Origin of the sequence: uncultured Chitinophaga sp. (assembly GCF_937898475.1) — a bacterium.
Lineage (GTDB): Bacteria > Bacteroidota > Bacteroidia > Chitinophagales > Chitinophagaceae > Chitinophaga.
This window is the reverse complement of sequence record NZ_CALEJS010000019.1, coordinates 1-177,336: the sequence shown is the minus strand read 5'-3', so window position 1 is coordinate 177,336 and position 177,336 is coordinate 1. Positions and strand designations below refer to the sequence as shown.

General features: G+C 48.6%; 154 protein-coding genes, 4 tRNA genes and 1 pseudogene. 90 read left to right on the top strand and 69 right to left on the bottom strand.

The features are described from left to right. Positions 1–1,000: 1,000 nt before the first annotated feature. The 6 genes from Q0577_RS15150 to Q0577_RS15125 all read left to right on the top strand — a co-directional run bounded on the left by Q0577_RS15150 (position 1,001) and on the right by Q0577_RS15125 (position 6,271). Positions 1,001–1,798, top strand: coding sequence for a DUF6882 domain-containing protein (locus Q0577_RS15150; RefSeq protein WP_298737654.1), 798 nt, complete (start codon positions 1,001–1,003; stop codon positions 1,796–1,798). Between the two features lie 127 nt (positions 1,799–1,925). Next, positions 1,926–2,534: a hypothetical protein gene (locus tag Q0577_RS15145; RefSeq protein ID WP_298737652.1), complete on the top strand. Its 609-nt coding sequence runs from the start codon at positions 1,926–1,928 to the stop codon at positions 2,532–2,534. A 676-nt stretch (positions 2,535–3,210) separates the two neighbouring features. After that, positions 3,211–4,152 carry a toprim domain-containing protein gene (locus Q0577_RS15140; protein ID WP_298737651.1) on the top strand — a complete coding sequence of 314 codons (942 nt, stop codon included), beginning with the start codon at positions 3,211–3,213 and terminating at the stop codon, positions 4,150–4,152. Positions 4,153–4,271: 119 nt separating this feature from the next. After that, positions 4,272–4,652, top strand: a complete 381-nt coding sequence (locus Q0577_RS15135) for a mobilization protein (protein WP_298737649.1) — start codon at positions 4,272–4,274, stop codon at positions 4,650–4,652. Further along, positions 4,649–5,695, top strand: a complete 1,047-nt coding sequence (locus Q0577_RS15130) for a relaxase/mobilization nuclease domain-containing protein (RefSeq protein ID WP_298737647.1) — start codon at positions 4,649–4,651, stop codon at positions 5,693–5,695. The genes Q0577_RS15135 and Q0577_RS15130 overlap by 4 nt, the downstream gene beginning before the upstream one ends. Before the next feature lie 18 nt (positions 5,696–5,713). Next, positions 5,714–6,271 carry a hypothetical protein gene (locus Q0577_RS15125; RefSeq protein ID WP_298737645.1) on the top strand — a complete coding sequence of 186 codons (558 nt, stop codon included), beginning with the start codon at positions 5,714–5,716 and terminating at the stop codon, positions 6,269–6,271. 57 nt (positions 6,272–6,328) lie between these two features. Here Q0577_RS15125 and Q0577_RS15120 read toward each other — a convergent pair whose 3' ends face one another. Beyond that, entirely contained in the window at positions 6,329–6,748 is a 420-nt protein-coding gene (locus tag Q0577_RS15120) for a helix-turn-helix transcriptional regulator (RefSeq protein WP_298737643.1), read from the bottom strand. Between the two features lie 150 nt (positions 6,749–6,898). On the opposite strand from Q0577_RS15120, the gene Q0577_RS15115 reads away from it, so the two are divergent. Further along, positions 6,899–8,173 (top strand): hypothetical protein, encoded by a 1,275-nt coding sequence (locus Q0577_RS15115; protein ID WP_298737641.1) that lies wholly within the window; start codon positions 6,899–6,901, stop codon positions 8,171–8,173. Between the two features lie 39 nt (positions 8,174–8,212). Further along, positions 8,213–9,115: a HEPN domain-containing protein gene (locus Q0577_RS15110; protein WP_298737639.1), complete on the top strand. Its 903-nt coding sequence runs from the start codon at positions 8,213–8,215 to the stop codon at positions 9,113–9,115. Positions 9,116–9,177: 62 nt separating this feature from the next. Here Q0577_RS15110 and Q0577_RS15105 read toward each other — a convergent pair whose 3' ends face one another. Then, entirely contained in the window at positions 9,178–9,894 is a 717-nt protein-coding gene (locus Q0577_RS15105; RefSeq protein WP_291912715.1) for a Crp/Fnr family transcriptional regulator, read from the bottom strand. Positions 9,895–9,994: 100 nt separating this feature from the next. Here Q0577_RS15105 and Q0577_RS15100 point away from each other — a divergent pair, with 100 nt between their 5' ends. The 6 genes from Q0577_RS15100 to Q0577_RS15075 all read left to right on the top strand — a co-directional run bounded on the left by Q0577_RS15100 (position 9,995) and on the right by Q0577_RS15075 (position 15,335). Then, positions 9,995–10,399, top strand: a complete 405-nt coding sequence (locus Q0577_RS15100; RefSeq protein ID WP_291912716.1) for a hypothetical protein — start codon at positions 9,995–9,997, stop codon at positions 10,397–10,399. Positions 10,400–10,443: 44 nt separating this feature from the next. Next, a complete protein-coding gene (locus Q0577_RS15095) occupies positions 10,444–11,007 on the top strand; it encodes a class I SAM-dependent methyltransferase (protein WP_298737637.1) in 564 nt (187 codons plus the stop codon). Further along, entirely contained in the window at positions 11,004–11,549 is a 546-nt protein-coding gene (locus Q0577_RS15090) for a carbonic anhydrase (protein ID WP_298737636.1), read from the top strand. Before Q0577_RS15095 ends, Q0577_RS15090 begins: the two co-directional genes overlap by 4 nt. 145 nt (positions 11,550–11,694) lie before the next feature. After that, positions 11,695–11,964: a hypothetical protein gene (locus Q0577_RS15085; protein WP_291912719.1), complete on the top strand. Its 270-nt coding sequence runs from the start codon at positions 11,695–11,697 to the stop codon at positions 11,962–11,964. A 380-nt stretch (positions 11,965–12,344) separates the two neighbouring features. After that, positions 12,345–14,087 (top strand): SulP family inorganic anion transporter, encoded by a 1,743-nt coding sequence (sulP, locus tag Q0577_RS15080; protein ID WP_291912721.1) that lies wholly within the window; start codon positions 12,345–12,347, stop codon positions 14,085–14,087. 6 nt (positions 14,088–14,093) lie between these two features. Continuing rightward, a complete protein-coding gene (locus Q0577_RS15075) occupies positions 14,094–15,335 on the top strand; it encodes an aminotransferase class I/II-fold pyridoxal phosphate-dependent enzyme (protein WP_291912722.1) in 1,242 nt (413 codons plus the stop codon). A gap of 73 nt (positions 15,336–15,408) precedes the next feature. Here Q0577_RS15075 and Q0577_RS15070 read toward each other — a convergent pair whose 3' ends face one another. Beyond that, positions 15,409–15,954: a hypothetical protein gene (locus tag Q0577_RS15070; RefSeq protein ID WP_298737634.1), complete on the bottom strand. Its 546-nt coding sequence runs from the start codon at positions 15,952–15,954 to the stop codon at positions 15,409–15,411. A 411-nt stretch (positions 15,955–16,365) separates the two neighbouring features. On the opposite strand from Q0577_RS15070, the gene Q0577_RS15065 reads away from it, so the two are divergent. Together Q0577_RS15065 and Q0577_RS27225 are read left to right on the top strand one after the other, a co-directional pair. Continuing rightward, a complete protein-coding gene (locus Q0577_RS15065) occupies positions 16,366–16,518 on the top strand; it encodes a hypothetical protein (RefSeq protein ID WP_291912725.1) in 153 nt (50 codons plus the stop codon). Between the two features lie 42 nt (positions 16,519–16,560). Then, positions 16,561–17,343 (top strand): annotated as a pseudogene (locus Q0577_RS27225) (recombinase family protein); the annotation flags it as partial. A 733-nt stretch (positions 17,344–18,076) separates the two neighbouring features. Here Q0577_RS27225 and Q0577_RS15060 read toward each other — a convergent pair. Beyond that, positions 18,077–18,150, bottom strand: a tRNA-Pro gene (locus Q0577_RS15060). 215 nt (positions 18,151–18,365) lie between these two features. On the opposite strand from Q0577_RS15060, the gene bioA reads away from it, so the two are divergent. Then, a complete protein-coding gene (gene bioA / locus Q0577_RS15055) occupies positions 18,366–19,640 on the top strand; it encodes an adenosylmethionine--8-amino-7-oxononanoate transaminase (protein ID WP_298737631.1) in 1,275 nt (424 codons plus the stop codon). Between the two features lie 80 nt (positions 19,641–19,720). On the opposite strand, the gene Q0577_RS15050 is transcribed toward bioA, so the two are convergent. The 5 genes from Q0577_RS15050 to sppA all read right to left on the bottom strand — a co-directional run bounded on the left by Q0577_RS15050 (position 19,721) and on the right by sppA (position 24,534). Further along, complete coding sequence (locus Q0577_RS15050; RefSeq protein WP_298737629.1) at positions 19,721–20,215, bottom strand: DUF2911 domain-containing protein; 495 nt, start codon at positions 20,213–20,215, stop codon at positions 19,721–19,723. Positions 20,216–20,313: 98 nt separating this feature from the next. Then, complete coding sequence (locus Q0577_RS15045) at positions 20,314–20,853, bottom strand: SRPBCC family protein (protein WP_298737628.1); 540 nt, start codon at positions 20,851–20,853, stop codon at positions 20,314–20,316. A gap of 68 nt (positions 20,854–20,921) precedes the next feature. Beyond that, complete coding sequence (locus Q0577_RS15040; protein WP_298737626.1) at positions 20,922–21,452, bottom strand: SRPBCC family protein; 531 nt, start codon at positions 21,450–21,452, stop codon at positions 20,922–20,924. Positions 21,453–21,487: 35 nt separating this feature from the next. After that, positions 21,488–22,585 carry an ABC transporter permease gene (locus Q0577_RS15035; RefSeq protein WP_298737624.1) on the bottom strand — a complete coding sequence of 366 codons (1,098 nt, stop codon included), beginning with the start codon at positions 22,583–22,585 and terminating at the stop codon, positions 21,488–21,490. Positions 22,586–22,770: 185 nt separating this feature from the next. Then, positions 22,771–24,534 (bottom strand): signal peptide peptidase SppA, encoded by a 1,764-nt coding sequence (sppA, locus tag Q0577_RS15030; RefSeq protein ID WP_298737622.1) that lies wholly within the window; start codon positions 24,532–24,534, stop codon positions 22,771–22,773. Between the two features lie 120 nt (positions 24,535–24,654). Between sppA and folK the strand changes: the two genes are divergently transcribed. After that, positions 24,655–25,140: a 2-amino-4-hydroxy-6-hydroxymethyldihydropteridine diphosphokinase gene (folK, locus tag Q0577_RS15025; RefSeq protein ID WP_298737620.1), complete on the top strand. Its 486-nt coding sequence runs from the start codon at positions 24,655–24,657 to the stop codon at positions 25,138–25,140. 48 nt (positions 25,141–25,188) lie between these two features. Continuing rightward, positions 25,189–25,839 carry a deoxynucleoside kinase gene (locus Q0577_RS15020; protein ID WP_366884474.1) on the top strand — a complete coding sequence of 217 codons (651 nt, stop codon included), beginning with the start codon at positions 25,189–25,191 and terminating at the stop codon, positions 25,837–25,839. A 235-nt stretch (positions 25,840–26,074) separates the two neighbouring features. On the opposite strand, the gene Q0577_RS15015 is transcribed toward Q0577_RS15020, so the two are convergent. Continuing rightward, on the bottom strand, positions 26,075–27,313 hold the full coding sequence (locus Q0577_RS15015) for an NAD(P)/FAD-dependent oxidoreductase (protein WP_298737617.1): 1,239 nt from the start codon (positions 27,311–27,313) through the stop codon (positions 26,075–26,077). Between the two features lie 122 nt (positions 27,314–27,435). Between Q0577_RS15015 and Q0577_RS15010 the strand changes: the two genes are divergently transcribed. Next, a complete protein-coding gene (locus tag Q0577_RS15010) occupies positions 27,436–29,901 on the top strand; it encodes a hypothetical protein (RefSeq protein WP_298737615.1) in 2,466 nt (821 codons plus the stop codon). Between the two features lie 79 nt (positions 29,902–29,980). Continuing rightward, positions 29,981–30,511 (top strand): 5'(3')-deoxyribonucleotidase, encoded by a 531-nt coding sequence (locus Q0577_RS15005; protein ID WP_298737613.1) that lies wholly within the window; start codon positions 29,981–29,983, stop codon positions 30,509–30,511. 54 nt (positions 30,512–30,565) lie between these two features. Here the strand turns inward: Q0577_RS15005 and Q0577_RS15000 are convergent, their stop codons facing one another. The 7 genes from Q0577_RS15000 to Q0577_RS14970 all read right to left on the bottom strand — a co-directional run bounded on the left by Q0577_RS15000 (position 30,566) and on the right by Q0577_RS14970 (position 37,806). Beyond that, positions 30,566–31,123: a hypothetical protein gene (locus Q0577_RS15000; protein ID WP_298737612.1), complete on the bottom strand. Its 558-nt coding sequence runs from the start codon at positions 31,121–31,123 to the stop codon at positions 30,566–30,568. Between the two features lie 147 nt (positions 31,124–31,270). Next, positions 31,271–31,666 carry a hypothetical protein gene (locus tag Q0577_RS14995; protein WP_298737610.1) on the bottom strand — a complete coding sequence of 132 codons (396 nt, stop codon included), beginning with the start codon at positions 31,664–31,666 and terminating at the stop codon, positions 31,271–31,273. A 46-nt stretch (positions 31,667–31,712) separates the two neighbouring features. Further along, positions 31,713–32,216 (bottom strand): periplasmic heavy metal sensor, encoded by a 504-nt coding sequence (locus Q0577_RS14990; RefSeq protein ID WP_298737609.1) that lies wholly within the window; start codon positions 32,214–32,216, stop codon positions 31,713–31,715. Next, complete coding sequence (locus Q0577_RS14985) at positions 32,216–32,554, bottom strand: hypothetical protein (RefSeq protein ID WP_298737608.1); 339 nt, start codon at positions 32,552–32,554, stop codon at positions 32,216–32,218. Before Q0577_RS14985 ends, Q0577_RS14990 begins: the two co-directional genes overlap by 1 nt. 54 nt (positions 32,555–32,608) lie before the next feature. Continuing rightward, positions 32,609–33,166 carry an RNA polymerase sigma factor gene (locus Q0577_RS14980; RefSeq protein ID WP_298737607.1) on the bottom strand — a complete coding sequence of 186 codons (558 nt, stop codon included), beginning with the start codon at positions 33,164–33,166 and terminating at the stop codon, positions 32,609–32,611. Positions 33,167–33,379: 213 nt separating this feature from the next. Then, positions 33,380–36,301: an outer membrane beta-barrel protein gene (locus Q0577_RS14975; protein ID WP_298737605.1), complete on the bottom strand. Its 2,922-nt coding sequence runs from the start codon at positions 36,299–36,301 to the stop codon at positions 33,380–33,382. Positions 36,302–36,615: 314 nt separating this feature from the next. Beyond that, positions 36,616–37,806: a hypothetical protein gene (locus tag Q0577_RS14970; RefSeq protein WP_298737603.1), complete on the bottom strand. Its 1,191-nt coding sequence runs from the start codon at positions 37,804–37,806 to the stop codon at positions 36,616–36,618. A gap of 395 nt (positions 37,807–38,201) precedes the next feature. Here Q0577_RS14970 and Q0577_RS14965 point away from each other — a divergent pair, with 395 nt between their 5' ends. Both Q0577_RS14965 and Q0577_RS14960 read left to right on the top strand, forming a co-directional pair. Further along, positions 38,202–38,702, top strand: a complete 501-nt coding sequence (locus tag Q0577_RS14965) for a hypothetical protein (RefSeq protein ID WP_298737601.1) — start codon at positions 38,202–38,204, stop codon at positions 38,700–38,702. After that, positions 38,699–39,031 carry a hypothetical protein gene (locus tag Q0577_RS14960; RefSeq protein ID WP_298737599.1) on the top strand — a complete coding sequence of 111 codons (333 nt, stop codon included), beginning with the start codon at positions 38,699–38,701 and terminating at the stop codon, positions 39,029–39,031. The genes Q0577_RS14965 and Q0577_RS14960 overlap by 4 nt, the downstream gene beginning before the upstream one ends. A gap of 8 nt (positions 39,032–39,039) precedes the next feature. On the opposite strand, the gene Q0577_RS14955 is transcribed toward Q0577_RS14960, so the two are convergent. The 3 genes from Q0577_RS14955 to Q0577_RS14945 form a co-directional block, all read right to left on the bottom strand. Beyond that, on the bottom strand, positions 39,040–39,423 hold the full coding sequence (locus Q0577_RS14955; RefSeq protein WP_298737597.1) for a hypothetical protein: 384 nt from the start codon (positions 39,421–39,423) through the stop codon (positions 39,040–39,042). Positions 39,424–39,477: 54 nt separating this feature from the next. Next, a complete protein-coding gene (locus tag Q0577_RS14950; protein ID WP_298737595.1) occupies positions 39,478–41,811 on the bottom strand; it encodes a hypothetical protein in 2,334 nt (777 codons plus the stop codon). A gap of 689 nt (positions 41,812–42,500) precedes the next feature. Continuing rightward, positions 42,501–42,920, bottom strand: coding sequence for a hypothetical protein (locus tag Q0577_RS14945; RefSeq protein WP_298737593.1), 420 nt, complete (start codon positions 42,918–42,920; stop codon positions 42,501–42,503). A 19-nt stretch (positions 42,921–42,939) separates the two neighbouring features. Here Q0577_RS14945 and Q0577_RS14940 point away from each other — a divergent pair, with 19 nt between their 5' ends. Beyond that, positions 42,940–43,074: a hypothetical protein gene (locus Q0577_RS14940; protein ID WP_298737591.1), complete on the top strand. Its 135-nt coding sequence runs from the start codon at positions 42,940–42,942 to the stop codon at positions 43,072–43,074. A gap of 46 nt (positions 43,075–43,120) precedes the next feature. Here the strand turns inward: Q0577_RS14940 and Q0577_RS14935 are convergent, their stop codons facing one another. Together Q0577_RS14935 and Q0577_RS14930 are read right to left on the bottom strand one after the other, a co-directional pair. Continuing rightward, positions 43,121–43,834: a class I SAM-dependent methyltransferase gene (locus Q0577_RS14935; RefSeq protein WP_298737589.1), complete on the bottom strand. Its 714-nt coding sequence runs from the start codon at positions 43,832–43,834 to the stop codon at positions 43,121–43,123. Between the two features lie 188 nt (positions 43,835–44,022). Beyond that, positions 44,023–44,096 (bottom strand) — tRNA-His (locus Q0577_RS14930). Between the two features lie 124 nt (positions 44,097–44,220). Between Q0577_RS14930 and Q0577_RS14925 the strand changes: the two genes are divergently transcribed. The 3 genes from Q0577_RS14925 to Q0577_RS14915 all read left to right on the top strand — a co-directional run bounded on the left by Q0577_RS14925 (position 44,221) and on the right by Q0577_RS14915 (position 50,233). Beyond that, entirely contained in the window at positions 44,221–44,817 is a 597-nt protein-coding gene (locus tag Q0577_RS14925) for a DUF445 family protein (RefSeq protein WP_298737587.1), read from the top strand. Between the two features lie 193 nt (positions 44,818–45,010). Continuing rightward, a complete protein-coding gene (locus tag Q0577_RS14920; protein WP_298737585.1) occupies positions 45,011–47,572 on the top strand; it encodes a TonB-dependent receptor in 2,562 nt (853 codons plus the stop codon). A gap of 177 nt (positions 47,573–47,749) precedes the next feature. After that, positions 47,750–50,233, top strand: coding sequence for an outer membrane beta-barrel protein (locus Q0577_RS14915; protein ID WP_298737583.1), 2,484 nt, complete (start codon positions 47,750–47,752; stop codon positions 50,231–50,233). 41 nt (positions 50,234–50,274) lie between these two features. Here the strand turns inward: Q0577_RS14915 and Q0577_RS14910 are convergent, their stop codons facing one another. After that, entirely contained in the window at positions 50,275–50,931 is a 657-nt protein-coding gene (locus Q0577_RS14910) for a protein-L-isoaspartate(D-aspartate) O-methyltransferase (protein ID WP_298737581.1), read from the bottom strand. Between the two features lie 132 nt (positions 50,932–51,063). Here Q0577_RS14910 and Q0577_RS14905 point away from each other — a divergent pair, with 132 nt between their 5' ends. Next, complete coding sequence (locus tag Q0577_RS14905) at positions 51,064–52,788, top strand: phospho-sugar mutase (protein WP_298737580.1); 1,725 nt, start codon at positions 51,064–51,066, stop codon at positions 52,786–52,788. Positions 52,789–52,861: 73 nt separating this feature from the next. Here the strand turns inward: Q0577_RS14905 and Q0577_RS14900 are convergent, their stop codons facing one another. Next, complete coding sequence (locus tag Q0577_RS14900) at positions 52,862–53,350, bottom strand: phosphoribosyltransferase family protein (protein WP_298737578.1); 489 nt, start codon at positions 53,348–53,350, stop codon at positions 52,862–52,864. Positions 53,351–53,535: 185 nt separating this feature from the next. Between Q0577_RS14900 and Q0577_RS14895 the strand changes: the two genes are divergently transcribed. From Q0577_RS14895 to Q0577_RS14835, 13 genes are all read left to right on the top strand, one after another. Then, positions 53,536–54,852 carry a (Fe-S)-binding protein gene (locus Q0577_RS14895; RefSeq protein WP_298737576.1) on the top strand — a complete coding sequence of 439 codons (1,317 nt, stop codon included), beginning with the start codon at positions 53,536–53,538 and terminating at the stop codon, positions 54,850–54,852. A 27-nt stretch (positions 54,853–54,879) separates the two neighbouring features. After that, positions 54,880–55,662, top strand: a complete 783-nt coding sequence (locus Q0577_RS14890; protein WP_298737574.1) for a (Fe-S)-binding protein — start codon at positions 54,880–54,882, stop codon at positions 55,660–55,662. A 23-nt stretch (positions 55,663–55,685) separates the two neighbouring features. Then, a complete protein-coding gene (locus Q0577_RS14885; RefSeq protein ID WP_298737572.1) occupies positions 55,686–56,195 on the top strand; it encodes a hypothetical protein in 510 nt (169 codons plus the stop codon). Between the two features lie 64 nt (positions 56,196–56,259). Next, a tRNA-Gly gene (locus tag Q0577_RS14880) sits at positions 56,260–56,332 on the top strand. A gap of 96 nt (positions 56,333–56,428) precedes the next feature. Further along, positions 56,429–57,163, top strand: a complete 735-nt coding sequence (locus tag Q0577_RS14875) for a DUF3800 domain-containing protein (protein WP_298737570.1) — start codon at positions 56,429–56,431, stop codon at positions 57,161–57,163. 223 nt (positions 57,164–57,386) lie between these two features. After that, positions 57,387–58,817 carry a tRNA (N6-isopentenyl adenosine(37)-C2)-methylthiotransferase MiaB gene (miaB, locus tag Q0577_RS14870; RefSeq protein WP_298737568.1) on the top strand — a complete coding sequence of 477 codons (1,431 nt, stop codon included), beginning with the start codon at positions 57,387–57,389 and terminating at the stop codon, positions 58,815–58,817. A gap of 15 nt (positions 58,818–58,832) precedes the next feature. Next, positions 58,833–60,074, top strand: a complete 1,242-nt coding sequence (locus tag Q0577_RS14865) for a sigma-54 dependent transcriptional regulator (protein ID WP_298737567.1) — start codon at positions 58,833–58,835, stop codon at positions 60,072–60,074. A 50-nt stretch (positions 60,075–60,124) separates the two neighbouring features. Continuing rightward, entirely contained in the window at positions 60,125–60,640 is a 516-nt protein-coding gene (gene lptE / locus Q0577_RS14860; RefSeq protein WP_298737566.1) for an LPS assembly lipoprotein LptE, read from the top strand. A gap of 36 nt (positions 60,641–60,676) precedes the next feature. Then, the gene (locus Q0577_RS14855; RefSeq protein ID WP_298737565.1) at positions 60,677–62,065 is read left to right on the top strand and encodes a hypothetical protein; all 1,389 of its coding nucleotides are present in this window, start codon (positions 60,677–60,679) and stop codon (positions 62,063–62,065) included. Between the two features lie 20 nt (positions 62,066–62,085). Next, the gene (gene secG, locus Q0577_RS14850) at positions 62,086–62,442 is read left to right on the top strand and encodes a preprotein translocase subunit SecG (RefSeq protein WP_298737564.1); all 357 of its coding nucleotides are present in this window, start codon (positions 62,086–62,088) and stop codon (positions 62,440–62,442) included. A 113-nt stretch (positions 62,443–62,555) separates the two neighbouring features. Further along, positions 62,556–63,617 carry an endolytic transglycosylase MltG gene (gene mltG, locus Q0577_RS14845; protein WP_298737563.1) on the top strand — a complete coding sequence of 354 codons (1,062 nt, stop codon included), beginning with the start codon at positions 62,556–62,558 and terminating at the stop codon, positions 63,615–63,617. 82 nt (positions 63,618–63,699) lie between these two features. Further along, positions 63,700–64,662 carry a YihY/virulence factor BrkB family protein gene (locus tag Q0577_RS14840; RefSeq protein ID WP_298737562.1) on the top strand — a complete coding sequence of 321 codons (963 nt, stop codon included), beginning with the start codon at positions 63,700–63,702 and terminating at the stop codon, positions 64,660–64,662. A gap of 87 nt (positions 64,663–64,749) precedes the next feature. After that, entirely contained in the window at positions 64,750–65,358 is a 609-nt protein-coding gene (locus Q0577_RS14835; RefSeq protein WP_298737561.1) for a redoxin family protein, read from the top strand. On the opposite strand, the gene Q0577_RS14830 is transcribed toward Q0577_RS14835, so the two are convergent. The 8 genes from Q0577_RS14830 to Q0577_RS14795 all read right to left on the bottom strand — a co-directional run bounded on the left by Q0577_RS14830 (position 65,355) and on the right by Q0577_RS14795 (position 75,595). Continuing rightward, positions 65,355–67,901: a M14 metallopeptidase family protein gene (locus Q0577_RS14830; RefSeq protein ID WP_298737559.1), complete on the bottom strand. Its 2,547-nt coding sequence runs from the start codon at positions 67,899–67,901 to the stop codon at positions 65,355–65,357. The genes Q0577_RS14835 and Q0577_RS14830 overlap by 4 nt on opposite strands. A gap of 474 nt (positions 67,902–68,375) precedes the next feature. Beyond that, entirely contained in the window at positions 68,376–68,786 is a 411-nt protein-coding gene (locus tag Q0577_RS14825; protein WP_366884472.1) for a transposase, read from the bottom strand. Positions 68,787–69,533: 747 nt separating this feature from the next. After that, complete coding sequence (locus Q0577_RS14820; protein WP_298737555.1) at positions 69,534–71,069, bottom strand: hypothetical protein; 1,536 nt, start codon at positions 71,067–71,069, stop codon at positions 69,534–69,536. A 16-nt stretch (positions 71,070–71,085) separates the two neighbouring features. After that, entirely contained in the window at positions 71,086–71,331 is a 246-nt protein-coding gene (locus Q0577_RS14815; RefSeq protein WP_298737553.1) for a hypothetical protein, read from the bottom strand. 3 nt (positions 71,332–71,334) lie between these two features. Further along, on the bottom strand, positions 71,335–71,673 hold the full coding sequence (locus Q0577_RS14810) for a hypothetical protein (protein ID WP_298737552.1): 339 nt from the start codon (positions 71,671–71,673) through the stop codon (positions 71,335–71,337). After that, entirely contained in the window at positions 71,660–72,097 is a 438-nt protein-coding gene (locus Q0577_RS14805) for an RHS repeat-associated core domain-containing protein (protein WP_298737551.1), read from the bottom strand. Before Q0577_RS14805 ends, Q0577_RS14810 begins: the two co-directional genes overlap by 14 nt. A 198-nt stretch (positions 72,098–72,295) precedes the next feature. Then, entirely contained in the window at positions 72,296–72,664 is a 369-nt protein-coding gene (locus Q0577_RS14800) for a hypothetical protein (protein WP_298737550.1), read from the bottom strand. A 165-nt stretch (positions 72,665–72,829) separates the two neighbouring features. After that, on the bottom strand, positions 72,830–75,595 hold the full coding sequence (locus Q0577_RS14795) for a TonB-dependent receptor (RefSeq protein ID WP_298737549.1): 2,766 nt from the start codon (positions 75,593–75,595) through the stop codon (positions 72,830–72,832). Between the two features lie 232 nt (positions 75,596–75,827). Between Q0577_RS14795 and ggt the strand changes: the two genes are divergently transcribed. The 4 genes from ggt (at position 75,828) to Q0577_RS14775 (ending at position 79,736) form a co-directional block, all read left to right on the top strand. Continuing rightward, positions 75,828–77,534 carry a gamma-glutamyltransferase gene (gene ggt / locus Q0577_RS14790; protein ID WP_298737548.1) on the top strand — a complete coding sequence of 569 codons (1,707 nt, stop codon included), beginning with the start codon at positions 75,828–75,830 and terminating at the stop codon, positions 77,532–77,534. 63 nt (positions 77,535–77,597) lie between these two features. Then, positions 77,598–78,131, top strand: a complete 534-nt coding sequence (locus Q0577_RS14785; RefSeq protein ID WP_298737547.1) for a DUF1572 family protein — start codon at positions 77,598–77,600, stop codon at positions 78,129–78,131. 19 nt (positions 78,132–78,150) lie between these two features. Continuing rightward, the gene (locus Q0577_RS14780) at positions 78,151–78,573 is read left to right on the top strand and encodes a hypothetical protein (protein WP_298737545.1); all 423 of its coding nucleotides are present in this window, start codon (positions 78,151–78,153) and stop codon (positions 78,571–78,573) included. Positions 78,574–78,686: 113 nt separating this feature from the next. Next, the gene (locus Q0577_RS14775; protein ID WP_298737543.1) at positions 78,687–79,736 is read left to right on the top strand and encodes a hypothetical protein; all 1,050 of its coding nucleotides are present in this window, start codon (positions 78,687–78,689) and stop codon (positions 79,734–79,736) included. On the opposite strand, the gene Q0577_RS14770 is transcribed toward Q0577_RS14775, so the two are convergent. Continuing rightward, entirely contained in the window at positions 79,733–80,173 is a 441-nt protein-coding gene (locus tag Q0577_RS14770; protein WP_298737541.1) for a hypothetical protein, read from the bottom strand. The two genes, Q0577_RS14775 and Q0577_RS14770, sit on opposite strands and share 4 nt — an antisense overlap. A gap of 532 nt (positions 80,174–80,705) precedes the next feature. Next, positions 80,706–81,773 (bottom strand): isoaspartyl peptidase/L-asparaginase family protein, encoded by a 1,068-nt coding sequence (locus tag Q0577_RS14765; protein WP_298737540.1) that lies wholly within the window; start codon positions 81,771–81,773, stop codon positions 80,706–80,708. 188 nt (positions 81,774–81,961) lie between these two features. Here Q0577_RS14765 and Q0577_RS14760 point away from each other — a divergent pair, with 188 nt between their 5' ends. Beyond that, positions 81,962–86,773, top strand: a complete 4,812-nt coding sequence (locus tag Q0577_RS14760; protein ID WP_298737538.1) for a translocation/assembly module TamB domain-containing protein — start codon at positions 81,962–81,964, stop codon at positions 86,771–86,773. A 49-nt stretch (positions 86,774–86,822) separates the two neighbouring features. Here Q0577_RS14760 and Q0577_RS14755 read toward each other — a convergent pair whose 3' ends face one another. Continuing rightward, the gene (locus Q0577_RS14755; RefSeq protein WP_298737536.1) at positions 86,823–88,025 is read right to left on the bottom strand and encodes a bifunctional 3,4-dihydroxy-2-butanone-4-phosphate synthase/GTP cyclohydrolase II; all 1,203 of its coding nucleotides are present in this window, start codon (positions 88,023–88,025) and stop codon (positions 86,823–86,825) included. Positions 88,026–88,595: 570 nt separating this feature from the next. On the opposite strand from Q0577_RS14755, the gene Q0577_RS14750 reads away from it, so the two are divergent. The 8 genes from Q0577_RS14750 (at position 88,596) to Q0577_RS14715 (ending at position 99,475) form a co-directional block, all read left to right on the top strand. After that, positions 88,596–91,823, top strand: coding sequence for a TonB-dependent receptor (locus Q0577_RS14750; protein ID WP_298737533.1), 3,228 nt, complete (start codon positions 88,596–88,598; stop codon positions 91,821–91,823). Positions 91,824–92,083: 260 nt separating this feature from the next. Beyond that, positions 92,084–93,310 (top strand): M12 family metallopeptidase, encoded by a 1,227-nt coding sequence (locus Q0577_RS14745; protein ID WP_298737532.1) that lies wholly within the window; start codon positions 92,084–92,086, stop codon positions 93,308–93,310. Positions 93,311–93,516: 206 nt separating this feature from the next. Further along, entirely contained in the window at positions 93,517–94,608 is a 1,092-nt protein-coding gene (locus Q0577_RS14740; protein ID WP_298737530.1) for a hypothetical protein, read from the top strand. Positions 94,609–94,662: 54 nt separating this feature from the next. After that, complete coding sequence (locus tag Q0577_RS14735) at positions 94,663–95,763, top strand: carboxylate-amine ligase (protein WP_298737528.1); 1,101 nt, start codon at positions 94,663–94,665, stop codon at positions 95,761–95,763. Between the two features lie 31 nt (positions 95,764–95,794). Continuing rightward, positions 95,795–96,658, top strand: a complete 864-nt coding sequence (locus Q0577_RS14730; RefSeq protein ID WP_298737527.1) for a GMP synthase — start codon at positions 95,795–95,797, stop codon at positions 96,656–96,658. Then, positions 96,609–97,808 (top strand): hypothetical protein, encoded by a 1,200-nt coding sequence (locus tag Q0577_RS14725; protein ID WP_298737526.1) that lies wholly within the window; start codon positions 96,609–96,611, stop codon positions 97,806–97,808. The genes Q0577_RS14730 and Q0577_RS14725 overlap by 50 nt, the downstream gene beginning before the upstream one ends. A 21-nt stretch (positions 97,809–97,829) precedes the next feature. Next, the gene (locus Q0577_RS14720; RefSeq protein WP_298737524.1) at positions 97,830–99,077 is read left to right on the top strand and encodes a hypothetical protein; all 1,248 of its coding nucleotides are present in this window, start codon (positions 97,830–97,832) and stop codon (positions 99,075–99,077) included. A gap of 11 nt (positions 99,078–99,088) precedes the next feature. Next, positions 99,089–99,475: a RidA family protein gene (locus Q0577_RS14715; RefSeq protein ID WP_298737523.1), complete on the top strand. Its 387-nt coding sequence runs from the start codon at positions 99,089–99,091 to the stop codon at positions 99,473–99,475. Positions 99,476–99,585: 110 nt separating this feature from the next. On the opposite strand, the gene Q0577_RS14710 is transcribed toward Q0577_RS14715, so the two are convergent. From Q0577_RS14710 to Q0577_RS14690, 5 genes are all read right to left on the bottom strand, one after another. After that, positions 99,586–99,894 (bottom strand): rhodanese-like domain-containing protein, encoded by a 309-nt coding sequence (locus Q0577_RS14710; protein ID WP_298737522.1) that lies wholly within the window; start codon positions 99,892–99,894, stop codon positions 99,586–99,588. A gap of 44 nt (positions 99,895–99,938) precedes the next feature. Beyond that, entirely contained in the window at positions 99,939–100,757 is an 819-nt protein-coding gene (locus Q0577_RS14705) for a PASTA domain-containing protein (protein WP_298737521.1), read from the bottom strand. Between the two features lie 82 nt (positions 100,758–100,839). Beyond that, positions 100,840–101,829, bottom strand: a complete 990-nt coding sequence (locus tag Q0577_RS14700) for a D-alanine--D-alanine ligase (protein WP_298737519.1) — start codon at positions 101,827–101,829, stop codon at positions 100,840–100,842. A 136-nt stretch (positions 101,830–101,965) separates the two neighbouring features. Beyond that, positions 101,966–102,424, bottom strand: a complete 459-nt coding sequence (locus Q0577_RS14695) for a hypothetical protein (RefSeq protein WP_298737518.1) — start codon at positions 102,422–102,424, stop codon at positions 101,966–101,968. Between the two features lie 110 nt (positions 102,425–102,534). Continuing rightward, on the bottom strand, positions 102,535–102,882 hold the full coding sequence (locus tag Q0577_RS14690) for a 4Fe-4S dicluster domain-containing protein (protein WP_298737516.1): 348 nt from the start codon (positions 102,880–102,882) through the stop codon (positions 102,535–102,537). Positions 102,883–102,976: 94 nt separating this feature from the next. Here Q0577_RS14690 and Q0577_RS14685 point away from each other — a divergent pair, with 94 nt between their 5' ends. Together Q0577_RS14685 and Q0577_RS14680 are read left to right on the top strand one after the other, a co-directional pair. Beyond that, the gene (locus Q0577_RS14685; RefSeq protein ID WP_298737514.1) at positions 102,977–103,972 is read left to right on the top strand and encodes an acyl-CoA reductase; all 996 of its coding nucleotides are present in this window, start codon (positions 102,977–102,979) and stop codon (positions 103,970–103,972) included. Between the two features lie 293 nt (positions 103,973–104,265). Next, positions 104,266–105,816, top strand: coding sequence for a trypsin-like peptidase domain-containing protein (locus Q0577_RS14680; protein WP_298737512.1), 1,551 nt, complete (start codon positions 104,266–104,268; stop codon positions 105,814–105,816). Positions 105,817–105,946: 130 nt separating this feature from the next. On the opposite strand, the gene Q0577_RS14675 is transcribed toward Q0577_RS14680, so the two are convergent. The 3 genes from Q0577_RS14675 to proS form a co-directional block, all read right to left on the bottom strand. Continuing rightward, positions 105,947–106,708 carry a LytTR family DNA-binding domain-containing protein gene (locus tag Q0577_RS14675; protein ID WP_145714710.1) on the bottom strand — a complete coding sequence of 254 codons (762 nt, stop codon included), beginning with the start codon at positions 106,706–106,708 and terminating at the stop codon, positions 105,947–105,949. Beyond that, complete coding sequence (locus Q0577_RS14670; RefSeq protein WP_298737509.1) at positions 106,705–109,644, bottom strand: histidine kinase; 2,940 nt, start codon at positions 109,642–109,644, stop codon at positions 106,705–106,707. Before Q0577_RS14670 ends, Q0577_RS14675 begins: the two co-directional genes overlap by 4 nt. A 161-nt stretch (positions 109,645–109,805) precedes the next feature. Next, positions 109,806–111,281, bottom strand: coding sequence for a proline--tRNA ligase (gene proS, locus Q0577_RS14665; protein ID WP_298737508.1), 1,476 nt, complete (start codon positions 111,279–111,281; stop codon positions 109,806–109,808). Between the two features lie 306 nt (positions 111,282–111,587). On the opposite strand from proS, the gene Q0577_RS14660 reads away from it, so the two are divergent. Together Q0577_RS14660 and Q0577_RS14655 are read left to right on the top strand one after the other, a co-directional pair. Then, positions 111,588–112,589, top strand: a complete 1,002-nt coding sequence (locus Q0577_RS14660) for a hypothetical protein (protein WP_298737507.1) — start codon at positions 111,588–111,590, stop codon at positions 112,587–112,589. An 89-nt stretch (positions 112,590–112,678) separates the two neighbouring features. Further along, positions 112,679–114,238 (top strand): hypothetical protein, encoded by a 1,560-nt coding sequence (locus tag Q0577_RS14655; protein WP_298737506.1) that lies wholly within the window; start codon positions 112,679–112,681, stop codon positions 114,236–114,238. A gap of 66 nt (positions 114,239–114,304) precedes the next feature. Here Q0577_RS14655 and miaA read toward each other — a convergent pair whose 3' ends face one another. The 5 genes from miaA to Q0577_RS14630 all read right to left on the bottom strand — a co-directional run bounded on the left by miaA (position 114,305) and on the right by Q0577_RS14630 (position 119,249). Next, positions 114,305–115,207 (bottom strand): tRNA (adenosine(37)-N6)-dimethylallyltransferase MiaA, encoded by a 903-nt coding sequence (gene miaA, locus Q0577_RS14650; protein ID WP_298737504.1) that lies wholly within the window; start codon positions 115,205–115,207, stop codon positions 114,305–114,307. Positions 115,208–115,317: 110 nt separating this feature from the next. Further along, positions 115,318–115,896 carry a hypothetical protein gene (locus Q0577_RS14645; protein WP_298737502.1) on the bottom strand — a complete coding sequence of 193 codons (579 nt, stop codon included), beginning with the start codon at positions 115,894–115,896 and terminating at the stop codon, positions 115,318–115,320. 104 nt (positions 115,897–116,000) lie between these two features. Next, positions 116,001–117,437, bottom strand: coding sequence for an HD domain-containing protein (locus Q0577_RS14640; protein ID WP_298737499.1), 1,437 nt, complete (start codon positions 117,435–117,437; stop codon positions 116,001–116,003). A 107-nt stretch (positions 117,438–117,544) separates the two neighbouring features. Further along, positions 117,545–118,117, bottom strand: coding sequence for an L-threonylcarbamoyladenylate synthase (locus tag Q0577_RS14635; RefSeq protein WP_298737498.1), 573 nt, complete (start codon positions 118,115–118,117; stop codon positions 117,545–117,547). After that, positions 118,110–119,249 (bottom strand): glycosyltransferase family 1 protein, encoded by a 1,140-nt coding sequence (locus Q0577_RS14630; protein WP_298737497.1) that lies wholly within the window; start codon positions 119,247–119,249, stop codon positions 118,110–118,112. Before Q0577_RS14630 ends, Q0577_RS14635 begins: the two co-directional genes overlap by 8 nt. Before the next feature lie 157 nt (positions 119,250–119,406). Between Q0577_RS14630 and Q0577_RS14625 the strand changes: the two genes are divergently transcribed. The 8 genes from Q0577_RS14625 (at position 119,407) to Q0577_RS14590 (ending at position 129,728) form a co-directional block, all read left to right on the top strand. Beyond that, the gene (locus tag Q0577_RS14625; protein WP_298737495.1) at positions 119,407–120,219 is read left to right on the top strand and encodes a 2,3,4,5-tetrahydropyridine-2,6-dicarboxylate N-succinyltransferase; all 813 of its coding nucleotides are present in this window, start codon (positions 119,407–119,409) and stop codon (positions 120,217–120,219) included. 79 nt (positions 120,220–120,298) lie between these two features. Further along, positions 120,299–120,382 (top strand) — tRNA-Leu (locus tag Q0577_RS14620). A 627-nt stretch (positions 120,383–121,009) separates the two neighbouring features. Further along, complete coding sequence (locus Q0577_RS14615; RefSeq protein ID WP_298737493.1) at positions 121,010–122,272, top strand: hypothetical protein; 1,263 nt, start codon at positions 121,010–121,012, stop codon at positions 122,270–122,272. Between the two features lie 15 nt (positions 122,273–122,287). Then, entirely contained in the window at positions 122,288–123,889 is a 1,602-nt protein-coding gene (locus tag Q0577_RS14610) for an SAM-dependent methyltransferase (protein WP_298737492.1), read from the top strand. 124 nt (positions 123,890–124,013) lie between these two features. After that, a complete protein-coding gene (locus Q0577_RS14605; RefSeq protein WP_298737491.1) occupies positions 124,014–125,120 on the top strand; it encodes an acyltransferase in 1,107 nt (368 codons plus the stop codon). Positions 125,121–125,630: 510 nt separating this feature from the next. After that, positions 125,631–126,077, top strand: coding sequence for a hypothetical protein (locus Q0577_RS14600; RefSeq protein ID WP_298737490.1), 447 nt, complete (start codon positions 125,631–125,633; stop codon positions 126,075–126,077). 233 nt (positions 126,078–126,310) lie between these two features. Then, positions 126,311–127,729 (top strand): DUF1080 domain-containing protein, encoded by a 1,419-nt coding sequence (locus Q0577_RS14595; RefSeq protein ID WP_298737489.1) that lies wholly within the window; start codon positions 126,311–126,313, stop codon positions 127,727–127,729. 28 nt (positions 127,730–127,757) lie between these two features. Continuing rightward, positions 127,758–129,728 carry a c-type cytochrome gene (locus Q0577_RS14590; RefSeq protein ID WP_298737488.1) on the top strand — a complete coding sequence of 657 codons (1,971 nt, stop codon included), beginning with the start codon at positions 127,758–127,760 and terminating at the stop codon, positions 129,726–129,728. A 53-nt stretch (positions 129,729–129,781) separates the two neighbouring features. On the opposite strand, the gene Q0577_RS14585 is transcribed toward Q0577_RS14590, so the two are convergent. The 9 genes from Q0577_RS14585 to Q0577_RS14545 all read right to left on the bottom strand — a co-directional run bounded on the left by Q0577_RS14585 (position 129,782) and on the right by Q0577_RS14545 (position 149,053). Then, positions 129,782–133,744, bottom strand: coding sequence for a hybrid sensor histidine kinase/response regulator transcription factor (locus Q0577_RS14585; RefSeq protein WP_298737487.1), 3,963 nt, complete (start codon positions 133,742–133,744; stop codon positions 129,782–129,784). A 65-nt stretch (positions 133,745–133,809) separates the two neighbouring features. Next, positions 133,810–134,868: a cellulase family glycosylhydrolase gene (locus tag Q0577_RS14580; protein ID WP_298737485.1), complete on the bottom strand. Its 1,059-nt coding sequence runs from the start codon at positions 134,866–134,868 to the stop codon at positions 133,810–133,812. A 4-nt stretch (positions 134,869–134,872) separates the two neighbouring features. Next, positions 134,873–136,561, bottom strand: a complete 1,689-nt coding sequence (locus tag Q0577_RS14575) for an arylsulfatase (RefSeq protein WP_298737483.1) — start codon at positions 136,559–136,561, stop codon at positions 134,873–134,875. Further along, positions 136,558–139,155: a sulfatase-like hydrolase/transferase gene (locus tag Q0577_RS14570; RefSeq protein ID WP_298737482.1), complete on the bottom strand. Its 2,598-nt coding sequence runs from the start codon at positions 139,153–139,155 to the stop codon at positions 136,558–136,560. Before Q0577_RS14570 ends, Q0577_RS14575 begins: the two co-directional genes overlap by 4 nt. Then, positions 139,156–140,301 carry a family 43 glycosylhydrolase gene (locus Q0577_RS14565; RefSeq protein WP_298737481.1) on the bottom strand — a complete coding sequence of 382 codons (1,146 nt, stop codon included), beginning with the start codon at positions 140,299–140,301 and terminating at the stop codon, positions 139,156–139,158. A gap of 107 nt (positions 140,302–140,408) precedes the next feature. Further along, a complete protein-coding gene (locus Q0577_RS14560) occupies positions 140,409–141,872 on the bottom strand; it encodes a RagB/SusD family nutrient uptake outer membrane protein (protein ID WP_298737471.1) in 1,464 nt (487 codons plus the stop codon). Between the two features lie 10 nt (positions 141,873–141,882). Continuing rightward, positions 141,883–144,951, bottom strand: a complete 3,069-nt coding sequence (locus Q0577_RS14555) for a TonB-dependent receptor (RefSeq protein WP_298737470.1) — start codon at positions 144,949–144,951, stop codon at positions 141,883–141,885. 597 nt (positions 144,952–145,548) lie between these two features. Continuing rightward, positions 145,549–146,436, bottom strand: a complete 888-nt coding sequence (locus Q0577_RS14550; RefSeq protein WP_298737469.1) for a hypothetical protein — start codon at positions 146,434–146,436, stop codon at positions 145,549–145,551. Between the two features lie 160 nt (positions 146,437–146,596). Beyond that, positions 146,597–149,053 (bottom strand): ABC transporter permease, encoded by a 2,457-nt coding sequence (locus Q0577_RS14545; RefSeq protein WP_298737468.1) that lies wholly within the window; start codon positions 149,051–149,053, stop codon positions 146,597–146,599. Positions 149,054–149,284: 231 nt separating this feature from the next. On the opposite strand from Q0577_RS14545, the gene Q0577_RS14540 reads away from it, so the two are divergent. Then, complete coding sequence (locus Q0577_RS14540; RefSeq protein ID WP_298737467.1) at positions 149,285–149,476, top strand: hypothetical protein; 192 nt, start codon at positions 149,285–149,287, stop codon at positions 149,474–149,476. A 68-nt stretch (positions 149,477–149,544) separates the two neighbouring features. Here Q0577_RS14540 and Q0577_RS14535 read toward each other — a convergent pair whose 3' ends face one another. Genes Q0577_RS14535 through modA form a run of 3 tightly spaced genes read right to left on the bottom strand, consistent with a single transcriptional unit; the run spans position 149,545 to position 151,818 of the window. Then, complete coding sequence (locus Q0577_RS14535; protein WP_298737466.1) at positions 149,545–150,393, bottom strand: ATP-binding cassette domain-containing protein; 849 nt, start codon at positions 150,391–150,393, stop codon at positions 149,545–149,547. Position 150,394: 1 nt separating this feature from the next. Then, positions 150,395–151,069 (bottom strand): molybdate ABC transporter permease subunit, encoded by a 675-nt coding sequence (modB, locus tag Q0577_RS14530; protein ID WP_298737465.1) that lies wholly within the window; start codon positions 151,067–151,069, stop codon positions 150,395–150,397. Next, on the bottom strand, positions 151,066–151,818 hold the full coding sequence (modA, locus tag Q0577_RS14525) for a molybdate ABC transporter substrate-binding protein (RefSeq protein ID WP_298737463.1): 753 nt from the start codon (positions 151,816–151,818) through the stop codon (positions 151,066–151,068). The genes modB and modA overlap by 4 nt, the downstream gene beginning before the upstream one ends. A gap of 109 nt (positions 151,819–151,927) precedes the next feature. Between modA and Q0577_RS14520 the strand changes: the two genes are divergently transcribed. Further along, entirely contained in the window at positions 151,928–155,008 is a 3,081-nt protein-coding gene (locus Q0577_RS14520) for a sensor histidine kinase (RefSeq protein ID WP_298737462.1), read from the top strand. Between the two features lie 75 nt (positions 155,009–155,083). Then, a complete protein-coding gene (locus Q0577_RS14515) occupies positions 155,084–155,725 on the top strand; it encodes a response regulator transcription factor (protein WP_298737460.1) in 642 nt (213 codons plus the stop codon). Here the strand turns inward: Q0577_RS14515 and Q0577_RS14510 are convergent. Then, positions 155,722–156,498 (bottom strand): LuxR C-terminal-related transcriptional regulator, encoded by a 777-nt coding sequence (locus Q0577_RS14510; protein WP_298737459.1) that lies wholly within the window; start codon positions 156,496–156,498, stop codon positions 155,722–155,724. The two genes, Q0577_RS14515 and Q0577_RS14510, sit on opposite strands and share 4 nt — an antisense overlap. A gap of 194 nt (positions 156,499–156,692) precedes the next feature. On the opposite strand from Q0577_RS14510, the gene Q0577_RS14505 reads away from it, so the two are divergent. From Q0577_RS14505 to Q0577_RS14495, 3 genes are read left to right on the top strand one after another with little or no spacing between them, the layout of a single operon-like run. Next, positions 156,693–157,091, top strand: a complete 399-nt coding sequence (locus Q0577_RS14505; protein WP_298737457.1) for a hypothetical protein — start codon at positions 156,693–156,695, stop codon at positions 157,089–157,091. A 31-nt stretch (positions 157,092–157,122) separates the two neighbouring features. Then, the gene (locus Q0577_RS14500; protein ID WP_298737454.1) at positions 157,123–157,479 is read left to right on the top strand and encodes a hypothetical protein; all 357 of its coding nucleotides are present in this window, start codon (positions 157,123–157,125) and stop codon (positions 157,477–157,479) included. 10 nt (positions 157,480–157,489) lie between these two features. Next, on the top strand, positions 157,490–158,440 hold the full coding sequence (locus Q0577_RS14495) for a cytochrome c peroxidase (RefSeq protein ID WP_298737453.1): 951 nt from the start codon (positions 157,490–157,492) through the stop codon (positions 158,438–158,440). A gap of 75 nt (positions 158,441–158,515) precedes the next feature. Here the strand turns inward: Q0577_RS14495 and Q0577_RS14490 are convergent, their stop codons facing one another. Further along, positions 158,516–159,799, bottom strand: a complete 1,284-nt coding sequence (locus Q0577_RS14490) for a hypothetical protein (protein WP_298737451.1) — start codon at positions 159,797–159,799, stop codon at positions 158,516–158,518. A gap of 279 nt (positions 159,800–160,078) precedes the next feature. Next, positions 160,079–160,444, bottom strand: coding sequence for a cupin domain-containing protein (locus Q0577_RS14485; RefSeq protein ID WP_298737450.1), 366 nt, complete (start codon positions 160,442–160,444; stop codon positions 160,079–160,081). A 147-nt stretch (positions 160,445–160,591) separates the two neighbouring features. Here Q0577_RS14485 and Q0577_RS14480 point away from each other — a divergent pair, with 147 nt between their 5' ends. From Q0577_RS14480 to Q0577_RS14455, 6 genes are all read left to right on the top strand, one after another. Beyond that, a complete protein-coding gene (locus Q0577_RS14480; protein WP_298737449.1) occupies positions 160,592–160,924 on the top strand; it encodes a metalloregulator ArsR/SmtB family transcription factor in 333 nt (110 codons plus the stop codon). Positions 160,925–160,980: 56 nt separating this feature from the next. Then, on the top strand, positions 160,981–161,817 hold the full coding sequence (locus Q0577_RS14475) for an arsenite methyltransferase (protein ID WP_298737448.1): 837 nt from the start codon (positions 160,981–160,983) through the stop codon (positions 161,815–161,817). A gap of 10 nt (positions 161,818–161,827) precedes the next feature. Then, positions 161,828–161,956, top strand: coding sequence for a metallophosphoesterase (locus tag Q0577_RS14470; RefSeq protein ID WP_298737446.1), 129 nt, complete (start codon positions 161,828–161,830; stop codon positions 161,954–161,956). A 91-nt stretch (positions 161,957–162,047) separates the two neighbouring features. After that, entirely contained in the window at positions 162,048–162,197 is a 150-nt protein-coding gene (locus Q0577_RS14465) for a hypothetical protein (protein WP_298737444.1), read from the top strand. Between the two features lie 10 nt (positions 162,198–162,207). After that, positions 162,208–162,744 (top strand): RNA polymerase sigma factor SigZ, encoded by a 537-nt coding sequence (gene sigZ, locus Q0577_RS14460; protein WP_298737443.1) that lies wholly within the window; start codon positions 162,208–162,210, stop codon positions 162,742–162,744. 72 nt (positions 162,745–162,816) lie between these two features. After that, the gene (locus tag Q0577_RS14455; RefSeq protein WP_298737442.1) at positions 162,817–162,975 is read left to right on the top strand and encodes a hypothetical protein; all 159 of its coding nucleotides are present in this window, start codon (positions 162,817–162,819) and stop codon (positions 162,973–162,975) included. A gap of 79 nt (positions 162,976–163,054) precedes the next feature. Here Q0577_RS14455 and Q0577_RS14450 read toward each other — a convergent pair whose 3' ends face one another. After that, a complete protein-coding gene (locus Q0577_RS14450) occupies positions 163,055–163,234 on the bottom strand; it encodes a hypothetical protein (RefSeq protein ID WP_298737441.1) in 180 nt (59 codons plus the stop codon). A gap of 339 nt (positions 163,235–163,573) precedes the next feature. On the opposite strand from Q0577_RS14450, the gene umuD reads away from it, so the two are divergent. The 4 genes from umuD (at position 163,574) to Q0577_RS14430 (ending at position 166,178) form a co-directional block, all read left to right on the top strand. Beyond that, on the top strand, positions 163,574–163,993 hold the full coding sequence (umuD, locus tag Q0577_RS14445; RefSeq protein WP_298737440.1) for a translesion error-prone DNA polymerase V autoproteolytic subunit: 420 nt from the start codon (positions 163,574–163,576) through the stop codon (positions 163,991–163,993). Positions 163,994–163,997: 4 nt separating this feature from the next. Next, on the top strand, positions 163,998–165,260 hold the full coding sequence (locus Q0577_RS14440) for a Y-family DNA polymerase (RefSeq protein WP_298737439.1): 1,263 nt from the start codon (positions 163,998–164,000) through the stop codon (positions 165,258–165,260). A 2-nt stretch (positions 165,261–165,262) separates the two neighbouring features. Further along, on the top strand, positions 165,263–165,769 hold the full coding sequence (locus Q0577_RS14435) for a hypothetical protein (protein WP_298737438.1): 507 nt from the start codon (positions 165,263–165,265) through the stop codon (positions 165,767–165,769). 184 nt (positions 165,770–165,953) lie between these two features. After that, positions 165,954–166,178, top strand: a complete 225-nt coding sequence (locus tag Q0577_RS14430; RefSeq protein ID WP_298737437.1) for a helix-turn-helix transcriptional regulator — start codon at positions 165,954–165,956, stop codon at positions 166,176–166,178. A 160-nt stretch (positions 166,179–166,338) separates the two neighbouring features. Here Q0577_RS14430 and Q0577_RS14425 read toward each other — a convergent pair whose 3' ends face one another. Continuing rightward, positions 166,339–167,319 (bottom strand): helix-turn-helix domain-containing protein, encoded by a 981-nt coding sequence (locus Q0577_RS14425; RefSeq protein ID WP_298737436.1) that lies wholly within the window; start codon positions 167,317–167,319, stop codon positions 166,339–166,341. A 176-nt stretch (positions 167,320–167,495) separates the two neighbouring features. On the opposite strand from Q0577_RS14425, the gene Q0577_RS14420 reads away from it, so the two are divergent. From Q0577_RS14420 to Q0577_RS14410, 4 genes are all read left to right on the top strand, one after another. After that, positions 167,496–167,939, top strand: coding sequence for a hypothetical protein (locus Q0577_RS14420; protein WP_298737435.1), 444 nt, complete (start codon positions 167,496–167,498; stop codon positions 167,937–167,939). Positions 167,940–168,203: 264 nt separating this feature from the next. After that, positions 168,204–169,769, top strand: a complete 1,566-nt coding sequence (locus Q0577_RS14415; RefSeq protein ID WP_298737434.1) for a carboxylesterase family protein — start codon at positions 168,204–168,206, stop codon at positions 169,767–169,769. 199 nt (positions 169,770–169,968) lie between these two features. After that, complete coding sequence (locus tag Q0577_RS27220; RefSeq protein WP_366884434.1) at positions 169,969–170,115, top strand: AAA family ATPase; 147 nt, start codon at positions 169,969–169,971, stop codon at positions 170,113–170,115. Positions 170,116–171,086: 971 nt separating this feature from the next. After that, a complete protein-coding gene (locus tag Q0577_RS14410) occupies positions 171,087–171,830 on the top strand; it encodes an NAD(P)H-binding protein (RefSeq protein ID WP_209147237.1) in 744 nt (247 codons plus the stop codon). Positions 171,831–171,904: 74 nt separating this feature from the next. Here Q0577_RS14410 and Q0577_RS14405 read toward each other — a convergent pair whose 3' ends face one another. Continuing rightward, a complete protein-coding gene (locus Q0577_RS14405) occupies positions 171,905–173,380 on the bottom strand; it encodes a PLP-dependent aminotransferase family protein (RefSeq protein ID WP_298737433.1) in 1,476 nt (491 codons plus the stop codon). A gap of 848 nt (positions 173,381–174,228) precedes the next feature. Between Q0577_RS14405 and Q0577_RS14400 the strand changes: the two genes are divergently transcribed. The 4 genes from Q0577_RS14400 to Q0577_RS14385 all read left to right on the top strand — a co-directional run bounded on the left by Q0577_RS14400 (position 174,229) and on the right by Q0577_RS14385 (position 175,931). Beyond that, positions 174,229–174,738, top strand: a complete 510-nt coding sequence (locus Q0577_RS14400) for an RDD family protein (RefSeq protein WP_298737432.1) — start codon at positions 174,229–174,231, stop codon at positions 174,736–174,738. A gap of 26 nt (positions 174,739–174,764) precedes the next feature. Then, on the top strand, positions 174,765–175,049 hold the full coding sequence (locus tag Q0577_RS14395) for a conjugal transfer protein TraO (RefSeq protein ID WP_298737431.1): 285 nt from the start codon (positions 174,765–174,767) through the stop codon (positions 175,047–175,049). A 12-nt stretch (positions 175,050–175,061) separates the two neighbouring features. Beyond that, on the top strand, positions 175,062–175,508 hold the full coding sequence (locus tag Q0577_RS14390) for a DUF3872 domain-containing protein (protein ID WP_298737430.1): 447 nt from the start codon (positions 175,062–175,064) through the stop codon (positions 175,506–175,508). 180 nt (positions 175,509–175,688) lie between these two features. Further along, entirely contained in the window at positions 175,689–175,931 is a 243-nt protein-coding gene (locus Q0577_RS14385; RefSeq protein WP_298737429.1) for a hypothetical protein, read from the top strand. Here Q0577_RS14385 and Q0577_RS14380 read toward each other — a convergent pair. The 3 genes from Q0577_RS14380 to Q0577_RS14370 form a co-directional block, all read right to left on the bottom strand. After that, complete coding sequence (locus tag Q0577_RS14380) at positions 175,909–176,247, bottom strand: molybdenum ABC transporter permease (RefSeq protein WP_298737427.1); 339 nt, start codon at positions 176,245–176,247, stop codon at positions 175,909–175,911. The two genes, Q0577_RS14385 and Q0577_RS14380, sit on opposite strands and share 23 nt — an antisense overlap. A gap of 87 nt (positions 176,248–176,334) precedes the next feature. Next, positions 176,335–176,595 carry a hypothetical protein gene (locus Q0577_RS14375; protein WP_298737426.1) on the bottom strand — a complete coding sequence of 87 codons (261 nt, stop codon included), beginning with the start codon at positions 176,593–176,595 and terminating at the stop codon, positions 176,335–176,337. Positions 176,596–176,621: 26 nt separating this feature from the next. Next, a complete protein-coding gene (locus tag Q0577_RS14370; RefSeq protein ID WP_298737425.1) occupies positions 176,622–177,017 on the bottom strand; it encodes a hypothetical protein in 396 nt (131 codons plus the stop codon). Between the last annotated feature and the right edge of the window lie 319 nt (positions 177,018–177,336).

The window sequence follows — 177,336 nt, the reverse complement described above, 5'->3', positions numbered from 1 at the left end:
CAAAGTTAGAAGAACCACTGTACCGCTAAAAGATGTACTTCGTCGTTAGCTTACTAATAAACAGCAATTTAGGTGGAAACAAAAAAGGACAAGCCAAAAATAAATTGTCTTGTCCAGCACCGTATCTGAGTTTAACTCCCTTGCACTACTAACTGTTCGATTTGTTGGTTCGTCGCCATCTCAAACGTATTCATCTGTCCATGTAATAAGCCTACCAGAGCAAGCACCTCCCGCAAGCTCACTAGCGGATTTGTTTACTACAATACGGGCGTAGAGGTAGCATTTGTCCGAAGGGAGCTGGCGCACGATGAAATGTACGCCGAAGGTGCTGTTCCTTTTCATTAAAAATCATTTTTGCGTGATTCACTAAAAACTGCACTATCCGGTCATTCACGACCACGAAAAATGAACTGAGAACGCATCAATTCCCATCAATTCGATCTAATGCAACCTATTGTTTATTAACATATTAGAGCCATCCAGTGAATTGAAAGGTAATAACCTTTTTGATTCACTGTTTAATTCACGGATGAATTGACATAAATTGACCAAACTTACCACCCCCTAAAAACGAAAAAGCCCGTCAATCCTACGATTCACGAGCTTTTAATTTCATTTACACTCTATTTTGTCGGGATGACTGGACACTTTTCGAACCTATTTATAGACGATTTGTGCCGGATTGATACCTTTATCGCTAATTGAGTCCCAGAAACCCCATCATATGTACCTGACGTGTACTAATTTAATTATAGCATATATTTACCCCGTAATTCATCAAAAAGTTATGTTTTCCGAGAAAACTAGTTCAAGAAATGTTCGCCTCTCGAGCCATAAATAAGCACCATGTGTATATTCAGATTTTTTATAGGCAGCGTAAAAAGGAATTCTGGTCGGCCGGGGATGATCTTTTAGGTCCCGCCATCCTTGAAGGTATACAAACAAGATTCAAATTCATCCAGATGCAGTTATATAGTTTAGTATCAAACCAGAAAATGCTATGTGGCCATTCAAAAAACAAAAAGCAGCATTGAAATCGGGGGATGTTGATTACAACAACTTTGCGAAAAAATGTATAGAGGAATTGAAAGTGTTACAGGCTGACTTTCAGAGCCACTATAATTTAACCTGGTATGAGGATTGGTTCTACAATGAAACTACCGGCCTTCTAACATTTTCAACCGGCGACAAAGAACTGAATTTCAAATATTTTCGTGTAGGCAGTTTTTCAGAAAGGTCAAACACATGGAAATGGTCCTGGGACAATGAATCCACCCTTGAAGAAAGAAAAGAGAAAGTGAAACTGGTTAAGGAATTCGGGGAAAAATCAAACTTTCCAAAACTAACAAATGACCATTTTGACAGTAACGAAATTGAAGCGTGGGAATTTACAGCAATTGCGGCAAAGCTCTCTAATGGGATTGGAGTTTATAGGCCCGTCAACGACGAACAACTAAAGATCTTCTTAGTCATTACTGAATTTGTTGACAATGAAACTGCTCAGAATATCAAAGACAAATTTGTTGAATGCGATGGTCATGGATATCGGCGAAGAGCATTTGTTTGCAAGCATCTCAATTCCACAACCCCAACAGGGTTTAACGAAGCCTTTGAAAGCATTGAGGACATGGAGCTTTTGGAAGAAGATGATTTTCAAGCCTGGTGTAACGAGTGCGAAGCTATCAGACAACAAGAAGGAGAATGGAATGATAGGTCTATGGCATTTGCAGCGATAAAGCTTGTTTGTGAAAAATGTTACTTCGAAATGAAAGGGCTCAACCTTGATAGACATACATAATGGACTCGTTAACAATTATTTTTCTCTGGTTGATTCTACATTTGCCATTGAAATCAATTATAACTAAATTCAGTCGTGGTGAATCTAAAAAGAGCATTAATATTGTAAAGTAGATAAATCTGAACAAATGAATATTTCGTTTCACCATAAGGGTTTCAGAATTGAAGTATTTGATGATCCCTTATTCACTATGACATCAGATAGTCCTACATCATACGATAAAATCTATCAGCCCGATAACAACAAGGACTATAGTCCAGTTTCTCAATGCGCAATCAATGTTTATTACGATAATGTAAAAATAGCAAGTGCAATTTTACTTGCTGTTGCCGGTGCAACTTCGGTAACATCCGACTCCATACTTATAGACGGAGACAACTTAGTTGCCAGATGCTGCAATACGGTTTTTTGTTTAACGCTTCCCAGCCTTAACTTTAATTGGATGATAGAAGCTGATTGGACCACCTGTTTTTCCATACACAAATATCAGGACTCTTACATTACGCATGGAGAGACGTCTGTTGCGAGAATTGACAAAAAAGGTAATAAACTTTGGAGCTATAGCGGAGCAGACATTTTCGTTTGCCTTGTAGAAGGGAATCCTTTTGAAATGCATGACAACTATATTGAACTAACTGACTTCACTGGTAACAAATACAAGATTGACTATAATGGCCAGGCAATAAAGACTGTAGATGTAAAGCAAACGAAATTGGCGAGAGGATTGAACAATTAAGCAATTCTTCTGCCTAGTCCATTAAAATTCATTCTTAGCGAGAACAATAAAAAGTTATTTCACGTAAAACACTTCAGGGCATTATTAGCCTTTCAAGAATATATTAGTTCGTCTCGCTATTATAGCTTAACGAAATTCGACCTTAACAGGATTCGAATCGCAACTAAAATCTGTCATTAAAGGTAAATTATTGGATAGAAAACTATTAACTACGATGTAATATGGTCTGATAATTTCGATATTAGAAGCTGAAATTGAGAAAAGACCCAAAAAGTTGCAGTTAAGGTAGAGGTCATACTTGTTGTAAGCTACCGTAAATGGTCTGCAACTTAGGGAGACAGAAGACCTGTTGGCATTTGAAGGTGCCCAATGGGCTGCAAGTAAAATCAAAAAGAATATTTACTAGATAGATTTTTCAGAATGTCTGGTGTTCAAACCGCTTCTATAAATGGAGCTTATGCTCCGAATTCTCATCTGGCGCGGGGGCCGGCCAGAAATAAAACAGGACAAGTGGTAAAAACACCATCTTGTCCTGTCAAGTCGCCCTGCCTGTACAATTTTCGAACTTATTTTTAATGGATTTGAAACGGCTTGCAAACATAGCTATTTGATAGCCAATTGTTTGTAGGCCGTTTTCTATTGTGCATACTTAATTGTGAACCTGAAAAACGAGTGTATGAAAAAATTAATATGTGCAGAGGCAAAGCAGATTGATCTGGTAGAATATCTGGCCTCATTAGGTTACCAGCCCCAAAAGGTGAGAAACCAGGACTATTGGTACTTATCCCCGCTCCGGGATGAAACAGAGGCATCTTTTAAAGTAAACCGGCGGCTGAACGTCTGGTTTGACCAGGGAACCGGGAAAGGTGGTGACCTGATAGACTTCGGAACCCTTTACTTTAACTGTTCGGTTAGTGACCTGCTGCAACGCTTATCGCAGTACCAACCCGGCCCGGCTCTTTCTTTTCACCCGCACCCCGGCTCCGGTGATCGGCGGCAGGGCGCGGCTTCTTTTGCTGGTGAAAAGAAAGATACCCCCGACAACAAAATTGTTGTTCTGGACACCCGCCCCCTTGCCGAGCAGTCCCTGCTGAACTACCTGCAAAAAAGAAGTATCCCACATGAAATTGCCAACCGGTTTTGCGGGGAGGTAGATTTTCTTTTGTACGGAAAGCAGCATACCGTTATCGGTTTTCAGAATAAAGCCGGGGGATATGAGCTACGCAACGAGTACTTTAAAGGAAGCAGTTCCCCGAAGGACATTACTTTTATTGATAACCGTACAGAACAGATTGCCGTCTTTGAAGGCTTCTTTAGCTTCCTGTCTTTTCAAACCATCAACAGCAATCAACAGGCTCCAATGACAAATTGTCTCGTGCTAAACTCCCTGTCTTTCTTTGAGAAATGCCGTCCATTGATGGAGCAATACAAGCAGGTGCATTTGATTTTAGACAGGGATAATGCCGGCATGACCCGCACCCGGCAGGCGCTTGAATGGGACAGAAACAAGTACATAGACCGCAGCGATTTTTACCACGGTCACAAAGATTTAAACGACTGGCTTATTCACCATCACCACAGCCAAAGAGAGAGCCAGCGGATGGGAAGGCGGCTTTGACGTTCGGGTAGCCAGCTATGTTTTGGTAAAACCAAAACGGCTGGCTCACCTCATGCTACCGCATTCGGTGAGGAATTTTTTTCATGCTATCGCATTCAAAAAATAAAGAGGAGGTTGATATGGAGCAGCAGAATGCACAAATTAAGAAAAAGGGGGGCCGCCCCAAAAAAGACGTAAAGAAAGATCAATTGCTGGCCTTAAAATGCAGCCTTTACGAAAGGCGAGTTATTGAAGCAAGGGCCCAAAGCGCTAACCTTTCCGTGTCGGAATACCTATGCGAGATAGGGCAGACCGGAAAAATTGACAGGCGGGAAAAAGCATTGCCTAAAGAAGTTTTAGAGCTAACCGGCACGCTCAACCATGTAGCCGCAAACCTTAACCAGATCGCCAAAAAGAGAAACAGCCATGAAGAACTAAGCCCGCTTGAACGGGCTAATCTGAAAGTACAATCCGGAGATTTAAAAGCACTAGCATCACAAATTAAAAGCTATTTCCAATGATCGGCTATATAGATACAGGAAGTTCTTTTTTTGAGTGTATCCGTTATTGCCTGCAAGACAAAAAGGAACTATCCGAAGAACAAAAGCTGCAACTTTCCCTTAAAGACAACCTGCAGCACAAGAACCGGGCAGAAATATTGGACTACAATAAATGTTTCGGGAATTTAAAAGAACTGTCCAGCCAGTTTATTGACGTTGCCAAATTAAGCAAGCGGGTAGAAAAGCCGGTCTTTCATTTTTCCTTACGGCTGGCCCCTGGTGAAACGCTTACAAAAAATCAGTTTATAGAAATTGGCCGGGAATGCGCTAAAGAATTTGGTGTAGCGGATAACCAATATATCTGCATCCTGCATAAAGATACCCAAGAGCAGCATATCCACATTGTTGCCAACCGGGTAGGCTTTAACGGGAAAGTGGCCAGCGACAGCAACAGTTATAAAAGAATGGCGGCTCTTTGCCGGAGGTCGGAAAAACAGTATAAGCTGCAAGAGATATTAAGTCCCCGTGCCTTTTTATCTGCCAAAGAACGGTTATTGCCCCGGCAGGATATGCGGAAGGAACGGCTGAAAACAGATATTCGGCAAACTTTGGAGCAGGTACGCAATTATCAAGCGTTTGAACAGAAAATGCAGGCGTTGGGGTATAAGGTCATAAAAGGCCGGGGCATTTCCTTTATTGATGATAAGAAGGTGAAAATAAAAGGCAGCGAAGTTGGGTTTTCATTGGCAAAGATAGAGCAGATCCTCGGCGTAAAACAAAAGCTGGAAGTTGCAAAAGCCAAACAAGAAATTTATGAAACGGCCATCCGGCAGAAAAGGATAACGCAGCATTCCTTTACTCCTGCTCAAAAATTACTCCGGCAGACAAGGGAAACGGCGCAGATGGAACGTTCCCCATTTGTGCCGGTAATCCGGGAATTAAACAACCTGTTAGAGCAGCTTTTAAAACCAGAATATACTTCTAACTACCTGCCTTATGAATTGACAGAGGAAGGCATCAAGCGCCGGAAGAAAAAAGAACAAGCCCAACGTCTTAGTCATTAATCCTAAAATTAACTTATTATGGATACAGTCAAAAAAAATGAAAATATAGAAAAGGCCAGTTTAGAGCTGGTGCTGGAAGAATTTACAGAGGAACAGAAGTTACACACCCAATCTGTTAATGACTTGGTTGAAGCTGTCAACAGCCTTTCCAGTAAGTTCACCCAATTTGAGGAAAAACTGGAAAAACCAAAGGAAGTAACGGTTTCAACAGATACCAAGCCTATACAAGAAATTGTAAAGAAAGGCATTATAGACATGAAATTGACGGTAGCTGCACAGCCTAAAAATGTAATACGCAAATTTCAGGTTTTGCTATTTCCTGAACAGGATGCTAAACTGTTTTACAAGGTCGTATTTAGCCGCTGGTTCCTCATGCTGGTAATAATGTTATTTCTTACAAACCTGTATAAATTCAGCATTCATTGGAGCGATAGCCAGCAGGAAGTAAAGCTGCAAAAGTTGGAAAATGACAGGATAAAAAAGGCATGGCACTACCTCTATCAACAACAGGGGAAAAAGGTAAAACGCCTAATGGACAGCGCCTATACTAAAGTCGGCAACCTCGAACCGCAATAAACCGAAAGCCACCGTTAAGGTGGCTTTCCTGTATTTCCAGTATTTTGAAATCTGTTGTTACTTTTTCTTTTCACCAACCTGTTTTTTCAGGCCCTCAATTTCGGCATCCTTTTCTTTCAACAGCCGCTCGTATAGCTCTACTACCTTATCGACCGGATTAAAAGTCGGCTGATAGTTATATTGATAATTTGCGGAATGATTCAAAGTTGAGCCGTCGTAATTATTTTGAATATTGACAATAGCCGTCTCTTCATCGAAATTCTTTATAGCCTCTACCGGAACCTTCAAGACTTTGGCTACCCGATCTAAGATTGCCGGTTCGATGGTTTCCTTTGCTTCCAATAATGAAATTTTACTTTGCGTCCAATCTTCCCCCAGCTCAGCAGCTAAGGCTTCCTGCTTAATTCCCAGCATTTCCCGGAAACGCTTAACATTCCTGCCTTCATGTACCTTTTTAGGCATATCCGTATTTATCATGGTGCAAAAGTAGTTTTTTTATCCAACCCGAAATATACAGAATTTGAATAAAATATTGCTAAAATATCCTGGGTATTCAATATGATATATCCGTATCAAATTGAATATTAGGCTGTTATATAGTTGCTTTGGGTAGTCAAACTTTACCACATGGCAACTGTAAAACACATCGGATCACACGGGGGTGGACCGCTGCACAACGCGTCCGAACCTTTTACCATCCATTTAGAGGATGAACCCTATATATTGAGCGAAGATGCTTTGAAACGGCAGGTAGATGAACGCCTGCAACGAAAAAGGGAATGGTTTTACCCCAAGCTAAAGTTTATTTCTATGGAAGATGCCAACTTAAAGTTAAGGCTTACTTTCAGAGAAGTATCTTACTTAATGATAGTAGGCATTGAGCCGGATAAGCTGCATGTTTCCTGTAGCTGCGGCAGCCAGGTTGAAACGCTTTGTCTGCATACCTACAGAGCCCTTGGGCAGTTAATCGGCTACCGCAGTACAGATTACTTTAAACAATATCGCTCCAACGGTTTGATGGAAATAGCGGCCAGACACAGAAAATACTTTGGCAGGAAGGCAACAGACCGGGGCATTGAGGTAAAACCCAAAGCCAGTTTAGGCAGCGTCTATCATTTGGCGGATAAAATGGAAGGCTTGCATTTCGCTGATATTCTGGAATTGCCACCGTCAGCACCTGAAAGGAAGAAAGCAAAAGACACAGCGTTAACTTACATTATAATAGATGCCTTCCGGAACAAGTACCTTACGTTTCTGCTACCCTGTCTGGGAGTGCTGAATAAGGCAGAAACAGAGGTCAAAGGTTTTCACCACTTCATTAGCGGTACAGAACGGGAATACGATCAATTCCTAACGGATGAACAAAGAACCTTGAACCGGCTTTGTTATGAAATGTGGCAACAGGCCGAAATGCAGTCCGGCTCCCTTATAGAAAATGAATCAGAGCAGGAACGCTCACCGACTGGTATTTTTAGCCTATGGGAAAAGGCAATGCCCCTTTTACTGCAACAGGAATTTCTTTACAGGTATGGGTTGTATAATAAGCGGGAACTGAAAGAAAAGCCGCAAAGGGCAAGGATTGAACGTGTACAGTTATCAAAAGACCGGCCCCGCCTACACTTCCAACTTTTGGATAAAGGGGCCTTTTATCAGCTATACATGAAGGTGGCCGTCAGAGATAGGAATATCCATAAATACGATACTGAAACCACCTTTTTCATTTCAGAAAGCACAAGACTGCACTTGCTGCCGTCATTGAGAGATGCAGGCATTGCAGAATGGATGCGTAAATCCGGGGGGTATATTACTGTTTTCAAAGAACACTTTGGCGATTTTGAGCAGGAATATTTAGACCAGCTTCGGGAATGTTACCCGGTCATTACCGTTAAAGCCTATAAATAGGCGCTTCCCCGGTTTTTGTAAACTCAAAACCTCATAGTCATGAACATCAGCGGCCACAATCACAGAATAGAATATACCACCAATGTATTTATTAATGCGGATGCAGATACCGCAGAGGTAAGGGACTGGAAAGAGAAGCTAATTTCCATAGCAGAACAGATACCTGCCCAGGCAGATACCTTAAAGCCTCTTATTCAATTTTTGGTAGCCAGCATATCCCCGGCCAAAATCTATATGTTGCAGCATAAGGATACAGCTACCACAGCAATCGGCGGCTTTATTGACCTTCTCATAGTTATATCGGGTAAAAACAATGTTCCGTTTACCGAAATGGAACCGGTACTGGAAATGGTTTACCTGAAAGATCAGCGGGTTGCCTGCTCCCTGCACAGTGAAGGCAATGTAATAGAAGGTCTGCGTAACGGGCATATATTCTATTCCCTTAACTGCATCCCTGAAAATCTTGTGTACGATGATAAGGTAGCCATGTATCCATCAACAACGCCCGAGGCGATGCAGGAGTTGAAACAGCGGCTCAGGGAACAGTTTATGCTTAACTTTAAAAAAGCTATTGACTTTAACGAAAGTGCTACATACCTACATGAAAACAACCCTTCCCATATTATCGGCTTTTTGCTGCACCAAGCGGTTGAACTTACTTACCGAAGTGTTTTGCAAAGCCTGAACGGATACGATAAAAAGACGCATGAAATCCGGTCTTTGAAAAAGCATATACGCCGCTGCGCTCCCCAGTTGAACAGTATTTTCCCGGATGATACAGACGAGGAAAAGCGCCTGCTGGATATACTGGAAAATGCCTATTTAAAAGCCCGGTATGACAGTCAGTATAATATACCGGAATGTGATCTGTCTAAACTTTTTGATAAGGTAATGCGGTTACAGGAAACCGCTAAGAAAATTGTGGAAGAAAAGACCTCCTGAAACAAATAAATCTACTTGGCCTTACTTTCCCTGTATGGGCCGACCACCTCACATGTATAACTTTATTTTAAACTACTATAACCAGATAACTCAATTAATCTTCCAACATCACGAATAACTATCTTTCTCCCATAGGTATCAAGTATACCCGCAATTTTAAACTCTTTTAAAAAACGGATCACATTTTCCTCGCCGGTCCCAACCATATTGGCCAAATCATTGCGGGAAATATTTATTGCTATTTCATTTCCTGGTTTTGTTTCATCTTTAAATTTCTCACGTAATACAATTAATGAAATAGCTACTCTTTCGCGAACAGATTTTTTCGCAAGTATTGAAATAGTATTTGTTAAAACCGTGAATTCATGACTTAAAATTTTGAGCAACCTTTGAGGAAGAACAGTAGAATTCTCTAATACCTCCAAAAAATCCTCTTTTGGTATTAACTCTATTATGCTGTCCTCTAAAGTAGCGGCGGAATCCGGGTATCTTTCATCAGTAATTACGGCATGATATCCAATTAACTCTCCTGAATTAGCTACATAAAAGATCTGCTCTTTCCCATCCCGGTCAACCTGATATTTTTTTACTTTACCCTGTTTTACAAAAAAAATACCTTGTGGTACTGTTCCCTCCCTAAATAACATTTCACCCTTTTTATATTTCTGCTCTATCATATGCAAACAAAGATGTTCATACTCTTCAACAGGGAGATTTTGCAAAATGGATTGTGATTTAAAGTTCCATTTATCTATAGGAAATCGACCAGCTAAACTCATATTAGATTTTAAATCAATAAATTAATGAAGCTGACTTTTATCAGTTTTCCAGTTGAAAATTTGCAGTTCGATGAATGATCTACAAAGGTACCTTTGCAACATGAAAGAAACAACTATTTCTCGCCCGATGATGCATTATACCGTTGAGCACGAATGGATTGATTATAATGGAACAGTTGGTTTTGTGGGCATTTCTGCATTCAAGTTAAAAGGGATAAAGAAAATTGATAATATTAAATGGTACAGGTATAAAGGAGCCATTGAAAAGGGCACTTTAATAGCAGAACTTCATTCTGAGGACTATATTATCCCCATACATGCTCCTGTTAACTGTAAATTCTTAGGGTCTAACCAAAAACTGAATGGCAATTTAAACCTGATCCTTGAGAGCCCTCAGGATAGAGGGTGGGTATTTTTTATCACTCCATTAAAATTTTCTGGCCAGGAGCCTCTTCTTTCCCGGGAAGATTATCAAAAACATATTCGCCTTAAAAAAGTTGATTGAATTTAATTATGGAAAATAATACTCTATTAAAGCCAACCTGCTATATGACCGATGCTGCTTTTGACTGGTTGTATCCAGAAAGGATACAACTATTGTCAAGGCGGCATTGGACGCCATTAGGAGTAGCTAAAAAGGCTGCCCAATTCCTGGCAGATGTACCAGGAAAAAAAATATTGGATATAGGGAGTGGTGTTGGAAAGTTTTGCCTTATCGGTGCCCATTTCTTTCCGGAAGCCTTTTTTTTCGGTGTAGAACAACGTCGGGAATTATATCACTACTCACTTGCAGCCAGAGAGGCTACACAAACCGGCAATGCCGATTTTATAAATGCGAACTTTACGCAAGTAGACCTGTCCGAATATGATAGCTTTTATTTTTATAACGCTTTTTTTGAAAACCTGGATGGGAAAGATCGCATAGATCAACAGATTGAATACTCTACCAGCCTGTACGTATATTATTCCCGTTATCTGTTCAAAGCCTTGGAAAATAAACCAAGCGGTACCCGGTTAGTGACTTTTCATAGCCTGGAAGATGAAGTACCACCCAGCTATCAGGTTGTAGATGCTTCTATTGATCTGCTTTTAAAAATGTGGATAAAAAGATGAGGAAAGTAAGATTTATTACACCTACTGTTTTATTTATAGTTATTATTTTTACTCTTCTGATCTCATTTTCCTGTCATCAGCCAGCAGCACCTGACCATCGTATTTCATCATCAAATGTATTGGCACTTTTGCAGGAGGGAAATAAACGGTTCCACAGCCATCAAATGCAGCATCCTCATACAAACAAACAGTGGATGTCAACAGTCTCCAGAGAACAACATCCTGAAGCAATCATTGTTTGCTGTTCAGATTCAAGGGTTTGCCCAGAATTGGTTTTTGACCAGGGGTTGGGCGATCTTTTTGTTATTCGCTCTGCTGGTAACATTATTAGCCCGGTGGAGTTAGGTAGTATAGAATATGGAGTAGAACATCTGGGTGTACATCTTATTATAATAATGGGTCATGAGCGATGCGGGGCCATAGAAGCTTTTGCTAATGGAGAGTTACCACATGGATACATTAAAACTTTAATTGATACACTTAAAAATGAATCTGAAATCAAACAGATTCATGATAAGTCTCATTTTATAGAAATTGTGTGAAAGCTAATGTTCTTCACATGATGCATTTGGTAGAAGCAGATGCGGAATTACAAAAAAAGATTGAAAGGAAGGAAGTGAATATAGCCGGTGCGGTATATAATATGGATAATGGAAAAGTCGAGTTCCTTCAATAAAAGAGTTTGTTATGACAACTGATGAATATGTCTTGTTGATAATACAACAAATTAAAGTAGTGAAAAATTGCAATCAGGTAGAAATGATCATTGTTCAATCAGTGCAAAATATGGTAGAGAAAAAGAAGAATGGATTTATTATTCAACGTTATTTGACAAAACTGCAAAGTGTCTTAGAGGATTTATCTCCACTCAATTGCAAGAGTGACCAATGGAGTTTGTATCGTTGCGCTTTGATTTATGTGCGTGAACTTTTAACCGTAAAACATGCCGAAAATTAGTAACCGGGATACTGAAAGACCTGGCTTAATTGCCAGCATTCTACGTAACAAATGTCCGCGCTGTAGAAAAGGTTATTTATTTAGAAATAACAATCCTTATCATCTAAAAAGAGTTTTTGACATGCATTCGCATTGTCCGGTTTGCACGCAAGAAACTGAGTTGGAACCAGGCTTCTGGTACGGAACAGGATATGTTAGCTATGTTATGTGTGTTGCTTTCTCGGTCTTTAACTTAGCCTGGTATTGGCTGATTTTTGGTATATCATGGAGAGACAATAGTGTATTTCATTGGTTGATCATCAATGGGGCCCTATTGGTACTGGCTATGCCAGCTCTCATGCGTTGGTCACGTACGTTATACCTTAATTTTTTTGTGACGTATGACCCTGAACCAATCGAATAAAAGCAAAATAGTATTAAATAAATATATGTTCATTCCTAAACTATTCCATACCCTAAAAGGATATACTAAAGATCAGTTTGCAAAGGATTTGCAAGCCGGTCTTATTGTTGGTATCGTTGCATTACCTTTAGCCATTGCATTTGCTATTGCCTCTGGAGTTTCACCTGAAAAAGGATTATTTACCGCAGTAATAGCTGGATTTATTATTTCGGCATTAGGGGGTAGTCGTGTGCAGATAGGCGGGCCTACAGGAGCTTTTATAGTAATAGTCTACGGCATTGTACAGCAATACGGCGTAAACGGTCTTATCATTGCCACTTTTATTGCTGGAATCATTCTGATCATAATGGGGATAGCGCGGTTAGGCTCTGTAATAAAGTTTATTCCACACCCATTGATAGTAGGATTTACCAGCGGAATAGCGCTGATCATTTTTTCCTCTCAAATAAAGGATTTCTTAGGATTGAAGATGGGAGCAGTACCCTCTGATTTTCTTGAAAAATGGATAGCATACACGCAGTATATTTCTTCTATTAATGTATATGCATTTGCTTTAGCAGCATTCACCGTGATAGTAATTTTTTTGTGGCCTAAAGTAACTCATAAAATACCAGGATCGCTCATCGCTATCATTTTATCAACCTTAGTTGTTCAGCTATTTCATCTGCCTGTTGAAACTATAGGAAGTAGGTTTGGTAGTATTCCTACTTCCTTACCTTCTCCCACCATACCACATTTAGATTTTAGCACTATTAAACAGCTTATCCAACCTGCTTTTACTATTGCATTATTAGGTGGTATTGAATCTTTACTTTCTGCTGTGGTAGCAGATGGGATGATTGGTGGTAAACACAAAAGTAACATGGAGCTGGTAGCGCAGGGAACGGCGAACATATTTTCTTCCATATTTGGCGGTATTCCTGCTACCGGAGCTATCGCAAGAACCGCTACCAACATAAAAAACGGGGGCCGTACTCCTGTTGCCGGTATAATACATGCGGCAACATTACTGCTGATTATGCTTTTTATAGGCAAATTGGCCGCATTAATACCTATGGCAGTTTTAGCAGGAATTCTTGTTGTTGTAGCCTATAATATGAGTGAATGGGAAAATTTTGTGGCGATACTGAAAGGCCCTAAAAGTGATACTGCGGTGTTAATTACTACTTTTTTACTTACGGTGCTTATCGATCTTACTGTTGCCATTGAAATTGGGATGATATTAGCCTCTTTCCTTTTCATGCGAAAAATGACACAATTTAGCAATGTTAGTGTTATTACTAAACAATTCAATGGCGATAAAAGCAAAACTGATCCACTATCAGTTTCTAATTTTTTTGTACCCAATGATGTAGAAGTTTTTGAAATTACTGGTCCCTTGTTTTTTGGTGCAGCCTATAAATTCAAGGAAGCAAGCAAAATAATAGAGAAAGCTCCCAAAGTTTTAATTATCCGTATGCGGGAGGTGCCGATCATAGATGCGACAGGCATTCATACATTAAAGGAGGTACATAAGGAATTAAAGCATCGTGGCACCAAACTAATTTTATCTGAAGTTCAAAGCAGCCAGGTTTTGGAAGAATTAAAGAAGGCACGGCTATTATTTGCAATAGGGAAAGCCAATGTATTAGCAACATTTAAAGAGGCATTGCTAAGAAGTGAAAGCATCTTAACTGATATACCAAATAAACAGGATTTCATGTACTTAAAATATAAATAATACTTCATGGATATTTTTGATAAATTACTCAAACATATGGGCCCTATTGGAGAACATGCCGCAAGGGCACACGGGTATTTTGCTTTCCCAAAGTTGGAAGGAGAAATAGGGCCGCGTATGAGTTTTAGGGGGAAAGAAAAGATTATATGGAGTCTCAATAACTATTTAGGATTAGCTAACCACCCGGAAGTAAGAGCAACAGATACTGAAGCGGCAACTAAATTCGGATTGGCGTCACCGATGGGTGCCCGTATGATGAGCGGCAATTCCGATCATCATGAACAATTAGAAAAAGAATTGTCAGAATTTGTAAACAAAGAGGATACAATATTACTGAACTATGGCTACCAGGGGATTTCAAGCGCTATTGATGCTATTTGCAGCCGCCGTGACATTATAGTATATGACGCCGAGTGTCACGCCTCTATCATAGACGGATTGCGATTGCACCCAGGTTACCGCTATGTGTTCAAGCATAATGACATTGCAGACTGTGAGAAGCAACTAACCAGGGCGCAGGAAATGGCTAAAAGTCAAGGCGGTGGTATTTTATTAATTACCGAAGGGGTTTTCGGTATGGCCGGTGATCAAGGTAAGCTCCGGCTAATTACAGACTTAAAAGACAGATATAAGTTCCGTCTGCTGGTAGATGATGCGCATGGTTTTGGAACAATGGGAAAAAATGGAGCCGGGACAGGGGAAGAACAAGGGATACAAGACAAAATAGATCTGTACTTTTCAACTTTCGCCAAATCTATGGCCTCAATAGGCGCTTTTATAAGTGGTGATAAAGCTATTATTAACTTTTTGCGGTATAACATGCGCTCTCAGATATTTGCTAAATCACTACCTCTCCCCCTGGTGATCGGCAACCTCAAACGTCTGGAATTATTACGCACCCAACCGGCATTGAAACATAAATTATGGGAAAATGTAAAAAAACTTCAGCATGGATTAAAAGAAAACGGATTCGATATCGGTTCGACCAATTCACCGGTAACCCCTATATATTTACAAGGAGATATACCGGAAGCTACGGCTATGTGCCTGGACTTGCGGGAAAACTATAACATTTTTTGTTCTATTGTGGTATATCCTGTAATACCTAAAGGACAGATTATTTACAGACTAATCCCGACAGCAGTTCATACAGATGAGGACATTAACCTTACTTTAGAAGCATTTAAGCAAACAAAACAAAAACTGGATGAAAAAATGTATAAAGTTGCAGAAATTCCCTTTGTGTAAAACGTAAAGGGTGAATGAAGCAAAACCACCTAAACCTACAATTCATATGTTGCCTAACTTTGATGGTATGCTACTACTTACCCTCATTCCTTAGTTGATTCAGCCATTTATCTATTTCTGTCATTACCTGGACCACATCTTTGTCCGGGTAATGTTTTTGCATATACTCAGCAAATCGGGCCTTTGTCTTTATATCTTCCCACTCCATAACCGTAAGGCTTAACATCGGCCATTTCTTTGTCTGCTGCATAAATCCATATAGCGGCAGATAGGGCGGGGCATAGTAAAAAGAATTTTCTACCAACTCATCATATAAAGGTTTATTGAAAGCTCGTTTCATATCCCGCACCACATTGTAAACAATACGGAACGTGCTACCTTCTCTTACAGTAACAGCCAGGTCAGGCATTCCCTTATCCTGAAAGAAAATATACATGTAATCAATAAAGCCTTCCTCTGTTATGTCGCAAAGGTCTTTGCTGTAAAAGGCATATTCTTTTTTAAAGAGGTCTAAAGAGAAATCTTGCAGGTTTTTATCAATGATAAAATCAATTACCTCATTTTCCTTTTTAATAATATCCTCAATAGAAGGCCCCCCGGTTAACCCCGCTACAGACAAAAAATATCGGGGCTTTGAAAACAGTTCAAAGTAATAGCTTTTGAAGAAGATCGTTTTCCTGTCAAATGTTACCTGTACATATAACGGGTGGGTGAGCTTTCCATGAAAATACACTTGTTTAAGCCGGTCATTGAAGTACGTTTTATAGCTAACTTTGTATGTTTTAGTCATTTTTAACCTCTTTTAGACGCTTTCATACTAAAAATGTTTATACAGTAGTAAAGTGTGCTACAAATTATATAAAAACACATCAAATAGCGTCAATTTGGGTAAAGTTCGGTAAAATCAGGAATAATTTCAAAAAAAGTTTTGGTAAAACGCAAAATATCAAAACTAATTACTTATATTAGCTTTTGAAAAGTGTTCCCTTGCACGAGGGGTATTGTGAACTTGATAAATGCGGAGGTGCAAATGGAAAAAATTAAACCAGAGAAAGCAGCGGAAATGCTGCAAAAGAAAGGCATCGCAGTAACTGTTGAGCAGGCGGCAGCCGTCCTTGAATTTATGCGTAAATTGGCTAACATTATTGTTGCTCATCATTTGGAAAAACTGCGTAACCGATGAACGTAAGCAAATGTATTATTTGATAACCCAAGTTTTAGGAAAATGAAAATAGCTGATTTGTATATCCGGGTAAGTACCGATGAACAGGCGGACAAAGGCTATTCCCAAAGGAGCCAGGAAGAACTATTGCGCAAATATTGCGACATCAACAAAATTTCCATCCGTAAGGTGATTTTTGAAGATCATTCGGCCAAGACCTTTAACCGGCCGGAATGGAAGAAGTACCTGCTGGAATTAAAGCGACATAGAGGACAGGCAGATTTGGTGCTGTTTCTCAAATGGGACAGGTTTAGCCGCAATGCAGGGGATGCTTACCAGATGATCAATACGCTGCGAAAATTAGGGGTAGAGCCGCAAGCTATTGAACAGCCGCTAGACTTGTCTATTCCCGAAAATAAAATGATGCTGGCCTTCTATTTAGCGGCTCCCGAAGTAGAGAATGACCGCAGGGCATTAAATGTTATTCATGGTATGCGAAGGGCAAGAAAAGAAGGGCGTTATATGGGTTTAGCGCCTTACGGTTATGTGAACAAGACAGATGAGGCCGGCAGAAAGTATATTGCTCCCAAAGAACCGCAAGCAAGCATTATACGTTGGGCTTACGAGCAGATTGCGGAAGGGGTATTTAATACCGAACAGATTTACAAAATGTCTAAGGGAAAGGGGTACAAAGGGAGCAAAGGTCTTTTCTGGTTTATCATCCGTAATCCTGTTTATTGCGGGAAAATATTTATTGCCAAGTACAAGGATGAAGAAGCCCGATTTGTGAAAGGGCTGCATGAGCCTATTATATCGGAAGAACTATTTTACCGGGCGCAGGACGTTTTGGACGGCAGAAAAAGAGCGCCGTACCGTCTCAAAATCATTACCAATAACGAATTGCCGTTGCGTGGTTTTCTGATCTGCCCAAAATGCGGCAAACTGTTAACCGGCAGTAAGTCCAAAGGGCATACCAGATATTACAGCTATTATCATTGTACAACCGGGTGTACTTGCCGATTCAGGGCGGACAATGTAAACAGTTTATTTACTTGTGAAATAAAGAAATACGTGCCTCGCGCGGAAATGGCCGATCTTTATAGGGTCACCCTTATCGAAGCATGGCATGACCAAACCGACCATTTACAGAGCGACCAGAGACAGTTACAATACCAAATAAAGGAACTAGAAGGGAAGCTGTCTTACATACGGGAATTGCTTTCTTCAAAGCAAATTGAGCCTTCTGACTTCCGGGAAATGAAAACCGAGTATAGCACAAAATTGGAGAAGCTGGAAGCCAAACTAAGCGCCTACGACTATGACCAAGTGAACATAACCGACCTGTTAGGCAGGGGGCTGAATAATCTTTTAAAACTGGATTATGCGTATGAAAGCGGCGAGATAGACAGAAAACGTGAGATCATTAGTTCGATGTACCCGGAAAAATTAGGTTTTGACGGTTTTACATTTCGAACTTCCCGCATCAATGAAGCGGTGCGCATAATATACGCGCTGGATAAGGCTTTGGGCGAAAATAAAACAGGACAAAATGGTAAAATTTCCACTTTGTCCTGTCAAGTCGGGATGACTGGATTCGAACCAGCGGCCTCTTCGTCCCGAACGAAGCGCGCTACCGGGCTGCGCTACATCCCGTACTACCAAAAATGGAACGCAAATGTAAAACACTTTTTGCTTTATTACCAATTTTTCCTTTATATTATTTATTCCCATAAGATGTAATATCAAATCCCAAATTCCAAATACCAAATTCCAAAAGGAGGCAAAACTAATCACTCCCCTACCCTGGTATTCGGGTATTTGGAATTTGGAATTTGGCATTTGCCCTCCCGCCATTTAGCTTTGCACCCATGTCTAAAACATTAAGTGAACGTGATCTGGAGGTCATCTGGCATCCTTACACCCAGATGCAGACCGCTCCTGCACCCATAGGAATTGTTCGCGGAGAAGGCGCACTACTTTTTGACGAAGCAGGTAACAGCTACCTGGATGCCACGTCCAGCTGGTGGGTGAATATTCACGGCCATGCCCATCCCTATATTGCGGAAAAGCTGGCCGCACAGGCCCTGCAGCTGCAGCATTGCATATTTGCAGGATACACACACCCGGCAGCCGTACACCTGGCGGAAAAGTTACTGCCCATATTACCCGGACAACAACGCCGGGTCTTTTACTCTGATAACGGGTCTACTGCCGTGGAAGTGGCCATTAAAATGGCCCTCCAGTACTGGCACAACCGGGGGGTTCGCCGGCATAAGATCCTGGCCTTTGAGCACTCCTATCACGGGGATACCTTCGGGGCGATGAGCGTGAGCAGTAGAAGCGTATTTACCGCGCCCTTTAATGATCTTTTATTTGAGGTACACTTTATAGATACGCCTTCGGCAGATAACATCGGGGAACTGAAGGCCGCTATACAGGCATTAGGCCCCGATTCCATTGCCGCTTTTATCTTCGAACCGCTGATCCAGGGTGCGGGCGGTATGCGTATGTATGATGCCCCAGCGCTGGACCAGTTACTGCAGTACTGCCGTCAGGAACAGATACTGCTGATCGCAGATGAGATCATGACAGGTTTTGGCCGCACGGGCAGGAACTTTGCCATGGAGTATGTAAGCACCCCGCCTGATATGGTCTGCCTTTCCAAAGGACTTACCGGCGGCAGCATGGCCCTCGGCATCACTACCTGTACGGCCGCTATCTACGAAGCTTTCCTGTCGAACGACAAGCTGAAAACGCTTTTTCACGGGCACTCCTTCACCGCAAATCCTTTGGCATGTACCGTGGCGTTAGCAAGTCTTGACCTGTTCCTGGATCCGGCCTGTAAAGAGAACCGGGACCGTATCAACCGGCAGCATCAGCAGTTTTCCGAGAAGTTGTCGGCTTATAAAGCGGTCAAACATATACGCTTAACGGGTACGATTATAGCATTTGAAATTGTAACGGAGGGGGAAGATAGCTATATCAATCACCTGGCGGATCAACTGCACCGTTTTTTCAGAGAAAGAAGGATCATGTTGCGGCCCTTGGGGAACACCTTATATATATTGCCACCTTATTGTATAACAGATGATCAGCTGGCAATGGTTTATGAAAGCATATTTGCCTTTCTGCATCAGCTGTAAGGTTTAAACGTTTGAAGGTTTGGAAGTTTAACGTTGATCTTTAAACTTCCAAACCTTCAACATTCAGACATTCAGTTGTATTATGCTTTTACAGGCACTTCCACTTTCGTCTTATCCCACTCCAATACCAGTTTGCCAGCCGGCAGCGTGATGGTGAGTTTCTCTACCGGTGCGCTAAGGGTAGACGCCGGCGCTTTTACCTGCAATACATCCTTTCCTTTGATCTCGTTATACTTATAAGCGCCCCATTGCTTCAGCGTGCTATTCAGGATAAATGTCCACTCTTTTTCGCCGGGAATGGTGAACAAGCTATAAGTACCAGCCTTAACGGGTTTACCGCCAAAAGTGCCGTCTTTTTCAAAGGTAATCTCGGTAGCTTCGTTAGCACCGGTACGCCATACTTCGCCGTAGGGTACCAGTTTACCGAATATCTCGCGGTTTTTCTTAGAAGGCTGGCCATAGCTTATCTTTACATTGGTGCCCTCAGCGGTCACCCTCGGGCTTTGTACCGCCTGGGAAAATGCCATGCTGGCGGTGGTAGCCAGGATGGTGAGCATTAAAAGGATCTTTTTCATATAGTCTGTATTGATTTAATGGCTGAAACGGGAAAGAAATTTACACCTATTCATGAGAATGCCGCTTACCGCTCATAGAATAGTTTGAAAGTTGGAAACTATCTTCTCTCACAACGCGCCTTCAATTCAGTCAGCCCCTGCTCTACCTGCGGCCCCATCAGCCTGTCGGCCATAAAACCACGGAACTTCCACCAGGGCAGCCAGCCCAGCCTTGTTTTCAGGTACCAGTGCACTACCGTGCCTTTACCGTCTTCCGTAGGTTTTATCTCCAGCCCGGATGTTACCGGTTTCATGTCTTTGAAATGCATGTCATAATACACGCCTTTGGCAGGATCGCTGCGCAGGATGGTCAGCTTACCGGATGTTGCCTGCTGCTGCGGATTTTCCCAGCTGTACCAGGCGCCCGCGCCATGCGACGGATCTGAATACTGCAATGAGCCGGCGGCCTGCATTTTGGTCCACGGATTCCACGCCGGCCATGTTCTCAGTTCACTGATCTCACCATATACAGTAGCCATCGGCGCCTCAATAACACCGGAACGGTCTACTACCGCATTGGGAGGAAATAATAAGGAAATCAGGAAGATCAGTACCACAAAAAACAGGACACTGACCACGAATAGTTTTATAAAACGCATTCGCTAAATTAAGGATAAAGCAGAAAGCAGAAATGAAAAAGCGACAGGCTTTAAAAGATAACTGATGATCAATGGGATGCCGCAACAGCCAGCTGCTGTAAGCCACGTTCAAAGTCGCGCCCTACCCATTTGTCCATCATTAAGCCTATTACCTTGCTGGCCGGGTTTTGTCCGATGGTCATCTCCATCACCCATATTACACGGGTATGCTCCCCTACCGGTTCAAAGCGGAAATGTCCCTTGCTGATACCATGACCTGTGAAGTTAATGTGGATGCCAATGTATTCATACGGGCGGGACTCGGTAATACTCAAACTGCCCCGTCCTACATTCCTTTTCCTGCTCTCCCAGCTGTAGCTGGCGCCGGCCGCACTTTCCTTTTCCCCGTAAACGAGCTTCATGGCAGGATCCAGCTGATGCCAGGGCGACCATCTTTCCCAGTTACGAAGGGTGTTTACCTCACGGAAAACCACTTCAGGCCTTGCTTTGATCAATAATGATCTTTCGATCTTTAAACGGGAAGGCAGGTAAAGGGAAAATACAAAAAGGCCCAGAATCAGGATAGCCAGAGCGCCCAGAATGATATACAGGACTTGCATGCAGCCAAATTAAGAAAAAAAGACGATATAGGGGACTATTCCCACTTGAAGACCTTAATGGTAACGGCGTAGATAATCACCCCCCAAAGGGTCAGCACCCCCAGCTCCAGGCCTACATTCCACAGATGCTGCCCTTCAAAGGCCACCTTGCGGAAAGCATCGTTCAGGTAAGTAAGCGGCATCATGCGGCATACCGGCTGCAACCATCCGGGCAGGGCATCTACAGAAAAGAAAGTACCCGCCAGCAAAAACTGCGGCATACTGATCACGTTGGCAATTGGCGGTATGGTGCTTTCATTGCGCGCCACACTGCTCACCAGGAAACCGAAACCCATGAATACCACCAGTCCGAACAAAGACAGGATCAGCATCTCCACAAAAGTCACGAAACCATGTACCAGGGTAAAGCCAAAGGCCAGGTGCCCCAGGCCGATGATCACGATGGCGCCGAACAACTGGAAGATCAGGCGCGATAAGGTCTCGCCCAGGATGATGTAGGTTCGCCTGACCGGGGTGGCAAAAAAACGTTTCAGCACCAGTGTCTGACGGAGACTGAAGAACAGGAATGCCGTACCGAATACGGCAGCGCTTAAAAGCGAAAAGCCCAGCATGCCGGGCAGGATAAAGTCGATCGTTTTATAAGCCCTGCCAGGTACTACCACGGAGTTCAGCGTTGCTACGGATGGACGCTGGTAAAAATGATCGTCTATACGGTTCAGCGCATCTTTCAGGATAGACTGGAACACCTGGATCTTGTCTACCCCCGCCGTACTGGAACGCACCGTTACCTCGTAAGCTGGCACCGGGCCCGCCCCCGGTTTTTGGGTGATCTGCACGATAGCAGTAATACGGCCCTTGATCATATCGTCCTCCATTTCAGCGGGCGGCTCATCCACCAGCTTCAGGCTCCTGGCCTTTGCCAGCTCTTTATAAAGAAAGCTCGAAGTATCAGTACCCGGCGCGATACCCGCTTTAACCGTTACTGTATTCTGACCGATAAATCCGAACACCAGGATAAATACCAAGGGAAAACCGATAGTGAACGCCACCGTGGAAGGGCTCCGGAAAATAGCCCGGAGACTAGCCCTCGTAATGGCCAGCATGGCTTTCCACTGACTGTACTGCACCGCCATAAATATGATCTTGCTTTAAAAAAAATCGTGTAAAGCTAAAAAAACCTGCTGTTTCCAGCAGGTTTTTTAATTAATATTTAAGAATTAATAATTAACCATAACGAGAGACATCTCTCTAAAAAGGCGCTGATGGGCTTAACAGGCTGCCCGGGGGCTTGTTCTGCAGGCACTATTAATTATTAATGCTATCTGATAATAAGATCGAAGGGCAGCCGGGCCTGTGCTTCGCCGCTCATTTCTTTTATCCGTTTAATTTGCTGGTAAATGGTGTAGTGTTCTCCCAGCTCTTTCTTCACCATGCTGGCGCTGGTTTTGTTGCCCAGGCTGCTCAGCAGCTTTTCAATGGGATCTTTTACATCAGGATACTCCCGCAGGCGATAGCTGGATATCTTGGCCATCTTTGCAGCAGCGGCGATGGCTTCGTTGAGGCCGCCCAGCCGGTCTACCAGTCCTAACTCTTTTGCCTGTACGCCGCTCCATACACGGCCCTGCGCAATGCTGTCTACCACAGCCGGCGACAGCTTACGGCCGGCTGCCACCCTGGATTTGAACGTGCTGTAAATGCTGTCTATCGCGTTCTGGATAAATTGTTGTTCTGTGGGGGTGAGCGGACGCGTAGCCGTTCCCAGGTCGGCATACTGGCCGGTTTTCACGCCGTCAAAAGTAATGCCTAGCTTGTTCTTGAAGAAGCCCTGCAGGTTGGGCAGCACGGCAAATACGCCAATGGAGCCGGTAAGGGTATTGGGCTCTGCAAAGATAGAATCTGCCATGCAGGAGATATAATAACCACCGCTGGCGGCATAATCCCCCATGGATACCACTACGGGTTTCACCTTCTTAGTCAGCTCCAGCTCACGCCAAATGGTTTCTGATGCCAGGGCGCTGCCGCCGGGAGAGTTTACACGGAAAACAACTGCCTTTATGCTCTTATCTTCCCGCAGCTTGCGGATCTGTGTAAGGTATTCTTCACTGCTGATCATTACATCGTCGTTATCACCCTTGCTGACAATATTGCCCTGGGCATATAACACCGCTATCTTGTTATCGCCGGTAGTGGATTTATATTTGGTGGATGCACTTTCCTCGTATTTGGAAAGCGATACAAAGTTGATGTCTTCGTCTTTCTTGATGCTGAGCTTTTTCCTTAACTCGTCCATTACCTGGTCATCATATTTCAGGCCGTCTACCAGCTTGTATTTCAAAGCGTCTTCCGGGTGCTGTATCAGCCCCTCATTGGCATAACGGTGCAGGGTGGCGGTATCCAGGTTGCGTTCCTTACTGATATTGCTGAGAAAATGCCCATACAGATCACCCAGGTAGGCGCTGGTCTGTATACGGTTGGCCTCCGTCATCCTGGTTTCACGGAAAGGCTCTGTAGCACTTTTGAACTTGCCGTCATAAAAGATCTGCGGCTGTATATCCAGTTTTTCAAGCGTGCCTTTCAGGTACATCACCTGGGTAGAAAACCCGGCAAAATCAAGGCCGCCCTGCGGATGCAGGAAGATCTTGTTGGCCGTAGAGGCCAGGTAATAAGCCTGCTGGCTGATACCTTCACCGTACGCATATACGAACTTACCGGACTTCTTAAACTGCATTAAGGCATTACGCAGCTCTTCGCTGGTAGCAAAGCCGTTGGGATTGCCATCTGTTTTCAGGTAAATGCCTTTGATATTGTCATCCTTGGCGGCATAGGCAATCAGGCGTACCACGTCGTACAGGCCGGGTATATCGTTAGGCCTGCCTTTCAGCAGTGTATTGAGCGGGTTGGCGATCCGCTGCTCACCGTAGGGCTGACTGGTTTCTACTACCAGTACAGCATTGGGGTTGACCACTACTTTTTCGGGCGCCAGCGCCTTACCGATGATTAAAAGCGCTACCAATACGTTGAGGACGGCAAATACGATCAAAGCCAGGAAAGAAGCCAGAAAGATCTTAAAGAAGCTACGCATATAAATGGATCTGTTTATGGGTCTGTTAGTCTACCATTGCGCGAAATCGTTACAGTAGCCGACAACCAACTTTTTTTTCAAAAATAAGGAATATGGGTACTTTTGCGCCGGTAAATATACATGAATACAGCAATATTACTTATAGGTGGCAATTTAGGTAACCGCACAGAAAACCTGCAACTGGCGGTGCAATCCATTCATCAGCAGGCCGGTAAGGTGATAAAAGCCTCGGCGCTTTATGAAACCGCTCCCTGGGGTAATGTGCAACAACCCGATTACCTCAACCAGGCGCTTCAGATCGAAACCAGCCTGCCGCCGCTGGATCTGCTGCATACCACCATGAACATCGAACGCACCATCGGCCGCATACGCCAGGAGAAATGGGGCGCCCGGGTAATAGATATAGACATTATCTTTTATAACAACGAAGTCATCTCTCTGCCCGAACTTAAACTGCCCCACCCGCGCATGCAATACCGCCGCTTTGTACTGGCGCCGCTCAATGAGATAGTTCCTGAGCTGGTGCACCCGGTACTAAAGCAGGATATCCGCACGCTGCTGGCGGAGTGTAAAGACGAACTGCCGGTTAAAAAAGTGGGGGGCTAAGAGCTGACTGCTAACAGCTGGCAGTCAGCGATGAGCGATTGATGGGAAATAATTAAAGTAGCGTATCAGATTAGCATGAATTACAGATTTATTACGATAGAAGGGAATATAGGCGCGGGAAAAACCACGCTGGCGCATATGCTGGCGGAGCATTATCGTGCGAAGCTGATACTGGAAGAATTTGCAGACAATCCCTTTCTGCCTAAATTCTATGAAAAGCCCCAGCAATACGCTTTTCCGCTGGAGCTCTTCTTTATGGCCGAACGCTATAAGCAGCTGAAAGATATGCTGCAGACACAGGACCTGTTCAGCGAAGTAGTGATATCTGATTACCTCTTTGTAAAAAGCCTGCTGTTTGCCAAGATCAACCTCTCGGAAGACGAGTATAACCTGTACCAGAAACTATTTGAGATCATTAACCCCCAGCTGGTGCAGCCAGACCTGCTGATCTTCCTGAACGCCCCCGTACCACAGCTGCAGAAGAATATCAAAAAACGCAACCGCTCCTACGAACAGCAGATTGAAGACGCCTACCTGCAAAGGGTGCACAACATGTACATCCAGTACCTGAAACAGCATTCCGTACGAACCCTGATGATAGACACCACCAAAATAGACTTCCTCGGAGCGCCCGCCCACTTCCGGCAGATACTGCAGGCCCTGGAAACCGACTATGCGCCCGGCATTCACTGGCTATAAAATTTATCTATATGGATATAAATATTATTGGTTAGGACTATACAGATCCGGCTATTACTTTTGCGTCAACAACAACAACAAAATATATAGTCAATAGTCACCGGTCGTTAGTGATTGAATTGAATTAATATCAGACTAAAATTTTGGATTAACAACATTGAAATAAACGGACATGCTCAACGGACAGGCATTCGCTTCAATCACTAACGACCCGGGACTAAAGACTAACTCCAAGCTAACAGCCAGCAGCTAAAGCAATATCTCTCGCCGCTATCCACCCGCTGGTCCAGGCGTGCTGAAAATTAAATCCGCCCGTAATTCCGTCCACATCCATCACTTCTCCTGCAAAATAGAGGCCCGGCGCTATCCTGCTTTCCATCGTGGCGGGGTTGATCTCCGAAAGCTGTATACCGCCGCAGGTCACAAATTCTTCCTTAAAAGTGGTTTTACCCTGTACTGCCAGCTCCATGGCTGTCAGCTGTTTTACCAGCAGCTGCTGTTCTTTTGAAGGCAGATCGGCCCAGCGCATTTCTTCGTGTATACCCGTCTGTTGTAAGTGGAACTGCCATAAGCGCTGCGGCAGCTCAAAGGGATTTTTCTGGTGGATCTTCTGTTTACCTATTGAAAAGCGCAGGCCCTGCAGCGTTTCGCGCATGGCCTGCTCATGAAAGGCAGGCACCCAGTTTACCAGGGCGGTAAATTTATACTGCAGCTGCTGCAGCTCGCGGGCGCCCCAGGCAGAGAGCCGCAGCACGGCCGGTCCGCTGAGGCCCCAGTGGGTGATCAGCACAGGGCCCTGCTCCTGCAGTTTGGCCCCGGCTATCTTTACCTGTGCGCCGGGCACGCTTACCCCCATGAGGGCGGTAATGGGATGGCCGGGCGTATTGAAGGTGAACAGCGAAGGGGCCGGAGCCACTACCTGGTGGCCGGTGGCCTTCAGCCAGCCAAACTTATCCGCCTGGGCATATCCGCCGGCGGCAATGCAGAGGTATTCTGCCTCCCGCTGCTGTCCGTTTTGCAGCTGCAGTTGCCAGGTACCGCTATCTGTACGGGTAATGCCGCTCACCTCTGTCTGTACGGCTATTTTTACGTGATGCAGGTCTGCTTCGCGCAGCAGGCAGTCGATAATGGTCTGGGAGCTGTCTGTTACCGGGAACATACGTCCATCGGCCTCCGTTTTCAGCGTTACGCCCCTTTCGCGGAACCATTCAATGGTATCCGGCACAAAAAAATGACCGAAGGCTTTCTTCACAAAATGTTGCCCGCGGGGATAATGGCGGGCCATATAAGCAATATCCGGGGCGGCATGGGTTACATTGCAGCGCCCACCGCCGGAGACTTTTACCTTTGACAGCAGCTTACCCGTTTTTTCCAGCAACAGCACGTCCAGCTGCGGATCCAGCCGGGCCGCATTCACTGCACAAAAGAAGCCAGCAGCGCCGCCGCCTATTACGATCAATCTCTTTTTTGCCACTATCTTAAAATTATCTTAAAACCTGATTATGGCCTGCAATAATAAGTAAACCTGATGTATTCTTATATTGTACTAAATTGTGCAGCGTATTTTTTCTATAATCGTGTATTAAATATTTTTTCATGCAACACCTACGCACCGTTCTAAAGCAGTTGCGTTTGCAGTGGTGGATCCCTGCCTGTATACTGATACTGATGTTCGTAAGCGCTTTCAGGTTCATTCCTGCCGTTGAAGACTGGGACGATAAGATCGTGAAAGCACTGGAAGAATTTGCAGGCCGTTACCCACAGCAGAAAGTGTACCTGCACCTGGACAAAGATTACTATGCTTCCGGCGAAACCGTGTGGTTCAAAGCGTATATCACGCTGCAGGGCCTGCCCGATACCAGGGCCACCAACCTGTACGTAGAACTGATAGACCGCAGCGGGGCCGTATTACAGAAAAAGCTCTTTGCGGCCTCCAATGCCGGCGCCCCGGGCAATATCAACCTGCCGGAGACCATGAAACCAGGTATGTACCAGATCAGGGCCTATACTTCCTGGATGCTCAACTTTGATCACAGTTTTCTTTATAACCGTACCATTGAAGTACTGGATCCCGCCAAACGTAACAGTCCGCCACCGCGGGATACCGTTAAAAGCACCGACTTCTCCGTACAGTTCTTCCCCGAAGGCGGTGACATGATCGCCGGGCAGAATAACGTAGTGGCATTCAAGGCCATTGACCAGTCCGGCTTTCCAATAGGCGTTGACGGTAGTGTGAAGAACAGTAAGGGCCAACAGGTAGCCGTGATCAAGGTAATGCACGACGGCATGGGCTCTTTTGAGCTGAAACCTGCCGCCGGCGATACTTACAAGGCCACCGTGAAAGCGGCCAACGGCCAGCAGAAGGAATTCTCCCTGCCTGAGCCCAAAGCAACCGGTGTGGGACTGAAAATATACAACCGCGGCATGCGCGTGTTCTACCAGGCCCTTATTGCCAACCCGGACGATACCGCTTATAACGACCTGCTCATTATTGGCCAGATAGGCCAGCAGCTGGTGTATAAAGCGCCCCTCAATGTAGCTGAGGGCCGTATCAGCGGCTTTGTACCTACCCAGAACATGCCCAGCAGCATTATGCAGCTTACGCTGTTCAGTAAAGCCGGCGTGCCCCTGGCAGAAAGGCTGGTATTCCTGCGCAAGAACGACCTGCTGCCCCTGCAGCTGGAAGAGGCGGCCTCCATCAACACCGAAGAACGATCCAAAAATACCATCATGCTCAAGTTGCCGGATACCCTGGCCACCATCCTCTCTGTATCTGTAACCGATGCAGACCTGGTGGTGAAAGATCCGGATGAAGACAATATCGTGTCTAACCTGCTGCTGACATCCGACCTGAAGGGTTATATCCACAATCCCGCCTGGTACCTGCAGGATACCGCTAAAGCCAGGCTGGATGCGCTGGACCTGCTGATGATGACCAACGGCTGGCGCCGTTTCAGCTGGCAGAAGATCCTGAATAAACAATACCCGGATACACGGTTCCCCTACGAACAGGGCATCCTGCTGAAAGGCACCGCCTTTACCAATGGCGGCCGTTTCCAGCTGATGAACGGCAAGGTGGATTTCATCATCAAACAGCCGATAGACAGCTCTACCACCATCGTAACCGCTCCTACCAATGCCATGGGCGAGTTCTCTGTGCCCGACCTGGTGCTGATGGATACGGCGCTGGTATATTACCAGGGCAATGATCAGCAGAAGCGCTGGAAAGACGTAACGGTAAAATTCAATACCCACTTCTTTGAGAATGCGGCGCCGGTGACCATGGCTTACCCCTTTAAGCTGCCACCGCCTATTGACGCCAATACGCTGAAGAACTACCTGACCACCGCGTTTGAAGGCAACCGCGTGAACCGCTCCATCAACAGCCGGATGGTGTTCCTGAAAGAAGTGAACATCACCGAACGTAAGCTCGCCAAAGAGGAAACGCTGGAAAAACGCTATGCCACCGGCCTGTTTGCAGGCGGCGACGGTTATACCTTTGACCTTACCAAGGAGAACAACAGCTACATGAATATCTTCCAGTACCTGCAATCCAGGGTGGCGGGCCTGCAGATCACGGGCAACCTGAACGATCCCTCCCTGCAATGGCGCGGAGGCCGTCCATCGCTGTACCTGAACGAAATGCCTGCAGACGCCAATATGCTGAGCAGCGTGGCGGTAACTGATATCGCCATGGTAAAAGTGTTCCGTCCGCCATTCATGGGCGGCTTCGGCGGCGGCGCAAATGGCGCTATTGCCGTGTATACCAAGAAAGGCAGCGAAGGCGGCGATGACAGCATGAAGGGCTTTGAGCTGTATAAAAAACCAGGGTATACCGTAGTGAAAGAATTCTATTCGCCTGACTATAACGTACATAAAGAAGTACATTCCCTGCCCGACAAAAGGCTTACACTGTACTGGAACCCGAACCTGGCAGTAGATCCGGAAACCCGCACTGCCAAAATCACCTTCTTTAATAATGATTTCACCCGCCATTTCCGGGTGATCGTGGAAGGCATCGGGGATGATGGCTCCGTGGGCAGAGCGGAGCAGGTGTATTAGGTTAATCCATCGCCGATAGTCCACTCCATGGCATGTCAAAAGCAGTGGAGCGGGCTATCGGCTTTCAACTCAAAACGGCATGGAGCAACTATCTATCGCAATTGACATGGATGAGACGATCGCGGACCCGATCACTAAAGCGAGGGAATGGTATTACCGCGATTATGGCAAGGTGTTCTCTGAAGAAGAGCTCTGGGGAAAGACCTTGTCTGAAGCATTGCCCGTTGATCACAAGGGTAAGGTACTGGAGTACCTCAACACGCCGGGCTTCTTTCGCGACCTGCCGGTATTCCCGGATGCACAGCGGGTACTGGAAGAGCTGAACAGGAAATACCGGCTGTATATCGTATCTGCCGCTATGGAGTTTCCCAACTCGCTGAAGGATAAGATAGACTGGCTGAACGAGCATTTCCCCTTCCTTACATGGCGGCAGTTCTGCCTTTGCGGCGACAAAAGCGTTGTGCAAACGGATATCATGATAGACGACCTCACACGGAATTTCACCCATTTCAAAGGCAAGCCCTACCTGTTCACAGGGCATCATAACGTACACGTACAGGGTTATGAGCGGATATTGAACTGGGAGGATGCCGCCGCGAAATTATTGTAATGGTATGAAAGCATGGCGTTACCGGCGTTACTTCACAGGCGTGAGGATGAACCTTCAGTTGTGAACCAGGCGGCGCTTTCTACCAACGGCCGCTATCATTTTTTCACTTACCTCCAGCACCCGGGCCAGTACGCTAGTGGGCAGGCGGGCGGCGTATAAGGGATGACGCCTGAGGTAAAGCTGGCATCGCTGCAGTGGGTCCGGCTCATCCCCCAGGCTTGTATAGAACCGCATCTGGTGCAGATCGCGCTGCATAAGTTTGTTTACAAATCCAATCAGGACGGAAAAGCGGCGATAAAGCAGGCGAATATCCTCATACTTAATGTAGTGAATAACGGCGGGTTCCACTGCTGTAAACCGGAAACTGGTTCTTGCTGTTCCCAGCGGGAAACCATCGCCATCCTTATGAATGCCAATGACCACCCTGTTACGTTTTACGCGGATCGTTTTCAGCACCAGGCCTTTTTCCAGGCAGCCAATGCATTGTTTGCTGGCGGCAGACCAGATTTCTCCTGAGGGGATCTCTGCTGTTTTGATAAAACCTGCGATACAGGCTTTATCTTCTTCGGATAGTTTGCGAACGGCATTTATGAGCCGGAGTAATGTGTTCATGGGTTAATCGTTTTTCAAACAGGGAATACGGCAAACTATGAAAACATCTTTATTCCAAACGTTAATACGCTATTAACATTCCCCTGAAAACGAAATGACCGGTCACCGAAGCAACCGATCATCCGCCTTTCGTAAACACTAACTGAACTATCTTCTGAAACCGCCGCCGCCACGTTTGCGGTGGGATGCACGTTCCTTCTTCATATTCTCCAGCGTTTCCGTGTACTTTTTGTACTGGTCATCACTCAGGAAACCTTTTACCTTGGCATCGCGCTCATCAGACAGCTTTTTGAATGCCTCCCTGTCAGGACGGTTGCCTGCAGCGCGGGCATCGGTCCTCATCTTCTCCATTCCTTTGTAAAAATCCGTATAAGCTTCGCCCAGTTTAGTTTTCTGATTGTCATTGAGGGAAAGTTCCGGTGATAACTTATCAACGGTCATCTTCACTCTTTCTTCTACGGTGCGGCGTTGAAAGCCCTGTGCATTAATGGTCATGTGGCCTGCAAATATCAGGGCCAGTACTAACAAAATCCTGTTCTTCATAATAATCAACTTTTAGTTAAAAATGACGCAAAATGTAAACCTTATATTAAGGCCGCTCCTTCCGCTCACGAAGATTGTCGCGCCGGAAAGGTGCGCCCGATTTAGACATGAACTGGCGTATCAGAGAATCCAGTTTGGGCCGCTGGTTGTCATCGCAAAGCTGGCGTACCTGCTGGAAGTGCCGGAATGTCTGCAGATCAATGGCCTTTTGCCGTTGTGCTATTCCGTCTGCCGCGTGCAACAGCGCGGAATCTGTTATCTCCGGTACATAGAGCAGCCTGTAAAAACTGTCTCTTGCAGCGCGCATATCCGTCAGCAGTGGCTTCATTTTTTTCCAGTGCTGATTGCGCAGATCCTGGTAAGCCTGCAGCTGTTGTTTACTGAAACCGGCCCTTTTCTCCAATATCTCTGTCATCCCCTGTCTGCCCCAGTTGCGGCCACCCTGGCGGCCTGCCGGTTTCAGGTTCACGAACAACAGCAGTACGCCGAGGTTCACTACCAGGAGCACACCTACGATGATCAGCAATACTTTGTTCTTAGCTATAGCCATTATAATGCTGTTTTATCGTCAATGCTATAAATTGCCAGCGATTCTGCCTGTACAGGATATTCCTCTGCAAAGGCCTGTACGGAGGACTGCTCTGCAAGCGACTTTTCCTGTTTGAGCTGCCGCAATACGATGGCGCCATTCATCAGCAGGATCAGTAAGAGCCCTACGATGGCTACTGAAGGACGTGCAATCCAGCCGATGGCACGCTCCCATGCATTACTGCCTTTTGGTTGCAGCCGGGCCTGTAAACGGGTAAAGAAATAATCTCCCGTTCCTGCCCTGGATGCGCCATCCAGGCTGTTCAGCACTTTCTCTATTTCATGTTCGTTATGCTTCACGGTTTACTGTTTACTTGCTATTTAATTAGACGACGTTCTTTTAAAAAACCTTCGCTATTTATCAGAATAATATTTTTCCAGCAGTTTACGGAGGTTATTACGGGCCCGGTACATCAGGCCTTCTATGGTAGCCTCGCTCATATTCATTACTTCGCCGATCTCTTTTGCGGGCAGGCCTTCCAGTTTATGCAGCACAAAGACGGCCTTTTGCCTGTCTGGCAGCTGTTCCAGCGCTTTGAACAGTATTGCTGCTCTTTCTTTATTGTCCAGCACTACGCCGGGATGATGAAAATCTGGCAGCGCCAGTTCTTCCTGCCGGTCGCCAAAGATCCCGGAGATCAGTCCCCAGCGCTTTTTCCGGTTCTTCTTCTTCACATGGTCCAGCGCTTTGGTCACTGCAATACGGTACAGCCAGGTGGAAAGCTTTGCATCTCCCCTGAAGGTGCCGATGGACTGGTATACCTGTACAAACACTTCCTGCGCTACGTCTTCTGCGTCTGCTTCATGCTGGATAATACCCAGCACGGTGTTGTACACCATGTCCTTCCAGGTTTCCACTAATTCCCTGAAAGCGGCTTCGTCACCTCGTTTCAGCGCTTCCGTTAGATCCAATGCTTAAAATAATTGATGTCATAAAATGCTGGTTTGAGGGTTGAAGTTTGAGGTTTGAGGTTGGTTAAAAATTGAAGGTTAAAGGTGCAGGTCAGGACATTTCTTTGAACTTCCAACCTCCTCGGACTTCCATCCTCCTCGGACTTCCATCCTCCAACGAACTTCCAACCTCCTCGGACTTCCGACCTCCAACGAACCTCAAACCTCAAACGTTTACTCCATCGGCGGCCCCCCTGCTCGCTGGCGGAGCATGCCCTCGGGCCTGCGCTGCATCATTTCAGGTTCTTCTTCCGGCGGGGCAGCTGCCTTGCTGGTTTTGAAGTTCCTGATCTTATAGGTAAATGTAACCATAAAGTATTGTTTGAGCACCTGTGTCTGCACGTCTTCCACGTAGTTGGCGGCAGTGGTACGGGTAATGCTGCGGTTCTGGTTCAGCAGGTCAAAGATGGTGAGCTTCAGCTCTCCGCGCTGGTTTTTCAGGAACTTCCTGCCTGCGCTAACATTCCAGAGCCAGTATTGCTGGTTGAAACCGTCTGTGAGGCCGCTGTACAACTGGCTGCTAAGATCGTTGGAGAACATCCATCCGTTCTTTGACAGCAGGTTAAGCCGCAGGCCCGCATTCTGAGAGAAGTACCTGTTATTGAGCGTTGGCTGTATGCTGTTCTTCAGATCATTGAAATTAGCGGAATAGGAAAGGGTGAAATCCACGTATTCGCTGATGTTGCTGGATAGCACGGCGCCCAGGTTATAGTTATAGCTGTTGGACAGGTTCTCGATATTGTTGATGATGCCCGGCGTGCGTGTCCAGGTGAAACCTGCATTCCAGTTCAGGTTGGTTTTGATGAAACGCAGGGGCATACCAAAGGTCAAAAAAGACCGTGCGCTGTAGTAACCATCCAGGTTCACTGGCTTGGCCAGCTGTGACCCTTTGTAGAGTGTAACCGTAGGCGTTAACACGGAGTCCTGCGAAGCTATGTAGGTAGCATTGCTTACATAGTTCTGCGTTTTCTGCAGGAAGATGTTGGCAAAGAAGCTCAGGCCTTTCTGTGGCTGCGTGTAGCTGTAGCGGGTGATCACCTGGTGGGTGTACTGTTGCGCCAGATCCGGGTTACCGGTAGAGATGAACAGCGGATCACTGTTATTGATCACGTTCTGCAGCTGGCCGATGGAAGGCTGCGTGGTATTGGCCCGGTAGAACACGCGGATATTGCTGTTCTGCGACAGTTTATACCGCAGCATGGCGTTGGGCAGCAGGTTGCTGAAGGTTCTGCGCACCCTGGTGCTCAGCGGAAATACCTGGTCGCTGTTCAGTTCTGAGTACTGGTAAGACAGGCCCAGTGACAGCATCTTATCACGGTTGCCATAGCGGTAGGTAAGTCCGGCGTTCTGTGCCTTGTAGGTATTATCAAATACATTAGACAGGCTGGTATCCGGCAGCACATATTTACCCGTAAACTCGTCGTAGTGGAACGTTTGCTGATCAGCGCTGTTCTTAGACCAGGAAGGGTTATAGTTCAGCTGCAGCTGTCCGCTTTTACCCAACGGTTCCGTATAGGCGATATTGGCAGAGAACTGGTAGCCGTCTGTCTTTGGATAGGACTCCTGACGAATGCTGTCGTTCACGCCTGCCTGGCCTTTATAGTAGGTATTGAAAGCCTGCTGGTTACGCTGCCCGTCTTTATCATTAGCGCCGATATTCAGTCCGACGGTGATGGTCCTTCCCCTCTTCGGGAAAGCGTGGCGGAACAGGATGCCGTTGTTGGTGCTGAAACCGGAGGTCTGGCTTGTCTGCATATTATCAGAACGGCTGATCAGGTTACTGTCTGCATAGGTGTTCAGGCCATTGGTCTGTGAAAATGCATTGTATTTCTGGAAGCTGACACCCGGTGTAAAGAGCAGTGTGTTAGACGAGTCTATCTTATACTCGATACGCAGGTTAATACGGTGATTATAGTTGGTGTTACTGGTTTGCTGCTGTTCGTTATAAAACTGGCTGGAGTCTGCCGTCAGGAAGGTTTCCCGGTTAGTCAGCTCGTTGTTGGCGTTGTTGGTACGGTTAAAGAAATAGCTGCCGCTCACGGTTACTTTCTTGCCCCACACATCCGAGAAGTTGATACCGAATGAGTTGGTTTTGGTGATACCACTCTGCTGCCCTACCAGGAAATTACCGGCGTTACCGCCGCCGCCAAAACCTCCGGCGCCACCGCCACGGTTACCCCGACCTCCTCCCCCACGGCCGCCGCCACCACGATTACCGCTGGCATTGCCTACTACGCCGAGCAGATCCTGTGTAGCGAAGTTCTGCTGGTTGATATTGTTAGACAGGCCGATGATGGAAATACGCCGGTCGCCATTAAAGAGGCTGATGTTGCCCCCGGCCATGTAGCGGTCATCGCTGCCATAACCGGCGAAAACATTACCGAACTGTGAGTTTCGTATATTGCCCCGCGTTACAATGTTGATGGTCTTGTAAGAGTTACCATCATCAAAGCCGGTGAACTGGGCCTGATCGCTGAGGCGGTCAAACACTTCTATTTTATCGATCACTTCGGAGGGCAGGTTGCGGAGCGCCAGGGTGGCATCTTCTCCAAAATATTCCTTTCCATCCAGCAGCACTTTTTTCACGTTTTCGCCCTGTGCTTTTACGGTACCGCTTTCTACGGTGATGCCGGGCATCTTCTTTACCAGGTCTTCCGCGGTAGCGTCGGGATTGGTTTTATAGGAGTTGGCATTATAAGACAGGGTATCGCCTTTCTGCTGCACCGGAGGTACCTGTCCGGCTACCGTTACTCCCTTCAGGCGGGTAGCGCCTGCTTCGAGGTAGATGGTGCCGGCATCCTGGCTGGCCTGGCTCAGGTTGATGGTGCGGCTCACATCTTTATAGCCCAGGAAGGAGATGGTCATGCGGTAGCTTTGTGCCTGTAAGTTCGGGATATTGAACACACCGCTGGCGTTGGTAACAGCGCCTGACACTTTGGTGGAGTCTGACAGGGGTATCAGCTTTACCGTAGCGCCGGGCAGCGGGAACTTTTCCTTTTTATCCTGCAGTACTCCTTTCAGTGAGAGGTCTTGCGCCCACACGGCAGGCACGGCGGCCAATAACCAGCAGGACAATAAAATGATGCGTTGTATCATTGGATCATGAATTGAACATTGTTACCTTATTGGACGACGTTCCGGTAAAGAACCTTCGGGGCTGGGAAAAAAATTTTCGGTTAACGACAGATTAACCAATCAGGAAATTTTATATCCTATGTTTGTAAGGACTGAAAAGGCAAGCAAGTTTAACCGGGCATACCGCCACTTGATTGAAACACAAGCCATAAGTTTTCGCAGCATAGTTACTCGTCCCGGAAATGGGAGGGGGAGCATTATCAACAATCAGGGCGCAAAAAAAGGGGTACCAGCGATGGTACCCCTTATAACATATAAGACCATGAGTAGTTGACTTAGTCTTTCAGCTTGTGCAGGTAGGTAGACAGTTTGAACAGCAGTTCATCCTGCAGGCCTGCCCTTAGCTTGGCTTCTTCATCGGTGATGCCTAAACGGCGGAGGCGCTGATAGGCTACATAAGAGCCGCCGATGATCTCCAGGCATTCCTGGATCTTTTCTTTGGTTTCCACTTCTTTAGAGCGTTTATCAAACTCTTTTTTGGTAAGGATCTTTTCCACGAAATAGAAGTTTTCTTTATCCTCTATCCATTCCTGTCCTTCACGGTGCTGGGGTTTATATACTTCCAGGAAGCAGTTCTCCAGCTTCAGCATCTTACCGAATTCCGTGCGGATATCTATGACGAGTGACTTTTCTGCGCCGGGGGCGTTCAGTTTCTTCTTGATGAAGTTGCTGATCTCCACGCCCATTTCGCCGCTGCTCATCAGCACCTGGTTCAGTTCAGAGAACTCCATGCCGATGCTCAGGCGGGTATAGCGGTTGCCCGACCGGATCTTTCCGTAGAGGCAGGGAACGCCATGCTCGTCGAACACGATATCTTCCACCTGCATTTTACTGATGGTGCTGTAGTTGGGTTTGTAGCCTACTTCAGCGGGAGTGGCCCTTTTGGCAGGTGCTTTGGAAGCATCCTGGCGGCGGCTGAACTGGATAAAATCATCCAGGAATCGCAGTCCGTGCTTTTTCATTTTTGTATACAGTTCGTTGGCGGTATAATTGCTGATCTTGCTGAGCAGCAGCAGTTCGTTCCAGCTGTCGTGCTGCTGTGCTTTCCGGAGTTCGTCCAGGACATCTATACTGGCCATATTACGGCGGTACAGCAGTTCAGCTATCATAAAAATGGCGTACTCATGGGTAGGATAGCCCAGTTCGGGCAGCAGGTCGTAGGCGCTGCGTTTCTGGTCGCGTGCATGGTTCAGCAGCTCAATATCAGACATCACCGGTGATAAGAGGTAAGTCCGGGCCGCCGAACGCAGTTTTTTGCTTACATACTCCAGCAGATGGTCGTTCACCTGTGCATGATTTACAAAATCGTGTAATATCTGCACAAAGCGCTTGGAGGCTGGCAACCCAAACTGCGAAAGGATGTCATTCTCCATGTCGCCCACCTCTTCCTTCCCGGGTTTTACCCGTTGATCCAATTGCCGGTAACGCTGGTAATATTCCTGCAATTTCAGTTTTAGCTGATCCATATATTAGTATTAATTTATTTTATTGATTCAAATAATAAATAATCAAATACATATAGTATTTGCAATCAAACAAAGGATGCCCGTTTCATACGGGTGTATCAAATTGATGGGCTAGTAGTTAGTATGGTCAGGGAAACATATAGATACGGTATAGTCTTATCCCCTTGATAATCAATCCAACAATAGAAAAGCCCAGCTGATTCGCCGAGCTAGTAAGTAGGTTTTGCGAGTTGCAAATATAGGAATTTCCGGGGGAAATAACAAGCCTAAAGCCTTATCTATTGCGGAAAGGGCCAGAAATTTCCACCGCCGGATTTATAAAGAAAAAACCTTACATTTATGTAGATGGAGTATTGTCGGTCCCGATCCCTGCTCAACTGAAAAATTCAATCTACATGGCTAGCCCCTTACCCAAAAACTGGAAGAAAATGCTGGCGGCGTTACTTGCGCGGGTAAATCCGTCAAGAGTGGCGGCGGCAGAACAAATGTTCCCCCCTCCTGCTCCCCCGCCGGTAAGCAGTGAAAATGCGCTGAAGACGGTGAATGAAGAATCGAACCGGATCACGGGCTGGTCATTACTAATCATTGGCGGATCGCTGCTGGCTATCCTGGATAAGGAGTATATGAAGACAGACAGCGATTTCAAATGGATCTACTTTCTCTACATTTTAGGCTGGCTGCTGCTTTGCCTGTCTGTTTACTGGGGACAGCGGGTTACGCGCAGTTACCTGGCCAGCTTGTTTGTGTCAAAGGATTATATTGACGCCACTGCCGAGCAGGCGAATATCTGTTTCCAGCGCCAGATCAAATGGTTTACAGGCGGCGTGATCGTGTTTGCGCTGTGGATGATCTGCTTCCTTTTACTCTGGATCTTTAACCTCAACACCCCTATATGAGCAACTGCAATTGTGCGCAATATCCGTTTAGTCCGCATGTTCCCTGCTATAAGATCTGCACGGGCAGGATACTGAATTATGCCAGTCCGTATGAGCTGGTGACCATCTTCCACATCCCTGAAAACATCGTCGCAAGGATCTACGACATCAACCTGGATAACAGGGCACAGACCCTGGACGATTACCAGCAATACCTGAGCCCTCCTGAGTTTGGAACGCTGAACCGGATCTGCTCACAACTGGGCAGTAACCCCGCTGCCATGAACTGGATACGCCGGGAAATGGGCACGGAACTGGATACGGAAGAAAGGGAACCGGTGCAGGTGTGAACTGTTCTTTAATTGCCTTCAACCTGCTTCCTGTTATCCTCCCTTCGCAGCAGGGGCTCTGTAAACAGCCAGAACCATATATTCTGCAGCTGATGGATGTATTCAATAAAGCGCACCTTGTCATACCCGGAAAACTGCAGGATCCAGCGATTGGAGGCGGCTGCTTTCAGGAATACCGGCATGCCGTTGTGCCCTCTTGTCCAGTTGTTAAAATCCCCGCCACGTACCAGGTTAAACCCCAGCTTGGTTAAGCGGGTAGACTGGATGCGCAGCGGTTCCAGCTGCTGGCATAAAGTGGGCAGCACCGGGTAATGCTGTTCCGTAATCTGGATCACCTGCCGTCCCAGGGCAAAATAGTTGCCCAATCTTATCTCTTCCAGCTCTACCGCCATTGTGTTACTAATATTTTTAGCTAATGTACTAAAATAATTAGTTGACGGGAAATTTTATTTCCCCAGCTCACTGAACCCCACATCATCCAGGATGATCACCCCAGACGGCGATCTGTCAAATACAAAACGTATACTGTGCAGCTGATCCATCGCAAATTCAGGATGCTGCTGTTGTAATTTCTCCAGCCTGAAGTAGAACAGATCCGGGATGGTTTCTGCATCATCGTACTGGTTTAAGAATGCAAACTTCGTCAGCTTTTTCTTAATCTGCGGTTGTAAGGGAGCGCATTCACTTAAAGGAAAGCGGATGTGATGGCCCTGCTGATCGCTTAGCTCTATCGTAAAATCAATTGCTTTTTTCTCCGTCTTCTCTTTTGGTTGATCTGCTTTTGCGGCAGGCGGTTTACCGGACTTCGGCTGTTCTCCTTTTACCACATGGGCCGCGCTTTCATCGCTTTCCGCCAGGCTGAAGAAGAGTGATTTTCCTTCCAGCTGCAGCGTGCTGCTATCGGGTAAACTGAAAGTATAAGTGGCGGCCACGGTATCTGCGCCCTGCCTGTCCCACCCGATGAAAACAGAACGGCTGATATGATCGCCCCACATCAGTTTATGCAGCGCTTCGCGCCACACACTCAGGTGATCAGCACTGATGCTTACACCGGGCATGGTGGCGGTTTGCAGGTTCAGGTCTTCATCATAACGGGCAATGAAAACCGACGGACTGTTCTCAAACTGGTTGAAATAGATCTGTTTGGGTAACCACTGACGGCCGTAACGATAGTCCACAAACAGCGGCTGATAGGCCTCCGCTCCTTTCAGATGCAGATCAAGAAACGCGCTGATATACACCTTTGCGATCTGCTGCTGATCGGCCGCCGGCATCAGGTTGGTGAAATTATACAGGTTAGCATACGGACTGGTTTGATCATACTTTCCCCAGGAAGTATTGAACTGACCGTGATTGGCATGATGCACATAGAGCCCCGCTTTACAACCACGGTACGAAGGCGAATATTCAATGCGGTACATGGGGCTCAGGCCACCGTAAGACTGCATATCCATATCATGTGTACCATGGATGGTAAAGTAGTTGATATCCTTCAGCGGCGCCAGTATACCGGCGGGCTTGTATTGACCGTCTACCGGGGCGATGGCGATGTAGGCCTTAATGTTGAAATTAAAGTGGAACACTTCATTGGCATCGTCCGGATGGGCGGGCAAGGTGTTGAATAAAGCGGCATGAGACATGGCCTCGCCGCCGCGTGAATGCCCCATCAGGGCAATATTGCTGGTGTCTATTTTATGATAGAAAGGATTGCCGGGCTCCTGGTTCCACTTTCGCCACACTTCGAGATGTTTGAGCAGGAGCCATCCGCGCACGCCGTTCTCGTTCTTTAAACCGCCCCAGGGCTTATCTGTAAGACTGGTGTTCAAAAAATTCTCATCTACCGATGCCACGATGTACCCTCTGCTGGCGAGCAGTTCGGCCAGGTAATCGTACCCTTTCTCTGACCAGTCCTGCGCCAGGTGATTACCATGTACCACCAGCACCAGCGGTGCAGGGCCCTGGAGGTTTTGCGGGTACCATACCATGGCGTTGAGCGGCAGTTTATCCGGACCAAAACCAAAGTACCAGCTGCGAAGCTTACCGTATACGCCGCTCCAGGATTTGAGCAGCCCGGCCGCATCAACCGTGGGCGTTTTGATCTTTACGGATTGACGGTAGATAAGACGGCGCTTATCATTTCCTGATCCATAGGTAAGGGTGGCCACCTGGTAGCTACCCGGACGGGAAGGATCGCCGGCGGTAAGGGTATCCGGCAGCTGCGCCTGCATTTTATAGTTGGTGATAGGCGGCACCGGGCTGCCGGGATACAGGAAGAAATACAACCCGGTGAGCCCGCCTGCCAGTCCGATAATAAACAGCACCAGGGTCATGATCTGCCGGGGCCTTGTCCACTGCACCTGGCGGCGGCGCCTCCAGTAAGACAGGGTTCCGAAGATCAATGCCGGGAACAGTACCAGGAAACCCGCCAGCCAGTAGCTGAGATCCTTCAGGCGGAAGTAATAGAAAATGCAGAAGAAGGCGAAGGCAACACCGATCCGGAAATAACGGTGTGTTCTGCCCACCAGCAGCGCTACCCAGGCAATAAGGGCAGCTATCAGCAGGGCGGGTACCACCCGTACCACCAGGGTGACCAGGTAATAGCCGATACCGATCCCTTTTGAAAAGAAAAGATCGGCCAGTGTGCAGATGAAAAACAATAAGGTGGCGATCAGTATACCGATACCGCTGGCTTTCAATGTAACCTGACCGGGAGTAATAAAGGAGATGGCAGCCCGCAACCGGTTTTTGATCCGGCGCCAGGCAGTGGGTTGATTTCCCATAAGCGTAAGCGTAGTTTAGATGATGCTTGAGTACGGATACAAAATAGGAAATTATATATTAAGAAAAGAAGGTTTTGTAAGGGCGGGATGGAGATCTTTGGCGGTGACCGGGGTATGAAAAAGTAAGGACTTAATAAATACCTGGTTAAACACTTACAAAGCTTCCAATAAGCACTGACTATATACTTACTAAGCCTCCATGCTACTGGTACATTGATCCTGCGGCGGGTAAGCGGCCGGTATACGGCCAGCATAAACCTGCTGTAAATCAATACTTTGTGGAGTTGAGGTGGAGTTGATCGGGACTTCAGCGGGGGATGAAATGGATTTGGGGATTTGGGGGGAGGTTGGAGGTTGGTTGGAAGTTTGAGGTTGGAGGTTGGAAGTTTGAGGTTGGAGGCTGGTTGGAGTTTGGAAGTTTGAGGTTGGGGGTTTGAGGTTGGAAGTTGGAAGTTGGAGCTTGGAAGTTGGAGGTTGGAGGTTGGTTGGAGCTTGGGAGGTGCAGGATGAAGTACCAGGGAAATAAGTGGAGGCTTTGAGGGGGTAAAAAGAGCAGTTTTGGATGGTTAGAGGCATGGCTGTTCCGGGAGCTGGCGCTCTGGATGTGGTGGGTTAAATAGCAAGATAGTGCGATGAACGGCTGGTTCGTTACGATCAATGACCAAATGGCATTGTACATAAGGCCGGTGCTAAGTGGGGCTGCAGGGCCCTCGCAATGAGGGGTAAGAAAGCCCGGGCGTACGCTGTACGGCGTTTGATGACGTTACAAAACCCGGGGGAGCATCTACCGGGGTTGGTAGTGAAGGGAATCGGGCCCTGTTTATGCTGTGCAATGGGCTTTTACGAAAGACAAAACGTTTACGGGTTGCTTTCGGGTATGCAGCCGTTGTAAGCTCATTTGGGGGGATGGTGATGCTGATCACATCGGCCGCCATATAGCGGCGGCTGCCGGAGGGGTCTAAGGTGCCATTGCATGCTTTGCTGGAGCGGTACTGCAGCACCACCATGAGGGTGCCTTCCCCATCTGTGTGCACTTGCAGGGCCATGCCGTTGAAGGGCTCCTCTTCGTCCAGCTGGATAATGGCTGTGGAGACCTCGGTGCTGATCACCCGGTTTTCGGCAAAGCGGATGCGGGTTGGCGATCAGGCGGAGCTCAATATGGGTGTTGCTGCCCTGGAACAGCAGCTCCTGGGCAGGAATGTGCAGGGGCCGTTCGGGGAAAACACCGGCGGAACGGTGAACAGCTTTTCCAGGCCTGTATGACGGTTAAAGTGGAAGCCAGGCAGTTCGGGAAAATTATCGCGGCCAGTCAGAACTTCCTGTGCCAGTCGTACTCCCTGGTATCATCGCCGGTTTTCCGGAGCGCCACAGAACGGCCGATCAGTCCCAGCCTGAAGTCTTTTAATGACAGGCCATCCCTCAGCCCCAGGGTCAGCCAGTTCTTGGCCACTTTTCGTGCGGCAGACCAGCGGTTGTTGTATGGCCAGCTGCCCACCACCTGGTAATGCGGCAGCTGTGCAATGTAGCGCACCAGCTTGCGGATAGAGGGATAGTTGACATCATCAAATACAATAATGCCACCATTTACCAGGGCCTTGTCGATCAGGAAAAAGTCTGTCATTAACCAGTCTGTCAGCTTGGTGGAATCCACATAGGCAAAATCGAATTTCCTGCCGGCTTCCAGGAACTTAGGGATCACCCGGTAGGAGAAGTCTTCAATGAATTCAACCTGATAGCCGGCCTGGGCTACCAGGTCCAGTCCCACGCTGTTCCAATAGCTGCGTTCATAGGGGTCCATTGCCACGGAGCTGCCCTTGTTCTCCGCCACTGCTTCTGCGATGGCTAAGGTAGAGGTGCCATGGGCCAGGCCTACTTCTATGGCGCTTGAAAAGTTATGCTCCCTGATCAGTGTCTGAAGGAACTCGCATTGTCCTTTGGGCGTTTCGGAGTTGATGGCAACCACTTCGTTGTTGCTGTTCGTAAACTGTCTTTTTTCAAAAACGTGCTCTAATAAGGCGTTCATTGGTACCGGCGTTAGTGTAACTGCGCAAAGTGCCTGCGCTACGATTATTCAAATTTGCTCAAAAGGTTGACTTCCTGCTACAACGTTCGTTATATTTTTTTGTTGGCTGATATGCATACAGGGATAATTCGATGTGCAGGATGATCATAAAAAAAACCGGAAAGTCCTGGGTGAACTTTCCGGTGAAGGGTGGCCAATGGGGCTCGAACCCACGACCCTCAGAACCACAATCTGATGCTCTAACCAACTGAGCTATGGCCACCATTTTGTTTTTCGGGACTGCAAAGATAAGATAATTCAAATGCAATTTCCAAATGATAACAGAAAAAAAGTTATCCCGGTTTTTTTTGTTTCTTTGCCCTCTCAAAAAAACAAGTCTGGCAAAGATGTCGATTTATCTGATACCCTTTATTTCAGCTTTTATAGGATGGTTTACCAACTGGATTGCCATTAAAATGCTGTTCCACCCGCGGGAACCGAAGAAGCTCGGCTTTATTACGCTGCAGGGCATCTTCCCCAAAAGGCAACGGCAGTTTGCTGAGAAACTGGGCAAGCTGGTAGCAGACGAGCTTTTGTCTTTTGACGACATTCACAACAAGCTGACCGACCCCGAAAAGATCAAAAGCATCATCCCGGTGGTAGAAGATCACCTGGAGCATTTCCTGCGTGTAAAGCTGCCCGATGCCATGCCTGTATTATCCATGTTCATCGGCGACAGCACCATCAAACAGATCAAAGATGTGCTGGTAAAAGAGCTGGATACGCTGTTCCCCATCATGATCGACAAATACCTGCAGAACACCCGGGAAGACCTGGACCTGGAACGTATTGTGACCGAAAAAGTAAGCAACTTCTCTTCTGATAAACTGGAACAGATACTGCAGGGGATCATGGCCAGGGAATTCCGCTTCGTGGAGATCATTGGCGGCGTACTGGGTTTCGTGATCGGGCTGATGCAGCTGCTCATGACAAATCCTTTCTGATTTCTGTTAAATACTGTTAAGACCTTTTACCGCCATTTTTAACGGGTTCCCCGGGCTAAAAGGCCCATTCGTCATATTGCGCCAGCACTCATACAGAATGACCTTAATTTTGCGACCGGACAGCGGGCCGGATATGGTGTGCAATGTAACAGTTCTCCTTTAACAACGACCAACTAATAAAAGCATACGATAGATGATGAACAAATGGTACTTCACCATGGTGGCTGCCCTTCTTGGAATAGCCTCCCTGCATGCCCAGATACCTTCCATTCCTGCCGGTGGCGCCGGCGGACGGGGCGGCGCTGCCAACGGACAACGTCCGCAGAACATGCCCCAGATAGGACATGTGTACGGTAAACTGGTAGATGCCAACACCAAAAAGCCGGTACCTTACGCTTCAGTAGCCCTGCTGAAACTGCGCGACTCCAGCGTGGTAACCGGCATGCTGACGAAAGAGAACGGTGAGTTCAGCCTGGAAAGCCTGCCGCTGGGCACTTTCAATATGCGTATCTCCTTTATGGGATACGAAACCATCTATAAAAAAGTGGCGATCAGTCCGCAGACTTTTGACCAGGACCTGGGCAATATCCGCTTCAAGCCGGATGCAAAATTGCTGGCTACCGTAGAAGTGACCGGGGAGAAAAGCGCTTTCCAGATGGGCATCGATAAAAAAGTGTTCAATGTAGACCGCAACCTCACCAGTGTAGGTGGCACCGCACAGGACGTGCTGAAGAACGTACCCGCCGTAAACGTGGATATCGACGGTAATGTGACCGTCCGCAACGCTTCACCCAACATCTTTGTAGACGGCAAGCCCTCTACCCTCACCCTTGACCAGATACCTGCAGACGCCATTGAGAGCGTAGAGCTCATCACCAACCCATCGGCCAAATACGATGCGGAAGGCATGTCTGGCATTATCAATATCGTACTTAAGAAGAACAAGAGAGCCGGTATCAACGGTATGCTGATGGCGGGCGCAGGTACGGGTGACAAATATAACGGGGGCGGTAATATCAATATCCGCCAGGGTAAAGTGAACTTCTTTGCCAACTACATGATGAACTCACAGCGCTACTGGGGCGATGGTACCACCAACCGCACCAACTTCCTGAACGGCGGCACCAGCAGCCTGCTCCAGGAAAGCGACAGCCGCACCTCTCCCCGCTTCCAGTTTGGGCGCATCGGTGTGGATTATTACCTGGATAACCGTAACACCATCTCCCTTTCACAGAACATCGTAGACGGTAAGTTCAAAAACTTTGAAGACCTGCGCAGCACCTTTAACAGTGGTGATTCCATGAGCAACCGTCTTAATAATAACCAGTTCGGCTTCCGCAACTATACCACCCAGCTGGGCTTTAAGCATACCTTTGCAGAGCCTAACCGCGAATGGACCGCAGACGTTAACTATAACCGCAGCAATAACAACCGTAACGGCAGTTTCCTGAGCCAGCCCGTGGATATGCACAATATACCGCTGGCGCAGTCTATGTACCAGACCAATAACTCTGACGGCCATACTACATTTGTCACCATCCAGACCGACTATACCGATCCGATCGGCAAGAACGGTAAACTGGAAGCAGGCCTGAAAACCACCCTGCGTAATTATACCAGCGTGTATAATGTGTTTGACCAGGATACCGCTACGGGCGATTTCCATTTCAACAACCTGCTTTCCAACGATTACAAATACAAGGAAGAGATCTATGCAGGATATGTGAACTATGCAGGTACCAAAGGCAACTTTGGTTACCAGGCGGGTTTGCGTGTAGAGCAATATGTATACTCCGGCGAGATCCCGAGCGAAGGCATGCACTTCAAGCCAACCAGGGCCAGGCCCGGATTCTTCCCCAGCGTATACCTGTCGCAGAAAATGAAGAACGACCAGGAAGTACAGCTGAACTACTCCCGCCGGGTAACACGGCCCAACTTCTTTCAGCTGATACCCTACCGCGATTACAGCGATCCGCTGAACCAGCGTGAGGGTAATCCCAACCTGCGGCCTGAATACACCAACAGCGTGGAGCTGTCTTATGTAAAGAACTGGAAGACCGCCAATTTCCTGGGAACCGTGTACTATCGCAATACCAATAACCTGATCTCTGCCATCAGCACACCGATAGGTACCGATACCCTGCTCACCAGCTTTACAAATGCCAATAATAACAACAACTACGGCGCAGAGCTGACCCTGAAGAAGACCTTCTTCAGGATCTGGGATCTTACCACCAACGTAAACCTCTACCAGGCAGAACTGAGCTATACGCAGGATAAGAAAGACTATAAGAACAGCAACTTCAGCTGGATGGCCAAAATCAATTCAGAGCTGAAACTGCCTGCCAACTTCACGCTGCAGATCAGCGGCAACTACCAGGCGCCTACCATTGCGCTGCCTTCCGGTGGCGGGGGCCGTGGTGGAGGAGGTTTCGGGATGGTGCCCGTTTCTGCACAAGGCACTATCAAAGGTATGAGCAGCGTGGATGCCGGTCTGAAAAAAGATTTTCTGAAGAACAGGACCGCCTCGCTGACACTGGCGCTTTCTGATGTGTTCAATACCCGCCAGTATGAGCTGAATCAGGCAGCGCCCGCTTTTGTACAGGACTACATCCGGAAGCGCGAGTCGCGCATACTGCGCCTCACCTTCACTTACCGCTTCGGTAAATTCGACGCACAGATATTCAAACGCAAGAATTTGAAGGCTGAAAGGGAGAATATGCAGAACATGCAGAGTGACCCGGGAATGAACTGATTGATGACGCTTACCGCGAAACGCTGAATGCTGAACGCTGCGTACGTTCGGTGTTCAGCGTTTTGCATGTAGCGCTATGCGTTATGCGCTCCGCACTTGCCGCTTATCATAAATCGATTTTGTTTAAGCCCTTGTTGAATAATTTTACGATGGATCAATGCTATTATTCCACTGACCATGAACAGGCGCTTATTGTTTGTTTGCTTACTGCTTTGCTGTAGTTATTACGGTATGGCACAAAGCGGCAATACCAACTCAACCAGGATTTCCGGCAAAGCAGTAGATGCTGCTACCAACAAGCCGGTAGAATTTGCTTCCGTTGTGCTGCTGCACAAACCCGATTCCAGCGTAGCATACGGCATGTATACTGCCGCTAACGGTAATTTCAGCTTTGATGCGGTAAAGCCCGGTAACTATGTACTGCGCATTACCTTCATGGGCTATGATAAAATGGAGAAAGACCTGAGCGTAACGGCAGGCAAAGCCTCGCTGGCAGTAGGTGCACTGCGCATGCACGCCGGTGGCAAAGTTCTATCTACCGTTGAAGTGAAAGCAGAGAAACCCACCTTCTCCATGCAGATAGACCGGCAGGTATTTGACGCCGGCAGCCTGGTTACGGCAGACGGAGGAACGGGAACGGATATACTGAAGAATATCCCCAGCGTGGAAGTGGATATAGATGATAATATATCGCTGCGCGGTAAAAGCGTTACCATTTATGTAGATGGCAAGCCCTCTCCTTTTGGCGATGCTAAAACAGCGCTGCAGATGATTCCCGCAGAAACCATTGACCGCGTGGAAGTGATCAACAACCCCTCTGCCAAATTTGAAGCGCAGGGCGGCGGCGGTATCATCAACATCGTCCTGAAGAAAGATAAAGCCATTGGCTATAACGTGATGGTGAACGGCGGCGTGGCTACCCGCGGACAGGTGAACGGCGGCGCGAACGCCAGTCTCCGGCTGCGCAAGTTCAACTTCTTCGCCAATTACTACGGCCGCTATGGCAGACAGACAGGCAGCGGTTTCAGCAACCGGCAGAACCTGGTGCCCGACAGTTCCAACACCTCCTACTTCACACAGGTAAACCGCAGCCGTAACAGTGACCGCTCTCACGGCGGCAGACTGGGACTGGATTATTATCTCGATGAGCATAACACCATCACCATCTCTGAAGGCATCAACTTCAACAGTGGCGATAATGAAAATCATATCCTGCTGAACTACCTGGATGCAGCGCGGCAATCCCTCCGCTCCGGCAACCGTAACAACAGCGGCAATTATTTCAACCCGAACAATAATACCAACCTGCACTACCGTCATACCACCAATAAAAAGAACGAGGAACTGACCGCTTACATCAGCTACAGCAACAACAAAGGCAATAATAACAGCCAGTACTATACGCTGTATGAAAAACCGGGCAGCGGCGCAGAGAACCCCGACCAGCAGCACAACACCGGGCGCAGTCACAACCAGTTCTGGAATGTACAGACAGACTACACCACGCCGCTGGGAGAAAAGGGCAAGCTGGAAGCGGGCTTTAAAGGTACCTCCCAGCAAAACGAGAACGACTATATTGCCATGCTGTATAACTGGGACACGCAGCAGTATGAACAAAGTGAGCAGCTGTCCAACACTTATGAGTACAGACAGGATGTATACGCGGGTTACGGTAACCTGGCCGGCTCGCTGGGCAACCTGGGCTACCAGGTGGGCGTAAGGGTGGAGCAGGCGCATCTGAAGGGGTATTCTTTCAGCCAGGACACTTCTGTAGACAATAAATTCTTCAATGTATTCCCGAGCGTGTTCCTGAAGTATAACCTGCCCAATAACGAGAACCAGAGCCTGATCGTGAACTATGCCACCAGGGTGGACCGGCCCAATTTTAACGACCTGCTGCCCTACACCAATAACTCAGACCCGCAGAACCTGAGAATGGGCAACCCGGAACTGCAGCCGTCTATTACCCATAAGTTTGAGCTGAATTATTCGCGCTACTTCCCGGATTCAAGGGACTTCCTGAACACCGGCTTCTACTATTCCCAGGCCAATGACGATATAGACCGTATCAGCACCCTGGACACCACTACCGGCGTTACCACTACCAGGCCCATGAACCTGGCCACTGACCAGGACTGGGGAGGTAATATCACCTACCAGCTGCACATCTTCCGCTGGTGGGATGTAACCAGCAACCTGAACCTGGAGTACAGCCGGCTGACCGGTCCGGATAATGTGCCCAGCCTCTCTAACGAGTACCTGACCTATGGCCTGAATGTGAACAGCAACCTGCGGTTACCCGCACGTATCAATGTGCAGCTGCAGGGTCATTACCGCTCGCCCCGGGTACTGCCCCAGGGCACTTTCAAGGCCATGAACGGTATGGACCTGGGCATCCGTAAGGAAATGCTGAAGAATAATGCCCTGGCGGTTTCCCTGAACGTGTCAGACATCCTCAATACACAGCAGTTCAGCCAGCATTACGAAACGGAGGCCTTCATCCAGGATTACGACCGTAAACGTACTACGCGCTTCATCCGCCTGAACCTGCGCTACCGCTTTGGCAAAATGGACCCGAATATGTTCAGGAAGAAAAGGAATAGCGGAGAAGAAGAAGAAGGAGCGCCGCTGAAAGAGAGTGAGAGATCGCAACAACTGTGAGAATAGCTGTTAGCTGTTAGCGGCTAACAGCTAACAGCTATTTACGATTTCTTGCCCGTAAGCATGGGCACAAAAGAAAAGTTGTCAAAGGTTTCCTGTTCGTATTCGTCTTCCCCTTTTTTGGTGATACGCAGCATGCGCTGTACCTCCTGGGCGCCAACGGGAATGACCATCATCCCGCCTATTTTCATTTGTTTCAGTAATTTCTCCGGGATCTGGGGGGCGGCGGCGGTAACCAGCACCTTATCAAAGGGGGCAAAGGTAGGCAGGCCCTCGTATCCATCACCGTAAAAGAAACGGATGGTAGGGTAACGGGATTTAAAAGGGAACTGCTTTACCAGGTCAAACAGCTTTTTCTGCCGTTCAATGGTGAACACATTGGCTTTAAGCTCTCCCAGTACGCAAGCCTGGTAGGCACTGCCAGTGCCTATTTCAAGTATCTTTTCGAAAGGCTTTACCTCGAGCAGCTGCGTCTGATAGGCTACCGTATAGGGCTGGGAAATGGTCTGATCCTCCCCTATAGGGAAAGCCCTGTCTTCATAAGCGATGCTCTCAAAAGCCGTATCCAGGAAATAATGCCTTGGGATGTTGTTGATGGCCGCTAATACATTTTCGTCTGTTATACCTTTCTGCCGGATGCTATCTACCAATTGTTTGCGTAATCCTTTTTGCTTATAGGAATCTTCGTACCGCCTCATAGGCGCAAAATTAACCAATACCCCCAATTTTCAATGATATGTGGAATACTTGTTTTTACTAACATTAGGAGGATGAGACCACAGGAAATACGTTTTTTACTCTTTATATTTGACCACAAATAATTTAGGACCATGGATACTATTATTGAAAACAAAGTAAAGCAATGGCTGACTGGCGGGTTTGATGCGGAGACAGTGGCAGCCGTAGAGCAACTGCAGCAAGGCAATCCCGATGAGCTGGCCGACGCCTTTTACCGTAACCTGGAGTTTGGTACCGGTGGGCTGCGCGGCATCATGGGGGTAGGAACCAACCGTATGAACAAATACACCGTGGGGATGGCCACCCAGGGATTTGCCAACTACCTGAAACAGGCTTTCTCCGGAGAAATAAAGATCGCCATTGCCCACGACAGCCGTAATAACAGCCGGTTCTTTGCTGAAGTAACGGCCAATGTGATGGCCGCCAATGGTATCAAAGTGTTCCTGTTTGAGAGCCTCCGCCCCACCCCGCAGCTGTCTTTCACCATCCGCCACCTGAAATGCCAGGGTGGTATAGTGCTGACGGCCTCCCATAACCCCAAAGAATACAATGGCTACAAGGCTTACTGGGAAGACGGCGGACAGCTGGTACCCCCGCACGATAAAAATGTGATCAGGGAGGTAGAGAAGATCTCCTCTATCGACGAAGTAAAGTGGAGCGGTGGCGAGGCCAACATCACTCTTATCGGCAAAAACGAGGATGAAGCCTACCTGCAGGTACTCAAGGGGCTGTCTATAAACCCGGATGTGATCGCTGCCCAGCACGATATGAAGATCGTTTACACCCCTATTCACGGTACCGGCATTACCCTGGTGCCCGAGATACTGAAACGTTTTGGCTTTACCAATGTGCATGTGGTGGAAGAACAGGCTACACCCGACGGTAATTTCCCTACCGTGGTGTATCCCAACCCGGAAGAAGCCGAAGCTATGAGCATCGGCCTTAAAAAGGCAAAAGAACTGGACGCCGCCCTGCTGCTGGGTACCGACCCCGACTCAGATCGTGTAGGCATTGCGGTGAAAGACATCAAAGGAGAATGGACACTGCTGAACGGTAACCAGACCGCCGTACTGCTGTTCAATTATATTATAGAAGGCCGCAAAAAGAAAGGCCTGGCAGGCCCTACCGACTTTGTAGGCAAAACCATTGTAACCTCTGACCTGATCGACGTATTTGCCGCGCAGAACGGCGTGAACTGCTATAACGTACTGACCGGCTTCAAATGGATAGCAGACATGATCCGCCTGAAAGAAGGCAAGGAAAAATTCATCTGCGGCGGTGAAGAATCTTACGGCTACATGATCGGTGATAATGTACGCGATAAAGACGCGGTGGCCTCCGTAGCCATGATCTCTGAAATGGCCGCTTATGCCCGTAATGAAGGCCGTTCATTATACGAGCAGCTGATAGACATTTACGTGAAGTACGGCTTCTATAAGGAACAGCTCATTTCCATTACCAAGAAAGGTATGAAAGGCGCCGAAGAGATCGCAGAAATGATGCGCGGCTATCGCGAAGCGCCACCCACTACCATCAACGGTTCCAAAGTGGTGAAGCTGTATGATTACGAGCTGCAGCAGGCAAAAGACCTGGCAACAGGCAAGACGGAGCCGATTGAGCTGCCGCGTTCCAACGTACTGCAGTTCATCCTGGAAGACGGCAGTAAGATATCTGCACGGCCCTCCGGTACAGAGCCGAAGATCAAATTCTACTTCAGTGTACGGCAGCCGCTGGCAGACAAAAAGGATTTTGACAAGGTGAATGCACTGCTGGATGAGCGTATACAGGCAATCATCAAAGACATGAAACTTAAGTGAGTCTGGAAGGTTTGAAAGTTTAAAGGCGTCCCCAACGGGCTGGCGGCTTTCAAACTTTCAGACCTTCAAACTTTTAAACCAGGTATGCTTCGCGTATTTGTTCGTCTACCATCACCATTTCCTGCAGGGTGGTAGCGAGGGAGAAGCCAACAAAATCTACTGACAGTGGGAAGGATTTATGCTTCCGGTCTACCAGTACTGCAGTCTGTATCTTTTTAGGCAGGTATTGCAGGAAGGGTTTGAGGGCATAGAGCATGGTTCTGCCCGAGTTAGCCACATCATCTATTAATACCACTACTTTACCGGTAATATCAATTGTTTCGGAGAGGGTCACCTCCAGGGGGTGCTGTTTGTCCAGCCGCAGCTCTACTATACGGATATCAAAAGACGCGATCTCTTTCAGGATAGCGGCAATTTTATGGGTGAGGATGAGGCCCCTGTCCCATATGCCTACCAGTATCAGTTCGGTTTCCCCGCTGTTATGTTCGTAGATCTCATAAGCGATACGCTTCAGTTTCTTTTGTATGATATCTTCTGTGAGGATCACGTTTTTGGTACTCATATAATAGCTTTAGAGGTTGTAAAAGTAGTAAATTTTGGAGGTATGAAAGTTTGAGGGTTTGAATGTTTAAAGGTGTCCCGAACGAGCTGGCGACCTTCAAACGTTCAAATCCTCAAACCATTAAACTTTCAATAAAAATTGCCGGTATTGCAATAAACTGTAAATTAGAAAGTCAAATCTGATATATGCATATTGTACAGCAGCTTTTATTTGTTATTGCATTTGCAGCAGCCGTATACCTGTTTGCCCGGAAGGCCGGGGAGATCAGGCGAAATATACTGTTGGGGCGGGACTTTACGCCCTATGGCACCCCTGCCGAACGCTGGCGGAATGTATTGCTGCTGGCTTTCGGTCAGCAGAAAATGTTTCGTAAGCCGCTGGTAGCCGTACTGCATTTTTTCGTATATGCGGGCTTCATCATCATTAACCTGGAGATCCTGGAGATCATCCTGGATGGGGTGCTGGGCACGCATCGCCTGTTCACTCCCCTGCTGGGCGTATTGTATCCTGTATTGATAGGCTGTTTTGAGGTACTGGCCGTACTGGTGATCCTGGGATGCGCCATCTTCCTGATCCGCCGCAATATCCTGAAACTAAAGCGATTTATGGGCCGCGACCTGGATGGCTGGCCCCGTTCAGACGCCAATTATATACTGATCACGGAGATTGTGCTGATGCTGCTGTTCCTTACCATGAACACGGCAGACCAGGTATTGCAAACACGTGGAGCGGATCATTATATGGCCACCGGTAATTTCTGGATCTCCGGTCTGCTGACGCCACTGGTTGACGGTTTTTCCACCGGCGGACTGGTAGCCCTGGAAAGGACCTGCTGGTGGCTCCATATATTGGGTGTGCTGGCTTTCCTGAACTACCTGCCCTATTCCAAACACCTGCATATTGTACTGGCTTTCCCCAACACTTATTATACAGATGTACGGCCCTGGGGCAAGATGGAGAACATGCCTGCCGTACAGAAAGAAGTACAGCTGATGCTGCAGCCTGAACTGGCTGCCAGTGAACCGCCATCAGATACGGTGCCTAAATTCGGCGCCAAAGATATACCGGATCTTACCTGGAAGAACCTGCTGGATGCTTACAGCTGTACGGAATGCGGACGCTGCACAGCTGCCTGTCCGGCGAACATCACCGGCAAAAAGCTCTCTCCCCGCAAGATCATGATGGACACGCGCGACCGGGCAGAGGAAATAGGCAACAACATCAAAAAGAACGGCAGTTTCCAGGATGACGGCAAAGCCCTGCTGCGCGATTATATTTCTGAGGAAGAGCTGCGTGCCTGTACATCCTGCAATGCCTGTGTACAGGAGTGCCCGGTGGCCATCAATCCCCTGCACATTATCCTGCAGCTGCGCAGGCACCTGGTGATGGAAGAGTCCAGCGCGCCGGCAGAATGGAATATGATGTTCAGCAATATTGAGAATAACATGGCGCCCTGGAAATTCTCTCCTGACGACCGGGATAAATGGGCCCTGGAAAACTGAAACCCGTAAATACTGCAAACAAAGACTATGACTATAAAAACCATGGCAGAATACGCCGCCGGAGGCGAATCACCGGAGGTTCTCTTCTGGGTGGGCTGCGCTGGCAGTTTTGATCAGCGGGCACAAAAGATCACCAAAGCATTTGCCACTATCCTGGAGAAGGCGGGTATCCGCTTTGCCATACTGGGAAAGGAAGAAAGCTGCACCGGGGATCCTGCACGCAGGGCCGGTAATGAATTCATTTTCCAGATGATGGCCCAGAATAATATCCAGGTGCTGAATGGCTATGGCGTAAAAAAGATCGTAACTGCCTGTCCGCACTGCTTTAATATCATGCGTAACGAATACCCTGAACTGGGTGGCCATTACGAAGTGATACACCATACCACCTTTCTGCAACAGCTGATAGACGAAGGCAAAATAAGGCTGCTGGAAGGCGGCAGCTTCAAAGGAAAGAAGATCACCTATCATGATTCCTGCTACCTGGGCAGGGCCAATAATATATATGAAGCGCCCCGCAAAGTGCTGGAAGCCCTGGACGCCGAACTGGTAGAAATGAAACGCTGCCGCAGCAATGGCCTGTGCTGTGGCGCAGGCGGCGCACAGATGTTCAAGGAAGAAGAAAAAGGTACCACCCGCGTTAACTTTGAACGCGGCCGCGAAGCGGTGGACACCGGGGCTTCCGTAATAGCGGCCAACTGCCCTTTCTGTATGACCATGCTGACAGACGGCGTAAAGGAAGCAGGGAAGGAAGAAAGCGTACAGGTACTGGACATTGCGGAGATCATTGCCAGGCAGCTGGGCGATTAATGTGAATATTGTAATTTTGTGGTATGATAACAAAAGAAGTAAAACAATTATTACCTGCTGACTTTTCACCATCGTCACGGGTATGGATATATCAGTCTAACCGCCCTTTCAACGAGCGGGAAACCATTGAGATCAATGAGCAATTAGACCAGTTTGCCAGCCAGTGGCTGTCGCACGGCGACCGTGTACAGGGTTGGGCAAAACTCCTTTTCAACCAGGTGATCGTAGTGATGGCAGACGAGAGCGCTACCGGCGTAAGCGGTTGCAGTACAGATAGTTCCGTACGCATCATCAAAAGCATTGAAAGGCAGTATGAAGTGAATCTTTTTGACCGCCTGCTGCTGGGCTTTGTAGTGAACGACAAGATACAGCTGCTGCCTTTGGCCCAGTTAGGTTATGCCTTTGAAAAAGGCTTTATCAATGAAGACACCCTGTACCTGAACAATACCGTACTTACCAAAGCGGATATGGAACAGCAGTGGCTCATCCCGGTAAAAGACAGCTGGGTGATGAAGAAGTTGCAGACGGCTTAGTTTGGTACAGTGAAATTTTTTATATTGCGACCGGTTTAGACCTTTGGGAATAAACCGGTTATAAGCGGAAATAGCTCATTTGGTAGAGCGACGGCTTCCCAAGCCGTAGGTGGCGGGTTCGAGCCCCGTTTTCCGCTCAGAGATTACAGCCTGCGCCCTTCCCGTGACAGGTTGCTTGTTTGTTGATAATATGAACCTCAAAGAGCACCAAAACATCTTTCCATTTAACTCCAATGACAAAATATCGGCTATTTCTTGATGAAAGCGGTAATCACGGACTGACAGAGATTAATGAGGACTTTCCAATCTTTTTGTTATGTGGAGTAATAATTGGAGAGGACCGCTACGAGGCGCTAAGGCAAAGCATAAATGATCTCAAAAACCGGTTCTGGTCAAACATCAACGTGATATTGCACTCAAGGGATATAAGGAAGTGTGACAAGGAATTTAGTATTCTTTTTGACCTGGAGATTAAGCAGGAATTTTACGAAAAGATAAACCAGATAGTGGTGAATAACGACTATAAGATAATCGCCACTGTTATCCGGAAAGATAAGTTTATTGAGCGGTATGGACGATTGTCGAATGACGTGTATGAAATTTGCCTGTCTTTTATTATAGAACGGGCAATATTCTTTCTGGATGATATAAAAGGTCTCAAGGAACTCGAGATAGTCATTGAAAAGAGAGGTAAAAAAGAAGACAAGCAACTGGATGAGCATTTTCAGCGTTTACTGGCCAGGGGAACGCACTATGTAAGCAGGGAAAGGCTTGCAGCGTATAATACCAGTATAGTTTTTAAAGCGAAAAAGGAAAATATTAATGGCCTGCAGCTGGCGGATCTTGTCGCTTATCCTATAGCACAGCATGTTATTGCACCGGATAGGCCTAATCCCGCGTTTGACGTGCTGAAAGACAAATTTTACAGTAAGAACAACAGGAGATATGGGCTGAAGGAATTTCCATAAAAATATAAAGCCAGGCTCAACACCTGGCTTCATACCGAGCGGGGACACCCCGGTCCAATTTCTTTATCTATCAAGATAGACACCGCAAAGGTACAAAAAGCTATAAACATTAGCAAAATATTTAGCTAAAGAGGGATCACTATGTATATAGCCCCCTCGCTGACATTCTGTCATTTTTCCATTTATTTTATTACTTTTGCTCTTCTAAATTTTGAGATAAGGAATGTTGGAACAGGTTACCAAAGTGCATGATGAGAGCCGTCAGGGCGAAGCTTTCGCCGCTGAACAGGGCAATGATCAGGTATACAACAAGAAATTCTATATAGAGAGCTATGGTTGCCAGATGAACTTCAACGATAGCGAGATCGTAGCTTCCATACTGAACCAGGAAGGTTTTGGCGCCACCCGTAACTACGAGGAGGCCGACCTGGTGCTGCTGAATACCTGCTCCATCCGCGAAAAGGCGGAGCAGACCGTACGCAAGCGGCTGCAGGAGTTCCGCAAGATCAAGCAGAGCAACCCCGGTATGCTGGTAGGCGTGCTGGGTTGTATGGCAGAACGCCTGAAGGCCAAGCTGCTGGAAGAAGAAAAGCTGGTAGACCTGGTAATAGGCCCTGATGCCTACCGTACCCTGCCCGCCCTGATAGAAGAGGCTGAAACCGGCCAGAAAGCCGTAAACGTATTGCTGAGCCGTGAAGAAACCTATGCCGATATTAACCCGGTAAGGCTGGACAGCAACGGCGTAACAGCGTTTGTATCTATCATGCGCGGCTGTAACAACATGTGCACGTTCTGCGTGGTGCCCTTTACCCGTGGCAGGGAACGCAGCCGTGATCCTTATTCCATTATACAGGAAGCAGCCGCCCTCTTTAACAACGGCTACCGCGAAGTGACACTGCTGGGACAGAATGTGGACTCCTACTACTGGGTAGGCCCCTCTCCCAACGGCGGTCAGGATGAGATCATCACCTTTGCCGGGCTGCTTGAAAGGGTGGCGCTCATCAGTCCCCTGTTACGCGTACGTTTCAGCACCTCCCATCCCAAGGATATTACCGATGAGGTTCTATTCACGATGGCGAAGTATGAGAACATCTGCAATTATATTCACCTGCCCGTACAAAGCGGCAGCACCCGCATATTGCAGCTCATGAACCGTACCTATACAAGGGAATGGTATATGAAAAAAGTGGACCGTATACGTGAAATATTACCGGACTGCGGCCTTTCTACTGATATTATTACCGGTTTCTGCACAGAAACGGAAGAAGACCACCAGGAAACACTGAGCATGATGGAATATGCAAAGTACGACCTGGCTTATATGTTCTTTTATTCAGAACGCCCCGGCACACTGGCAGCACGCCGCTACCAGGATGATGTTCCGGAGGAGGTGAAAAAGAGAAGACTGACGGAAGTGGTGGAACTGCACCGCCGCCAGGCCCTCGAAAGCATGCAGCAGGATGTTGGCAAAACGTTCAAAGTACTGATAGAGGGCACTTCCAAACGCTCAGAAAATGACCTTTTTGGAAGAAATGACCAGAATAAGGTGATCGTTTTTCCGAAAGAACAATATCAGAAGGGAGAGTACGTCTATGTGAAGGTGGAAGATTGTACGGCTGCTACTTTAATAGGTAAGGTAGTTTTAAACCATTAAGCTGGAGGTTAGGTTATGGAGATACAATCCATTAAGAACAGATTTGGCATTATCGGAAATTCACCTGCATTAAACTATGCCCTGCAGGTAGCTGCTCAGGTTGCGAATACAGACCTGACAGTGATGATCTTCGGAGAAAGCGGTGTTGGTAAGGAGGTATTTTCCACGATCATCCATGCATTAAGCGCACGTAAACACAACCCGTTCATTGCGGTGAACTGCGGCGCCATCCCCGAAGGTACCATTGATTCAGAGCTCTTCGGCCATGAAAAAGGCTCATTTACCGGCGCGGTAGACAGCCGCAAAGGCTATTTTGAGACCGTTAACGGCGGCACCATTTTCCTGGACGAGATCGGGGAAATGCCCATGGGCACTCAGGCCCGCCTGCTGCGTGTGCTGGAGACCGGCGAGTTTATCAGGGTAGGTTCTTCCAAAGTACAGAAAACAGATGTACGCGTAATTGGCGCTACCAACCGCGACCTGCTGGAACATACCCAGCATGGCAAATTCCGTGAGGACCTGTACTACCGTCTCAATACAGTGCCCATCCGGGTACCCGCGCTGCGCGACAGGAAGGAGGATATTCCCCTGCTGTTCCGCAAATTCTGTATCGACTTCTCAGAACGTTATAAAACCCCTTCCATCCAGCTGGATGAAGAAGCCCGCAACCTGCTGGTGAATTACACCTGGCCGGGTAACGTTCGTGAGCTCAAGAATATGGCAGAACAGGTATCGGTACTGGCGCAGGACAAGCTGGTATCTGCCCAGGAGCTGAAACGTTTCCTGCCAGACGTTCCCCATGCATCGCGTTTACCCATGCTGGCGGCGCCACAGCAGAACACCAGTGATTTTGCCAGCGAAAGGGATATCCTGTACAAGCTCTTTTTCGATATGAAAAAGGATGTAACGGAACTGAAAAAAATGTTCTTCGACATCCTGCAGAACCCCGGCATGGCACACAACGCCCACTTCGAGGAAAATGACCATCATGAAGTACTCCATGGCTTCAGCCAGGCGGAGCCTGCCACCATGCATGGCAACGTATTGGCATCACCGCAGCATATCATCCTGCCGGAGCATAATATAGACCATCACGAGGAAGTGGAGGAAACCCTTTCCATTGCCGATAAGGAAAAAGAGCTGATCGTTAAAGCCCTTAAAAAACACAAGGGAAAGAGAAAGGATGCCGCCCTGGACCTGGGTATTTCAGAAAGGACCCTTTACCGTAAATTGAAGGAATATAACATCGGGGATTGATGTTACATTTGCACCGGGGGATCCGATTATTCACTATTCACCACACGACAATGATCAGATTATTGACAGGAACGATAGCCGCAGCAGTGCTTCTGGCACTGGGCGGATGCAGTGTAAAATATTCCGCTTCCGGAGCCAGTATAGACCAGGGAGCCAGAACCGTGAATATTCGCTTTGTAGAGAACAGGGCACCTATTGTTAACCCGACGCTGGCACAGCGGGTAACAGAAAGGCTGCGCCTGAAAGTACAATCGCAGACCAAACTGACCCAGGTGAACGATGAAGGCGCTGATTATGAGTTCAAATCAACCGTTACCGGCTATACCGTTTCCAATGCCGCTGTAACGAATGTAGACCAGGCCGCCACCTCCCGTCTGACCGTTACCGTCAACGTGGTATTCGTGAAACGGGTGGGTGATAAAAAAGGCTGGACCCAGCCCTTCTCCCAGTCTGCCGACTTCCCCGCCAACCAGGTGATCAGTGCAGTAGAGAACAGGCTGCTGGATGAGACCATTCTCCCCCAGCTGACAGACGCTATTTTCAACCGCGCATTTGCAAACTGGTAACAACCACATATATCTTTTTTTCATACTTTAGCAGCTATGACCGCAAAGAGGATCATTCAGCAGATTTTTCAGCAGCCGGAACTTGACCGGGTATCTATCGTTACATTGGAAGGCGTGGTGGATGAATACCCGTATTTTACGGCAGCCCGCCTTTTGCTGGCACAGAAAAATTATGAACAGTACCCCAACCTGCATTCACCCGCGGTCAAAAAAGCACAGCTATATACCAACAATCCGCATCATTTCTTCCAGTTCCTGACAGGAGAGCTGGAAAGAAGCGGTGGCAGTACTGATACGCATCATTATCACACCGCCGCTGCCTATACGCCCTCTCCCCTGGCGGCCCAACCCATTGTACCGCCTGCTGCGGCTGAAAAACAGCCGGTGGCGCTCAACTGGGAAAGCATTACCCGCAGGGACGCGGAGGATGAGCTGGATTTCATGATCAGGGAACGTGAAGAGATCAGGGCCGCCATCAAACGCATGGAAGCTCTGCAAAAAGAGGAAGAAGAACTGCAGGCACGGCAGGCAGCACCAGCTGCCGCTCCGGCCGAAGATAATATAGCGGAACAACCACAGCATATTATGGAGCCGGCCATTGACAATGCGCCGGAAGCGCCCGCTGCATCCCCTGCGGAGGAAGCATTGGAAGAACCCATCACTTATGCCGATCCTTCCACAGCAGATGCACCGTTTGCAGATGACACATCAGCCGCAGATGATACGCCGGCGGTGGAAGACAGCTGGGAATTTACCACCGGCAGCACACAGCCGGAGGAACCGGAGTTCCCTGCTAATGAAGCAGTTGCAGCTGAAACAGAAATCTCACAGGACGCTGCTGTTGAGCAAAGCGCTGCCCCGGAAGCTGCGGAAACAGCTGCAGCGGAACCAGCAGCGCCCGCAGCCGGAGTACCTGTGAATCAACCCACTGCTGCGGCGGCAGAAGAACCGATCAAGATTTATCCCCTGGAAATACCGGACGAAGAAGACGCCCTTACCTTTCAACCTTTGTACACGGACGATTATTTTGCGTACAAACGGCTCCAGGAGCCGGACAACGCTGAGGAGTTAACTGAAAAAGGTATGGCAGAAATGAGAAGTTTTACCGACTGGCTGCGGGAAATGAAGCAGAGCTTCGCGAAAAGGGCCGATAAGGACTGGTATCACCAGCAGCTGCACCGCATTTATGTGGACGATGATCCGGAGGTGTCTGAGGCCGTGGAAAAGATGGCCATGGAATCTATCACCCTCAATGACGATATTGTATCTGAGACCCTGGCCGAGATCTGGGCCCGGCAGCGCCAGTACCAGACGGCTATCCAGATATATCAAAAATTAAGTTTGCTTAATCCCAACAAAAGCGCTTATTTTGCGCAAAAGATTCAGGAGCTGCAACTAGCGCAGTCTGAAGCTGATAAAAGTTAACAGGAAATACGATAATATCTATGTTATTAATCTTTGGTATACTGATCATTCTGGCCTGTGTGCTGCTTGGTTTCTTCGTGCTGATCCAGAACCCTAAAGGCGGCGGTTTAAGCGGCTCTTTCGGCGGTTTTGGCAATCAGGTAATAGGTGTTCGCCAAACTACTGATGTACTGGAAAAAGGCACCTGGATACTTGCTGCCATCATTGCAGTGCTTTGTCTGACCTCGTCCTTTTTCGTAGACAAGAACAGTGCGGCCCGTCAGAGCAAGACCATTATGGAACAGAATGCAGGAAGGCCCGTACAGCAGCCTGCTCCGGCTACGCTGCCGAATACTACCCCTGCACAACCGCAGCAGCAACCGGCGCAAAATAAATAAAGCGCTTCTTAAAATTATTTTAATAGCCTCGCCGTTAAAAGCGAGGTTTTTTTATGTAATTAATTATACCTTATACCTAAAGCACAATTAACCTTTGTGTTGTAACCTGGATTATGTCAAATAAAAGAAACAACTCTGGCAAACGGTCAAACAGGGCCACCTGGATACGGCGCTCGCTGGTGATTATCTGCGCACTGGCCGCAGGCGTGGCGGTATACATTGCATATCGCGTGTTTGGCCCTAATACCAAGGCTTTTGGCGACAAGAAATACTTTTATGTACGCAGCGGCAGCTCATACAATGATGTATTGGAAGGGCTGGAAACGCAGGAAGTGATACAAAGCCGCAACAGTTTTGATTTTGTGGCCCGTAAACTGGGCTACCCCAGACGGGTAAAACCGGGCCGCTACCAGATATCCCGCGGCATGAGCAATTTTGAGATCGTAAAGCTGCTGCGCTCCGGTAAACAGGCGCCCGTGCAGCTGGTGATCACCAAAATACGCACTAAGGACGATTTTGTCAGGAAGATCTGCAGCAACCTGGAGGCAGATTCTACCGCCCTGCGGATACTGATGCAGGACCAGGTATACTTACGGCAGTTCGGGCTGGACTCCAATACGGTGATGTGCGCCGTGATGCCCAATACCTACGAGTATTACTGGAACACCTCTGCAGAAATGGCTTTTAAAAAGCTGGAAAAGGCCAGGGAAGAATTCTGGACAGACGAAAGAAAAGCCAAAGCGCGCAACCTGGGCCTGAGCATGAACGAGGTAAGCATACTGGCCGCCATCGTGGAGGAAGAAACCAACAAGAACGACGAAAAACCATTGATAGCCAGCGTATATCTGAACCGCTACCGCAAAGGCATGAAGCTGCAGGCAGATCCCACCGTGAAGTTCGCCCTGCAGGATTTTGCGCTGAGAAGGATCAGGGAGATTCACACGCTGTTTGATTCACCGTATAATACTTACCGTTATGCCGGTTTACCACCCGGCCCCATCTGCACGCCTTCCGTTAAAACCCTGGATGCCGTGCTGAACACCCCTGATACAGATTATATGTATTTTTGTGCACGGTCTGATTTTTCCGGTTATCATGCTTTTGCAGTTACCTTCCGAGAACACCTGCAGAATGCCCGTAAATACCAGGCCGCTTTGAACAACCGGGGACTATAAAAAGTTTGAAGGTTTAAGGGTTTGAACGTTCTACCGTTTGTGTACTTCAACCCTTAAACCCCCAGGCTTTCAAATAACTGTTATGCTGAAGAGATTTATACGACGTACCACCCTCTATCGCAAGCTGGTAAGCATCAGCAAAGACACGGTGCTGCCTGGTTTTGAAGGGCTGCCTTTGTATGACGTACTTAAATTCTTCTTTAAAGAGGCCAGGGATAAAAGCCTTGGCGACCGGGCAGCAGCCATTGCCTTCAACTTCCTGCTGTCCATCCCTCCTTTCTTTATCTTCCTGTTCACACTGGTGCCTTTCATCCCCATGAAAAGCATTGAGCCTACGCTCTACCGGCTGGCAGAAGATGTAGCACCTAACTATAACACCTATATGATTGTCAGGAACATGATACATGACTTCCTGTATACCAACCGTACGGGTTTGTTATCCATCGCCTTCCTGATGGCCTTCTTCTACTCATCCAACGGTTTGATGGGGATTATGCGTTCCTTCAACAAAATGCAGCCGGGCTTCAGAAGGCGGAAGTGGTGGCAAACCAGGCTGCTGGCCCTGCAGATGACGGCCATACTGGTACTGCTGCTGCTGCTCACCGTTGTGCTGATCATTGCACAGGGCACCATCCTCCGTTACATCTTTGACCTGCTGCATGTGGAGAACCCTTTGATCAGGAACAGCGTGAATATTGTGCGCTGGCTGCTGATCGCGATGCTGTTCTTTTCCATCCTGGCGGTGATCTACCGCTTTGCGCCGGCTACCACCAAGAAATGGAAGTTTATCACCGCAGGGTCTACCTTCGCCACTTTGCTGATGATACTGGTTACCCTGGGCTTTTCCTACTTCGTAAATAACTTCGTGAACTATAACCAGATATACGGCTCTATCGGCACGATCCTGATTCTGATGCTGTTCCTCTATTTTAACTCTTTTATCCTGCTGGTGGGCTTCGAGCTGAATGCGAGCATACGTACGCTGAAGGAAATTGCGGCCGCACGAAATGAAGATCTGCCCGTTGAAGTACAGGGACTATCTTAGGGATTTGGGATTTACACCACATTATATTACCTTTATTTTAAATATCACATCCATAACCCTGGATCTGTTTCAACCAAACCTATTACTATGAAAAGTACATTCGGTGTACTGATAACCGTCATCCTGATTACCTTCATCCTGTTTAGTGCTTTCCGCTCAGACACCCTGGATATAGGCGACCCCATTCCCAAACCGGATATACAGCTGCATGATATCAGCGGCCGCAATGTATCGCTGAATGCCGCTAAAGGCGCCAACGGCCTGCTGGTGATGTTCACCGGTAACCGTTGCCCTTATGTATTACGCAACCAAAGCAGGACGGCAGAGATATGCGCGTTTGCGCTGCAGCACCAGGTGGGCGTTATCATGGTCAATTCAAACACTACGCTGCATAATGGAGATGAATCACTGGAAGCAATGAAGGCCTATGCGGCAGAACAACAATACCGCTGGTATTACGTGATAGATAAAAAGGCGGAGATCGCAGAGGCTTTTGATGCCAGTCATACACCGGAATGTTACCTCTTTGACAAGAACGGCCGTTTGTCTTACAAGGGCGCTATCGACGATAACCCCGGTAATGCGGATGCGGTAAAGACCAGGCATTTGCATAATGCCATTAATGAAATGCTGGCCGGCGGGCCGGTGAAGACCAATAGCACATCGGCGCTGGGCTGCAATATCAAACGTTATTAAAATACAAGGAACACGGCGTTACTGAACAGTAATTTCCCGTTCTCCCAGAAACTGCGGAACAGCGGATCATCTGCCAGCATCACCAGTTTACCGTTGCCAATATCCTTTACGCCAAACAACAGGCCATCCTTTAGCCGTTCCCGTGTGTCCACACCTACGAAACCGCTGAGGTAATTATCTTTTTTGAGTATGCCTACGTTCCAGCCGCTGTCGTCCAGGAATTCGTAGATCTTATCATCCTGCTTAAGCGTGTAATAGCTGTCTGTATAGCCAAAGCCCAGCGGATGCGTATTGTCCAGCTGTACTTTATAAATAGCACCGGGGATGAACTGCTTCACGCTTTCGCGTTCGCGGTTGGCATAAGGCTTTATAGCGGCGTAGGTATCTTTATCAGTGTCCTTGTTGTTCTGCTTGTTGTTCTCTTCCTTTTCTTTCTGTTTATCCTTTTTCAGTTGTATGCCCCAATCTCCTGCCGCCAGCTGCGACAGCGCGTCCTGCATGGCGATAAGTCTTCCACCGCTGCTGACCCAGTCTTTCAGCCGGGTGGCGCCAGCTTTGTCATTCAGGAAATCGTATTTACCGTCTGGCAGGATGAGCACATTGATATCCTTCCAGGATACCCGCCGCAGGTCTTTTACATGGATCATGGTCAGCGGATAGCCTATCTGCTGTTCAAAGAAATGCCATATCTCACCTACACCGAGGGATGATACACCATCGCCCACCAGCATGGCTACATTCAGCGGTTGTATGTAGCGTACTTTATCGGAACCAAAGTCTGTTCCCTTTTCCACAAAGCCGGTGGCCGCTGCATCCAGGGAAACCTTTGCTGTTTGGGCAGCTGTGCGGATGTAGTTATCAAAACGGCTGCCCATCTGTTCATTCCCTGCCCTGGTAATGATCAGCGTACCTGGTTGAAACGTACGGCCGCCAATGGTGAAGGAGCCTTCTGCATAACGCACTTTAATGCCCTGCTGCAGCAGGGAAGTGAGAAATCTTACGTCTTTGATGCTGTTCCAGGATGCCAGGTAAGCGTAGGGCTTCTGTACATCAGCAGCGGATGTGGCAATAACGGGCGCAGAATCTGATTTTGGACGAAGCTCCTGACGCAAAGCATAAGCAGGTAGTCCGTATGCATAGGGAATGGCCCAGGCGGTAATATCGTAGGTAACGGAATCTGTTAACCGTGACTGCGGCTCAAACAGTACCTGCAGCAGGTTGGAACGGGGTTGGAAAGCGCTGATCACCATATCTTCCTTTTCAACATCAAAGCTTTCCGTTTTATTGGTGAAGTAATTGAGTCCGCTGGCTTTGGTAACATTGGCGCCATACCCAAAAGCGATGTTATTACGTTTCAATAAGGTGGCAAGTCCGGCGAGTTTCTCTGTATTGCCGGCAGCTTTTATCACATAAGCTTTATACGGGCCGTCTGGTGCGCTGACGGCATTCTTAAAATAAGCCGTGTACTCGCCCATTATCTTCTGCGCCTGCCGGGAGGCTACCTCAATGGTAGACAAGCCGGTCGTAACATGGTGGGCTATACGATCCGTAAGCGTAAGCGTGTCATTATCCTGTTTCAGTACCGCCAATCCGCCGGCGCCGCCCCCACCCTGTTCGTAGGTCATACCGATTGCGCCGTTATAGGTGGGATAGGTATCTCCGTAGCTGGGATAGAAGAGATCGAACCGTTCTTTGGTAAAGTAGAGCCATCCTTTCTCATCGAAATACTTCGCATTGTTTTTGCCGATGAGGGTTTGCAGCTCACGTTGCCAGGGTTTGATCACATCATGAAAGGGCTCTGCCGCAGGGGCAAAGTAATAGGGCTCGTCGATGCCCTGTTCATGAAAGTCTACATGTACCTGGGGCATCCACTGGTTGTAGACACTGAGGCGCTGCTGGGACTCGGTTTGTGTTTGCCAGGCCCAGTCGCGGTTCAGGTCAAAATAGTAGTGGTTGGCGCGGCCGCCGGGCCAGGGCTCATGATGTTCCCATGCATAACGCTGCGGGTTGGGCGGAAAACTCTGCACCTGGTTATAGAAGCTGACGTATCGTTCACGGCCATCGGGGTTGAGGCAGGGATCGATGATCACAACGGTATTTTTGAGCCACTCCTGCGTTTGGGGGTTGTTCTTGTCTGCCAGCAGGTAAAGGGTGCGCATAGCCGCTTCAGTGGACACGGCTTCATTGCCGTGGACATTGTAGCTAAGCCAGACGATGACGGGGTGGTTGCTGTTGTTATTGCCCTTCCCGCCGGCAAGCTGCAGGTTCTGTTGCCGGATGTCCTGCAGACGGCTGAAGTTTTCCGGGGAGGCGATGATGGCCATCATCAGCGGGCGTCCTTCGTAGGTGGCGCCATATTGCTGTAATTGCATGTTGGGCGTTTGGGCGGCCACCGCTTTGAAATATTCCAGCACACGGTAGTGCGGGGTAAAGTGGCTGCCGAGGCGGTAGCCGAGGAATTGGTCGGGTGTAGGGAGGGATTGTGTAAAGCCGGGCAAATAGGCCAGTAGAATCAATAGTGCTGGCAAAAAGCATTTCCGCATACCTTAGGGTGGATTTTGTGTGACTAAGATAGGGAAATAAGCGGGAAAGGGCTTATTTCTTGTACAGGAGAATATCTGCGCAAAATGGAACAAACCAGTACACAACTGCTGAAGTAATTAAGAATATAGCGGAGGCACTCGATACTTCCGTTGACTACTTACTGAATGGTAGTTCCTCCGACAAGGCTAACGCTACATTACAGGATACTGAAGTAATTAGATACTTTAAAGAGATAGAGACACTGCCTGCGGATGATAAAGCAACGCTATTACGTGTTATTTCCGCCTTTATCAGGGATGTTAGAACTAAACAAGCTTATACGCATTGAGACGTCTAAGGATCGCTTTGCCTCTTCAAACACCAAAATTTAAAAGCAATTCGCACAAATAATAACAAAGGCCAGGGAGTGCGCTAGCGGGAGTGCACATGCCATTAACTGTGTAAACTTCAAAAAACGAGGTTCGTAGCAGGATCTATATTCTGATCCTGTTTTCAAAAATAGTCAAAAATTGATCTAGGACAATGCCCCAGTTTCTAATCGGCATTGTCCATTTTTTTGTCACCTCTCTCAATGATAGGTAGACAGATTTGAGCACTGCATCATCATTTGGGAAGGATAGTTTGTTCTTCGTGTACTTCCTGATCTTGCCGTTCAGGTTTTCAATCAGGTTGGTGGTGTAGATGATCTGTCGAATTTCAATGGGAAAATCAAAGAAGACGGTCAGCTCTTCCCAGTTGTCCTTCCAGCTTTTAATAGCATACCCATATTTGCCGCCCCATTTGGCTTCCAAGGCCTGCAGCCCAGCCTGAGCAGCTTGGCGGTTGGGGGCTGCGTAGATATCCTTCATATCATGGCTGAACTCACGTTTGTCTTCCACCGGCAGGTGCGCAAAATAACCAAAACCAAGGGAGCCTTTACTTCCGACATGGCTCTACTGAAGCTGATTTACCTAGCCACCCAGAACATCCAGAAAAAATGGACACAGCCACTACAAAACTGGAGTCTGACAGTATCCCAGTTATCAATTATATTTGGTGACCGGCTGAAATTGCAAATATAGACCGGGGAGCTAACGCCGCTCCCCCTTCCCCTGGCGTGGGGTTCCAAACATTGAAATAGAATTTGACACAGTTTATTTTACACTCCCGACTGCTTCAAACGCCAGAACTAAAAAAGCTTTTGCTAATAAATAAAATCCCCGATCTGATTCGACCGGGGATTTTTTATTTATTCTATTACTCTTTAGTACGAAGCTTAAATACTCAACATCAGCTACAGCGCTTTTACACAAAGAAAATTTTCAGTATAAAGAAAACTCTAAAATCAAAGCTATCCCAAGCAAGATATTAATTATAATACATGCTATTAAATAAATTCCCTTTAAACTGTACTTAATATTGAGAGCTTTTTCAATTTTTTCTGAATAAATTAAAAGAATAAAATAACCAACATTTAAAAAAAGCATATAAATAATTATATGGGGTAACATAAAAAAGATATTTACAAATCTTTTAGTCATCCGCATCAATAATACCAACATCCATAATACAGATATTCCTGTAAGCCCAATTATTAAATTAAATGTTATTACCTTTTTAATATAGTTATTACTCATATTGTTTAATGTCATTTATCTTCTACGTGGCCGATCCCCGAATGCTGGTAAATCCTTAAATATTCCCGCATCAGGAGATTCAGGCTGAATAATTTGCAAAGAAGGCATCCAGTTAGCCCATGGTTGCGTAAATCGAAAGCTAGACTTAATGAGCTTAACATTATAAAAATATCCATTCCTTATCGCTCTTTGATCACCTTCACTATCTCTTTCACCAGAAGAAATCAGAGCATGACCATTCGCTCCTAGCACAGCAGCGGCTATTGAAAATCCGGATTTCTTCATTGCATATCCCCAAAGAAATTGGCCTGCATCGTTTACATTATAAGCTGTGTTATACCCTTCGAATAAGAAGAACCCTCCTTCCTGATCAAATTGTATAACATCTCCATCGCCAGCACCCAATCCAGCAATAGGCAAAGTATAATTCCAATTAAAATCCATTCTATTACCCACTGATTCACCAAGAGCAAAATCCCATCTACTTAAAAGGCTTCTATTCTTAATAGATGACTTATTCATTATCCAAGACAAATTAGCATCGGAAATAAATCTTATTCCGAGATCTCCTGGATTCAGATTATCTAGTTGCTCCTTATCAATCGATAAATCATTAAAATTGAATGATCTATCTGTAACCCACCCCTTAAATTTTTTATTATTTACATCAGTAAACTCCTTATAGTGGCCTATTACTCCTGTTGCCCCACTCGCATGCAAATCTGTTCTTTCAAGAAATTGTCCATCACTACCAAATCTATAAGTGGTATCACCTAACGGATCAATAATTGATAATGGATTATTTACAAAAGAGACATAGGGACTTTCCCAAACTTTAGGGCGAACATCTACATTCCACCTTCTTGCTACTCTAGGATCATACTCCCAGAACAATGCTGAATAACTATTTCCCTCACCTTTTATCTCATCACTTTTCTCTTGCCCATTAAACCCATACCTATATTTACCCCCATCCCAGCTTCTATCCGGCTGCAACATCCCAAACGGATAATAATCACTCGCAGAAACTACATCCGACTCATAACGATCCACTAATGAACCATCCCCGGACACTCCCCGTTTGGCATCCGATACCGTAGCCAACACATTTCCCAGGTGATTGCCTAACTCAAAGAACTTTTTACGACGGTTAAAGTTAGCAAATTTTGCCATACCTAGTCCTTCCAGGGCAATACCGGGATTATCTTCGGATTCCATATTCGTAACACGGCTACTGATACCAAGCCGGCTGCTGCCGTACAGATCAACTTCGATCTGGCTGAGCTGGCCGTTACTGTAGTCACTCGCTCCATGGGAGTACACACTCATTACATTTCCACTGGCATCACGCACATACCAGGTAGTAACGCCATTCAGCTTTTTGCTGATACGGTTGCCTGCAGCATCATACGTATATCTAAGATCAAAATTGGATGGTTTACTGATCCTGCTGATTTTACCATATACCGTCCATTCAATATTGGAAATATTCTCCTGTTCAGATATGAGGTTCGCTAGCTTACCAGTGACTGTAACTGGGAAATTGATCATTGTACTATAAATCAAGCTAAGATCCTCTTTTATCGGCCCCACCAAATGTCAATTTAATTCCGAAATCGACACCAGTGGAAGCAACCGATTTGTTATACATTACAACACTCCACTTTTTATCGTTATTCAGCGGCTTTATGTCAATCGCCGATCCCATAATGGCGGAGAATACTGGCTTACCAGCTCCTGCTAAGGCAGCATCGAAAACATCGACCTTGCTAAAATCTCCATTAACTACTCCTTGGGCGACAACGTCTACCATGGATTAAGCAGCCAACTTCTGAACTGTATTGCCAGCTACAAGCCCATTACTCATCATTCCACCAGTTAAAACCATGGTAGCACTTGTCTGCATAAATGGGTCCTTTGCCAGACCAAGTCCCATACCTGGATCACCGTGTGACACCGGGTCCAATGCGGCTCTTTCTTCCATTTCCTTATTGTAGGCCATTTGATTTCTATATATATCAGCACACAGAATGCAATCACTAGCCCTTTTAAAGCTGGCCTGCCCTTTCTTGTTTGCACGCTCCACCACTTCATACATTTCATTTAACCTATTGGCTGTTGCGAGTCTTTCTTGTTCTTCTCTATACACCATCATAATTTACCTGTACAGAGGTATTCAAGTTTACTACAGGCGTCCGGAGCTCCCAACTTTCCAAACCGTCAAGATCGATTGAGTTAATTGGCTTGTTGGAGGCAAACTGATATGGTGTAAGTTCCGGATAACCTCTGGCCAATGGATCAACTGACAAAAATCTTGCAACCCTTGGATCATAGATCCGCATTCCATAGTCCTGTTGATTGCCTTTTCCTTTCACCTCATTGTCATTCTCTTTTCCATTAAATCCATAGCGGTAAGCTAAAACATTCATCCTTCGACCTGGCTGCATCATCCCAAACGGATAATAATCCTGCGCTGACGCCACATCCGCCTCATAATGCTCCATCATATATTCATCTTCAGACACCCCCATCTTCCTATCCGTCACTGTCGCCAACACATTACCCAAATGATTTCCCAACTCAAAGAACTTTTCATCACTTAGTTATTCGCCAACTGGGCGTCGATATCCTCATCATAGTTGTCTACACCCACGCTGTCGCTGATAAAGTTCGGACGTTTCTTTCCTGCTTCGCAGTGATAGGTCAGGCTGTCCATCCGGAGCGGTTTTCCAGCCCAGGTTTCGTTACCGTTACGTTTGTATTTCAGGATATTACCATTAGGATCGTATGTAACACGTTCTCCAAAATCCGGTATTGGTAGCGGCATCCAGTCCATGCTGCGCATCCATTGAAACGATCCTGTTCAGGGCGTCATAGTGGTATTGGTAAAGCAATGGCACTTCAACTTTAGGTACGTTTGGGCTCATGGCAGCGATGTTGCCGTTGTACAGCGGCCTGAAGTTGCTGCCGGAAGCAGTTACGCTTGCGAATGGTCTAACGATATTATTTATTGGTTTGTAATCATTGTCGCAAAAGTAGTTCAGTGAGAATCCGAACGCGTCACGGGGCGTAAAACCACCGTTAGTGTCATTTCCATCTATATCAGATGCAGGAGTGAGGCGGTGCCGTTCACACCTTTGAGCCATCCCTATAAATCAGTTTTTAAGAATAATATTTTTTTTGGATTAAAAAATAATGTAAATGCATATGTCACATTTTAGTGGGAGCAGATAGATTATATAAAGAACACGGATTACAAACACTTAGCAGCATTTATAATCCGTGATCCAATTACTTACTCGTCTACTATTTTACAAATTCAACTCCAGCCTCGCAAACAAAAACCGTCCATTATACCCGAACTGCGTAGCCCTGCGGCTGTAAATAAACTGGTTATTCGTTGTATTAGCCGGATTGGCCACTTTATCAGGATAAATATCAAACACATTATTGGAACCTATACTTAATTTCACTTCCTTCGTAAACTTATATCCCACTGATACATCCGTTACTACCTTGGGATCAAAGGTCTGGAAAAAAGCGGGATCATTGGTGGCTTCCTCTACACTGCCAAAATATACGTTGCGCACAAACACATTAAACCTGTTGATATTGTACGTTAACGTAAGATTGATCTTCTCACGGGGCACACTTCTTTCCAGGTAGATCCTGCTGGCGCGGCTGAAGTAGATATTCTCCTTACCGGCCAGCTTTTCTGACGCTTTCACGTCTCCTACCTGTTGTGTATAGGAGTAGGTACTTGCCAGGTCTGCGCGGAAATTGCCGCCGCCCAGGCGGGTGCCGTAGGTGAGCACTACATCCACTCCTCTTGTTTCAGAATTGATGGCATTGGCGAAGAACGCCGCACGGTTGGCATTGGCCAGTGACAGCAACTGGTAGATCTCGCGGTCTACCGGGGAAGCGGCAGAATCATTACGCCCCGAGAACTGGTCGGTATACACTATACGATCATTAATGCGGGTGTAATAGCCGTCTACCGTTAAATTGAACTTGCCGAATGTACCCGTGAAGCCCGCGCTGAGGCTTTTTGATTTTTCCGGTTTGAGTTTGGGAATGCCCAGCAGTTCTGCGGGACGGCTGTCATTGGTAAAGGTGCCTACTTCATACGGTACCCCGTCTACGAACAGCGTTGAGGTGCTGGAGTAAAAACGCTGATGCAGCGAAGGCGCACGGAAGCCGGTACTACCCGATGCACGTAAGGCAGTACGCTCAGTGAGCTTGTAGCGCGCAGTCAGCTTACCGTTGAGCGTAGAGCCGAAATCGTTATAATTCTCAAAGCGGACAGCGCCACCCAGCAGGAAAGCGCTGCTGAAATTTGCTTCCACATCCACATAACCGGCAATGGCGCTGCGGGCGGCGTTTACGGCGTTCTCCGGACGAAAGCCCGGAAATACCTGCGCGCCGCCGGGACGGGCCGAACCATCAGGACCGAACCTTGTATTGATAGCGCCCTGCGGATCGGGTATGAGGATGGGATTACCACTGCCGTCTACTCCTATCTGGGTAGCACGCCCATAGTCTGTATAGGAGTTCTCTTCACCGGCCTCCAGCTGATAGCGTTCAAAACGGTATTCTCCGCCAAAGGCTACATCAAGGCCCTGCAGTACATCAAACCGCTGCGAGAAATCAAGGTTGGTGGTATTCTGTGTGAATACCGGCCCGCCGGCATTAAAAGTAGTGGGCGAAGCTTTCTCCAGGGAAGCATTCAATGAATTCGCTACACTGAAGATAAACTGGTTTTGTCCGAAGGTATTGCTTACATCCACCTTCCATTTACCCAGGTTACCGCGGATGCCGAAAGACAGCGACTTATCATAGATATCCGAATGGATCTCCGGCAGAAAGCCCAGTGGATAGATGTCGAGCACATTGCGGCTGTCACTGGGCAAACGATATACGCCCGCTGCCTGACCGTTACGGTAGCCCAGGCCGCCGAAAAGATAAAACTCAGCATTGTTTTCCATGGGGATGCTGGCATTCAGGAAAAGCTGCCCGCTGCGCAGTTTTGACTGGCCGGCCCGCATGCGGATGTCATTACGGGTGATATTATTAGCCAGCAGGAAAGAATCCGTTCTATCGGCGCCGCCGGGATAAGCGCGGTATATAGGCCCCTCCCAGGGACCGGAGCGGTTGGTATAATTACGGTAGTCATAAGAGCCGCCCATATTAATGAAGCCGCCCTTATTTCCCAGCGGGATGCCGTAGTTGATACCGGTTTGCACGGTTTGTCCGTCAATGTTATCTACAGACTGTGAAGTAAAATTAGCGCCGGTGGTAACGTTCACGTTTAAACGATTCACACTGTTCTTCAGGATGATGTTGATCACGCCGGCAATAGCGTCTGAACCATACTGCGCAGCGGCGCCATCCCGCAGGATCTCAATGCGGTCAATAGCAGATGTGGGAATGGCATTCATATCAGTACCTACCGCACCGCGGCCAAAGGTGCCGTTCACGTTGACCAGGGCGGTATTGTAGCGGCGTTTGCCGTTCACCAGCACCAGCACCTGGTCCGGGCCCAATCCGCGGAGTGATGCGGGATCAATATGATCCGTACCATCTGCCACGGTCTGTGTGCCCGAACTGAAAGAGGGCGCCACATAATTCAGTATCTGGTTGATGGATACCTGCGGCGCATCCTGCGCTACTTTTTTTATGTCGATCACGTCCACCGGAACAGGCGTTTCCGTTTGCGTACGCGGCACCGTGCGGGAGCCCAGTACTACCAGCTCGTTCATGGTGGCGCCGGGCGTCAGCGTGAAATTCAACTCTACGGTTTGACCATAGCTTATCCTAACCGTCTTGCGCTGGGCCGAATACCCCACGAAGCTTGCCAGTACCGTGAACTCGCCTTCACCTACGTTGAAAGAATAGTTGCCGCTTGCATTCGTATAAGCACCGTTGTTAGAATTTACTACCTGTACGGTAGCGTTGGCCAAGGGCGCATTATCAGCTGTTACCTTTCCCTTTATAGTGCCAGTCGTTGGTTGTGCGAAGGCGTTAAAGCCGGACAGGCATGCTAACAATAACAGAAAAGGTTTGGAGGGTAGTTTCATAGCGATTCAGATTAGAGGGTTCAGATTTGGTTATATTCTAATTTACTAATTAAAACGCAAAATCTGAGCGTTTGAGGTTTGATGTGTGATGTTTGAAGTTCGTTTAAGGTTTGCTGTTAGATGAAGACGCCTGCCTTGAACTTCTGAACTTCCGACGAACATCAAACCTCACACATCAAACCTCAAACTTTCTGATAATGTTTAGTAAATTAGGCTCAAACTTACGTATGTAATGCGCCTGAGATTATTGTTTTTACCAGTACTCCTGATTGGAACACATGCTTTTGCCCAGTCTGCATCAACCATTGATCCGTATCAATATACTATCCGGAAAGAGGTGACCGTACAACATGGCGCCGTTGTTTCTGCCCACCCGCTGGCCAGCCACGCCGGTGCGCGTATATTACAGCAGGGTGGTAATGCCATAGATGCCGCTATTACCACACAACTGGCGCTGGCAGTAGTATATCCCGGGGCTGGTAACCTGGGCGGCGGCGGTTTCCTGGTAGGTCATCTCAGCGATGGCCGCAACATATCCATCGATTACCGGGAAATGGCGCCTGCAAAGGCCCACCGCGATATGTACCTGGATGCGGCAGGCAATGCCAACACAACACTCAGCCAGGAAGGACACCTGGCCGCCGGTGTACCAGGTACCGTAGCGGGCATCTTCGCTTCCCTCCCCTATGCCAGGCTGCCTTTGCGCAAACTGATACAGCCGGCCATCACCCTGGCAGAAAAAGGTTTCGCCATCACAGAAAAAGAAGCCCGCAGCCTCAATGCGCATGCGGAATTATTCAAACGGCTGAACACAAAGCCCACCCGCTTTGTAAAGGATACGCCCTGGAAAGCCGGCGATACCCTCATTCAGCCCGAACTGGCCCGAACACTGAAAAGGATCAGGGACAAAGGCATGGAAGGCTTCTACGGAGGTGAAACTGCCGCTATGATTGTAGCAGAAATGCAACGTGGCAAAGGCATCATCACCACGGCAGATCTGAAAGCCTATAAGGCCAAAGAAAGAAAACCCATCGTCTTCAACTATAAGGATTATACGCTCATCACCATGCCCCTGCCTTCCAGCGGCGGCATTGTATTGCAACAGATGATGGGCATGGTGGAAAAATACCCGCTGTCTTCCTGGGGCTTTCACTCGCCGCAGGCCATACAGCTGATGGTGGAAGCGGAAAGAAGGGCCTATGCAGATCGTGCAGAATACCTGGGCGATGCAGATTTTGTAAAAGTACCGGTGAAACAGCTTACGGATAAAAAATACCTGGAGCAACGCATGCAGGACTATGTGCCCAATAAAGCAGGTTCCAGTGTAGCCGTAAAAGCTGGCGCCCCCCTGCATGAAAGCGAACAGACCACACACCTTTCCGTGATGGATGACCAGGGCAATGCAGTAGCGGTTACCACCACCCTGAACGGCACCTATGGCAGCGGTGTAGTGGTAGGCGGCGCAGGTTTCTTTCTCAACAACGAAATGGACGATTTCAGCGTAAAACCAGGTGTGCCCAATATGTACGGACTGGTAGGCAACGAAGCCAATGCCATTGCCCCCGGAAAGCGTATGCTCAGCTCCATGACACCCACCATTGTACTGCAGCGCCAACGCCCTTACCTGGTAGTAGGTACACCGGGCGGCTCTACTATTATGACCTCCGTTTTCCAGACGCTGATCAACATACTGGAATTCAATATGCCGGTTTCGCAGGCAGTGAATGAAACCAAATTTCATCATCAGTGGTTGCCAGACCAGGTAGATGTGGAACCTGATTTTCCAGCCGGCATTATCAGCTCACTGGAACAGATGGGTTATAAGGTAACACCCAGGCGCAGCCCTATCGGCCGCACAGAAGTGATCCGCGTGAATAACAAAGGTATGCTGGAAGCAGTGGGCGACAAGCGGGGCGATGACAGTGCTGCCGGGTATTGATAAGCAGGGGGCTCACGGCAGCAACTTCAAACATCAGATTCCAAACACCAAACAATCAAAACTATGCCTGTTGCAAAGATCTATCTTGACAGTATCAAAAAACGATTCCTGACCTACAAGGTTTTGGGCGATAAAACACTGGAGCGGCTGAATGAGCAGCAGCTGAACTGGCAGCCGGATGAATACTCCAACAGCATCCACCAGGTTGTAAAACATATCAGCGGGAACATGTTGTCACGGTGGACAGACTTCCTCAGCAGCGATGGGGAAAAGCCCTGGCGCAACCGGGATACCGAATTTGAAGACGGCACCGCCGCCAAAGCGGATATTATAGCTGCCTGGGAAAAAGGATGGCAATGCATGATGCAGACCCTGGACAGCCTGCAGGACACAGACCTGGAAAAGACCATTACCATCCGCACCGAACCTTTGATCGTTATAGATGCGATCAACCGCCAGCTGGCACATATTCCCTATCATGTGGGGCAGATAGTGTATATTGGCAAAATGCTGCTGAAAGACCAATGGGAAAGCCTGTCTATCCCCAAAGGCGGTTCGGAAACCTTTAACAGGGAAATGGCGAAAAAAAATAACTAGCTTAAACATTAAAGTTGATATGCTGAGACTCAGAAACCTGCTATTACTCCTGCCTTTAACCACTTTGATATCCTGTGGCGGCAGTCGTAATGACCAGCTGCTGAAACACAAGAAATGGCGCGTGTATGATGTACAGGTGCCCAGCGGCGACCCTTATGACATTACGCAGGTAAACCAGGCCACAGAACTGAAAAGAGGTTATTACAGCGATGCCTACTACCAGTTCCTGGATAATAACCTGTTCATCGCTACGGTAGACGGCAAACCGGATTCCGGCAAATACCAGCTGCTCAGCAATGGCAGCATCATCAGCGTAACCGCCAGCAATGGCCTTCGTACTTCAGAACACCGCGTAACCGTAGTGCACCTGGACGACAAACTGTTTGATATGAAAGTTCAATCCGGCGAATATCATTTTGTATTGAAAACAAAAGCCGAATAATCTTATAACTGGTTAAAAGTTTGAGCATTTGAAAGTTTGAAGACCGCTCAAATTGGCTGGCCTTCTTCGAACTTTCAAACGCTCAAACTTTCAAACCTTCAAACCCTTACAGCATGGAAGCATTACAAACGCCCAGCGTACCCGGCAGAACGGTCATTGTAGACGGCAGAACCTGCCTGTTCTTTTCCGGATTCTCCTATCTGGGCATGCATGCCATGTCTGCATTCAGGGAGGCCTTCAAGGCAGGCATTGATCAATACGGCCCCGTATTTATGTCGTCAAGAGTAGCCAACCTACGTCTCAGCCTGTACGAAGAACTCGAGCATGCCCTGGCGGTACTGTTCCGCCAGCAGGCCGCAGCTGCCTTTTCATCCGGCTACCTGGCTGCGCAGGCCGCTATTCATTATGCCAGCTCACGTGGCGTTATACTGTATGCCCCAGGCACTCATCCTGCCTTACGCCTGCATGGGGATACCCCGCCTGCAACCCCCTGGGAACAATGGGTGGAAGAAACTGTAGCCAGGATAAACAACGCGCCCGATCATCACTTTGTGCTGGCTGCCGATGCCGTAAATCCCTTAACCAGCACCATTAACAACTTCGACTGGCTGCAGCGCATTGAACGCAGAACGATGATCGTGATCGATGATTCTCATGGTGCGGGTATACTCGGACCAGATGGCGAGGGAATCGTACATTCGTTGCCAGTACACCCGCCGCTGCGTTACCTGATCGCTGCCTCCACCGCAAAGGCTTACAGCATAGAAGGCGGACTGGTGGCAGGACATGCAGCTGATATTGCCGCGCTCAAAAAACAGCCCTTCTTTACGGCCAGTACCCCGTTTATACCAGCCAACGCTTATGCATTCCTGCAAAGCAGGACCTTATTTGCAGCGCGGCGCCATCAGCTGAAATTCAACATCGGCTATCTCCAGCAACTGCTAACAGGTAATACGATGGTACACAACCCGCATCACTTACCGGTATTTCTCTTAACACCCGGCGCAACGCAACCACCTATTGACAAATACCTGCTGGAACACGACATTATCATATCTTCTTTTGCATATCCCAACCCTGACAGTCCGCCCATTCACCGTATCGTCCTCTCTGCTCTTCACGATCCTTTCGACATGGACACCCTTGCGGCGCTGATCAATTAATTATTTTTATCTCTCTGAATGGCGGCCTCTTCCTGCTCAATTCTGTCTCCATTGTGATTCATAATGCGCATATCATTTCTTTCTACAGCCAGCAGCTCGCGGATGTTGTCGGCATTGGCGGTCAGCAGCGCCTGGTCCCAGTCGATCTTCCTGTCAAGACGCGCTACCCTGGATACACGGCCGGCGTCAACAGCTTTTTGTCTCCTGGCCTGAAGCGACATCATATCATCCTGCAGGGCTTCCTTCTCCTGTATCAGCTGAAAGATCTGCGCCTGCTGATCTTCCAGGTTAGACTGCAGGTCAAAGTTTTGTTGCTCCTGCTGCTGTATCTCCATTCTGTTCATAGCAATATCGTTGCGTACAGCAGGGTTACGGTCTCCGGCAAATGCACCGGTGCTCAACATGGCGGTAACAGCCATCAAACTCATCCTTTTCATTGTATTGATTTTTTCGTTTGTATTTTTTTTAAAAGTATCGGATATAAGACGCAGTATATATCACTACGTTTAAACCCGTTTTGCTTTTTAAGCTGTTCTTAATTTATGTTAAAGGAGTGTGAATACGGGATGGGATAACGTATTACAGGCAGAGGCCGTCAAAACCGTCATTAACAAGCTGCTAACAATAGTTATTTGTTTAGCAGACAAAAATTCGGGAACTTTAAATTGTTATAGAGAACAGTGAATCATTCTTCTTCCCTTGTTGTAGTATTTGACCTATTTCCTCTGAAACAGAACATATTTTTATAACTGATGCATGATTGCAGATGTGAATGACTTTCCAATATAAACGTGCATTGCATTGGTGAAGAACAAGCCGCGTAACCGGGCTTGCTGCGAAGTATTGAAATGCCAACTTGGGGCGCCCCTTTCTGAGCTTCAGCCGGAAGGGGGCATTTTTTTAACTGCTGCTGATGAGTGCTTAGCTGTCAGCAAAGCCCGTACGGCTTCACTAACAGCTAAGCGCGCTTTATTGTTTATAGATCAGTACCTCTACCTTTCCATCTGCAGTGATACTTCCGCGATACATTCCAGCGGTATTGAAAGGCATGGCAATATTCCCATCCTTATCAATGGCGATGAGGCCGCCATCGCCGCCAAGGGCAGGCACCTTCTTCATGATCAGTTCATCAGTGGCCTGCTGTATGCTGAGCCCTTTATACTCCATGAGGTCACTAACGGTTTTGGCTACACAGAGACGGATAAAGAATTCGCCCCAGCCCGTGCAGGAAATAGCGCAGGTAGCATTATTGGCATAAGTTCCGGCGCCGATGATGGGAGCATCGCCTACACGCCCAAACTTCTTGTTCGTCATGCCGCCGGTACTTGTAGCTGCTGCCAGGTTGCCCTGCTGATCAAGCGCCACCGCCCCTACTGTGCCGAATTTGTGATCTTTATTTTCAATACCCAGCAGGCTGGAAGAAGGTTTGTTCACCGCAGAATCGTGATCCAGCTGCGTTTTTCCGGCGCCCATCGCCTTTACTTTCTGCAGGCCTTTCCAGCGATCTTCCGTGTAAAAGTAAGAGGGGTTCACTATCTCCAGCCCCGCTTCTTTGGCAAACTGTTCTGCCCCCCGGCCTGTAAGCATCACATGCTGGGATCTCTCCATCACGGCCCGGGCCGCGCTGACAGGATTCCTGATCACCGTCACACCGGCAACGGAGCCGGCGCCCAGGGTTTTGCCATCCATCATCGCAGCATCCATCTCATTTTTGCCTTCATTGGTAAATACAGCACCTTTCCCGGCGTTGAACAGGGGCGAATCTTCCATTACCCTTACAGCTGCTTCCACCGCATCCAGGCTGCTGCCTCCGCGTTGCAGGATGGCGTATCCGCTGCGCAGGGCCTGTTCCAGCGCCGCTTTATACGCCTGCTCACGTGCAGGCGTCATCTGCGATTTTAATATCGTGCCGGCGCCACCGTGGATCACCATTACATACCGCTGTCTGGCCGCGGAAGTATCGCCGTCATGACGCATAACAGGGCCACTGACCGCTGTTGTCATCATCAGGGCTGTAGCTATCAAAGTACTTATCATGTCATAAATGTATAGTTCAAATACCAATTTCCAAATACCAATTTCCAAATACCAAATGCCAAATTCCAAACGGGCAATGTGCGTCGAATGTTAACGTTCTCTTAATTTTACTGGTGTAGTCCTTCATCCTTTGGAATTTGGCATTTGGTATTTGGAATTTAGCATTTGGAATTTCTATTTTGATACCTTTGCTGGATAAATGCGAATCGCTGAAAAAAGTACGTAAAATATTATCCATTGTCCTGCTTTCCCTGCTGGGCATTATCATATTGACGGGCATACTGGTGAACATTCCTGCTGTACAGAACTGGCTGGTGGGCGAAGCCACCCGCCGTCTGTCAGATCAGTTGCAAACACGTGTGGAGATCAGGGGGGTCAGCCTCCGGCTGTTTAACCGTGCCCGCCTGGAAGGCGCTTACATAGAAGACCGCCACAAGGATACCCTGCTCTATGCCGGGGCACTGGATGTGCGTATCACCGACTGGTTCTTTTTCCAGGATAAACCCGTGCTCAAATTCATCGGCCTGGAAGATGCCCAGGTGAACCTGGTAAGGCCCCGCAACGATTCGCTGTGGAATTACCAGTTCATTGTAGACGCTTTCAGCTCCCCCTCCACAGATACCAGCCGTAAAACAACGCCATCCAAAGGAGTGTCGCTGGACCTCCGCAAAATAGACCTGTACAACATCCGCATCAACAAAATAGACGCCTGGGTGGGCGAAGATATGCGGGGAACGGCCAGGCGTATTTACCTGGACGCCAAGAACCTGGACCTGCAAAAGCACAATGTGGATATACAGGAGCTGCTGCTGGACCAGCCTTCGTTTATAGTTTCCAGTTACTCCTCTTCCCCCCTTCGCAAGCGCAGGCCCAGAACCAATAATACCTCCATCCCCGCCGTAGACACCAGCGGTGAACTGCGCTGGAACAGCAGCAACTGGAAGCTGATCGTCAAAGAGCTGGCCGTTCGCAACGGGCTGTTTGGCGTGGAAAACCCGGAAGATTCATCCGCCGTGGAGGAAGGATATTTTGCCCCGCATCATATCCGCTTTGCCAATATCAACCTCACCCTGAGCAATACCAGCCTGGTAAAGGATAGTATCATAGGAGACCTGACCCTGAGCACCAAAGAACGCAGCGGCTTTGAAGTGAAGAAGCTCACCGCCCGTTTCAAGATGTCGCCCGTGGAAATGGAATTCTCCCAGATGGACCTCATCACCAACAGGAGCCACCTGCGCAACTATTACACCATGCAATACACAGATCTCAGCGACATGAGCGACTATGTAGACCTGGTATTCATGAAGGCCCGCTTTATCAACAGCACATTATCCTCCGACGATATCGCCTACTTTGCTCCTCCCCTTTCCGGCTGGAAAAAGGAGATCTCCCTGAACGGCGTGGTAAAAGGACCCGTAAGCAACCTGGATGCGGACAGCGTAAGCCTGCACGCAGGTAATACCACCCTGAAAGGGCGCATGAGAATGCGCGGCCTGCCCTATATCGATGAAACTTTCATGGATTTCCAGGCAGAACAGCTGGTCACCACCGGCGAAGATGTAGAGCGCATCTTCCCCACCGTTAAGAACGTACAGCCCGTCCATATAGAGCGCCTCACCTCCATCGGCTTCCAGGGAAGCTTTACCGGTTTCGTGAACGACTTTGTGGCCTATGGTAAATTCCAGACCAACCTGGGCAACGTGGATTCTGACCTGAACTTCAAAACCAGCGGCGATGTGCCCGTTTACTCCGGTAGCCTCGTCACCAACAACTTCAACCTGGGAGCCCTGCTGGATGTAGGGCAGTTGTCCACGGTCTCCCTCAGCGCCAAAGTGAACGGGGCAGGTTTTAACCTGCGTACCCTGAAGGCAGCCGTGGATGCAGATATCAAACAGATCTCCCTCTACAACTATACCTATACCAATATCAAGACCAAGGGGGAAATGAACCGCAAGTTCTTCAACGGTTCCCTGGCAGTGAATGATCCCAACCTGGACATGGACTTTGCGGGGACTATCGACTTTAACGGCGCCGTGCCGGTGTTCCGCTTTAATTCCGAGATACGGAAAAGTCACCTGAAAGCGCTGCAGCTCACCGCCGATTCTATTACCCTGCAAAGCCGGCTGGACCTCAATTTTGCCGGCAGCAATATCGACAACTTTGACGGCACCGCCCGCGTATACGATGTTTCGCTCTACAAAAATCAGAGCCGTGTGGACTTTGATTCACTGAACGTGAGCACCCACATGGAGAACAACGTAAAAGTGCTGGATATCAAAGGCAATGAGATCACCGGCTATGTGAAGGGCAACTACAGCTTCATGGACCTGCCCAACGCCTTTAAACTTTTCCTGAATAAATATTACCCCAGTTTCTTCCCTTCGCCGCCCTCAGGTGATATCCGGGAAGACTTCAGCTTCGAATTCCAGTTCGGTGAAGTGGATAAGCTGATACGCGCCTTTACCACGCAGGTATCCGGCTTTGACCAGACCCACGTAAGCGGGGCCCTGAACACCATCCAGGGCGCTATCTCCCTGAACGCCAATGTGCCGATGGCCGGTTACCAGGGCTATAACATACAGGACCTGCAGCTGAAAGGCAGCGGTAACTTCAATAAGATAGACGTCAGCACCGCTATTGGCAAGGTATCCTCCGGCGACCGCGTATGGATGCAAAGCCCCCTGATCCTGGCCAGCTCCAGTCATGATACTTCTTTCATCAAGATGGACATGTCATCGCTGGACTCCTCCTCGCTGGATGGTTTCTATGCACGGGTGATCACTGTAAATGAGGGCGTCAAGATCAACTTCCTCAACAGCGCCTTTACCGTGAACGAACGGCAGTGGAATATGACGCCCGGTAACGAAATCTACTGGAGCAAACATTTCCTGACCATCAGCAACCTGCAGGTTACACGTAATGACCAGAGCATTACCGTTGAGACCAATGAGTTCAACCCGGACGAATCGCGGTTCATGATCACGCTGAAAAACCTGAACCTGGCAGATGTGATCCCCGGGCAGCTGATCACCATGCCCATAGAAGGACTGGCCAACGGTACGATCAATATATCTGACCCAACGCGCAACCTGGATATAGACGCCGATATTACCACCAGCGGCCTGCGGCTGAACAACGACTCCCTGGGCCTGGTAACGTTGCAGGGCGGTTTCCGCCAGCAGACGGGCGAAATGAACGTGGAAATCCATTCCAGGAACGCCGGGCGGAACTTCAGTATCTCCGGCCTCGCCGGCCTTACAAAGGACAATAAGCAGCTGTCTGCCACCGTAGACCTGAACGGCACTTCCATAGATCCCCTGAACCGCTACCTGGGCGATTATGTGACCGATCTGTCGGGGCTCGCTACCGGTCAGCTAACCGTGAGCGGTACTACAGACCGCCCTTCGATCAAAGGAAAAGTGCAGCTGGACAGCGCAGGGATCAAGGTACTATACCTCGGCACCTACTATAAAATACCCCGCCTGAATATCAATGTGGATGATAACCTGATCGAGTTCGGCAACTTCAGCATCATTGATAAGTATAACCACCGGGCCAACGCCAGCGGCTATATTTCACATGACCATTTTGAGAAGCTGAACTTCGATTTTGACGTAACAGGCCGCAACTTCCTGTTCATGAATACCTCAGAGGCAGACAGCGACCTGTTTTATGGCGATGTGATCGCAGACGGGAAGATCTATTTCTCAGGCCCGCTCAATGATATGCAGATGCATATCCTCGCCAGGCCGGTGAAGGGTACCCATTTTTACCTGCCCATGTCTGATACCAAGGATATCGGCAAGTACGACTATATTACTTTCAAGACCTATGGCACCGAAATGGAGCCGGTCAAAAAGAAGAAGAAGGATAATGTGAACCTGAACATCCGCCTGGACATTGCCGCCAACCCGGATGCCCAGATAGACGTGATCCTGGACGCTACCACCGGCGATGTGATCTCTGCCAACGGTAACGGTAACCTGCAGATCAACGTAAATACGGATGGTGATTTCACCATGTTTGGCGATTATGAGATCAACAACGGATCCTATACGTTCACCTTCCAGCGCCTCACCAGCTGGAAATTTGATATCACGAAGAGCAGCACCATTTCCTGGAACGGCGATCCGCGCGAAGCCAGGATGAACATCACCGCCAAATACACCGTACCTAAAGTGCTGCTGTATAACCTGGTAGGACAAATGGGCTCCGCCAGCTCCGATAAACTGGCCACCCGACAGGAAAGGGTGGATGTAGTGGTGAACCTGCGCGGAGAAATGATGAAGCCCGATATTGCCTATGAAATACAGCTGCCGGATGTAGGCTCCCTCTCCTATGAGAGCGGGGTGGCTGCCAGGCTGCGCGAGATCAACCAGGACCAGAACAAGGCCCTGCTGCAGGTGTACGGACTGCTGCTGTTCAACCAGTTCCTCCCGAATGATAATACCGCCACCGGCGGCGCGGGCATTGTGGGCAGGAACAGTGTGGGTCAGGCATTATCTGCCCAGGCTTCCGCCATCCTGAACAACATTACCGGCGCCTTCCTCAAGAACAGCGGCATAGGCATCAACGTGAACTACCGCGCCTACAACGTAGGCAATACCGTCAATAATGACAATATAGACCGTAACCAGCTGAGCGCCGGTATTACCGGTAACCTGTTCAATAATCGTGTACGCATTTATGTGGGTGGCGATTACGACTGGGGCAATACCACTACCAGCGCCAATGCCAACCGTTTTGCGGGGGACTTCAGGGTAGAATACCTGCTTACACCGGATGGGCGTATCCGTGTAAATGCCTTCAGTAAGACTGATTATGATGTGTACAACCTGGTGAACCGTAACAAAGCCGGTTTAGGTATTTCGTACGTACGTGAGTATAACCGCCTGCGCGAGCTGTTTGAATCAAGACGGCCATCCAGGCGTTTGCTGGATTCTATGAGAAGAGCGGAGGCCCTGCCACCGGAAGACTCAACGAAGAAGAAGAAAGTATGAAAAAAATTACTTCATCGCACCCCGCTCCGTCTTGCAACAACTAAAGACCCTAACTTTTCAGTATCTCATGCCCCAGCTTATCCCGCTTTGTCTTCAGGTAAAACTCATTATGCGGATTAGGGTGGATCTCAATAGGTACGTTTTCCACGATCTCCAGTCCGTAACCGGCCAAACCGGCGCGTTTACGGGGGTTATTGGTCATCAGGCGGATCTTGCCGATCTTAAGATGGCGAAGTATCTGCGCCCCAATACCATAATCCCGCTCGTCCATCTTAAAGCCCAGTTCCAGGTTGGCTTCTACGGTATCGCGGCCTTCTTCCTGGAGCTTATATGCCTTTAATTTGTTGAGCAGTCCGATGCCACGGCCTTCCTGGTTCATATACAGGATGAGGCCTTTGCCTTCATTTTCCACCATCTGCATGGCGGCTGCCAGCTGTTCGCCGCAGTCGCAGCGGAGAGAGTGGAGGATATCGCCGGTAAAGCAGGAAGAGTGCACACGTAAGAGCACCGGTTCATCTTTATCCCAGTCGCCCTTTTTGAGGGCCATGTGCATATTGCCGGAGTTGAGCTGTTTAAAAGCGATCAGCTCAAAATTGCCATGTTTGGTGGGCATCTGTACCCTCACCTCTTCTTCTATAAGGGTTTCGGTACGGAGGCGGTATTCGATCAGGTCTTTGATGGAGACCAGTTTAAGATCAAAGCGGGAGGCAATCTCGCGCAGCTGCGGGAGGCGGGCCATAGAACCGTCTTCGTTCATGATCTCTACCAGTACGCCGGCCGGTTCAAAACCTGCCAGCCGGGCCAGGTCGATGGTGGCTTCGGTATGGCCGCTGCGGCGCAGCACCCCTCCTTTTTTGGCTTTGAGGGGGAAAATGTGCCCTGGTTTGCCCAGGAATTCGGGGCGGGTATTGGGATCGATGAGGGCCTGTACGGTTTTGGCCCTGTCGTGGGCAGAAATGCCGGTTGTACAACCATGTCCGAGGAGGTCAACGCTCACGGTAAAGGGAGTCTGATGGAGGGCGGTATTATCGCGGACCATCATCTCGAGGCCCAGCTCTTCACAGCGCTCTTCAACGAGGGGAGCGCAGATAAGGCCCCTGCCGTACATGCTCATGAAGTTGATGATTTCCGGAGTAACGTTACGGGCTGCTGTAACAAAATCCCCTTCATTCTCACGGTCTTCATCGTCTACCACTATCACCAGTTTTCCTTTTTTGATGTCTTCTATGGCTGCTTCAATTGTGTCTAGCATATATCGAGATCAGTCTGTATGAAATAATGGGCAAAGTTATGACAAATTAGGCAGCTTACGTCAGGCCGGTAAGCCGGTGGTGCTTACCGGTGGGTAAGTGTAAACAAATAAGTGGCTTCCCGGTACCGGGCCGGGCTGAAAAGCATCTGCAGTCGTATTCTATACCAGGATGTTATGTAGATGTTATGTAGATGTTATCTAGATGTTATGTAGATGAGCGGTATCTTATTAGATACAGCTGATCTACCGCTCAACTACCCGATAACTACCTTGATAATACCGGGGATATATAAGAACTATCCGAATCTGGATGAAAACTTATTGGGAACCACCACAAGTTACGCCACTTTTCCACATTTTTTACATATTACACTTATCAAAATTTGAAAAACTGTAATTTCTTGTGACAGTCTTTGCAAAAATGGAAACATATAGGGAATTAACTGGAATACTGTTTAAGGGGTATGCCTGAACCACTGAAAACTATCATGGCTTAACAATTTGTTAATTCAACGTTAAAATTTTCAGCCAATTATTTCTCAATTTTGCGGCATAATCAAACTGCAAAATATGGGATTTCACAAATTTCTACTCACTGTTACCCTCGTCGTGAGTGCGTTTATCTCCTATGCCCAGGTTACTACCAGCGGCTTAACCGGGTCGGTTAAGGATGATAAAGGCGAAGGCCTTATCGGCGCTACGGTAAAGGCAGTACACGTTCCCTCAGGTACCGTTTACGGCACTACAACCCTCGAAGGCGGCCGTTACAACATACCCGGGATGCGTGTTGGTGGCCCCTATACGGTTACCGTCAGCTATATCAGCTACAAGGAAGAAAGGGCTGAGAATGTTAACCTGCCCCTAGGACAAACTTTCAAGATCGACTTTAAACTGGAGACAGAAGCCACTGCCTTACAGGAACTGGTGGTAACCGGCAGACAGGACCGTACTTTTAACAGCTCCCGTACCGGTGCGGCTACTACCATCACCCGGGAGCAGCTGAACAACCTCCCTACCCTGAGCAGGGGCATTCAGGACTTTACCAAGTTAACCCCCCAGGCAGGTAAAGGTTTGAGCTTTGCGGGCAGAAACAACCTGTATAACCGTTTTACGGTGGATGGTTCCCTGTTCAGCAACGCTTTTGGCCTGTCTGACCTCCCCGGCGGCCAGACCAATGCCCAGCCCATCAGCCTGGACGCTATTGATCAGCTGCAGGTCAACGTGGCGCCTTATGACGTAAAGATGAGCGGTTTTACCGGCGCCAATATCAACGCCGTAACCCGCAGCGGTACCAACGAATTCTCCGGTTCAGTGTATAGTTTCTTCAAAAACAATTCACTCACCGGCAGCAGCATCAAAGGCACCGACGTTACAAAAGACGAATATTCTCTCAAACAGTATGGTTTCCGTGTAGGCGGGCCCATCATCAAAAATAAACTGTTCTTCTTCATTAACGGAGAACTGGAAAGGCAAACCTCACCCGGCAGCACCTGGGTGCCCAACAGGGGACAATCAGGCGCTAATGTGAGCGGGGTAAGGGCTTCTGCGCTTGATTCTGTGAAGAATTTCCTGACATCCCAGTTTGGTTATGACCCCGGCGCCTATGAAGGATATGAATTTGAACAGAACAACGATAAGGCTACTGCAAGGCTTGACTGGAACATCAATGAGAAACACCGCCTGAGTGTGCGTTACTCCTACCTGAACGCCATCAGGGATATTTCTCCCAGCACATCCAACTCCAATGGCCGCAGGAACAGCAGCACCTCTATCGTGTTTGAGAATATGAAGTACCGCCAGCACAACAAGATCAACTCTGTAGTTGCTGAACTGAACAGTACTTTCTCCAACAAATTTTCCAACAACCTTACTGTTACATACAGCGCTTTCCGTGATTACCGCGAAACATTCGGGAACAACTTCCCGGTGGTGGACATCGAAGAAGGCGGCACCAACTATATTTCATTCGGTTCAGAACCCTTCAGCGGTCTTAACTTCCTGAACCAGGACCTGTTCCAGGCAGCCAATAACTTTAACATCTATTCCGGTAAGCACACCTTTACCATTGGTCTTGCCGGCGAATACTTCAGGTTCTCCAACGGCTTTGCCCAGTTCTATTATGGCCAATACAGGTATGCTTCGCTGGCAGATTTCTATGCTGCAGCAGGTGGCAATACGGCGGTAGGTCCTACTCAGTACCAGGTAACTTATTCTGCTGTAAAAGGAGATAACGCGCCTGCTGCCAAACTGAGCGCAGCAACTATTTCCGTATATGGGCAGGATGAATTCCAGATCAAGGATAATTTAAAATTGACCTACGGACTGCGGTTGGATGTTCCATTTTACCCCACCAACCTTCAAAGCAACCCGATTGTTGACGGTATGACCTTCCGCGATGGAGAGAAGTTAGATGTCGGTAAACTGCCCAAAGCAACGATATTATGGTCTCCCAGGCTCGGATTTAACTGGGACCCGTTCAATAACCAACAGGTGCAGGTACGTGGAGGTACAGGCATATTCACAGGTACTATCCCTTATGTGTGGGCGGTGAATCAGGCGGGCCAAAACGGCCTGTTATTCGGGAGCATATTTGCCCAGGGAAGCGCCGCCGGAAGCTACGCTTTCAGCCCGGATCCGAACCAGCCTTATATTCCGCCGGGTCGTGAAGCCTCATCTTCCTTCGCCATCAACGTAATGGCCAACGACTTCAAATATCCCCAGATATGGAGGTCTAACATCGCCGCCGATATCAAATTACCGGGCGATGTGATCGCTACCGTTGAAGGTATCTATACCAAAGACATCAACGCTGTTTTTCACCGCGATGCCAACCTGGTAAACCCGACAGGTAAAAGCGTAGGTCCGAATGCACGTGATACTTTCCCCGGCGGCAATGCCAACCGTATCAATTCTGCGATCACCAACGCCATTGTACTGGATAATATCAGCAAAGGACATTCCTACTCTTTATCCTTACAGTTGCAGAAAGCCTTTGACTTTGGCCTGTACGGCTCCGTAGCTTATACTTATACCAATGCGAAGGATATTACTTCCAGCCCGGGCTCACAGGCCAACAGCGCCTTCTCCGGTAACCAGATCGTTAATGATCCGAACAAACCCGTACTGTCTTACACCAACTTCCTTGTAAAAAACAGGATCGTAGGTATGCTGTCTTACAATATCAAATATGCGAAGATACTGGGTACCACCATTTCCGTGGTATATGAGGGCGCTCCCTTTGCGGATGCCTTTAACAACAGCCGCATCAGCTACGTGTACGGCGGCAGCATGAATAAAGACAACTCTACCAGCAATGACCTGATCTACATTCCCAGGGACCAGAGCGAGATCACGCTGATCCCCACCAATGCAGGCGACACCCGTACGCCAGACCAGATATGGAATGACCTGAACCAGTATATTTCCAGCAGCAAATACCTGGACAGTCACAGAGGTCAGTTTGCAGAAAGGAATGGTGATCAGTATCCCTGGTTCCACCGCTTCGATGTAAGGCTGGTACAGGATGTTGATTTCACTAAAATCGCACCCAAATCAAAAAGCAAGCTGCAGTTTACACTGGACATTATCAACTTTGCCAACCTGCTGAATGACAGCTGGGGGGTAGCGCCTGCTACCAATGCTACCAACTTCCTTTCCTTCAGGGACTTCAGAGGACCTAACGGAACGGCTCGTTACTCTTTCAACAGGCAGGGCACTACAAATAATATCTTTATCGATGATCCCAGCATTTTGTCAAGGTGGCAGATGCAGATCGGTCTGAGGTATATTTTCAATTAATGATCGTTACAGGTTATTGTATAAAAAAGAGGATGTCACTTCAAAGTGCATCCTCTTTTTTTTGACCATAACTCCTTACAGTTACCGTTCGTAAACAAAACCCGCGCTTATCTGACCGTTAATAAACTCAACCGGATTGCCCTGATCCGGTTTCTTTATTTTTACCGCATCCAGGAACGTTTATGAATAACCTATGTTGACCATTGCTCGCATTGCAATTATCCATTAATATTTAACTGTTCATCTTAAAACACAATCCCGTGAAACAAACCCGTAACCCTTTTAAGCAAAGCGCAGCGCTTTGGCTGATGACCGCCCTTCTTTTCAGCGCCTGCCGTAAGCAGGAAACAACACTGCAAACTGAAAAAGAAACTTCCAACACAAACTGTTCCTGCGGGAACGAAGAAGCTTTTCCAGACACCCCGGGCGAACTGGTGTCCTTTAAGGATAACAACGGCCAGGTAAAGCTGACACTGCTTAAGAAAAAGGATAAATATATTCTCGGCGGAGACATGATCCTTTCAGAAAACCAGGTGGCATTCTTAAAGAACCAGGCCAACAAAAGCGATACAACGGCGCGGACAGGTATTGCGCAGATGATCCATTTGTGGCCCAACCATACCGTGTACTATACTATCAACCCCGGGTTGCCGGACCAGTGGAGAGTAAGCGACGCGATTGCACACTGGGAAAGCCATACCAACATCAGGTTTGTTCAAAGAACCAACCAGCCTGATTATGTTGAATTTGTGTGGGGAAACGCCTGCGCTTCCAATATCGGCATGATCGGCGGCCAACAAACGATCATCCTGGCCGACGGCTGCTTCACCGGGCAAGTGATCCATGAGATCGGGCACGCCATTGGTTTTTTCCATGAACAAATGCGCACAGACCGCAACAACTATGTTATTGTAAACCTGAACAATGTTGAACCGGACAGGCTTATTAACTTCCAGACCTATTCCGCCATTGGTGTTCCGGGCTTCCAGATAGGCGCCCTGGATCTGGGCTCTGTCATGATGTACGGCTCAACATTCTTTTCCCGTAACGGACTACCCACCATTACGCGCCTGGATGGTTCTACCTTTGATGTGCAGCGCATTGGCCTGTCTGCCGGCGATATCGAAACCTACAACCACATGTATAACCGCCCCTATGCTATTCCTGTACGGGGAGCAATGGACGCTACCGGCGGCCCGGATTGGTACCAGTATTCCTGGGATGTATACCTGACTGCCTATACAAACTATACCGCTACCACACCATTGACGGTAACAGCGCCTATGACCGTAGTGGTGAAGAAGGTGACCACTTCCACCAATAACCCTACACCTTATGTACAATACTACAATGTCACTATTCCAGCTGGCGCCAATAGCGTGTACCTGGGTAAAGACATCTATAACGTAGAATATGTTGGCGGTACCGGGAACTTTATTGTGGAAGACAACTGGCAGATAGATAAGATCATTCCCTCCACGCCCTGATCCTGTAAATGATAATTGCTATAAAAAGTCCGGATACTACATTATCCGGACTTTTTTGTAGGGCTTTTTCCTTACTTTTATTATGTGACGGACAATCACTGCCAATGGCACTCCTGCTCAGCCGGGAAGTTATACTGCCACACTATCTATCCCGTATCAAATGGTGCTGTAAAAGCAAGTTCTTAAACCATAAAAATCGTTAACGGATGAAAAAAATAGGCCTGCTCTTTGGTCAGGAGACCAACTTCCCGCTTGCTTTAATTGAGCGTATTAACCAGCAGAAAGTACGTGGCATCACCGCAGAAGCGGTGCTGATAGACAAAGTGCTCCAGGGAACCGACAGCGGTTACAGCGTAATACTGGACCGTATTTCGCATCATGTGCCCTTTTACCGCTCCTGGTTAAAACACGCCGCGCTGAACGGGGCTGCAGTGCTCAATAATCCTTTCTGGACCAGCACCGATGAAAAGTTTGTGAATAACGAGCTGGCCCTCCGCACCGGCGTAGCTATACCCAAAACCGTATTACTGCCTACTGCCAGTCATCCCCCACATACCAACTCAGACAGTTTCCGCAACCTGGCCTATCCTTTTGACTGGGATGCGATATTTGAATATACAGGCTTCCCAGCCTACCTGAAACCCGTTGCCGATGGCGGCTGGCGCAATGTGCACCGCGTACAGGACCGAGATGAGCTGTTTGCCCGCCACGCGCAAACCGGGCCGGAAGTAATGCTGCTGCAGGAAGAGATCCATTTCGAATCCTATTTCCGCTGCTTCTGCATAGGCAACGAAGTACGGGTTATGGGCTATGATCCCAGGCGCCTGCATCATCACAGGTACCAGACGGAATTCCACCCTGACGCCAGCCTGCTGCAAACACTGGCGCAACAGGCACTGAAACTGAACCAGTACCTGGGCTACGACTTCAACACGGTCGAAATGGCCGTACGTGATGGCGTACCTTACGCCATCGACTTCTATAACCCTGCCCCTGAAGCCGATGCCCACCTGATAGGCGATGAAAACTTTGAATGGGTTGTGCAAACCAGCGCCGGCTATCTCATAGAAAAAGCGCAGGCACATCAGCGCAACGGCAATAACCTTACCTGGGGCGGATACCTGCAGCAGGCTGGTCAGGCCGTAAAGCCTAAAGCAGGTAACGCCAAAGCCACTAAAACAACGGCAAAAGCGGCCACCAGAACAAATGCCAAAGCAGCTGCCAAACCTGCGGAGAAAACAAACGGCAAAGCGGCAGCCAAAGCGAAGAAAGCGGCAGGCACCCAAAGTCCTGAATAATCCGCCCCATGCAGCTTAAAGATACTTTGTATCTTTAATTCGTAATTAATTAATATGTTCCAACACTTCACGCTTGGCATAGAGGAAGAATACATGGTGATGGACCCGCAAACCCGGGAACTGCGCTCGCACGAGCAAAAAATAGTAGAACAGGCGCACAAGGTGCTGCGGGACAAAGTAAAGGCGGAATTTCACCAGGCGGTAGTGGAAGTGGGCACCCAGATCTGCGCCAACATTGAAGAGGCCCGGGAAGATGTGGCCATGCTGCGCAAAACCATCTCCGGCATTGCCGGCGACCTGGGCTACAGCATCGGCGCTTCCGGTACACATCCTTTTTCCAAGTGGGAGCTGCAGCTGATCACCGACCATCCCCGCTACTTCGAGATCGTCAATGAAATGCAGGACGCCGCCCGCTCTAACCTCATCTTCGGGCTGCATGTGCATGTTGGGATGGAGAACCGGGATATGGCCCTGCACATCGCAAATTCAGTACGCTATTTCCTGCCGCATATCTTTGCCCTCAGCACCAACTCCCCCTTCTGGGAAGGCCGGAATACGGGCTTTAAATCCTTCCGCACAAAGGTGTTCGACAAATTTCCCCGCACCGGCATACCAGACTATTTCGGCAGCATTGCCGAATACGACAACTACATTGCACTGCTCATCAAAACCAACTGTATTGACAATGCCAAGAAGATCTGGTGGGACCTGCGGGTACACCCCTTCTTCAACACGGTGGAATTCCGCATCTGCGACGTACCGCTCACGGTGGATGAAACCTGCACCCTGGCAGCCCTTTTCCAGGCGGTGTGCGCCAAGATATACAAGCTCCGCGCACAGAACCTCAACTTCATTATCTATAACCGCGCCCTGGTGAATGAAAACAAATGGCGTGCATCCCGCTACGGCATTGACGGTTACCTGATAGACTTCGGCAAGGAAATGGAAGTGAACGCACGGGCACTGATATACGAACTGCTGGATTTTGTGGATGATGTAGTGGATGAGCTGGGCTCCCGGCCTTTCATTGAAAACGCCAGGAAGATGCTGGAAGAAGGTACCGGGGCGGATAAGCAGCTACGGAAATACGAGGAGACCGGTGACCTGGTAGCGGTAACGGATTATATACAAACGCAGTTTCTACTGGACATTTAACAGGGTCCCGGGACTTTCTTACCTTTGCCCTATGAGCCTGCCTGTTAAACAACACTGGAAAATAGCCGTGCTTGACATGTATGAAGGAGTGCCCAACGAAGGCATGCGCTGCATCCGTGAAATACTCGCGGAATATGGCGCACGCAACGGCCTTCAGCTGGAAGTGCACGAATTCGAAGTGCGCCGGCAGCAACAGGTACCCGATCTCTCCTACGATATTTACATCTCTACCGGCGGTCCCGGCAGCCCGGTTGAAAGCGAGGGCAGCGAATGGGAGAAAGTCTACTTCGGGCTGGTAAACGGCTTAATGCAGTGGAACAGCGCTCAAACGCCTAAAAAGCCCATGCTGTTCATCTGCCATTCCTTTCAGCTGATGTGCCGCTATTTTCAACTGGGCGAAGTATGCAGGCGAAAATCACCGGCATTCGGGGTATTCCCGGTGCATAAGGTGAATGCAGGTGTAAAAGAAAACAGTTTCCGCCTCCTGCCCGATCCCTTCTATATTGTAGACAGCCGCTTCTGGCAGGTGATCTCGCTGCGGCAGGATAAAATGGAGGCGATGGGTGCAGCAGTGCTGGCCATAGAAAAAGAACGCCCCCATGTGCCCCTGGAAAGAGCGGTGATGGCTATACGCTTTACCCCGCAGTTCCTGGGCACACAGTTCCATCCCGAAGCAGATGCCGCGGGTATGCGTAAATACCTGCTGGAAGAGGAGAAAAAAGCGCATGTGATCCGCCACTACGGCGAAGAAAAATATACGGACATGCTGGAGCAGCTTACTGATCCTGAAAAGATCATGCTCACACATAACCGGCTCATACCTACATTCCTGAACGATATCATTTATGATCCCAGCGTTACGCACATATTACAATCAACACTTCAGCCAAAGTAAATACACCGCGTTCTTAGACAGCCTGGCCCGGGAAGCAGGACAAGCGCCTGCCTTCAGGGTTGCCGAAACCCCGGTGTTTGTACCCGCCGCCCTCACCAGTAAACTGGTGCAGGCCTGCGAAGAGATCGTTGAAGTAATATTGCGGCCCGATTTCAAATCATTAACGGCAGACGCCATTCCACACCACCTGAAAGTGCCGGGAGAAAATGAGCACCCGCATTTCCTGGTCATCGACTTCGCCGTTTGCCGCCAGGAGAACGGCGAGCTGGCGCCCCAGCTCATAGAACTGCAGGGCTTTCCCAGCCTCTTCGCTTTCCAGGAACTGATGGCCCGCCAGTTCCGTACGCATTTTAATATACCCAACACCGTAGACAATTTCTTCAACGGTCTGGATAGCAACAGCTACTTTGATCTGCTGCGTGAACTGATCTGCGGACCGTACGACCCAAAGGAAGTGATCCTGCTGGAACTGCGGCCCGAAGAACAGAAAACACGGATCGACTTTTACTATACACAACAAAAGCTGGGCATTACGCCCGTTTGCATCACCAGCCTGATACAGGAAGGGTCCAGGCTTTACTATAATCACAACGGAGAAAAAGTTCATATAAAGCGTATATACAACCGCGTTATCTTCGATGAGCTGTTCAGAAAGGAACCTCCGCCAGGCCCCTATCCCAACCCGTTCCAGGAACTGGATGTGGAATGGATCACGCACCCCAACTGGTTCTACCGTATCAGCAAGTATATGCTGCCGCTCATTCACAGCGAGTATGCGCCAAAAAGCTGGTATTTGCACACCTTACCGGTAATACCGGCTGACCTGGAACACTATGTGTTAAAGCCCTTGTTCTCCTTCGCCGGACAAGGGGTGATCATCGATGTAACGCCAGCGGATATAGACAAAATTACCGACCCGGAAAACTGGATACTGCAACACAAAGTGCAGTACGCGCCTGTAATTTACACACCCGGCGCGCCCGCCCACTGTGAGATACGGATGATGTACATCTGGCCTGATGGAAGTCCGCGCCCCATGCTGGTACACAACCTGGCCAGAATCAGCCGCGGAAAAATGATCAGCGTAGGCAGCAACAACCAGGACACATGGGTGGGTGGGAGTTGTTGCTTTTTTGAAGTACTAACTTAAACTCAAATCCTGTATACCCTTATGTTTGGAAACGTAGCCCTTAATGTTGCCATTAGCCTGATATTCATTTATCTGCTTTACAGCTTGCTGGCGTCTATTGTGCAGGAGCTGATCTCCCGTATGTTCAACCTGCGGGCCCGCCTGCTTACCAAAGCGCTGCGGCGGCTGCTGGACAATGATATGCGGAAGAGCAACCTGGGATACCTGGGCCAGTTCACTTTCTTCAGCTGGTGCTACGAACAGGTATGGAGCATTGTCTACTTCTTCCTTCCCTTTAAGAACAGTCCTTTCCTGAAGAAATTCTATGACCACCCGGGCATCAAGTCACTGGGTGAAGACAGGGCGGCCAGCCGCCCCTCCTATATCAGTCCGCAGATGTTTGTTCAGAGCCTGATGCACATACTGCGGGGCCCCAGTTTTGACGGCACCAGGGACGATGAGGCCATGCGGGTAAAACAAAACCTGGAAGGCGGACAGACACTGATAGGACCGGAAACACGTGAGCACCTGCTCAACCTCATAGAAGACGCTAAACATGAATCGGAAGCGTTCCGCCATAAGGTGGAGCAATGGTTTGATGAAGTGATGGCGCGCACCAGCGGCTGGTATAAGAAACAAACACAGGTGATCCTGATCTTTGTAGGCTTTATCATCGCCTGGCAGTTCAATGTGGATTCTATCGCAATTACACGTATACTCGCCAAAGATAAAAATGCCCGGGAACAGCTGGTGACGCTGGCCACGCAACGTTACCAGGTATATGGCCGGTATAAAGACAGTATGCAACGCAAAATGGTGATCCGCGAAGATACCATTGCCGCAGGCGACACCATGATCATCCGGACAGACACGGTGTACCAGGCTTCCATACCAGACCAGGAAATGGATAGCCTGTACCGCAGCCTTTCCAGCGATGCAGCAGAAGTACAGAACATACTGGGCATCAGCAGGGGCAGCTGCGGATACGATACGGATACCGCCCTGGCGCAGCTGCGTGCAAGGATGGATACCGTAGCAGGCAGATTGCTGTCGCCTGCCGAACAGCAGAAATACCGGCAGGCCATGGAAGCAGTAGCCAAACGGAAAGTAGGCTGCTATACCCATCCCTATCAGCAGAACGGCTGGCTGGTGTTTGTGGGATGGCTCATCACCGCCCTGGCGCTGTCTTTGGGAGCGCCGTTCTGGTTTGATCTGCTGAACAAGGTGGTGCAGATCCGGACAACAGGGCCGCAGATACAGTCGTCACAGGCAGCGAAACCGAAAAAGTAAAATCCCTACATATGCAACGCACAAATTTCTCTTCCGGCGCTCCCTGGGAGAACAAAGTGGGCTATTCAAGGGCCGTAAGGGTGGGCAACGTTATCGAAGTGTCCGGAACGGTGGCTGCCGATGGTGAGAAGGTAGTGGCCGTCGGCCATGCCTACGAGCAGACCAAATATATACTGGCGCGCATAGAAGCGGTGCTGGTGGCCGCGGGCGCCAGTCTGCACGATGTGGTTCGCACGCGCATGTATGTAACAGATATTTCCCGCTGGGAAGAGATCGGCCGGGCCCATGGAGAGTTTTTTCAGAGCATTAAACCGGCTACTACAATGGTGGAGGTAAGCAAACTGATAGACGACAGGTACCTGGTAGAAATTGAGGCAACAGCGGTGATCAACGCTTAAGAGCTTGCGTGTTTACACGTTTTAAAAGTTTGAGCGTTTGACAATTTGAAAGTGCCCGGAACAGGCTGGCGGCCTTCAAACCATCAAACGCTCAAACTATTTAACTTTCTTTATCTTCCGAACTTTTCTTCCCATTTCAGCATTCCGCCAACGAGGTTCTTCACGTTCTGAAAGCCCATTGTTTCGAGGATCATAGCGGCTTGTCCGCTACGGTTACCGCTGCGGCAGTATACGATCACTTCCTTGTCTTTCAGGTCTTCCAGTTCGTCTACCTGCATTGCCTGTATCTGTCCGAGGGGAACGAGGGTACCCCCGATGTTGAAATCTGCGTGTTCATGAGGCTCGCGCACATCCACAATATTCAGTTGTTCCCCGTTGTCCAGGCGCTGTTTCAGTTCTTCAGATGTTATATTTTCCATATTTATCAAAAATTTGACAGTAAATCGATCTGCCAAGTTATGAATTATTCACGAGTTGTATCGCCCTTGGGAACACGTGCGGTGTCTTTCACCGGCTTTACGGGCCCCAGCCAGATGTCGATACTTTCACCGGCGCGCACCAGGTTGAGGTCACCCAGGCTGTTGCGGCGGGCGGGCACCTGTTTGGTCACGAAGGCGTTGGCCGTATCGGTTACCCCGGCGTCTATGAGGGCGGTACCCAGGATCAGGTTGCTGGCATTCAGTATTTCGCGCGCTTCCAGGTAGGTAAGGCCTACCAGGTCGGGTACGGGATTTTCAATGCTGCCGGTACCGCTGCTGAGCACCAGGGTAATGTTGCTCCCTTCGGGGATCATTTTACCGGGCTTGATGGTCTTGCCGTTCAGCAGCTGCTGTAATACGGTATTGGTGGCAAAATCGGGTTTATAGATGGTGTCGCCCACATTCAGACGGCGGCTGTGCAGTGTCATTTCGGCGCTGCGGAAGGTAAGGCCTTCCAGGTCGGGCATGGCCACCATGGGTGGTACGACCTTATTAATAGTAAGATAGATGGTGCGTCCTACCTTTACCTGTGCGCCGGTTTCGGGTTGTTGTTCCCAAACGGTCAGCGGTTTCAGGGAGTCTATGTATATAGAGTCGCGCACGTCTGCTTCAAAACCGGCTTTCTCCAGCAGCAGGATCGCTTCCCTTACGTTCTTGTGGCGTACATCCGGCACTGTTAATATTTCGTTGTGGCGGGTAATCACGCCCAGCAAAGCAAAGAACAGGATCCCGGTTACCACCAGCAGGCCCAGTGCCAGTAAAAGGTTAAATCTGAAAGAACGTTTGGTAATAGATTCAAACACGTTGGTTACTTGGTTTTTTATGAAAAGATAAAAAAAGCATGCGGCAGCTGGCAGCCAGCAGCTAAAAGCTAACCGCTATTAATCAGCGCCTCATGCATTCTTCAATTAACATGCCGTAAAACTCCTGCAGGGTTCTGCCGGAGGCCCGAACCTGCTGCGGCACCAGGCTGTTCTCAGACTGGCCGGGCATGGTGTTCACTTCCAGGAACCAAAGCTTGCCGGTAGCTACTTCCCAGATGAAATCTATGCGGACAATGCCCCTGCAATTCAGTTTGTTATAGAGTATGGAAGCTGTCTCCTGTACCCTTTTTGTTATTTCAGCGGGCACCTGCGCAGGGGTAATTTCCTGCGAAACACCCGGTGTATATTTTGCTTCGTAGTCAAAGAATTCCTTGCTGCTGATCACTTCCGTGATAGGCAGTACGGTGATCTCGCCATTTACCTTGAACAGTCCCATGGTGAGCTCACGGCCTTTGATGAACTCTTCTATCAGCACCTGGCTGTCTTCCTTGAAAGCTTTTTCGATCGCTGCAGGCAGCTCTTCCGCAGCAGACACTTTAGACATACCGATGCTGCTGCCGCCTTCCGCCGGTTTTACAAATACCGGCAACCGGAGCTGCTGCAGGATGGCCGCCGCGTCATAGGGCTGATCCCGGAACACATGCACTGATTTTGATACATTCACCACATCCAGTGCGGCTACGATCTTATTGCAATAACTTTTGTTAAAGGTGAGGGCAGATGTGACCATGCCACAGCTGGTGTAAGGAATGTCCAGCATTTCAAAATAACCCTGCAGGCGGCCATCTTCACCAGGCGTACCGTGGATGCCGATGAACACTGCATCAAAGCGGATCTTATTGCCGTTAAGGGTCAGCGTAAAATCGTTCTTGTCCACTTCCACGGCGGTGCCGTCAGGCGCGGTGTAGGTCCACCCCTCGCGGGTGATCACGATCTTATATACATTATACCTGCTTTTATCCAGCTGCTGTTCGATCACGGCCGCGCTCTGCACGGATATCACGTATTCGCCGGAATATCCGCCGGCCACCAGTGCAATATTCTTATTCATGTGTTCCTTCGGAATTAAGCGTTTGAAGGTTTGAAGCTGTCCCAAACCGGCTGGCGGCCGATAAACTTTCAAACGCGCAAACGTTCAGACTTTAAACAATTATCTTATAAGCGGGTAAAGATAAAAGAAAAAACCTTTATTTCCCCAAACCTTCATTGCCGGTGTCCAGTACGAATCTCCAGTTACCGGCGGCATCCTTTTTCCAGACGGTAAGGTAAGTGCCCCGGGTAGTTGTGTCTTTAGAGGTAAAGGTATAGATGCCGTAGGTATAGGCCAGCTCCCCGGAGGCAGCCACACTGGCAAAACCGGGCTCCCAGGTAAGGGTCACGCCGGTATCGTTCATGGACTCTATGTAGCGGAAAGCCACCTGCCCCTTCATAGGCGGGTTATTGGCGCGCAGCAGCACCGCGGTGCTGTCTGCATACGCCAGGAAGGCGTAGCGGAAGCCTTTTTTGCGGGACAGGTCAGAAAAATCGGTATCAGCCTTTAGTACGGCCTCACGGGCTGCCTTGCTGTCTGTTTCGTGCACGGTGGGTGCATTACAGGCCGCAGCCCCGAACAGTAATATCCATAACGCCGGAAAATAACGTCGCATCTCTCCTGGGATTTTTCATAAAATAAAAAAGAAAAAGTAAAAAAGGAAAAAAGGCGCGGAATGGCCGCACCTTTTTTCCTTTTTTACTTTTTTCTTTAACTATTTCCTTATCAGATATGTAATTTCTCTTTCTTGGCCAGGAGCTCGTCTACGGTTTCCTGGTACATTTCGTCCGGTACACAGCAATCTACCGGGCATACAGCGGCGCATTGCGGCTCTTCATGAAATCCCTGGCACTCCGTACATTTATTGGGAACTATATAATAAGTATCTACGCTGATAGGGGCATTTGCCTGGTCTGCGTCAATAGTGGCGCCGTCCATAAGCGTGTAGGAGCCCTTTACAGTGGTGCCATCTGCAATTCGCCATTCCACACCACCCTCATAAATAGCATTGTTAGGGCACTCCGGTTCGCACGCTCCACAGTTAATACACTCATCTGTTATCTTAATTGCCATAGTATAAACTTTTTGTTTAAGTGGTAAGCCATTAATTTTGTTAACAAAAATAGAATTTCCGGAATTAAAAAGTTTAAATATTTCTTATCCTTTCATGAACAATACAGAAAAAGTCGCTGCCCTGGTACGTTTACGCCAATACCTGACAAGTGATGAGCCGGCGTTGCAAAATGTAAAAGAGCAGGCTTTCCAGGCCAACGGGTGGTTTACCCCGGCATCTATAGACATGGCTATCCAAAATATCTGCCAATATTTCCTGGATGAGGCCCTCCTCTCCCGCTGGATGGAGGCCTATCCCCTGCTGGGGACGAAAACGCCCCGTACCGTGGGTATTGTGGCCGCCGGGAATATTCCCCTGGTAAGCTTTCACGACTGGCTCTGCGGTTTTGTCAGCGGCCACCAGGTAAAGCTGAAGCTGTCTTCCAAAGATTCCGTACTGATGACCCATGTGCTGGAAAAGATAGCGGAATGGTACCCTGCTTACGCCACACAGACCCTTCCCAGCGAGATGCTGAAGGATTGCGATGCCTACATTGCCACCGGCAGCAATAATTCTGCCCGCTATTTTGAATACTACTTTTCAAAATTCCCGCATATTATCCGCCGCAACCGTACCTCTGCCGCCCTGTTAACCGGTCGCGAAACGGAGGCTGAGCTGCAGGCCCTCGCAGATGATGTGATGCTTTATTTTGGCCTGGGCTGCCGGAATGTAACCAAAGTGTTTGTACCGCTGGGCTATGATTTTTCACCGCTGCTGAAGGCACTTGAAAAGTATGATCACCTGATGGACCATCACAAATACAAGAACAATTACGATTATAACCTGGCGCTGCTGCTGCTGAACAATAGCGCCTATCTTACCAATGGCAGCGTGCTGCTGCAGGAATCCACCTCTCTCTTCTCTCCTATCAGCGTGCTGCACTACGGCTACTACGAAGACGCCACCGTACAGGCGGCATCACTGCTGGCGGATGAAGACCTGCAATGCCTGGTGGGACACGACTTTACACCTTTCGGACAGGCCCAGCAACCCTCCCTCACGGACTATGCGGACGGAGTTGATACACTGGCGTTCCTGGAGAAATTGTAACCGTTTGAAGGTTTGAGGGTTTGAAAGTTTGAGGCGGTCCCGAACACACGGGCGGCTAGCAAACTGTCAAACGCTCCAACCTTTAAACTAACATTCTGTCTGTTTGCGTTGTTATTCTGACAGGGCAGATATGCGGAGTTTAACTATTTATTTATATTTCATATAAAAAACTGTTAAAGTGAAAGGGCCCCAATGGCACTGATGGCGCAGGAGGCTTAAATTTGTATTCGAGGCATATAAATTGATAGCTTATCAGTAGAATCAACCTCAATTAACTTTAAACTTTCAGAAATATGAAATTTCGACAAATTGCTGCGACTGTGCTAATTAGTGCGGCGACTGCTTTTGCCAGCATATTTGTTTACAGCAAATATTTTCAAACCCGGCAGGCAGGCCCCTATCAGAACGGATCGAATAACATCCCTGTAAACTATGCCAGCTACATGCCTGGTACAGAAACCAGGAGCCTTACTCCTCCAACAGACTTTACCCAGGCGGCTAAAATAGCATTACCCGGTGTGGTACATATCAAAACAAAGATCAACCCACGCCAGGTTACCAATAACCTGCAGAGAAGAAGATCTATCCTGCAGGACCTCTTTGGCGACGATTTCTTTGGAGATGAGTTCCAGGGAGAAGGCGGCGGACGCCGTTATTATATACCCGGCCAGATGGCTTCCGGTTCAGGTGTGCTGATCTCCGACGATGGCTACATTGTGACCAATAATCACGTGGTAGACCAGGCAGACGAGATAAACGTTACCCTGAATAACAACCGCAGTTACAAAGCCAGGGTAATAGGCGTTGACCCGAATACCGACCTGGCCGTGATCAAGATCGAAGCGCGTAATCTGCCTTACCTGATCTATGGTAACTCTGATGATATTCAGGTGGGCCAATGGGTACTGGCAGTAGGCTATCCGCTGAACCTGGAGACCACCGTTACCGCCGGTATCGTGAGCGCGAAAGCTCGTACCATCGGCATCAACAAACGGAACCGCCGGAGCGCGATAGAATCTTTCATACAGACAGATGCTGCCGTAAACCAGGGTAACAGCGGCGGCGCCCTGATCAACACCTCCGGTGAGCTGATTGGCATTAACTCTGCCATCGCCTCTCCCACAGGAGCTTACGCCGGCTATTCCTACGCCATCCCCGTGAACCTGATGAAGAAAGTGGTGAACGACCTGATGAAGTATGGCAATGTACAGCGTGCTTACCTGGGCATCAATTATATAGATCCCAGCGGGATGTCTGAAGAAGAACTGCGCCAGCGCGGTATCAGAAGAGATATTGACGGTGTAGTGGTACAGGATGTTCCTGCCAGCGGCGCTGCAGCTGCAGCCGGTATTCACAAAGGCGATATCATCACCAAGATCAATGGTGTGTCTACGCCTTCCATCCCGGAAATGACGGAGCAGATTGCCCGTTACAAACCCGGCGACAAGATCAGCATCAGCTACCTGCGTAATGATAAGGAATATACCGTGAACAATGTGATGCTGAAAAATGAAGACGGTACTACGGATATCATTAAAGTAAGCATACTGGATAAACTGGGCGCAGACCTGGTTACCTTACAGAAAAACGATGCAGCCCGCCTGGGCATCAGGGGTGGCGTGTTTGTGAATGATGTGGGTACCGGGCTGCTGAAACGGCAGACAAACATGAAAGCCGGTTTTGTGATACTGAAGGCCGGCGGACAACCAGTTGCTTCCGTAGACGATCTCAAGAAAGTATTGCAGAAACAGAGCAAGGTGCAGCTGGAAGGTGTATATCCTGATTACACAGGGGTGTACTACTACAATGTGGACCTGAATGGCGGAAACAGTGAAGAGTTTTAAGTGAGCTGTTAGCTGCTGGCTTTTAGCTGAAGCGGAGACAGGAAAAGGTTTTTTATAGGTTTTATAGGTTAGGGAAAGTCCTGGTTCAGACCAGGGCTTTTTTTTGTTCGTCACAAACCTCAAACTTACACTAAAGGTTAATCACCCCTTTCAGTTGTGCGAAAAACTCATCTTTCTTACGGGAAGAGATAGGAATATTTTTCTGATCGCTCATTACCACGGCGGTACCAAGACCTTTGATGATCTTGACGATGTGGTGAATGTTGATGAGGAATGATTTGTGTACGCGGTAAAATCCCTTGTCGGATAACATTTCCTCGTATTCCTTCAGCGATTTGGAGATCAGGTGGGATACGTTGTTGATCAGCTGGATCTTGGTATAGCTGTCAAATGCCTCACAATAGATAATGTCTTTCAGGTCTATCACATTATAGCCGTCGTTCACGGGGATCACTATCTTGGAGAAGGCGTTATCATTGTTCTTTACGTAATCTTTCAGGATGGAGGCCAGTTCGTTGAGGCGTCCCTTCTTGCTCTTCTTCACTTTTTCCAGGGCGTCTTCCACCTCGCTCACCTTGATAGGTTTGAGGAGGTAGTCCAGCGCGGCAAACTTGATGGCCTGCAGGGCATACTCCTGGAATGCGGTAATAAAGATCACCTCAAAGTTGAGGACCGGGAACATTTCAAGTAACTGGAAGCCGTTGTGAGGAGGCATTTCAATATCAAGAAACAGCACGTCGATGGGGTTATTCTTGATCATTTCGGCAGCCTCGTGAATATTCTGAGCTTCCCCCACCACTGTAACATCCTTACAGTAATTCTCTAAAATATTTCGTAAAATATGGATGTTGCGGACTTCATCGTCTACAATCGCAGCTTTTATAATACTCATAGCATCTTAACAATGGGAATCAGAATTTCTACCAGGGTACCTTCCTTGTTGCCAAACCCAGACTTAAATTTATCAATAATTTCTAACTTTCCAACACTTCCATTAAAAGATTTTATAATCTGCAGGCGTTCCCTGATCACGCTCAGGGCTGTAGATTCATGCTTTACAAGGCGCCCTGTTTTAATGCTGTTGGAATGTTCCCAGCCTATTCCGTCATCATCTACCGAGCAATACAGGAGATCGTCTACCATTTCCAGCTTTATTTCCAGGTGACCGGCGCTGTTCTTGGGAGCCAGACCATGCTTGATCGCGTTCTCTACAATCGGTTGTATGATCATCGGCGGTATATACACCGTATAGTCTTTCAGTTCAGGCTCAATATCAAAATGATAGGTAAAGCTATGCGCAAACCTGATCTTTTCCAACTCCAGGTAGCGGGTCAGGAAGGCGGTTTCCTCTTCCAGGGAAATGTATGACTTCCTCGAATTGTTCAGCATCTGGCGCATCAGGGTGGCAAAATCTGCCAGGAAGTTGAGGGCCTGCTTTTCTTCTTTTTCCAGGATCAGGTGTTGTACTGAGTTCAGCGAATTAAAGATGAAATGCGGGTTCATCTGGTTAGTCAGCGCCTTGGCTTCCAGTTCTGCAATACGGCGGTTGTAATCCGTTTTGTTCTTCTCTGCCTGCTTGATGCGCTTCACAATATACCGCAGGATGGCCAGTATGGCCAGTAACCCGATCAGGATGAGAATGCCCCTCGCCCACCATTGCTGGTACCACTGCGGCAGGATGCCGACCGATATGGTGAGCGGCTTGCTCCATTCGCTTTTGAACTTGCGCGCACGCAGCAACAGTTTATAGCTGCCCGGCTGCAGGTCTGGAAAAGGAATGATATTACTCATGGTGGTGGTCCACCCGGATGAGGTATCGCTGGAAAAATTATACTGGTACTCTACCATGTCTGGCAGATCAAAGGCAATGGCGCCAAACTCCACCTCGAAGGAGGTTTTCCGCTTGTACAGGTGTACAAAGCTGGTAGCGGGCAGATAGGTACTGTCGCCATATCGTATAGCACTGAGGTATACGGTGGGCGGCACGGTATCTACCGGGAGATTATGATCCTTGAAATAGCAAAGGCCGTTGGAGGTAGCGATGTACAGCATGCCCTGCTGATAATATACGCCGCGGGTATCGTCAGACATCAGTCCGTCGTTGGAGGAGATATTCCGCGTGATGGTCATTTCCTTCACATCTATCACGGAAACACCGCGGTTGGTGGCAACGTACAGGCGTCCGATACCATCGTAGTAAAGCTGCTGGCAGATATCGCTGGCCAGGTTGTCTACCGTACGGAGATGTTTGAGCACGCGGTTATTGCGCATCACATAGATCCCTTGATCGCTGGTGCCCACCCAGAGGTAGCCGTCAATCAGCTTCAGGTCTTTGATGCTCTGCCGCATGGAGTCGCCTTCCCCAAAGGCCGGCCGCACCTCCTTCGTGCGGTCTGAACCGTAGTACAGGCCGCCGTTGGTACCCAGGTAAAAAGAGGTATCCGTACCTACGATGGAGGTGATAAGCGGTTCCTGCCAGTTGATCGTATATCCGTCCAGGAGGGTGATCTGGTCTTTTGACGCCACCCTTACCTTACCACCGGGAGAAACGTCTATATCCTTCAGGTTCTTTACCGGGTGCAGGATGGAGATCTTTTCGCGGCGGGTGTTAAAGGTATACAGGCCGTTATCGGCGCCCAGCAGTACTTCATCATTACGATATGGCAGTATGCTGAAGATGCTGTTACGGCCGCTGGACGTGTCCAGGGTATGCTGGCGGATGCGGTGGCTGCTGTCGATGGTATTGAGCACACCGGCATTCTGGCCTACCAGCAGCATACCGGTATTCCTGTCCCGCATTATGCTGAAGATGGAATGCGAATACAGGCCATTGGTATTATCGCGGTAGTTGAAATAAAAGTTCTTGAAGGGGATGTTGTAAACACCGTCGCCAAAGGTGGAGATCCAGATATTACCGTCGCGGTCTTTCAGCAGGGAGGTAATATAGTGGTTGTCCAGCAGCTTGTTCATGCTTTTGGCGCCGCGGAAAAAGTCCTTTATAAAGAACAACGCACGCTGTGTACCTATCCAGAGATTGTCGTTCTCCACGCACACCGCGGTGATCTCGTCTGTAATGCCCCAGTCGCGGCCATTGAAAAAGCAGATCACATCCTTAACGGTATAGCTGTAGAGCGAGTTGCGGGTAATGATAACGGGGTTGCCCCGGATGCGGGCCACAAAGGTCTCGTCATCCAGCGGATAGGGGGAAACAGGGAAGATTTTCTGATCCCGGTTGTTCTCGTCTTTGAAGGAGCTCAGTTGAAAGGCGGAATGCAGCGGCCTGAAAATGGTATCGTGGCGCAGGAAGTAGAAGATGTCGTACTGCTTGTTATCGAACTTGTCGTACTCCGTCCGTCCTTTTATGCTGTTATACTCAATGAGGTGATTATCGGAATTGAGGAACCAGATGTTATGGGCTTTATCCTCAAACGCATACTGCATGTAATGCCCGTGGCTGTTGAACTGCAGTGAAGAGTCGTTTTCAGCGGAGTGGATGATATAGTTCCCATAGAAGGAGGGCATACCGTTCAGGGTGAAGAACCAGAGCCGCCCTTTGGAATCGGGGGCCAGTTTGATCACGTCATTATCGGTAAGCCCATCCTTTTTGGAATAGTTCCGGAAGCGTTTGCCGTCAAACTTACTCACGCCGGTGGGCGTAGAGAACCAGATGAAACCGTCTTTATCCTGCACGGCAGTATATACGGTGGCGTTGGCAAGGCCGTCCTTCACGTTATAATTACGTGTCATGAAGCCCTGCGCCAGGGATCTGCTTCCTGTGCACAGCACCATTAATACCAGCAGTATGTAACGGGCGTTGGGCATCCGCATCAATAATAATTAATAATTAACAATGAATAATTAATAACCGGGGAAGCGATGTTCCATTCAAGCATTGATGTCACTATTGTTTAACGGTATAGAAATTTCAGTTAGTATTGCGGTTCCGCACGCTGCCCTATAATTATTCATTATTAATGCCTCATTATTAATTAATATGCCCGTGCAAACAGTACGCGCTGGGTAGAAGGTTTGCCTGTAAGGATACAGGTACCTGCTTCCTGCGGATTATTTAAAGGAATGCAACGAATGGTAGCCTTTGTGCGCTCTTTGATCGCTTCTTCCGTTTCCGTGGTACCGTCCCAGTGAGCAGAAATGAAACCGCCTTTTTCGTCCAGCAGTCTTTCAAACTCCTCAAATGTATTGGCGGGGGTGATATGCGCATCACGGTAGGCTTTGGCCTTGTTGTAAATATTCTGTTGTATCTCTTCCAGCAGGTCTTTGATGTGGGCGGCGATGTCGTCCAGCGAAAGGCTGGATTTCTCTTTGGTATCACGGCGGGCCACTTCTGCCACATTGTTCTCCAGGTCTCTTGCACCGATGGCGATACGTACGGGTACGCCTTTCATTTCGTACTCGGCAAATTTCCAACCCGGGCGGGCATTATCTGAATCGTCATATTTAACAGATACACCGGCACGTTTCAGGTCCTGCACAATCTCTGCCACTTTGGCGTCTATCTTGGCTTTCTGCTCTTCGTTCTTATAGATGGGTACGATCACTACCTGCAAAGGAGCGATACGGGGAGGCAGCACCAGGCCATCGTCGTCACTGTGGGTCATTACCAGGGCCCCGATCAGGCGGGTAGAAACACCCCAGGAGGTGGCCCATACGTATTCCAGCTTATTCTCCTTGTTAGAGAACTGCACGTCAAAAGCTTTGGCGAAGTTCTGTCCGAGGAAGTGGGAAGTACCAGCCTGCAGGGCTTTACCATCCTGCATGAGCGCTTCGATACAGTAGGTATCCACTGCGCCGGCAAACCTTTCTGCGGGAGATTTTACCCCTTTGATCACCGGCAGGGCCATATAATTTTCTGCAAAATCGGCATATACTTCCAGCATGCGGCGTGCTTCCTCTACGGCCTCTTCGGAGGTGGCGTGGGCGGTATGGCCTTCCTGCCAGAGGAACTCTGCCGTACGGAGGAAAAGGCGGGTACGCATTTCCCAGCGCACCACGTTTGCCCACTGGTTAATGAGCAGGGGCAGATCGCGGTAAGACTGGATCCAATCTTTATATGTATTCCAGATAATTGTTTCGGAGGTAGGGCGGATGATGAGCTCTTCTTCCAGTTTGGCTTCGGGATCTACTACCACGCCGCCGCCGTTGGGATCGTTCTTCAGGCGGTAGTGGGTCACCACGGCGCACTCTTTGGCAAAGCCTTCCACGTGGTCGGCCTCACGGCTCAGGAAACTTTTGGGAATGAAGAGCGGGAAATAGGCGTTCTGGTGACCGGTTTCCTTAAACATTTTATCGAGTACGTCGCGCATACCTTCCCATAAGGCAAAACCATAAGGTTTTATCACCATACATCCTTTTACAGGCGAATAATCTGCTAAACCACCTTTCAGCACGAGGTCGTTATACCATTGTGAATAGTCTACTGAACGGGCCGTAATCTCTTTACTCATAGTACTTTTAATGTTGCCGCCGCTACAGTGGCTGCTTTGGGGGCGCCACCCGCCTTTGGCTTAATTTTTGCTGTAATATTAAAAGGAAAAATCTTACAAACCTACATGAAAATCAGAAAGACACAAACTGTTTTGTTAAAATCACCGGCTGTTTTTGTTAAGTTCTGTTAAGTATTGTTAAAGTAGTGAGGATACAGCCAGCACTGTAACAATCCACTTCAATTAAGCGTTAAAACATTTATATTTACATTCAATCAGAATAGCGTAAATTTACTATATAAAAGGACCCGATTAAATCACAACCAGATGAAATCCATATTATATACAGCGGCCGGGGCTTTACTCATACTGAGTAGCTGTTCTACCGCGTACAAATCCGCCCGTACGCCGGATGATGTATATTACTCCCCGCGGACGGAGCGCACCTATGCCTCATCAAACAACAACCAGGGCCAGAATCAGCGCAGTGTAGCTGCTGCAGACGAGGAGGAAGGCACCTATGTGACCTATGAGGATGAAGAACAGGGGGATTATGCAAAGCGTATTGACCGCTTCAGGAACAACTACAGCGGTTCTTACTATGATGATGGTTCACCCAACATATACGTGAATAATTACTACGGCGGTGGTTTTGGTTACAGCCCGTACAGCTACTGGGGTGGCGGTTGGGGAGGATATCCCTTCTACCGTTCCGGTCTGAGCATCAGTCTTGGTTTAGGCTGGGGCTGGGGTGGCTACTACAGCCCCTGGTATAGCCCGTACAGCTTTTACAGCCCGTGGTACAGCCCCTGGGGTTACCCGCACTACTATGGAGGCGGCTGGGCTTATGGCGGCGGCTACTACGGCCACTACTACCCGGGCGGCTACTATGCAGCACCGAGCCGCGGTTACCGCAGCAGGACCGGCTTTGGCGGTTCCAGCGGTTATACCAACAGCAGCCCGCGACCTTCCGGTACAACCGGCAATACCAGCGACTACAGGCCCAGAAGGATCTTCCGGGATAACAACAGCGGTGGCATCAACAACGGCAGCGGCAATAACCGCGGTACCTATACCCCCAGAAGGGTATTCCGTTCCGCTCCGAGCGAAACGCCGACTGTACGTCCCAATGGCGGCAGCAACAACAATGGCGGCAGCTACGCTCCCAGGAGGATATTCCGTTCCGCTCCGAGCGAGAACAGGAGCGCTCCTGCTCCTCAGCGTAGTACTCCTCAGCGTACTTTCAGCGCCCCGTCCTACTCTCCTCCTTCCAATAGCGGCGGTTCATCCGGCGGCGGTGGAGGCAGAAGCTTCCGGACCAGAAACTAAACTGCGTATTCTTTACGTTATAAAGAAAATACCCTGGCATCAACACCAGGGTATTTTTATAATCCATGCTATTCTTAAACCTCTAAAAGATGATCAGAAAGATTGTATTGACCATTGTAACGACAGGAATCTGTTACACGCTGAATGCCCAAACCATTTCAGACGCATTACGGTATAGCTCCACCGGCCTTAGCGGCTCGTCCAGGGTGCAGGCCGTAGGTGGCGCTGCCGGTGCACTGGGTGGCGATTACAGCTCCATGTTCGTTAACCCGGCCGGCGTTGCTTTCTTCAAGACAAGCGAAGCCGCTTTTTCCCTCGGTTTCCAGAATGCTTCTGCAGACGGTACTTACCTGGGTTCCAAAGGCAGCGATAACCGTGGCAACCTGTATATCAACAGTGCCGCGTTTATATTTGGCGGTGCCAAGAAGAACCCGAACAGTAAATGGGAGAACTGGTCTGTAGGCCTGGGCTTTAACCGCACGGCCAGCTACAACGAAACCATTTATTACAGGGGCGTGAACAGGAATTCCTCCTTTGCCGATAACTGGCTGATAGATCTGACGAACAAACAAATCACAGATCCCAATGTGCTGAGCTCCGACCCGCAGTATGCACACGGCGCTGATCTGGCTTATGCCACCGGGCTGATAGACCAGGAAGTGGACCAGAACAACCAGCCTACCGGCGTATGGTGGGCCCCGATACCTGTTGCCTCCGGCATTACACAGGAAAACTTCTTTACCAGCAAAGGGAACAACAGTGAGCTGAACCTGTCTTTCGGCGGTAACTATAGCGACCAGTTCTACATTGGCGGCAGCCTGAATGTGCCCACCTTCCGTTATGAGCACAGCAGGAGCTTCCGGGAAACCAATACTTCAGACGCTACTGCGCAGCTGAACTACTATGAAGTAACGGAAGACCTGAAAACAGACGGGGTAGGTTTCAATACCCGCATCGGTTTGATCTACCGTCCGGTGGTGCCGTTAAGACTGGGTGTGACATTCGTGTCTCCTACCTGGGCTACGTTCAATGATTCCTATGTTACCAGCATGGTAACGGATACCAAAGACCTCGGTCACAATACGGCTAATTCAACAGAAACCAACAACGGTTATGCAGATGAGTCCAAGTACAATGTAACCACTCCGCTGAAGGGCATAGCCAGCGCCAGCTGGATATTCCGTCCCGCAGGCGGCGACCCGGCCAAACCTTCCGGCTTTATTTCCGTAGACTATGAGTATACTGATTTTGCAGCCATGAAAATAAAGATGAAGAACGGCGGCACGTCAGACGCTACTGAGTCTGCAGAAAAGAACAGGGCCATAGATGAAACTTACAAGGCAGTGTCTAATGTAAGGGTTGGTGGTGAACTGAAGCTGGATGTATTTGCAATCCGTGCGGGCTTTGCCTATTATGGCAACCCTTACAGGATCTCCGGACTGGATGGCTCCCGTAAGTTCTATACCGGTGGCGTTGGATACCGTAATAAAGGATTGTACCTGGATCTGGCGCTGGTCTATAATACGGCTACCCGGCAGGATCAGCCGTATACGGTAATGAATAATAACGCAGGAGTTACGTCTCCAGCTCCTGCGCAGATTGATAGTAAGATTGTAAATGTAACGGCAACCTTAGGGTTTAAGTTTTAATTTTAAAACGGGTCTTCATATCCGTCATTACGAGGTATGAAGACCCGTTTACTGTTTGGTACAATCCTATCCTATCTCATCGCGTAAATACCCCAGCACCTCCTCCCCTTCTGCTGCATCGATCCAATGAAATTCCTTGTCTTTACGAAACCAGGTAAGCTGGCGTTTAGCGTATTGGCGGGTATGTGTTTTAATAAGGTCTATGGCCTGTTCCAAAGAGGTCTTACCATCGAGGTAATCAAAGATCTCCTGGTAGCCTACGGTTTGCAGGGCGTTATGATGGCGGTAGGGTAATACGCTTTTCACTTCCTCCAGCAGGCCTGCAGCCATCATCTGGTCTACCCGGTGGTGGATGTTGCGATGCAACAGTTCTTTAGGCCGTGTAACGCCTATTTTAATAATGCGGAAATCCCTGGGGGTACGGTTGGCAGTGCGGAAAGTGGTAATAGAGCGGCCGGTGGCTTCCAGTACTTCCAGCGCGCGGATCAGGCGCTGCGGGTTCTGTGTTTCGGCTATGGCATAGAAGCCGGGATCCCGCTGCTGCAGCTCCTGTTGCAGCCAGGCTAATCCCTCCTTTTCATATTGTTTATTGATGGCTTCGCGGATGCCGGGAGCGATAGCCGGCATATCGTCAATGCCCTCACAAAAAGCTTTGATGTAAAGGCCAGTGCCACCACACATAACGGCAACAGGCGTTTTTTGAAAGATCTCCTGTGCATATTGCAGGGCCAGCTTTTCAAAAAGGCCTGCGTTCACTTCTTCCTGTATGGAGTGGGAATCAATAAAATAATGCGGAACGGCCTGCAGCTCCTGCGGGGAAGGTTTGGCAGTGCCGATGCTCAGCTCGCGGTAACACTGACGGCTATCCGCGGATATGATGGCTGTGTCAAAGGCCTTTGCCACCTGTATTGCCAGTGCAGTTTTGCCGGCGGCAGTGGGGCCGGCTATAACAATGATAGTGTGCTGCAAAAATTGTAAACCGTTTGAAAGTTTAAAAGTTTGAAGGCTTGAACGTTTGAAGGTGTCCTGAACAGGCTGGCGATCTTCAAACTTTCAAACCTTCAAACTTTCAAACTGTATTAATATAGGTTCTCGTCGTCTGATCCTGTTTCTTCCCCTTCGTCGCCTGCGCTTTCCTCATCCTCCTCTCCTTCTTCGCTGAAGCCGTCTTCGCTCATGCCTTCCTTATTCAGGTCGTATTTCTCTTCCATCTCTACCAGCTTATCGCCAATGAGGCCTTTGGTGCCGTACTGGCTGGGGGCCAGTCCTTCTTTACGTACGCAGTAGGGATAGGCCAGCTTGGCGTTTTCATCCTTGCTGATACCGATCAGCTCTACCAGGAAGGTCCAGCTTTTGGCAAAGTCATACAGGTAAATGAACTTCTGGTTGGGATCTTTTACCGCTGCGGCAATAGGGGTTTCTGCCATGAGCAGGGGCTCTGCTTTACGGGGAATGGAATCCTTTTCGAGTATGATCTCCCGGCCGCGTTGCCAGTTGTCATTACTACGAAAGAACGTGGCTTTATGTTTATTGTCGAACTCAAATGCCTGCAATATGGATTGGTGAAACTGTAAAAAGGTTTGATTAGGCTTTATGGCTATATCCCTGTATACACTTTCATCTTCTTCCCAGTAAACTCTGAATTTCAATACCGGCATGACAAATATATGTTATAGGTTTTAGTAATGTTTGATATAATGATGGTTTTTACCGTGCAAAAATGGTGCTGAACAAGTGCTTAGGCCGCATAAATTTACCATTTTTATTTAACAGGGCTCAGGTTCATTGTACGGGCCTTTTCGAGCATGAAAGCGTAAGCGGCTTCGTAGGTATTGGCGATCTCGCCGTCCAGTATTGCCTCCCGGATGGCATTCTTCAGATCGCCTACCTGTTTGCAGGGCGGCAGGCCGAATGTATCCATGATCACTTCGCCGGTTACGGGCGGCTGCCAGTTGCGGATACGGTCGCTTTCCTCTACCTCCTTCAGTCGTTCCCGTACCAGTTCAAAGTTCTCCAGGTAGCGCTTTACTTTCGCTTTATTCTTTGAGGTGATGTCGGCTTCGCAGAGCATCATCAGTGAATCGATATCATCGCCGGCATCAAAAAGGAGCCGCCGTATAGCCGAATCCGTGATGTTCTCCTTGGTTAGGCTGATAGGGCGCAGGTGCAGCTCCACCAGCTTTTTCACCAGGCGCATTTTTTCATGCTGCGGCAGTTTGAGCCGTGCAAAAATGCGGGGCACCATCTTCCCTCCTACAGCATCGTGGCCGTGGAAGGTCCACCCGTGGGCGGGCTCAAAGCGTTTGGTGGCCGGTTTGCCGATGTCGTGCAGCAGGGCCGCCCATCGCAGCCAGAGGTCTTTGGTATGGCGGGAGATATTGTCTATCACCTGCAGGGTATGATAAAAATTATCTTTATGGCCTTTGCCGTCCACCATTTCAACCCCTACCAGGTCTACCATCTGCGGGAAGATGATCTTCAGCAATCCGGCTTTATACAGCAGATCCAGGCCTACGGATGGTTTGTGCGACAGCATGATCTTGTTCAGCTCATCGGTGATCCGTTCCTGTGATACGATCTTTATACGCTGGGCGTTCTGCTGTATTGCTTCGAAAGTGGGCGGATAGATGGTAAACTGCAGCTGCGAGGCAAAGCGGATGGCCCGCATCATCCGCAGGGGATCATCGCTGAAAGTCTGCGCAGGCTCCAGCGGCGTGCGTATCAGCTGTTTGTCCAGGTCTTCCAGTCCGTTGAAAGGGTCTACCAGTTTACCATAATCATCCTCATTGAGGCTGATGGCCATGGCGTTGATCGTAAAATCGCGGCGCAGCTGATCATCTTCCAGGGTACCCGCCTGAACTTCCGGGTTACGGGAGTGGTCGCGGTAGCTTTCCTTGCGGGCGCCTACAAACTCTATCTCAAGATCGTTCCATTTAATCTGCGCGGTGCCGTAGGTTTTGAAGAAGGCTACAGAAACGTTATCGCCCAATATGGCGGCCACCTTATGCGCCAGGCTGATGCCATCGCCCACGCACACCACGTCCATGTCTTTGGTTCTGCGGTTCAGCAGCTTATCACGTACAAAGCCTCCGATCAGGTAGCAGGGTACGCCCAGTTCATGGGCAGCCGTAGCTATCTGTTCTAACACTTTCCGTTCCTGCAGCGTACAGGGAATGTCTATAGGCTTCCTACTGATCATATAATGAAAAGATATAAAAAGCGCAAAAGTATTTTAATAATTAATAATTAAGAATTAATAATGAATAATAAGTAGCAAGTGCGTCATTATTAAGCATTTGCGACCTCTTATTCGCGGATCACCTGGATGTCGCCATTGGTGAGGATCCGGATGATACGGGAGGGCTGTGCTGCCGTGGTATCCTGCTGGCGGTATTGCACCACATAGTTCACGCCATTTTTTATTTCAGGACTGATGTCTGCAAAGGTGGCAGGCGATGGTTGTCCGCTGATATTGGCAGAGGTAGACACCAGCGGTTTGCGCAGGCGTTTTACCAGGTGACGGCAGAAGGTATCATGCACAATACGGATGGCCACGCTGCCGTCCTGGCTTACCACGCTGGGGGCCAGTCCGAGGGCGCCGTCATAGATCACGGTAGTGGGACGGTCTGTCTTTTCCAGGATGTCTGCAATATTAGGATGCGGGTGGGCCACATACTTCAGCAGATCCCTCACATCGGCCAGCAGCACCACCAGGCTTTTACGCTCTTCCCGTTGTTTCAGTGCGAACACCTCTTTTACGGCATCCTCGTTGGTAGCATCGCAGCCAATACCCCAGATGGTGTCTGTGGGATAGAGGATGAGGCCTCCGGCATTCAGTACCCGCAAACTGGCGGTGATATCGTTCTCAAAATCAGTCATGTTTCAAACTGTTATAAACTTCCATCATTGCTGCCGCACATTTGTCCGGTGTGAACCGGTGGGCATGGGCCCAGCCTTTTTCTTTCATATCCTGCGCCAGGGCGGTGTTTTCTACCACCTGGCGGATCGCATGGGCGATGGAGGCAGGATCCAGCGGATCGGTGTATAGTGCGGCATCACCGGCGGTTTCTGCAAAGCAGGACCCGCGGGAGGTGATCACAGGCGTACGGCTCCACAATGCTTCGAGGATGGGTATACCAAAACCTTCAAAGGTGGAGGGATATAAAAATGCGCTGGCCCCCTGGTACAGCAATGGCAGCTCCGCATGAGGCAACCTGCGTTGTTCGTTCAGCCATATTACCTGCTGTTCCAGACCGTGTGCAGCAATAAACGCCTTGACCTTTTTCTTGTAGGCTTTACCATCGCCCAATACCACCAGCGGCAGATCTGCCTGGCCCTTTAATATATGCAGGGCTTTTACAAGGCCCAGCAGGTTCTTGCGTTCTATCACAGAGCCTACATACAACAGGTAGTTTTGCGGCAGCTGGTATTGCTGCCGTAATGCCTGCAACTGTTCCGGGGTATGCGGAACGGCGAATGCGGGATCGCAGCTCTGGTACACCACTGCAATTTTGTCCGGATCAGTCTGATAATAGGTGATAAGGTCTTCGCGGGTTTGCTGGCTGATAGCCACAACTTTGCCGGCATAACGGCAGGCATATTTTGCCTTGCGGCGATAGGTCTGCACATCTATCGGGTTATACTGGCCCGGATAGCGTTCAAAGATGAGATCGTGCATGGTGACCACGCTTTTAACGCCGCTGCGGTGGATGCCAAAGGGTATTTCATGGCTCAGGCCGTGGTAGAGGTCAATCCCCTGCCGCAGCAGATCGCTTACCACGTATTTGCTGCGCCAGGCGCCCCGGAAAAAGCGGTGTAAAGGCCGCTGCGGCAGCACTACCTCCATACCCGCATAGGGAGCGGTATTGAAGCGTCCCGTTTTTTTCGGTGCGAACAGGAAGTAATGATGTTCCGGGAAATGAACGGCCAGGGCGCTGATCAGGGAACGGCTGTAGTTTCCCAAACCCGTGGTATTCTGAAAAGCCCGTTTGGCATCGAAGGCGATGTTCAAAGTGTGTAATTTTGATACTATAGGAGGGCAAAGTAAAGAAAAAATGCGCGGATCCGCCAGCGAACAGATGCGGATATCCAAATACGTTAGCGGAAAGGACCGAATAAACGCTTCCAAAATCCCCCCCGGCGAGTATATTTGCAAAAAATTAACAACAATGGAACTAAAAGAGCAAATTCAGACCGTTTGGAACGATCGTAACCTGCTGGAGGAAACTACCTATACAGACGCGATACGGACGGTAATAGAAGCGGTAGACAAAGGTAAATTAAGAGTAGCGGAGCCCACCGCCGACGGATGGCAGGTGAACGAGTGGGTGAAGCAGGCCATACTCCTTTACTTTTGTATACAGCCGATGGAGACCATGAACCTGGCCCCCTTTGAGTTCTATGATAAAATGAAGCTGAAAAGCAACTATAAAGACCTGGGTGTACGCGTAGTACCGCATGCTATTGCCCGTTACGGTGCATACATCGCCAAAGGCGCTATCCTGATGCCCTCTTATGTGAATATCGGCGCCTATGTAGGCGAAGGCACCATGGTGGATACCTGGGCTACCGTTGGCTCCTGCGCGCAGATCGGCAAACAGGTGCACCTGAGCGGCGGCGTAGGCATCGGCGGCGTACTGGAACCGCTGCAAGCCAGCCCGGTGATCATCGAAGACGGCTGCTTCATCGGCTCCCGCTGTATCGTGGTGGAAGGCGTACGGGTAGAAAAAGAGGCTGTACTGGGCGCTAACGTGGTGCTTACCCAATCCACCAAGATCATTGATGTAAGTGGCAGCGAGCCGAAAGAATACAAAGGTGTTGTACCCGCCCGCAGTGTGGTAATTCCAGGCACTTACACCAAGAAATTCCCTGCAGGCGAATACCAGGTTTCCTGTGCGCTGATCATTGGCCAGCGTAAGGCTTCTACCGATCTTAAGACAAGCCTGAATGATACTTTAAGGGAATTCAGCGTAGCGGTGTGATGATTTTTCTATTTTTTTGCGAAAGAAAAATTTGCATAAAATAAAAAGTTACATACCTTTGCAATCCCTTAACACGGTTGCCCAGATGGCGAAATTGGTAGACGCACTGTGTTCAGGTCGCAGCGCTCGCAAGGGCGTGCTGGTTCGAATCCAGTTCTGGGCACTGAAAAGGCTTGAAATAATTTTCAAGCCTTTTTTATTTTGGGTTAGTCTGTTTTTTCGGATCAAGTTAAATTTCTGGGGGATTTAAGTTTTCATGCATAAATTTTAGATAGCCTAAACAGAAAGAATTCCACATCTCTTACGCCTCTCATCGCGTTCCCAAATGCTTATAATGGCCGTTATCAAAAGGACTGGTAGGGTTGCTACTTTCATCCTCTGACATAACCTCCTCTACTTTAGTTACTGCCCGTAGAACCTGCGTAAGTACCTTACCGAGCTGTCGTTTGGCCTTATTCTTTTTTCCGAATTGCCGCGCTGTCTGCAACCCTTATGAAACGCGTGAGCGCATTCATTTCTTCACAAACTTCACGCTGCTATGATCATGGTCAAAACCCATGCCTTCATCCTTAGTAAATTCCCATTTATTGTACAATTTCCTTTTTATCCGTGTCTGTGGGCTCAATTGAGGGAAACGCTGCATGTCAAGTGCGTTGAGGTAACTTAGCTGAGGATCTGGTACTGTACCGGGAACGATGACTTTTTTAACCGTTCCTGATTCAAAAAAAACCTTATTTTTATCCAATGTGATTGTCTATAATACTGCTTACACAAGCTCAACCCTCAAATAATGAAATCCCGGTCAGATAAAAATCCTGTGCCTAAAAGCAATGCTGCCGCCAACAAGCCGGCCGAACCACAGCCAGCCGTCAACAGTTCCTCGATCCTTGCACAACACCAGCTGCAGGAAGTCGTTAATAACAGTCCGCAGGTAAAGCAACTGAAAATACTGCAGGCCATGGCCAACCGGCATGCTTCCGGCAAAACACCGTCTGTACCCAGGGAGAGCTGGCATGTTGTACAACGGAAAGCGCGCAACGTAAACGAGGTAACCGATGCGGTAGTGCAGCATATTTCAGGCGGCCTTGCAAAAAGCAGTTATTTTCAGCCGGCCAACGGTGCAAATAAGCGGCCGCATTTAAATCCGGGCGCGGGCACGGTACAACGCGCTACGCTGCAGATACCCACAGTAGACTATGACCCTAAGCACGACATTAAATATGATTTTGACGTTGATCAGGAAAAGACAACGGCCATATTAACTGAGGCCAACAAAATTGCAAACACCGCCCTAAAAAAAATATACAAGCAGCCCGTTACCAATACATTTAATGCATTAAGCAACGACGCCGGAAAACAGATCATTTCCGCAGACGTGCCAACACTTGCCGCAGATGTAGCTGCTGATGTACTTGGCAGGTATAACATCGAAAACCCAAAACTCGGGCCTCTTCCTCCCCCGGAAAAGGGTATTGTAACCATCGCCATCAAAACAGCGCTGAATGATTTCATGAAAGACCGCATCTTCGGCCATGGCTTAACATCAGATAAGGAAAAAGGTAAGTTTAATAAACTCATCACCGTCAGTACTACCAAAAGCCAGAATAAAGGCGCTACTAACGTAATCAGCCAGGCGGCACTAAATGGCATTGATGCAAACGCAAATAATGCCGCTACGGCTATTGATGCTGCCTTCACAAATCTTCACGCAGTAAATCCCCCTGGAATAGGAAAGGTGGCACGCGGAAAGCAATACAAAACAGACCTGGCAACATTACCTGCTGCAGGAAGAGATGCGCATCATAATGTAGCCGGCTGGCTGCCCGCATTACCACGGCCCGCTACCGCTCCCTGGATGGCGCCTACACTGGATCACAAACGGTCTTCTGTGGTAGCATGGGCCCTTACTCAGGGTGCGCCCAGCCTTTACCTGGAATTTAACGGCGGGCAAATTGCGAGCCGTATTGTTTACGATCCGATGAATGGCATTTCCTATGCAAGTATGCACTACACCAGTATCGGCGGCTACAATCCTTTCTTCAAAATAATTTAAGCACCCTGTATTATCATGGAAGCAATGATACCTACTTTCAATGAGCTCATCCTCGATGAAAACATTCCTTTTTCCCAGTCCCGCATCTGGGACTACCAACGGGACTATTATGCAAAACAAGGCATTCATGCATGGGCCAATAAGATACCCTTTTACATCACCAGCAATCCATACATTGCCAATTCCTATGCACATATCATTATCCGCTTTATCCAGGACTGTATAAAGAAAAACAGTCTTGACCCTGCTGCTCCTTTTTATATCGTTGAGATCGGGGCAGGATCAGGTACTTTCAGTTTTTACCTCCTGAAAAGACTTGCCGGGCTGAAAGAGGCCCTCTCCGTAAACGTTCAGCTGGTTTATGTAATGACAGACCTCATCCGGGAGAACATCGACTTCTCGATGGCGCACGAAAACTTTCAACCTTTTATTGCTGCCGGCATGCTGGACTTTGCCCACTTTGATGCAGAGTATTCCAAAGAAATTGCCTTGCTCCGCTCAAAGACCATCCTCCGCAAAGAAGATAATAAAAAAGGAAAGAATCCCTTTGTATTCATCGCCAATTATTGCTTCGATTCTTTAAAGCACGATGTATTCCAGGTCTCCGGCGGCAGCCTGCTGGAAGGCCTCTGCAAACTGACAACAGACGCCGCCAATATGGATAAAGACCAGGTTGTTCAGCTGAACCAGGTGAAAGTATCCTTTCAATTCCAGGAAACGCAACTGCCCTACTATCATCACGAAGTACTCAATCAGTTACTGCAGCACTACAAAGCCACTGCCGATCAGCAATACATTTCATTTCCCATAGGCCCGCTGATGTGCATTAAACACCTGCTGGATATTGCTGATAACAGGCTGTTGCTGATCAGCTCTGACAAAGGCTTTTCAAAGCATCTGGACATCTATCAGAAAGAGGCGCCCGCACCCGTTTTTCACGATAACAATTGTTTCTCGCTATCAGTAAACTTCGATGCCATCAGCCAGTATTTTAAGCTGACCGGCGGCGACAGCTTCAACCAGTTCACAGAGCAGGCCCTCACTACCAGCGCTTTTATCAGCGGGTTCACCTTTGCAGATATGCAGGAAACGGCGCTGGCGCTGGAAACATCCTTAAACTCCTTCGGGCATTCCACCATCAATAACCTTTTCCTGAACGCCAGTTTCACCGCCAACCTGCTGAACATAGAAGCTATCCTGCCTTTCCTGGGCGCCATCAGGTGGGATCCGCGGGTGTTCAACAGCTGCCGGGACGTTATCATTAACCAGATCAGGAACGGGTATGCCAGGACCTCAGACATTGAAGACCTCAAGGAAAAAATGCCTGTCATTGAAGAACATTTCTATATGCTGCCCAAAACACCGGACACCTTTTTTGATATCGGTGTCTTCTTCCAGGAAATCCAGCACTATGAGCGCGCCCTGGAATACTACGAAAAATCAATCCGTCATTTTGGCGAAAAGGATATTACCTTATACAACATGGGGCTGTGCCATTACCATTTAAACCAGCCGGCTGCAGCAGTGGAAAGTTTTTCCGCAGCACTGCAGCAAAACCCCACTTATATTATGGCAAGAGGCTGGATAGCGCAAATAGCAGCGGAATCCGCTCAATGATCCGCTTACACCGCTTACCATAATTCCAGCCTCTAACAGCTTTGTTTATTATCAAATAATCAAAGCTTTTTTTATTTTACGCCGGTATTAATTCACAAGCAGTATATCCAATCCTAGTCATTGAATGAATAATATCCAGCTGGGCACTAAACCACACTACCCTATACTAGACGGACTTCGTGGCGTTGCAGCCATTATTGTAGTAACCTTTCACCTGGCAGAACCGCTGGCCAGCGGTCACCTGGATATCCTGGTCAATCATGGCTACCTGGCTGTGGATTTTTTCTTCCTGTTATCCGGTTTCGTGATGGGCTATGCCTATGACGACCGCTGGCATAAAATGACGGTGAGCACATTCTTCAAACGTCGTATTGAACGCCTTCAACCCATGGTGGTGCTGGGCATGACCCTCGGCGCTATCGGCTTCTATTTCACCGATTCCACCCTGTGGCCGCTTATTCATACGGTTCCCGTCTGGAAAATGCTGCTGGTAATGCTGATCGGCTACACCATCCTGCCCGTGCCTTTATCGATGGATATACGCGGCTGGGAAGAAATGCACCCGCTGAACAGCGTAGGATGGTCATTGTTCTTTGAGTATATCGCCAACATCCTCTACGCCTGCTGGATCAGGAAATTTTCCAGAACGGCATTAAGCATCCTGGTAGGCATCGCCGCTATCGCGCTGGCGCACCTGGCCATTACAAACGGTGACGTTAGCGGCGGCTGGACGCTGAATGTGGAACAGGTGCGTATCGGGTTCACCCGTACTATGTACCCCTTCTTTGCCGGGCTCCTGCTCTCACGTATAGCCAAGCCTGCCCGTATCAGGAACGCCTTTTTATGGTGCACACTGCTGGTGGCGGCTGTACTGTATATGCCACGCATTGGCGGCGCTGAACATCTCTGGATGAACGGTATCTACGAATCTGTCTGCATCATCATCATTTTCCCCCTCATCGTATACCTGGGCGCCAGCGGAGTGGTGCAGTCGCAACGGGAAAGCAGGATATGTAAATTCCTGGGCGATATATCATACCCCCTTTACCTGGTACATTACCCGCTGGTGTATTTTTACGTTGCCTGGATCAGCAATCACAAAGGCGTTACGCTGCTGGATGCCTGGCCGTATGCCCTGCTCATTCTAACAGGCAGCATTGCATTAGCCTATGTTGCATTAAAGTGGTATGATATACCGGTGCGGCGCTGGTTACGGAAAAAGCTGGGTTAGGAAAGCCGCTGATCCGGCAGATGGATGCGCTTACACGGAATTGCTGTCAGGTGGAGCGGTACATCTGTCAGCTGGCAACGCATATCTGTTGTCTTACATCGAACATCTTTGATCTGTCACGGTACATCTGTCAGGTGGAGACCTACATCTGTTATCTTACATCGAACACCTTCGATCTGTCACTGTACATCTGTCAGGTGGAGGCTTCAATCTGTCATCTTACATCGAACACCTTCGATCTGTCAGCAAATGCTGGCCTGCTTGCAAAACACATTGCCTGTCCGGCTTTCCCGCTAAGCAGGTTGCTTTCGTGCTTCTCAGAATTTACGAAATTTTAAGCAAAGAAAAAACCGCTTATTACCCGCTTTCCTTACAGGCAGGCCCATTAATTGCAGCTGTTTATGCAAGAGATATTTCGTGCTGAAATGGTTGAATGCCGATCTATTTAATTCCACGACAGACCAGGTTTCGCGTTATTCGGGTTTTGCATCATTATCAAAATCTTTTTGTATGAACATGGTATTTTCGGCCCTCCAGGATTTCTTAGGTGGCGGAGGGCAGCCTTATGCGCCTGCTCCTGGCGCCACTGCTTCCAATGTAACGGTTACTGCTTTCTCACAACCCGAGGTGCTGCAGAAAAAAATGCAGGAAGAAAAAATGTCCCATGGCGGAACGGTGAGAGCGAATCTATCCCCCGTGCGCCTGGCCCTTGAACACAGCGGCGCGGTGCTGTATTTCTGTCCCATGCAGCAGCTGGACATCCTCGAAGTTATTGCAGAAGGAGACGGCAATAACATCCCGGATACTGCCCGGGTAGAAGGACTGGACCTTCCCGCCGGTTTCAGATCAGGATTTTATTCACTTGAAAATGTTGAACTTTCTTCGAATGGAGATATCCAGGTAAAGGCTACCGCTGCAACTACCTGGAAATTTATTGAAAGAACGCCTGTGTTTTGAGATGATAAGGGGACGTTCCTACTAATAGGCTGTATCAATATGCGATACAGCCTATTTTTATTTGGCATGCTTTCCAAATATAAAGCTCTTGCAACCGATTTCTTTTTAATTCTGTAGACATTGTCCCCACATTTTGATGAACGGGCTTGTACCCAGCCGCTTCAATCACTATCTTGCCGGCTCATTTACTGAACGTTATGGTACTTAGATCGAAAAGAAATACAAGCCGGTCTTTGACAGGCTTTGTATGCCTATGCGGCGCCGGTATTGTGTTTAGCGGCACTGCGGCAGCCCAGGCTTCCAACATCTCCTTACAGGATCTTTCCGCTTTCCGCGATCCTGGTAAAAGCTGGCAGATTGCGGCTGATGTTAGTGCAGACCTCAACAAGCACGATGTGCTGTTCCCCGTCAACGGAACAGGCGTGCTGGTGAACCTGCCCGACAAAAAGCGTCCCGGACAGGACCTGTTTTCCCAGGCCGAATATGGCGATATGGAACTGGAGCTGGACTATATGATGGCCCCCGGCGCTAATTCAGGTATTTATCTGCAGGGCAGGTACGAAATTCAGCTGCTGGACAGCTGGAGCGTTACCAACCCCCGCCCCGGTGATAACGGCGGCATTTATGAACGCTGGGATGACAGCCGCCCCGAAGGACAGCAAGGCTACGAAGGCTATGCGCCGCGTGTGAACGCCAGCCGCGCCCCGGGCCTCTGGCAACACATAAAAATTGCTTTCCGCGCTCCCCGCTTCGATGCTGCCGGTAATAAAACCGCCAACGCACGTATGCTGCGCGTAGAGCTGAACGGCGTATTGATTCATGACGACGTTGAACTGATGGGCCCTACCCGCGGCGCCATCGGCGGCGGAGACGAAAAAGCTACCGGCCCCCTGCGCCTGCAGGGCGATCATGGCGCCGTTGCTTTCCGCAATATCCGCATCAACACCTCCAACCTGGATAAGGAAACCGCTCATAACCGTCGCGATGACGTTGACCCGATCCTGGTAGACGCCAATGCTTCCAACACCATCCTGCGCAGCTTTATGGACATCCCCGGCAGTGCACGCATTCCGCATGCCGTATCCGTTGGCAGCCCGCTGCAGGTGCATTATACCTATGACCTGGACAAAGGCATGCTGCTACAGGTATGGCGCGGCGGCTTTCTCGATGCTACCCCCATGTGGCACGACAGGGGCAATGGCTGCTCCCGTCCCCGCGGTACGGTACAGTATTTTGGCAAACCGGCCTTCGCCCTGGCAAAACTGTCTTCACCCGACGCAGCCTGGATAACAGACAGCACTGGTACCGGTTATCGTCCCAAAGGCTATGTGCTGGACGAAAAAGATCAACCGGCTTTCCGCTACTTCATCTATGGCGCTGCCGTTACAGATGCTATTAAAGTAATGGACAACGGTCACGGCCTGCGCCGCGAACTGAACGTGGAAAATCCCACAGACGGCCTCTATGCAAAGCTGGCGGAAGGCAGCAGCATCGTAGCGCAGTCCAACGGCCTGTACGTAGTAGACGGCCGCGCTTACTACCTGCAGCTGGATGACGCAGGCGGCGCCAAACCTGTGGTGCGCCAGAGTAACGGCCGCCAGGAACTGATCGTGCCCGTGAAAGGCAAACTGGCCTATTCCATACTTTTTTAAACCGGAAGTGAAGAACAAATACTAACAAATGAAACTGATCTATAAAACATTGCTCCTCGCTGTCCTGTCGGGCAGCGCGTTTGGGCAGGAAACTCCCAAGGAAGAGGATTTCTCGAAGATTGTGAAAGTGAGCTCCCCGGAGGGTACCCTGCTGGAAGTAGGCGGACTGGTACTGTTACCCAACGGCGACCTGGGCGTGAGCACCCGCCGCGGCGATATCTATATCGTTGAAAATCCTACCAGCCGTAAGCCTTATTTCAGGAAATTCGCCTCCGGACTGCACGAAGTGCTGGGCCTCGCCTGGAAAGACGGCGCCCTCTACTGCGCGCAGCGCGGCGAACTTACCAAACTGGTAGACACCAACATGGACGGTAAAGCGGATGTATACGAAACCGTATATGCATGGCCTTTATCCGCCCACTATCATGAATACAGCTTCGGACCTAAAATAGCGCCCGACGGCTCTTTCTTTGTATCCGCCAACGTTGCCTTCGGCGATGAAGAATGGTGGCGCGGTGAAAGCCGCGTACCCTGGCGCGGATGGATGATGAACATCACCCCCGACGGACAAATGACGCCGTATGCTACAGGCTTCCGCTCTCCCTGCGGACTGGGCATGATCAACGGTGAACTGTTCTATACCGATAACCAGGGAGACTGGGTAGGCTCCGGTGGCGTATGGCAGGTGAAGAAAGGTGATTTCATCGGGCATCCCGCTGGGCTTCGCTGGACCAACATGCCCAACTCTCCCGTAAAACTGACCACGGAAGAACTGTATGCTTTGGTGGATCCGCGCCGTAATAAGAACGCAGAAGGACGTTACATCAAGCCGGAAAATGTAGTGAATGAAAAATTCGTTACCCTCGCTGAAGTAAAGGAAAAGATCCCTTCCCTGCGCCTCCCCGCAGTGATATTACCACACGGCGTATTAGGCATTTCCAATTCAGAGATCGTGACCATCCCCGAAGGCAGCTTCGGTCCTTTTGCAGGCCAGTTGCTGGTGGGCGACCAGGGCCAGAGCAAGATCATGCGCGTAGAGCTGGAAAAAGTGAACGGCGAATACCAGGGCGTGGCCTTTGATTTCCGCAACGGCTTCCAGTCTGGTGTGCTGCGCATGGCCTGGGCTAAAGACGGCTCCCTGTTCGTAGGTGAGACCAACCGCGGCTGGGGCTCTGCCGGTGAAGCCAACGAAGGTTTACAACGACTGGTATGGAACCGCGAAAAAACGCCTTTTGAAATGCAGACCATCAAGGCAATGCCCGATGGTTTTGAAATAACTTTCACGCAGCCGGTAGATGAAAGATCTGCGAACGATCTTGCCTCCTACTCCGTAGAAAGCTTTACCTACAAATATCACCCCGTGTATGGCAGTCCCCCGGTGAACGTGGAAACCTGCCCCATCAAAGGGGTGAAGGTTTCTGCAGACGGTCTGAAAGTAAGGCTGGTGGTAGACAACCTGCGCAAGCATTATGTGCACAACATCACCCTGGAAGGTGTACGCGAAAAAGATCATTTCTATTCGCTGGTGCATCCTACCGGGTACTACACCCTGCACAACATCCCCGAAGGGAACCGCCTGGCAGCCACTGAGCTGAGCACCCGCAATTCTGCCAGCGAAGCAGCTGCAAAGGCAGCGGCTGAAGCGGCGGCCAAAGCAAAGAGCGCCACAGCTAAAACTACAGCTGCAAAAACAGCTGCTGCCGCCACCAAAGCAGTCGTAGCGCCTACTTATGAAGAGGTGAAACCACTGCTGGCTAAATATACCTGCGCTGCCTGTCACAATGCCAGCAAAAGGCAGGTAGGCCCCGCTTTCCTGGATGTAGCCAAACGTAATTACAGCAATGAAAAGATCGTAAGCCTGATCTATAACCCCCAGCCTCAGAACTGGAGCGGTTATGCTACAGAAATGCCGCCTATGCCCAACGTGCCCAAAGCAGAGGCACTGAAGATAGCGGCCTGGATCAATTCACTGGCTACCGGTAAAACAGCGGCGAAATAAGCTAACGTTTAATGACAAATAACACAAAGGGCTGGCCTAATGGCCGGCCCTTTTTAATTTTCGCCCTTCATCAGGTCTTCTATATGCGGCGGATGAGGTTTGATCTTCTTTTCTGCATACTCCCGCGGTGTTACCTTAAACTGCTGCTGGAAACACTTGGAGAAATAAGAGGGAGCACTAAAGCCCGTCATATAAGCAATCTCTGTAACGGTATGTTCTGCTGTCTGCAGCAGCTTGGCGGCATGCTTCAGCCGCACCAGCTTTATCAGTTCATTGGGCACATACCCCGAAAGGGATTTTAATTTCTTGTGCAGGTTAGAACGGCTCATGGCCATATCGCGGCTCAGCTCTTCTACTGAAAGCTGCGAGTCAATAATACGCGCTTCAATAATGCTCACCACCTTTTCCATGAAAGCTTTGTCGCGGCTGTTGGTAGCCAGTACGCTCACATCGCTGTTGGGCTGCTCGGAGAATTTCTGGCGCAGCTTCTCACGGGAAGCGATCAGGTTCTTCGTTACCGCCGCAATATGCTTCCACTTAAAAGGTTTCATGATGTAGGCATCCGCGCCCGCCTCAATGCCTTTCAGCTCTGATTCGCTGTTACCCCTGGCCGTAAGCAATATAAAGGGAATATGGCTATAGTCTATATTGGTCTTCACATGGTGGCACAGTTCCAGCCCATCCATCTCCGGCATCATGATATCAGAGATCACCAGGTCAACGGAATGCGCTTCCACCAGCTCCAGGGCGGCTTTGCCATGGCCCGCTTTCACCACGTTGTAACCGCTGTCCCGGAAACGGTCTGCCAGGAATGCCTGTATGGACGGATCGTCTTCCACTACCAGTACCAGGGGCCGTTCATCTTCCACAACGGCCGCTTCGGCCTGCTGCTCCTGCGGCGCCGGCTGCTGTCTGCTGACAGGCAGCTCCAGCGTAAAAATGGTTTTCTCTCCTTCCCTGCTTTCTACCAGCAGCCTGCCGCCATGTTTCTCTGCCAGTGAATTGGCAAGGGCCAGGCCGATACCTGTGCCACCCGGGCTGCCGCGATCAGGATTATCTGTAACGGTGGTAAAGAACTGCTTGAAGATGTTCCTGATATGGGCGGCAGGAATACCTGCGCCATCATCCTCCACGCTGATGCATAAACGTGCGCCTTCTCCCTCCGCGCCTGCCATATCAAAAACGCTGATATCTACTTTCGATTTCGCAAAGCGGAATGCATTAATGAGCAGGTTGCCCAGTATCTTATTCAGCACTTCCGGGTCTGCCTGTAACTGCAGCCTGCTCAGGCGGGTGCTCATTGTAAAAGCAATCTCTTTCTGGTAAGGCAAAGAAGAAAAGCGCGAATAAACAGACTGCACCAGTGATATGATCTCCACCGGCTCCTTGCGGATCTCGTATGCATCGCTTTCAATCCTTCTGAAATCCAGCAGCTGGTTCACCAGGTCCATCAGGCGTTCTGCGTTTTCGTCCATAATGGCCAGCTGTTGTTTTTCTTCGGGCCGCCAGTTGTTCATGCTCAGCAGCTTTTCCAGGGGCGCAATGATCAGCGACAGGGGTGTTCTTATTTCATGCGCCATCACGGTGAAGAACTCTATTTTCCTGGCATAGAACTCCTGCTCTTCCTTGTTCTTCAACCGCTCCATTCTGATCTGGTGCTGCCTGCGGATGTAGTTGAAAGAATAGCGGTAAATACCGTAGGCAGCCCCCAGCGCGAGTAATGTAAAAATAATATAGGCCAGGGTGGTTTTGTAGAACGGCGGCCGTATGATCAGCTGCATGGTGGTTTCAGGCACCTCCCAGTTGCCTTTATCTGCAGTGGCCTTTACCCTGAACGTATAAGTGCCGGGCGACAGGTTCGTATAGGTTGCTTTACGCTGATCGCCCACATAGTTCCAGTCCGGATCAAAGCCTTCCATCCGGTACGCATAGCTTAGCTTTTCCGGCGCACTGAAATTGAGTGCGGCAAATTCAAAGCTCATCACCGACTGGTTGTGCCGCAATACGAGCTGCTTTGTATAGTTGATCTGCTGCTGTAAGGGCCCTTTTTCAGACAAAGGCACATCCCTGTTAAACAGCTGGAAATTGGTAAATGATACATGGATATTGTCTGTAACAGAAGACACCTTTTCAGGATAAAATGCATTGAACCCTTTGATGCCGCCGGCAAACAGCTTGCCGTCAGACATTTTGCAGAATGCCTTGTAATTGAACTGGCGGCTTTGCAGGTTATCCTGCGGCGTGAAATGTCTTGCTTTTCCCTTTACCGGGTCAATGCTGTAAATGCCGTTGTTGGTGGTGATCCAGATCAGGCCCGCATCATCCTCCTGTATACCATACACCACATTTGCGCTGATGCCTGTTTTGTCGTTATAAGGTTCTACCTGTTTGGCAGCGAAGTTGTACTTATGCAAACCGCCGCCATCTGAGCCTATCCAGAGATTGCCCTCCTGATCGTCATACAGGCAGGTGAGCTTGTTCATCCCTTCTGCCGTCACCTTATCCCACTGGTCGGTTTTCTTGTTGTAGTAGATCAGGCCATCGTTATAGGTAGCAAACCACAGCGTTTTGTTATTGTCTTCGTAAATATCATAGATGATGGTATTGCTCACTCCATCTTGCAGTACGCGTGTAAACTCCCGCCGTTCGCTGTCAAACAGATCCAGTCCCCGGTCTGTTCCTATCCATATCTGGTTGTCCCTGTCCTGGTAAATACAGAAAACATTATTGCTGTTCAGCGAGTGAATATTTCCCGGCTGATGCTGAAAATATTCCACCCTGCCTGTTTTCGGGTTCAGCACATTGATACCGGCTGCAAATAACCCGATCCAGATGTTGCCGCCCTGCTCCCGCAGCAGGGTGTGGATGTTATGATAAGACAGTTTTTGCTGACCCGGTGAAAAAGGATATTGCTGAAAGGTGCGCGTTGTCGCATTGAAATACTGCAAACCGCCATCTTCCGTACCTACCCACAGTTTGCCCGGCGCATCTTCCAGGAAACTGCTGACCGCACGTCCCGATAAAGCATGCGGTTCTCCCGTGGGATAATACAATTCAAAAGCGGCGCCTTTTTCATTAAAGTAACTGGCTCCGCCAAAGAAAGTACCCACCCACATAATGCCCGCTTTATCAGGAAAGAGGGAGTAAATGGCATTGTCGCTGATGCTGAAGGGATCATTGCCCCGGTTGGTATAACGGGTAAAGCGCTCTGTGGCAATATCCAGTACGGCTAAACCTTTTTCTGTGCCTACATAGATCTTATCGGGCGATACCTGGCACAATGCCCGTACAATATCGTCATTGATGGAATAAGGACTGGCACTGCTGCGATACACGCGGAAACTGCGCTGTTCCGGCTGCCATTTGCATAAGCCGCCGTTCATGGTACCTGCCCACATGGTACCGTCCCGTCCTTTGTAGAGTGCGTTGATGTATTCATTACTCAGGCCGCTGTTGGCAGCGCGCAGGTTAGTGAAAGCTCCTGAAGAAGGGTTGTAGATATCGATACCGTTGCCATAGCTGCCAATCCAGATGTTGCCATCATTATCCTGCGCCAGCTTGGTTACCTGGTCGCCCGACAGCCCTGAATTGCCGGCTTTGAAATTATGCAGTTGTCCCTTTGCAGGGTCATAGCGGAACAACCCGCTCAGCCGCGAGGTGAACCATACCATGCCGTCTTTATCGCGCATGATGTCGAACACGGATCGCATATCCGGCGGACCAAAATGCGAGAACTGCTCTTTCTCCAGGTTGAGTATATAAATACCGTTCTCGCTGCCTATCCACAAATGCGTGGAGTCTACCCGGGTAATGCAGTGAATAAAGTTATTACCCAGGGAAGTGCTGTCGTTCTTTTTATACTGGAAGTTCTTGAACTGGTAGCCGTCAAAACGGCTGATCCCGTTCTTGGTACCAAACCAGAGGTAGCCCTGGTCATCCTGCGTAATAGCCCGCACAGTGCTGGACGGCAGCCCATCCGCTACGGAATAGTTCCGGAAACGTATAGGCTGCCCCATGCCCTGATAGTGTAGGAATAGCAGACAAAAAAAGATCAGTCGTTTTACACTTTGCATTCGTTATATCATTTACACAGCTTCCTGATAAAAGCTTCCTCTTCCTTGCTGAAAGGCGTTCCATCCTTCCTGTAAATATCGTGGAACCACAGTTTGGGTTCTTTTCCATCCGGTATTGGCGTGTCCCAGGCAAATATGGTATTTGTTTTCCCGCTTACAAATCCCCAGTTGATGGCGCCTACATTTTCGGCTTTCAGCAGGGGCATGATCAGCTGGAATAAGCTGCCGTTCCTCCTGGCCATGTACTCTGTGCAGATCAGCGGCCGTCCGTATTTCCGCAATGTATCAATGGTATGCTTGTGATCATCAATATACGAGTAATTATGGTAGGTGATCACATCAGAATTTTCCAGCTGGAATTTATTCAGTGCCGCGAACTTCGGCCCGTCTGACCACACACCTGCTGATACCGGTTGTGAAGGCCTTACTGCAAAGGCCCACCTGAACACATTTTGCAGCAGCGGCATGCTTTTACCGAACTGCCCGTTATTACCCGGTTCGTTGTACAGGTCCCACAGCAGGATACGATCATCATTCTTAAAAGTGGTCAGTATGTCTTTCACATAGGCTTCCAGCACTTTCATCGTATCCGGGTGGGTGTAGATCATCGTGCCCGGGTCTCTCACCCAGCCGGAATTATGCACACCTGTTTTAGGCGCGGGTTGTTTACCCAGCCAGGCAGTATCGTTCCAGCAATCGTCAAAAAATACAAACAAGGTTTTAATGCCGTGCCTGGAAGAGATGTCCAGATAAGTATCCAGCCTTTTTTTGAACCCTTCCTTATCGCCCACCCACAGCAGGTGGTGCAGGTATACCCTCATTACATTGAAGCCTAGGTTTTGCGCCCAGCCCAGTTCCCGGTTAATGGTAGCGGTATCAAAGGTTTCGGCCTGGAACATTTCCAGCTGGTTAATGGCGGTAGAGGGCTGGAAATTACTTCCTTTCAGCCAGCCCTGTTTAGCGTACCATTCTTTTGCCTTGGCGGCAGACCATTTGCCCTGTGCGCCCGCCATCGTGATAAACAAAAGGCTGCAGGCCAGGAGTGTTGTTAATCTCTTTACAAACATTATTTTACTTTTTACCGGGTTTAGGAAATACATTGTGCGTGTTGGCCCATTGGCGCCATTGTGCAGCCATTTTCGAAACGATATCAGGATGTTGCGCCGCCTGGTCATTCAGCTCGGTTTCATCCTGGTGAATATTGTACAGCCGCCAGGTGGTATCGCCAGCCAGTGATACCAGCTTCCAGTCGCCATTACGGATATAGCGGGCGTTGAAGTGTTCGTTGTACAGCAGCTCATGTCCTTTACTTTCCTTGCCTTCAAAGGCAGGCAGCAGGCTCTTTCCTGTGTAAGGGGTGATCTGGTGCCCTTTGTAGGTAGCAGGATAGTCTGCTTTCGCCACTTCCAGGAAGGTGGGCATAAAATCCATTACATGGCCCGTGTAATCTGTAAACCCGCCTTTTGTTTTGATATTTTTTGGCCAGTATACGATCATGGGTGTACGAACGCCGCCTTCATAAGATTGCGCTTTGGCATAACGGTAAGGCGTGTTCACTACATTGGCCCATCTTTCGCCGATAGAGGCAAAGGTGGTCTGGGGGCCGGGTAATACTTCCTTCTTAACAGGATAGATGATCTCTTTGCCATCGCGGGTTTGTCCGGGGCGGTCAAAGCCGGGGCCGTAGCGCATACAGTTTTCCGGACTTGCGCCATTATCGCTCAAAAACACGATGATGGTATTATCCAGCTTGCCGCTTTCGCGCAGGGCCTGTATGATGCGGCCAATGCCCTGGTCCATACGGTCTACCATGGCGGCATGTACGGCCATTGCCCTGGCATCCCATTCCTTATCCGGGTTCTGCTCCCAGCTCAGTTCCTTGTTGATCCGGGGTGACAAGGGCGTAGTGGCGGGATCGATGATACCCTGCTTCACCATTTTGTTATAGCGCGCTTCGCGGATAGCGTCCCAGCCTGCCTTATAGGTGTTTTCGTACTTTTTGATATCTTCCGGTAATGCCTGCAGCGGCCAATGGGGCGCTGTTTGGGCTACATAGAGGAAGAAAGGTTTGTCTTCCCTGCTCAGTGTTTTGATATAGCTTACCGCCGTATCGTTGATGGCGTCTGTATGATAATAGCCTTCGGGAACTTTTTCAACCGGCGTTGTACCGTTCACCAGGCTGAAAGGATCGAAGTAATCCACTACGCCGAAGATGTTGCCATAATGCCGCTCAAATCCCCTGTTCACGGGGTACTGCTCTACCGGCGAGAAATAAGGATGCGAGGCCTGGTGGTTCAGCCATTTCAGCTGCGCTTCCTTTGTAGGTTGCTCAATGGTGTTAGACACATGCCATTTGCCAGACATAGCGGTATGATAACCTGCATCTTTCAGCACTTCTGCCAGTGTAACGGTGTTCTCTGTGAGATAGCCGCGGTAGCCCGGCTCCTCTCTTGCTGCCGTCATTTCACCAATACCGGCCTGCTGGTTGTATAGCCCGGTAAGCAATGATGCCCGCGATGGGCAGCAACGCGAAGTGTTGTAAAAACGCCTGAAGCGCAAACCGTTTTCCGCCAGGTAATCCAGGTTGGGCGTTTGAATTTCGCCGCCGTAACAGCCCAGGTCTGAGTAGCCCAGGTCATCTGCCAGTATCAGCACAATGTTGGGCCGTTCGTCTTTTTCCGCGCCCTTGTTGCTCCCCCGGCTTCCTGCGCAGGAGGATAAAACGATCAATGATAAAATTACTACAGCCAGTTCCTTCATAATATCAGTTTTTCAAGTGCTTGTTTCAATGTGTTTACTATTTCCGGGTGCTGCTTTGCCAGGTTATGTGCTTCGGCAGGATCGCGCTGCAGATCATACAGCTGCGGTACGGTTGTCAGTCCCGTTTCTATTTGCTTGTTCTGCAGCCAGTCTGGCGCGGGCTTTTGCTGTGGAGCGATATACTTCCAGTTACCTTTGCGGAAGGAGAGCGTATAAGATTCTTCCAGCAGGTATTCGCGTCCCTGCTTTGATCTGCCCAGCCATACATCCAGCGCGTTGCGGCTATCCTGCGCGGCGCCGGGTGGTACCTGGCGGCCCGTTAATGCAGCCAGGGATGCCAGCAGATCCACCTGTGAGCACAGCGCATCAGCAACCCCGGGCTGTATAACGCCCGGCCAGCAGGTAATGGTGGAAACCCGGGTGCCCGCCTCAAAGGCGCTGTATTTGCCACCACGGTAGATGCCGGAAGGCTGATGGTCACCATTCAGCTTTTCAGCGTGATCTTCGTAGCCATCATCCAGTACAGGACCATTGTCGCTGCTAAATATAATCAATGTATTTTTTGCGATGCCCAGCGAATCCAGCAGCTGTGTGATCTGCCCCACCATCCAGTCCATCTCCGCGATCACATCACCGCGGGCCCCCAGCTTTGTTGTGCCTGCAAAGCGTTTGTTAGGCGCGCGCGGCACATGGATATTCGGGAAAGGGTAATAGAGAAAGAAAGGCTGCCGGTGATGTTCGACAATAAAACGTCTGGCCTTGTCATTCAGCACCAGCGGAATATCCTCGTCCACCCACCTGGCCCGCTTTCCGCCGGTCATATAACCAATACGGCTGATACCGTTGATGATGGTGTTGCTGTGCTGTGTGTCTGCCCGCTGCTTCAGCAGCTGCGGATCAGAAAGCCCGGTGGGCTCCGCTCCTATCTTTCCCGAATAGCTTACCGCAATAGGATCATCGGCGTCCAGGTTGGGCACCTTGCCGTTTTCTACAAACACCGTAGGTACACGGTCTGTAGTGGCAGGAATAATAAAAGAATAATCAAAGCCTATTTCATTGGGGCCCGGGGCAATATGCCCGTTCCAGTTAATAACGCCGTTGCCCAGGCCTAAATGCCATTTGCCTACTACGGCAGTGCTGTAACCCGCCTGCCGTAATATATCCGGCAACGTTAGTGTACCGGGTCTGATCAGCAGCGGCGCATCGCCGGGAAGGATAGCGGCATTATTCCGGAAGGCATACACCCCTGTTAACAGCGACGCCCGGGAGGGCGTACAGGTAGCCGCCGTGCAGTGCGCATCCGTGAACTGCATGCCGTTGGCCGCCAGGCGGTCAATGTTGGGTGTTTTCACTGCCTTTGCGCCGTAGCATCCCAGGTCGCCATAGCCCAGGTCATCTGCATACAGGATAATGATGTTGGGCTTTGCAGCAGCCGTTTCTTTTCCCCGCCTGGTAATGGCCACAAAATCATCAAACCACAGGGGATTAGGCGTATAGCCACCATCCGCCTGGCGTTGCAGGCTTTTCATGGGGAAGATGGGATTGATAAACCACACCGGCGTGTTGGGCTTTACCTTTGCAGGGGCCGACTGGCTAAGGTACCCGTAGGTAGCCAGCACTACACCGTACTTTTGAAAGTAGCGGTAGTAGGTTTGCATGAAATGTGGCGGAAACCAGGCGCGCGAAGCAAACAATGCAGCCCATTCGGCGGCGCTCACTTTTTCTGTATTCGCTTTACTGTACCACTCATACAGCTTCATACCGGGCGGATAGTGATAGGCAGCGGCAAATTGAGCGCCGGCGGGAGTACTGCCCAGTTCATCAGACAGGTGCTTGTTATACAAACGGAAGAGCGAAAACTCGGGCACAATGATCGGCTTGTCGGGCATAATCGTCCGTACAAAGCGGAAAGCTTTGTCCATATCCGCAGAATCGCTGATGTGCAGGTGGACCGACAAGCCTTTGATTCGATCATTTTCCTGCGCCAGGCGGATCAGTCCCTGCACACCTGGTTTTTGCTGCTGCTTTTCTTCAAACAGCGCGGGCAATGAGCCGGTATACACATCGGGGCGGGTCAGCTCCGGGTGTTGTTTGTAATAAGGCTCCACCACTTCATCCAGCAATCTTTCCGTGAACCTTACCAGTGGCGACACGCCTGCTTCATTCAGCTGCAGATCGGCCTCCATGGTTTCCAGGTTAGGCTCATTACCTAACTTGAACACATTCACGTAAGGGCCTACACGCTTCAGTATGGCGGCAGCTGTTGCAAAATATTTTTGCTCTGCTGCAGTACCCGGTTCGGGTATCCGCAGCTGGTACTTTTTAAAGTCCCACCGGAAACCGAAAGCCACTTTATAACCAGCTTTTGCAGCATCGATCACTTTCTGCAGGCCCGGCGCCGTGGCGGGATCCTTTTCACCGTTGATATACTCAAAGATGTAAGGCGTTGTACGGATCCATTCAACCGGCGTGCGGCGTAAAACCGCCATGTCAATGATCTCCGGGTCATGGTTAAAGTTGGCGCCTATCTCCTGCGCGGAAACCAACGCAGGCAGCAGCGCCATGATCACTATCAAAATGCTCCTGACCATCATCTATCTTGATTTAAAAGAGGTATAGAAACGGTTGGCGCGTTCCATATCCGGTTTCAGTTTACCCTGCTCCCACTTCACCGGCACCAGTCCGGGTCTGCAGGTCACGGTAAATTTTGTGCCCATAATACCTCTCGGGTTAAAGAAAATGGTGGACCACCATTGTCCGTTCCTGTCTTTAAACAGATTATTGTGTCCACCCTGTAATACTGCGGCGTAGCGCGGGCCGTAGGGACCGTAAATATGATCTGCTTCCGCCACTACCACGTCATAACTATACAGGCTATCCTTTTTGTTTTTGTCATCCCGCAGATAGCTGAAAGTGCCGTCTGCTTTCTTTACAGACCATACCGTTTGCAGCAGCTGGTATTTACCCTGGTGCCTGGTGATGAACACGCCTTCTATGTATGGATCCGGATGGTAAGGCGTTTCCTGCAGTTTGCGGAAGGGCTCCGCAATATCGCTGAGGTCATCTTTCATGCGGGCAATAAAATGATTGTGCCCCACCAGGTATACTTCGCCGTTATCATCTTCAAAGAGACTGAGATCAATATTGGGGAAGATGGCCTTTTGCGCATTGCCTTTAATATTCCTGTAGGGCCCTTCCGGTTTGCCGGAAACGCTTTCCAGTACAAACGATCCCATACCGCCGTTCAGGCAGGCTATCAGCAGCCATTTCTTTTTACTGCTGATGTAATGCAGCTCCGGCGCCCATACGGCGCGGTAAAAAGAATCCAGGCGGTCTTTGTTGGGCGAGCGTGCACCCGGTTCCAGTGGTTTCCCTTTTCGCTGCCAGGGGGCCGCATCTTTGTCAAAGCTCCAGATCAGTCCCATCGGTTCCCATTGCTGCAGGTCTTTTGAACGCCACATATACAGGCCATCATTATAGTCCCAGCAGTGCACGCGCCCACCGGGAAATGTTCGTCCGGGCGTGGCAGTGGTGCCTGTCATATAATAATATCCGTCTGGTCCTGTCATCACGTAGGTGTCGCGCATCCATTGGTCCATCAGGGGCACAACAGACGCAGGTACTGTTAAAGCGGGATCTCCCACCGGCGCTGCCGGGTCGCTGTAGGCTGCGGGTTGTCCACAGGATGCATGTGCGATCATGCAGGCTATGCCCGCAATCACAATCTTAAGTCTAATCATTATAATACTTCCTTTAAGTTTAGCTGCTGGCTGCCAGCTGCTCGCTATTAGCAAATAACTACTCCCGCCAATAGCTAACAGCTAACCGCCAGCAGCCAGCAGCTCATTCAATATCCCTCATTCTGCTTACAGGCCGGGTTGGCGTCAATCTCTGCCTGCGGAATGGGGAACAGTTTATGTTTATCAGCAGCCACGGTGATTCCCCTGGCAATGGCCAGTGAAATGAATTTATTGTGGCGCAGCAGGTCTTCCCTTCTCAGGCCTTCGCTGTAGAACTCCCAGGCTCTTTCGCGGAGAATGAGATCACGCAGCACTTCCTTACTGGTAGCATCTGCCATGGTGAGGATACCGATACCTGCGCGGCTTCTTACTTCGTTGATCAGGTTCAGCGCTTCCTGGGAAGGGCCGCTTACTTCGTTCAAAGCTTCTGCACGGCTCAGTAATATATCTGCATAGCGGATGATGGGCACATCATTACCGCTGTGGTTACCCACGGTAGCATTATCCCAGTATTTCATGCTGCGTACATTATCAGGTGTGGATAACAGGTTCACCGATACATTGTTGGTATTGATATAGTGGCGCAACAGCAGGATGGACCTTGTATCATTCACCGTATCGATGGTATTGGTAAATGCAGAGCGCATGCGGTACTGCGTGGCGAAGTTGGCCATGGCGGTAGTCCACACAAACTCAGGGATCTGGGAAGATGTTTTAAAGTTCTGCGGCAGTGCGCCTGCAGTATACCAGTTGCCAAAACCTTCCTGGTTGCGGCAGGGATGCACCATGATCATCTCTTTGTTGCCTTCATTTTCTACGCGGAACATATCCTGGTAAGCTGGGAACAGCCCGTAGTAGTTGAAGTTCATTACCTGGCGGCAGGCGTCTGCGGCTTTCTGCCATTGTCTGGTATTGAGATAAAATTTTGCCAGCACACTGGCGGCCATACCTTTGTTGGCCCGGGCAAAAGCCTCTTCCTTGCCCGGATCCGGCAGATCGGCAATGGCGGTGGTCAGCTCCGCTTCAATGAAAGCCTTCATCTGTTCGTCTGTTGCTTTTGCCAGCGCAGCTTCAGAAGTGCTGGAAGTACGCAGGGGCACAGGTCCGAACCATTTATACAGCAGGTCATATGCGTATGCTCTCAGGAAGCGGGCCTCCGCTGCATACAGTTTTTTGTTGGCGTCTGTGGTGTTTACGTTGTCGATATTCTCCAGCACAATATTGGCATCACGGATAGCGCGGTAGGTAGGCGCCCATACATCTGCCTGCAGGGTGCCGAGTGAAGCGTCCCAGGTAAAATTGATCAGCTGCGACAGCGCCAGGTTTTCTGCGCCGCCGGTATTATACCCCACATCTGTCGTTACTTCCGAATTGTTGATCAGGTAACGCGATGGCGTGGGATTCTGTATACCTGCGTAGGAAGAGAATAATACGGAACGGATGCCTTTATCGGTGGCAAGCACATTACCGGGTGCAAACTCGCCGGGAGGCGTTACATCCAGCGCCTTTTTACAGGCGGTGTGTGCGAATATGGAAACAGTTATAAAAGATAGTATGATGAGCTTTTGCATAAACGCGTTTTTAGAATTGAACATTGAGACCAAATAAGAAGCTGCGGGTCATCGGGTAAGAGCTGTAATCTATTTTCAGGATATCATCACCGATGGAGTTCACGGCAGGATCGATGCCTGAATAGTTGGTGATGGTGAACAGGTTCTGACCTGTTACATATGCCTGCAGCCCTCTGATCACTTTGTTACGCAGCTTGAAATCGTAGCTCAGCCGCACTGACTGAAGACGCAGGTAAGATGCATCTTCCACGGTCTTTGAGTTCACGGTCTGCTGCCCCTGCGAGGTAGGGTTTATGAACGAAGGATATTCGTTGGTAGGGTTCTCCGGTGTCCAGCGGTTCAGGTAAGGCTTGGCCAGTTTATTACGGCGGAAGCTCACCGGGAAATAGCTGTCTATGGCCGCATTATTCAACACGCTGGCGCCCTGTGATCCTTCCAGGAATACTGACAGGGAGAATCTTTTGTAGCCGAAGGTATTGGTGATGCCATAGGTGAAATCCGGCAATGATTTACCCAGTATTACGCGGTCGTCTGCATTGATCTGCTTATTACCGTCTACATCCCTGAATTTGAGATCGCCGGGCTTAACTCCTACGGGCGCGGTAGAGAAGTCGTCATGCGATTGCCATACGCCCAGCACTTCATAACCGTAATAAGATCCCAGGGATGCGCCGGGCCTGATGATGCTGGCGTTGGAAATGAAGCCTGCGCCGCCGGTAAAGATCTGCGACAAAGGCCCGAGGCTCAGCACTTCATTCTTCACGGTAGAAAGCACGGCGCCGACATTCCAGTTAAAACCCTGGCTGTTACGGAATACATCGCCTGCCAGGTGCAGGTCGATACCCGTATTTTTCATGCGGCCGATGTTCTGTGTCTTTACGCCGAAACCGGTGCTTAAGGGTTGCGGCAGATCCAGCAGCAGATCAGAGGTGCGGCGGTCATAATATTCTACAGAGCCGGTGAGGCGGTTGTCGAACAATGCAAAGTCGATACCGATGTCCGCCTGTTTGGCGGCCTCCCATTTCAGATCGGGATTGGCTACACGGGAAGGTGCGAGCGAGGTATAACGTTCGCCGCCAAAGATGGCATTGCCGCCGCCTGAGAAAGTTGTGATGTAAAGATAGTTGGCGATAGACTGGTTACCGATCACCCCGTAGCTCAGCCTGAACTTCAGTTCATTCACAAAGCTCACCCCTTTCAGGAAAGATTCTTCATGCATTTTCCACGCCACCGCCGCAGAGGGGAAATAACCGAAACGGTTATTGGAACCAAAGCGGGAAGAGCCGTCTGCACGGAAGCTGGCGGTGAGCAGGTAGCGGTCTTTATACGTATAGTTCACACGTCCCAGGAAAGAAATGATCTTGGTAGATGCGCGGCCGCTGCCTATCTGGTTCAGGGTACTGTTACCGGTACCTATGGCGTTGTAGGTAAGATCGGGCAGCGCATAGCCGCGGCCGTTACCCCCAAATGAATTGGACCCGAAATGCTCATAGGTGCCGCCTGCTACGGCGTTCAGGGCATGATCCTGTCCGAAGCTGGTTTTGTAGTTCACCGTCGCCTCTCCCATATAGTAGTTCACGTTACCCGTATTGATGGAGGCGATACCGCCGGTAGGAGAACCGAGTATCGTGGAGGGGTCCAGCCAGGTATTACGCTGGGTGATGTTCACATCACCGGCGCCTTTCAGCTTCACAGATAGACCGGGCATAAAAAAGTACTCGCCATACACGGTGCCGAAGGTGCGGAAACCATCGCTGTTGGCATACTGCCCGTTAGCGAGGATCAGCGGGTGGTCGATGGTCGTCATGTAGGGAGAGCGGTTAAAGCTGCCGTCCGGGTTGTACACCGGGTAGGAAGGGTCGTAGTTGATGGCGGCATACAAGGCGCTGCCGTTCTCGTTTACACCCAGGCCAACGGAGTTATAGTTATCCCTGATATAGGAGGTGTTGAAATTTATGCCGAAGGCATATTTCTGTGCCACGCTGTTTTCCAGGTTCAGGCGGGCGGTGTAGCGTTTAACGCCGGAGTTCAGCAGCACGCCTTCCTGGTTAAAATAGCCCAGGGATGCATAGAAACGGGTATTGTCCTTGCCGCCGGAGATGGAGAGGTCGTGGCTCTGCACATTGGCGGTGCGGTACAGTTCTTTCTGCCAGTCTACATTCACGGGATCGTTGGTCACCCTTTCTGAGGCAACGCCGCCGCCTGCGTCGATAATGGCGTTGAGCACCTCTTTATACTGCTGCCCGTTGAGCAGTTCTAGGGAGTTGGACGCTTTCTGTATACCGTAATAGGTGCTGTAATTGATGCTTAACTTCCCGCTCTTACCTTTTTTGGTGGTGATCATCACCACACCGTTGGAACCGCGGGAACCATAGATGGCGGTGGCAGAGGCGTCTTTTAATATCTCGATAGACTCGATATCGGCGGGATTCAGGCTGTTCAGCGGGTTACGGGGATTGGGCGTAGCCACAAAACCTGCCCCGCTGCCCGTTACAGGCGAGAGGTTGTTCACCGGCATACCGTCTATAACATACAGGGGATCATTGCCTGCGGTGATAGAGCTGGCGCCGCGGATCTTTACGCTCATGGCGCTGCCCGGCTCACCGCTTTTCTGGTATACCTGTACGCCGGAGGCCCGGCCCTGCAGGGTTTGTTCCACGTTGATATTGGCGCCAGGGGTCAGATCCTTTGATTTAAGGGATACAACCGCGCCCGTGACATCCGATTTCTTTACGGTACCGTAACCTACCACTACTACTTCGCCCAGGTTTTCGTTCTTCAGTTCCAGGGTTACGTCCACGGTGGTTTTGTCGCCCACAGGTACCTCTTTGGTAGAATAATTCACTAAATAGAATAATAAGACGGCATTGTTGCCGCTAACCGGGATGGAAAAATCGCCGTTGGCATCGGTGGTGGTCCTGGAATTGGAACCTTTCAGGAGCACTGTTACGTTCGGGAGCGGCGTTCCATTGTCGGCCGATGAGGCCTTTCCCCTGATGGTACGGCTCTGGGCGTTAGCCAGCAGGGTGGAAAACAAGAGCAGCTTGATCAGCAGCAAGCGTGTGGAATTTTTTGGCATGTTGTTCATCGTTTCATTGGTTTTAAGGGGGTACTCGCAAACGTGGATGCCGGAATACATGCCTGAGGATGGTGGTGGAATTGTCACTCAGTGTTCACGGATTTGTTTGTATCAGACTTTGGTCGTAGGTGGTGTGGACCGTTGTATTGTCGGGTATGAAGTACCGTTTTCTACAGGGTTTGGTATGTAATTATTGTAGCAAAAAATGAGAAAAATGTAGCGGGGGTGGATGGGGGTAAATGGGTAAGGGGTTGATTTACAATAGAAACAGGTGGAAATAAGGGAGGTACTGCTATTTTACAGTGTATCTTTGAAAAACAGGGATATGGTATCTTTCGGCAACCATTTTGCATACGTGGTTGCTGATGCGTTCTTTGGTAGTTGTAAGATGACTGATAATTTCTGCACTGGAATAGAAGCGCTCCAGCTTTTCAACATCATTTATTAAAGCTGCTTTCGTTTGACATAAAAAGGGCTTTCGAGATAATCAAGGCTTTATCCCTTTGGAGATCTAATTTATCCAGGTCAACATCCCAAAACAGGTGCCTGGGAAATACAGCAAATAACTATAACTTGACGTTTTTATCCAATAACCGGTTATTGATCCCCCTTCGCCAGCTTCTGCTTCACCCACAGCATCTCTCCGCCTCTTCCGCCTCCGCCGCCGCCATTGCGCCGGCCACCGCCAATACTGCCCAAATCGATGCCAATACCGCCGCCGATGCCGGAGCCATAGCTGCCGCCGCCAACGCCCAGTCCGAATCCTACGCCGCTGATTCCGCCACCGCCGCGTCTGCCGCTGCGGCCGCCGCCGTCAATATTGCTCTCATTTACGGCTATCCCGTAGGCAATATCTTTGGCATAACCGGCCGTGATGCCCAGTTTAGACAGGGGAATTACAAATTCCAGGTTCAGGGAATCGCCTTCTGTGAGGGTGGTCTCTGCAGCGATGCCTGTTTTGCGCTGGGCCACATCAATGGTGCCATCTGACAGGCCGGTGATGCCGATGATACCGGCGTTGTTCATGTGAGGGCGCAGTTCGCGGTAAAGGTCCGCCGGTACGGGGCGCTCAGCGGCTGAGGGCCGTCCGTAGCGGCTGTTGCCGTTAGCCTGGTTGCTGTTCCTCCGCTGGGCAAAAAGCACGCTGCCCGCTATCTGTGGATAGGTAACGCTGGTTGTTTCCTTCCGCTTACCCTTGATGTTAACGGCAAAGGTAAGTCCCCCGCGCAGGATGTTCACCTGGGTAATCTCGTCTGTGGTGCTCACCGCCAGGTACAGGTTTTCCCCATCGTTGAAGATATCGTAAGTCAGCCGGTTCTGGTCATCTATATATCGCAGGGACGTAGGCCACTCGGCCAGGTCCCCATCTGCTGTAACCGGCGTAGTAGCCCAGCCGGGTAAAGGCAGCTCTTCTTTTTGCGCGTACACGGTTGCCGTCAGTAACACCAGGAAAATGCCTGGTAAAAAGCAAATCAGTCTTCTCATACCGTAAAAATACCAAATTCCAGAGACCAAAGGCCAAATTCCAAAGGCCAAATTCCAAATACCAGCTCCAGATGTGCGCCACCAAATGCAGTTGTTCAACATTTAAATGCTGGTATTTGGAATTTGGGATTTGGAATTTTCTATCCCTGGGATGGAATTTTCACTCTCTCCGGAGGCTCTTAACTGGATTATTCACCGCTGCCCGGGTAATTTGCAGGCCTAAAGTGCCCAGCGCTACCAGCAGCATAGACAGACCGCAAAGCGCAAACACCCACCAGTTCATGGCGGTTCTGTAGGCAAAGCCTTCCAGCCATTTATTGGTGGCCCACCATGCCAGTGGGGCAGCCAGCGCGAAAGCGATCAGCACCAGGCGGACGAAGTCGCGGGATAAGAGCGACACAATGCTCAGCACCGTAGCCCCCAGAATTTTCCGCACCCCGATCTCCTTGGTGCGGGTATGGATAGTGTACATCACCAGGCCTAATAAGCCCAGGCAGCTGATGAGGACACACAAACCGGTGGCCCACTTCAAGAGGCCCGCGGTACGCTGTTCTGCCTGGTAGAACCGGGCAATGGTATCGTCTAAAAAGCTATAACTGAATTCCTCAGCGGGATAGCGGCGGTGATAGGCCTGCTGGATGGCGGCAATCGTTTTTGCCCAGGCCGTGCTGCCGCTACCCTGCGGCCGTAATAATACATGGAACTGGTAGCTGCGGGCGGTACATCCGGCAAATACCACCGGGCCCAATGCCCCGTGAAAGGACTGTGTATGGAAATCGCGCATCACCCCCACTATGGGCATCTTCATGCCGTTGAAATCCAGCTGCTGCCCAACGGCATCTGCAGGCGATTCAAAACCCAGGTGCCTGGCATACGTTTCATTTATCACGAACTCCTTAATAGTATCACTTTCCTCTATATTCCTGCCTGCCAGCAGTTTTATATTGAACAGTTGCAGGTAGCTGGTATCTCCCCAGCGCAATTGCACCATCTCCCTGTTATCGTTCCCCGCACCGGCATAACTGATACTGGCAAACGAAGCGCCCGCTGCTGCAGGCGTTAAAAATCCCCTGCTGGCTTCCTGTACCCCGGGCAGGGCGCTGATCTCGGTCAGCAGCGCTGTACGGCGGCTCATCAGGGTATCACGGTTGGGAACGCTGAAGCTCAGCACGGCATCTTTTCTGAACCCGATATCGGCATGCAGGGCATAGCTGATCTGTTTGCTGACTATCACAGTGGCAATCACAAAGAACTGTGCGATCACAAACTGCGATACCGTCAGCGACTTTCTTATCCACGCATGTCTTGTACCCCTGCTCAGCTGATCCTTCAGCACATTTACCGGTTTATAGCCGGATAAGATGAAGGCCGGGTACAAGCCCGACAGTAAACTTACCAATACTGATAATCCCAGCAGGAACGCGAAAATATAAGGCTGACTGAAAGGCCTGAATGCAAGTCCGGGCGGCGTGTAATCTGCAAACAAATGCAGCAGCAGCGGCGCCAGGAAGAAAGATACCAGGGACGCCAGCAACGTTAACAAAAATGTTTCTCCTAAAAACTGGGATATCAGCTGCCACCTGGAACCGCCCATGGTTTTACGCACGCCAATCTCTTTAGCGCGCTGTGAAGCATTGGCGGTACTGAGATTGATAAAGTTGATGCAAGCCAACAGCAGCAGAAATGCAGCTATCGCCAGCAATCCCCGCAGGGTAGGCTCATGCGCCAGGCGCTGCCCCACCCCGGCGTACCGGCTGTTAAAATGTACATCGCTTAAAGGCTGCAGGTTAAAGCGCACATAATTGGCCTCATCCCGGGTGGCTTTCTTATTATATTTATTCAGCAGCGCGTTCAGCTGCCTCTTGGTGAGGGTGGCATTGCTTCCTTTCGCCAGCTTGATATACACCTGGGAATAAGCCATCCAGTCGTCCCACACATCCATCATAAAATCACGCTGCAGGTGTGTCTGCGCAATGGTGGCAAATGAAATGAACTCAACACCGCCCAGTGAGGTACGCGCATCCAGGTCTTTTACTACACCCGTTACCGTTACAGTGATGTCATCATTATACTGCAGCTGTCTGCCCACTATATCACGCACATTGGCGGAAGGAAAATACTGCCGGGCCCTGCTTTCCGTCAGCACCACCTGGAAGGGATCTTTTAAGGAAGCCGCCGGCGTACCGGCGATCCATTCAAAGGGAAGAAATGAAAAATACTGCGGACCGGTAAATACAATGTTTGGCTGCTTCTTGAAAACCACAGGCGCAGATGCAGCATCCCGTTTAACCCGTACATCGGCAGTGGCATCGCCCTGGAACTGCATCACAGGAATAACGGATTCCACCCCGGTTACTTCGCCGGGCACCGCTGTGCTCAGGGGCGCAGGTACGGCGGCAGAAAACATCCTGTTTCCGTTAAACTGGAAGTCCAGTACTACACGGTAAATGCGGTCTCCATCCATGGCCGCCTTATCATAACTGTACTCAAACTGCACGATCAGGAAAATGATCAGGGCAGCGCTGATACCTACCGATAGTCCTAATACATTAATCGCCGTAAATACCTTATTGCGGGTATAGATCCTGAAGGCGGTGCGGAAGTAATTGCTGATCATAGGGTAATTTGCTGGTAACAAGTTGGTTAAAAGACACAAAATAATGCCAGACGAAACCAGTGTTGATTTTCAATACATTACTAACCGGTGTACCTATACGCCTGTCCTGATTCGTACAGCCGGTGTTCAATAGCGGACACCCCCTTTATCACCCGTTCGTGTTACATATGGCAATGGATTTTTATGGTACCGAATTTGACATTTAATTACCAACTAGCGTGAGATAAGAGTATGAAACGAAGATTTGACAACCTGGACCTGCAAAGCTTATATGATCTCCTGGCAGTGCAAACCAAACGATATACCAGCGCCCTTGTTAACGGCCGCAGAGAGCGGCTCGTTTTATATCAGCAGGTAATTGATACCATTGTTGAGGAAATCCGTCTTAGAGTAAGGGAGGGCGCTACGCCACAAACCATGTAGAATCTTTTCCCCGATGAGGATCACACGGTAATTGTATGGCCCCGCTGCTTCACTGACCGCAGGCTTCTTTACAACAGCTTCCTGACAGACGGTACGCCGCCATGGCGCTCAAGCGCGATCCTGTCATCCACTTTCAGCCCCTCTCCTCCGGCTACCCGCAGCATGCGGTTATCCAGCAGGATCACCAGCTCCCCGTTGTCTTCCACCGCCACTACCCTGCCTGTTAACACGGCCCCCTCATCTTTTTTCACAAAAAAATCCGCCGGCTTTGCCTGGCGTTGAAAGCGCCCCTGCTCCAGTTCTATTACCACATCCGACAAACGTACGATCTCATTTTCATTATGACTTACCAGGATGGTGGTCAGCGCAAAACGTTGATGGATCTCCGCCAGCGTATCCTGCAGCTGCATCCGCATGGCATTATCCACCGCAGATAATGGCTCATCCAGCAACAGCACCGATGGCTGCCTGGCAATGGCCCTTGCCAATGCCACGCGCTGCTGCTGACCGCCGGATAGCGCGTGCACCTTTGCTGCCGCCAGCCTGCTTAAACCCGTCAGCTCCAGGAGTTCATCCACCATATGCTGCGGATCACGTTTGCGCAGTCCATAAGCAATATTCTCCCGCACGTTCATATTCGGGAACAGCGCATAATCCTGGAACACAAAGCCGATCTGCCGGTGCTGCGGCGCCAGGTCTATCTTCCCGGCAGCATCGTACCATACCGTACCATTTACGGTAATAACACCACTGTCCGGTTTCATCAGGCCCGCCAGCATCCGTAACAGGGATGTTTTCCCCGCACCGGATACGCCGTATAAGCTGATGAACTGCCCCTTTTCAAAGCGGGCCTGCACATCCAGCTGCAGCGGACCGTCCGCGCTGCTTAAAGTTTTCTGTAAAGCGAAATTGATCATATCAATAGAATTTCACCTGCCGCGTCTTACCATTGAATGCATATAGTATCAACAGTATCGCAAATGAAATCACCAGTAAAATTACAGCATACACGTTGGCCTGGCCATAATGTAAGGCCTGCACTTCATCGTATATAGCAATGGAAGCGGTTCTTGTTTTGCCGGGTATATTACCGCCAATCATCAGTACCACGCCAAATTCCCCGATGGTATGGGCAAAGGTCAATACCAGTCCGGTGAGCAATGAAGGTTTTATATTAGGCAGCAACACCTTCAACAGCGTTTGCCATTTTGTTTTTCCCAGTGAGTAAGATGCTTCTTTTAGGCTGGGCGGCAAAGACGAAAGGCCCGACCTGATGGGGTGTACCATAAAAGGCAAACTATACACCACCGATGCGATCAGTAATCCCCCGAATGAAAACACCAGCCGCATGTCTGTCCATCTTTCCAGCCATCTGCCAAAAGCATTGTTCGGACTGAAAGCCATCAGCAGGTAAAAACCGATCACTGTTGGCGGCAGCACCAAAGGCAGTGTTACCACGCTTTCGATGATCACCTTCAACAACGTTTTCCTGCCCGAGAACCAGGTAGCCAGTGGAATGGCCACCACAAACAGGATCAGCGTTGTGCTCAACGCCAGTTGTAATGTAAGCCATAAGGGCGCCAGCTCTATCATGGTACCAGGTATCCGGATTGTTTATAAATAGCTTTTGCTTCTTCACTGTACAGGAAATGGTAAAACTTCCTGGCTGCCGCTTCGTTGTGCCGTGCATAGGTAAGCAGCGCTGCCGCCTGCTCAATGGCGGGATAATCATTCACATCCAGTTCCACCCATTTCCCTTTTCCTTTCATCTCTGCTGCCATCACCACGGCTTTTGCCGTAAACCCGATGTCTGCGTGCTGCGTGGCAATAAACTGGCTGGCTTGTGTAATGCTCTCCCCCGTTACCAGTTTCGGTTTGACCTGATCATACAAGGCATATTTTTTCAGCAGCGATACAGCCGCATGTCCATAAGGCGCCGTAGCGGGGTTGGCGATGGCGATACGCTGCACATTATCCCCCAGCAATACCTGCAGATCTTTTCCCGGCTCAATGCCCGGCCGGGCGCTCCACAGCACCAGCTGTCCGCGCGCATACACCTGTGGCGGCGTCAGCGTGAGACCCTGTCTTGCCAGCTCCCGGGGATATACCTTTTCTGCAGATATAAATATATCAAAGGGCGCCCCGTTCAGGATCTGTTGCGTAAGATTACCGGAGGCGCCGCTGATCACTGCTATCTTTGTACTGTCCGTTTTGTTGAATGCCCTTATCAGCGACTGGATGGTGTATTGCATATTCGCAGCAACGGCCAGGGTCAGCTGCTCCTGCCGGGGCGGCTGGCAGGATAACAGTCCTATTAAAAAGATCCCCAATAATCTGGTCATAAGCTGTTATTTCGCTATTTCCTTAAAGATACAACGACCTAAGATATTGAAAATTCAGACGATATCTTTTCTTATTTTTGGAGGGCACCCCAAAGGCCTCCAGAGATCCATGCCGTTCAAAGTATGCTTTATCACCGCCTTATTATGTACACTTGCTGCCGCATTACAGGGACAGCCACCTTATTTGTATTTTGAAAGGCTCACCACGGAGAACGGCTTATCGCACAACAAGATCAATTGCTTCTTACAGGATACCCGCGGCTTTATCTGGATCGGTACGGAAGACGGCCTGAACCGTTACGATGGCCGCACTTTCACCATCTTCCGCAATGAACCGGGCAACGCCGCTTCCCTCTCCGGCAACATCGTAACAGATATCATAGAAGATAAAGACCAGCGCCTGTGGATCGCCACCGCCGACGGCGGCATCACCCGTTACGACTACCGCCTCGCGCCTGCCGCACAGTTTAAACAATACCGCCATCTGCCAACAGACAGCAACTCCATTCCCGTTAATATTGTCAACACACTTTTATATGACCGGCAATTCCTCTGGCTGGGTACCGGCGGCAAAGGCGTATGGCGGTTCAATATGCGTACGGAACGTTTTGAACAGCCCTCCCGGAAAGGAACACAGGGCATACTGGACCTGTGTATGGGACCGGGAGAGATTATATGGGCGGGAAGACAGGGCGGCGGACTGCTCAAGATCAACACCCGCGATTTCAGCTATGAGATGGATGAGCGATATACCAATCTCTACGCCCAGCTGCCCCACGCCACCGTTACCGCCCTGTTTCGCGATGCCCAGCAGCATATGTGGTACGGCTCCTGGGACCGGGTATTATACCGCTTCAATGCCGCCACGGGTAAAGAAGAAGTGTTCCGGGAACAGGATGCTCCCTACAGTTTTCATAACGATGAAATAAACTGCTTTGCCGCTGACCCCAAAGGCCTGTTATGGATGGGCGGCAGCAGCAGGGGTTTGCAGATATACGATACTGCAAGGCAACGTTTCTATCACTACACCTACAATGCATCGCAGGAAGGCTCCCTGAGCGATGACCGCATCAACTGCCTGTATGCAGACCGCAACGGCGTAATGTGGATAGGCACCAACAAAGGCATCAGTATCAGTCACCCGGGACAGCAACAATTTGAACAGGTGTTCCTGCCCGCTACAGATGAAAAACGGGCCGCTATCTACGACCTGCTGCAGGACGATGATCATCACCTGTGGATAGGCAGCAGCAATGGCATCTACATCTATCAGCCCGCAACCGCCACCTTTCGCCATCTGCCGCTGACATACAAGGGAACGCCCCTGGCCATATCAAAGTTCTTCCGCGATGTGGATGGCACGCTTTACCTGGGCTCCAATTATTCCCTCTTCCGCTTTAACCGGCAAACAGCACAGGTATCGCTCCTGCCCCATACAGAGAAAGATTCCGTCATGAACAGGATCATCAAATCGAGAGTGGTATCCATTGTGCGGGATACGATAGACGGTCATCCCGTGCTGCTGGTATCTCCCTACGGCCATTTCCTGGCTTATTACGACCTGGTGGAACAACGCTGGGTATCCCGCCTGGATACTACGCGGAAGATCCTGCCACGCTTCAACCTGACCGATAACCTTATCCGCAAACTGTACAAAACAGCGGGCGGGAAAATATGGCTGGCCACCGGTAAAACCGGTTTGGGCGACTGGCAGGATGGATCGCCGCCACGGGTGCAGTACCTGAACAGCAACGCCGCTGTACCCGGCAGTATCAGCAGTGATAATGTGTATGATATAACGGAAGATGCGCGCGGCAACCTGTGGCTGAGCACCTATGGCGGCGGCTTAAACTATTTTGATACCCACAGCCGGCAGTTCTCGCATATTCCCGATACGGAAAACCTGCTGGAAGGCCTACAGCTGGACAGCAAAGGCAATGTATGGATGATCAGCAACGGCAACCTGCATCAGTACGATCCTGCCAAACGCATGCATGTGTCTTACCGCCTGCCTGACCTGGAAAGATCGGGCGGTGTTTCCGGCTATATTTACAAAGATCCGCGGGGCCATATGTATGTAGCCGGATCGGGTTACTTCATTGCCTTTGATCCCGCCACTATCACCCGTGAAAGCGGACAGCCGCAGATCCATTTTACCGATTTCAAGATCTTTAACACCTCGTACAGCCAGCTGCTGTTGCAGGATAAGATCCAATTACGTTACCAGCAGAATTATTTCAGGATAGAGTTTGCAGCGCCCTACTTTTCGCCTTCGCGCAATGTAAGATATGCTTACCGCCTGCAGGGATGGGATAAGGATTGGGTGGAAACCGGGCCCGAACAGTTTGCACAGTTCTCCAACTTAAAAGGCGGGGAATACCTGTTCAAAGTGAGGGCCAGCAACAGCCAGGGTACCTGGACAGAACAGGCGGCCAGCCTTCGTATTGTGATCATCCCGCCGTTCTGGGAACGCTGGCAGTTCTATGTATTGCTGGTACTATTGGTGAGCGGCGCCGCCTATGGCATTTACCGCTACCGGGTGAACGAGCTGCTGAAAAGGCAGGCCATCCGCAATAAGATTGCGCAGGACCTGCATGATGATGTGGGCTCTACCCTCAGCAGCATTGCTTTGTACAGCCAGGTGGCAAAGATCTACAGCCAGCAGCAGCAACCCGAGGCATTGAAAAGCACCATCGATAAGATCAGCGATACCGCCGGCGAGATGATCGTGGAGATGAATGATATTGTGTGGGCCATCAATCCGCGTAACGACAGCATGGGCACCATCCTCCAGCGGATGGAATCTTTTGCCAGGCCGCTGATGGCTTCCAGGAACATCCGCTTTTATTTTGAGGTGGATGAAGGCCTGCAGCACATTAACCTGGGCATGACGCGCCGCAAGAATTTCTACCTCATCTTCCGCGAAGCGGTTAACAACATCCTGAAGTATGCAGACTGCAGCACCGTATGGGTAAAGGTGCAGCTGCAGCATCACCAGCTGGAGCTGAGCGTGCGGGATGACGGCAAAGGCTTTGAGCTGCAAAAAGTACAGATCAACGCCTCACAGTCTTTATCGGGCAACGGTTTGCGCAATATGCAGATGCGGGCGGCAGAAATAAAAGGCCGCCTCACCATCAACACGCAACCGGGACAGGGCGTCAGCATTCACCTGGTTTTCCCGGTGTCTTAAGCGCCGCCGGCCATCCCCCTTTTCGGGGATTGCAGGAGTGTTGAATTAATAGGAACTTAGATAATATCCTCCGCTATGAGCATACGCATCGCCATATTTGATGATAATAAGAACATCCGCGACAGCATTACTTTGCTATTACAAACTGTACCCGGCGTTGAGATAGCCGGTTCCTTCTCTCATGTGCTGGATTGTGTGGCCGACGTGAGGAACAGCCGCCCCGATATTATCCTGATGGATATTGAGATGCCCGGCATGTCTGGCATTGAGGCGGTACGGCTGATCAAACAATCATTTCCCGATGTACAGATCTTAATGCAGACTGTTTTTGAAGATGATGAGCGGGTGTTTGCGGCTATCTGTGCAGGCGCTTCGGGCTATATCCTGAAGAACCACCTGGACAGCCTGCTGGCGGATGCTATTGCTGCGCTGCAGTATGGCGGTGCGCCCATGTCGCCCTCCATTGCCCGTAAGGTGCTCGAAAAACTGCAGCAAATGCCTGTGCAAACAGCGCCCGCGGTGGATTACCGCCTCTCTCCGCGGGAGAAGGAAGTGCTGGCCTGCATCGTGGAAGGATTAAGTTACAAAATGATCGCTGACCGGCTGAAGATCGGTTATGAAACCGTGCGCAGCCATGTGAAGAAGATCTATGAAAAACTGCATGTAGCCTCGCTGACAGAAGCCGTGGCCAAGGCCATTAACCAGAAGCTGGTCTAAACAGCGGTGGCCAGGCCGTTTACATCCAGGCGGTTCAGCAGCTCTATTACATTGTTCACCTGGAATTTCTCGAATAGTTTTTGCCGCATGTTCCGCACGGTATTCGGACTGATACCCAGGCAGGCGGCAGCTTCCTTGATAGACAGTCCCTGTTTCATCAGGGGTATCAGCTCACTTTCGCGGGGCGTGAGCTGGGCGCTGGCTTCGGCAGCCGCATAGTATTCCAGTACTTTCTCGCTATACCCTTCTTTGTAAGCAGTCATTTTGAACCCGGCATAGGTGTTTTCATGACTGATATCTTTCAGCAGCATAAAATACAGGCAGCGCCCGTTCTTCAGGCGTATCACGGCTTTCTCGTCGTGGATACAGATATACCTGCCATCTGTATGTAACACCCGGTAATGGAACACAAAGCGGAACCGGTGATGATCTGCCGGGTCTTCCTTCTTCAGCAGCGCTTCCAGTAGGTGAATGCCCTTGTTAAAATCAGCCGCATCTGCGGGGTGTACGCGGTCAAAGAAGCTGTCAAGATGAAATGCCTCGATACCTGTTGCAGGCTCCAGTCCCAGGAGGTCGCGGAAATTATCGCTTACATAAAAGAAGTTAGTATGCATAAAGCGACAGGTACAGATGGTCCAGCCAGGAAACACCCTGTGCAGGTTACAAAGCGTATGCATGATTTCCTCGTCTATTTCTTCCGCTTCCCGCTGATCCGGATCGAGGAAGGAAATAATATGATTCACACGCCTTCTCAGTTGCAAATGAGAATACATTGGGGTACTCAATTTTAAATGAAGGAATAGTGCAATCAGCAATAAGCTACAAACTTAAGCAGCTTTCAGATACCCGCCAATCCCCAAATCCGGGGAGGTGGGGATGGTAGAAATTTACTATTTCCAACGGCTGCCTGCGCCCATAATTTTGTGCCCGTTAATTCAGTTTTGAGTACAAAAATTCTAATCCCAAAATGATGCAAATGTTCAGTGATCACCTGTTCCCCGTGAGCAGCGAAAAAAGGCCATACATCTTCAGTATGCAGCCGGCGGCGCTTGATAATGTTCCGTTCCATCAGAACACCGCCTGTATAACCCGGTATTTTGCCAGGCGGTTTCCTTTACACCTTGCGGTACATGAAATATCGCCGGTGTCAGCCCCACCTGCGGAGTATACCCATCCGCACAAACACCTGGACAGCGATGAGATCAACATCATCCTGTCAGATGAGGATCTGCTGTATAAGATCCGTATCGGTGAAGAAACATTCGTAGCAGGTAAGAACTCCTGCATATGGATACCCAGGGGGGTGCTGCACTCCGCCAATGTGCTGAAGGGAAGCGGCTATTTCATCACGCTCCGCGTACGTTAATCTCATTATTAAATCAGAAAAAAGTATTGTCATGAAAATTGTATTGATCTTCTTTGCCGCAATGGCCTATGTTACGTTATCAGAAAAAGACCGGCTTCATGGAAGATGGGAAACCAAACCATCAGAAAAAGGCAATGTTACCGGTGTGGTATTTAAAGCGGATAGCACCTTTGAAGGCTATATAAACAAAAAGCCCTTTGTAAGCGGCACCTATACGCTCCAGGACGACATCTTTACCTTCACGGATAATGGCTGCGAAGGTAAACGGGGCGTGTATAAAATTTTCTTCTTCAGCAATGCAGACTCCATGCGCTTTGTGCCCATAACAGACAGCTGCATAGACAGGAAGGAAGGTATGAGCAGACTGGTGATGGGTAGAGTAAAATAATCCGCTGATCATGAAACAGTTTCTCATTATAGGTATTGCCGCGGTATTGGTGCTGCTGGTTCCCATGTCTTTCAAAGACAGGGAGCCGGCAGACATTGCGGAGCTGGGGGCACTGCTCTTCTTTGACCCCATCCTCTCTGCAGACTGCAGCATCAGCTGCAGCAGCTGTCACCAACCCGATCATGCCTTTGCGGACACCGGTATGGTAAGCAAGGGAGTGGGTGGCAAAAAAGGAGTACGCAACACGCCCAGCGCCATGAACGTACGCCTGCAAAGCACCTTCTTCTGGGATGGCCGCGCCGCCAGCCTGGAAGAACAGGCGCTGGCGCCCATTGCCAACCCCGATGAAATGAACCTGCCCGTACCACAGGCGCTGGAAAGGCTGCAGCGCCACCCCGCCTATCGCCACTACTTTAAAAAGTTCTTTGACCGCGATCCGGACAGCAGCAGCCTGGCCGCCGCCCTCGCCGCTTATGAGCGCACACTGGAAACCAGCGACAGTCCCTTTGACAACTGGAAATTCAGTGACAACCCCGCCGCCGTGAGCGATGCCGTAAAGCGTGGTTTTGACGTATTCAACGGCAAAGGCAGATGCGTGGAATGCCACTTCGGCGCCGACTTTACCCAGCGCGATTTCCGGAATATTGGCCTGTTCAACGGCAGTACCCTGAACGACAGCGGACGCGCGGCCATCACCAAACGCCCGGAAGACCTGGGAAAATTCAAGATCGGCTCACTGCGCAATGTAGCGCTGACGTCGCCCTACATGCACAATGGCATGTTCAGGACACTGGAAGAAGTGATTGAGTTTTATAATGACCCGGCCAGGTTTGTGCCCGATGCCATTAACCGGGACAGCTTACTGGCTAAGCCGATGGGCTTAAGCACAGATGAGAAAAAAGATCTGTTGGCCTTTCTGCATTCGCTCACTGACAAGCAGTTTAACAAGCAAGGTGAATGAGCCATTGTTGTTCTCCCCTTTTCATTCTAAAGCCTGAAAGAGCCGCTTCCTGTTGAGGAGGCGGCTTTGCTGTTATTATTTTACTTCTATGTCTATTCTTTTATAGACATCCCCTCTGCTTCGTCTTAAAAGAGCGTATTTTCCTTTATATAATAGTAAAGGGGGTGTGGCGGAGCCTTTTTTGGCGTAGACAACATCGACGGCGATGCTGTGTTCTTTTTCGGCTTCATATTCTTCCAGCGGGTAAGCGGCGAAGATGTAGTCTTCAGGGCCGGTGAGCCTTTCGGGGATGTTATAGACGTAACGTTGCTCAACGTCTTGAAACAGGTAGCTGGGGCGGCCGAGGGAGTCGCGGAGGGTGGCGTTAAACATAATATAATCCGTCCGACCGCCTTCGGTTACCTGCACAGATTCCCTCAGTCCATCCTCCACGAAAAAAGGACGATCGCGTTTCATGATAGTATGAGAGATGGTATCCGTAATATCCCTTCGTTCATCATATACCGTTTGATCAATCGTCAGGAAGTCTTCCCCATTTAACATCTTTTTCAGTTGATGAGCCATCTCCGAGTCAGCATACTCACATAAGTGACAATACCCAACATGCATAAGGAATTTAGATTTGGGATGCCGCTGCATGATCTTATAGACATTGTTGGCCTGTGCTTTTTCATAATGGTTGGTCTGATAGTACACCTTATCTCCGGATGGCAATACTTTGATAACAAGGGAATCTTTATCAACATAGTTGATATATTTTACCGAACCTCTGTCGTCAAGCTTTATCGTATCATCCCAGTAGGGCATTTTCTTGTTTTCATAATAATGATATCTCTCAATATCAAAACCGATCTTCCGTGCATACCGGATCATCGAAGCATATACCGGTTCATTAGTGTAAACGCCGTCTGTATCAACCGGGTAACCTTTAGTCATGGCGTTGGAACTGTAATCCAATCCCTCTAACATTAATACGTTAAAGCCCTGGGCATAGAGATCTTTAAGCAATGATTTTGTAAATATCCTGTGCTGAGGGCGATCATGCGCCTCATTTATCATGACCATCCTGTATGACTTTGCCTTTTCAATGATGAAATCCTTTCCGTCGATTATCCTGGCCTGTTTAACACCTATTTTCACCTTTAATCTTGTACTGTCAATAGGCTGGTATTGCAGGCATTCTTTATAATAGCCTGCGGTAGCGAGTGTAAAGCTCACTGTACCGTCATAAACCTGGTCCATATTTTTAAACTCACGTTTAACAATAACATCCGGGAAATCATAATTTTCGTTCCCTTTATCGCTATCAGCAAAAGGAAGACATAAAAGGGCGGTGATAACTGCTGTTAAGATTCTCATGGGTAAATATTATGGGTATTGGGTAAGGGCTTCCATTGCTGTTAAAAGCTTGCAGGAGGGCACTTGTATGTAGGAATAATGTTAACAATGGGTATACGTTCCTATCAATAACGAAGAAAATGTTAAAATATTTTTAAAGGGATAAAGTAACCGGAAATTTTGCCAGATTCATCACGAATTCCAGCGGGTAATATTGTAAACGCTGATGCGGCACGGCCCAGCGAGGCGGATGAGCTGGGGAAGCAGTTGAGTAAGTTGTAGCGCATTCTGCAGACCCTTTCAGATCCGCTCCAGGTTAACCCTGGTTAATTCACCTTCCTGATCGCCTGTGTTCAATGTTGTAGCCGGTTCAAATAAAAGCACATGTACTTCTTCATTGGCCACCGGCCGGTGTTCCACGCCTTTGGGTATGATCACCAGTTCCCCGGGCTGCAGTTCAATCGTTTTATCCCGGAGCTCCATTGTAAAAGCACCGGCAATCACCAGGAACATCTCATCTTCATTATCATGTTTGTGCCAGACAAACGGCCCCTTGAACTTAACCAGCTTAACATGCTGGTTGTTGAGTTCTCCAATGATCCTGGGGTTCCAGTGATCCGTGAATTTGCTTAGTTTCTCAGCGATGTTGATCTTTTCGATAGACATATGCCGTGGTTTTAAATGGGCGGTATTAATTTGCTGCTAATGTACAATAATACCATTTTACTAAACAGGCTCACTATATAAGCTTATCAAAAAAAATTTGCTGTTGATTTGTTTTATCGTAATATTGCAATGTAACAATTACCTGGAATGGGACTTACAAAGACAGCACTCTTTACCAAACAGCAGAATGAAATTGCAGCCATGGCAAAAGCCCTCGCCCATCCGGCGCGGATTGCCATCATTCAGTACCTGATTAAACAGAACGCCTGTATCTGCGGAGACCTGGTAGAACAGCTGGGCCTGGCGCAGGCAACGATCTCCCAGCACCTGAAAGAACTGAAGGCAGTAGGTATAATACAAGGCACCATTGAAGGCGCCAGCGTTTGCTACTGTATTGACCCCAAAACCTGGAAACGATACCAGCAGGTGTTTGCCGGCTTTCTGAAAGATGTGGATTTTAAGGACAGCAGCTGCTGTTAAAATTTTTTGACTTATTATATCGCAATATTGCAATTTACCAATAAAGCATTTTTCTTATGTCCACAGATGCCAAGCTAAAGGAAATGGTAAAGCAGAAATACACCGACATTGCTTTACAGGATAAGGAAGACAATCAATCTTCCTGCTGCGGTTCCGGCGGATGCTCCACAGAGGTATATAACATCATGACCGATGATTATTCCGCACTTGAAGGCTACAACCCCGATGCAGACCTGGGCCTCGGCTGCGGACTGCCTACACAGTTTGCGAAGATCCAACCCGGTGATACGGTAATAGACCTGGGATCCGGCGCAGGAAATGACTGTTTCATTGCCCGCAAGGAAACAGGCGAAACCGGTAAAGTAATCGGTATCGACTTCACTCCTGCCATGATCGAAAAAGCACGGATCAATGCCGAAAAGCTGCAATTCAATAATGTAGAGTTCCGCCAGGGAGATATAGAACAAATGCCCGTCACCGGTAACATTGCCGATGTAATAGTGAGTAACTGCGTGCTGAACCTGGTGCCCAACAAGGATGGCGTATTCAAAGAAATATTCAGGGTATTAAAACCCGGCGGCCATTTCAGTATTTCCGACATCGTGCTGTCAGGATCATTACCAACTAAGATACAGGAGGCTGCAGAGATGTATGCCGGCTGCGTTTCCGGCGCCATACAAAAGACGGAATACCTGCAGCTGATAGAAAAGAACGGCTTTACCAATATCACCATACAGAAAGAAAAGGCCATCATCGTTCCCGATGATATTCTTTCCGGATACTTAACTGCCGATGAAATAGCGCGGTTCAGGGCTAGTAACACAGGTATTTACAGCATTACGGTGTATGCGGAAAAGCCTGCGGTTTGTTGTGAACCGGGCTGCTGTTCGTAACCCTATTATTATGAAGATTGCACTTTTCAGCGACGTCCACGCCAATCTCCCGGCATTGGAAGCGTTCTTTAAAGATCTTGAAAGCCGCCGGCCCGACGCCATTTATTGCCTCGGTGACCTCGTAGGGTACAACATCTGACCCAACGAAGTGATCCGGGAAATTCGTAAACGGGGCATTCCCACCATTACGGGGAATTACGATTATGGCATTGGCCGTGGTATGAACGATTGTGGCTGCGCTTAACAGCAGTGTGCTGAATAAGGACAGCGTACAGGTTGAGTTTATCCGCTTTAGCTACGACGTAGAAAAAGCAGCCAAAGCGGTGGAGGATAGTCCGCTGCCGGATGCATATGCGGACAGCCTTCGTAAAGGGCTATAAATTATCTATCATGCAACAATCCACCATTCCCTTATGGGGTCAATTCAACACCGAGCTTAAAAGGTTTATCTGCCGGAAAACAGGCCACGAAGATCACTGCCAGGACCTCCTGCAGGATCTCTACCTGAAGATCTTTGTAAACCAGGCGAAAATAGAAAAAGCGCAAAACGTCAGGGCTTACATTTTCCAGATGGCCCATAATGTACTTACCGATCATCACCGGCGTACTGCCAGGAAAAATGTGCTATCCGCAGATGCCATCCCCGATCTTGAACTGGCAACAGAAGAACCGGGGCAGGAATACAGCCTGGCAGGCTGCCTGCGGTCTATGATAGATACATTACCTGAGATCTACCGCCAGGCGCTCATCTCCACTGAGCTGGACGGCTTAACGCAAAAGCAATTTGCTGAAAAGGTGGGCATTTCCTTATCCGGAGCAAAATCCCGGGTACAGCGAGCAAGGGAAAAACTGAAAGAAGAGATACTAAAATGTTGCCGCTACGAATTTGATAAATATGGAAATATCATTTCCTGTTGCGGTAATTAAGGCTTCTGCATCTTTTTAACAAATTCCGCGTCTTATATCTGATACTATATTACAAAAACAAAAAAGATGGTTATGAAAAGTTTGATTTCAATAGGTCTGCATGATTTAGACTTCAGCGGAGTAATAGACGCAGCAATCAAAAAACAGGCGAAAGATAAAAAAGCAGCTGAGGCAGCGCAAGCTTGTTGCCGGAAGGAAGAAAAATGCTGCGATGATCAGTGCTGTCGTTAGCTTATTTTCCATATCTGCGGAGAAGCCCCCGGTACATATACCAGGGGCTTTTTTAGATTAAAGTATCAATATTCAGCCTTTACAGCATTGCTTTTATCGCATCCTGCCGGCGGACAAGGCTTAGGACACGGCTTAGTGCAGGTTTGTTCTGTACCTGCTGATTTCTTGCCTTTATTTCATCCTTTTTTCCGTTGTTTGCGAAAACAGTAGACCCGCTCAGCAATATCAGTGCTGAAGGCAATAAAAATGCCTTTTTCATATACTTTATTTAAATGAAAGTAGCATTGAACATAACAAAGCGGGCAGTTTAAATAACAATCCTGCTGGTTTTCATCTATGACAATGAATGACCATTAACCGCCAGCGATTAAACTATCTATATGACGGAAGGGCAGCAAAAGGACGCATGAAAAAATACCGCGCTCCGCATCCTCCATTTGTTAACAGGAACACCATCGGCAAAAAAATCTCTCATCTAAATATCACTCACCCTACAATTGAAAATCATTGCTTTACAGATAACACACCATTTACGGAATGTTAATCTTCTTGAAATACTAATTTATTTAGTATATAATTGCTAAAATTATTGGTGAAAATGGAGGAGACAATACAGAGACTGGCTAAGACCAGCATGATAATTCCGTTCTACAAAATAGTGGCAGCAGGCTTCCCAAGCCCTGCCCAGGATTACGGTGAACCAGAGATCGATCTGTCTAAAGTACTGCAACCCAATCCTACGAGCACTTACATCATTCGTATCAAGGGAGACAGCATGCGCGAAGCCAACATGCCGGATGGCTGCCTGGCGGTGGTAGACCGTAGCATCCGGCCTTACAGCGGCGCTATTGTAGTGGCGGTGCTGAACGGCGAATTTACCGTTAAGCGCCTGGTAAAAGCGGGGCGTAACTGGGTATTGCACCCGGAGAACCCCTTCTATAAGCCCATACTGATCAGCGAAGATGCCGATTTCCAGGTATGGGGAGTGATCACGCATACAATTGTAGATCAAAAATAATGGTATGATCGCCCTGGTAGACTGTAATAATTTTTACGCAAGCTGCGAGCGCTTGTTTCAGCCCCATCTGGCTGACAAGCCGGTAGTAGTATTGAGCAACAATGACGGCTGTGTAATTGCCCGATCAGATGAAGCAAAGGCCATCGGTATTGAAATGGGCGCGCCTGCCTTCCTGATGGAAGAGATGTTGCGCAGCCATGATGTAGCGATCTTTTCCAGCAACTACACTTTATATGGCAGCATGTCAGACAGGGTAATGAAAACCCTGCAGATGCATTGTCATACGGTAGAGGTATACAGTATTGATGAGGCTTTCCTCTACCTGTATGACATGCCGCATATCCACTACGAGGACTATGCCATTCAGCTGCGGGCGGCGGTAAAGGCCACCGGCATCCCGGTGAGCATTGGTATTGCACCCACCAAAACCCTCGCCAAGCTGGCCAACCGTTATGCCAAGCAGTATAAGAAAGCGGTGGGTGTTCACGTGCTGGATTCGCCCGCCAAAATAAACGAAGTACTATCCTGCAGCGCTATTGACGACATCTGGGGCGTAGGCCCGCAGTACACTAAAATGCTGCAGCAGCACGGCTTTAAAACGGCGATGGATCTTGTCCGCGCCCCGGAAGAGTGGGTACGCAAAAACATGACCGTAGTGGGTCAACGCATGCTGAACGAGCTGAAAGGTATACCCTGCATTGAAATGGAAACAGTAATAGCCCCCAGGAAGAACATTACTGTTGCGCGCTCTTTTGGACAGCTGTTATCAGATAAGACAGATATTGCCGAAGCCCTGGCCAACTATACCGCCATCGCTGCCCGTAAGCTGAGAAAGCAGCATAGCTGTGCGCGTGTGATCAATGTCTTTTTGCAGACCAACAATTTCCGTCAGAAAGATCCGCAATACTACCGCTCTATTAATCTGCAGCTGCCTGTTCCCACCAGCAGTACCGCAGAGCTGTTACAGTACGCCACCAAAGCCCTGGACCTGATCTATCGTCCGCATTACAATTTCAAAAAGATAGGCATCATATTAATGGAGCTCGCGCCCGACAACCAGGTGCAATCCGGCTTATTTGACCAGGTGAACCGGCCCAGAGACCAGCGCCTGATGACGGCCCTGGATGCCATCAACCGCAGCTGGGACGGCAAGGAATTGGTTAAATTTGGACGGCAGAGCGGCAACCGTCGTTGGAAGCTGCGGCAGGAAAAACTGAGTCCCTGTTATACTACCCGTTTGCAGGATGTGTTGACCATAAATATCTGATCATGCATAATCCTTTAGTATTACTGTTTAAGGAAGCATTGGATGAGCTGATAGCCCAGGGACATTACTATTACATCCGGCAGTCTTATCCGCGTGGCAAAACAGCGGGCGTACGTGAGGCCTTCCTGGTCACCCCTTATACCACCTATGAGCAGGCGAATAAGCATTACGAAGCGATTAAAAGCGACCGCAGAAGATATCTTTACCTGGTGGATGATGGCAAGTACGATAAATGGAGCGTTGAAATGGAACGGAAGAAATTGTATGTGGCGGCTACCCAACCCGAAGGCTACCGGGTATACCTCAATCGTTTAAAAGACCGGAGCTGGAAATGCCCGGCGGAGCTGGGTGCAAAGATCAAGGGGTATATCAAGCGTAATACGCATTGGAAGCCGAGAGGAGCAGATATTGAGGTGGGATTGTCGCTTCAGTTTGGGGAATTGGTGGTTAATTTGGAGTACCAGGGGGATAAGGTGAAGGTGAGGTTGGATGAGATAGAGGAATATTAAGGTTGTATTAATAGGCCATAGTATAGGCGCATTCAATGTAGGTGATGTCGCAAACTGGCTTAGCGTAAACTAACTTTTCTTTGGCTTGCATAACAATGGATTTTTAGTTTTATGAATGTAGAACTTTTTTACATCTTGCTCGTTTGAGCAAGTTTTTTTTGAATAATTCTTACATCTTGTCCCTATGGAGAATGAAAACAACGAAATACTAATAAAACTTGGACAAACGATTCGGCAGGCCCGAATCAACAAGAAGCTTACCTTGTTAGAACTTGAAGTGCTTACTGGTATTAGCGAAGGCGGTATATCTAACATCGAAAACGGCAAAAAGAACTTCGCCGTCACCACCCTCATCAAACTCGCCAAAGGTCTCGAAATTCCCCTCTCCAAACTCCTATCCGACTTCTAACCCCTCCCCCGACAACAATTTTTCCTATCCCCCTTTTGATACAAAAAACAGTCAAATGACCGTTTTTTTCTCAAACTATGATTCTACCTTCGCATAACCATAACCTATTCCACAAGAGTTTTCAGTACACCTGGCGCTCGTAATAGGACAGCGGTATGAGTCACGCCTCCGCCTCCTTATTATACCTCATCCGGTAGGCCAGCGGCGACATCCCCGTAATCTTCCGGAACACCTCCCGGAAAGCTTTTACATCCGTATACCCTACCTCGTACATCACTTCATTGATCGTTTTGCGGCTGGTTTCAAAAGCTTTCTTGGCGGATTCTATCTTTACCCGCTGCGCATATTCTACCGGCGTATTACCCGTTGCCTTTATAAAGCGGCGGTCAAAGTTGCGGCGGCCCGTAGCAAACAGGGACGACAGCTGCTCAACAGATATTTTTTCATGCAGGTTGCTTTCTATATAGGCCTGCGCCTCTTTCACCATCTCATCTCCATGCAGCTTCTGCCCGGTGAAGATGGTGAAAGCCGACTGGCTTTGGCGGTCTATCTCTATCTGGAAAACTTTAGCGCAGTAAATAGCTGTCTGCCGGTCGTAATATTTCTCTACCAGGTAGATCATCAGGTTCAGAAAAGAGTAGGCGCCGCCGTTAGTATAGATGCCGCTTTCATCCGTGATCAGCCTGTCGGGTTCCAGCTGCACTTCGGGGAACATGTTCCGGAAAGTACCTTCCGCCGCCCAGTGGGAAGAACAGCTTCTGCCATCCAGCAAACCCGATGAAGCCAGCATAAAAGCACCGGTACATATACTGGCTACCTCCGCACCCTGTTGATACTGCTGCGCCACCCAGCTGATCATGGACTGGTTTTCCTTCACCGCTTCATGATAATTATGATTCAGGGAAGGAATGATGATCAGATCTGTTTTACGGATCTCCGAAATATGTACCTGCGGCTTCACCGAAAACAGGCCATCATAAAAATCCACTTTCTTTGAAATACCCGCCAGCTGTATGTTGAACAAAGCCGCTCTGCCGGCTTCTTTCCAGTACATATTGGCGCGCGAAAATATCTTGTAGGCGCCTACTATGCTGCTCAGGTTATTTTCACCTTTCGGAACTAATATGCTGAGATGTTTCATGGCGGATATTTTTACAAAGGTAGAAATTCAAATTGTCCAGATAAGCCCCTTGGTATGGCATTTTAACCCCCTGCTGAAAAATAATACCGCTGTTCTGTTTTATACAATTTTAAGGAGGATGATGGCGCTAATTTTACACCATCAATAACAAACTTGTCATCCTTAAATTTCATATTATGATACGCCATTCTTTTAACAGGATCATTTTAACCGTTGCCTTCACCGTGTTGGCAACTTTTCAGGTAGCAGCCGCCCCGGGCGAGTCGCTGCTCCGGTTGTTCAGCCACACCTTCCCTGACGCTAAATATGTAAGGTGGACAGAGGAAGAAGGCTATTATATCGTTTCCTTCACCCGTAACGATACACAATGCAGGATCTGGTACGACAAGGAAGGTTCGCTTGTTTACTCCCTCAAATACTGCCAGGAAACAGAGCTGCCTATGAAGGTGCTGCTGGCGGTAAAGAAAAGATTCCATCATCAGCAGATAGCTGGGGTTACAGAGCTGACCAATAAAAGCGGTGTGCACTACGAACTGGTACTGAGCGATGAGAAAAAATGGTATGTGGTAAACAGTACTGCCTACGGAGATGTGACATTGAAATACTCGTTTAGCAAGTAAACGTTTTAAAGTCTGAGGGTTTGAAAGTTTGAAGATGTCCCGCAAGGACAGGCCGCCTTTAAACTTTCAAACCCTCGGACTTTTAAACTTCCGATAAAAAACCCTGTTGACCTCAACATACCTGGCCTGTCATTCCGGTTCTACGCATATCCTCCACCGTTGCAACCCGCATAAAAAGCCACCCTGCCAACATTATAAAAATGTGATAATATCCGTTCTTTTCATTATTTTAATATTATTAAAACCCTTACAAATTCTTACGTTATGCGGCTATTAAAAACCCTTATGTTCCTCTTTACAGTTATTGCCGGATGTTATTTGACGGCTTGTAATACAAAAACAAACAGTCAGGAGGAACCCGTTGTTACAACCACTTCCGGACAGGTAGAGGGCAGTTTTAAAGATAGCGTGTATGCTTTCAAAGGCATCCCCTATGCCAAGGCTGAAAGATTTATGCCCCCGCAGGATCCTGATGCCTGGGAGGACGTTCGTGAGTGTAAAAAATTCGGCCCGGTAGCCAGACAGGTAGTGCCCTGGTATCCCGACTCCGTTCAAAACGAAAAGGAACTGTTTACTGTGAATGTCTGGACGCGGGGAATTGCGGATGGCAAAAAGCGTCCGGTAATGCTTTGGTTGCATGGAGGTGGATTTCATGTGGGCGCCAGCAACGATCCTATGACCTATGGCGAAGCACTGGCAAGAAAAGGGGATATTGTTACCGTATCGGTAAATCACCGGTTGAACATTCTTGGTTTTCTTGATTTGTCTGCATTGGGCGAAAAGTATGCGCAATCAGCAAATGTGGGAATGCTCGACATTGTGAAAGCGCTTGAATGGATTCAGAAAAATATCGAACAATTTGGTGGCAATCCTGCCGATGTAACGATTGTAGGCGAATCAGGCGGCGGCGGAAAAGTAGGTACGCTCATGTGTATGCCTTCGGCAAAAGGACTGTTTCATAAAGCAATTATTCAAAGCGGAACCTTGCTCAATACAATGACGAAAGAAAAGTCACAGGGACTGGGATTAGCCGTTCTTGACAACCTGGGAATTACACCAAACGAGATAGCAAAACTGGATACCATCTCTTATCCGGCACTGGTTAAAGCAGGAAATGATGCAATAGCAAAGATTAACGGCCCCTGGAAACCCGGATCGCCAAGAATGTTTGGCTTCGCACCTTCTGCCGATGGTATTGTGTTGCTTCAGCAGCCTTTCAGCCCTGGATTTGCCGATATTTCAAAAGATATACCGCTGATGATCGGCTCCACACTAAATGAGCTCATGCCCGTGGCTTATGGCGAAAAGAACCTCACCATCGAACAGGCTAAGGAACGCCTGGCAAAAGACTATGGCAGGAAAACCGATGAATACATTTCGCTGTTTGCAAAAGCGTATCCCGATTATACGCCTCAGGATCTTCTTTCTGTGGACAAGGTTTTCAGGCCTTACACCATACGAACCGCTGATGCAAGAGCCGCAGAATCAAATGCGCCCCTGTATGTTTATTTTTTAGCCTGGAAAAGTGGTGTTGACAGTGCATCCAAAGGTTCATTTCATGGGTTGGACATTCCGCTGGCATTCAACACTGTTGACCTGAGAAAAGACTGGACAGGCGATACGGAGGAAGCCTGGAAACTGGCTGACAAGATGAGCTCCGCATGGATAAACTTTGTAAGAACAGGAAATCCTAACGTAGAAGCCGTGCTGCCCAAATGGGAAACTTATACTGCGGAAAACGGCGCGACAATGTATTTTGATAATGAACCCAGCATTGTAAATAACCACGACAGGGCATTGATGGATTTTATCAAAACTGCAGGTAAGTAGTTGCGGTAGAAAGCGTAAAAAGATAACAGGAGTAAACTTTATACGGATAATCGCCCTGAGGCCATAGCGCAACGAAAATTGCAAGAGTTTGCTGATAACAGCCCCGGGGTAACACAAGCCTCACCGCTTAGGAATATGGCTGCCGGCTATTCAACAGGTACCAGGTTCGGTTGATGACAGAATATCTTCACCACCCCTGTTGATAGAAAGCAATGGTACAAAACGATACTTTGGATTGGGCGGGCCATTGTACGGGCTTATTCATCGTTCTCATTTGCTTTGTATAGACGAGCTGGAAACCTCGCTTCATCCCGATTTGATGAATATTTTTTGCAGGTCTTTTTAGTCAATCCGAAAGCCTCTCAATTGTTAATCACAACACATAAGTACTGCAGGATAACCAACAAGAGGCTTATAGCCGGGATAAGAAGCAGGCAATAGCCGGGCGATACCGGATGCCAGGCTTCCGGAAAGATATAGAGAAGATCGGGACTCGAAATACCCACGTCGGAAACCTATCGTTTTTTTGAATGGTATCTTTCAAAGTGAATTTCAGAATGGCGAATCCATTGATGCCGGTTACTGAGCTGCGGCACGTAACACATGGGGCAGCTCCGCCAAAATAAAAAACGGTTGTAATTCAATGATTACAACCGTTTGAAGTGCCCAGAACAGGAATATCAACATTCTGGTTGTCAATTATTTGTAAATCAATTCTGTCAAAATTCTGTCAGATTTTTGGCTGGGAAGCTATTTTTATTCGCATTTTAACTCTTTCTCCCTATCGGTGTGAAATTACACAATTATCACGGACATTTAGTGTTGATGTGAATAATTTGCTCTTGGTGAATTTGAGTAAACTATAGTAATGGATGAGCTGCTGTAAATTAATTGGCCAGTAACCTTAACTCATCATGGCTTTGATACGTCTTTCTGCTTTCGTTGCATCTATTACAGTCTTGCTGTTCCAATCTGTGACATCCTTCAACGCCGGCACTTGCGATCATGGAAGCGACAGTAGAACAATCTCCGCCTTTGCCGCCTCGTTAATTGTTCCCGCGCTGGCGCCGTCTCCCAGCAATTGGGCCAGCTCTTCAAAGATGCTCCCCCTGTCCTATTGGCTAAGATCACCGAGTGCCCAGCCTTGAGTAAATGGCGGGCTACCAGCCGAACCCAGGTCTGGACTGCCAAAAATCTGATTCGTGGATGGCCAAGGTCGTCATTTTTATGTCTTATTTTGATTTTGAAAATGGCAGCCGCTTTGCTTATTAATTGCGTCTGTTCTTATCACAAATTTTCTACTTAAATATTTTAATCATGAAGATCTTAGTAATCGGAGGAACGGGCCTGGTAGGTAAAGGTGTATGTGAAAAACTGAAAAATACCGGCAATGAGATAGTTGTAGGAGCGCCTTCAAGCGGTATCAATATTCTAACGGGAGAAGGGCTTACAAATGCTTTAGACGGAACTGACGTTGTAATTGATCTTTCCAATTCTCAATCACCTGAAGCACAAACAGCTTTGGACTTTTTCAGGACGGCAGCCAATAATCTGATTAAGGCGGTAAAAGCCGCCGGTATCAGGCATCATTTAGTCCTTTCAATTGTTGGTACAGATCGGGCACAGCATATCGGGTATCTTAGAGCTAAAAAACACCAAGAGGATGCCGTAATCGAATCTGGCATACCATACACCATTATCCGTTCAACTCAATTTCATGAACATATAGTCACGATTATCGACGTTCAGGGGGACGGGAAGAATGTCCAGGTTTCAACAGTTGACTACCAACCTATTGCATTGGAAGACGTCGTAGATTATATAGTAAGGTTTTGCCTAGAAGAGCCCAAAAACAAGATAGTAGAAATTGCTGGACCAGACCGCGGAACGATGAGTGATTTCGTGGAAGGTTACCTGAGGGAGAAGCGATCAAATATGGTAGTAAAAGCTAACGACAATGACAAGTACATGTTCGAAGATATTCCGAGATCTTTGTTGGTGCCTTCAGGTGAATTTTTCCCAGGTAAGATCAAGTTTAGTGACTGGAGAAAAAGCCAATAACATACGTTTTCCCAAATCACATCTCGCCAAAAAGATGACACCGATCACATAGTTTATAAATACGAAAGGTCTGTTCAACGGGATTTTTTAAGGGCCTGGGCAAAAGTTTGCATTTCATTTGTATTTAACGAGGCAAAACCTAACCTGATCCCGTTGACGTCATCTTTATACTTGTGAAGGCTTCCATCATTCAGATAAATACCTTTGGTCGCCAATCTTTCGGCGAGATCGGGTATTGAATATCCGGGATCAAATAAGGTCCAAACAGCCATACCACCTTTCGGCGAGATGAACTTGGCGACGTCTCCCAAAGAAGATTGAAGAAGCTCACAGAACTGATCTCGCCTCTTTTTATATACTTTCACAGATCTTCTAAGATGTCTCTGCATTTCACCTGTTGTGAACAGATGAGCAACAGATTCTTCGAACAACACGTCGCCACGGATATCCACCGCTTGTTTAAGCTTAGAAGCCTGCCACACGAAATCTTCGCCTCCAACTAGATATCCCAGCCTGATCGTAGGCGCCAGTGTTTTGGAAATAGATCCTATGTAGAGAACATAACCACAGTGTTCTGCGCTGGCTAATGGCAATATCGGAGCGTTCTCGTAATGGAAATCATAATCGTAATCATCTTCAATCACAGGAAGCTGGTAGCGTCGAATGATATCTAAGAGCTTAAACCGTCTTTCTGCGCTTAGGGTTACCGTTGTGGGGTGATGGTGGTGGGGAATGATATATAGAAGGCTCGGCCTTGATTGTTTACAGATGTTCTCTATTGCCTCGACATCGATCCCATCCTGATCTACCTTGACCTTAATAAGCTTGGCACCCAACTGCTCAAAAAGCCTGTCTGCTAAAACATAGTTCATGTCACCAACAATAACCGAGCTGCCTGGCCGAAGGATCATACTTGCTGCTACGGAGATAGCTAATTGCGCACCATGAGTCACCAGAACCTGTTCTGCGTTTATATCCAACGCTCTTGTCTTGGACAAAAACAAGGCAAGCTCGGTTCTCAACGAATTGCTTCCAAGTGAGCCTTCAGAGAGCAATTTGTTATGGGTATTCACTCTTTTTGATAGAAACCGGTATCGGTCAATGATCAAATCCAGCGGAGCAATTCTGGCATCAGGATAGCCATCGTTGATCATCAGTTGTTGAGGCTTTAGTTTCCTTGTTCCGGATTGTGGAGAAGCGATCGACCTGTAAAACTTGTTAGGATCTTTGGCTGTTGACATGGCCAACGTATTGTCTTGGAATGGTTTTGGACTGGTAATGGGTAAATGCATGGAAACAAAATTTCCTTTTCGTTTTATAGCTTCAGCCCAACCTTGAGCCTGTAATTCTTCGTATGCAGCGACAACCGTTGTTCGATTTAATTTCAGCATGGACGCCATATCTCTACTCGCCGGCAACTGATAGCCTGACTTAAGTTGTCCTTTCTTGATTAAATCAATCAGGGCATTTGCGAGTTGGGTGAATATAGGAATTGTAGATTGTCGATCAATTGCGATAAGCGTGCTGAATGGTAATGTTTGGACTGTCATGTGTAAGATCCTACGTATTTAACTTTGGAAGGAACAGGATATAATTTTACGAAAAATTTTGAAGTGTTGTTATTTTATCATGAGTAACCTGTCGACGTATCAAAAACAAAGTTGAGGATTTTTTAAGCCTCGGGCAGCAACTCTTTTGAATCGTATTCGCAGGATGCATATAGGTAAATACTCCGGTGGCTATACGTTGTCCTACTTTCTTCCCCACTCAAAGGAGTAAAATATCTTGCTGTGATCGCGTGATAATCGCGGCGTTACTATGACTTTCATTTTCTTTTTTGTGTGCCAAATGATGTGCCATGTAAGTGCAAGCTTGTGTGCCCACAAAAACGGGAATAAGTGATTGAAAACAAACAAAAACGGCAAATCTCAGAACCATGGGGAATAAAAAAACCTGATAATCTATTGATTACCAGGATTTTATCCAGTGCCCATAACTGGATTCGTAACGTTTTGAGCAACAATATCTTGTAAGTCAAATCTGTCAATATCATGTCGGCTACATGCCTATAATGACGTTTTTTATCGCTTCTTCACGCTTTCCTTCCCTTATCAACACAAAGGTAGATAAGTTCGCAGTATGATGCTAATATTTTAAAAGATTCTTTTGACGTTTGATATGCAAGGCCGTTTAAGGTTATAGTTTTCATCTTCTTTTCCCATTTGAATTGTAGGGTTCCCTAATTAGGAAGAAGTACATTACCTGTTTTTTTGTGTACTATTGATAAGTACATTATTTTTGTTTGATTAGTCGCTTTCAAACTTCCTCTTGATTCTACAACTATTGATATTTTTTCCATTTGCTACCATCAAATGGAATATAATTTAAACCAACTAATATGGAGACCGACATATATCGAACGTTTTGGAGACGGCTTTGGGCTGCTATAATTGATGGCATTGTACTTTACCCCGTTGGATTTGCTGAATCTTACATTTATAGTACAGGAAATCGGTATCTTTCTTTTGCAAGCACACTAGTAGTAGTGTCTTTGTGTACGCTTTATTTTATCGTTCTTCATGCGAAATACGGCCAAACCCTCGGAAAGAAATTGATGGGGATTAAAGTAACAGACGTAAATAGTATGGAGCTTATTGGGCCTAGAAGGGCTGTTTTGAGAGAGCTACCTTGGCTCATTGCTTCCCTTGTAGCTCTTATTTTTTTGGTTGTACAACTTTTCTTCATTGATGGAGAAGATATAGTTGTTGTATTTGAACGTTACAATAATATTGCATCATCAATTTCATTTATGTGGCTTATACTTGAACTCGTCACAATGCTAACCAATTCCAAAAGAAGAGCCATCCATGACTGGATGGCTAATTCTGTTGTCTTGAAGGTTAAGTAGACGGATACAGTGTTATTTGGTACAGCTTGCAGCTCCTGGGAGATGCCGGTAAGTCTGTTACGTTCAATGCTGCGTTTACCCTCACAGGCGGCCATGAAACCATTAACAGGGGCGATGAACTGCTATATGACGGAGCGATTATAAAGAACCAGGAAGGGTTTGTTTATGGGGCCGGTGGGCGCTTGTCACTGGAGACCTATTTATGCGACCGCATAGTATTACTCGTTCAGGGCCGCACTCGTGTATTATGGGGTACTTCAACGGATCAGCTACGGCCATCGGCAGGGCTTGGTCTAAGGTTTAACTTTTAAACTTTTTATACGATGAAAACACTCTTTAATTACATTAATCTGCAACAGCAAATCCTATATCTATTTGTGCTGATAGCACTACTTTCTGTCATACTCACTTCCTGCCGCAAAAAGGAGCTGGACATCCAGCAGAATTTTCCCTTTGAAGTGACGGTCATGCCTGTCCCCGGAGAGATTGCTGACGGGCAGACGGTGGAGCTTCGGCTTGCCATAAAAGCTACCGGAAATTACAGCGGTGCAAAGTACTTTATACGTTACTTCCAATATGATGGGACGGGGACGCTCAGGTACTACAATAACCCTCCCTATCTGCCGAACGATCTGTATTCCCTGCCCAAAGAGGAATTCAGGCTGTACTACAGATCATCGTCTAAGGTAACGCAAACTTTCACGGTTTGGATTTCGGATAATTTCGACAACGAAAAGGAAATAAGCTTCCAGTTTAACAGTAGCGATTGATCAGGGGGGATCTGTCCCAAAGCAAACGGCTTGTCTAAAGACAGGCCGTTTTATTTTTATTATCCATAGTGCTGCCAAATAGTAACCTCAGCGCGTCAAACCATTCCAGTACAAGCGGCAACCTTCATGCTATCGGTAATTTCCGAATCGTAATCGCATCACTATTTAAATGCAGAAATTATGGAAAGAGAAGATAGCTATCCGGGGTTAAAACACAAAGCATCTGAACTATCGGCCTTTGCCGTGGCAATAGATACCTTTATCATTTCGCTAAAAAACAAAGAATTGATTCGATTTATCCCCGATGATCCGAAGCGATTTCGTACCTGGTTAACTGCGCATGGTATCAGGGATGTAGATAGGGAGAAGCATCAGGATGTAAAGCCTGATGCCCACCAACCTAAGCCAAAGAGATCCCTTTAAAGGAAACACACTTTGAAACAGGAGGCTTTTGAAGGAAGGCATGTTTGGGTGCTGTTGTTTTTGCCTGGGCCGCTTTCCCCTTTTGCTTTCCCTGCCACCAATAGGCGAGTAGAAAAAGCACTCCCAATATAAGCAGCAACCTGCCTAATATTCTGCCGATGCGCTCGATAAAGGGAACTGCCAAGCGTTGGTTATAGTTGGAAAAGCCCTGGGTTCCGAACGGTGTTGTCCTTTCAAACTTCCTTTTGCCAATCCAGTACAAAAGCCCTATTCCCAGTGCTGAGGATAATATGCCTAAAACTAAAGTGGGAGCCATGTTCAAAGTATTTATTGGTTATGATAAATTTACGGAATAATGAGATATTTTGCGGAGCCATTTTTCGATAGCTCCGCAATCTCTCTATTAATTATTGTTTAAAAAATGATTTGCTACCGCGTAGTCAAGCATTTTGCGTTCCGGTGAAAGTTCGGCATCAGTTCCAAACAGTCCATCTAATATTTGTATTGCATCGTCATCGCTTATCATATATGCTGTGCCTTCATGTTTATTATATCTGGATACTGCATGATGCACATCTTCAATGCGCCACAACGCTGAGGTACAATAGCCACGTTTAGCCAGTTCGCTTTTTAACTGTTCGTCTGTGAAATTCTTAAGTTGCATGATTGTTGATTTTAAGGTTATTCAATTCATTTCCCCAAAAGAAAAACCGGAAAAAAGAAAGCTGCAAACCAGTGGGGGAAAAGCGGGAAACCAAAAGGAAACGGAATAAGTCCCGGAGGGTGGCTTTGTGAGGAACGAGCAAAGCCATTATGCCGGAAATCTTTTGGTTTGCCACTAAGCTTTTCACACACTATGTTTGCTGCCTTTTTTCTGTTTTCGTATTGGGAAATACTAATTGGATTTCTCTGGTAAAATTCTATGGTATCCAAATGCCTTGTCAATGCCAAATAATGCCACCCAAAGCCACTACTGTAGTTTCGGATACGGCATGTATTACCTTGACGTAGTTTTTTGAAAAAAATCGAATTTTTAAAAAGAGATGTTATGATAAAAAATGAGGAGAGGATCGTGATGAAGGCCATCGCACTTTGTTTTAAGAAATATTTGAAACCCGAAGAGGCCCTGATATATTGTAATTTGGGTCGCACTCAGTTTGCAAAGAAATGTGATGAACATCTTGTCTTTAAAAACAACAGCGGGTATTATGAAAGGGAAGACCTGGACAAAATGATGTCCGGTGAGCCTTCCCCTTCACTGGAGAAAATGAAACATCATTCCTCTAAATTCAAAAAGTAAGGCATCAGGTCGGGAGAGGGTAGATTACTTATCGTTGACCGTTGATCTTTTGGGGAGTGTAAAATAAACTGTGTCAAATTCTATTTCAATGTTTGGAACCCCACG

Coding starts and splice junctions, on each gene's coding strand:
- Q0577_RS14415 (WP_298737434.1), top strand. CDS start 168,204: ATGCGGCTATTAAAAACCCTTATGTTCCTCTTTACAGTTATTGCCGGA.
- Q0577_RS14775 (WP_298737543.1), top strand. CDS start 78,687: ATGGAAGCATTACAAACGCCCAGCGTACCCGGCAGAACGGTCATTGTA.
- Q0577_RS14450 (WP_298737441.1), bottom strand. CDS start 163,234: ATGAAAAAGGCATTTTTATTGCCTTCAGCACTGATATTGCTGAGCGGG.
- Q0577_RS14675 (WP_145714710.1), bottom strand. CDS start 106,708: ATGAGTATTATAAAAGCTGCGATTGTAGACGATGAAGTCCGCAACATC.
- Q0577_RS15125 (WP_298737645.1), top strand. CDS start 5,714: ATGGATACAGTCAAAAAAAATGAAAATATAGAAAAGGCCAGTTTAGAG.
- Q0577_RS14800 (WP_298737550.1), bottom strand. CDS start 72,664: ATGGCTCAAAGGTGTGAACGGCACCGCCTCACTCCTGCATCTGATATA.
- Q0577_RS14795 (WP_298737549.1), bottom strand. CDS start 75,595: ATGAAACTACCCTCCAAACCTTTTCTGTTATTGTTAGCATGCCTGTCC.
- Q0577_RS14840 (WP_298737562.1), top strand. CDS start 63,700: ATGCTGAAGAGATTTATACGACGTACCACCCTCTATCGCAAGCTGGTA.
- Q0577_RS14660 (WP_298737507.1), top strand. CDS start 111,588: ATGAAATCCATATTATATACAGCGGCCGGGGCTTTACTCATACTGAGT.
- Q0577_RS15065 (WP_291912725.1), top strand. CDS start 16,366: ATGGAAAAAATTAAACCAGAGAAAGCAGCGGAAATGCTGCAAAAGAAA.
- Q0577_RS14430 (WP_298737437.1), top strand. CDS start 165,954: ATGGAGAATGAAAACAACGAAATACTAATAAAACTTGGACAAACGATT.
- bioA (WP_298737631.1), top strand. CDS start 18,366: ATGTCTAAAACATTAAGTGAACGTGATCTGGAGGTCATCTGGCATCCT.
- Q0577_RS14855 (WP_298737565.1), top strand. CDS start 60,677: ATGACCGCAAAGAGGATCATTCAGCAGATTTTTCAGCAGCCGGAACTT.
- Q0577_RS14375 (WP_298737426.1), bottom strand. CDS start 176,595: ATGCAACTTAAGAATTTCACAGACGAACAGTTAAAAAGCGAACTGGCT.
- Q0577_RS14550 (WP_298737469.1), bottom strand. CDS start 146,436: ATGAGAAGACTGATTTGCTTTTTACCAGGCATTTTCCTGGTGTTACTG.
- Q0577_RS15095 (WP_298737637.1), top strand. CDS start 10,444: ATGACCGATGCTGCTTTTGACTGGTTGTATCCAGAAAGGATACAACTA.
- Q0577_RS14580 (WP_298737485.1), bottom strand. CDS start 134,868: ATGTTTGTAAAGAGATTAACAACACTCCTGGCCTGCAGCCTTTTGTTT.
- Q0577_RS14815 (WP_298737553.1), bottom strand. CDS start 71,331: ATGGTAGACGTTGTCGCCCAAGGAGTAGTTAATGGAGATTTTAGCAAG.
- lptE (WP_298737566.1), top strand. CDS start 60,125: ATGATCAGATTATTGACAGGAACGATAGCCGCAGCAGTGCTTCTGGCA.
- Q0577_RS14590 (WP_298737488.1), top strand. CDS start 127,758: ATGAAACTGATCTATAAAACATTGCTCCTCGCTGTCCTGTCGGGCAGC.
- Q0577_RS15045 (WP_298737628.1), bottom strand. CDS start 20,853: ATGCGTTTTATAAAACTATTCGTGGTCAGTGTCCTGTTTTTTGTGGTA.
- Q0577_RS14875 (WP_298737570.1), top strand. CDS start 56,429: ATGACAAAATATCGGCTATTTCTTGATGAAAGCGGTAATCACGGACTG.
- Q0577_RS14900 (WP_298737578.1), bottom strand. CDS start 53,350: ATGAGTACCAAAAACGTGATCCTCACAGAAGATATCATACAAAAGAAA.
- Q0577_RS14830 (WP_298737559.1), bottom strand. CDS start 67,901: ATGCGGAAATGCTTTTTGCCAGCACTATTGATTCTACTGGCCTATTTG.
- Q0577_RS14950 (WP_298737595.1), bottom strand. CDS start 41,811: ATGGGAAATCAACCCACTGCCTGGCGCCGGATCAAAAACCGGTTGCGG.
- folK (WP_298737620.1), top strand. CDS start 24,655: ATGAATACAGCAATATTACTTATAGGTGGCAATTTAGGTAACCGCACA.
- Q0577_RS15000 (WP_298737612.1), bottom strand. CDS start 31,123: ATGAACACATTACTCCGGCTCATAAATGCCGTTCGCAAACTATCCGAA.
- Q0577_RS14490 (WP_298737451.1), bottom strand. CDS start 159,799: ATGAGAATCTTAACAGCAGTTATCACCGCCCTTTTATGTCTTCCTTTT.
- Q0577_RS14785 (WP_298737547.1), top strand. CDS start 77,598: ATGCCTGTTGCAAAGATCTATCTTGACAGTATCAAAAAACGATTCCTG.
- Q0577_RS15005 (WP_298737613.1), top strand. CDS start 29,981: ATGGAGCAACTATCTATCGCAATTGACATGGATGAGACGATCGCGGAC.
- Q0577_RS14890 (WP_298737574.1), top strand. CDS start 54,880: ATGACTATAAAAACCATGGCAGAATACGCCGCCGGAGGCGAATCACCG.
- Q0577_RS14435 (WP_298737438.1), top strand. CDS start 165,263: ATGCATAATCCTTTAGTATTACTGTTTAAGGAAGCATTGGATGAGCTG.
- sigZ (WP_298737443.1), top strand. CDS start 162,208: ATGCAACAATCCACCATTCCCTTATGGGGTCAATTCAACACCGAGCTT.
- Q0577_RS15135 (WP_298737649.1), top strand. CDS start 4,272: ATGGAGCAGCAGAATGCACAAATTAAGAAAAAGGGGGGCCGCCCCAAA.
- umuD (WP_298737440.1), top strand. CDS start 163,574: ATGGAGGAGACAATACAGAGACTGGCTAAGACCAGCATGATAATTCCG.
- sppA (WP_298737622.1), bottom strand. CDS start 24,534: ATGCGTAGCTTCTTTAAGATCTTTCTGGCTTCTTTCCTGGCTTTGATC.
- Q0577_RS14605 (WP_298737491.1), top strand. CDS start 124,014: ATGAATAATATCCAGCTGGGCACTAAACCACACTACCCTATACTAGAC.
- Q0577_RS14995 (WP_298737610.1), bottom strand. CDS start 31,666: ATGAAGAACAGGATTTTGTTAGTACTGGCCCTGATATTTGCAGGCCAC.
- Q0577_RS15090 (WP_298737636.1), top strand. CDS start 11,004: ATGAGGAAAGTAAGATTTATTACACCTACTGTTTTATTTATAGTTATT.
- secG (WP_298737564.1), top strand. CDS start 62,086: ATGTTATTAATCTTTGGTATACTGATCATTCTGGCCTGTGTGCTGCTT.
- Q0577_RS14770 (WP_298737541.1), bottom strand. CDS start 80,173: ATGAAAAGGATGAGTTTGATGGCTGTTACCGCCATGTTGAGCACCGGT.
- Q0577_RS14905 (WP_298737580.1), top strand. CDS start 51,064: ATGGATACTATTATTGAAAACAAAGTAAAGCAATGGCTGACTGGCGGG.
- Q0577_RS15105 (WP_291912715.1), bottom strand. CDS start 9,894: ATGAGTTTAGCTGGTCGATTTCCTATAGATAAATGGAACTTTAAATCA.
- Q0577_RS14380 (WP_298737427.1), bottom strand. CDS start 176,247: ATGGCTCCCACTTTAGTTTTAGGCATATTATCCTCAGCACTGGGAATA.
- Q0577_RS14970 (WP_298737603.1), bottom strand. CDS start 37,806: ATGGATCAGCTAAAACTGAAATTGCAGGAATATTACCAGCGTTACCGG.
- Q0577_RS14545 (WP_298737468.1), bottom strand. CDS start 149,053: ATGATCAGCAATTACTTCCGCACCGCCTTCAGGATCTATACCCGCAAT.
- Q0577_RS15010 (WP_298737615.1), top strand. CDS start 27,436: ATGCAACACCTACGCACCGTTCTAAAGCAGTTGCGTTTGCAGTGGTGG.
- Q0577_RS14455 (WP_298737442.1), top strand. CDS start 162,817: ATGAAAAGTTTGATTTCAATAGGTCTGCATGATTTAGACTTCAGCGGA.
- Q0577_RS14755 (WP_298737536.1), bottom strand. CDS start 88,025: ATGCTAGACACAATTGAAGCAGCCATAGAAGACATCAAAAAAGGAAAA.
- Q0577_RS15140 (WP_298737651.1), top strand. CDS start 3,211: ATGAAAAAATTAATATGTGCAGAGGCAAAGCAGATTGATCTGGTAGAA.
- Q0577_RS14570 (WP_298737482.1), bottom strand. CDS start 139,155: ATGATGGTCAGGAGCATTTTGATAGTGATCATGGCGCTGCTGCCTGCG.
- Q0577_RS14420 (WP_298737435.1), top strand. CDS start 167,496: ATGATACGCCATTCTTTTAACAGGATCATTTTAACCGTTGCCTTCACC.
- Q0577_RS14725 (WP_298737526.1), top strand. CDS start 96,609: ATGATCCCAGCGTTACGCACATATTACAATCAACACTTCAGCCAAAGT.
- Q0577_RS14575 (WP_298737483.1), bottom strand. CDS start 136,561: ATGAAGGAACTGGCTGTAGTAATTTTATCATTGATCGTTTTATCCTCC.
- miaB (WP_298737568.1), top strand. CDS start 57,387: ATGTTGGAACAGGTTACCAAAGTGCATGATGAGAGCCGTCAGGGCGAA.
- Q0577_RS14990 (WP_298737609.1), bottom strand. CDS start 32,216: ATGGCTATAGCTAAGAACAAAGTATTGCTGATCATCGTAGGTGTGCTC.
- Q0577_RS15150 (WP_298737654.1), top strand. CDS start 1,001: ATGTGGCCATTCAAAAAACAAAAAGCAGCATTGAAATCGGGGGATGTT.
- Q0577_RS14730 (WP_298737527.1), top strand. CDS start 95,795: ATGAGCCTGCCTGTTAAACAACACTGGAAAATAGCCGTGCTTGACATG.
- Q0577_RS15075 (WP_291912722.1), top strand. CDS start 14,094: ATGGATATTTTTGATAAATTACTCAAACATATGGGCCCTATTGGAGAA.
- Q0577_RS14410 (WP_209147237.1), top strand. CDS start 171,087: ATGAAGATCTTAGTAATCGGAGGAACGGGCCTGGTAGGTAAAGGTGTA.
- Q0577_RS14385 (WP_298737429.1), top strand. CDS start 175,689: ATGGAAAGAGAAGATAGCTATCCGGGGTTAAAACACAAAGCATCTGAA.
- Q0577_RS14835 (WP_298737561.1), top strand. CDS start 64,750: ATGAAAAGTACATTCGGTGTACTGATAACCGTCATCCTGATTACCTTC.
- Q0577_RS14820 (WP_298737555.1), bottom strand. CDS start 71,069: ATGATCAATTTCCCAGTTACAGTCACTGGTAAGCTAGCGAACCTCATA.
- Q0577_RS14710 (WP_298737522.1), bottom strand. CDS start 99,894: ATGGAAAATATAACATCTGAAGAACTGAAACAGCGCCTGGACAACGGG.
- Q0577_RS14560 (WP_298737471.1), bottom strand. CDS start 141,872: ATGCAAAAGCTCATCATACTATCTTTTATAACTGTTTCCATATTCGCA.
- Q0577_RS14400 (WP_298737432.1), top strand. CDS start 174,229: ATGGAGACCGACATATATCGAACGTTTTGGAGACGGCTTTGGGCTGCT.
- Q0577_RS14520 (WP_298737462.1), top strand. CDS start 151,928: ATGCCGTTCAAAGTATGCTTTATCACCGCCTTATTATGTACACTTGCT.
- Q0577_RS14960 (WP_298737599.1), top strand. CDS start 38,699: ATGAGCAACTGCAATTGTGCGCAATATCCGTTTAGTCCGCATGTTCCC.
- ggt (WP_298737548.1), top strand. CDS start 75,828: ATGCGCCTGAGATTATTGTTTTTACCAGTACTCCTGATTGGAACACAT.
- Q0577_RS14810 (WP_298737552.1), bottom strand. CDS start 71,673: ATGATGGTGTATAGAGAAGAACAAGAAAGACTCGCAACAGCCAATAGG.
- Q0577_RS14440 (WP_298737439.1), top strand. CDS start 163,998: ATGATCGCCCTGGTAGACTGTAATAATTTTTACGCAAGCTGCGAGCGC.
- modA (WP_298737463.1), bottom strand. CDS start 151,818: ATGACCAGATTATTGGGGATCTTTTTAATAGGACTGTTATCCTGCCAG.
- Q0577_RS14635 (WP_298737498.1), bottom strand. CDS start 118,117: ATGACTGATTTTGAGAACGATATCACCGCCAGTTTGCGGGTACTGAAT.
- Q0577_RS14475 (WP_298737448.1), top strand. CDS start 160,981: ATGTCCACAGATGCCAAGCTAAAGGAAATGGTAAAGCAGAAATACACC.
- Q0577_RS14865 (WP_298737567.1), top strand. CDS start 58,833: ATGGAGATACAATCCATTAAGAACAGATTTGGCATTATCGGAAATTCA.
- Q0577_RS15040 (WP_298737626.1), bottom strand. CDS start 21,452: ATGCAAGTCCTGTATATCATTCTGGGCGCTCTGGCTATCCTGATTCTG.
- Q0577_RS14625 (WP_298737495.1), top strand. CDS start 119,407: ATGGAACTAAAAGAGCAAATTCAGACCGTTTGGAACGATCGTAACCTG.
- Q0577_RS14920 (WP_298737585.1), top strand. CDS start 45,011: ATGATGAACAAATGGTACTTCACCATGGTGGCTGCCCTTCTTGGAATA.
- Q0577_RS14735 (WP_298737528.1), top strand. CDS start 94,663: ATGTTCCAACACTTCACGCTTGGCATAGAGGAAGAATACATGGTGATG.
- Q0577_RS15085 (WP_291912719.1), top strand. CDS start 11,695: ATGACAACTGATGAATATGTCTTGTTGATAATACAACAAATTAAAGTA.
- Q0577_RS14885 (WP_298737572.1), top strand. CDS start 55,686: ATGATAACAAAAGAAGTAAAACAATTATTACCTGCTGACTTTTCACCA.
- Q0577_RS14670 (WP_298737509.1), bottom strand. CDS start 109,644: ATGCGGATGCCCAACGCCCGTTACATACTGCTGGTATTAATGGTGCTG.
- Q0577_RS14895 (WP_298737576.1), top strand. CDS start 53,536: ATGCATATTGTACAGCAGCTTTTATTTGTTATTGCATTTGCAGCAGCC.
- Q0577_RS14510 (WP_298737459.1), bottom strand. CDS start 156,498: ATGTATTCTCATTTGCAACTGAGAAGGCGTGTGAATCATATTATTTCC.
- Q0577_RS14780 (WP_298737545.1), top strand. CDS start 78,151: ATGCTGAGACTCAGAAACCTGCTATTACTCCTGCCTTTAACCACTTTG.
- Q0577_RS14685 (WP_298737514.1), top strand. CDS start 102,977: ATGAACAATACAGAAAAAGTCGCTGCCCTGGTACGTTTACGCCAATAC.
- Q0577_RS15145 (WP_298737652.1), top strand. CDS start 1,926: ATGAATATTTCGTTTCACCATAAGGGTTTCAGAATTGAAGTATTTGAT.
- Q0577_RS14515 (WP_298737460.1), top strand. CDS start 155,084: ATGAGCATACGCATCGCCATATTTGATGATAATAAGAACATCCGCGAC.
- Q0577_RS15035 (WP_298737624.1), bottom strand. CDS start 22,585: ATGGCGGTGCAGTACAGTCAGTGGAAAGCCATGCTGGCCATTACGAGG.
- Q0577_RS14910 (WP_298737581.1), bottom strand. CDS start 50,931: ATGAGGCGGTACGAAGATTCCTATAAGCAAAAAGGATTACGCAAACAA.
- Q0577_RS14700 (WP_298737519.1), bottom strand. CDS start 101,829: ATGAATAAGAATATTGCACTGGTGGCCGGCGGATATTCCGGCGAATAC.
- Q0577_RS14750 (WP_298737533.1), top strand. CDS start 88,596: ATGGGATTTCACAAATTTCTACTCACTGTTACCCTCGTCGTGAGTGCG.
- Q0577_RS14585 (WP_298737487.1), bottom strand. CDS start 133,744: ATGGGGCAGCCTATACGTTTCCGGAACTATTCCGTAGCGGATGGGCTG.
- Q0577_RS14915 (WP_298737583.1), top strand. CDS start 47,750: ATGAACAGGCGCTTATTGTTTGTTTGCTTACTGCTTTGCTGTAGTTAT.
- Q0577_RS14640 (WP_298737499.1), bottom strand. CDS start 117,437: ATGATCAGTAGGAAGCCTATAGACATTCCCTGTACGCTGCAGGAACGG.
- Q0577_RS14390 (WP_298737430.1), top strand. CDS start 175,062: ATGAAAACACTCTTTAATTACATTAATCTGCAACAGCAAATCCTATAT.
- Q0577_RS14975 (WP_298737605.1), bottom strand. CDS start 36,301: ATGATACAACGCATCATTTTATTGTCCTGCTGGTTATTGGCCGCCGTG.
- Q0577_RS14600 (WP_298737490.1), top strand. CDS start 125,631: ATGAACATGGTATTTTCGGCCCTCCAGGATTTCTTAGGTGGCGGAGGG.
- proS (WP_298737508.1), bottom strand. CDS start 111,281: ATGAGTAAAGAGATTACGGCCCGTTCAGTAGACTATTCACAATGGTAT.
- Q0577_RS15115 (WP_298737641.1), top strand. CDS start 6,899: ATGGCAACTGTAAAACACATCGGATCACACGGGGGTGGACCGCTGCAC.
- Q0577_RS14565 (WP_298737481.1), bottom strand. CDS start 140,301: ATGATTAGACTTAAGATTGTGATTGCGGGCATAGCCTGCATGATCGCA.
- Q0577_RS15110 (WP_298737639.1), top strand. CDS start 8,213: ATGAACATCAGCGGCCACAATCACAGAATAGAATATACCACCAATGTA.
- sulP (WP_291912721.1), top strand. CDS start 12,345: ATGACCCTGAACCAATCGAATAAAAGCAAAATAGTATTAAATAAATAT.
- Q0577_RS14495 (WP_298737453.1), top strand. CDS start 157,490: ATGAAACAGTTTCTCATTATAGGTATTGCCGCGGTATTGGTGCTGCTG.
- Q0577_RS14765 (WP_298737540.1), bottom strand. CDS start 81,773: ATGATAAGTACTTTGATAGCTACAGCCCTGATGATGACAACAGCGGTC.
- Q0577_RS14615 (WP_298737493.1), top strand. CDS start 121,010: ATGAAATCCCGGTCAGATAAAAATCCTGTGCCTAAAAGCAATGCTGCC.
- Q0577_RS14480 (WP_298737449.1), top strand. CDS start 160,592: ATGGGACTTACAAAGACAGCACTCTTTACCAAACAGCAGAATGAAATT.
- Q0577_RS14540 (WP_298737467.1), top strand. CDS start 149,285: ATGAAACGAAGATTTGACAACCTGGACCTGCAAAGCTTATATGATCTC.
- Q0577_RS14695 (WP_298737518.1), bottom strand. CDS start 102,424: ATGCGACGTTATTTTCCGGCGTTATGGATATTACTGTTCGGGGCTGCG.
- modB (WP_298737465.1), bottom strand. CDS start 151,069: ATGATAGAGCTGGCGCCCTTATGGCTTACATTACAACTGGCGTTGAGC.
- Q0577_RS14955 (WP_298737597.1), bottom strand. CDS start 39,423: ATGGCGGTAGAGCTGGAAGAGATAAGATTGGGCAACTATTTTGCCCTG.
- Q0577_RS14965 (WP_298737601.1), top strand. CDS start 38,202: ATGGCTAGCCCCTTACCCAAAAACTGGAAGAAAATGCTGGCGGCGTTA.
- Q0577_RS14555 (WP_298737470.1), bottom strand. CDS start 144,951: ATGCCAAAAAATTCCACACGCTTGCTGCTGATCAAGCTGCTCTTGTTT.
- Q0577_RS14925 (WP_298737587.1), top strand. CDS start 44,221: ATGTCGATTTATCTGATACCCTTTATTTCAGCTTTTATAGGATGGTTT.
- Q0577_RS14655 (WP_298737506.1), top strand. CDS start 112,679: ATGATCAGAAAGATTGTATTGACCATTGTAACGACAGGAATCTGTTAC.
- Q0577_RS14610 (WP_298737492.1), top strand. CDS start 122,288: ATGGAAGCAATGATACCTACTTTCAATGAGCTCATCCTCGATGAAAAC.
- Q0577_RS15120 (WP_298737643.1), bottom strand. CDS start 6,748: ATGATAAATACGGATATGCCTAAAAAGGTACATGAAGGCAGGAATGTT.
- Q0577_RS14935 (WP_298737589.1), bottom strand. CDS start 43,834: ATGAACGCCTTATTAGAGCACGTTTTTGAAAAAAGACAGTTTACGAAC.
- Q0577_RS14425 (WP_298737436.1), bottom strand. CDS start 167,319: ATGAAACATCTCAGCATATTAGTTCCGAAAGGTGAAAATAACCTGAGC.
- Q0577_RS14720 (WP_298737524.1), top strand. CDS start 97,830: ATGTTTGGAAACGTAGCCCTTAATGTTGCCATTAGCCTGATATTCATT.
- Q0577_RS14645 (WP_298737502.1), bottom strand. CDS start 115,896: ATGCCGGTATTGAAATTCAGAGTTTACTGGGAAGAAGATGAAAGTGTA.
- Q0577_RS14505 (WP_298737457.1), top strand. CDS start 156,693: ATGATGCAAATGTTCAGTGATCACCTGTTCCCCGTGAGCAGCGAAAAA.
- mltG (WP_298737563.1), top strand. CDS start 62,556: ATGTCAAATAAAAGAAACAACTCTGGCAAACGGTCAAACAGGGCCACC.
- Q0577_RS14405 (WP_298737433.1), bottom strand. CDS start 173,380: ATGACAGTCCAAACATTACCATTCAGCACGCTTATCGCAATTGATCGA.
- Q0577_RS14485 (WP_298737450.1), bottom strand. CDS start 160,444: ATGTCTATCGAAAAGATCAACATCGCTGAGAAACTAAGCAAATTCACG.
- Q0577_RS15050 (WP_298737629.1), bottom strand. CDS start 20,215: ATGAAAAAGATCCTTTTAATGCTCACCATCCTGGCTACCACCGCCAGC.
- Q0577_RS14715 (WP_298737523.1), top strand. CDS start 99,089: ATGCAACGCACAAATTTCTCTTCCGGCGCTCCCTGGGAGAACAAAGTG.
- Q0577_RS14680 (WP_298737512.1), top strand. CDS start 104,266: ATGAAATTTCGACAAATTGCTGCGACTGTGCTAATTAGTGCGGCGACT.
- Q0577_RS14940 (WP_298737591.1), top strand. CDS start 42,940: ATGCGGGTTGGCGATCAGGCGGAGCTCAATATGGGTGTTGCTGCCCTG.
- Q0577_RS14500 (WP_298737454.1), top strand. CDS start 157,123: ATGAAAATTGTATTGATCTTCTTTGCCGCAATGGCCTATGTTACGTTA.
- Q0577_RS14690 (WP_298737516.1), bottom strand. CDS start 102,882: ATGGCAATTAAGATAACAGATGAGTGTATTAACTGTGGAGCGTGCGAA.
- Q0577_RS14535 (WP_298737466.1), bottom strand. CDS start 150,393: ATGATCAATTTCGCTTTACAGAAAACTTTAAGCAGCGCGGACGGTCCG.
- Q0577_RS15100 (WP_291912716.1), top strand. CDS start 9,995: ATGAAAGAAACAACTATTTCTCGCCCGATGATGCATTATACCGTTGAG.
- Q0577_RS15130 (WP_298737647.1), top strand. CDS start 4,649: ATGATCGGCTATATAGATACAGGAAGTTCTTTTTTTGAGTGTATCCGT.
- Q0577_RS14470 (WP_298737446.1), top strand. CDS start 161,828: ATGAAGATTGCACTTTTCAGCGACGTCCACGCCAATCTCCCGGCATTG.
- Q0577_RS14740 (WP_298737530.1), top strand. CDS start 93,517: ATGAAAAAAATAGGCCTGCTCTTTGGTCAGGAGACCAACTTCCCGCTT.
- Q0577_RS14370 (WP_298737425.1), bottom strand. CDS start 177,017: ATGGCCTTCATCACGATCCTCTCCTCATTTTTTATCATAACATCTCTT.